We start from the raw sequence: 225394 nt of genomic DNA, 5'->3' as shown, positions 1-225394 counted from the left end.
GAAGACAGGCTGATCGCCGAATATGAACAGCTCTGCCTGGAAATAGAGCGGGAAATTGTCGTCTACTGTAGCGACCGCTGAACCTGTCCGTCGAACCCGGCAGCGGGATGATCGTTCCCGCTTGCCGTCGTTCCGGGCCAGGCCCAGGCCCGCAGCAATTCGTAAAAGACGCTGAGGACCACGGGTCCCAGAAACAGGCCGAGAAGCCCGTGAGAGAGCGTGCCGCCGATGACCCCGATCAGGATGACGGGCATCGGGGTCGAGAGGCCACGTGCCATCAGCACGGGCTTCAGGACATTGTCGACGACCGTGATCGGTATGGCGAGGCAGGTAAAGAGGAAGGCGGTGGCAGACGGCCAGGAGAACCATGCCCATATGATCATGGGCAGAAGCACCAGCGCCGGTCCCAGCTGCATCACGCAGAGCATGAAGACGGCGAAGGTCAGTGCGCCGCGTGCTGGAATGTCGAAGAAGGCAAAGCACAGGCCGCAAAGCAGGGTCTGAAGGAACGCGACGCCGATGACGCCGCGCGAGACATTCCGCACCGTGGCTCCGGCAAGCCGCGCAAAGCCAATACCTTTTTCGCCGGCAATACGGCTTGCCAGCACCTGTATCGCCGCCGCCAGACGTGTGGCTCGTGTGAGAAACAGGCCGGAAAGAATGGTGGAGACGACAAAGCTCAGCACGCCGCCGCCGATCGAGGCGAGCTTCGTGACGACGACGCCCGTGACCTCGCGAATGGGAGCCTGAAACTTGATGATGGTCGAGGCGAGATCGCCTGCTATCTTGTTCCATGCGTCGTCGATACGCTCTCCGATGACCGGCCACTCCTTGATGGCGGCCGGTGCGGCGGGCAGTGCAATATTCTCCGCCATCAGCTTTTCGATCAGCGTCTGCGCGGCATCGGCAAAATTGACCGCCACGAGGGCCAGCGGCGCGATGATAAGGATGAGGCAGCCGACGACAACGATGACGGCCGCAATAACCGGCCTGTTTCCGATCAGCCGCGAGAGCGCCTCGAACATCGGAAACAGTGCCACGGTGAGGATCGCCGACCAGATGACGATCAGCGCGAATGGCGCAATGAGTACCATGGTCCAGTAGGCGAAAAGCCCGATAATGCCCAGCCGGACAAGATCGCTGACCCTTGCCTCTATCGAAATCTGGCCGGCCTCGGTTTTCGGCGCCGGTGTCTCGGTCGTCTGTTCCATGTGGCCATCCGCCATGTGTCAGGCGGCTCCGCCTACGGCGTTGTGTCGGGCACGATGTGGCGGATGCTGCGATCCTCCATGAAGTCGGCCGGCCGCTTCTGGCGTTTGCCGAGATCGGGCTCGTCAAATTTCAGCCGCTCGTAGGGGATGGACTGCAGGATGTGCGAGATGCAGTTGATCCGCGCGCGTTTCTTGTCGTCCGAGGGTACGATCCACCACGGAGCGTGATTGGTGTCGGTCATCCGCAGCATCTCGTCATAGGCACGCGTATAGTCCCACCAGCGCTGGTAGGATTCGACGTCCATCGGGCTCAGCTTCCACTGCCGCAGCGGGTCGTTGATCCGGCGCCGGAAGCGACGTTCCTGCTCTTCCTCGCTGACGGTCAGGAAGTATTTGAGCAGGATGACGCCGCTTTCGACGATGGCTGCCTCAAAGCGGGGGGCAAGCTCAAGAAAACGCTGTGCTTTCTTCTCGCTGCAGAAGCCCATGACGCGGTCCACGCCGGCGCGGTTGTACCAGCTGCGGTCGAATATCACGACTTCGCCGGCAGCCGGCAGGTGGGCAATGTAGCGCTGCATGTAGATCTGCGATTTTTCGCGCTCGGTCGGCGCAGGCAGCGCCACGACGCGGAAGACACGCGGACTGACCCTCTCGGTTATCCGCTTGATCATGCCGCCCTTTCCGGCGGCGTCACGTCCCTCGAAGACGATGACGATCCTTGCGCCGGATTTCTTCACCCAGGCTTGCAGATGGGCAAGCTCCACCTGCAGCCGCCCGATTTCCTTATCGTAATCCCACGGCTTCTTTTTCTTTTTGTCCTTGCCGCCGCGGCTTGCCTCACCCTCGGCCTGCTTCAGCTCGTAATTCTCGTCCATGGCTCTGCCTCCTCCTGTCACTCAGATGCATTGTTTGCCGGCGCGGCATTGCCGATCTGGTCGATATCGCCAATCAGCGTCCGCAAGGCTTCCTCTCTGCCGTTGAAAAGATTGTGGGCGCCGATTGCCTTGATGACGCCGGCGCGTTCGAGCACGCCGCGGCTTTCTTCGCTGAGATCGGCGATTGCGAAAATGACATGCCGTTTGGCAAGGATCTCGGCAACGGCCTCGAGGGCGGTTGCGCCGGTGCTGTCGACATGTGTGATGGCGCTTGCATCCAGCACCAGGCATCTGGTTTCGGCGGGAAGCGCCCTTGCCGTCGAGATGAGCCGCGTGCGCACGTAATCGGCGTTGTAAAACAGGATGTTGCCCTGGATCGCGAAGACGGCCGCACGCGCAACGGGGCGAGCTTCCGGGAACCGTTGAAGGTCGAAGAAACCGTGTCGCCCTTCGATGCGGCCAAGAAGGCCGTCACGCGGAAACATCGTCTGGCGCAGCAGATAGGCGAAGGTTGCCGCAACCGCGACGATGACTCCGTTGAGGACGCCGAAGCTGATTGCGCCCCACATGGCGATCAGCGCGAAGAGAAATTCCATGCGGCTGATGTGCCAGATTTTCTTCAGTTCGTTGACGTCAATGAGGCTGATGGCCGCCGCTGCCAGGATCGCGGCAAGTGCGGGGATCGGAAGGATGCGCAGCGCAGCGTGAAGAAAAACCAGGGCGGCGACCAGGGCGGCGGCCGACACCAATCCTGCAACCTGCGAAACGCCCCCCGTCGACAGGTTTATGGCCGTTCGGGAATCCGATACGCTGACCGGAAACGAACCGAAGAGTCCGGGCGCGATATTGGCGGCGCCGAGCCCGATCAGTTCCTGATTGGCATCGACCTCTTCGCCGGTTCGCGAGCCGAAGCTGCGTGCCGCTACGATGCCGGCGCCAAAGCTCACGAGGAAGATCGCCGCGGAACCGGCGGCGATCTTGTCGAGCGGCATCTGATGGAAAGCGGGCAGGGAGAGCGAGGGAAGCCCGCGCGGGATATCGCCGACCACTGCTATGCCCTGGCCCCGAAAGTCGAAGATCGCAGACAGGGCGACGGAGACGACGACGACCAGCACCGGACCCGGAATCTTGAAGCGAAAGGCCCGGACGAGCCAGAGCAGGGCGAACATGGCGAGGCCGAGGATGAGCGAGGGCATGTGGATCATGCCGCTTTTGGCAAGGATTTCGACGACGGGTTGGACCAGTCCGTCGGATTCGATCTTCACGCCTGTGAAACGGCCGATCTGGCCGACCAGGATCGAGAGCGAGACGCCGGCGAAGAAGCCGACCAGAATTGGGCGGGACAGGAAGTTCGCGAGAACGCCGAGCTTCAGCAATTTTGCGGCGATATAACAGATGCCGACCCCGAGGGCGAGAGCGGCCGCGATGGCGACGCGGTCGTTGCCGGCGGCAGGATCGGCGGCGACGATAGCGCCCATCGCGGCCGCAAGCACGGTCATCGTCGCAGCGTCAGGCCCGACGATCAGCAGCCGTGACGGCCCGAAAATCGCATAGGCGATCGGTGCGACGATGCTGGCATAGATACCGGTCTCCGGCGGCAGGCCGGCGATAGCGGGATAAGCAATGGCGCTCGGCAGGCCGACTGCGGCGATCGACAGCCCCGCGGGGATGTCGCTGCGGAGCCAGCTCCTGTTGAAACCGGTCAAGCCTCGCAACATCGGAAGACTGCCTATCACCGCTCCCTCCTTATGCTTTCACCATGAGCCCCATTGCGTTTTGCCGTCGCTTGCGTCGATGCAGACGCCGCCGCCGCGATCGCGATAGATTGCGGCCTCGATCAGCAGCGTAAAACAGCATGACGACGACAAAGATCAGCACGCCCAGGGTAAAACCGTCGAGAAACACAGCCGCGCCCTTCCGGCCGGTCCGGACAAGCCGTTCGATCGCTATCAGCGCGGAATAGTAGGCTTGTTTTGGCTCCGATGCCCGTAGCATCGCGTAGTCTCTATCGCGCTATCGCGGGCATATCCGTTGCGCGGGATTGCCTCTGTAGCAGGGCAAGGAGGCGGGACCGGCCAGAGGACTGCCATTCCAGCCCCTACACCCGGAATCCACGTGAGTTTTGGAAGCCGGCTAACGTATGATCGCGTATTTTACGTCTCCCGCCGATCCGCTTGTTATATAATTTCCTCATCTGCTTAGCGCAGTTTGACAACGGGGGGGATGATGTCGGGAGAGCAAGGTTCGACACTCCTGTCCGCCCTTGAGACGGCAGAGACCTATTTCCCCGACCAGAAGCGGCTGGTGCAGCGGCTTTTTTATGTGAGTGAGCCCTTTCACAGCATGTGTGAGGATCTGGTTGCCGCCGCGGAGGCCCTGGCACATGTCGAGCGGTTGCCGGAAGCAATTCGGGACGCACGCCAGCTGGAATATGCGGGTCTCGTCGACGCACTGCTGAAAGAGATGGGGGAGGCGATCGCCCAATCGAAAATCGTCGTGCTCAGGCAGTCTCCGCGGACCGGCCCGAAATCTCCCTGAGCGCAGCTGCCATTCAATGACCCAAGGGAGGTCCATGCGTGATGAAAGCAATTTCCCGCAAACTGCTTGGGGGATTCTCGGTGCTGGCAATCATTGTATTGCAGCCTGCCCTTCCGGCGCGAGCCCAGGTTCCCATTCCGGCACCGGCACCGGCACCCGCACAGACGAGTGCCGGCGAGCCGGCGGCAACGCTTCTATCCGATGACGAGCTCGAAGTGCTCGTGGCGCGCATCGCGCTCTATCCCGACGAGCTCGTTGCGGCAATTTCAGCGGCATCGCTCTTTCCCCTTCAGGTCGTTGAGGCACAGCGCTTCCTGGAGGCGAAAAAGAAGGATTCCGATCTCAAGCCCAAGAGCGATTGGGACGGCAGCGTCGTTTCCCTGCTGAACTACCCGGATATCGTCAAGATGATGAGCGAGGACCTCGACTGGACCCAATCGCTCGCCGACGCGCTCACCAACCAGCAGAAGGACGTCCTGATCGCCATCCAGCAGCTTCGCGACGAAGCGGTGGAAAAGAATATCATCAAGACGGACGACAAGGTGACGGTCGTCACCGAGAACGACAACATCATCATCCGGCCGACCGATCCGGAAAAGATCTATATCCCGCAATATCCGCCGGAAATGCTTTATGAGCCCGGTTATGCGTCAGAGCCGATCTCCTATTATCCCGATTATTACGACAGCTATTATTACCCCGGCGCAACCTTCTTTGCCGCTGCTGTGACCGGGCTTGCCTGGGCCGCCATCGTCAACTGGGATGACTGGGGTGTCTGGGGCGGCCGCTGGGACGGCGATATCGACATCGACTGCAACAATTGCCTGAACGATCGCGATTTCAACGGAAAGCTGAAGTGGAACGACGTCGACTGGAGCAATGTCGACCGCAGCAAATTGAGCATCGGCAAGGACCAGCTTTCGAAGCTGGACCGGTCGGCGATCAAATCCGGCCTGCAGGCCGACAATCGCAACCAGTTGCGCAACAGGGCCAAGGATATCCAGGCGAGCCAGAGGCCCGGCAATCGCGCCAATTCGGCGCGCGCGGACGACATCCGCAAGAGCACGGCGCAAGGCCTGAAGGACAGGCCGCAGGCAAACAGGCCGACAGCGGCAAACAGGCCAACGGCGGCCAATCGGCCGGCCGCATCCCGGCCCGAGGCGCGTCCTCAGAAGGCAGCGAACCGCCCGTCCAAGCCAGCGCAGAAGTCCGCCGTGAAGCGGTCTAGCAAACCTCAGATGGCCGCCAGAGCGGACAATCGCGGACGCCAGCCAAGCGCGCTCGGCAATGTCCAGTCCGGTCGCCGTGAGGCTGTCGCCTCGAAACGGGGAGCGCAGAGCATGGGCGCCCATCGCCAGTCGGCTCGTCCCGTCCAGCACCGGCCGCGCCCGTCCGGAGGAGGGGGGCGCGGTGGTGGCGGCAGACGGCGATGAGGTCTTTTCAAGTTCAGGGAGTTACATCATGAGACGTCAACCGACGGTAATTCCGCTTGTGTTTGCGGCAGTGCTTTGTGCAATGCCGGTTGTGCCGGCGCTTTCGCAAGCGCAGACCGATCTTGCCGAATACAGGGCGGCAACGTCCTCACCGAAATTCGACAGTCCGCAGCTTGCGCTCGACAAACTGAAATCGGTGCTGGGTTCCGGCAATATCGACGATCTCGCCACCCTGCTCGGCCTCAGGGCGGACAGGCTGCGTGCCAGCAACGAGGCGATGACCGCCTACGGATTGATCCGCGAGGGTGCCGAACGGCAGGCGGTTTTGCGGGATTTCGACGGCGCAACGATCGTGGCGATCGGAGATCGGCTCTGGCCGCTGCCTTTTCCCCTGACCGAGGACAAGGACGGCAAATGGTCCTTTGACACCGAGCGCGGCCTCGAAGAGATCGTCAATCGCCGCATCGGCGAAAACGAACTCGCCACCATCGACACGATGCATGAATATGTGGCTGCACAGTACCAATATGCGTCCGCCGATCGCGACGGCGACGGCATCTACGAGTTCGCCAGGAAACTGATCAGCAGTCCGGGCAAGCTCGACGGCCTGTACTGGGAGCCGAACGTCTATCCCGAGGAAAGCCCGGCAAGCGCGCTGGTCGAGACGGCCGCCTTTGGGGCGGCCAAACGTGGCGAGGGCTATTTCGGCTATCGCTACCGGATTCTGACATCCCAGGGAGACAATGTGCTCGGCGGCAAGCAAAGTTATGTCGTCAACGGCTACATGACCGGCGGCTTTGCGCTGATCGCCTGGCCGGTCAAATATCGAGTGACCGGCGTTCAGACGTTCATGGTCAATGGCATGAGCGTTATCTACCAGCGTGATCTCGGACCGGAAACGGAGGCACGCGCGGCGGCGATCAAGGATTTCAATCCGGATGCCAGCTGGACCGTGGTAAGCGAATAGGATTTCAGCCGCCGGCGTCCCGCAGCGCCGGCGATGCGCACAGGGCAGCCGCCATTGCGCGGTTCGAATAGCGCCTCTTGCCAGTGACCTCGCGCCCCAGCCATTGCGGCAGGTCCGGCTGCTCGTCTTCGCTCGCCATTTCGATCTCGGCGAGCGTCAGCCCCTCGTAGGCGCCGGCAAAGACATCCACATCCCAGCTCCTGCCGTCATGGAGAACGCGGTAGCGGGTCTTTTCAATGACATGGCCGGCCGCATGCAGCAGCAGGTCGCGGGCCTCATCGACCGGAATCGCATACTCGAATTCCTCCCGGGCAAGGCCTGGCCTGCGGATTTTGATCGTCAGGCGCGCAGAGCGCCCGTCAATCAGGCGAACGCGTATGGAGTTCTGATCCCCGTCGCAAAGATAGGCTTGTCGGAGGACGTTCGGCGTGCCGGCGTTTGCGCGCCATCCGTCGTTGCGGACGAGGAACTTTCGCTCGATCTCCGTCGCTTTCAATTCGGTACTCCTTCGCTCATGCCTGCGGGTGCCGGTCAGTCGACGGGCGGTTCCCAGGTGAGGAAGAAGCCCACATCCCCCGGCATGCCATCGGGAAAGTTGATGATCATGGCCTTGAGACCGTAGCCTTGCGGTTTGGCGACTTCCTCGAACAGTTCGAGAAGTTCTTTTGCCTTTCCCTGCAGCGTCTTCTGCCATCCGGGCAGGTTGTTGTTGATGGCGCGTCCGCTGTCCGTGCAGAATGTCGAGGGAAAACTGTAGATCAGTGCCTCGTATTTGCCTTCTGCAGCGGCCTTCATGACCAGCCGCTTGATGACGGCCCGCTCCGTTTCTCCGATCTGTTTGCGGAAAAAGTCCTCGACGAATTCGGCATGTTTCTTTGCCTCACGCGCCTTGATCTTTTCGTTGCGCTCCATTTCCAGGAGCTGGAGTTCCAGAGCTCGTTTGCGCAGATCCTCTGCGCTTGTCATGGGTTGGGGTGTGGACGTCTCAGGTGATGTCATCGCCGTCTCCTCCAATATGCCTGGAGATGATAGAGCGCGCGATCGCATGAAGGCAGTAAAATACACGTCCGCTTCGGTAGGATACGGTATCCTACGCGGGCGGGAACATATCGGGACCTGTCCGGCAGACGGGAGTCCTTTCGTTCGAGTTGCCTTAATTAGCAATACCGACTGAATTGCGTTGCCGTTGGGCCCGCTCGGGTCTATCGTCCGGCCCGGTACGCTGCAGGTTGTTTGCAATCGGGACCTTTTGGGGAAGCCCATGACAAACGCAGGCGTTGACAGGGCTGGTGGCGCCATCCCATCCCAGCAGGAGGTGGAGCAGCAGCTCGAGCAGATTCTGTCCAGCCCGGAGTTTCGTCTCCCCGAGCGGGCGAGACGATTCCTCGAATTCATCGTGACCGAAACGCTTGCCGGCCGGCGGGAATATCTGAAGGCCTTCACGATCGCGCAGGCGGTTTTCGGCAGAGATGCGCATTTCGATGCCCAGCAGGATCCCTGCGTTCGCATCGAGGCGGGGCGGTTGAGGAGGGAACTGGAACATTACTATCTCACAGCCGGCAGCGGCGACCGGATCGTCGTCACAGTTCCCAGAGGCGGTTATGTGCCCGTGTTCGACATCCGGCAAAATGCCGATACCGTGGAGACGGGGCCTTCGGAACAGTCCGGCCGGTCGTCCACTTCGCCGGAGGCAAGCCCGCAGGTCGATCTCACGGGCGACATGATCGGCACGGACAGGACGAAATGGCGTCTGTCACGGCCTGGAAAATGGCTCCTTGCGGCAACCGCCGTGTTTGCCTCTGCCGTCGCCGTGGCGATATCTTACTACGCCGGGCCGTTCACTGCCGGCCACAAGACCTTGGCAACTGCCAATCGCCCGACCATCGTCGTCGAAACTTTCGACAGCGCTCCCGAGGGTGCCCTTGCATCCGACATTTCCCGGGGCATCACCGATAATGTCATCGAAAGGCTCATCCCCTTCAAGGACGTTGTCGTGGTCGCTCGCCTGCCTCAGAACAGGGAGGCTGAGGCCTCTTCGGAGCCGCTCTACGCCCTTCAGGGAAGCGTGCGACTGGAGGGCAACACGTTGCGTTCGACGGCGAGACTCGTGCGCCGGGCAGACGGAGTGGTCATCTGGGCCAACAATTACGATGCGGATATGAAGGTTCAAGGCGTCCTGAAAACGCAGGCAAGCCTCGCCGAAGATATCGCGACGGCGGTCGCCCGTCCGTTCGGCGTCATGTTCAAGACCAATACCGCCAATATTGCCGGACGCACGGATCCCTTCTCGTGCATATTGTCCTATTACAGCTACCGCAGCGAAATGACCGCGCAAGCGCATGCGGTGGCGCAATCCTGCCTGCAGCAGGCCGCCGAAAAGAGGCCTGGAGATTCCAATCTCGCGGCTTTCCTTTCGCTGACCTATCTGGACCAGTTCCGCTTTCCCTATCAGCTGAATTCGAAGCCGACCGCCGATACGCTAAACATTGCCAGGGAGCTCGCCGAACGCGCGGTGCGGCTTGACCCCACGAATGCGCGGGCTTTGCAGGCGCTGATGCTCGCCCATTTCTTCGCCAATGACATGACGGAGTCGTTGCGTGCCGGCGAGGCTGCCTATGCAAGCAATCCAAACGATACGGAAGTCGCGGGCGAATACGGCTTGCGCCTGTCGATGTCGGGAAACTGGGACAGGGGCTGCGAGCTTATTTCGCGAGCCGTCAGCCGGAATGCCGGCCCGCACGGATATTACGAAGTCGGCATGGCGCTCTGCGCCTTCATGCGCGGCGATGCCGAGGCGGCGGAACTATGGGCGCGCATGTCGGATCTGGACTACAATCCGATGCACCGCCTTGTCCTGCTTTCAATTCTTGGCACTCTTGGAAAGACGGTTGACGCAAAGGAACAGATCGACTGGATCGAAACCCGATCGCCGGCACTCGTCCCGAATATCAGGCGGGAGGTCGTCAGGCGGCTGGCGCGCGCGGAGGACCGGAAGCGTTTTTTTGTCGGGCTGGAGGCCGCAGGCCTGATTGTTCCGGGTGAGAAAGCGCCCGCGGACTAGAATGAAAATACTGTATGGCGGTTGCTGCACACCGGCGCTCGATATCGGATCGTTCGCGCGTCTGCGGCGGAACATGATCGGTCGTCCGGGGGCGGTAAGTTGCGCGCAACGCAGCCGTAAAGGCGGCCGCCTGGGCGTAAATCCCGCAGCGTTTACCGTTGCGTACTTCCTTGAGGGGCCGTGGTCCGCATAGTCTTCGCCATTGCTTTTGTCGGGAGGCGCGGCGTCTATGGGAAAACGGGGCAGGGCCGACAGCGGCGGCGCCGATGCCGCGCAGCTCGGTCTATGGAGACTCATGCTGAAACTTCCGGCGCTGCGCGGGCGTCTGCAGATTGCCGCGTCCCGATCCTCCGCGCTGAACGACCTCCTGGAAGCTTACGAAGAGGCGAGCTTCGCGCTTGAGCGCTTCATGAAACGCGGCGATCCGCAATCGAGAACGTTGGCGGACGAATACACTGCGCTTTGTGCAGAAATCGAGAGCGATATCATTCGTCACCTTCTCGAAACGACTTCGCCTTTGACGGATTGAGGCCGAGCCGTGCGGCTAGCGACCCGTCTCGGTTTTGTCGGTGGCTCGTGTTGCAACTTTTCGTTTTTTAGGCAATAAGCTTACCTTGCTACTTTAGTTGAATCTACTTTAGCTAAATCAAAGCGTGCGAGGCGGCCATGGGTGCTGAGATACACGACTTGAGGGACTGCGAAGTATCGACAGCGGTGGCGAGGGAGGAACTGGGACGACTTCTTGACGATCCAAGATTCAGGGTGACTGCAAGGCAGCGCGACATCCTGAAATATCTGGCGGAACGCCGTTTCGAGGGATACGACGGCAACGTCAAGGCCTATGCTATTGCACTCGACGTGCTTGGAAGGCCGAGTGGGTTCGACGCTGCAAACGATCCGATCGTCCGCATCGAGATAAGCCGGCTGCGCAGCGGTCTGCACGCTTACTACGAGGCATTCGGCACCGACCGCGAAATTTCCATCCACATTCCCAAGGGAATGTATATAGCGCTTTTCCCGAAGAATCCGCCGCCGCTCGAGCCCGACGATGCCGGTGAGGGCGAAGTCTTGGCCGGCGATGCCGGATCGGACGTCAACAATGCGGAAGAGCCGCCGAAAGAGGACCGCGTGCTGGCCGGCAGCCGGCCCCGGTGGAAGCCGGCACTTGCGATTGCGATCGGCGCTTGCCTGTTTGTCGGCGGTGGGCTTGCTGTCTTTCCCGCGTCGCCCGTTCTCACGGTTCGCCCGACGGTCTACGTCTCCATGGAGGGCATGGATGCCGGGATGAGAGGAGAGGCGAGCGTCACGCGCGATATGCTGCTCGCGGCCTTTACGCAATTTCAGACGCTGACGGTCGCGAAGGCCACTCCCGGTCTTGCCGACAAGGCGGCTTCGTCGTCACGGAGCTACGATCTCGACATCAAATATTACGGGGACGGGGACGATCGCAGTATCTGGTGGCAGCTTGTCGACAAAGGTTCCGGAAATCTCCTGAGGGCCGGTGTCGAGCGGTTCGATATCAGCGGCAGCAGCCATGCGGCGGTCAGGGAAGAAATCACCGATCGGCTTGCAAGGCGGCTTGCTTCCGGCCGCGGTGCCATCAACATGGTCGAGATGCAGGCCGGCAACGACAGCGATATCGGCAATGCCTGCATCATCAGGATGGAATACGCGCTGGACGAAGCCGACCCGGATATCGCCAGGAAATTTCAGCATTGTCTCGGAAAGACGCTTGCCGCAGCGCCTGACGATCCCGATGCGCTCGCACTCATGTCGCAGGGCTTGTTGGCCACGGATATGCCGGATCCGACCGCCACGGCGAGAGCTTTGGAAACCGCAAAGAGGGCGGTTTCTCTCGCGCCGCTGTCTGATCGGGCGCAGATCGCCTTGATGAATGCGCAATTTGCCGATGGCAGGCCGGAAGCGGCAATCCAGACCGGAAATCGGGCGATTGCGCTCAACCCCCACAATCCCGAGACGGCGGCAAACCTGGCGATCATCCTCTATTCTGCGGGTTATCGGGAGGCTGGTGTGGCGATGGCCCAGGATGCCGGCCGATCGGTCGATACGGTCCCACGCAATGCGATGCTGGTTCTCGCGCTCGAGGCCTATCGGACCGGTGATTATTCCGAGGCCTCCCTGCTTGTCGAGCAGGTCAGTTCCGGCGATTTCCTGACGGGCGCGATCCGTGCCGCGGCTTTGGGACAGCTCGGATCGGAGGGCGCGGGATCTCGTCTTGCCGAAATTGCGACAGGTGTCCCTGACTTCGGCAGAACCTTCGAGCAGCGGATGGCGCAGGCACGGCTGGACCCCCAGCTGGCGACGGATATCAAGTTGGGGCTGGTCAAGGCCGGGGCCGATTTCAAGGTCGCCGCCGCTGGGCCTCGACCGTAAATGAAGCAATGCATGCGGAGGCGTTTACGCTGACGTTTACGGTAACTTACTTCCGTTCGACGCGGCAGATGTGTCCTATTGGGACGGGGGATGCCAATTTCGTGGGTCAGCAGAGGGATTTTTGATGCGAAGCACCGTGCTGTTGTTGTCCGCGGCCATTCTGGCCGTGCCGGTCATGTCTCATGCCGCCGATATTGCTCCTGTTCTGGCGCCTCAGCCGCAGCCGGCCGATCCCGATAAGTGGACCTTTTCGCTGTCGCCCTATTTCTGGGTCGCCGGGATCACCGGCGACGCCGGCGTTTTCGGCCTTCCGGAGGTTCATGTCGACGAGAGTTTCGGCGACATTCTCTCGGATCTCGATTTCGCCTTCATGGCAGCGGGGGACGCACGCTACGACCGCTTCAGCATCGTGACCGATATCACCTATGTCCGGGTGACGACCGATTCCGCCACGCCGCGCGGCCTATTGGCCAACGAGGTCGATCTGAAGCAGGAAACCTTCGCGGCGATGATCGGCGCGGGTTACGCCGTGATCGACGAACCCCAGGGCCGTCTCGATGTCATCGGCGGCGTCAAGATCTGGTATATGGAAACGACGATTTCCTTTGCCGGAGGACCGCTGGATGGCGTGTCGGGCAAAGACGACGCCACCTGGGTCGATGCCATGGCGGGTCTGAGGGGGATGTACTCGATTACACCCTCGGTCTATCTGACCGGGTGGGGACTGATCGGTGCTGGCGGTGCCGATCTCGACTGGGACGTGATGGGGGGGATCGGCTACAAATGGAACGACGCCGTTTCCGCTGTTGCCGGCTATCGCGCTCTCGGCGTGAACTACAGCGACGATACGCTGACCAACGATATCGTCGAGCACGGACCGATCCTGGGCGTGGTCTTCCACTTCTAAAGCGATAACCGGCAGCGAGGCTACTGAAAGGCGAAAATCGTCTTCCAGTCGCGCTTCATGTCGACCACCAGCCAGTTCCGCCGTTCGGCCTCGTCCAGTGCCTTGTCCAGTTTTCCGAAGGCCGATTCCCGGTCATAGGCATATTCACGATCGGCGTCCGTATGGTGCACCAGCATGGCGAAGCTCGGACCTTCGCCTGCCGTCGTCCAGCGCATCATCTCGTAATCGCCGTCGGAATTGCCGGCGACGAAGATCGGCCGCGCGCCGATGAACTTGTTGATGCCCACGGGCTTGCCGGGACCGTCGTCGATGAAATCGATCTTCGGCAGGCGTTTGAGAACCGGGACGTCGCCGACCAGATCATATTGCGTTGCGATGGTGCTGCCGACCACCTGTTCGGGCGGGATGCCGTAGATCCGTTCCGTCACCGGCCGCATGAATTCCACCCCGCCGCCCGAAACGATGTAAGTGCTGAAGCCATTGGCCCTGAGATAATCGAGCAGTTCGCGCATCGGCACGTAGGTCATTTCGGTATAGGGCTTACCCGTCCTGGGGTGTTTTGCGGTCGCAAACCAGTCCGAGACGGTCTTGCTGAATTCTTCGGTGGTCATGCCGGCGTGTGTCGCCATCACGAGGTCGACGATGCCCTTTTCCCCGCCGCGCGCGATGCCCTTCATGTCGCCGGCAAGAACGCTCTTGAAAGGCTCCTTTGTTTTCCATTCGGGATGTCGGGGCGCCAGCGCCTTGACCCGGTCGAGCACGAAGCCGAGCTGGGTGTAATAGGGCTGCTCGGACCAGAGCGTGCCGTCATTGTCGAAGACGGCAATACGGTCCGAGGGGGCAACGTAGCCGTTGCCGTCCTCCGTGACGGTCGCCTTGACGAAATCCATGATACGGGCCTTGGCCGGCGTGTCGTTCCAGGAAGGCAGCGGTTCCTGCGCGAAAACGGGGTTCCATGCCGCCGCGATCAGCAGGATGAGGGCGACGGCAACGGAGGCAAGACTGACGTCAATGGCTTGCGTGGACCTTCGCATGGACATCCTCCTTTGCTGCGGACGCTCGCTTGATGCAGCGGAAGCCGAGATGGCTGGTCGACGTATCCTCCGGCTCCGCATGGCGGGCGGCCGGACGATAGCGGCGGCAATAGTTCGGGGCGCACAGATGCGAGCCGCCCTTGAGCACACGACGCGGAATGCGGATGCCGGGCTGGCGCGCATCGTAGCTCGCCTCCATGCCGCCGCCACGCGGGTTGTCTGGAATGCAGCAGGCTTTTGCCACCGGTTGCGGATGGCGGTCGGACCAGTAGTCCATCGTCCATTCCCAGACATTGCCGATCATGTCGTAGAGGCCGTAACCGTTCGGCGGGAAGCTGCGGACGGGCGAGGTCCGCTCGTGGCCTTTCGCCTTCGTGGATTTCACGGGAAAGGTGCCCTGCCAGGTATTGGCCATGGGGACGCCGCCTGGCATCAACTCGTCGCCCCAGGCGAATTCCGCATCGTCGAGGCCGCCGCGGGCTGCAAGCTCCCATTCGGCCTCGGTCGGCAGATCCATGCCTGCCCAATCCGCATAGGCTTTGGCATCGCACCAGGCGACGTGCACGACGGGGTGGTCGAGCTTGCCGCGCAGATCGCTCAGGCCGCCGAGCGGCCGGCGCCAGTTCGCACCGAACTTGAAGGTCCACCATTGGGTAATATCAGGTCCGTTCACGGTCTTCGGCTGAAAGAAGACCAGCGATCCGGCGCGCAGCATTTCCGGTTTTGCGCCGGGATAATCCCTCGCTTCCGGCGCTTTTTCGGCAAAGGTGACGTAACCCGTCGCCTTGACGAATTCCATGAACCTGCGGTTCGTGACGGGGATCTCGTCGATCCAGAAGCCATCCACCCTTACCGGATGGGCAGGCGCCTCTTCGGGATAGTGCTCGTTCGAGCCCATCGTGAAGGTCCGGCCGGGGATCCAGATCATGCCTTCGGGCGCCGTGCCTGAGGACCGCCCATCGTCGAATGCCAGTGCCATCATCGCCTCCGGGGTGTGAGCCGGAAGCTTCGCGCGTAAGCGAAAGGGACGGAAGTAAATTACCGTAAATGCGCGCATCGTTACGGCACGGGCTGCCGCACGCCAGCACGATCGCTCCATTTTCCGGGAAGGGAAGCGGCAGGGCGGTCCGGGCGCAGGTAACGTTTCTTCCGTCAACGGCGACCGGATTGAGCGGCGACAGCCCTGATCGTTCCCGTAACCTCTGCCCGTAAACCGGTCGGTCAATTGGTCAGCGGTTTGGATTGCGGGTCGGCGCGAAGCGTATCCTCGACATTCGCTGGCCTTGCCGCGGTGCGCGACGGCTGTTCGATGATCGTCAGAGGGGCGGCCACCGCCGTTCCCGCGACCTTGCCGACTGTCTGGGCCGTACCGCCGACCACCGCGGCAACGCCTTCGCCAAAGGTGATATTGGAGTCCGTCAGGGTCTGGCCCGTCATCAGGCGCTGGCCGATCAGCTGGACGATTTCGGGGCTTTCGGCGAACTTGCCGTGGTTCAGGCTGTCCCCGGTCTTGACCTCGGTCAGGTCGATCGCGGTAATGCCTGCTTCCTCCAGCCGGCTGCGATAGGGCTCCTTGGACGGATCGATTGCGCCGAGCCGCGATACTTTTCCGGTGATGAGGCTGGACACCGCCAGAGCCCGATCGTCCTGCGAAACGAAGATCGTGAATTTCGGGTGGGGCGTGCCCATCTCCACGAACTGTTTGGCGAAGACCTGTATGTCGATATCGGGCGAAGCAAGAATGACGTCGCGGATCTTCGGGTTCACGTGACCGTCGCGGATGCCCATCTGGCGCAGGGATTCCATGGCAAGCCAGGTTCCCATGGAATGGGCAAGGATGGTGATATCCTTGACGCTCGGGTCCTGCGCGAGAATGCGCAATGCCTGTTCGAGCGCCGTGCGCGAATAGTTTGTGCTTTCCTTGTCGTATTCGTAGGCTGTCAGCCGCGCGCGCGACGGCCAGGTGAAGAGAACCGGTGTCGCGTCCATGCCGCTGTCGTGGACAATCTGGGCAAGACGGAAAACGGAATCCTCGTATTTGTTGTTGAAACCATGCACGAATACGAGTGCGTGGCCGTCTTTGAGGTGCTGGTTGAACCAGGCGCGGCCCTCCGCCCGCGTTTCGAGATGTTCGACATGGGTGACGGCAAAATCGGTCGCCGGGTTCGGCGGCAGCCGCTTGGGCCACTGCACGGTGCCGGCAGCGCGTTTTGGCGGGATGGATACGGCAATGTCGGTCAGATAGGGTTTCGGGCTGCGTTCGCCATTGAAAAGCGTCGCGGGATCTCCGGAAGGCTGACGTGTCGTCGCCACCAGCATCTCGACCTGCGATGTCTTCGGAACGGACGCGGTGAGCGCGACCGGCGTCATCACGCCACTTGGATGTCCGCAGGAGCAAAGCGACAGCAATACGGCGAAAACAGGCAACGTCCTCATCAAGGTCCCACCAGGTTCCAGACCGGGGACAATAGGCGCCGCCGATCTGTGCGTAAGTACGCAACAGTAAATTTACGCTGCGCGTCTTCGTGCTCTCTGCTGTTTGCCGATGTTGACGACGAAATGGGTTTCCTGCCAACCGACGTTTTGCCTAAACGCCGGGCGGGCGCGGTCTGGTGACTGCCGATTTTCACGGCAGCAGGTTGCGGATGCGGGGCGGCAGCCGAGAAATCTCAGTCTTTTCAGCAATATCCTGGCTTGGCATGGTTCTTGCTGCCGCAATTCCGGTTGCTGCGGGCAACTGGCATAGCGTCCAGCGGCGGGCGTCTCATAGCAAAGCTGCTGATCTGAAACTGGCGTCTCCTTCGGACGACATTTTTGGTCAGCAGCTTTTTTGTTTTTGGACTTTTCAGGACGTCGGGTGTCGTCCAAGGAGATTGAGCAGAATGCCTGCCCATCGTTTGAAGCCGGTCAATGGCTGTTCGTTCCTGCCTGTGAACGGGAGCCAATTATGAGAGAGCCTATCGAAACGTTCCGGTTCGAGAGCGACTTCGCAGGCAGCCTCCGCTGCATCCCGATGGCGGTGCGGTTCAAGCTGGATCTCTGTGGCATAAAGCTGTCGCTGCGACAGTGGAGCCGCTTTGAAGAGCCGGAACGGCGATGGCTGCTGGAGCAGCCCTGCAAGGTGCCCGCCGACGTGGAGGCATACCGCATGGCGCTTACCGAGTTCATTGCACGGCGCACCGGTGAACTGGCGAAGTCGATCGATGCCGGCGAGGCAGTGGCATGGGCGGCTTCCGATGGCGTGCCGCAGGTCGTGACAAGCCAGGCGGCCTCAAGAGGTGTCACGCCACCGACTGGTGCTCAGTGGTGCAAGCTGACGGACCTCCAGCGGTTCGCGCTGCTCAAATTGACGCGACCCGGCCACGACAATGAAAACTTCGTCCCTGCAATGCTCGAGTTCGGGATTCTGTCTGAGCTGGAGGGAACTCTATGACCTCCGACAGCAAGACCGTCAAAGGCTCCTGTCCCTATTGTGGCGTCGGTTGCGGCATCGTGATGGAGGTCAAGGGCAACAGGGTGGTCAAGGTCTCCGGCGACAAAACGCATCCGACGAATTTCGGAAGGCTTTGCACGAAAGGCAATACCTGCGGCCAGGCAATCGCCGAGTCCGGTCGGATGGACAAGGCCCACATGCGCCTTGCCCGAAGCCAGGACCAGCTCCCGGTTTCAGTGGACAAGGCGATCAGCGAGACCGCACGGCGGCTGAAGGCAATTATCGAACGCGATGGTCCCGATGCCGTTTCCTTCTACGTCTCCGGCCAGATGTCGCTCGAAGCACAATATCTCGCCAACAAGCTTGCGAAGGGTTTTATCCGGACAAAGCACATTGAATCCAATTCACGGCTTTGCATGGCGAGCGCGGGAAGCGGCTACAAGCTTTCGCTCGGTTCCGATGGTCCGCCCGGCTCGTATCAGGATTTCGACAAGGCCGACCTTTTCTTCGTTATCGGCGCCAACATGGCCGACTGCCACCCGATCCTGTTCCTTCGCATGATGGATCGCGTCAAACAGGGCGCGCGGCTGATCGTGGTCGATCCACGGCGCAACGCCACCGCGGACAAGGCTACCCTCTTCCTGCAGATAAAGCCAGGAACCGATCTCGCGCTTCTGAACGGTCTCCTGCATCTGGTGGTCAAGAACGGTCACACGGATTCCGCTTTCATTGCCGAATTCACCGACGGCTGGGAGCAGATGGCGGACTTTCTGGCGGACTACCCGCCGGAAAAAGTGTCCGAGATCACCGGAATTCCGATTGACGACATCATCAAGGCCGCCGAACTGATCGGCAGTTCGCCGGAGGTCATGAGTTGCTGGACCATGGGCCTGAACCAGAGCACGCACGGCACCTGGAACACCAACGCAATCTGCAATCTGCATCTCGCCATGGGCAAGATATGCCGGCCCGGAAGCGGCCCGTTTTCTTTGACCGGCCAGCCGAATGCGATGGGCGGCCGGGAAATGGGATATATGGGGCCAGGGCTTCCTGGTCAGCGCTCGGCGCTTGTCGAAGCGGACCGCACCTTCACCGAAGACCTCTGGAAAATCCCCCACGGCAGTTTGCGCGCGGAGGCGGGCGGCGGAACGATCGCCATGTTCGAAGACATGGCAGCCGGTGCGATCAAGGCCTGCTGGATCATCTGCACGAACCCTGTGGCGACCGTATCCAACCGCGACAACGTCATAAGGGCGCTGAAGGCGGCCGAACTGGTGGTGACGCAGGACGCGTTTCTCGACACCGAAACCAATATCTACGCCGATATCCTTTTGCCCGGCGCGCTCTGGGCGGAGGGCGATAGCGTGATGATCAATTCCGAGCGCAACATGACGTTGACGCGCAAGGCCGTCGAGCCGCCGGGGGAGGCCTTGCCAGACTGGCTCATTATCGCGCGCGTCGCGCGCGAGATGGGCTTTGCCGAAGCCTTCGACTATGCCTCTTCGGCCGAAGTGTTCGAGGAGATCAAACGGGCCTGGAACCCGAAGACCGGCTACGATATCCGCGGAGCGAGCCACGAGCGATTGAGCGCCGGGCCTCTGCAGTGGCCCGTGGCCTCGGCGGAGGCTGCCGACCGCAATCCGATCCGCTACGTCAACAACGGCGTCAGCCAGGAGCGAAAGGTCCTGGCTGACGGGACCGAGCCCCGGCTCGCCTTTGCTACGCCGACGGGGAAGGCAGTCTTCTTTCCACGCCCGCATATGGCGCCGGCGGAAATGCCGAGCCCGGATTTTCCCATCGTGCTGAACACCGGTCGCCTGCAGCACCAATGGCACACCATGACGAAGACCGGAAAAATCCCGACGCTGAACAAGCTCAATCCCGGCCCCTTCGTCGAAATCCATCCCGAGGACGCGGCGGAACTCGGCATAGAGGAAAAGGACAGGGTCGAGATCCGTTCGAAACGGGGCAAGGCGGTGCTTCCCGCCGTCGTCACCGATCGGGTGCTGCCCGGAACCTGTTTTGCGCCGTTTCACTGGAACGACAGCTTCGGTGACGACCTCGCCATCAATGCCGTCACGAGCGACGCGGTCGATCCCCTGTCCCTGCAGCCCGAGTTCAAGTTCACTGCCGTCGCGATCCGCCTGAGCGAGAAAGCGACCTCGACGGACAGCGAACAGGAGAAACGTCCGATGAATGCCATTGTGGAGGCTCGCGTCGAAACCGCAGCCGCCCCAGCGCCTTCCGCCGCGCCCGAAATCACTGCCCTGAGTGCTATGACAGGAGTCGGGCTTGCCGCTGTTCCGGCTTTTACACCTTCAGAGCAGGTTTATCTGCAGGGGTTCATGACAGGGTTGAACGCTGCGATCGCCATCGGCTCGGTCGCTCTTCCGGTTCTTCCCGAGAGCGCACCTCTGACAGCCGAGAGCCGGCTGCTTGTCGACGGGATGCTGGCAGGACTCTTTTCGCGGGATCGTAGAAGGCCGGGCGAGATCGTATCCCCGTCTTCCGCTCCGGTGCTGGCACTCCCGGCGGAGGTGACGGCTCCCGTCGTTCTGGTCGCATGGGCATCTCAAACCGGCAATGCCGAGACGGCGGCCTCGAACTTTGCAAAGCGCCTTGAGGCGCAAGGCCGGAAATTTCGTCTTTCTGCGCTGGAGGCCTTGTCACCCGGCGATCTTGCCGGGGCTCAAACCTGCCTGTTTTTCGTCAGCACATTCGGCGACGGCGACCCGCCGGACAACGGCGCCGATTTCTGGAAGGCCCTGAACAAGGAGACCGCGCCGCATCTTGCCGGCCTTCACTATTCGGTCTGCGCATTCGGTGACAGTAACTACGATCAGTTTTGCGGCTTCGGCCGCAAGCTCGACGAGCGCCTTGCGGTTCTGGGCGCGCAGCGCCTTGCGGACCGCATCGACTGCGAGCCTGACTACGAGGCGTCGGTCGCATCCTGGGGGGACCGTCTTTGCGAGATGCTGCAGCCGGCCAAGGTCGCCGAGCTTGCGGTCGCGTCCTCCCGGCCGACGGCAGCGGTTGTCGCTGCACCTCCAGCGGTCGCCGGTGTTTCGCCGAAACCGACGTTCAGCCGGAAGGCGCCCTATGCATCGAGGCTGCTGGTCAACAAGCGGCTGACGGCGGAGGGGGGCGCGAAAGAGGTCAGGCAATTCGCTTTCGACCTTGGTGACGGAGAATTGAGCTACGAGGCGGGCGACGCGCTCGGCGTGTGGCCGAGCAATAGCCCTAGGCTTGTCGACGAGATCCTGACGACGCTGAAGCTCGAAGCCGATAGTCCGGTTTCGGTCGAGGGATCGGGAGACATGCCGCTTGCGGAGGCCCTGGAAAAGCATTTCGAGCTTGGGCGGGCGAGCGGCGACTTCGTGAAATGGTGGGCATCCGTTTCAGGCAGCAATACTTTGTCGGAAATATCGTCCGGTGAGCGCGAAGAGCTTGCACGCTGGCTGTGGGGCAAGCAGATCGCCGATATCGTCGCGCTGGCGCCATGCCGGATCCAAGCACAGGAATTCATTGGTGGCCTGAAACGCTTGCAGCCGCGCCTTTACTCGATCTCTTCAAGCTCCAAACTCCATCGAAACGAGGTTCACCTGACGGTCTCCGTTGTCAGATACGCAAACGGCGCGGTGATCCGGGCAGGGACCGCATCGGCGTTCCTTGCCGATCGTGCTGGCGATGTCGTCACTCCGATTTTCATTCAACCTTCGGCACATTTCCGTCCGCCGCATGACCCGGACGCGCCGGCCATCATGGTGGGACCCGGCACAGGCATTGCTCCCTTCCGTGCCTTCCTCCAGGAGCGTGAGGCGCGTGGTGCCAAGGGAAAGAACTGGCTGTTCTTCGGAGAGCAGCATCAGGCCACGGATTTCTACTACCGCGACGAGTTGGAGCGCTGGACGAGGAGCGGTCATCTCACCCGCCTGGACCTTGCCTTCTCCCGCGATCAGGATGCGAAAATTTACGTTCAGCACCGGATGGGCGAGTACGGCGCCGAACTATTCCGCTGGCTGGAGGAGGGCGCGTATTTCTACGTTTGCGGCGATGCCAGCCGTATGGCCAGGGATGTCGATGCGGCGCTTAAGGAAATTGTCGCATGTCACGGAAACATGACCGGCGACATGGCCGAGAAATACGTAAAGGCGCTTTCGGCGGCAAAGCGGTATGTGAGGGATGTCTATTGACGATGGCCGCGAACACGACTGCCGCTCGTGTTGGACCGACGCGCCGGCATCGGTCCAGCCGGACTGCCGGACACGGCATCTTGGCGGCATTCCGGCGATCCCGAACGCTCGGTACGTTCGCCTACTCGTCGCGCCGCAGATTGCGAATTCGGTCGAAGAGAACGGCAAGCACGATTGCCCCGCCGATAAAGCTGCCTTGCCAGAAGGCATTGATGCCGAGCAGGCCAAGGCTGTTGCGGATGACCTCGATGAGCGCAGCGCCGATCAAGGCCCCGAAGGCGGTGCCGACGCCGCCGGCCAGATTGGCTCCGCCGATGACCGCGGCGGCAATGACCTGCAGTTCCATCCCGGCGCCGATATTTGTCGTGACAGCGCCGAGCCAGCCGGTCTGGATGATGCCGGCAACCCCCGCCGACAGGGCGGAAATCATATAGACGATGACCTTGATCCTCTGCACGGGGACGCCCGTCAGCGTCGCGGCCTGTTCATTGCCGCCGATGGCAAAAACATAGCGGCCGAACTTGGTCCAGCGCAGCACGAAACCGGTCATGAGCGCCAGAACGACCATGTAGACCACCGGATTGGCAATGCCGAAAAGCCAGGCGCCGCCACCGAGCGCCAGAAGTTTGTCGTGGTCAGGTCCGAACTGGAAGACGACGGTGTTGTTGGAGGCAACCATCGCAAGGCTGCGCGCGATCGACAACATGCCGAGCGTGACGACGAAAGGCGGAAAGCCGAGATAGGCGATCAACAGGCCGTTGAACGCTCCGACCACAAGGGCGGTGCCGATCGAGGCGGCGATGCCGACCTCGATGCTGTATCCCGCGTGCATGACGACCGCCAGCACCATGCTGCACAGGCAAAGCACGGAGCCAACGGACAGATCGATGCCGCCGGTGATGATGACCAGCGTCATGCCCAGCGCGATAATCGCAACGAAGGTGACGTTGCGGGTGATGTTGTAGATGTTCTTCGCCGTGGCAAAGGAGTCCGTCGTCATCGACAGGAAAATGCAGGCGAGAACGACCGCAACGAGAACCCAGAATGTCTGGCTGCTCAGGATCGCCGCAAGCCAGCTGCGCTGCTTCTGCTCGATCGTCTGGTCAAGTGTAATCGCCATCGTCGGCCTTCTTCCTTCCTGCCCCTGCAACGGATGGCATCGATCACACCTGTTCGATGGCGCCGGTGATGAGGCCGGTCACTTCCTCGGGCGAACTTGCCGCAATTGGCTTGTCGGCCACCTTTCTTCCCCGCCGCATCACGATCACCCGGTCGGCGACCGAAAAGACGTCGGGCATGCGATGACTGATCAGGACAACGGCAATGCCCCGGTCGCGCAATTGGCGGATCAGGTTGAGAACTTCAGCTACCTGGCGCACGGAAATGGCGGCGGTCGGCTCGTCCATCAAGACGATTTTCGCTTCCGAAAGCATCGTGCGGGCGATTGCGACCGCTTGCCGCTGGCCACCTGACATCTGCTTGACGAGATCGCGCGGGCGGGTCTCGGATTTGAGCTCGCGAAATATCTCGCCGGCGCGCTTGTACATCGCCTTGTAGTCGAGGATGCGAAGGGGCCATACGCCGCGGCGCAATTCCCGCCCGAGGAAGACGTTCGCCGCCGCCGTGAGATTGTTGCAGAGCGCCAGGTCCTGGTGAACGATCTCGATACCGTGCTGGCGTGCCTCCTTCGGCCGATGAAGCACGAGATCGGCGCCATCGAGGCGCATGGTCCCGTGGCTCGGCCGAAAGTTGCCGGCGATCATCTTGACCAATGTGGACTTGCCGGCGCCGTTATCGCCCATGAGGCCGACCACTTGCCCCGCTTCGAGCGAAAACGACACGTCGTTGACGGCCTGGATGGCGCCGAAATGTTTGGAAATATTGGTGAGTTCGAGAACCGCCACCAGCCTTCTGGCCTCCCAAAACCTGTCGCTATCCGTTCGCTCCGAACCCGGCTTGTTTTCGACGCGCGGCTGCAGCGAATTCGTCTTTCCAATATCCTCCCAGGAAAAACGAATATGAGCATTTACGCAAAACCCCGCGACAGCGTCAACTCATTGTCCGCGGTGGGGAGCCTATTGTAACAAAAATCCGTTTTGTCGGACAAATATCAATTGACGGAAGCCGCGCTCGAATATTAGCTATCACTGGGAGAGAGAGCATGCTGATCCTTGTTACCGGTGCGACGGGCAAGGTCGGGCGGCGCTTCATTGCTGGGCTGCTTGACGATCCGAGCTTTTCCAAAGCGCGTATTCGCGCGCTTTGCCATAACCGCCTGTGCGAAGCGACCGACCGCGTCGAAGTCATCCGCGGTTCGATTGCCGACCGCGATGTTGTCGCTGCCGCGCTCCGTGACGTCACCCATGTCGTGCATCTTGCCACCTGCAAGGAAACCCCGCGCGAAATCATGGACGTCGCGGTCAAGGGGCTCTTCTGGCTGCTCGAGGAATTCCGCACCAGCGCCACGGCACGCCAGTTCATCCTGATCGGCGGCGATGCGGGCATTGGGCATTTTTACTATCGCCATGACGACCCGATTACCGAGAGCGTCCGCCATTGCGCCTATCCGGGAAGCTACGCGCTCTCGAAGGTTCTGGAAGAAGTCATGCTGGAGCAGTTCGGTATCCAATATGGCCTCAATGGCTGCTGCCTGCGCGCGCCCTGGATCATGGAAAAGGACGATTTCAAATATTCGCTGTCCTTCGGAGACGACGTCTTCGGCGGTCCGGACTGGAAGACGATGGTTCCGGAAGAGGCCGCACGACGCTATGCCGCCGCGGGCACGGTGCCGCTGCTGCTCGATGCCGACGGGCGTCCGCTCAAACGCAACTTCGTGCATGTCGACGACCTCGTCTCCGCGATCCTGGCGGCGATCGACAACCCTCGTGCGGAGCGGCAGCTCTTCAACATCTGCATGGATCGGCCGGTCGACTATGCCGAAGTCGCAGCCTATCTGTCGCGCACGCGAAATCTCGGTTCTGTCGAGATACCGAGCCGCTTCCATTCCAACTGGATGGACAACAGCAAGGCGAAATACCTGCTGGATTGGCGGCCGAACTACGATCTCGAAATGCTTATCGACTCGGCGTGGCAATACGAGCGTTCGAAGGAGGAGCCTCGCGTCGTCTGGTATCCGGGTTGATTTCGTATGGCGGGTATGCCGTGCCCGTCGTTTTGAAGGGAGGAAACCATGAAGAAAGCATTGTTACTGACTGTCGCAATTCTGGCGCTGACCGCGGGCCAGGCCCTGGCCAAGAAGCAACTCGTCATCGTCGTCAAAGGGCTCGACAATCCATTCTTCGAAGCAATCAATCAAGGTTGCCAGAAGTGGAACAAGGAGAACCCGGATTCGGAATATGAGTGCTTCTATACCGGTCCCGCATCGACTTCGGACGAAGCCGGCGAGGCGCAGATCGTGCAGGATATGTTGGGCAAGGCAGACACGGCCGCAATCGCGATTTCGCCGTCGAACGCAAAACTTATCGCCCAGACCCTGAAGACCGCCAATCCGACGGTTCCGGTGATGACGCTCGATGCCGACCTTGCAGCCGAGGATGCGGCGCTGCGCAAGACCTATCTCGGTACCGACAATTACCTGATGGGCGCGCGCATCGGTGACTACATCAAGAAAGCCAAGCCGAACGGCGGGAAGATCTGCACGATCGAGGGCAATCCGGGGGCGGACAATATCCTGCGCCGCGCCCAAGGCATGCGCGACACGCTTACCGGCCAGAAGGGGCTTACCGAGCTGAAAGGCGAGGGTGGATGGACGGAAGTCGCCGGATGCCCGGTCTTCACCAATGACGACGGTGCCAAGGGCGTGCAGGCGATGACCGATATCCTTGCGGCCAACCCCGATCTGGACGCCTTCGGCATTATGGGTGGCTGGCCGTTGTTCGGCGCGCCGCAACCCTATCGCGACCTGTTCAAGCCGATGGCCGACAAGATTGCCAGCAACGACTTCGTCATCGGCGCCGCCGACACGATCGGCGACGAGGTTGCCATTGCCAAGGAAGGTCTGGTGACTGCGCTCGTCGGCCAGCGGCCGTTCGAGATGGGCTACAAGGCACCTTCGGTGATGATGGATCTGATTGCCGGTAAGGCGGTTGAAGATCCGGTATTCACCGGGCTCGATGAGTGCACGAAAGATACGGTCGATACCTGCATTCAAAAGTAGGCTCGCGGTCTGAAACGCCAAGGGGGCACTAGTTGCCCCCGAGACGGATCGAAAGATCCGCAGGGCTTGACGCGCCCTGAATTCCGCGCATTTTGCCAGAGTCAATCGCAGGCGACTTCCTCGTTATTACGATTGTTTTGATAGCACGCGCAGACAGTCGAAAGAATGCTGAGGCAGTAGAAATAAATGCCTGACAAGAAATCGGGAAAGCCGACGGCTTCGGTCGAGGTGGCGACGGTTGACCGCTCGGCCACCGCAAGGCGCCCAAATGCTCCGCGTATAACCGGGGCAAGTGTTCATGTGTCTTTGGCAGGCGAGATCGGCCTCAGGATCGTGCGCGGCGATTATCCGCCGGGCACGATCCTGCCAAACGAGGCAAAGTGGTCGCAAGTCTTCGAAGTCAGCCGATCGGCGGTGCGCGAGGCGATCAAGATGCTGATGGCCAAGGGGCTGCTGTCTTCCCGTCCGAAAATCGGCAGCTGGGTCGAGCCCAAGGAACGCTGGAACCTGCTGGATCGCGACGTATTGGGCTGGTATGCCGCCTCTCCCGATCGCGAAGCCTTTCTGAGGACCGTGCAGGAACTCAGGCACATGATCGAGCCGGAAGCGACGGCCCTTGCCGCGGAGCGCCGGACCGAGGAGCAAATGAAGGCAATCAGTCAGGCTCTGCAGGATATGGGACAGGCGACATCACTCCAGCAGCGAACGGAATCCGATACGCGATTTCATATCGCCATCCTGCGCGCTTCCGGAAATGATCTGCTGGTGCCGCTCGGCGTCTTGATCGAATCGGCGCTGAACCACCTCTTCACCCATGTGACGCGAGAGGAGGACAATTTGCGATATGTGCTGAAACTTCATGAGAATATCGAGAAAAGCATCCGCCTGCAGCGGCCGAACATGGCGCGCAACGCAGTCCGCAAGGTGCTGGCAAATACTGACCAGATCATAGCACGCTGGTCGCGATAGAAGCCTGAACCCGTCCGGCAGAGGAAGCGGCGGCTGTCGAAACGGCTTGGTCATCGGTGCAAAAGCCCGCATTCAAGCGGGCTCTGCTGGCCGGAGCTGTAATACAAATGCCGGTGTCAGGAGGCCAGCGCCGTGGCGGCGCGCGGCGACCGTGCCATCAGCCGCGCATAGGCGATGGCCGAGAGCATGTTGACGTGGTTGGCGCGGCCGGTTCCGGCGATGTCGAAGGCGGTGCCATGATCGACGGAGACGCGGTCGATCGGCAGGCCCAGGGAGACGTTGACGGCGGTCTCGAAGGCGACGAGCTTGATCGGGATATGGCCCTGGTCGTGATACTGGGCAATAACCAGATCGAAGGCGCCGTTATAGGCGCGGGCAAAGACCGTGTCGGCGGAAATGGGACCGACCACGTCGATACCCTTGGCCTGTGCCAGTTCGACGGCCGGCGCCAGGAACTCCGTGTCCTCGGTACCGAAGAGGCCGTTTTCGCCGCAATGCGGGTTGAGACCGGCGACCGCGATACGGGCTTTCCTGCCGAGGCGCATGAAATGATTATGGCCGGCTTCGATCGTCGCCAGCACGCGCTCGGTCCTGGCGCGTTCGATCGCGCCCTTCAGGGAGACATGGGTGGAAACGTGAATGGTGTTCAGCCGCTCGGAGGCAAGCAGCATGAAGGAACTCTTGGAGCCGGTCAGATGGGCCAGCAGGCCGGTATGGCCGTCGAAATGATGGCCGGCGAGATTCATGGCCTCCTTGTTGATCGGCGCGGTGACGATGACGTCGGCTTCCTTTGACATGGCCAGATCGACGGCGCGGGCGATATAGCGAACGGATGCATCGCCGGCGACCGGGCTGACCTTGCCGATCTCGGGAAGCGGCGCGCCAAGCGGCACCTCGTCGACGGCGATGGTGTTTCCGTCTTCGGAGGCGGAGGGGCCGAAGCGCAGGCCGACTTCGGTCGCGCGCGCAGCGCGCTCCAGCGCTTCGCTGTTGCCGACGATGACGAAGTCGCGCCGTTCGGCAGCCGGCAACGCCGCCAGTGCCTTGACGATCACTTCCGGGCCGACGCCGGCGGGATCGCCGAGGGTTACTGCGACTTTAGCATTTCTGTCCATCGGTCAAATTCCTTTTGAAAGCCCTGCCTCAATAGGCTGCTTCGTAGATCGAGCGTATGTCGGCGCGCGTCAAGTCGCGCGGATTGTTATCCAGCAGCCTGCGGATGGCGAAAGCATCGTCGGCCATGGCATCGAGATCGTTTTGCGGCACGCCGAGGCCCGACAGGGTCATCTCGATACCGAGCTCCGCGCAGAAGGCATAGGCGGCATCGAAGACCGATTTGACCGTGTCCGAGGCACTGTAGCCGAGCGCTTCCATGACCGCTTTCGTCTTTTCCGGTACGGCCGGCGTGTTGAAGGCGAGAACATGAGGGAAGATCAATGCGTTGGCCGCGCCGTGGGCGACATGCCAGCGCGTGCCGAGCGGATAGGCGAGCGCATGGCCGCCGGCCGTATTGACCGGGCCGAGGCAGAAGCCGCCGTAGAGCGAGGCCAGCGACAGACCGGCGCGGGCTTCGGCATCCGATCCGTCGCGGACCGCTCTCGCAAGATATTTGCCGACGAGCCGCGTTCCTTCGATCGCATACATGTCGATCATCGGATGCGCCTTGCGATTGGTGAAGGCCTCGACGCAATGCGCCATGGCATCGACGCCGGTTGCGGCCGTCGTGCGCGCCGGCACGGAGAAGGTCAGCGACGGATCGATGACGGCGATATCGGCAAGCATATGAAGGCTCTCGACCGCAAGCTTGGCCTTTGTTTCGGGATCGGTGACGAGTGCGCGGATACCGGCCTCGCTGCCCGTGCCCGAGGTCGTCGGCACCTGCGCGAGCGCTGCCTTGCGCGGCCCTTGAACCTTGTTGGGGCCGACCACCTCGCGGAGCGTCTGCGGCGAGCCGGCGAGCACGGCGGCGAGCTTGGCAAGATCCATGGCGCTGCCGCCGCCGAAGCCGACGATGAGGTCGGCTTGCGCGGCTTCCGCAGCGGCGAGCACCTTGTCGAGATTGGCAATATCCGGTTCGGGTGTCACGTCGGCGAAGACCGAAACTTCACCCTTCAGCTGCAGCAGTTCGACGCGGGTGGCATTGAATGCATCCGAAATGACCAGTGTCCGCGAATACCCCTTGCTCGCGGCCCAGGCGCCCAGCTTTTCCGCCGTCCCAAGGCCGAATTCGATCAGGTGCGGCCGGACAACGGTAATAGGTGAATCCAAACTGACCATAGGCGGTCCTCCCCGATGCGCGACGGACTAGGCCGCCAATGATGTAAATTTGTTATCCTGTCCCACGATTTTTGGCAAGAATGAATGGTTGTTTTTCTTGTTTAGATATCCATTTTGGTCGAAGATGCGCCGAATGTGACACGTGAGTTTTTGCATAAGAATTTGAAATTGATTAGTTAATTGCGAATTATGCAGTTCTGCGGTGGAGCCAGCGCAATTTGAAGCGAAGTTGTGGTGTATTTGTAAAAACGGGATTCCTGTCCAGAGAGGTCCGATGCTGTGCATATCGGACCTCTCCATGCCTTCCCGGTCGGCCAGTCGGCCGTTAAGCAATTGATTCCAATGGGAGGCGCACATATTTAATGGCGCGCCTGTAATAGGTGTAGGCGACATGGAGCGTACCGTCCGCCCCCTGGATGATGGAGGGGTAGGAGAACTCGCGGTTGAGCATGTCTTTCGAGTTGTTGCTCAGGCAATATCCGTCGCCGGTATCCAGGTCGAACTTGCGTTCGAAATGGCCGCCGTGGTCTGCCGAAACCGCAAGGCTCAGCGGCGCGCGCGGAACGCCCCAGACAGCCTTTCGGGCTGCACTATCGGGCGTTTCCGCGACCGGAGCCTTGCCGCTTTCGATCTCGTCATAGAGCGATTGACGTCGGGCGTCGGAAGAGGCGGCGCTGCTGTGGTTGTAAACCATCGCAATTCGTCGATCGCCAAGGCCGACAGCCTGGATCGAGGAATTGTTGTTGGGCAGATTGGTTGGTTCCGGCGCACTCCAGGTCTCGCCCTGATCCGAGGAGAACGAGGCGCGAATATGCTCTGCGTAGCGATCGCGGAAGAAGGCGATCATTCTGTCGCCTTCGAGCGGCACGATATTCATGTGCACGGCGCCCAGGCTGCCTTCTATCCCCTTCATTTTCCAGCTCTTTCCGCCATCGCGGGAGACCAGGACACCTGCCGTGTCGGCGTCGCCGCTCCAGCGTTGACCGGGCAGGCTGATGCAGCGGAAGACGGGAAGCAGCCAGTCGCCTTTGCTGTTGACGACTATCTGCTGGCGCACGAAGGTGCCGGGCAGGTCGCAGAGAACGGTGGGGGGAGGAAAACTCTTGCCGCCGTCCTCCGAGATCCGGCATTTGACAACCGCGCCGTCCTGATCGCCCGATGTCTGTGATGTGTAGAGCAGCCAGACGCGACCGTCAGGCGCGTTGAAAATCAACGGATTCTGCTCGGATTTCGCCGGATCGTCCGACATTTTCTCCGGTCCTGACCAGCGGTCGGCGCCGGGTGCCAGCCGAGACATGTAAATCGAAATGTCGCCCATGCCTTCCATCGTGCCGCCGAACCAGACGCATGTCAGTGTTCCATCGGCCAGGAAAGCGAGATTGGCGGCGTGGTTCTGGATGCAGGGAGACGGCAGATAAGCATCAAGGCGGCCAGCCTGGGCAGAATTTGCCCTGAGCGTGCCGTCCATCAGCGAGGGAACGTCTTCAGGCTTCAAACCTGTCGGTTGCATGGTTTTCCTCCCTTATGGCAGCTTTGCGTAGCCTTCGGCGAGTGCCGCATATTCGGCGTCGTTGAGCGGCACCAGCGGCGGGCGCGTGCGCCGCCAGCCGGCGTTGCCGGTCTTCAGGCCAACCATGGCCTTGATCGTCGGGATCTGCACATAGGAGTTCGACAGAGTGCGGAAAGCGTTGATGCGTGCCTGTGCGACCTCGACTTCGGCGCTTTTCGCCTCGTCACGAACGTGGTCGTAGACGGTGCGCAGCGAATTGGCGACGAGGTTCGAGGTGGCGGTGATGCAGCCGGCACCGCCGGCCTTCAGGAGCGGCAGCAGCAGCGGGTCGGCGCCGCAGAGCACGGAGAAGCCGGGGCAGGCGGCGATGATTGCCTGCATGTTGTTGAAATCGCCCGCAGATTCCTTGATGCCGACAACCGTGTCCGGGAAGGCTTCAACCAGGCGGCTGATCAGCGGGATGGAGAGCGGAACGCCCGAAACCTGCGGAATATGGTAGAGGATCACCTGCAGTCTGGTATCGCCGATTTTCTCCAGAATCTGGGCATAGGCGGTGAGGAGGCCGTCGTCGGACACGCCCTTGTAGTAGAAGGGCGGCAGCATGACAACTTTGGTGACGCCGAGCGAAAGCGCGTGTTTTGTCAGTTCGACGGTCTCGGGAATGGCAACGACGCCCGTGCCGGGCAGCAGCTTGTCGGCGGGAATGCCGGCTTTCAGCGCGGCTTCGAGGATCATGCGGCGCTCGGCGGAGGAGAAGGAATTGGCCTCGCCCGTCGTTCCGAGCAGGGCCACGCCGTGGCAGCCTTCTTCGATCAATCGCTGGCAATGTTCGGTGAAGAGGCCGAGATCCGGGCTGCCATCGGTATTGAGAGGGGTGGTCGCGGCGCTATAGACGCCTGTAATCTTGTGATTGCTCAAGGGTGTCCTCCTCGTCAGACCGGGCCTGCCCGGCACGTTCCTACGCTGCCGTATTCATCCCAATGTCCCTCAGTTGTCAATCTTACAAATTTGAAATCTACGTGCGTCGATTTTTAAAATATTGATTTTGCTACTGAAATAATTTCAATCCCCTGATTTGATATTCCATATGTTATTTTCCATTGACAGATTTACATTATCGCGCAAATGTCAGCATTATATCGCGCAGCTTCGGGGAGGTCTTTCGAAAGGCGCGCTATTTGCCACGGAGGAGCAAATGACAATTGGTAGTGACCAAGACTTTTCGCAGATTTCCCGTCGTAACGCGCTGAAGCTGGGGCTTGCGGCCGGCGTCGGCTTCTCGCTCTTCGGTGCGAGCGCCCGCATCGTCATGGCGCAGGACGGCCAGGTGTTGAAGGCCATCAATCCCGCCTTCGACCAGGACTGGTCGCCGCTGCGCGGCGGCGGCAGAACTTTCCGCTGGAACTCGTTCTGGTGGGCGTCGCCGATGTATTTCGATGCCGACGGCAATATCCAGCCCTACGTCTTCACGAGCTGGGAATCGCCGGACAAGAAGGTCTGGACCTTCAAGATCGACCCGAAGGCGGTCTTCTCCGACGGCAGCAAGATCACCTCGGCCGATATCAAGGGTTCGTGGGACGTTTCCGCCATGCCCAACACGAAGAACCAGCGTGTCGATCAGGTGCTGAGCAAGGTTGCCGGCTACAAGGAAGTTTCCGCCGGTTCCGCAAACGAACTGACCGGCGTTGCAACGCCGGATGAATCGACCATCGTCTGCACGCTGACGGAAGCCGATCCGATCTTCTTCATGCGCCTTGCCAACCATATCGTGCCGATCACCAAGGCCGCCCAGTCGCGCGGCAGCGACGGCGAGGAAGTGGCTGACTGGTACAAGCCCGACAGCAGCGCCGTCTATTCCGGCCCGTTCAAGCTGACGGCGCTCGATATCGACGCCGGCACGCTGACCTTCGAGCCGAACGAAAAATTCTTCGGACCGAAGCCGAAGCTTGCCCGTATCGAAATCAGCTCGATCGAAGACAACGTGACCGCGACGTCGCTGATCAAGTCTGGCGAATACAATGCGCACACCGAGCTCGTCACCTCGACGATCATCCAGGATCTCGGCCCGGAATTTTCGGCGGGTCCGCTCATCCCGACCAGCCAGCATTTCTGGTTCAACACGTCTCGCGCGCCGATGGACGATCCGAAGGTGCGCCAGGCGCTGATCATGGCGGTCGATCGCGACGGTCTGTTCAAGGCCTCCTATCCGGATGGTCCGCACAAGAAGGCCGACCAGATCTTGAACTCGGTTCCGGGTGCGGAGAATTCCGGCTTCGAGCCCTATCCGTATGATCCGGCGGCCGCCAAGAAGCTGCTTGCCGAATCCAGCTACGGCGGTCCGGAGCGTCTTCCCAAGCTGATGTTCGTCGGCATTTCCGGTCCGGCGATCCAGGCGGCAGCCCAGTTCATCGCCGAGCAGTGGCGCCAGAACCTCGGCATCACCGCCGTCGACATGAAGCCGCAGCAGGACGCCTATGCCGGCCCGGACCAGAATGCGGTCCAAATCTTCCGCGACGACGTCGGCACGCGCGTTCCCGACGCCGTTTCCTATCTCGCCGGCTCCATCGCTTCCACGTCGTCCAACGCCCAGAACAAGCTCGGCGGGTACAAGAACGACAAGGTGGACAGCCTGCTTGCAGAAGCTGCAACGAAGGCCGCCGACGATCCGGAGCGCGTGAAGCTCGCGCAGGAAGCCCAGAAGGCCTTCCGCGACGACTGGGCCTTCCTTCCGTGGTATTCTCAGGCGATGTCGCGCTGGGCCACCAAGGAGGTCAAGGCCATGGAAAAGAACCTCGACTGGCAGGTCGTGGCTCCCTGGGATGTGTCGATCGGCTGAGGCCGATAACAGGGCCGCATGATGCGGCCAAAGCAGCGGCGCGAGGGCCGAAAGGCCTTCGCGCTACATTTCAAGAAGAACCGGCGGTTGCGGCCTCCCGCGGAAATGCGCCGGGCAAGAATGGGAGGTGGCCTTGTTACGCTACGTGTTCACGCGGTTTGCCATCTGGATTCCGTCCGTCCTGGTCGTGATGATGGCCGTCTACGCGATGGCTTTCTACGGTGCCGGCGATCCGATCAAGCTGATCTTCCTTCGTGCGCCTGGCGACGTTGCCTATAATCCGCAGCGTATCGAGGCGATCCGCGAAAGTGCCGGTCTCAACAAGCCCTTCATCGAGCAGTTCGGCCTTTACATCTGGAACCTCCTGCACGGCCAGTTCGGCAATTCGCTGACCTCGGGCCGCTCCGTCTGGGCCATGGTTTCGGCCGCCGCCCCCGTTTCCTTCCAGCTTGCGCTCTGTTCCATCATCCTGACGGCGATCGTCGCAATCCCGCTCGGGATGATCGCTGCGCTGAACCAGAACAACCGCATCGACTATACGATCCTCGGTTCGGCGCTGTTCCTGTGGGCAATCCCGGCCTATGTCGCAGGCCCGCTCTTGATGGTGGCGCTGATCGTGCTCCTGCCGATGATCAAGGTGCCCTATGGCTGGGGCGGCGTCTTCGACGTGCGCATCATCCTGCCGCTCATCGTCTTGTCCTTCCAGCCGATCGCGCTGATCGTGCGCCAGACGCGCGCCGCCGTCATCGAAGTGCTGTCGGAGGATTTCGTCCGTACCGCGCGCGCCAAGGGCGTGCCGGAAATCGTGGTGGCGCTGAAGCATATCCTGCGCCCCGTGCTTACGCCTGTGGTGACGCAGCTTGGCCTGATCATGATCACCATCGTCAACGGCGCCATCTTCGTCGAGCTCGTCTTCGGCCTGCCGGGTCTCGGCCGGTTGACCGTGCAGGCGCTCACCAATTCCGATTATCCCGTCATCCTGGCGATCACCCTGATCGGATCCTTCCTGGTCATGGTGTCGAACCTGCTGGTCGATGTGCTCTATCCGATGCTCGATCCGCGCGCCAATGATTCCAGAAGGAGCCGCTGATCATGTCCGCCATTCCTCTTGCGACGGTCGAGACGGCCGAGGAGCCGCCGGTCAACCTGTGGCGCGACGCCTGGCAGCGCCTGAAGCGCAACAAGCTTGCGATCTTCGGCCTCGTCGTGATCGTCATCCTTGCCTTCACGGCGATCTTCGGCCCGTCCCTGACGCCCTATGACTATCTCAGCCAGGATCTCGCCTCGCGCAACGCGCCGCCGTCGCTCGCGCATTTCTTCGGCACCGACGATCTCGGCCGCGACGTCTTCAGCCGTATCGTCTTCGGTACGCGCACGGCCTTCCTCGTCGCCGTCATCGTCACCTTCATCGCTGTCCTGATCGGCCTGCTGCTCGGTGCCGTCGCCGGCTTTTTCGGCAATCCCTACGATCGCGCCATCATGTGGCTGACCGATGTGACGATGTCGGTGCCGAACCTGCTTCTCGTCGTCGTCATCAACGCATCCCTGAAGACGCCGATCACGAAATGGATGGAGGCGCAATATCTCGCCACCCTCAACCCCTTCTACCGCCAGACCGTGTGGGTCGATTTCATCCTGGTCTTCGGCTCGATGGCATTGATCTCCTGGCCCCCCTATGCGCGCCTCGTGCGCGCCCAGGTCCTGTCGATCCGCAATCGTCCCTATGTCATGGCGGCGCAGGCGCTCGGCCTGTCCAACTGGCTGATCATCCTGCGCTATATCGTGCCGAACGCACTCGGGCCGCTGATCGTTTCCGTCAGCGCCGGCCTCGGCACGGCAATGGTGCTGGAAAGCGCCTTCAGCTTCCTCGGCGTCGGCGTCAATCCGCCGACCCCCAGCTGGGGCAACATGATCTCGGACGGCCTGCGCGTCTGGCAGCACTATCCGCATCTCCTCGCCGCTCCGGCGGCCGTGCTCGGCCTTGCTTCGGTGGCCTTCAGCTTCCTTGGCGACGGCCTCAACGACGCACTCAATCCGCGGGGCAGCAAATGATGAACGCAACAAGCAACGAACGCCTGCTGGACGTGAAGGATCTCACCATCGAGATCGATACGCGCCGCGGCCCCGCCGTCGTCGTCGATGGCATCGACCTCTATGTCAACAAGGGCGAGACGCTTGGCGTCGTCGGCGAATCCGGCTGCGGCAAGAGCCTGACGATGCTCAGCCTGATGCGGCTTCTGCCGAACAAGATCAAGGTGACGAAGGGTTCGGCGAATTTCGACGGGCGCGACCTGCAGAAGATGTCCAATTCCGACCTGCGCAAGGTGCGCGGCGGCGATGTCGGCTTCGTCTTCCAGGATCCGATGACCTCGCTCAATCCGGTCATGCGTATCGGCGATCAGATCTGCGAGCCGCTGATCTATCATCGCAGGATGTCGAAGGCGGATGCGCGCGCACGCGCCGTCGAGCTTCTGCGCCTCGTCGGCATTCCCGGTCCCGAAGAGCGGCTGATGGCCTATCCGCACGAGCTTTCTGGCGGCATGCGCCAGCGCGTGATGATCGCGATCGGCCTTGCCTGCAATCCGAAGCTTCTGATCGCCGACGAGCCGACGACCGCGCTCGACGTGACGATCCAGGCCCAGATCGTCGATCTGGTGAAGGATCTGCGCGCCAAGCTCGGCATGTCCGTCGTCTGGATCACCCACGACCTCGCGCTGATCGCCGGCCTCGTCGATCGCGTCGCCGTTCTCTATGCCGGCACGGTCGTGGAAGATGCGCCGGTGGACGAGCTTTATGCTCGTCCCAGCCATCCCTATACGCGTGGGCTGCTGTCTTCGATCCCGAAGCTCTCGGATGCGCCGGCAAGCCGGCTGTCCTCGATCGGCGGCACGCCGCCGGAGCCCGGCCGCCGGCCGAAGGGCTGCCCCTTTGCGCCGCGCTGCCCGCTGGCGGAAGCCGTCTGCCACGAACGTGTGCCGCGGCTTGAGCCGGTATCTGGCAACAGCGCGCATCGCGCCGCCTGTTTCGTCGTCCAGAGAATGCAGGAGGCTGCGTGATGGGTGCCCAACCGCTCTTGAAGGTCGAAAACCTCGTCAAGCATTTCCACGTCAAGCTTGGCGCTTTCGGCGAGCGCTCGGCGACCGTTTATGCGCTCGACAACGTCAATCTCGACATCATGGAAGGCGAGACGCTGAGCCTCGTCGGCGAATCCGGCTGCGGTAAATCGACGACCGGTTTTACCATTCTCAATCTCTACAAGGCGACGAGCGGCAAGGTGGTCTACAAGGGCCAGGATATTGCCACGCTCGATGAGAAGCAGATGCGGCCCTTCCGTCGCGACCTGCAGATCGTTTTCCAGGATCCCTATTCGACGCTGAACCCGCGCATGACGGTCGGCGAGGCGATCGGCGAGCCGATCCTCTTCCACAAGCTTGCCACCAAGGCGGAGCTCAAGGACAAGGTCGCGGCCCTGCTGACCGACGTCGGCCTGCCGACGCGTTTTGCCCAGCGTTACCCGCACGAGCTTTCCGGCGGCCAGCGCCAACGTGTCGTCATTGCGCGTGCGCTCGCCTGCCAGCCGAAATTCATCGTCTGCGACGAGGCGATCTCGGCGCTCGACGTGTCGATCCAGGCGCAGATCATCAACCTGCTGCTCGACCTGCAGGAAAAATACGGCCTGACCTACCTCTTCATCGCGCATGACCTCGCCGTCGTGCGCCATATCAGCACGCGTGTCGGCGTCATGTATCTCGGTCGCCTGGCCGAGCTTGCAACGCGCGAAGAGCTTTTCGACAATCCGTTGCACCCTTACACGAAGGCGCTGCTTTCGGCCGTGCCGGAAACCGATCCGGAACTGGAGCGCAGCCGCAAGCGCCAGATCCTGCAGGGCGATGTGCCGAGCCCGCTGAACCCGCCGGCAGGCTGCCGTTTCCACACGCGCTGCCCGATCGCCATGGACGTCTGCAGCAAGGTCGTCCCGGAATGGAAGGAAGCCAAGCCCGGCCATCTCGTTGCCTGCCATGCCGTCAATCCGGGGCAGGCCTCATGACGCTGAAAGTCGCCATCATTGCCGACGACCTGACCGGCTCGCTCGATACGGGGACACCCTTTGTGGAGGCCGGGCTGTCGGTTGCTGTCGCGATCGATGTCGAAGCGGCCGGCAAGGCGCTGGAAACCGGTGCGGAAGTCGTTGTCGTCAATACGGCCTCGCGCGGCCTGCCGGAGGCGGAAGCGGCGGCGCGCGTGCGGGCCGCCGCCGAAACTCTGCGTGCCGCCGGTTCGGCGATCTTCATGAAGAAGATCGATTCCCGGCTGAAGGGCAATGTTGCGGCCGAAAGCATCGCGCTGGCCGACGTGCTCGGTCTCGAGACCATCCTGATGGCGCCGGCTATTCCCGATCAGGAGCGCATTACCTATCGCGGCTGCGTGGTCGGGCGCGGCGTGGAACATCCGTTGCCGATCGCGGACCTCTTTGCCGGATCTGCTCGTGGCGTGACGGTCGCCGATGCCGAAGACGATGCCGATCTCGATATTGTCGTGGCGGAAAACGACTGGCTTTCCACCCTTGCCGTCGGCGCTCGCGGCCTGGGCTCGGCGCTGGCGCGCCGGCTCGGCGGACCTGCACGGCTGACGCCGGAATTTCTCGCGACGAGAAAGACGCTGTTTGCCTTCGGTTCCCGCGATCCAATTACGGCCGCCCAGATGGACCGTCTCGAAGCTTCGGGTGCCCTCCGTATCGTCGTGGACGCGCCGATGGGTGCGGTCGAAAGCGGGGAGGGGCTGGCATTGCCGGCGCTGCTGCGCTGCACGGGCGAGATGACGAGCGATGGCGCGCGTGTCGCCGCTCGCTTTGCGCAGGGCGTGAAATCGGTCATAGATGATACGAATCCTGACATGATCATGGTCGGCGGCGGCGATACCGCGCTTGCCGTTTTCCGTGAACTGGGCGTTTCGGTCCTGCTGCCGAAGGGGGAAATCGAGGCCGGTGTTCCGTGGTTCGACGTCAGGGATGTCAACGGGCGGCAATTCCGATGTGCCGTCAAGTCGGGGGGCTTCGGCAATTCCGATAGTTTGCTAAGACTGATCGTTCGGAATCAGGCGGCGTAAGGAATGCCAGCGGGGAGAATGAGAGTGGATGAAGCGAATGGCGGATCGGTAAATCCGGAAGCGGCTCCGGCTGCACGGCCGGAGCGCGGCAGGGCCGTGAAGCTGGTCGATCGTGTCTTCGATCAGCTGATGGAGCGCATCCGCGCCGGCAACTATCCGCCCGATTCACGGCTTCCGGGTGAGCACGAGCTTGCTTCGATGCTGGGTGTTTCGCGTCCTATCGTGCGTGATGCGCTGGCGCGTCTGCGCGAGCAGGGCATCGTCTATGCGCGGCAGGGTGCCGGCACGTTCGTCAGCGCGCACGGCTCGCCGACGGCGCAGCTTGCCTATTCGCCGGTCAAGACGATCGCCGATATCCAGCGCTGCTACGAATTCCGCCTGACGATCGAGCCGGCGGCCGCCTATTTTGCCGCCAAGCGCCGCGACGATGCGGCAATCCAGAAGATTGCCGCGGCCCTTGCGGATCTGCGGGAAGCGACAAGCCACCAGCTGCACCGGGTGGATGCCGACTTCGTCTTCCATCGCGCCGTCACAGAGGCCGCCAACAATCACTATTACACGGCCTCCATGGATGCGCTGAAGGCGCACATCGCCGTCGGCATGCATCTGCACGGACTTTCGCTGCTCGGTCCGCGGCCGGGCCTCGAACAGGTGTATCAGGAACATAACGAAATCTATAAGGCGATCGCCGAGGGCCGGGCGGAAAACGCGCGCGACCTGATGCGCGCGCATCTCGAAGGCTCACGCGACCGCCTGTTCGAAGGGCGTGTGCTCGACCTGTCCTTCTGAAGGGGCTATTCCTCGAACAAGGCGCGTTCTGTCGCGAATATCTTCGTCAGATAGTCGGCGACTGTTCGGATCGGCAGATCCTTGCGCTGCTGGCGCCGGGTGAGAAGCCAGACCTCCCGCGGCGGCGGCACCGGCTCCAGCGGGCAGTGGCGAAGGCTCTTTTCCGTGCGTCCGATATAGTGCGGCAGCAATGCGAGACCGGCGCCGGCCTTGGCGGCCGTTGACTGGGACACCTGGTTGTTGGCACGGAACGACACGCGCGCATGCGGGAAATGGCGGGCGAGCCAGGCCGCCTCCGGCACGAAGGCATTCACCTCGTCAAATCCGACGAAGACCGGCTCGGCGCCGTCTTCGACCTGCCGGCAGACCTCCTCCGTTCCGTAAAAGCCGTATCCGATCGTCGCGAGCTGCCTGGCGATGAGATCGCCGTCCTGCGGTTTTCCGAGGCGGATGGCAATGTCGGCCTCGTGGCGTTCAAGGCTGATGCTGCGCATGTCGGTCGCCAGGTCGATGTCGAGGCCGGGAAATTGCATCGTGATCATCGCCAGACGGGAGACGAGGAAACCCTGCGAGAGCGCGGGTGACGCGTTGATGCGCACGAGGCCCTTCGGCGTGTCGTCCTTCCAGCCGCGCCCGAGCGTCTGGACGGAGGCCTCCATGTCGCTGGCCGCCGTCAGTGCGCGGGTTCCGGCGGGTGTCAGCACATAACCGTCCGGGCGGCGCTCGACCAGTTTCTCGCCGAGCGTTTCTTCCAGCGAATGAAGGCGGCGGGCAATCGTTGCGTGGTTGACACGCAGCGTGCGGGCGGCGGCCGACAGGCTGCCGTGCCGTCCGAGTGCAAGGAAAACCCGGATATCCTGCCAGTCCGGCTCTGTGCGTTTTTTATCAGCCATTGGCAAAGAATAGCGAATTTTTCGCAGAAGGGAACGGGACTAGATAGGAGGCGACCTCAAACAGAAAGGTTGCCGACATGAGCTCTTCCAGTCTCACCCTCACGCTGATCGGCGGGCCGACCGTGCTCGTCGAATATGGCGCGTTGCGCCTTCTTACCGATCCGACCTTCGACCCGCCGGGCCTCTACAGGGAAACGCCCGTCCGTTTCGAAAAAACTTCCGGCCCCGCCCTGTCTGTCGAAAAGATCGGCCGGCTGGATGCCGTTCTTCTCAGCCATGACCAGCACCTCGACAATCTCGACAGTGCCGGCCGGGCCATGCTGCCCGGCGTTGGCACCACCTACACGACCAGGGCCGGTGCGGAGCGGCTGGGCGGCAATGCGCTCGGGCTTGATCCTTTCGAAACCGTCACACTCGAAGGTGCCGGCGGCGAGAAGCTTCTGGTCACGGCGACGCCCGCCCGGCACGGCCCCGTCGGCATCGAACCGATTTCCGGCGATGTCGTCGGCTTTGCACTTGGCCGCGAAAAGCCGGGCGACCTTCTTTACGTGACCGGTGACACGGTCTGGTACGAGGGTACGGCCGAGGTTGCGCGGCTCTTTTCCCCGAAAGTGGTCCTGCTGTTTACCGGTGCTGCCGAGCCCCGTGGCCGCTTTCACATGACGATGGGCAGCGAGGACGCTCTGGAAGCGGCGCATGCCTTCCCGAACGCGCTGCTCGTACCTGCGCATAACGAGGGCTGGGTGCATTTTCGCGAAAATCAGGACCAGCTTGCGCACGCCTTTTCGGTCTTCAACCTCGCAGACCGGCTGAGGCTCTTCGAAAAGGGCAAGCCGCTCAGCATCGAGCTGACGGCCTGATCCCTCTCAAACTGGCGCTAGGCGCCAATCTTCCAAGGAGACATATCATGAGTAACGAACAGAAAGTCGCCATCGTCACCGGTGCCTCGCAGGGTATCGGTGCCGGTATCGTTGCGGCCTATCGCAGGGAAGGCTACGTCGTCGTCGCCAATTCCCGCAGCATCGAGCCGTCGTCCGATGCGGGCATTATCGCTGTCCCCGGCAGCATTGGCGAGCGCGGCGTGGCCGAACAGGTGGTCAGGACGGCGGTCGAGCGTTTCGGCCGCGTGGACACGCTGGTCAACAATGCCGGCATCTTCATCGGCAAGCCGTTTACCGACTACACGGTCGAAGACTTCAACAACGTCATCAACGTCAACGTTGCCGGCTTCTTCCATGTCACGCAGTTTGCCATTGCCCAGATGCTGAAGCAGGGCCATGGTCACATCGTTCAGATCACGACGGCCCTTGTGGAACAGCCGATCGCCGATGTTCCGACGGGCCTTGCGACGCTGACCAAGGGCGGTCTCGACGCCGTTACCCGCGGGCTTGCCATCGAATATGCCAGGAGCGGCATCCGCGTGAATGCGGTGGCGCCCGGCATCATCAGGACGCCGATGCATGCGCCGGAGACGCATGATTTCCTCAAGGGGCTGCATCCGGTCGGCCGCCTGGGCGAAGTGAGCGAGATTGTCGATGCCGTGCTCTATCTGGAGCGTGCCGGCTTCGTGACCGGCGAGACGCTCAATGTCGATGGCGGCCAGCACGCCGGCCGCTGGTAGTGGGGAGGTAACGGGCGGAGCGCGATGTGGCGCCCGCCGCCAAGGAGAACGACAATGCCTTATGTGAATATCAAAGTGACGCGTGAAGGCACGGCTCCCGGTGCAAGCAGCACCACGCCGGAACAGAAGGCCGCGCTCATCAAGGGCGTCAGCGATCTTCTTTTCGATATTATGGGCAAGCCGCATGACAGTACCTTCGTCGTTATCGATGAAGTCGAGATGGAAAACTGGGGTGTGGGCGGTCTGCCAGTGCCTGAATATCGCAAGCAGCTTGCGGAAAAAGCGGCGAGACAGAAATAGTGTCGTGGCGGCCTTCGGGGCCGCCACCCGCTTTGCACCAAATGAAATGCAGGGATATCACCTCATGGGCAACTGGCAGGACAATCGTATCGTCGACCTTTTCGGGATCGAGCTTCCTATCATTCAGGCACCAATGGCCGGCGCGACGACGCCGGAAATGGTGATCGCAACCAGCGAAGCCGGCGGCCTCGGATCGCTTCCTGCAGCGCTTTTAACGATCGAGCAGACAAGGGCGTCGCTCGAGCAGATACGATCGGCGACGTCAAAGCCGATCAATGTGAATTTCTTTGTTCATGCCAATCCGGCGGCCGATGCCGTTGCCCAGATGAAATGGCGTACCGCGCTTGCCCCTTACTATGTCGAGCTGGGGCTCGATCCCGCCGCGCCGGTTCCGGCGGCCGGGCGTGCGCCTTTCGACGGCGATTATTGTGCGCTTGTCGAGACCTACCGGCCCGAGGTCGTCAGCTTCCATTTCGGCCTGCCGGGACCGGATCTTCTGGAACGCGTGCGGCGTACCGGCGCCAGGGTCATCGCTTCGGCGACGACAGTTGCGGAGGCGCGCTGGCTGGTGCAGCGCGGTGTCGATGCCGTCATCGCCATGGGGCTGGAAGCCGGCGGCCACCGGGGAAATTTCCTTGGTGACGATATGAACATGCAGGTCGGCACGATGGCGCTTGTGCCGCAGATCGTCGATGCGGTTCCCGTACCGGTCATTGCGGCTGGCGGCATCAGCGACCGGCGCGGCGTTCGCGCCGCTTTTGTCCTTGGTGCCTCCGCAGTTCAGGTAGGTACGGCCTATCTCCTTACGCCGGAAGCGAAAATCACCGCCTTCCATCGCGACGCGCTGAAGTCGGCGCGGGACGACAATACTGCCCTGACCAACATCTTTACCGGCCGTCCCGCACGCGGCATCGTCAATCGCATCATGCGGGAGATCGGACCGCTGTCGGCAACTGCACCGGCATTCCCGACCGCCGGCGGTGCGCTTGCGCCGCTGAGGGCGGTGACGGAGAAGGAAGGCCGGCCGGATTTCAGCAATATGTGGGCTGGTCAGGCTGCAAGCCTTGCACACGAAATGTCGAGTGCGGAGCTGACGCGGTATCTCGTCGAAGCAGACTAGGAGCAGGGACCCATGCGGGTCGGCACGGACGTCATGGAGGCCGCTAGCGCGAGGGCGTCGCTTCGCCTGCGATAACGGCACCCGTCTGGACTGGAACGGGGGCTTTGGCGGGTGCGGGCGAGCTCTTCTGCCGCACTTCCGCATCGGACGCGCTGTGCCAGAGTTGCCAGCCTTCTCCCTGGATAAGGCCGCGGTCGGAAAGATCCTTCCAGTGGCGATAGGTGGCGGTGCCCGTGTAGACGAAGTTGCGGGCGTCTTCGGGGGAGGAATACATGGTGTACTCGGCCGTATGTTGCGAGCGGTTGGCAGGATCGGCCACCTTGTGGAGGAAGCTCGACAGGAACTTGAAGTGAAGAAGGGCGCTGGTGACGCCGACGGCGCCGCGCATTTCGCCGAGATTGAGCGAGAGCGGCCAGACCTGATGCGAGGATTTGAGGTAGAGGCGTTCGCCGGACACATAGATCAGCGGGATCTTGTTGAGCGCGGGGCCGTCCCAGACGCGGCCGCGAAAATAGACACGGCCGCGCACACCGCCCTTGATCCAGATGGTGCGGCTCTTCCTGTCGAAGTGCGATTCATAGCCTGAATGGTCGAAAAGGCTGCATATATCGAGAGGATTGCGGCCGGGTTCGCAGATGTTTTCGCTGACGGGATTGCGGCTGTACATGTCGATCATGACGGAGCGCAGCGAATGGGCGCCGACAGATTCCATATAGGCGGTCAGCTGGCCGATCGAACGCGTATCGCAGTGCGGGTAGACCAGGAACTCATCCGCATCGACATAGAGAACCCATTTCTCCTGGCAATGGCGGTTGATGACTGCGTTGATCCAGTCATTGCCGAAGCGGGCTGCCTTGTAGGAACCGGTGGCTGACAGAAGCGAAACGTCTTCCATGCCGGAAAGGAATTCAGCCGTGCCGTCGCTCGAGCCATTGTCGATGCAGATGAAGTGCTCGACACCAAGATCGCGATAATATTGCAGAAAGAACGCCATCCGGTGTCCCTCGTCGCGGATCACGCAGATCAATACGTGGCGTGCCTGCTTCAGGCCGCCACGAAGGCCGGCATAGCCGAGTTGCCCGGCCTTCAGCGAGCGGCGCAGCCGGGCCTTGGCGTAGTGCGAGATGCTGGTGGTCAAAGCGCTCATTTCTGCTCCTGAACACTCGCGCCGGCCTTCAAGACCGGCTCTGCCTGCAGGGATCGGGTCGACCTTTCATCACACGAGATAATCGCCGGCGAGCAGGGTCTGTACGCGCGGATTGGGCATTTCATTCTGCAGGGCATGTCTTACGCGCTCTCGTATCGAACGGTATTTGTAGACGACCTTGCGGTCGAAGCTGATGCCCCGGTAAAGCGCGTTGTAGGCCGGGTGCGTCTTGCGCAGGTCGATATAGACCTGGCTTTCGGTGTCGCTCCACGGGAAGAACGTGCCGTGCCAGGGTTTGGGGTGGGCCATGTAATGGACGATGGCGAGCGAGGACATGTCCACCAGATGCAGGAACTGCTTGGGGAAATTCCAGCGGTTCGACACCAGGATGAGCGAGGAACCGCAGACGTAGTTCAAGGCGCCCTGGTCATGTTTGCCGTCGCAGGCGTCCGGGTTCGTGGCGAAGAGCTGCAGTGCCTCCGGCCCGATCCAGCCGTCGCGGTGGAATTTCAGGACGCCGGCATTGAAATAACTGCTGTCCTTGCCGTTCTGCAGCAGGCCGTGGATGGAGGTATAATCGCGTGCCGCGAAAAACTTTCCGGGCGGTGCGAACGCATTCTCAAGATCGGCAAGGCTGCTGACAATCTGTGTGTCGCCGTCCAGATAGATGATCTGGGTATAGTTTTCGGGCAGGACCTGGGCGAGCACGAGTTTGGCCATTGTGCTGACGCTGATGCGGCCCATGAAATGCGAACCGTCGAGCTTGCCGAGGGATTCGCGCAGCGCTTCCGTCGCGTCCATCAGCTTGACGCCGCTCAGTGCCAGCAGGCCCTTCAGCTCCTCGAAATTATCGAGGTGCTCCGACATGAGAACACAGACATCCGTCTCGGAATTTGCAAACTTCCGCGCCTGCAGCGCCGAAAGAATAGTCGGAAAGGAATATTCGACATCCGTAACGTAGGCCACGCACTGATTACTCATGGTACAATCCTTCTCGCAGTTCTTCGCCTGGAAGTGTCTTTGTTGAATCCGTGGAAAATTTCTCTTTGCCGGGATGCCGCCGTCTGCTTGTTGAAGGCGGGCCAATTCTTGTTCCGCCAGCAACAAAACGTCCCTCGTCGGCGTTTTGATCGCGGCGGATTGTGAGAAAATTAACCATTGCTATCGCTCCACTACCAAAAGCTGGGTGTTGTGGATTTGGCCCTGTAATGTGAAGATCGGCACGGGCGCATGTGGGACGACAGGAAGGGATAAGGCATCGCAATGCTGAACGGCACGATCATTGTGATACTGATTTCGCTTGCAGCCGGAACCGCCATTCGCGCCTGGGCCTTTGCCATATTCGCAATCGTCGTATCGCTCGGTTTCGGCGTCGTGGCCCACCAAAGCGCGTCTCTGCTCGAGGCTGCGCTCTACGGTTTCGGTATCCTCGTGCTGATGCAGGCCTGCTATGTGACCGGCGTCTTCGCAGCCGGGCTCTGGCGTCGCAGCCGCAAGCCGTCCAAGGAGAGTGCCATGGCCGATCCGGCACCTGTGCCGGGCAAGCAGCGGCAAGGCTGATATCGCCGACATCTTTTCGGCCCCGCACATCATCGTGACGAAAATACCGGCGTACTCATCAGAGATGCCGGTGTCCTCTGAAGTCGGGCCATGCGGTTCGGCAGCGTATAGGGTGTTGCCAGGCAACCGCTTGCAAGGCCGGCCGTGATGCTGAACAGCAGGCCAAGGTCGGTGCTGCTGCCGGAAATCGTCGCCGAGGCGATCTGCGCGACGGAGGCGAAAACGGCGGCCATCCCGATCGCCCGGTTTTCGCGGTTCACCAGTTTGCTGCGGGCGGCGGCCATCAGGAGGCTGTAGAGGAAGAGCAGGAAGAGAGCCGTGCCCGTGAGGCCGACATTCGACAGAAGGGCTGCGGCGAAGCTCGATGCGCGCACGGTGCCGAGCCCGGCCCCGAAGGTGGCCGTTTCCACAAAGGAGATCAGCGCCAGCGTGTTCCAGGCGGTACGTTCCTCGCCGGATTGGGATTCGAGCTTGTTGGCAAGGGTCACGTTCGCCAGGTCGCCAAGAGCGTTCCAGACGCTGGGGATCAGCGCCATCGCCAGGACCACGCAAGGCACCATCAGCAGCGTAATCAAAAGGAAGGTGGCATAGGGGCGCGTCGCCTGGCCGCTCAGGAGACGCCTGAGTGCGAACAGCACCACGACGCCGATCATGAAGAGGCCGGCGACATAGGCCGTCGTCGACGTGCAGAGGATCAAGGTCAGGCCGATCGACAGCGTCGCAAAGCCGGTAAAGCGGCTGGGGAAGCGCTCGAGCCAGAGGATGAGCGTGAAGCAGAAGAAGACAAGGGCAGCCGCCCCATAGGCGCTCGCTTCCGGGAAAGAGCCGACAATGCGCTTGAAGCCGCCAATGACCTCGGCCGTGTGCATCGTGTAATTGGCATTGCGCATGAAATCGAGCAGGTCGGGCTGGCCGATCGTGAAGGTCGCGATATCGACGAGGGCGAAACCCAGGCAGACCAGCGCCGTGACGATGAGCTGGCGGGCAATGAAGCGTCCGTGCCCCAGCCGGGCAAGACCGCAGACGACGGCGAAGCAGACGAGGTCGCCGAGCAGGTAGACGGACTGCGTGAGATTGGAGGAACCCGGCGCCAGCGGCGATGCCATGATCGACATCAGGCCGGAACTGCTGCGCGCGGATGAATAGACCAACGTCGCGCCGGCGAAAATACGCGGCAGGAAGAAGGCCGATACCGCGGAAAACAGGACATAGGCGGCAAACCAGAAGCCGGGGCCGGGATAGGCCAGGCTCGTAAGCGCCGCCTGTTTCTGGCGCGGACGCAGCAGCACGCCGATCGTGACGAAGAAGAGCAGGAGGTGGCTCGGCTGAATGCTGCTGCCGCCGAGTGCCGGAAGCTGGAAGGCTGCCGCTGCGCCGAGCAATGTGGAGATGCACAGCGCCGTGATCGCGAAGCGGGATCCGTAATAGACGAGCGCGAGGCCGAGCAGGAGCACAAGGAAGCCGATCGGTTCTATTGTCATGCCGCAGCCTCCGACGGGGGCCGAGGATTCTCTGCTCCTGCGCCACGCGGGCCATGCGTGCGGCCCGACAGGACGGCAAATGCGGACATGAACTCAATTCCGATGCTAACAGGCATAATCCTACCGTGGTCTCCTAGTTCGATCCTGTCTGCGATACCCAGTTCGGTGGCGGCGCATCGCTCCGGGCTATGTCGGGAATAGGGGCGGCGGCCGCCTGCTGCGGCTGCGGCGCCGGCGTGGCGGCGGAGACATCGGCCGCTGCCTCGACGCCGATCTCGATAATGTCGTGCGGCAGCAGGGCCGTGTTCTCATCGGCCACGATATTGCTGTAGCTGCCGTCTTCGTTGCGGCGAACGATCTTGAAGTTCTTTTTCGTCTTGCCGAGGAGCGTCGATTCCGCGCCCATGCGGGCGAGTTCCGCGCTATAGCCGGCCTGATCGCCGAGCAGTTGCGCCACCTGCATATCGATGCCCGCCTTGTTGATGGCCAGGCTGATCGTGTTCAGCTCCTGCTGGTTTTCGGCGTTCCGCTTGTTGATGATGGTTGCCTTTTCGCGCTCGCTCTCGTTCAAACCCTGGCGCGACTTGGTCAGCGCGATCTCGAGATCCAGCAATTCGCTCTGCGCTTCCGCCAGGCCGCGATCGACCGAATATTGGCGGGTGTTGCTGGTGAGGCCCTTGCTGACGAGGCTGTTGACGTTGTTCAGCTCCTGCTGCGCAAGGTCGATCTGCCGCTTCTGGGAGACGATCTTGGCTTCGAGCGATTGGATTTCCTGCGTGTAGAGGCGGCTGAGATCGTTTGCCGCCTCGATCTGGCTATTGGATTCGACCGCCCGCAGGCGCATCAGGTTCAGTTCCTCTGCCTTGAGCTTGTCGATATCGGGTACGCCGGCGAGTTCGGCGGGAATGTCGAAATCGGACTGGCCGGCGATCTCGGCGCGCAGGCGCGCGGCACGCATCAGGAGATCGCGGCGGTTGAGGACGGCTGTACGATAGTCGCCGGCAGCCTGAATGCGGTCGCGGTCGTAATAGCTGCTGTCGTCACGCGCGCGCATGTAGCCGCCGGCAACGCTGACGGCCTTGATGACGGTCATGTTGGCCTCGAAGGGATAACGTCCCGGCCGCTCGATGCTGCCGTTGACGAAGATCGGCGCATGCTGGTCGATTTCGACGGCGATGAACGGCCGTCCGGGAAGGTCGGCCTTTTCGGCCAACGCATCTGAAATGGCATCCGACAGCTGCTCGGTCGTCTGACCGGAGGCCCTGATCTGGCCGGCGATCGGAATCGACAGGTTGCCTGCATCGTCGACAGTGTAGGTTCCGTCGAGAGCTTCCCAGCTCGCATATTTGGAATCGGCGGACCGCCATTCCACGATCCGCAGCTTTATCTTGTCCTCGGGAACGAGCGTGTAGTTGTCGGCGCGGGCAGCGCTCCATCCCATCGCGCAGCTGAAGACGGCGGCAAGGCCGACGAGCGCAAGACGATCAGCGAAAAACGTGGGTCTCATGGCGTCTGTTACCTCCGTTTTGCCGCGATGGATGGCGAGGCCATCTCACGGTTTGAGGACTGGCTGAGTTCGAGGATGCGCATCGGGGATGCACGTCCCGTCAGAAGGTCGGACAAAGCCAGGAAATTGCCGTTCAGCCGGCCGCGGCGGTCGACCGCGCGATCGTTGAGCAGCGCGCCGCGGGCGTTTGCCAGGATGTTGCGGCCGATCTGCGCCAGCGCACGGGTCGCGGACATGGTGCCTTTGCGCATCAGGTGCACGGGATTTGCGACTTGCGAGTAGCCGAGCCTCTTGCCGGGCTGACGTCCGGACTTGACGCCAAGATGCACGCCACAGGCGCCCGAAATACGCACCGATCGTCCGAAGCGGGCGATGGAGCGGCTGAAATCGACATCTTCGAGCCAGCCGTAGAGCGGCAGCTCCTCGTCGAAGGCGAGGCCGTGACCGACGACTGGTGCCAGCCGGACCGCCATGTTGCATCCGTAGGCGTTGTAGACTTCCGTCACCTGCTCGGCTCTTTCGCCGGCGGTCTTGATGACATCGATGGCTTCGGACTGGGTCAGCCCTTTGCCGAGGATGCCGTCTGCGAGGACGTCGCCGGTCGCGATGACCACATCCGGATCGTCGGCGAAAACGGCGGCCATGCGCGAAATGAAGCCCGGCGCCGGAATGAAGTCGTCGTCGAGGAAGATCAGCACGTCCATGTCCGCGCTTGCCGCCTCGATGATCCGATTGCGCTGGCAGGTCAGGCCACGAGGGCCGAGCATCAGTTCCACGCCCTTCCGGCCGGCGAGCCCGGCAGCGTCATCCAGGCTGGGGACGCAGACGATGATGCGCTCCGGATGGGGCTGGAGGCCGTCGAGATAGGTGACTGTCTCCAGAAGCGTCGCCGGTCGGCCCGCCGAGGCAATGCCGACGGCTATCTTGAGCTTGGGTGCCTGCAATGTCGGGATCGTCATGGCTGAACACTCGACGGTGTGTTGTTGACGATCGCGCCGAGGATTTCTGCCCCGACATTGCGCATGCTGTCGACGACGCGGACCGTTTCGTCGATCGAGGTTTGGCCGTAACAGGTCACAACGAGAACGCCGTCCAGTTCCGGAGCGATCGCATTGGCGTCCGGCGACGAGGTGAAGGCGGAGATATCGACGAATATCGCGTCGAATTCCTTCTTCAGATCGTTGAAGTTGAGCTGGGTGCGGCGCGAGCTCAGGCGAATGGCGGGTGTCACGGCGCGGACCTTGCCGAGCGGCAGGAATTTCAGCGTCGGCGTCAGTGACAGGGTGGCGGTGCGGATCGCCTCGATATTGTCGAGCACGTCGATCAGGCCGGCTGAACTGTTCGGGGCGATGGACTTGCTGAGCGAGGACTTCGTCGCAGCCGCATCGATCAGCAGGGTGCGTGAGCCCGATATCGCCGAGAGCACGGCCAGTTCGCAGGCGATGGTGGATGCTCCGTCGCCCGGGTTGACGGCGACGATGCCGATCACCACGCGCCGTCTGCGACGGAAGCCGGTGACGGTCGCGCCAAGCTCGGCCATTCCCGGGATCATCGGATAGGCGACGGTGCCGCTGTCGCCGGCGGTCGGCAGTGCGGCCGCGCGCCCGCTCCTCTTTGCGCGTCCGAGAGAGGTGACGAAAGCCAGGCCAGCCGCCTGCGAGAGCTGCTGGGTGCGCATGATGCGCCGGTCGCTGACATGGCGGATCATGGCGAGGCCGAGGCCGGAACCGGCGCCGACGATCAGTGCGAAGGCAAGGATCAGCGAATTGTTCGGCTGCGCCTTGGAGAGCGGTGAGGTCGCCTGCGAAACGATGGTCGCGTCGGAGACCGGATAGGAGATGCGCTGCTTGGCCTCGGTATATTGGGTAAGCGTATTTTCGAAGAGCGTGCGGCGGGCGTCGGTCGCGCTCTGCAACTCCGCAAGCTTGAACTGATCGCGCGGATTCGCCTTGAAGGTGGCAAGCGCGTTTGCGGCATCGGCAAGCCCGCGCTGCTGTTCGTTGACGAATTGCTCCAGCCATTCGCTATATTGCTGGGCTGCCGCCGCCTTCATCTGAACGTTCTTGCGAATGTATTGCTGGGCAACGGCATCGGCGATCTCGACCGCCCTCTGCGGGTCGGATGCGGATGCGGATATTTCGAGGATCGTCGACTGGCCGATGCGGCGCATTGCGACGATATTGCGCAGACGCGCGATCGCCCAGTCGGTCCGCGACGTCTGCTGGCCCGTCGCAGGCTGGGCCTTGTTCGAGTTCGCGGCATCCTGTGCCGTGTCGGGCTGGGTGGTGCTGGCGAGGTTGCCCGTCAGCCAGTCCTTGACCCTGTCCTGCAGGGAAAGGGCCTGACCGGAAAAAGCCGGATCGTCGGCGAGGTTCAATGCGTTCACGGCGCCGCCAAGGACATCGCTGGATTTGGCTATTTCAAGCTGCGCATCGATGAAGGCGTCTTCGGCGAAGGCTCTTTGGGCGTCCGAGCCGTTCACCTGCGGGAAGACCATAAGCTGGGTACTGGCCACGTAAGTCGGCTTGGCGATCAGAAGATAGGCGCCGGCGAGCGCCACGAAGGCCAGGATGGTCGACCCTATCCAGGGCCAGCGCATTCTGACGAAAAAGGACATGTCCCGCAGCGTCAGCGGCGAACTCGCGCTGACGGCGGCCGGCAGGGATATCGGGGAGACGCTGCTGAAGACGTGATTTGAGTTCATAGTGTCCTGATCCAAAGGGCGAGAGTGTCTTCTTCGTTGCTGTCCAGCAGGTGCATGGCCCGGCGGGGCCATATGTCGTTTGCGGATTAGTAGCAGCCGCGCTGCGAAAACAGCGCCGGAACGGTCTTCGCGATGATGATGAAATCGCGCGTGAGCGACCAGTTGCGGACATATTGGACATCGAGCGCAACGCGGTATTCGTAGCTGACATCGTTACGCCCGCTGGTCTGCCACTGCCCGGTCAGGCCCGGTCTTGCGGCCATGTAGCTCGTCACATGCTCGCCGTAGCGGGTGAGCTCGTCGGCCGTCACCGGTCGCGGGCCTACGATGCTCATTTCGCCGCGCAGGATATTGATGAGCTGCGGCAGCTCATCAATGCTGGACTTCCTCAGGATCTCGCCCACCGTCGTAATACGCGGATCGTTCTTCAGTTTCCGCGTCGCTTCCCACTCGGCTCGCGCTGACGGATTGGTGCGCAGCAGTTCGGCGAGCTGGGCGGCGGCATCGGTCTTCATCGTGCGAAACTTGAGGCAGCCGAAGGCGGCGCCTCCGTAACCAATGCGCGTATGCGAATAGAAGATCGGTCCCTGATCGCTCAACTTTACGATGAGTGCCACGATCAACATCAGCGGCGACAGCAGAACCAGGGCGGTGGCCGCCATCGCGATATCAACCGCCCGCTTGGATGCCCTGCCGACGACGTGGGGCCGCGATGCCGAGCGCCGATCCTTGTTCGGCCCGGACTGGTCAACATTCGGCCAGGATTCACGAACTTCAATACTCTGTGCTTCCCAAGTCATTGACCGACTCCAACAGTTTCCGTTTAGAACCTTATGAAGTTTGGTGCAGCGCAATGTGCTTGTCTGTGACCGCGGTCATAATGATTAGCAAATTCTTTATGCTAATACTGTGATGCTACGGAGTTCGCCACGAATTCAGCGGCAGAGGATTTCCAAATCCTAATTTTATTCGAGATTTTAACTTAGTATGGCGTCAGAACGCGCGGCTTGAATAGATAAAGTCGGGCGTTATAACTGTTTTTTGGACAATGTTGATTTCAATCGCCCCAAAAATGGGCAATTCGGCATAATACACCCCTCGAATTCGACGGATGCTAGAAAAAATATAATCTATATAACTGCTGGTATCGTCACTATTATTTGAGATGCTCTTGTCATCTTCGATTGTTATTTGACTCTCAAGTTAGGACAATATAAATGATGCAGTGCAGCATCAGCTATGACCAATCTGTTTGTTTGGGGAGTTATGCGCATGGACGGAGCTACACAAGCGAGAGACTATAGGGTCGCTATGGGCAAGGCGGCTATTAGCGTTGTTCCGGATTCATCTTTGAACAACCGCATCTCAAACGACGACGACTTCCCGTTCTGCCGCGCGACTGTACGCAACTTCCGACGCGGCGAACTAATCGCAGGCGCCGGAGTCTTTGTAGACATGTTTGCTCGCGTGCAGCGCGGGCTGGTCAGCGCCAGTACGATGCTGCCGGATGGCAGGGAATTCATTGTCGAGATCATTCCGAGGGGAGGTCTGATCGGCGAACTTGAAGTATTGCGCAAGCAGATGCTGAACCTGGAGTATAGGGCCAGTTCGGATTGCGAGCTATACTTCTTCGAAGGCCGGCTGCTGCGGGAAAGGTACGCAACCGATCCGCAGTTTCAGGAAAAGGTCTTTTCCAGAACGCTTGCGCGCGTTTCCGAGCTGGAGCGCCGCATCATTTCGAATGCCGGATCGAGCCTGCAGTCGCGACTGGCGGCAATGCTTCTGCGGCTGTCTTCTGTCTACGGAAGGGATACGCCGGCCAACCGGGACGTGCTGGTCATTTCCCAGAACGACCTGGCGGCGACGCTTCCGGCCTCTCGCGAAAAGGTCAACCAGTGCTTGCGGCGCCTGCGCGAATGCAAGGTGATCGACGGGGCTCAAGGCAGGATCCGTATCCTCAACCGCAAGGCGCTGGAAGCCTATGCCGACGGTGCAGCCTCGGCAAAATAGTGCGCTTCGTCCCGAACCGGCGAGCGTCTGCCGCCGGCTCGCGACCACTTCACCTCTCATGGACGGCGTAGGGGCCTAGCCGTCAAAAGCATCCATTGTGTCTGTCGTCGGAGAGCTTCTATGAACGACATCGGCCAACTGCGTCCTGAGGAAAATGGGTCCGCCGTTTCGACGTTGCGGTGGCCGGCTTCCGGACGCTATGCCAAAATATGGAGGGACGGTATCGCTGCGCGACCGGTGCTCGACCGCGTGGTCATCATCGATGACTATTCGACGGCGAGGGGCGGGGCGACCGCGCTTGCGGTACTGTCGGCGAAACTCTTGCGCGGGCTCGGCATTGCCGTGACCTATATATGCGGCGACGACGGCGCCAACGAGGAGCTTGCCTCTCTCGGCGTCCCGATCGTCAAGCTCAACAGCCGCGACCTTCTGAGCTCCAATCGTGCGAAGGCCTTCGCAACAGGCATTCACAATCCCGCGGCCGCCGGCATGATTTCCGCCTGGATACGTGCCAACGATACGCCGAAGACGGCCTACCATGTTCATGGCTGGCATCAGATCCTGTCGCCGGCCGTCTTCGATGCGCTTGCGCCGGTTGCCGAGCGATGCGTCGTTCACGCGCACGATTTTTTCAACGGATGCCCCAACGGGGCGTTCTTCGATTATCGGGCGCAAGAGATCTGCCGGCGGCGCCCGCTCGGGGCAAGCTGCATCGCCACTTCCTGCGACAAGCGCAGCTATGCGCAGAAACTGTGGCGAACGGCGCGCGGCGCCAATCTCTTCCGTGCGCTCAGAAGCCGTCCCGCCTTCGGCAGGGTCATTCTGCTCCATGAAAAGATGGCCGAATTCCTCGTCGGTTCGGGCTACCGGCCGGAACGGCTGATCACCATCCGCAACCCGATCGCGCCGCTGACGGCCGAGCGTGTCGCAGCCGAGGACAATGACGAATTCGTCTTCATCGGCCGGCTGGATGAGGAAAAGGGCATAGAAGACGCGCTTGCTGCCGTGCGCCGCGCCGGCGCAAGGCTCTGCGTGATCGGTGACGGACCGCTGATGCCGAAGGTTGCGGCGGCCGGCGAGCACGTGCGGGCCATGGGCTGGCAGTCGCATGCGGAGATCGGCCGGATCATCCGCACCGCAAGCGCACTCGTCATGCCGTCCCGTTATCCCGAACCGTTCGGCCTCGTGGCGATCGAGGCGGCGCGCAGCGGCCTTCCCGTCATCATAACCAAGGGCGCTTTCCTTGCAGAGGAAATGGAGAGGGCCGGAATGGCGATCTCCTGCAACACAATGGACGAGCAGGCCTTTGCCGCGACATTGGCGGCCTTCCGCCAGATGCCCAGGGAGGGTGTCCGCCTGATGAGCGAGCGTGCCTTCCGGCTGTCGCCCAATCTGGCAACGACGCACGAAGAATGGCGCGACGCCCTTCTCGCTCAATATCGCAGTCTCATTCCGACACATGTGGTGCCCGAGCCGAGGGGCGGGGCAATTGTACAAGGAGCGTTCAGGTGACTGTCAAAGCAGCAAGCTCTCTCCCAGAAGCAATGGCATTCCGGGGCGATGCCCCCGTCGTGGCGCGAAGCCGGGCCGTCGAGGCCGGCGGCAGGGCCGAGGCGAAACCGCTTCGCGTCGCCATCGTCCACTACTGGCTGGTGTCGATGCGCGGTGGCGAAAAGGTGGTGGAGGAACTCTGCCGCATGTTTCCGCAGGCAGATATCTTCACGCTGGTCCATAATCCCGACCGGACCAGCGATTTCCTGAACAGCCGCAACATATATACGTCCTTCCTGCAGAAGATTCCGCGGGCGACGCGCCACTACACGAAGATGCTGCCGCTCATGCCCTTTGCGCTCGAGCACTTCGACCTTCAGGACTATGATCTTGTCATTTCAAGCGAATCCGGCCCTGCCAAGGGCATCATCACGCGGGCGGATGCGCTTCACATCTGCTACTGCCATTCGCCGATGCGCTATATCTGGGATCAGTTTCACGTCTACCGGCGCGGCGTTTCCTGGGTCGGCAAGGCCATGATGTCGCTCACCGCCCCGATGCTGCGTGCCTGGGATGTAACGACCGCCTCGCGCGTCGATACGTTCGTGGCGAATTCCAGCTATGTCGCGGGCCGTATCCGCCGCTTTTATGACCGCGACGCCGTCGTCATCTATCCGCCGGTTGCGACCGACGATTTCGCCATCGGGCAGGGCAAGGGCGAATTCTATCTCTATGCAGGCCAGCTCACCGCCTATAAGCGGCCGGATATTGCCGTGAAGGCCTGCACGGAAATGGGCCGCAATCTGGTCGTGATCGGGGAGGGCGAGCAGGAAGCCTATCTGAGGTCAATCGCCGGGCCGACCGTACAATTCCTCGGCCACCAGCCGTTCCCGGTTCTGCGCGATCACCTGTCGCGTTGCCGGGCGCTGCTGTTCCCCGGCATCGAAGATTTCGGCATTCTTCCCGTGGAAGCGATGGCGTCCGGCCGGCCGGTTCTGGCCCTTGATGCCGGAGGCGCGCGCGAAACCGTCTGCGCGCCGCATGTCGGCTTCCGTTTTGCAGAGCAGAGCGTGGAAGCGCTGATGGAAACGATGGCGGCGTTCGAGGCGGTCGAGGATACGCTCGATCCGGCCGCGATCCGAAACCACGCGCTGAGATTCTCCGCCGCGGTTTTCCGCGACCGCCTCGGCTTGCTGATCGACGAGCAACTGGCCAAACACGGGCGCCAGGCCGCAAGCCCCGTCAGGAGGAAGGCAAGCTGACGCGCAAAATCGGCCAGGAGGCCGGCAAAACCGGAGCGGCGGGTAGGCCGGCGCCCCGGAAAAGGTTGGTTGCACATGGCCAGGGACCAGATCGTGTCAAGCGTATCGCATAAAACGGCAACAGCAAGTATCTGGACAATCGGCGGAAAATTCCTGGCACGACTGCTCGATTTCGTGAGCCTGCTTGTGCTTGCGCGACTTCTGAGCCCGGCCGATTTCGGCATCGTCGCCATCGCTACGTCGGTTCTCGTGATCGTCGAGGCGATCCTCGATCTTCCGCTCACCCAGGCGCTGGTACGCATTCCCTCGCCATCGGAGCGGATGTTTGCAACCGCCTTCACGCTCAGCCTCATCAGAGGGGTCGCGATCAGCCTGCTGATGATCGTCATCGCCTGGCCGATGGCTGTCGTCTATAACGACACGCGGCTTTTTCCGCTCGTTGCCGTGGTTTCGATCGCGCCGGCGATGCGAAGCGTGATCAGCCCGCGCATGGTGCTTTTCATGCAGCGCTTCGACTTCCGGCGCGAATTTGCCCTCGACCTCATCACCAAAGGGTCGACCCTGATTTTCGGTGTAGGCGTGGCACTCGCGACGGACAGCTACTGGGGGCTGGCGTTCGGCGCCGTCGCAGGGCCGACCGCGGCGACTATCGTCTCCTATATCTTCGCGCCGATGCGGCCCAGACTCAGCCTCTCGGAATGGAAACATTTCCAGGACATGATCGGCTGGAACACGGTTTCGCAGGTTCTCAATTCGCTCAACTGGCAGATGGATCGGCTGCTGCTGCCGCGTTTCACGAGCCTTTCCACCTATGGCGCCTTCAGCGTCGCGGACAACCTTGCCGGCATTCCCTATCAGACATTCGTCGGTCCGCTCATGCGTCCGCTGATGGCCGGTTTTTCCAACGTCAGCGATCGGGGCAAGCAGACGGCGGCCTATCTGAAGGCCACCAACGCGATCATGGTCGTGGCGGCGCCGATCCTGCTCGTCATCATCCTGCTGGCCGAACCGATCCTGCGCATTGTCGTGGGCGAGAAGTGGGCGTTTGCGGCACCGATCCTGCAGTGGCTGTGCATCGTCAGCCTGATCGGCCTGCCGACGACGATCATGCCGCCGGTCGTCATGGTTCTCGACAAGACCCGCTATGTGGCGCTCAGGATGTTTGCTGAATTTGCGGTGCGGGCGCCGGTTACGGTGCTCGGCGTGATGATGTTCGGGCTTGACGGCGCGCTGGCCGCGCGCGTCATCGCCGCTGTCGTTGCCTGTGCCGTCTGCATCATCATCACCCGCCGGCTGATCGGTGCCTCGATCGGCGCGCAGTTCCATGCGGTCGTCCGGCCGCTTGCGGCCTGCCTGCCGATGATCGGCTTCCTGCTCTGGATTCAGCCCGTTCTCATCGCCATGCCGCTCGGCATCGACCTTGTCATTGGCGTCGGCCTCTGCAGCGGTGCAGCTCTTGCCATCTTCTGGCTCTCTTCCCTGCTCCTGTGGCAGGTGGCGGGGCGGCCCGACGGGCTGGAAGCCATCATTGTCAGGAGGTTTATGCCCTGGCGAAACGGAGTCGTCGTTTCATGATCGGCTCGCAAAACCCCGCAACGGGGTCGAGATCTCCTGGAGGGAGAACCATGCGTCACGCGAAGTTTGCCGGTAGATTTGCGCTTCTGATCCTCATCTGCCTTTTCGGCCCGCCCGGCCCTCGGCCCAGCGAAGCGGAAGAACCGCTCAATCTCGACGATTTTCAGCTCACCTTCGCCGAGGACTTCAACACGCTCGATGTTTCGGCCTGGGGAGAAAACCGATCGCGCTGGATCGCCCACACCCCCTGGAACGGCGATTTCGGCGATGCCCGCTTTACCGACCCGATGGACGGTTTTCCTTTTACGGTCAATGACGGCATCTTGCGGATCGAGGCTCGCAAGGATGCGGACGGCAAGTGGCGGTCCGGTCTCATCGCTTCGACCAATCCGAAGGGCGAGGGCTTCTCGCAAAAATTCGGCTATTTCGAAGCCCGCATGAAGCTGCCGCCGGGCAAGGGCGTCTGGCCGGCCTTCTGGCTGATCGGTCTCGACCGGTCCAAATTCACCTCGGAAATCGACGTGATCGAATATTACGGTCGCGCGCCCGGCGAGTTCAGCATAGGCTATCACGTCTGGCGGCCGAGCAACCAGCACACGACGGACGGCCACCTGACGAATGTGCCCGAAGGCTCGCTCAGCAGCGACTACCATACGTTCGGCGTGGATATCGGCCCGCAGAAATCAACCTTCTATCTGGACCGCAAGCCGCTGTGGAGCTTCGACACGCCGCCGGAATTCCAGATGCCCTTCTACCCGCTGGTCAATCTTGCGCTCGGGGCAGGCTGGCCGATCGACGAGACGCCGAACCCGTCCTACCTGCTGGTCGACTATATCCATGTCTACCAGCGCAAGAGCCTCGTTTCCGGCGAATAAAGGCTCTATGGCTGGGGCCGGAGGGCGGTCTGCGAGCGCTTGAGCGCATCGAGCACGATGCCGGTCAGACGGCGCGACGGGGAACTGCGTGGCCAGAGCATGCCGACCTCTCGCGGTGGAAAGGGCACGGGCAGTTCGAGGACGGCGAGGTTGAGGCCTTCCGGCCAGGGCCTTGCCCAGTCCGGCACCAGCGAAACGCCGAGCCCGTTGGCGACCATGACCGAGATCGCCTCGAGGGAATCGAGTTCCAGCCGCTCGGCCGGTTTCAGGCCCTGCCTTTGAAGATACTCGTCGGCAAGACGGCCGCCCCAGTTGTTGCGGTCGTAGCGGATGAAGGGACGGGTCTTCAGGAGCGTGTGCGGGTTCTCGCCCTGGCAGTCGGCAGGGGCGACGAGAACCAGGCGTTCGGCGCGCAGCAGCTCCCATTCCAATGTTTTCGGTATTGAAAAAGGTGGTTTCACGAGGATCGCCGCGTCGATATCGCGGTCTATCAGCCGCTGATAGAGATCGGTGGAGGGGCCGGGCAACAGGAAGACCTCCACATGCGGCATGCTGGCAAACACTTCATGAAGAGCGGCCGGCAGCAGCCCGGTCAGCGCGGTGGTGATAGCGCCGAGCCGAAGCTCGCCGGAGGGCAGATCGGCATTGGCGAGGCTGCGCAGGTCGCGGACCTCGGCGAGGATCCTGCGGCTCTTTTCGATGATGGCGTGGCCGGTATCGGTCGGGCGCACGCGGCGGCCGACGCGGGTCAGGAGCGGCACGCCGACATCGTCTTCCAGTGCCTGCATGCGCTGGGCGACCGCGGCCGGTGTGATGCCGAGGCGGCGGGAGGCTTCGGCCAGTGATCCAAGCTCGGCAACCAGGAGGAAAGTATCGAGAAAACGTGTCTCCATAAGAACAGATTTTCTATCTTCTGAAAGCAGAAAAAGCGAGATTTTTCTTCTTCTTGCGATCGCCATAATGCGGGCGAAACGGGAGTACCTGCCTTGGATATGCAATTGAACGGAAAGACCGCGCTGGTATTCGGCGCGGGTGGTGGACTGGGTGGGGCGATTGCCCGCTCGCTGGCTCAGGAAGGCGTCCGCGTCGCCGTTGCCGATATCGATGAGGCGGCGGCCGCAAAGACGGCGGAAGGCATTGTTTCCGCCGCAGGACAGGCGCTTGCTATCGGCTGGGACATTGCCGATCTCTCCGTCATCGAGGCAAGACTGGCGGCAATCGCCAAAGCGTTCGGACCTGTCGATATCCTTGTCAACAACACGGGTGGTCCGCCACCGACGCCCGCATCCGGCCAGGCGGCCGAGACCTGGTCGAAATATTTCGACATGATGGTACGCTCGGTGATTGCGGTAACGGATGCCGTGCTGCCCGGCATGAAAGAACGCGGCTGGGGCCGCATCATCACGTCGACGTCTTCGGGCGTCGTGGCGCCGATCCCCAATCTCGGGATCTCGAACAGCTTGCGCCTGGCGCTGGTCGGCTGGTCGAAGACGCTTGCCCGCGAGATCGGGCGGGACGGGATTACCGCCAATATCGTGCTGCCGGGGCGCATCGCGACCGGCCGCATCACCTTCCTCGACGAGCAGAAGGCCAAGCGCGAACACCGGCCCGTGGAAGAGGTGACGGCGGAGAGCACCGCCTCGATCCCTGTCGGGCGTTACGGACGACCGGAGGAATATGGGGACACGGTTGCTTTTCTGGCCAGCCCGCGCGCATCCTATATCACCGGCTCCGTCATCCGTATCGACGGCGGCCTCATCCAGAGCATATGAGGTGCCGACAATGTCTCTCGATCCGGCTGTCGTCGAAACCCTGAAGGGCGTTTCCACGGCAACACTGACGACAGTGCTTCTGAAAAAGGGGCTGAGAAATGTCTGGATGCGCGGCACCAGGCCGCTGAGGCCCGGCCAGGAGCGGGTCGTCGGGCCGGCATTCACTCTGCGCTTCGTGCCGGCGCGCGAGGATCTGGCGACGCCCGAGAGGTGGGCTTCGCCGATTTCCACGCGAGCGGCGATCGAAGACATGCCGGAAGGATGCGTTGCCGTGGTCGATGCCATGGGCGTGCAGGATGCCGGCATTTTCGGTGATATTCTCTGCGCGCGGATGATGAAGCGTCGGGTCGCGGCTCTCGTCACCGACGGTGTGGTGCGCGACCTGGAAGGCGTGCTTGCAAGCGGGCTGCCCGTCTGGTGCGACGGCATGTCTGCGCCCCCTTCGGTCGCCGGGCTGACCTTCGTCGGCTGGCAGCAGCCGATCGCCTGTGGCGGCGTCGCGGTTTTTCCTGGCGATATCGTCGTTGCCGACAAGGATGGCGCAGTGCTCATCCCGGCCGCTCTCCTGGAGGCAGTACTTGCCGAGGCACCGGAGCAGGAGCGCATGGAAGCCTGGATCATGACCGAGATCGACCGGGGCGTGCCGCTTCCCGGTCTCTATCCCATGAATGCGGAAACAAAAGCACGCTATCAGGCGTGGAAGGATGCACAATGAGCTTCGGACCCGACGCAAAGGGCGTCTATGCCATCGCAACCACGCCGTTCCTGGCGGATGGCACGCTTGATACGCCATCGATCGACCGGCTGACCGATTTCTATCAGGATAGCGGCGTCACCGGCATGACCATCCTCGGCATCATGGGTGAGGCGCCGAAGCTGGAACCGGCGGAATCGCGGGCGATCATTCGCCAGGTGGTCGGCCGGTCCAGAGTGCCCGTTATCGTCGGCGTCTCGGCACCCGGCTTTGCGGCGATGCGCTCGCTCGCCCGCGATGCGATGGACATGGGGGCTGCCGGCGTGATGATCGCGCCGACGCCGGCGCTGCGCACCGACGAGCAGATCGTCCAGTATTTCGCCCAGGCCGTCGAGGCCGTCGGCACGGACGTTCCCTGGGTGCTGCAGGACTATCCGCTGACACTGACGGTCGTCATGTCGGCGAGCGTGATCGCCAGGATCATTTCCGATCATCCCTCATGCCTGATGCTCAAGCACGAGGATTGGCCGGGGCTGGAGAAGATCTCGAAACTGCGTGCCCTGCAGAAGGCCGGCGAGCTGCGCCCCTTCTCGATCCTCTGCGGCAATGGCGGCATGTTCCTCGATTTCGAGCCGGAGCGCGGTGCGGACGGCGCCATGACCGGCTATGGCTTCCCCGACATGCTGGTCGAGCTGGTCGGTCTCTTTGCGGCCGGCAAGCGCGACGAAGCGCACGATCTCTTCGACGCGCATCTGCCGCTGATCCGTTACGAGCAGCAGCTCGGCGTCGGGCTTGCCGTTCGCAAGCATGTTCTCATGCGCCGGGGCGTCATCACATCGGATGCGCAGCGCAAGCCCGGAAGCGCTCTCAGCGTGACGGCACGGGCCGAGGTCGATTATCTTCTGCGCCGTCTCGCGCGGCATGATCCGCGCGCACCTGTCTGAGGCACCTGGCTCCCCGCGCTCAGGCGGGGAGCCGTTCGTGCTCAGGATGCAGGTCCGGCTTCCGTCCCACGCAGCGCGGCAATGATGTTGTCTGCCGTCTGAAGCCCGGTCCGCTCGACCGCGGCACTCGTCTGCGAGGCGATATGCGGGGTCAGGATAATGTTCGGGGCCGTCAGCAGCGGATTGCTCGGATTGACCGGCTCTTCCGAGAAAGTGTCGAAGGCAGCGCCGGCAAGCTTGCCGGAACGGAGCGCTTCGGCAACGGCGGCCTCGTCTACCAATGCGCCGCGCGCCGTATTGATGAGCAGCGCGCCGGCTTTCATCCGGCCGATTGCCGTTGTGTCGATCAGGCCCGTGGTTTCCGGCGTCGCAGGGCAATGAAGGCTGACGATATCGGCCGTTTCCAGCAGCTGTTCGAAGGTGACTGCGGTGACGGGAAGTTCCCCCGTCCGAGGAGTGCCACCCGGCCTTGCGGCGATCACCCTCATGCCCAGCGCGTGCGCCGTCACAGCCATCCGTCCGCCGATATGGCCGAGGCCGATGATGCCGAGCGTTCGACCCGCAAGTTCGCGACCCTGGTATCCTCCGCGGTCCCAGTGGCTGTCGCGCATGCGATCGGTCAACCGTGGCAGATCCCGGCCGAGAGCCATGATCATGGAGAGCGCGAGTTCCGCAACCGCAGCCGCGCCCGCTTCACCGGCGGTGGTGACGGCGACACCGGCATCACGAGCGGCCTGCAGATCGACGCTGTCGACGCCGGCGCCATGCTTGGCGATGATCTTGAGCGACCTTGCCGTCTCGATGAGCCGCCGCGTGATCGGCGGGTTGCCGCGCAGCAGGATTGCGTGGACCGGTCCGCTGCCGACAGCGTCGAGCAGAGCCTGTTCGTCGGGCATCGCCACCGTGAATTCGAGAGACATGCCGGCTCGCTCCAGCCTTTCGCAGGCAGGCTTCGCCAGTGCGTTACTCGTTACGAGCACGCGGTATTTTTCATCTGTCATATGCACTTTTCCCAGGAGTGAGATGCCGCAGCATATTGCGTCGCGCCGATTGCCGAAAGGCTTCCTGGCCGGTGCGTGGAGTTTCCGCCACGGCCTTTCCCGATCTAATTCGAGGAATTGAGAATACGGACCGGCTTTCCCTCGATCCAGGCGGCGATATTCTCGACGGCATCGCCATAGAATATGCGATAGGTCGCCTCTGTCACATAGCCGAGATGCGGGGTGGCGACCACATTGGCGAGGCGCCGGAAGGCGTGGTTTGCGGGCAGGGGCTCCTCATCGAAAACGTCAAGGCCGGCGCCTGCGAGATGACCGCTTTCCAGCGCGGCGATCAATGCCGGTTCATCGACGAGTGGACCGCGGGACGTATTGAGGAGAATCGCGCCCGGCTTCATGAGGCCGAGTTCGCGCCTGCCGATGATGCCTGTTGTTTGCGTGTTCAGGGTCAGATGTATCGTGACGATATCGGCGGCGGCCAGCAGTTCATCGAGGGAGGCGGCGTAGCCTATGCCGAGATCGGCGCTCTTTTGCGGCGTGTTGGAGCGCGACCAGGCGGCAACGTTCATGCCGAAGGCGCGACCATAGGCGGCGACCTGCTGGCCGAGCTTGCCAAGGCCGGCGATGCCGAGCGTCAGTCCCCGGAGATCGCGCCCGACCGACAGCTGCCAGGGGTTCCGGGCTGCACGGAAGTTGGCGACTTCGGAGGGAATATGACGAACAAGCGCCATGAGCAGTGCCCAGGTCAGTTCCGCGGCCGAGCCGACGAAGCCGCGCGTGCCGGCAACCGCAATACCAAGGCGGGCGGCCGCGGCCATGTCGATCGAGGCATTGGCCATGCCGGTCGTAACCAGCAATTTCAGCTTCGGCAGCCTGCTGAGGCGTTCGGCGTCGAAGGCGGTCCGTTCCCGCATGGCGATGACGATGTCGTAGTCTGCCAGCCGGGTGATCAGCGCATCGGTATCGGCAATGTGGTCGTCGAAACGGTTGATCTCGACCTTTCCTTCGACATTGCTCCAGTCGGCCATGGTGAGGGCGACGCGCTGGTAGTCATCGAGAATAGCGCAGCGTAAAGGCATTGGAAAAACTCCACGAAGTATCGATGTTTGTCACCCGGGCCGGAGAAGCTTTATCGCATATTCGAGGGCGATGGTGGCCGCTCGCGCAATCGTGAAAGCGGTGTTGGCCCGTCGAGTTCTGCCGAATGCTGCCGGAGCAGAGCAAGGAATTCAGCCTGAAGCGTCGTCGGCAGCCAGTGGCGGCGCAGCGTGACGCCGACGGGGCGGCGCGAATCCGGCAGCGGATAGTCCATCACGGCCAGGAAGTTCGCCGCCAGCTCATAGCGGATCTGGTGGCGGGAGAGCAGCGCGAGATGATCGGATTTCAGAAGCACGCCCCTGATCGCGTTGAGCGAGCCGGTCTCGACGCTCCGGCGGGCGGGTTTGTCCTTCGGAAAGGTTGCGGCCATGGCGTTGAAAGTTTCACGCGAGGGCGTGCCGCGGCGGGCGACGACCCAGGGATAGCCGGCGAGGTCATCCGGCGTGATCTTGCGGGACTGCGCCAGCGGATGGTCGGCACGTCCGACGACGCTAAGCTCGAAATCGAAAAGCGGTTCCTGATGCAGCGTGTTGGAGACAAGGTTTCTGCGCAGTGCGCCGACGAGGATATCGATCCGGCCGCGTTCGAGATCGTCGACCAGCACTTCGTAGCTTCCCTCGACGATCTCGAAACGTGCGAGCGGAAAGCGGTTGGCAAGATGCGCGATCACCTCGGGCACGAGGAAGGTTCGGGTCAGCGGCAGCGTGCCGATCGAAATGCGGCCGGCATAGTGGTTGCGGGCCTCCAGAAGCTCGTCGCGCAGGCTGACGAACTCAGCAAGCGCCAGGCTGAACCAGCGGGCGGCGGAAAGGCCTGCCACCGTCAGGCGGACGTTGCGGCCGGAATTTTCGAAGAGGCAAACACCCATGACGGCTTCCGCCTCGCGGGCGGCGCGCTGCACAGCGGGTTCGGATTGTCCCAGCATGCGGGCTGCGGCGCTGAAGCTGCCGTGTTCGGCAAATGTCGCGATGGCGCGCAGGTGAGGCCATGCCAGTCGGGTTTCGACAGTGACGATCGCGGCTCTTGCGGCCGGCGGGCAGGCCTGACGGATAAGGTCAAGCAGGCGGCGGGACCGCTGCAGGGCGATCCTGCCTTCCGCCGTCAGCGTCATGGTGTCGCGTTCGACAAGGCTTGTATCCAGATGCTTTTCCAGCCGCCGCAGGGCCTGGGAGGCCGCCGGCTGAGTGATGCCGAGAGCGGTTGCGGCCAATGTCAGCGAGGCGGTCTCGGCGCAGGCGACAAACAGCCTGATATGGCGCAGGTTCGGATAGGTTGGCGTCGGCATGGCTCTTCCTGAAGGCCCGCTGCCGGGCAATGTCAGGGTAGCGCGACAGATGTTTCGACGGAACGGTGTTTGTTCATCCAGTCGGCCGCGACCTGGATGCCGCCGAGCGGAAAGATATGCAATCGGCTGACGAGACTTTCGGGCCTTCTTGCCTTGTGATCGGCGAGGGCGGCGACGAGATCGGTCGGCTCATAGGGCAGCAGCAGTTTCGTCATGTCCATGGCGCGTTTCTGCAAAACCTTCATGGAAGGGCCGATGCCGCAGGAGACTGCATATTTGATCAGGGTCTGCAGCCTTGCCGGGCCGGCAATGCCGACATGGATGGGCATGGTGACACCGGCCGCCTGGACGCGCTCCGCCCAGTCGATGACGGGCTGAGGATCGAAGGTGAATTGGGTGGTGATGGCAAGTTCGGCATCGGTTCGGGAGGCGAAATCCTGCTTCCAGAGCAGCGCCTGATCGGCAAGGGCGGTCGATCCGTCCGGATCGACCTCACGGCTGCCTTCCGGATGGCCGGCAAAATGCAGGTGGGTGAAGCCGTGGTGATCGAAAAGGCCCGTCTCGATCAATTGCATGGAACTATGGAAATCGCCTGCCGGTGCTGTCCGGCCGCCGCCCAGCAACAGCGCCTGGCGGACGTCGGCTTCGCCGCGATAGCGCTCCAGCCAGTTTGCCAATGTGCCGATATCGGGAATGCTGCGGGCCGGTATATGTGGCATGACCGCAAAGCCTTGCCCCGTCAGCCTCCTTGCCGTTGCCAGCATGTCCTCTATCGGCGTGCCATCGAGGTGGGCGATGTAGACGCGGGTTCCAGGCGGCAGGAGAGGGCGGAAGTCGTCGATCTTGGCGGCGGTGCGCGGCATGACCTCGATCGACCAGCCGTCGATCATGTCTGCGAATTCCGGCTCCGGCGCGCTTACCCTGGACTTGCCGGCGAAATTCAACAACGCCATCGCATCGCTCCCTTTGATGCTCTTCCACTCCCCTCGAAATGTATACATCACTGGATTCATTTCAATCAAGAAGAGTCGATTTTGCCTATAAAATGCGAAAATCTGCATGCTGCGCAGATGTGAGGTATTCATTTTGTCGAGAAGAATTGACTGATCTGCGGAAATGCGGCTTGCGCGCCAAAGTCTCATCTGGCAGTCTGCTTCCCGGAGGACGTGCAGGTTTCGTGGAGGAGGCCGGCACGGGAACATTGGCATGACATTGGCCGGGCCTTACCCGGCGCAGGCGCTGAAGTGCTTGAATTGCCGGCTCGTTCGAGCCCGCAAACCGTCTTCATGTCTCAAGGAGGAGCAGCAATGAATCTCATGACCAAGCCGAAGTCCGTGCTGCATGCGCCCGAGAAATTCTTCATCGGCGGCGAATGGGTGAACCCGCTTTCGGACCGGATGCTCGATGTGGTCTCGCCGGTCACCGAAGAACTGATGATGCGATATCCCGAAGGTTCGGCCGAGGATATGGATGCGGCGGTGGCTGCCGCCCGTGACGCCTTCGACAACGGCCCCTGGCCGCGGCTTTCGCCTCGGGAGCGAGCCGGCTATCTGCGCAAGGTCGCAGAAAATATCACCGAACGGCTGGACGAGATCGCTGAAGCCTGGACGCTGCAGGTCGGGGCGCCGATCATGCTGACGAAAAAGCTGGTGCCGCAGAACGCGACACTCTTCAACTATTACGCCGATCTGATCGACGGCAACTCCTACAGTTTCGTCGATGAGCGCACGCGCGCCGATGGCGGCAAGGTGCGGGTCGTCAAAGAACCGGTCGGCGTGTGTGCTGCGGTCACGCCCTGGAATGCGCCGATGGTGCTTTTGAGCTACAAGATCGCGGCGGGTCTGGCGGCGGGCTGCACCTTCGTTTCCAAGCCCTCGCCGGAAACCCCGCTGGAGGCCTATATCCTTGCCGAATGCATCGAGGCGGCCGGCCTGCCGAAGGGTGTCTTCAACCTTGTCCCGGCGGGACGCGAGGCGGGTGATTATCTGATCCGCCACAGGGGCGTCGACAAGGTGGCCTTCACCGGCTCGACGGCGGCGGGCAAACATATCGCGGCGGCCTGCGCCGAGCGCCTTGCCCGTGTCAGTCTGGAGCTTGGCGGCAAATCGGCGGCGCTTCTGCTCGACGATGCCGATTTCAGGCAGGCGCTGCCGAGCCTGATGGTCTACACCATGCCGATCACCGGCCAGGTCTGCTTTTCGCTGACGCGTATCCTCGTGCCGGAGACGCGCAAGCAGGAATTCCTCGACCTTTTCCTGGGTGCGGTTTCCAACATCAAGGTCGGCGATCCTTCCGATCCCGCTGTGCATATGGGGCCGCTGGCGATGGGCCGTCAGCTGGAGCGCGTGAAGGCCTATATCGATGCCGGCATCCGGGGTGGCGCGACGCTTGCCTGCGGCGGCGGTCGTCCGGCCGGGCTGGAAAAAGGCTTCTATGTCGAGCCGACCGTCTTCACCGATGTGACGCCGGCCATGAAGATTGCCCAGGAGGAAATCTTCGGGCCGGTTGTTTGCGTCATCAGCTACAGCGACGAGGAGGACGCGATCCGCAAGGCGAATGACAGCGCCTATGGCCTCAACGGCGCGATCTACAGTGCCGATCCGGAGCGCGCCTATCGCGTCGCGCGCCGTATCCGCTCCGGTGGTCTGACGATCAACGGCAATATCGTCGATCCGACCATGCCCTTCGGGGGTGTCAAGGAATCGGGGCAGGGCCGCGAAGGCGGGATCGAGGGCCTCGACAATTACATCGAGCTGAAAACCATCCATTTCGCCTGAGTGCCGGCGGGGACGGACGGTCGCCGGAGAGGGGCTTTGGCGGCCGTCCTTTCAGGTCGGCTCCGGGTCGATCTGTACGCTCAGCTTATGACCCGTCAGCAGAACGAAATTGCCTGCTGCTGCCGGCATTCCTAGTATTTTCAGCGGCAGGCGGGCGTGGAGGTGCGCGCCGGCGAGGAGGATCATCATGAGATATCTGCAAGCCGTCAGGTCCGTCGGCCGGGGTGCCGGCGCATGAGCGAACCCTGCTTCGACGTCGCCCATCTCGGCCATGTGGAACTTTACAGCGACCGTTTTGACGAAAGCCTCGATTTCTTCACGCGGGTCTATGGGCTCACACCCAGCCTGATCGAAGACGGCGTCGCCTACCTGCGCGCCTTCGACGATTACGAATTCCACACGCTGAAGCTCGTGCGCCACCATACGACCGGTGTCGGCCATGTCGGCTATCGCACCTCGTCTCCGGAAGCGCTGGAGCGGCGGGTGAAGGCGATCGAGGGCATGGGATGCGGCATCGGCTGGGTGGACGGCGATGCGGGTCATGGCCGTGCCTATCGCTTTACCGATCCGGACGGCCATGTTTTCGAGCTTTATTACGATACGCATGTCTATGAGGCGCCCGAGGGCGAGCGGCCGGCGCTGAAGAATATCGCGCAGCGCTACCACGGCCGCGGCTGCTGCCCGCGCCGGCTCGATCACCTCAACCTGCTGGCATGCGATGTGCGGGCAATCCGCGATTTCATGACGAAAGCGCTCGGCAGCCGGGTGACGGAGCAGATCCAGCTCGATAATGGCAGGCTCGGCGGCTGCTGGTTCACGGTCAACAACAAGACCTACGATATCGCCTATTCCGAGGACCATACCGGCGCGAAGGGCCGGTTCCACCACGTTACCTATGCTGTCGATCAGCGCGAGGAAATTCTGCGTGCGGCCGATATCTTCCTGGAAAACGGCGTTCATATCGAAACCGGGCCGCACAAGCACGCGATCCAGGGCACCTTCTTCCTCTATGTCTGGGAGCCTGCCGGCAACCGCGTCGAACTCGCCAATGCCGGTGCGCGGCTGATCCTCAGGCCCGACTGGCCGACCGTCACCTGGACGGAAACGGAGCGCAAGAAGGGCCAGGCCTGGGGCCTGAAGACGATCGAGACATTTCACACGCATGGCACGCCCCCCGTGGCGAGGAAGGACTAGTTCATGGCGAAGACGGCCTTGGTCATCAGCGCGCATTCGGCGGATTTCGTCTGGCGCTGTGGCGGCGCGATCGCGCTGCATCAGGAAAAGGGCTACGAAGTCACTGTCGTCTGCCTGTCCTATGGCGAGCGCGGCGAGAGCGCCAAGCTCTGGAAGAATGCCGGAATGACGCTCGAAAAGGTGAAGGCGGCGCGGCGCGTCGAAGCGGAAAATGCCGCGCGGGCGCTCGGTGTGCATGACATCCAGTTCTTCGATCTCGGGGACTATCCGCTGGTCGTCGATCAGGAGGCAAAGTTCCGGCTGGTCGACGTGATCCGTGCCGTGCAGCCGGAATTCATGCTCAGCCACTCCAGGTGGGACCCCTATAATACCGACCATATGTACGCGACACAGGTCGCGCTTGAGGCACGGATGATCGCGCAGGCCTGGGGGCATAATCCAGGCGAGAAAATCCTCGGCGCGCCGCAGCTCTATCTCTTCGAGCCGCATCAGACCGAGCAGATGGAATGGAAGCCCGATGTCTTCCTGGATATCTCGCCCGTCTGGGAGAAGAAATGGGCGGCGATCCAGTGCATGGAGGGACAGGAACACCTCTGGCACTACTACAAGAATGTCGCCGAAAACCGTGGCAACCACTTCATGCGCAATTCCGGCGGGCAGTCGGGCGGCCGCAAGGCGACGCATGCCGAGGGCTTCCAGTCGGTCTTCCCGCGAACGGTGGATGAACTCTGATGGCGATCGTTGTCCGGAACATCGAACGGGCGGAGCGGTCCGTCATGGATCGCCTCGCGGCTTGCGGGGTGGCGACCGTGCACGAGGCGCAAGGTCGAAAGGGGCTGCTTGCGAGCTATATGCGACCGATCTATCCGGGCGCGAGGATCGCGGCGAGTGCCGTGACCATATCCGCGCCTGCGGGCGACAACTGGATGGTGCATGTGGCGATCGAGCAGATCAGGGAAGGGGACCTCTTGCTGCTTGCGCCGACCAGTCCCTGCGAGGACGGATATTTCGGCGATCTCCTGGCGACGTCGGCCATGGCGCGCGGTTGCCGCGGGCTCGTCATCGATGCGGGCGTGCGCGATGTCGCAGATCTCAGGGAGATGAAGTTCCCTGTCTGGTCCAGGGCGATTTTTGCTCAGGGCACGGTGAAGGAGACGCTGGGCTCGGTCAATATTCCCGTCGTCTGCGCCGGGGCGCTCGTCAATCCGGGCGACGTTGTCGTCGCCGATGACGACGGGGTCTGCGTCGTGCGGCGGGAAGAGGCGGCAGAAGTCGCCGACAAGGCCGAGCAGCGTGTTGCGGCGGAAGACGACAAACGCCGGCGGCTTGCTGCCGGCGAACTCGGGCTCGACATCTACAAGATGCGCGAGCGGCTGGCACAGAAGGGGCTGAAATATGTCTGACCCCGTTCCGCAGGAAGGCGTGCGCTGCATGTGGATGCGCGGCGGCACGTCCAAGGGCGGTTATTTCCTGGCGGAGGACCTGCCGGAAGATCGCGACGCGTTTCTGCTTCGCGTCATGGGGTCGCCCGATCGACGGCAGATCGACGGCATGGGCGGGGCCGCTCCGCTGACCTCGAAGGTCGCGGTCGTCAGACGGTCGGAGCGGCCCGGTGCCGATATCGACTATCTCTTCCTGCAGGTCTTCGTCGAGGAACCCATCGTCACCGACGCGCAGAACTGCGGCAATATCCTTGCCGGCGTCGGCCCTTTTGCCATCGAGCGCGGCCTTGTCGAGGCTGGCGACGGGCAGACGGAAGTGCGGATCTTCATGGAGAATACCGGGCAGATCGCCACTGCGAAGATCGCCACGCCGGGTCGCCGCGTGACCTATGCGGGAGAGGCCCGTATCGACGGGGTTCCGGGCACCTCAGCTGCGGTGCCGATCACATTTGCAGAGACGGCGGGTTCGAGCTGCGGGGCGCTTTTGCCGACGGGCCATGCTGCTGACGTCATCGAGGGGATCGAATGCACGTTGATCGACAATGGCATGCCGTGCGTCGTCATGCTGGCGAGCGATCTCGGCATAGAGGGCACGGAAAGACCTGATGAGCTCGAAGCCGACAACGAGCTGCGAACGAAACTCGAGGCGATCCGGCTGAAGGCCGGGCCGATGATGAATCTCGGCGACGTCTCGAAGAAGTCGGTGCCGAAGATGACGATGGTTTCGCGCCCAAGGGCCGGCGGCGCGATTTCGACGCGCACTTTCATTCCCCATCGCTGTCATGATGCGATCGGCGTGCTCGGCGCCGTCAGCGTGGCGACGGCCTGCCTCTTGCCGGAAGGGCCGGCGGCGAAGCTGGCGGTCGTGCCCGATGGCGGCGAGAAACTGATCTCCGTCGAACACCCGACCGGCGAGATGAGCGTGATTGCAACGGTCAGGGATGGGGTCGTGACGGATGCCGCTGTGTTGCGCACCGCCCGCAAGCTCTTCGACGGGTATGTCTTTGCGTGACCGCCGGAATGTTTCGGCGAGCGCGTGGTCCTTCGGAAATGGGAGGTTGGCATGAAGATCGGGTTTCTGGGGTATGGCGAAGCGGCGCGCGCATTCCATGAGGGGCTGGCCCGGCCGGGCCTGAGCTTCGTCGCCTACGACGTCCTGCTCGCTTCCGACGGTACGGCAATGCGCGAGGCGATGCGGATGCGCGGGGCCGGGATCTGCGAGACCATTGCCGGACTTGCGGATGCAGACTGGGTGTTCAGTGCCGTGACGGCGGATCAGAGCCTGCTTGCCGTCGAACCGCTCCTGCCGCATCTGCGCCAGGGGCAGGTGGTCATCGATATCAATTCGGTCTCTCCCGGCAGGAAGCGGGAGACGGCTGCCGCTATAGAAGCGGCCGGCGGCGAATACCTCGACATGGCCGTCATGGCGCCGGTTCATCCGCGCAAGCATCAGACGCCGGTTCTGCTTGCCGGTGGGCCGGCAGAGAGGCTGTTGCCCGAACTTTTCCGTCTCGGGTTCTCCGCCGAAATCGCAGGGACCGCGCCCGGTGCCGCGACGGCGATCAAGATGGTGCGTTCGCTGTTCGTGAAGGGCTTGGAGGCGATCACCGCCGAGGCCCTGCTCGCGGCAAAGGCGTCCGGCTGTTACGACGAAATCCTCTCCTCGCTTTCGGGGTCCTTCCCCGGCCTCAACTGGCCGCAATTTGCCGAATACCAGATGGAGCGCACGACGCGGCACGGCCGGCGGCGGGCCGCGGAGATGCGCGAGAGCGCGGCAACGCTCGAGGCGCTTGGCCTTCGTGGCGGGCTGGCGGCAGAGATCGCCGAGGTGCAGGAACGCCTGGGCGCCTGCGGCGTCGGGCAGGCCAGCGGATTGGAAGAAACCGTCGGGCGCGTGCTGGAATTGCGGTTGAAGGCGCACAGGGCCGAACAGGCGGGCTGATCGCGATCGTGGCCTGGATGAGGGGGCTATGGCGAACAAGCGACCTTCCCTCGTGTTCCGGTCGTTCCCTCCCTTGTTGTGCCAGCCCCCTCATCTGCCCCTCTCCGGGGCACCTCCTCCCGCTGGTGGCGGAACCGAATTTACGGCCTCGGCGTCATCGGATCGCTGATACGCCCGGCCTGGAATGTCGCAGGCAATGGCGTGAGTTCGATCTTTGCCACAATGCCCGCCTTGTTGAAAGGGTCGCCCTCGGCAAAGGCTTTGGCTTCGGCCAGACCTGTTGCTTCCAATATGCCGAAATTGCCGATCGAGGCCCCGCTGGCATCCTGCAGGGCAGAGCCGATCAGCACTGTGGCAAGGCCTTCGCCGCCCGATTGTACCCAGGCGCGATGAGCCGGGCGATGCCGGTCGCGGGCGGCATCCTGTCCCTCGTGATGCAGGCAGCGCATGAGGAAGAAGGCCGGCATCAGGCGGCGTTTTCCAGAACGACCATGCCGGCGCCGGTCATGGAGGCCGGGGCGTGGTAGTGTTTGTGGATGAGGTTGACCTGTTCGTCCATCGCGGCGCGCATGACTAGCCACATGATGAGTTCGGCGCCTTCGGAGCCGAACTGCTCCACATAATCCTCACGGCTCATCGCGCGGTAAGGCTCCGGATTGGCGGCGATGCCATCCAGCCAGGCGCGATCGGCCGCCTGGTTGATGAAGCCGGCGCGCGCACCCTGCAGCTGATGCGACAGGCCGCCCGTGCCGAGGATGACGACCCGCTCGTCGCCCGGCCAGCTTTCGATCGCCTCGCGCAGCACCTTGCCCATTTCCCAGCAGCGCTGCGGTGTGGGGATCGGGTACTGGATCGTGTTCACCCAGATCGGCAGAACCTTGACGGGCCAGCGCTCCGGCCGGCCGAAGAAGAGTTCCATCGGTACCTGCAGGCCGTGATCGACCTCGATCTCGCGGCAGACCAGCGGATCGAAATGGCGCTCGACCAGCCTGTCGACGAAGTGCCAGGAGAAATCGACGGCACCTTCGAAGGCGGGAATGGCCCGCGGACCCCAGCCCTCATCGACCGGCCGATAGCTTTCAGCCACGCCGACGGCAAAGGTCGGCACGCGATCGAGGAAGAAGCTGTTGCCGTGATCGTTGAAGACGACGACGGCGATATCGGGCCGCGCCTCGCGCATCCACTGCTTGCCGGCTTCGTAACCGTCGAAGAAGGGTTTCCAGTCCGGTGTGTCACGCAGGCCCTTGTCGAGCGCTGCGCCGATCGAGGGGACGTGGCTCGTTCCGAGGCCGCCGATGATCTTAGCCATGTCTCTTCTTTCCCAGCCGTTCGTAGAGAAAATCCTCATGCGACATGCCGGCCTGGGCCGCGCCAATCTGCGTGATCGGGGTCGGATCGACAGCGGCGATCTTGAGAATGAAGAACAGGTTGCCGCCGAGGCGCACCATCTCGCGCCAGTCGCGGCTCTTGACCGCGGCCCTTTCATCCTCGCTCAGGGCGAAGCGGGCGAGATAGGCGTCCTCATCGGCCTTGAAGGCTTCGCGGTTGTCCATCTGGCCGAGCGCCATCGCCATCTTGTTCAGCCGGTAGCCGCGGATCGAGCCGGCCCGGTTGAAGAGCGGCGTGTCGGGAATGGCTGTCTTCTCAGGCATCGGCTCCTCCAAATCTGCGTGTCAGCCAGCCGGTGATTGCGGCGGTGACTTCGGCAGGCCGTTCCACGGGTGCGAAATGGCCGGCATCTTCGACAATGACAAGTTCCGTATCGGGTGCCGCGTCGGCGATTTCCTGGTGCTGCGCGAGCGGGCTCCAGCCATCGTGGCGTGCGGCGACAAGCAGGATGGGGCAGTCGAGTTCGGCCATGTAGGCTGACGCGTTCGGCCGGTCGATCAGCGCGCGGATCTGCCGCTCGTGCACGTCGGGGCCGGCCCGCAGCACCATGGCGCGCAGGCCGGCGACCAGTTCCATGTCCGACAGCCGGGCGGGGCTGAGCATCGGCGGCAGCCATTCGTCGGCAAGGTCCTCCATGCTGCGGTGGCCGAGATCGATCATCTGCTGGCGCCTGATTTCTTCGCCATCGCGTTTCGGGTGATGGCCGGTATTGGCCAGCACAAGCCCCTTGACGCGATCCGGTGCGATGCGTGCCATTTCCATGGCGACGCGGCCCCCCATGGAATGGCCCGCTACGATCAGATCGCCCTCGGTGGCGGCGAGAACGCTTTGCGCCATGCCCGATATCGAGGAGGCGTGGGAGATATCGGCCGCGTGCACAGGCATGCGGTGCGCCACGGCGTCGGCAAGCGATGCCCAGACAATGCCGTCGGACACGAGCCCCGGAATGAGCACGAGCGTTGCCATCGATTTTCCTCCCGCAGATCAGACATCACATATGTATACATCATGTCAAGAGATCGGCGAATTCTGTGCCGATAATCGCCGCAGTGAGGAAATTATCCCGCTGTCGTGCATACAATCATATGATAGGATGCCGGCCTGGGGTGGGGTTTTGTATGCGTTCTGGCTGTTATATACATTTAGCCGGGATTGGAGGCGTCGATGAAGCAGAGTGAAGCCGCAACGCATGGCCGTCGCGCCGTCATCGAGTTGCGGGAAAAGATTTTGAGCGGCGAATTGCAGGGCGGCACGCGCCTGTTCGAAGTGCCGCTGGCCGAGGCGCTCGATATTTCCCGGACGCCGGTGCGTGAGGCAATGTCGCGGCTTACGGAGGAGGGGTTGCTCGATCGCCTGCCGAATGGCGGCTTTGTGGTTCGTCGTTTCGGTTTTGCCGATGTGGTCGATTCCATCGAAGTGCGTGGCGTGATGGAAGGCATGGCGGCAAGGCTGGCGGCCGAACGCGGCGTTCCGGTTGATGCGCTCGAGGATATTAAGCAGACGGTGCTTAAGCTCGATGACTGTTTTGGCGAGCAGCTCGATGATGTCGATTTCGATGCCTATTCCGATCTGAACGAGAAATTCCACCATCAGCTTGCCGCGCTTGCCGGCAGCGAGATCATCCGGCGTGAAGTGGAGCGGGCAAGCTCGCTACCCTTTGCGTCCCCTTCGGCCTTCCTGCCGGACAAGGCCGATATTGCCGCGTTTCGCCGTTCGCTGCGTTCCGCGCAGGACCAGCACACGGCGCTCGTCAGCGCGATCGAGGCACGGGAAGGCAGCCGCGCGGAAGCGATCGCCAGGGAGCATGCGCGCACGGCGCGGCGCAATCTTGAATACATTCTTGCAGAAGACCCGACGCTCATCGAACAGATCAGGGGACTTGCGCTGATTCACCGATAATATCGGATAAATCGGGTTTTGAAGGGGCGGCTCGGGCCGCCCTTTTGCGTTTCTGTCTCCTGGAGTAGGATGCTGCCGGCAGAAAATAGGCTTGCAATCCGATCGCATTGGGCATTTCATGTATACATTATCGCATGCCAATGGGAGGACATCAGGTGGCGAGATCGAACCTATCCGAAGTTTTGAAGTCGGCCGGCAATACGGTGGAACTGCTGCGCAATTCCAAGGTCGGCATGTATGTATACCCGGTCGTGGCGGCCGAGTTTTCCAACTGGCGCTCGGAGCAGGCGGCATGGCGCAACTCCGCCGTTCTCTTCGACCAGTCGCATCACATGGACGAGCTGACCGTCGAAGGCCCCGACGCGGAGAAGTTCCTTGTCTATCACGGCATCAACTCCTTCTCGAATTTCGATACGAACCGCGCCAAGCATTTCGTGCCGGTCACGCCGGCCGGTCACGTGATCGGCGACCAGATCATCTTCCGCGAGCGCGAGGACAAGTTCATCCTCGTCGGCCGTTCGCCGACATCCAACTGGCTGATGTTCTGCGCCGCCTACGGCAAGTGGAACGTGCGGCTGAAATATGATCCGCGTTCGCCCTCGCGGCCGGAAGGCGAACGTGTGCTGCGCACCCACTACCGCTACCAGATCCAGGGACCGGACGCCCCGAAGATCTTCGAGAAGATGAATGGCGGGCCAATCCCCGACATCAAGTTCTTCCATGTCGACAGGATCAAGGTCGGCTCGAAGACGGTAAACGCGCTGCGCCACGGCATGTCCGGCGCGCCGGGTCTGGAGATCTGGGGTCCCTACGAGGACAAGGCCTATATTCTCTCGGTCATCCTGGAATCGGCAAAGGCGGCGGGTGTCGATCTCGTGCGCTGCGGCAGCCGCGCCTATTCGACCAACACGCTGGAATCCGGCTGGATCCCGTCGCCGCTGCCCGGCATCTATACCGGCGACGGCATGCTGGCCGCCTATCGCGACTGGCTGGGCGCAGACAGTTACGAGGCGACGGGCGCGATCGGCGGCAGCTTCGTCTCGAGCAATATCGAGGACTATTACGTCAATCCGTTCGAGCTCGGCTACGACTTCTATATCGGCTGGAAGAAGGACGACTTCATCGGCAAGTCGGCGCTCGAAAAGATGAAAGGCAGGACGAACCGCAAGAAAGTGACCTTCGAGTGGAATGCCGAAGATGTCGTCAATGTCATCGCCTCGGCCTTCCGTCCGGGCGAGGATCATTTCAAGTGGATCGACTTCCCGCAGCCGAACTATGCCTCGACCAGCGCCGACAAGATCTTGCGCGACGGCAAGATGGTCGGCATGTCGATGTTCAACGGCTACAGCTATAATGAGCGCTGCATGCTTTCGCTCGGCATCGTCGATGCCGACGTGCAGGTGGGTGACGTTCTGACCCTCGTCTGGGGCGAACCCGATGGCGGTTCCGGCAAGACCTCGGTCGAGCGGCACAAGCAGGCGGAAATCCGCGTGCGCGTTTCGCCCACGCCCTATTCCCGTGAAGCCCGCGAAAATTACGCCGACAGTTGGCGCAGCAAGAAGGGCTGAGTTCCGACACCACCATCCACGGTGTTACCGACGGCGCCCGGGAGGGCGCCGTTTTTTGTGGATTCGTCCCGCCGTCTTGCCTCTAGCCGTCCGCGCGCGGCGGCGCTAAAAACAGCCGCACTTCCCGATCGGCGATCAATCCGATGTCACAATGACAACGCAGATATGCCCCCTGAAAAATCGATTCGAACAAGGATGACAGCAGTGGCACAGGCCCAGCCGCATGAGCGAATTCAATATATCGTCGAGGGCGGCCACCGCCTTGCCGGCGAAATCCATCCAAGCGGCAACAAGAATGCCGCCCTGCCGATCATTGCCGCGTCGCTTTTGACCGACAAGCGGGTGCATCTGACCAATGTGCCGCGTATCCGCGATGTCGAAGCGCTGGTCGAGTTGATCCAGTCCGTCGGTGCCAGGGCACGCTGGCTCGGCCGCAACGAACTCGAAATCGAAGCAAGCGACCTGAAGCCGGCCGATCTGGACCCTGCCCTCTGCGCCCGGATCCGCGCGTCCATCCTGCTTGCCGGTCCGATGCTGGCGCGGTGCGGCGAGATCACGCTGCCGCCGCCGGGCGGCGATGTCATCGGGCGGCGGCGCGTCGATACGCATTTCCTGGCCCTCGAGCAGCTGGGCGCCGAAATCAGCGTCAACGGTTCCTACAGTTTCCGCGCCGCACAGTTGCGCGGCGCTGATGTCTTCCTCGACGAACCCTCCGTCACGGCGACGGAAAACGCGCTCTGCGCGGCCGTTGCCGCCGAAGGCAAGACGATCCTGCGCAATTGCGCTTCCGAGCCGCATGTCCAGGATCTCGCGCATTTCCTCATCGCCATGGGCGCGAGGATCGAAGGCATCGGCACCAACACCATGACCATCCACGGCGGCCAGCCGCTTGGCGGCGCGTCGCATCGCATCGGCCCGGACCATAACGAGGTCGGCTCGCTGATCGGCCTTGCCGCCGTGACCGGTTCCGAGATCGTCATCCGGCGGGCGGGTGTAGAACATCTGCGCTCGACGCTGATGACCTTCGAGCGTCTCGGCATCCGCTGCCGCATCGAGGGCGACGATCTCGTGGTGCCGGCAGGCCAGGAGATGAAGATCCAGCCGGATTTCGGCGGGCATATCCCGAAGATCGAGGACCAGCCCTGGCCGGCCTTCCCGGCCGACACCATGTCGATTGCCATCGTGACTGCCTCGCAATGTGACGGCGTGGTGCTGATGTTCGAGAAGATGTTCGAAAGCCGGATGTTCTTCGTCGACAAGCTGATCGCCATGGGCGCGCGCATCGTGCTCTGCGATCCACACCGCGCAATCGTCGCCGGCCCGTCGAAGCTGCGCGCCGCGCAGGTGGAAAGCCCCGACATCCGCGCCGGCATGGCGATGCTGATTGCCGCCATGTGCGCCGAGGGTACGAGCGTCATCAACAATGCCCAGCAGATCGAACGCGGCTATGAGCGGATCGAGGAGCGGTTGAACGCGCTCGGCGCACGCATCACCCGCGTGCCGCCGCGCGAGGCTTGAGCGTCAAACGCTGAGATGGGCGTCGAGCGTCTCCGGAGAGGCGAGCAGTGCTTGTGATGTGTCTCGATAGCTCACCGCGCCGCGTTCGAGCACGATGACCTCATCCGTCAGCGGCAGCACCTTGCGGGCCTTCTGCTCGACGATGATCGCCGACATGCCTTCGCCGGTGACGATGCGGCGAAGTGCGGCCAGAAGTTCGTCGACGATGATCGGGGCGAGACCTTCCAGCGGCTCGTCGAGCAGCAGGATTTTCGGGTTGAGCATCAGGGCACGGGCGATGGCGAGCATCTGCTGTTCGCCGCCGGAGAGCTGGTTGCCAAGGTTGCGGCGGCGTTCCTGCAGGCGTGGGAACATCTGGTAGACGCGGCTGACATTCCATGCGCCGGGGCGGGCGCTCGCCGTGAGGTTTTCTTCCACCGTCAGCGAACGGAAGATATTGCGCTCCTGCGGCACCCAGCCGATGCCAAGCGGTGCGCGCTTTTCCGCCCCGAGCCGGGTGATGTCGCGCTGCTGCAGGTGGATGGAGCCTGCATGGTGGGTGGTTACACCGATGATGGTGTTCAGAAGGGTCGTCTTGCCGGCGCCGTTGCGGCCGAGCAGGGCGAGCGAACGGCCTTCCTCCAGCGTGAAATCGACCTTGGCAAGAACATGGGCTTCGCCATATCCGGCGACGAGGCGTTCGATCCGAAGCAGTTCGGCCATTACGCATCCTCCCCGAGATAGATGGCTTTCACCTGTGGATCCCTGGAGATCTCGGCCACAGTCCCCTCGGCAAAGAGTGCCCCGGCGGCAAGCACCGAAATACGGTCCGCGAAGGAGAAGACGAGATCCATGTCGTGTTCAATCAGCACGACCGTCACGTTGGCCGGCAGTTCGCGGACGATGCCGAGAACCTCGTGCCGCTCCTCTTCGGGAACGCCGGCGGCAGGTTCGTCGAGCAGCAGCACTTTCGGCTGCATGGCGATCGCAAGGGCGATTTCGAGCAGACGTTGCTTGCCGTAGGGCAGGAGCGTTGTCGGCACGCCCATGACATCGGCGAGGCGGAAGCGTTCCAGCAGGCTGGCGGCTTCATCGGCGACTTCGCGGTCCGCAGAGAGCCGCCGCCAGGCGAAACGGCCATGCCCCCGGCGTTCGCTGATTGCCAGCATGACGGAATCGAGCGGCGAGAAATCGCCGAAGAGCTGGTTGATCTGGAAGGTGCGTGACAGGCCCTTGCCGACACGGCGGTAGGAGGAGACGCCGGTGATGTCTTCCCCGGCGAGCAGGATCTCGCCGCTGTTCGGCGTCAGGACACCGGTCAGCAGGTTGATGATGGTGGTCTTGCCGGCGCCGTTCGGGCCGATCAGGGCATGACGGGCGCCCTGGCGGATCTGCAGAGAGACGTCGTTGGTGGCGACGAAACCGCCGAAGCGTTTGACGAGGTGGCGGGTTTCCAGCGCGAGCGTCATTTGCTTTCCTCCGCCACGGTTTGCTGCATACGGGTCTCACGCTTGCGCGCCGAACCCGGCAACAGCCTCCGCCAGCTTGGCAGGCGCTCGCGGCCGACCAGAACGATGATGATGAGCACGAGGCCGATCCAGAACATCCAGTATTGCGGCGTGATGACCGAAAGCCAGTTGCGCAGGATGGAGAAGACGACCGCGCCGAAGACGCCGCCATAGAGATAGCCGACGCCGCCGATGACCAGCACCAGCAGCACCTCCGCCGAACGGTGGAAGGCAAGCACATCGGGCGAGACGAAGCTCGTCGTCTGCGTCAGAAGCGCGCCCGCAATACCGGCATAGGCGGCGGAGATCGTGTAGATCGCGACGATGCGGCGTGTGGGCGAGATGCCGAGCATGGAGGCGCGGCGCTGATTGCGCTTGATCGCCTTCAGCGACAGGCCGAAGGGAGAATGGACGATGCGTCGGGCGATGTAGGTGAGAGCGATCAGCACGATCAGGCAATAGACGTAGCCGGTGCGGCCCCAGAGATCGAATTCGAAAAAACCGAGGATCGGGTTCAGCATCACGCCGCTCAGCCCGTCGGCGCCGCCCGTCAGCCAGGCTGCCTGATTGACGAGTTCGGCAAGCAGCATGGCGACGCCGAAGGTGGTCATCAGGCGCGTGAGATCGGAGCCGCGCAAGACGAGGAAACTCGTCAGGAAGCCGAAGAGGCCGCTGACGAGAGCGGCCGCCAGCAGGCCGATGACCGGCTCGCCCGAGACATGGACCGCAAAAAGGCCCGCCCCATAGGCTCCGAGGCCGAAGAAGGCCGTGTGGCCGAGCGAGACGATGCCGGCATAACCGAGGATGAGATCGAGCGAGACGGCAAAGAGCGCCAGGATGGCGATCTCCGTCAGGATCAGCATCTGCGACGGCAGGACAAAGATCGCGGCGATGGCGACCAGCCAGAGCAGAAATTCCCAGATATGCCACCGGCCGGCACGCTTCAGGAGCCCCATGGCCTCGTCGGAGGCATTGTTGCGTTCGCCGTTCATCGGCTGCCCTCCCGGGAGAAGAGGCCATGGGGCCGCAGGATCAGTACGAGGATCATGACGGCATAGATGATGAAGGCGCCAAGCTGCGGCACGTAATATTTGCCGGCGACATCGGCAATCCCAAGCAGCAGTGCGGCAATGAAGGGACCCGTTATCGACGAGGTGCCGCCGACGGTGACGACGATCATGAAATAGATCAGGTATTTCAGCGGAAAGTTCGGGTCGAGGCCGAGGAGTTCGGTGCCGAGCGCGCCGCCAAGGCCGGCGAGGCCCGAACCGAGCGCGAAGGTCAGCGCGAAAATGACGGAGACGTTGATGCCCATGCCGCGGGCGACGCGGCCGTCATCGACGGCGGCGCGCAACTGGCTGCCGAAGCGGGTACGGGTGAGCGCCAGCTGCAGCGCGACCGTCAGCACGGCGCAGATAACGATGATGAAGAGGCGGTAGCGGCCGATATCGATGCCCAGAAAGCCGAAGCGGCCGCTGAGTTCGGGCGGCAGGTTGATGAGCTGCTGCTGGCCGCCCATGAAATAATCGATTGCCGAAATCGACATGAAGACGAGGCCGATCGAAAACAGCACCTGGTCGAGATGCGAAGCCGAATAGAGGCGGCGATAGAGCAGCCGTTCCAACAGGGCGCCGACGAGGGCGGTGACGACGAAGGCGGCCGGCAGGCACCAATAGAAGGAAATGCCGTAGCGGTTCATCATGATGACGGTGATGTAGCCGCCGGCCATGGCGAAGGCGCCGTGCGCCAGATTGACGAAATTCATCAGGCCCAGCGTGACAGACAATCCGCAGGCAAGAACAAAGAGAAGCATGCCATAGGCGATGCCGTCGAACAGGATTGTCAGCATGAGACCTCACTGCGTCCAGACGGCGGAATTGCTTCCGCCGCCTGTTCCAAAGGCTTACTTGGCAGCCGTATTCGGATCGTGGATCTTCGGGTACGTGGCGAACTCGACATTGTAGAGCTCGCCGTTCTTCTCCTTGACCTCGCGCATGTAGATATCCTGCACGATGTCGCGGGTATCGGGATCGATGGTGATCGGGCCGCGCGGGCTGACGAACTCCATGCCCTTCATGGCGTCGACGAGCTTGGTGCCGTCCGTATCGCCACCGGTCTTTTCGAGGGCGGCATAGGCGACATGCATGGCGTCATAACCGCCGACCGACATGAAGTTCGGTCGCATGTTGTTGTTGGCCTTGCGGACTTCGGCGACGAAAGCCTGGTTTTCCGGGCTGTCGTGGTCGCTCGAATAGAAGTGGCCGGTAATGACGCCCTTGGCGGCCGGTCCCATGCCGTTCAGCAGATCGTCATCGGTCACGTCGCCGGTGGCGATCAGCTTGATGCCGGCATCCGCCAGGCCCCGGTCGACGAACTGTTTCATGAAGATGGCGCCGACACCCGAGGGCACGAAAACGAAGAGGGCGTCGGGCTTGGCGTCACGCACACGCTGCAGGAAGGGTGCGAAATCCGGGTTCTGCAGGGGAACGCGCAGCGCCTCGACAACCGTGCCGCCTTCCTTCTTGAACTGGTCGGTGAAGCCCTTCTCGATGTCGATGCCGGGACCGTAGTCAGTCACCAACGTGACGACACGCTTCAGGTTGTTCTGGACGGCCCAGGTGGCGACCGGAACGGCAGACTGCGGGCCTGCCATCGAGGTGCGCACGAAATAGGGCGACTGCTTCATGATGGCGGACGTGGTTGCCGAGGTGATGATCGCCGGGACCTTTGCCTGGTTGAGAACCGGCGCGACACCCATGGCAAGCGGCGTCAGGCCGAAGCCGACGAGCATCTTGACGCCGTCATTGACCACGAGTTCCTGGGCGATGCGGCGGGTCTGGTCGGCGGTCCCGGCATCGTCACGCAGGACGAGTTCGATCTTCTTGCCCGCAACCGTGTCACCGTTGATTGCCATGTATGCGCGAGCGCCGGCCTCGACCTGGCGCCCGGTCGAGGCAAAAGGACCCGTCATCGGCAGGATCACGCCGATCTTGACCGTTTCCTGTGCAAATGCAGGCATGCCGGCAAGCGTGGCAAGTGCCGCGCCGGCTATGAATAGTCTTCTTGAAAACGAAACCATGTATACTCCTCCCTTTGTTGCGCATCATATCTCTCTCCCAGAGATACGCCCGCGACCTGGGCATTTTCCCTCTCTCCTCCAGAGGAAAAAGCTGATGCCGCGGAAATTGCTCAGCAACATCAATGTATACATAAAACTTGACATGGCACAAGCTGCGACGCCGGTCGGTCCTGCCAACCGGGCTTGGCGCAAGCACGGCTGGACGCTCCGGCCGAACGGTATTTTGTGCCTGCGGTCCTTGCGTTTTGCCAAGGCAAATCTTCGGTCGTCGCAACTCTGTCATATGGCTATGGCGAGAACGTGCTTTATCGAGTGAATAGAACAGGGAGCGTGCCATGATCGAAAACACTCAGCTCGACCGCATCAAGAATGAAATCGCCGATAGCTTCGACGAGGAGCTGGAAATGCAGATGGAGGAGGACCGGCTCGACGAACTGGTTGCCGAGGGCATGTCCGGCGAGGCGGAGCAGACACTCGACCGCAAGCTCTATTTCCGTGAACTTTTCCGCCTGCAGCACGAACTGGTCCGTCTTCAGGACTGGGTCCAGTACAAGAAGCTCAAGGTCGTCGTGCTTTTCGAAGGCCGCGATTCCGCCGGCAAGGGCGGTGCGATCAAGCGCGTGACGCAGCGCCTCAATCCGCGCGTCTGCCGCGTCGTGGCCCTTCCGGCGCCGACCGAGCGCGAGCGGAACCAGTGGTATTTCCAGCGCTATACGCCGCATCTGCCGACAGCCGGCGAAATGGTGCTCTTCGACCGCAGCTGGTATAACCGCGCCGGCGTCGAGCGCGTCATGGGTTTCTGCACGAAGGATGAACTGGAAGAATTCTTCCGTTCCGTGCCGGAATTCGAGCGCATGCTGGTTCGTTCCGGCATCATTCTCATCAAGTACTGGTTCTCGATCACGGACGAGGAACAGGAATTCCGCTTCAACATGCGTATTCACGATCCGCTGAAGCAGTGGAAGCTTTCACCGATGGACCTGCAGAGCCGCGTCCATTGGGAGGAATATACCAAGGCCAAGGAAGAGATGCTCGACCGCACGCATATTCCGGAAGCCCCGTGGTGGGTCGTCCAGGCCGTGGACAAGAAGCGGGCGCGCCTCAACTGCATCGCCCATCTCTTGGCGCAGATCCCCTATGAGGATGTGCCGAAGGAGGCAATCGTGTTGCCGGAGCGCGTGCGCCACGATGATTATCATCGCGCCCCGGTTCCGCCGGAAATGTACGTTCCCGAAGTCTATTGATCGAAAAGGCTGCTGCCGGAAGCCGGCAGCAGCCTATCGCGAAGCCGTGTCGCCGTTTTGCGTGCGACGCTTCAATGCGCCGATTGCTGCTTGGCGCGGGCGACGATCTGCGTCGGATTGACGAATTGCAGTGCGATGACGAGCCAGAAGAGCGTCGTCACCATATAGACCACCGCCATCGCATCGATCGACTGGCCGGCACGCACGCCTGAAGCAAAGACCGCATAGTAGAGAGAGACGACGAGCGTCTGCGTCTGCGGCCCGGCAATCAGGAAGGTCAGCTCGAACATGGCGAGCGTGCGTACCAGCACCAGCAGAAGTGCCGCCAGCATGCCGGGCAACAGAAGCGGCAGCAGAATACGGATGAAAAGACTTGTGGTCCCGGCGCCGAAGACACGGGCGGCCGCCTCTATGCGCGGATCGATCTGCTCGATGAAGGGGATCATGACGAGCACGACGAACGGAAAGGACGGCACGAGGTTGATCAGCACCACGCCCCAGAAGGTGCCGCCGAGTCCAAGCTGGTAAAGCACGGTCGCCAGCGGAATGCCGTAGGTGAGCGGCGGGATCAACAGCGGCAGCAGGAAGAGCAGGATGATGGCGCGCTTGCCGGGGAAATCGCGTCGCGCCAGCGCGTAAGCGGTCAGCACGCCGAGAATGCCCGAGATGATGACGACGACGAACACCATCTCGAAGGTGACGATCAAGACGCTGGAGAGCTGGAACTCGCTCCAGGCACTGAAATACCAGCGGTCGGTCCAGCCACGCGGCAGCCAGGTGCCGAGCCAGCGTGTCGCGAAGGAATTGAGAATGACGACTGCGATGATCGCCAGCAGATTGAGGACAAAGAGCGTGGCAAGCGCCCAGACGGCGATGCGCCAGATCTTCGAGGTCAGGCCCTGGTCACGGATCATGGCTCAACCTTTCGTGCCGCCGGCCGGGCCGCGGTAGAAGAGCGAACGTGCGCCGAGAACGGCGACGACGACGATAAGCTCGACCATGCCCATGATAAGGGCGATCGCCGTGCCGTAGGAATGGTCATATTGCTCGAAGGCGGCCTGATAGGCGGCGATCGAAATGACGCGCGTCGGCCCCGCCGGCGCGCCGAGCAGGACGGCGGACGGAAACACCGCGAAGGCCTGGACGAAAGACAGGCAGAACGTCACGGCAAGGCCGGGTACCAGAAGCGGCAGGAAGACGCGCGTGAAGCGCTGCCGCGCATTGGCGCCAAGCGTTGCGGCGGCCTGTTCGATCGCGGGATCGATGCCGGTGATATAGGACAAGGTCAGCAGGAAGGCGAAAGGAAAGCCTGTTATCAGCAGCGAGGCGAAGACGCCCCAATAGTTGTTGGTCAGCTTGACCGGCGAATCCAGGATGCCGAAAAGGATGAGAGCCTGGTTGAACCAGCCGCGCGGGCCGAGATAGGTCAAAAGCCCGTCGGCGACGAAAACCGTGCCGAGCGTGATCGGCAGCACGAGGATCGTCGTCAGCAGTCGCTGCCGGCGCATCAGGCGGACGCGGAAGGCGACCGGGATCGCGAAGGCGAGGTTGACGATCGTCACCGGCAGGGCAAGCCACATCGTGTTGGCGATCGTGCCGTACTGGAACTGGTCGGAGAAGAATTTCGCGTAGTTCTCGTACCAGACGCCGCCATCCTTCGGCATCAGGGAATCCGCGACGCCGTAGACGAAGGGATAGATGAAGAGGGCGATCATGAAGAGCAGGCCCGGCAGGACGAGCAGGGTCGTGCCGTCGAGGCCTTGAGCCGCGAGACGGGTTTTCAGCGACGGGCCGCTCATGCCGGCGCTCCCCTGAAGACCAGTGCGCGGCCGGTAACCGGTTGTAGCGTGGCGGAGGAGCCGCGCGCCAGCGCATCGTCGGCGCGGAAATAGAGTTCCGATCCGTCCTTCGAACGGGCCATGCCGAAGAAGGCGCGGCCGCGATATTCGGTGCTGGCAACGGTCACGGGAATGCCGGTGCCGTCCGTGGTGGCGACAAGGTCTTCCGGGCGCACGGAGAGCACGGCGGCATCGCCGACGGCGAGCGTATCGCGCATGGTGCCGGTCAGCCGCGCGCCGGCGGCTTCGATTTCCGCTTCGCCGCCGGAAACGGAGATGACACGACCGGGAATGCGGGTGCGGAAGCCCATGAAATCGGCGACATTGAGATTGACCGGGCGCTGGTAGAGATCCTGCGGCGTGCCGATCTGCTGGATATGGCCCTGGCTCATGACGACGATGCGGTCGGCCAGCGACAGGGCCTCGTCCTGGTCGTGGGTGACATAGATGGTCGTGGAGCCGATCTGGTCGTGGATGCCGCGGATTTCGGCGCGCATTTCCAGGCGCAGCTTGGCGTCCAGGTTGGAGAGCGGCTCGTCCATCAGGACGATCGGCGGCCGGATGACGATGGCGCGGGCGATGGCGACGCGCTGCTGCTGGCCGCCGGAGAGCTGGCCGGGCAGCTTGTCCGCCTGGCTTTCGAGGCGCACGAGCGCCAGCGCATCCATGACGCGCTTGTCGGCGTCCGCGCCGCGGATACCCTGCATGGCAAGGCCGAAACCGACATTCTTGCGCACGCTCATATGCGGGAACAGGGCATAGCTCTGGAAGACCATGCCGAAGCCGCGCTTTTCCGGCTCCAGCTGGTCGATGCGATCGCCGCCGAGGCGGATTTCGCCGCCGGAGAGGCCAAGCAGGCCGGCAATGCAGTTCAGCGCGGTGGACTTGCCGCAGCCGGAGGGGCCGAGAAGCGCGATGAATTCGCCGGGTTCGATGGTCAGATCGATGCCGTCGAGGGCGTTATAGGCGCCGAAGGATCGCTTGATGCCATCAAGCTCAAGGCGCGCATTTTTCCGCGATGGCGCTGCTGCGTTTTGAAGCGGCAAAGTCAATGCAATCTCCATTTATCGGCAATCATGGCCGCCAGAGGCCCGGCGCTGGCAGGCCAGCGCCGGGCTATTGTGATGGACAGGGATCAGCCTTTCTTGGCGCCGATCTTTTCGTCCCAGATGCGGAAGGCCTGGACGAGCTGCTTGGGCTCCAGCGGCACTTCCAGCGGGCTGCCGGCGATCCAGTCGGCATATTCCGGCCGTCCGAATTCCTTGATGACGTCCTGGCTTTCTGCCGGCGCCATCTCGAGCGTGACGTCCTTCACGGCCGGGCCGGGATAGAAGTAACCGGCGTCATAGGCGATCGCCTGCTGCTGCGGCTGGTAGATGAAGTTCAGCACGTCGAGCAGGACGCCGACCTTCTCGTCGGAAACGCCCTTGGGGATTGCCGCATAATGGGCGTCCGTGACCCAGTGGAAGCCTTCCAGCTTGCCGACCTTGGCTTCCTCGGGAACGATGCCGAGTGCGCGCGGGTTGATATCCCAGCCGGTCGTGGTGGCGACGATGTCGCGCGTGCCTTCGCCGAGTTCCTTGAAGACCACGGCAGTGCCGGTCGGGTAATATTCGATGTTTTCGCCGAGCGCGGCCAGATATTCCCAGGTCTTGGCCCAGCCGTTGACCGGGTCGCGCGGGTTGCTGTCGCCGAGCAGGTAGGGCAGGCCCATCAGCAGCGTGCGGCCGGGACCGGAATTCGCCGGGCGGGCATAGAGGAACTTGTTCTTGTTCTGCTTCGTCCAGTCGAGCAGTTCCTGCGCCGTCTTCGGCGGGGTCGCCACCTTGTCCGGCATATATTCGATCAGCGGGCCGGACGGGTAATAGGTGATGACGACGCCCTGATCCTTGGCGAGCGCCTGCATCTTGAAGGCCTGCGGCAGCAGGATGCTTTCAAGATCGGGAAGGGCGGATTTCTTGCCGGACATGTCGATCCAGAGGCCCTGGTCGACGCCGGCCGAAAGCGCGTCCGTGCCGGTCAGCACGAGATCGATATCCACCTTGCCGGCAGCCTGCTGGGCCTGGATCTTGGCCGGCAGCTCCGGTGCGGGTGCCTTGGTGAAGGAGAAGCTGGAAACGAATTCCGGCTTGGCCTTGGCGTAGTTTTCGAACATGCCCTGCGTCAGCGCCAGGTTGCCGGCGACATCGACGATGGTGATGGTAACAGGACTTGCCGGTGCCTTTGCCTGCGCGAATGCGCGAAGCGGCAGTATTCCGGCGGCCGCGACGCCGGCAGCTCCGCCGACGAACGTTCTGCGTGTGATCTTCATTCTGTCCTCCTCCGTTGCGGCGGTGCCGGCCTCAGCCCCGAGCACCGCCCGTTTGCATCGCAATGCACGTCCCATGCGTCTATGCGCCGGTTTCCCGGCGGCATCGACGCTTGCTGCTCGAAGCTTTCCTCCGGTTGCAATTCACGCCGCCGTTCTCCTCCGCGGCATGTCTTGGCAACAGAATTCAATTGATATACTAGTATGCATGAAAGTGTCAACGTCCCGAGACCATGCATGCGGCAGGCTTCCGACCCTGAAATCCTTGCCTTTCCGGCGCCACGCGAGGCCGGCGGAAAGATTCGGCGCGTGACGACGGCGGCGGCGATCCACGAGCGGCTGCATGCCGATATCGTGTCGCTGAAAATTCCTCCGGGCACGGTCTTGCAGGAAAAGCGGATTGCCGAGGATTTCGGCGTCAGCCGGACACCGGTTCGCGAGGCGCTGCTGCGGCTGTCGGAAGGCGGTCTCGTCGATATCTACCCGCAGTCGGGCACGGTGGTTTCGCGCGTTCCGGTCTCGGCCATTCCGGAAGCGGTCATCGTGCGCAAGGCGCTGGAGGGAACGACGGTGGAGGCGGCCGCCGGCATTGCAACGGAGGCCGATATCGCCCGCCTCGATGCGATTATCGCCCGGCAGAAGACGCATGCGGCGCTCGGCAACGCCTCAAGCTTTCATGAAGAGGACGAGGCCTTTCACGAGGCGATCGCGCAAATTGCCGGTTATCCCGGCATCTGGGCCATCCTGAAGACGGTGAAAGTGCAGATCGACCGAGCGCGGCGCCTGACGCTGCCGGTCCTCGGGCGCATGGACAACGTCGTGGGCGAGCATATGGTGATCCGCGATGCGATCGCGGCGCATGACGGCGCGGCGGCGCGCGAGGCCATGATCCATCACCTCAGCGCCGTCATTCCTGACGTGGCGGAACTGCGCTCGCAGTACCCGGACTATTTCTGCTAAAAAATGAAAGACCAAGGAGACAGACGAAATGCGGCAAGGTTGGAGATGGTTCGGGCCGGAGGCGCCGGTCACGCTGGACGAGGTGCGCCAGACGGGGGCGACGAATATCGTCTCGTCGCTGCATCAGGTGCCGATCGGCCGTGCCTGGACCGAAGCGGAAGTGCGCGAACGCCAGTCGCTGATCGAGACGACACCCGCCGGCCGCTCGAGGCTGACCTGGAGCGTCGTGGAAAGCATTCCGATCCCTGACGCCGTCAAGCGCAAGGGCGGGCAGGCAAAGGCAGAAATCGAGGCCTGGATCGCCAGCCTCGAGGCTGTCGCCGCCTGCGGTATCCCGATCGTCTGCTACAACTTCATGCCTGTGGTCGACTGGACGCGTACCGATCTCGATTACGTGACGCCGACCGGCGCCACCGCCATGCGGTTCGACCATGAGCGTTTCGCTGCCTTCGAGCTGTTCGTTCTGCAACGCCCGGGCGCTGCCGAAGAATATTCGGATGAAGACAAGGCGCGGGCCAAAGCCGTTTACGAAAGCATGACGGAAGCGGAAATTGCCGAGATTACCCGCATCATCACCTCGGCTCTTCCGGGCTCGACCACCGAGCCGCTTACCATTCCGGCCTTCCGCGAAAAGCTGGTCGCCTATCAGGGCATCGACGCCAGGAAGCTTCGCCAGCATCTCATCGAATTCCTCGAAGCCGTCGTGCCGGCTGCGGAAGCGCGCGGCGTGAAGCTGACGCTGCATCCCGACGACCCGCCGCGCTCGCTCTTCGGCCTGCCGCGCATCGCCTCGACGGCAGAGGACTACGCGGCGCTGTTTGATGCCGTGCCGGCCGCCGCCAACGGCATGTGCTATTGCACCGGTAGCCTCGGCGTGCGCGCCGACAATGATCTGCCGGCGATCGCGCGGCGTTTCGCCTCCCGCATCTATTTCGCGCATCTTCGCGCCACGACCCGCGAGGGCGACGGCCGTACGTTCCACGAAAGCGCGCATCTCGAGGGCGACGTGAACATGGTCGCGGTGCTGAAGGAACTGGTTGCCGAGGATCGCCGTCGCAGCGCCGATCAATCGATCGTCTTCCGCTCCGACCACGGCCACCGGATGCTTGACGACCTGCAGAAGAATGTCACGCCCGGCTATCCGGCAATCGGCCGTCTTCGCGGCCTTGCCGAGCTGCGCGGCATTCTGCACGCGCTCGACGCGCCGCCGACCTGATTTTCTGTTTCAGGCAAGACCGTTGCACGTTTGCGCTGGCATTGCGTTAGCTCCGGCTTGCCGCCGAGAGCTGCCGCAGCGCTTCGATCGCCCGTTCGGCATCTGTGGCCGGCACGAAAATGTGGTCGTGGTAATAGGCCGCGACCACATTGGCGCTGATGCCGGCTTCGGTTAACGCGCGCGAGAAGGCGGCGGTCAGGCCCACGGCCTCAAGCGAGGAATGCACTTTCAGCGTGATCTGCCGCAAAGGCGCGCTTGCCTGCAGCCCGGCCCTGTTCGCCGCATCCCGGGGCAGGATGAGCGTCAGGCCTTCCGCCTCGCGGAAGAGGCCGAGCGGGCGAAGATGGAGATGGTCTTCCAGCCGCGAGGCCGGCACGGTGCAATAGACGAATTCGCCCTCCACCAATTCCGGCTCCATCGTTGCGAGAAGAACTGAGAGGTCGGTAATGCCTGTCATGTCATCTTCCCTGACGTCTCGTGTTATGGATGGCTGTTCTCCAGCACCGGAAGACCGGTGGTTGGAACGGATGAGCCGGCCGCGACACCGATCGCGATCGTCGCAGGATTCTTGCGGACGTTCGCGCCGGGACAGGCGGATGCGGGGCAGGCGGAGGCCATATCCGGCGGACGAGAACCCCTGCGAAATGTCCTTCCCGCCGGGAAGCTAACATGTTCTGCCGACAAGGCGAAGAAACGTGCGAGCATTTGCCGTGGCATGCGCAGGTTCGGGTGCGTCGTGACAGTGCGTGATGGCGCATCCGGCTGCCGGCAAATGCGCTGACCGGCCGGGAGGAAAGCCGGTCAGCGCCGGAGGCGCAAGGATCAGAAACGGGTCTGGCCGATTGCATCCGGGCGGCGTTGTGCGGCAATGCGCACCGGCTGATATTCGTAGATCGGATTTTCCGGCTCCAGGCGCAAAAGCGCGCAATGGAGCTTGTAATTCGCACCGGTCACGATGTTGGAGAAGATCACATCCATCAGAATGTTCTTCCCGACGCTGATAAAAATCGGACGCTTGAGCTTTATCATGGCGTTCACCTCGTTTTCTATCCAGTGGACTGGATTTCACGAGATCTATTTTAGTATTTTGTGATATTACCTTGAATTATACATAGGTGTATGTTTCGGTTCGCTGCGTGCTGTAGAGGCAATACTATGAATTCCAGCGCAGTGAAGCCTCACGGCTTCAACGCGATTTCCAGACAATTGATGAGGGAATCGAACTCGACCGGTTTGCCCAGAAAGGCCAAAGCCCCGCCTTCCATGGCTGCCGCGCGGGTTCGCTCGTCGCGATAGGAGGTCATGAAGATCATCGGCGGCTTTTCGGGCTCGCCGTTGAGGATTGCCTGCAGTTCGATGCCGCTCAGACCCGGCATCTTGACGTCGACGAGCATGCAGTCGATGGCCGCCCGGTCGTCAAAGGCCAGAAACTCTTCCGCGGAGGCAAAAAGCTTGCTCCGATAGCCGCAGGACTGGATGAGATCGTCAAGAGCCTCCCGGATGGCCTGATCGTCATCGACGACCGCGATTGTGGATGTATGTGACACGAGATTGTTAGCCTTGCTTATTCTTGCATTACCTGACGTCTATTATGAGGTTTTGGATGGTGGCGCGGTACCATACAAGGGTCTAGGTTCGGCTATCTGCCTTCCAGCATCTCTGCCTTGCGCACCAGATCGGCTACCGAGCGGACCTGCATCTTGCGCATGACATTGCCGCGATGCAGCTTCACGGTGATTTCGCTGATTCCGAGGTCATAGGCGATCTGCTTGTTCATCAGCCCCTTGACGACGGCGGCCATCACCTCCCGCTCGCGCGGCGTCAGCGTATCGACCAGCGAGGCGACCGCGTCGCTTGCGGCCATTTCCCGCCGGCGGGCCATATCCTTTTCGATCGCGACGCCAACGGCATCGAGAATATCCTGGTCGCGGAAAGGTTTTGTGAGGAAATCGACCGCGCCGGCCTTCATCGCCCGCACGCTCATCGGAATATCGCCGAAGCCGGTCATGAAGACGATGGGCATCCTGCTGCCGATCCGTTCGAGATGAAGCTGAAAATCCAGCCCGCTCAGGCCCGGCAGGCGCACGTCTAGGAGAATGCAGCCCGGCCGGCGCAGGTCGGCGGCGTCGAGGAAGGCGGCCGTGGTCGCGAAGGAGACGGCATCCATCTGGATCGACCGGAAGAGATCGACAAGCGACTCGCGGATGGATTCGTCATCGTCGACGACATAGACGATCGGCAATGCGGATTGAGCGGCTGCCTTCGATGCGGCACTAGTGTCGGTCATGCTCGTCCTCAATCGGTATGATCATTTCGAAGATGGCGCCCCCTTCGGGATGGTTGCCGGCAATGAGCTGACCGCCTCCGGCTTCCAGCGTGCTGCGGCAGATCGATAGACCCATGCCCATTCCGGAGGGCTTGGTCGTGAAGAAGGGGGTGAAGAGCTTCGCCATCGCCTCCTCGCTGATGCCGGGTCCGAAATCCCTGACGGAGAGGGTGACGAATATATCATCCTTCCTGGCGAGCGAGACCAGAATCTTGCGCCGGTCGATTGCCGTCTCGCGCATGGCTTGCACGGCATTGGTGACAAGGTTGATGAGAACCTGCTGCAGTTCGATGCGGATTGCCTTTACTGTGAGCGGCCCTTCGGCCGGGGCCACGTCGAAATCGACCATGTCGCGCTGGAAGTCGTGTTCCATCAGGGCGCGCGTTTCCTCTACCAGCGCTTCGAGATCGACCTGTTCGGGCGTGCGGTCGGCCTGCGTCAGCATGGAGCGGGTATTGTGGATGATCTCGCTCGCCCGCTGGCTGTCGCGGATGATGCGTTCGGCCGAGCGGCGCACCGCGGCAAGATCGGGAGGTTCGCGGTTCAGCCATCTGAGCAGCGTCTGGGCGTTGACGACGATGGCGCCGAGCGGCTGGTTGAGTTCGTGGGCGAGCGAGGCGGACAAGGTGCCGACGGTTGCCGCGCGGGCGGCACGAGCCAGCTCGTCCTGGGCCTCGCGAATGGCCTTCTGCATCATCTCCCGCTGCGTGATATCGACCATGCCGACCACGACGCGGTTGAAGGCGGCGGGGTCTTCGGGAAAACTCATGCTCATGATGACGAGCCTGGTTTCGCCGTTCTCGGCAATCAGATTGCCCTTGCCCTCGAAATGCCGCTCGCCGCGAAAGATGGCGTTCATCAGGTCGAGAAAGGTATCGTCGTCAGGGGCGATGTAGCGGCGCATCGCGCGCGAGGGAAGACCGTCGGCCACGTGGCCGAGCAGTTCGAGCGCCGCGTCGTTGGAGGCGATGGTGCGGATGAGGCCCGTGCAGGTGGCGATGACGCCGGGGTTCGTTCGATAGTAGTCTTTGAGATCGCTCACACCTTCCGCCTTCAATGACATCAGGAAGGCTCGCACTGCGGAATAGTCGCGCTCCCAGAGCGCGATGCGGCTGTGCTCGAAAATATAGCGGTAGCGGGTTTCGCTGTCGCGCAGGTGCAGGTTGGCCTCGATCAGCCCGACGCGTGCGGTCTCGTTCCTGAGAATGAGCGCGCAGGTGATGGTGATGGCGGCGAGAGAGACTGCAAGGCGCAGCTGGGCTGGCACATTTTCCCCGAGACCATGCGAATAGAGATAGGCAAAAAGGGTAAGGCCGGCGCAGATGACCGCCAGCAGCGTCGTGCCAAGCCGCGTCAGCATTTCCGCCGATAGCAGCAGCACGATGACATAGAGGACGGCAATGGCGCTTTCGATCTCGGTGAAGGCATCGACATAGAGCACGGTGGCAGCCAGCACCAGCGCGATCAGGCCGAGCGTGATCTCATGCGAGAGCGTTCCCCGCCGGTTGATGAGTTTCGATACAAAAGCTGATCCCATACCCCCTCGCTGTTGGTTGAGGTCCTCTGCCCACACCGTTCGGTGCGCATTTACCTTAATGGCGCGTTTGTCGGCGCAAAACTATACCAAAGTGTTGGAAGCATAGGCCGAATTGGCTCCGGTGTTTGAAAGAAAAGACCGTCCCGGGCGGCGGGACGGTCTATGGCGGATGGGAGGATCCGCGGGGCTTCGGCGGAGGGGAGCGCCTGCCCTGGAGGTGGCAAGGGGCGATGCCACCAGCCTGGAACCGTGAATGGTCGGGTCGGTTCCGAGCTACGAATATAGAATAGACCCAAGGGCCCTTAGACATAACTATACTTAGGTTTTGGTCCGGCCATACGAAGCGGCAGGTCAGGCTTGCGGGCAAATAAACTTGATACGCGTCCGCATAACTTCCGCAATCGCAACGAAACTGCGGCAGATGGCGGGCGGAGCTGATCAAGTTCATAGGCCTGCAACGGAAAAGCCTGCCGCGCATATTTCCGCGGGCAGCTGGTCGCGCCATATCTCATTTTGAGATAGCCGCATCGAATAAACCTATTTGTCACAATAGTGTCGCCACGGCATAGTCTTAGGAGGGAGAAACACTTTTAGGACATCGCTGTGGAATATGTGCGCTTTGGCCGGACCGGCCTGAAGGTTTCGTCGCTTTGCCTTGGTACCATGGGTATCGGCTCATCCAGGTGGAAGGGTTGGGTGCTCGACGAGGAAAAGTCGGTACCGATCCTCAAGAAGACGCTCGATGTCGGCATCAACTTTTTCGACATGGCGGACTGGTATTCGACCGGTATCAACGAACAGGTGGTCGGCCGCACGCTGCTGTCGCTGACGGATCGCGAAAAGCTGGTGCTCGCCACCAAGGCCTTCTATCCGATGAGCGACGATCCGAACGACAAGGGCCTGTCGCGCAAGCATCTGATGGCCTCGATCGACAAGTCGCTGAAGCAGATGGGCACCGACTATGTCGATCTCTATGTCATCCACGCCTTCGATCCGGAAACGCCGATCGAGGAAACGATGAGCGCGCTGCACGACATCGTAAAGTCGGGCAAGGCGCGCTACATCGGCGCTTCCACCATGTATTCCTGGCAGTTCGCCAAGATGAACCATGTCGCCGACCGGAACGGCTGGACGCGGTTCGTCAACATGCAGTGCCAGTATTCGCTGCTCTATCGCGAGGAAGAGCGCGAGATGATGCCCTATTGCCAGGACGAGGGCATTGCGGTCACGACCTTCTCGCCGCTCGCCCGCGGTTATCTTGCCGGCGGCGGTTCGGCGCCGCGTATCGCGCATGACCTCTACCTCGACTGGTTCGGCGACGAGATCGACCAGGAGATCGCCAAGCGTGTCAACGAGATCGCCGCCAGACGCGGCAAGACGGCAAGCCAGATCGCCCAGGCCTGGGTCATCGGCTCCGGCAACAGCACGGTTCCGATCGTCGGGACGGAAAGCCCCGAGCATGTCATTGCCGCGATCGAAGCTGCGGCGATCGAACTCACGGCGGAAGAGCGCGCCTTCCTGGAAGAGCCCTACCGCCCGCGCGACATGATCAACGACTATAACCCGGTCCGTCGCCCGCGCGCACTTTCAAGGGCGTAATGGGCAAGGGCATAATGGGTTCGACTCGCATCGCTACTGGAGATTTCAATGCTTTACATCGGTGAAGGCTTCGAGGGTTCCGGCCCGAACGCTGCCCATATCAACCTCTATCTCGGCCCGAAGAACGGCCCGATTTCCGGTGCGCTCGCCGGCGCGGCCGCAAGCCCCGGTCCCGGCCACCTGCCGTTCCAGGCCGTGCTGAAGCCGAACCTTCCGGCAAAGCCCGTGACGCTCTTCATCGCCAAGGCGGTGATGGAATCGGGGTCCTCGCACGAGCTGATGACCTGGGGTCCGGCGCAGGCCGGCGTTGCCGCCGGCATTACTGCTGCCCTGCTCGATGGTTCGCTGCCGGCCGAGGCTGAGGATGACTGGGTGGCGATTGCCGCCGTCTGGGTCAATCCGTCGGCAAACGATGCCGAAGAAGTGTATCATAACAACAAGGCTGCAACGCGTCTTGCGGCCAAGCGCGCGCTGCTGAAGGGCTGGCCGTCGCGTGCCGAGCTTGCCGAAGGCGTGGCAACGGTCGGCAATCCGTTCTTCACGCCGAAGGTTGCCTGATATGAAGCTAGTGGAAGACAATGCGCTGATCGGTGGAGGATGGGGAAGTGCTGCCGACAGCAGGCGCTTTGCCGTGCTCAACCCCGCCGATGGCAGCGAGCTTGCGACCGTGCCGGATTGCGGCGCGGCGGAAGCCCAGCAGGCGGTCGATGCCGCAGCGAAGGCCTTCAAGACCTGGCGCAAGACGCTCGCCTCGGAACGCTCCGCCGTGCTGCGCCGCTGGGCGGAACTGATGCTTGCCAATCAGGAAGATCTCGCGCGGCTTTTGACTGCCGAGCAGGGCAAGCCGCTTGCCGAAGCGCGCGGCGAAGTTGCTTATGCGGCCGGGTTCCTGACCTGGTTTGCCGAGGAAGGTCGCCGCTCGCATGGCGGCGTCGTGCCGTCGCACAAGGCCGATGCACGCATTGTCGTGATGAAGGAGCCGGTCGGCGTCGTCGCGGCTGTCACGCCGTGGAATTTCCCGCTGGCGATGATTACCCGCAAGGTTGGTCCCGCACTTGCTGCCGGCTGCACGATCGTCATCAAGCCGGCTGAAGATACGCCGCTTTCGGCGCTGGCACTTGCCCGTCTCGGCGAGCAGGCCGGCGTTCCCGCCGGTGTCGTCAGCGTCGTGACGACGAAGTCGCCCGCCGATGTCGTCGGCGTCTGGATGAAGAGCCCTGTCGTGCGCAAGTTCTCCTTCACAGGATCGACGGCGACCGGCAAGCTGCTCATGCGCCAGAGTGCGGATACGGTGAAGCGCATCAGCCTCGAACTCGGCGGCAATGCGCCGCTGATCGTCTTCGACGATGCCGATATCGATCAGGCGGTGCGCGGCACGATCGCCTCCAAGTTCCGCAATACCGGGCAGACCTGCGTCTGCGCCAACCGCATCCTCGTCGAGGACGGCATCTACGACCGCTATGCCGAGGCGCTTGCCAAGGCCGTCGCGGCCATGAAGGTCGCGCCCGGCGTCGAGGACGGCGCGGCCCAGGGGCCGCTCATCAATGCGCCGGCGCTGACGAAGGTCGAACGGCATGTGAGCGATGCTGTGGAAAAGGGTGCCAAGGTTTTGACCGGCGGCAAGCCGCACGCGCGCGGCGGCCTTTTCTACGAACCGACGGTTCTGACCGGCATGACGACCGATATGGCGCTGGCGACCGAAGAGACCTTCGGCCCTGTCGCCGGCCTTTTCCGCTTCAAGGGCGAGGAAGAGGCGATCGCGCTTGCCAATGACACGGAAACCGGCCTCTCGGCCTATTTCTTCACGCAGAATCTCGGCCGCGCCTGGCGCGTCGCCGAAGCGCTGGAAGCCGGCATGGTCGGCATCAACGAGGGCGTGATCTCGACGGAAGTGGCACCCTTCGGCGGCGTCAAGCAATCCGGCCTCGGCCGCGAAGGTGCCGCCGAAGGCCTCGACGAATATCTTGAGAGCAAATACGTCCTGTTCGGCGGGCTTGCGGGATAATGACGGAGGATCGTTCTCCCCAGACGAAGAAGGAGCCGGCGGTCGATCGCCGCCGGTTGCCGCTGAACGCGTTGCGGGCCTTCGAGGCCGTGGCGCATCACGGCAGCTTCACGGCGGCAGCCGCCGCGCTCAACATTTCGCAGAGCGCGCTTTCGCGGCATGTCATCGGTCTGGAAGAGAGCATCGGCCGCAAGCTTTTCGAACGCGGCCACAAGGCTACGACGCTCACCGACGACGGACGCTCGCTCGCCGCCGGCATCGGCAAGGGTTTCGACCGTATCGAACAGGCGATGCGCGAAGTCTGCGCGCCGGATGAGCAGCGCCAGCGGAAGCTGCGCATCAACCTGCCGCCGAGCTTTGCCATGAAGCTCACCGTGCCGCTGCTGACCGATTTCCGGCGCAGCTTCCCGGATGTGCTGCTGGAGGTTTCGACACCGTACGGGGTGCCGGACAGCGAATTCGACGTGGCGGTCGTCTATACGCGGCCGGCCGTCGACGAATGGATCACCGACCTGCTCTGGGAGGAGCGGCCGACGATCCTGTGCCATCCCGATCTGGTCAGGGGAGGGGTTTCGGATCTGGCGGCTTTCATTGCCGCAAACGAGATCATTCACATCAAGATCGTCGACATGGAGCCCTACGTTACCTGGCAGCGCTTCCTTGTGCAGAACGGTCTTGGCGGGGTTTCCGTGGCTCGCGGCGTGACCTTCGACAGCGCCAGTCTCGGGGTTCAGTACGCATTGTCGGGGCAGGGCCTGGTGCTGGCAGATCCGGCATTGTTTCGGGAGGAAATAGAAAGCGGCCGCTTGGTTGCGCCGGTCACCGCACACTATTACGAAGGCTTCGGCTATTACCTGAAGACCGATGCGGAGGGGCTGGTGGATCCTTTGATTGCAGGGTTTCGATCCTGGATTATCAGCCGCTTCAGCAATCGCATGGTGAACGAAGGTGAAAAGCCCGCCCTGCGCATCGTGTCTGGCACAGAGGGTGCCTGAAACGAATTCACTGCCATTCAAGGAGGAGGCAGATCATGACTGAATTGAAGACCCATAGCGGCAAGCCGCTGCATCCCTCGGTGCCGGAACTGTGCGAGCAGGTCCGCGCCGGCAAGATCGATCGCCGCGGCTTCCTGCGTGCCGTCGCCTGGCTCGGTGTGACGGCGGCTTCCGCCAGCGCCTTCCTCGGCGACAGCAAGCCCGCACTTGCTCAGGAAACGCCTGTGGATGGCGGCACGCTGCGTTTCGGCTGCCAGATCCAGGAACTGACAGATCCGATGATGACGAGCTGGATCGAGGCGTCGAACCTCTATCGCAACAGCCTGGAATTCCTGACCTTTGTCGATGCCGACAATGTCACGCATCCCTATCTGGCCAAGAGCTGGACGCCGTCTGCCGATCTCAAGACCTGGGATTTCGAGCTTGACGAACGCGCCAAATGGTCGAACGGCGATGCTTTCACGCCCGAAGACGTGATCTTCAATATCCAGCGCTGGATCGCACCGGACTCGCAGTCTTCCAACAAGACCGCCTTCTCGGCCGTCGAGAAGGTGGAAAAGACCGGCGACCATACCGTCCGCATCACGCTGTCGCGCGCCGTTTCCTCGCTGCCCGAGCAGCTCTATTCCTACACCTGCCCGATGTTGCATCGCGACTTCGTCAAGGGCGGCGCCAACTGGCCGGCCAACCCGATCGGCACCGGCCCGTTCAAGCTGGAGAGCTATGAAGTCGGCCGCCAGGCCGTGTTCTCCAAGCGCGCCGATTACTGGGGCAAGCCGGCTCATCTCGACGGTATCCAATATATCGACCTCGGCACGGATATCACCACGCATCTTGCGGCGCTCTCGAGCGGCCAGATCGACATCATCTATCGCGCGACGATCGCCGAATACGATCTGATGAAGTCGCTGCCGAATATCCAGATTCTGACCGGCAAGGCAGCCCATACGCTCGTCATGCGCATGCAGTCCGACCAGAAGCCGTTCGACGATATCCGCGTGCGCAAGGCCGTGCAGCTTGCCGCCGACAACAAGCAGATGCTCGATGTCGCCTATCGCGGCGAGGGCGAAGTCGGCGCCAACTTCCACGTCTCTCCGGTCCAGCCAGACTATTTCGCGCTGCCGGCGGTTGCCCGCGATGTGGAAAAGGCCAAGGCGCTGCTTGCCGAAGCCGGCCACAAGGACGGTCTCGATCTGGAGCTGACGCTCGGCAACACGCAGGGGACCTGGGAACAGGATACCGCGCAGGTGCTGCAGCAGAACCTTGCAGAAGCCGGCATCCGGCTGAAGCTCAACGTTCTGCCGGCCTCGCAGTACTGGCCGATCTGGGACAAGGTTCCCTTCGGCCTGACCTACTGGGCGCACCGTCCGCTCGGCGCCATGACGCTCGACCTTGCCTACCGCTCCGGCGGCGCCTGGAACGAGAGCCATTTCGCCAGCAAGGAATTCGACGCTGCGCTCGACAAGGCGCTTGCCGTCGTCGATCCGGCCAAGCGTCCCGAAGCCATGAAGGATGTCGAGCAGATCCTGCAGGATTCCGCCGTCATCATTCAGCCCTATTGGCCGAACCGCTTCAGCGCTGCCGCGACCACCGTCCGCGGCTTCCAGCTTCACCCGGCGGATTATTTCCGCATGGACGGCGTCTGGTTCGCCAAGGCTTGATCTTCGGCGGGGCCGCTCATCGCGGCGGCCCCGACCCGGCAAAGAGGTGGTTCGTGACTGTTTTTCTTTTCATTCTGCGTAAACTGGCAAGCGCTCTCGCGGTGATGTTCACCGTGTCGCTGCTCGTCTACCTGGCGCTGGAGGTCAATGTCGGCGATGTCGCCGTCAAGGTTCTCGGCCAGTTCTCGACGCCGGCCCAGCGCGCCCAGTGGTTGACAGCCAACGGTTACGACGATCCCTTCATCATCCGCTACGGCCGCTGGCTCTGGTCCTTCGTGACCGGCGACTGGGGCATGTCCACCTATTATCGTGCGCCGGTTTCCCACCTGATCCCGGATCGGCTTGCCGCCTCCGGCATTCTTGCTGGCGGGGCGCTGCTCATCATCGTCCCGGTCGGCCTGTTTGCGGGCATCATCGCCGGCATGCGCCCGGGCTCCGTTCTCGACCGCATCATTTCCTTCATCGCGATCGCCACGACCTCGATCCCGGATTTCGCTTCCGCCGTTTTCTTCTCCGCCGTCTTCGTGTTCTGGCTGCACTGGCTGCCCGGCGCCAGCACCATGCTGACGGGTTTTTCGCTGCAGCAGATCATCCTGCCGGTCCTGGTGCTCGGCTTCTATTCCACCGGCTACCTGGCGCGTGTCACCCGCGCCTCGATGATCGAGGTCATGGGCACGCACTATGTCCGCACGGCGCGACTGAAGGGTGCGAGCACGGCGCGCATCGTCTGGCGCCATGCTTTGCGCAACGCGCTGATCACGCCTGTGACCGTCATCATGCTGCAACTCCCCTGGCTTCTGTCTGGCGTCATCGTCGTGGAGGTTTTCTATGCCTATAAGGGCTTCGGCACGCTTCTCTACGACGCCGCGCTCAACAGCGATATCCGCCTCGTCGAGGCCTGCGCGATGGTGAGCGTCGTGGTGGTCGTTGCGACGCAGATCCTCTCCGACCTCGCCTATGGCTGGCTCAATCCGCGCGTCTCGCTGCTCGATGCGGCCAAGGGACGGAAGTGAGGGCGCCATGCGGAAAACCGTAACACCCTACCTCTCCAATCCCGTTATTCTGATCGGCGGGTTCCTCACGATCGGCTGGCTGCTGGTGGCGATCTTCGCGCCGTGGCTTGCGCCCTATGATCCGATCCGCACGCTGCTGCCGCTCGCAAAGCCGGGTATGGCCGATCCCTCGGGCAATGTCTTCTGGCTCGGAACGGACAAGCTCGGCCGCGATATTCTCTCTCGCCTCATCTATGGCGCACGCACCGTCGTCGTCTTCTCGACGCTGGCGACGCTGACGGCCTATGTGGTCGGCGTCGTGCTCGGGCTTGCCGCCGGTTACTGGCGCGGCTGGGGCGATGCGGTTCTGTCCTATGTCGCCAATGTCGTGCTCTCCTTCCCGGTGCTGGTGCTCTACATCGTCATCATCGTCGTGGTCGGTTCCTCGCCTTTCAACATCGTGCTGGCCGTCACTTTCGGCAGCGCGCCGGCGATCTTCCGCATCGTGCGCGGCATCACCATCGACGTCGCCAGCCGTGATTACGTGGCGGCGGCGGTGACGCAGGGCGAAAGCACCTGGCGCATCATGCTCTTCGATATTCTGCCCAATGCCAGCGGGCCGCTCGCCGTCGATTTCTGCCTGCGCCTTGGCTACACGGCGATCACCATCGGCACGCTCGGCTTTCTCGGCCTCGGTCTGCCGCCACCGACGCCGGATTGGGGCACGATGGTCAATGAAGGCCGCGCCATGGCGATCGCCTTCCCGCATCTCGTGATTTTTCCATGCCTTGCGATCTCGTCGCTGATGCTGGGCTTGAGCCTGCTGGCCGACGGATTGCGGGAAGTCTCGGAAGCGCAGGGGAGGCGCGCATGAGCAGCAACGAAAGCCAGCCGATCCTTCGGGTCGAAAACTTAAGCGTCGCCCTGCCGAAGGGTGCTGACCGGCCCTATGCCGTGAAAGCCGCAAGCTTCGATCTGAAGGCGCGCGAAATCCTCTGCATCGTCGGCGAGTCCGGTTCGGGCAAGTCGGTGCTGTCGAGCGCGCTGATGGGTGCGGTCGCGGAAGGGCTGAAGGTTGCCGGCGGCAAGGTCGTGCTTGGCGATACCGATCTCGTCGGCCTTTCCGAGCGGGCATTCCGCGCTATCCGCGGCAGCGATATCGCCATGATCTTCCAGGAGCCGATCGCCTCGCTCAATCCGGCGATGACGGTTTCGGCGCAGATCGAGGAAGTCTTCGAACTGCATTCGGATTTCGATGCCGCCGAGCGCAGGAGACGCGCCCGGGCGCTGGTCGAATCCATGCATCTGCCGAACCCGGACCGTATCCTGCAGGCCTATCCGCATGAGCTTTCCGGCGGCCAGTGCCAGCGCGTCGTCATTGCCATGGCGCTTGCCATGAACCCGCGCGTGCTGATCGCCGACGAGCCGACGACCGCACTCGATGTGACCACACAGGCGCAGGTGCTGAAGCTGGTGCGCGAGCTGCGCGACGTGCACGGCCACGGCATCGTCTTCATTACTCACGATTTCGGCGTGGTGGCCGATATTGCCGACCGCGTGGCGGTCATGCGCCATGGCGAGATCGTCGAGATCGGGGAGGCGAAACAGGTGCTGACGGCACCTGTTCATCCCTACACGAAGGAGCTGATCGCCGCCGTTCCGAGCCTGACGCCGCATGGCCGGCCGGCGGCGCAGACCGGCGAGCAGCCGGTGCTTGCGGTGCATGATCTGCAGCATTCCTACGGCAGCGTTCAGGTTCTGAAACATGTGGAGCTCAGCCTGCTGCCGGGCCGCGTTGTCTCCATCGTCGGCGAATCCGGTTGCGGCAAGTCAACGCTTGCCAAGGCGATGATCCGGCTGATCGAGCCGAAGAGCGGCCGGGTGGAAGTCGCGGGTGCCGATCTTCTCGGCCTTTCGCCGGCGCCGTTGCGGGCGCGCCGCCGGTCGATCCAGATGATTTTCCAGGATCCGTTCGGCTCGCTCAATCCGCGCCGCCGCGTCGGGCCGATGATCGCGCGTTCCGCCATGCTTGCCGGTGTCGAGGCGGGGGAGGCGCGCCGCCGGGCGGAGGAGCTGCTTGATCTCGTCGGCCTGCAGAAGAGCGCCTATTGGCGCAAGCCGTCGGCTTTCTCCGGCGGGCAGCGCCAGCGCATCGGCATTGCCCGCGCGCTTGCCATGCGGCCGGACGTGCTGATTGCGGATGAGAGCGTTTCGGCGCTCGACGTCTCCGTTCAGGCGCAGGTTCTGAAACTGCTTCGCGAATTGCAGGAGAAGCTGCAGCTCGCCATCGTCTTCATCACCCACGACCTGCGCGTCGCGGCCCAGATCAGCGACGAGATCGTGGTGATGCAGAAGGGTGAAATCGTCGAACGCGGCAGTGCGGCCCAGGTGCTGCAGGCGCCGACACACCCCTATACGAGAACACTTCTCGACGCGGCGCCGGGCCGCAGCACGTTCTAGCCGCCGCTTCCGGGCGTCGGCACCCTGTTTCGTTTCAACGCATGGCCGGCAGAGGCCGGCATGCGCGTGATTGTCTATTGTCCCGAGGATGCCGTCATGACGGAATATCGCAATTTCATCGCCGGAGAATTCCGGTCTTCCGGCACTCTGGTGCCGGTGCTCAATCCGGCAACGGAAGCCCAATTCGCCAAGGTGCCGTCGGCGACGGCCGATGAAGCCGTCAAGGCTGTCGAGGCGGCGGCGAAAGCGCAGAAGGAGTGGCGGGCGCTGCCGGCCATTGCGCGCGGCGATGCGCTGCGCAAGCTTGCTGTTGTCATCGAGCAGCGGGCGGAAAAGATCGGTGCGGCGCTGGCGCTGGAATCCGGCAAGAGCTTGGCCGATGCGACGGGCGAGGCGATCTATGGTGCCGAGCTGATGCGCTATCATGCCGAATGGGCACGCCGCATCGAGGGCGAAATCATCCCGAGCGACAATGCCAACGAGACGCTGCTTCTGAAGCGTGAGGCGATCGGCGTCGTCGCCTGCCTGATCCCCTTCAATTTCCCGATCTACACGCTGGTGCGCAAGATCGCGCCGGCGCTGATTGCCGGCAACGCGGTCGTCGTGCGCCCGAGCAATTCGACGCCGACCTCGGCCTTCCAAATTGCCGAAGCCGTGGTCGAGGCAGGACTGCCGGCCGGGCTCGTCAATATCCTTACCATGTCGCATGAGGTTGCGGCGACACTCTGCACCCATCCGAAGGTCGGCATGGTCACGCTGACCGGCAGTCTGCAGGCCGGCCGTATCGTGCTCGACTATTGCAAGGCGAACATTGCCAAGCCGTCGCTGGAACTCGGCGGCAAGACGCCCGTCATCATCGAGCCGGATGCCGATCTCGATGCCGTTGCCGCGCAGCTCGTTGCCGCCAAGACCAATCATTGCGGCCAGCTCTGCACGGCGCCGGAGCGTGTCTATGTGCACCGTTCCATCCATGATACGCTGCTTGCCAAGCTGAAGGCCGGCTTTGCCGCACGCGCCTTCGGCGACCGTTCTGTCGATGCGTCCCGCGTCGGGCCGCTCGCCACCAAGGCTGCGCAGACCAATGTGCACAAGGCCGTCCTGAAGGCGGTGGAGCAGGGGGCGCGTATCGAAGCCGGCGGCATCCTGCCTGAAGGCCCCGGCTTCTTCTATCCGCCGACGCTGCTCTCCAACTGCCGCCAGGACATGGAGATCATTGCCGAGGAAATTTTCGGGCCGGTTCTGCCTGTTGTTGCCTACGATACGACCGAGGAGGCGCTGGCGCTCGCCAACGACCATCAGTTCGGTCTGAGTTCGGTGCTCTTCACCAACGATCACCGCACGATCATGCGCTTTTCCGACGCGATCGAAGCCGGCGAATTCTACGTCAACCGTTTCCCTGCCGATCCCTATCAGGGTTATCACGCCGGCTGGAAGCGCTCCGGCCTTGGCGGCGATGACGGCAAGCACGGCATGCTCGAATTCACCCAGACGCGCCTCGTCATACTCAAGCATTGAGGATCACGGCCATGCAGATCGCATCGCTTTCCACCCATGTCGTCGCCGTTCCGCCGCCGCATATCGGCGGCATGTACTGGATCTTCGTGCGGCTTGCGACGGCTGACGGTATCGAGGGTGTCGGGGAAATTTACTCGACCGCCTTCCATCCGCAGGCGCTCGTGCCGCTGATCGAGGACGTCTTCCAGCGCTATCTGCTCGGCCATGATCCGCATGATATCGAGCGTTTCTGGCGGCTCGCCTATTCGAGCGGTTTCACCCAGCGCCCGGACCCGACGATGATGGGCATCGTCTCCGGCCTGGAAATCGCCTGCTGGGACATTATCGGCAAGGCGGCCGGCAAGCCGGTGCACAAGCTGATCGGCGGGCGCGTGCATGAGAAGCTGCGCGCCTATACCTATCTCTATCCGAAGAACGCAGCCGGCGAATATGACTATAACGATCCGGACCTCGCCGCCGAATGTGCGGAGAAGATGGTCGAGATGGGCTTTACCGCCGTCAAGTTCGACCCGGCCGGTCCCTATACGGCCTATTCCGGCCATCAGCTTTCGCTCGGCGTCATGGACCGCTGCGAAGAATTCTGCGCCCGGATTCGGGAGGCTGTCGGCAGCAGCGCCGATCTGCTCTTCGGCACGCATGGGCAGATGGTGCCGTCCTCGGCGATCCGGCTGGCGCAGCGGCTGGAGAAATATGATCCGCTCTGGTTCGAGGAGCCGGTGCCTCCGGGCCAGGAAGAGGCGATGGCGGAGGTTGCCCGCAAGACCTCGATCCCGATTTCGACCGGCGAGCGGCTGACGACGAAATACGAGTTCCAGCGCGTGCTGGAAACCGGTGCGGCCTCTATCCTGCAGATGAACGTGGCGCGCGCCGGCGGTATTCTGGAATCGAAGAAGATCGCCGGCATGGCGGAGGCGCACTACGCACAGATCGCGCCGCATCTCTATAACGGCCCGATCGGTGCCGCGGCCAGCATCCAGCTTGCCGCGTCTTCGCCGAATTTCCTGATCCATGAGGCGATCGTCGATTTCTCGGGCTTCTATGCCGAGATCCTGAAGACACCGCTGCGTTTCGAGGACGGCTATCTGATCCCGTCGGACGAACCGGGACTGGGCGTGGAGCTCGATCTCGATGTCGTCGCCAAACACTCGCCTTACGAAGGGCAGCGGCTGCATCTGCAAATGGATGACAAGCCTGCCGACGTGAAGGCCTTTGCGCCGGCCCGCGGCTGAGAACGAAGATGACGACATACGATTATATCATCGTCGGCGCCGGCTCGGCCGGCTGCATCCTTGCCGCACGGCTGAGCGAAAGCGGCAGGCACAATGTGCTTTTGATCGAAGCCGGCGGCAATGACAGCTCGCCCTGGTTTCGCATCCCGGTCGGTTATGCGCGCTCCTACTACGATCCGAAGGTCAACTGGATGTACTGGAGCGAGCCGGAAGCGGCACTGAACGGCCGACGCATTTATGCGCCGCGCGGCAAGGTGCAGGGCGGTTCGGGCTCCATCAATGCGATGATCTTCGTGCGCGGCGCGGCCGACGATTTTGACGACTGGAAGGCCGCGGGCAATCTCGGCTGGGGCTATGAAGACGTGCTGCCCTTCTTCCGCAAGCTGGAAACGCATGCGGGCGGCGAGAGCAAATATCATGGCGGCGGCGGGCCGATCCACGTCACGCCGATGCGTGGCCAGTCACATGCGATCACCGAGCGCTTTCTGGAGGCGTGTGCCGAGCTGCAGCTGCCGTTGAACGGGGATTTCAACGGCGAGAGCATCGAGGGCGCCGGTATCTACGACATCAATACGCGCAACGGCGTGCGTTCTTCCTCGTCGCTTGCCTATCTGCGGCCGGCGCTCGGACGGCCCAATCTCGCGATCTTGCGCAAGAGCCGCGTGCGCCGGGTGATCGTCGATGCCGAGGCGCGCGCGACCGGCGTCGAGGTGATCGGGCCGGGTGGCGTCACCAGCTATGCGGCGCGGCAGGAAGTCGTTCTTTCGGCCGGCGCGGTCGATACGCCGAAGCTGTTGCAGCTGTCCGGCATCGGCGACGGGGCGCATCTGCAGTCGCTCGGCATTCCGCTCGTCCGGCACCTGCCGGCGGTCGGCAAGAACCTGCAGGACCATCTCTGCGCCAGCTTCTACTATCGCTCGACCGTGCCGACGCTGAACGACGAACTCGGCACCATCTTCGGGCAGGCGCGGCAGGCGCTGCGCTACATCCTGACCCGGCGGGGGCCGCTGGCGCTGAGCGTCAACCAGGCGGGCGCCTTTCTGCGCGGCAGTCCGGAGGAAGAGCGGCCGAATATTCAGCTCTATTTCAACCCGCTCTCCTACCGCATCCCAAGCGATCCGAAGGCGGGACTGAAGCCGGAGCCCTATTCGGGCTTCCTTCTGGCTTTCAACTCCTGCCGGCCGACGAGCCGCGGTTCGGTCGGCATCGTCTCGCCCGAACTGGCGCATGCGCCGCAGATCCGGCCGAACTATCTCGGCACCGTCCATGACGAGGAGGAGGTCATTCAGGGAAGCCGGCTGGTGCGGCGGATCATGGAAGCGCCGGCGCTGCGGGCCATCACCGAAACGGAGATGCCGCCCTCGGCGGAGGCTCAGACCGACGAGGAGCTGCTGGCCTATTTCCGGGGCAATTCCGGCTCGATCTATCACCTCTGCGGATCGGCTGCGATGGGGCCGGATGAGACGACATCCGTCGTCGATGCGTCGCTGAAGGTGCATGGCGTAAACGGGCTCAGGATCGTCGATGCTTCTATCTTCCCGAACATCACGGCCGGCAATATCAACGCGCCGACGATGATGGTGGCGGAGAAGGGCGCGGCGATGATCCTCGCCGCTGCCTGAGCTATACCTGGTGCCGGTGGATCGGGTCGATCCACGGCACGTCCTCCGGCTTTTCGACCGGTTCGATGTCGAGGTTGACGACCACAGGTTCCTGGCCTGAACGCACGACCACGCATTCCAGCGTCTCGTCGCGGCTGGCGTTGATTTCCTGATGCGGCACGAAGGGCGGCACGTAAATGAAATCGCCGGGGCCGGCCTCTGCGGTGAATTCGAGCTTTTCGCCCCAGCGCATGCGGGCCTTGCCTTTGACCACATAGATGATGCTCTCGAGATCGCCGTGGTGATGGGCGCCGGTCTTGGCATTGGCATGGATCGTCACTGTGCCGGCCCAGATTTTTTCGGCGCCCGCACGTGCATTGTCGATGGCAGTCGCGCGGTTCATACCGGGCGTCTGGGCGGTATTCGGATCGAGCGCATTGCCGGGGATGACCTTCACGCCATGGTCGCGCCAGTCGATATGCTCGTCGCTGTGATTGTCGCTCATGCCGCTCCTCCTGTCGTCGATAGCAATCTAGGCAAGACGTGACCGGCGGCCAAGAGCTGCCGGTCCTTTTCCGTCATTCGCGGATCAGCACGTGATTGTCCTTCAGCCAGAAGGGCGGCAGATAAAGCGGCGTATCCGAAAGCGGCAGGATGTTTTCCTTCAGGACAACGCCGAGTTTGTCCGCCATGAAGGCGCGGCGGGCGGCGATGCGGGCATACGTCTCGGGATAGCGGGTGCGGATGGCATCGCGCAGGTCGGCATCGGCAAAGGCGATTGCATCCTCGCAGTTCAGCGCCCAGCCGGCCGGCATCGGCACGGGTATGACATCGACCTGGAAGGGCATGCCGGAACGCAGGCGCTCGATGGAACCCGGGCGAACAGGCGAATGCAGCCATTCCTCGTGGCTGCCGAGGTGGCCGGGGTTGAGAGCGGAGTTCAGGCCGGCGGATTTCAGCTTCTCGGTAACGGCGGTGAAGAGGTCGCCGCCGGTCGTGCCGATATCGGCGGTTTCATACCAGGTGATCAGCGCTTCGAAATAGGCCTTGGCGGATTTGAGAAAGGCCTCGTCATGATCGGTCAGCAGGCCGGCCCGCGAGGAGAGGGCGCCCCAGTAACCGAGCGCGGTGGTGACGCCGTCGCCCTTCTTCAGGCGACGGGCCGTCGGGCTGCGCAGGCCGACGATGTTTTCGCCCTTGCCGACGGAGGCGAACATGGTGTGGACGTTCAGCGGATCGCCCTCATAGCCGAGCCGGCCGAGCGCTTCGAATTCGGTGTCGCCTTCGCGGACGCCCGACACGACGCGCCAGAGTGCGCGCGAGCAGCGGGCCGACGCCCATTCGAAGGCGGCAAGCTGGTCGACATCGACGACGGATCGCAGGCCGTTTTCCGGATGCATCAGGACGGCCGTTGCGTCGGTAACGCTGCCGGCAACACGGCGGAGCACAGCGACGATGAAATCGGGGGCGAAGAAGCAATTTGCGTGGTCCTCGTCCTCTTCCGCCGAAAGATATTTCCAGCCGACGAGGCCGATGCTGTCGCCCTTGCCGATGCCGGCATCCCTGAGACGGTCGGCAAGACGCGGGTTCTGCGTGCGGTCCTGGCCCATGAGGCTGAAGGTCTGTGCCCGCAGCACCTCGATGCCGGGCAGGCGGGCGAGCACCGTATAGCTTTCGGATTCATTGCCGGTGATGACGATGCGCTTTCCCTTGGGGCCGAGCAGCAGCAGGGCCTCCTCGAAGCGCGGCTCGAAGCCGGAGAGGAACATGATATTGCCGAAATGCTCACGGTCGCCATAGACGACGAGCCAATCGGTGCCGGCCGCCTTCAGCGCAGCGTCGGCGCGGGCGGCGTAGGTCCCGGCCGGGATCTGCGGCTGATCGGCGGCGACCGGCCCGAAATCGGGCAGGCTGAGGGGCGAGAGGGTGATTGCCATGCGGTTCCTCCATTCAAGCTGGCATTGAGGCGAAAAGCGGTGTTGGCACCGGTTTCAGTGCCGTGAAAGTGGATGATTGCAAGTTTCCGATAGCGAAGATGCGCTTGTCTGCGCTATCACGCCATGACTGGTTGGAAAGCGCTCGAATATGACACAGAACAATGGCCGCGATGCCGCTCCGACGATTGCCGATGTTGCAAAGCTCGCCGGCGTGTCGCGCGCGGTTGCGAGCCGGGCGCTGTCCAACGAGCCGAGGCCGGTTTCGGCCGACAAGCGTGAACGGGTGGTCGAGGCCGCCGCCCGGCTCGGCTACAAGCCGAACCTTCTGGCGCAGAGCCTGACGACCAAGACGGTCAATCTCGTTGCCGTCGTCGTCAACCACATCCACGATCTTTCCGACCTCGATCTTTTCGACCGGCTGCTGGACCAGATCCAGTCGATCGGCAAACAGGTCATCATGATCCGCATCGGCTCGGTCGCCCGTGTGGAGGAATTCCTGCGCAATGGTGTGGCCTATCATGTCGATGCGGCGCTGGTCTTTTCGGATTTTGCGGATGCGGCGACGGTCAGGCGCATGTTCCGCTCCGATCTCGTCGTCATGCTGAACGGGCTGCATGACGATCTCTCGCCGGTCGTCATTCCCGATGAGGGCAGCGGTATTGGCGAGGCCGTGGCCGACGCCGCGAGAAAAGGCGTCCGGCAGGCTGGGCTTGTGACCGGGCGTTCGTCCTCGCCGATGGAGCAGGCGCGCATCGGCTTCTACAGGCAGGCTTTCGCCGAGAACGGCATAGAGCTGGTGCGCACGGTGCAAGGCGACTATTCCTACGAGAGCGGGCATGCGGCAGCCAAGGAACTGACCGGCGCCGATTGCCCGGATGCGATCTTCTGCACGTCGGATGCGATGGCCATGGGCATTCTCGATGTCTGCCGCGCCGATTTTCCCGGCAACCGGCCGGCACGCTTCCGGCTCTACGGTTTCGACAACCTTTCGCTCACCGATTTCGATGCCTATCCGATCTCCTCGATCGGTTACGACAAGGGCGTCTATGTGGAGCAGATGGTGGATTTCATCGCCAATCCCGGCGATTTCCGTCCCGGCCAGCCGCCAGTCATCGTGCCGACGACCTATTTTCCGCGCCTGACTTCCTGATGGTAATGACATCCTGACAGGCCGCCCGGAGGCGGCCTGTCAGGATCATCTTACCACTGCGGGTTCAGAGCCGGCGGGTTGGCTTCGGGACCCCACCATTTCTTGTAATTGGCTTCGTAGGCGCCCGACTGAATGTAATCGGAGACGAACATGTCGAGCCAGCGAACGAATTCCGGATCGCCCTTGGCAACGGCAATGCCGATCGGGTCGTTGGAATAGAGGCCGGCAAGGGTCACGAGCGTCGGGTTCTTGGTGGCGAGGTAGTCGAGCAGCGAGGAGTCCTCGATCGCGGCGTCGACGCGCTTCTGCTGGAGCTGCAGGACGCCATCGGGGGCGAACTGGTCGACATAGACGAGCTGTGCGTCCGGTACGGCCGTCTTCAGGAAGGTTTCGCCCGTCGTGCCGCGGCCGACGACGACCTTCTTGCCGGCGAGATCCTTCAGTTCCTTGATGCCGGCGTCCTTCTGGACGATGACGCGCAGGCCGGCGCGGTTGTACGGGATCGAGAAGTTGACGACCTTGGCGCGCTCGAGCGTGGCCGACGTATTGGCGATCGCCACGTCGATCTGGCCTGACACCAGCATGGAGATGCGGGCATCACCCGAAACGTCGGTGAATTCGACGGGTACGCCGAGCTTTTCCGCCAGGCGGTTGGCGACATCGACGTCATAACCGACCGGGTTGTTCTGGGCGTCGCGGAAGCCGATCGGCTCGCCGCCGAGCGACACGCCGATGCGCACGACGCCGCGCGAGCGGATATCGTCGATCATGCCGGCCAAGGACGGAAGCGCAGAGCCGGCAACGATGGCCAGCGCGGCAATGGCTGTGAGAATGCGTTTCATGGTTCCATTTCCCTCTTCTTGATTATGCCTGTTTCGCGACCCGAAGTTCCGGTTCGGGCATCGAGTCCTCCCAGAGCCAGTAGCGGATTTCGCCCTCGCATCTGAAATTCACGACCTCATGGTTTCCCTTTGCGTCGACGGCATGGATGACCACGCCGGCCAGGAAACCGGAGGACAGTTCCTTGAGCTCCTCGACAGCCAGCTTGACGGCGTCGGAGAGCGAATAGCCGAATTTGAGCGCCAGAACGACGGTGCGCGCAGTCGAGCAGCGCATGGTCATCTCGCCGGTATGAGTGCAGGCGGCGGCACCGTAACGGCTGTCGGCATAGAAGCCGGCGCCGGGAATGGGGCTGTCGCCAAGACGGCCGGGATATTTCCAGGCCCAGCCGGAGGTGGATGTCGCGGCATGGATGCCGCGCGCCGGATCGGCGGACAGGAAGACGGTGGTGTCGCGCACACGCTCGGGATCGGTGATGGCGCGGCTCAGGGGGGCCAGCGGGATATCGGGGAATTTCGCCAGATCTTCCGGCGAGAGTTCCTTTTCCAGCCGCTCCCACCAGACGCGCTTGCTGTCCTCGAAGAGCACGTCGTCCTTGGAGAAACCGATTTCACTGGCAAAGCGGCGCGCGCCGTCGCCGGTCAGCATTACATGCGGCAGGCGCTTCATCACTTCATGGGCGAGACGGGCGACCGGCAACGTGTTCGGCACGGCGCCGACGGTGCCGACATCGCGGGTATTGCCGTCCATGACGGCGGCGTCGAGTTCCATGTTGCCAAGCATGTTCGGCCAGCCGCCGTAACCGACGCTGCGCACCTTGACTTCGCTTTCCACCTTGCTGATGCCGGCGACCATGGCGTCGAGGCTGACGGCGCCCTCGCGCAGCATCTGCACCGTCGTCGGGAAACCGGGCCAGGCTTCTTTATTGGCCAAGAGCAGCATGAATACCTCTAATCTTTACGCATTTTGGACAGGAACTGGGCGATACGCGGATTGGCCATGCCGCCCTCGGCGGCGAAGAAATCCGCGGTCGGCAGATCGACGAGCAACTTGCCCTTGTCGAGGAAGACGATGCGGTTGGAAATCTGCCGGGCGAATTCGATCTCGTGGGTGACGAAGAGCATGGTCGTGCCCTCGGCCGCGAGCTTGGCGAGGATCGCCAGAACCTCGGCCGTCATTTCCGGGTCGAGGGCGCTGGTCACTTCATCGAGCAGCAGGTAGCGCGGCTGCATGGCAAGCGCCCGGCAGATGCCGACACGCTGGCGCTGGCCGCCGGAAAGCTGGGCCGGATAGGCATCGGCGCGGTCGCCGAGGCCGACGGAGGCCAGCAGCGCGCGGGCAGTGGCTTCGGCTTCTGCGCGCGGCTTCTTCAGCACTTCGATCGGCGCCAGAGTGACGTTACCGAGCACCGTCATATGCGGATAGAGATTGAAGAGCTGGAAGACGGTGGCCGAGCGCTTGCGGGCTTCGGCCAATTCCTTCGGCTTGCCGACGTCGAAATCGTCGACGGTGATGTGGCCGCCGTTCAACTTCTCCAGGCCGTTGATGCAGCGGATCAAAGTCGACTTGCCGGAGCCGGAGGAGCCGAGAATGGAAACGACCTCGCCGGGATTGATGGTGAGATTGACGCCATCGAGAACGGTGACGGGACCGAAGGCCTTTTTGACGTTTTCTACTTTGAGCATATTAGAGCCCTCTCCAGGCGGCATGCGCCCTGAGGCGGTTTTCGAAGCGCGCGCCGAGCTTTGCGAGCAGCTTGGCGCAGACGTAATAGAGCAGGCCGACCACGGTCCAGACGATGAAGGGTTTTAGCGTGCGCAGGTTGAGGATGTTGCCGATCTTGGTGAGATCGACGACGCCGATGACCGAGATCAGCGACGTGACCTGCAGCTGGTTGACCAGCAGCGCCGTCAGCGGGCCGATGGCGAAGGCCATGGCCTGGGGGGCCACGACATGGCGCAGCACCTGCCAGCGCGTGAGGCCGAAGACGCGGGCGGCCTCGATCTGGTCGCGGCCGATGGATTCGATCGCCGAGACCGCGATGACATAGACGAAGGCGGCGGTGTTGGCAGAGAGCGTGATGGTGGCGGCCGCGGTCGGCGTGATGCGGATGTGGAAAAGGCCGGGCAGGCCGAAAAAGACCAGGAAGAGCTGTACCAGGACAGGCGAGTTCTTCAGGAGTTCGGCAAAGAAGGTGATGACCGGGGTCAGCACCGGTACACGGTAGAAGCGGCAGACGGCCCAAAGCGTGCCGATCAAGAGGCCGATCAGCGATGTCGAGAAGAACAGGCCGAGGCTGACGCCGAGACCCTGCAGCAGCAGCCAGATGTCGAAGGGCGTGAAATCGGAAAAGCGCATCAGGCAACGGCCTCCATCATGTCGCGGTTCAGGCGGCGGTGGAGGAGGGCGATGCCGAGCGAGACGAGATAGGTCAGCGCAGCATAGACGACGAGCAGCACGACATAGACTTCGAAGGGCCGGTAGGTCTGCGAGACGACGATCTGTGCCGAGCCGGTCAGCTCGTTCAGCGTGATGGTCGAGAGGATCGAGGACGTGAGGATCATGTTGATCAGCACCGAGCCGAGCGGGCGAACGGAGGTTCTGAGCGCGATCGGCAGCACGATCTTGGTGAAGACTACCCGGCGCGACAGGCCGCTGACTTCGGCCGCTTCGATGATGCCCTGGTCGATCGCCAGGATACCGGCGCGGATGACGTCGGAGGCATAGGCGCCGCCGGCAATCGACAGTGCCACGACCCCCGTCGTGAAGGCATCGATATAGATGCCGATCTCCGGCAGGCCGTAATAGAAGAAGAACAGCTGCACGATGAAGGGCACGTTGCGGAAGATATCGACGTAGACGAAGGAAATCCGGCGCAGAAGGGCGGATGAGGAGGTGCGCGCAATGGCGACGAACGCGCCCATGATGACGCTGCCGATCAGGGCCAGGGCACAGGCCTCCGCCGTCAGCAGCGCGCCCTGCGCGAGAAAGCCCAGATGGGGCAAGAGGATCGAAAGGTCGAACCGCACGATCACTCCCTATGTACGATTGAAACCGGTTTCATCGTGTCGTTTGTGCGCCCTGATGTCAAGAACGCCTGATACGAAATGCTGATATATCTGTGGCGAAAAGTTCGTTTTTGCCGGTAACGTTCGGCGGAATATTTTTCGTCAAAAGGCGAAAAAGCTGGATGAATATGGACTGCACAATATCTCACCACCTCGCTAGCCTTTATCGCACAAAGAAAGAGCAATCCGCATGAGCCAGCTTCCCCCTATCGACTACGACACCGCTTCCGCGGAGATTCGCGCAGCGCACGACGAGGAAGTGCGGGTTCGTGGCAACATGACCAACATGAAGCGGACGCTGCTGCATTCGCCGGAGGCTCACCGCATCTATGCCGAATGGTTCACGCTGAGGGCCGAGCTCAACCCTGCCATCAGCGATCGCGAGATCTGGATCTTTTCGCATGCGATTTCCAAGGCGCTGAAGTCCGATATCGCCGTCACCTTCTTTCGCCGCGCGCTGATCAGGAACGGGTTCAACCCGGATGCCCTTGAACTGAGCGAGAGGGAATCGCTGCTTAAACGTTTTGGCACGGCCATTGTTGCCGATTCCAAGGCCATTCCTGCCGATATCTGGGCCGAACTGAAGGCGCGCTACGACACCAAGGTGCTCGTCGATCTCGTGGCCTTCGCCGGCATCATGATTGCCACTGCCGTCTACATCAATGTTGTCGAGGTCGATTTCGACCCCGAGCTTGAGGCCTTTGCCGAAGGCGCCAACTGAACTTTTTCATCACCAGAGGGGAGTTTTCCATGTCCATCATCAACAGCCGCGCCAAGCTGCTCGGCACCGTCTTCAGCCTGGCGCTGGCTTTCAGCGCGCCGGTCGTTCACGCCGAAACGCCTGCAAACGTGCTTGTCGTCGCCCAGTCGATCGACGACGCAGTCAGCTTCGACCCGGCCGAAGGTTTCGAGCTGACGACCGTCCAGTCCTTCAACAATCTCTATCAGCGTCTCGTGCAGTCCAACCGTGACGACGGCACGAAGATCGAGGCTGCCCTTGCCGCTTCCTGGGAAGCCGGCAGCGACGGCAAGAGCCTGACTTTTGCGCTTGCCGACGCGAAATTCGCCTCCGGCAATCCGGTCCGCCCCGAAGACGTGATCTTCTCGCTGACGCGCGCCATGAAGCTCAACAAGTCGCCGGCCTTCATCCTCAACGAACTCGGCTGGAAGGCCGACAATGTCGATGCCGCCATCACCAAGGTTGACGACAAGCACGTCAAGCTTACCTGGACGGCCGATGTCGGCTCCGGTTTCGCGCTGTCGATCCTGACGGCGCCGATCGCCTCCATCGTCGATGAGCAGACGGTTTCGCCGCAGGCCAAGGACAATGATTTCGGCAATGGCTGGCTGAAGACCAATTCGGCCGGCAGCGGCGCCTACACGATCGCCACCTACACGCCGCATGAAGCGCTGGTGCTGCAGGCCAACGCCAATTCTTCCGACAAGCCCGCGCTCGAAAGCGTCATCATCCGCAACGTGCCCGACGTCGGCGCCCGCCGCCTGCTCGTCGAACAGGGCGATGCCGATATCGCCCGTGGCCTGTCTGCCGACCAGATCGAAGCGCTGAAGGACAAGAGCGGCATCAAGGTTCTCTCCGTTCCCTCCGCCCGTCAGGACTATATCCTGCTGAACAGCAAGGCGAACCCGACGCTCGGCAACCCGGCCTTCTGGGAAGCGGCGCGTTACCTCGTCGATTATGACGGCATCACCAAGAACCTGCTGCGTGGCCAGAGCAGCGTTCATCAGGCCTTCCTGCCGAACGGCTTCCCCGGCGCGCTTAGCGACACGCCCTTCAAGCTCGATGTCGAGAAGGCCAAGAAGATCCTTGCCGACGGTGGCATCAAGACGCCGTTCAAGATCGAATTCATCGTCTTCAACGACCAGCCGTTCCTGTCGATCGCCCAGTCGCTGCAGTCGACCTTCGCCCAGGCCGGCATCACGCTCGACATCCAGCCGGGGGTTGCCAGCGACATCTATGCGCGCGGCCGCGCCGGCAAGTTCGAGATGACGCTGCGCTACTGGATCCCGGACTATTTCGACGCCCACTCCAACGCCAGCGCCTTTGCGATCAACAAGGACAACTCGGCCAATACCGTTGCCAAGCAGGCCGGCTGGGTAATCCCGGAACTGACCGACGAGACGCTTGCCGCCGTCAAGGAGCAGGATGCCGCCAAGCGCGCCGCGCTCTACCAGGACCTGCAGAAGAAGATCCAGGCAAGCTCGCCCTTCGTTTTCATGCTTCAAGGCAATGACCAGGTCGTGCTAAGCGACAAGGTGAAGAACTATGCCCAGGGTCTCAACGCAGACCAGGTCTATTACGACAAGGTAGCGAAATAAGTGCCGCAAACGGCAACGCATAATCATGCTGACATGACCAACTCCCGCCAGCGCAACAGCTGGCGGGAGTTGTCGTTCGTCTGGCCGCTTTCGAAATGGCTGTGGTCGTTCGCGCTGACGCTTTTCGGACTGGCGCTGGTTACCTTCGCGATGACGCGGCTGTCGCCGATCGATCCGGCGCTGCAGCTCGTCGGCGATCATGCCAGCCAGTCCACCTATGAGCAGGCGCGGCTGGAGCTCGGGCTGGACCAGCCGCTGCCGGTGCAGTTTTTCCGCTACGTCGAGACGGCGCTGTCAGGCAATTTCGGCCAGTCGATCTCGACCGGGCAGCCGGTGGCGAAGGATATTGCCCGCACCTTCCCGGCGACGATCGAGCTTGCGACGGCTGCCATCATTCTTGGTGCCGTCATCGGCCTTGCGCTCGGTATTACCGCCGCCATGCGGCAGGGGACGTGGGTGGACGGGCTCGCCCGCTTCGTCTCGCTCTTCGGATACTCGGTGCCGATCTTCTGGCTCGGCCTTTTGATGCTGCTGCTCTTTTATGCGCGGCTGCACTGGGCGCCGGGGCCGGGCCGGGCGGATGTGGTCTTTCAATATGCGGTGAAATCCGTCACCGGCTTTGCGCTTGTCGATACCTGGATATCGGGAAAATCAGGCGCCTTTCGCGATGCGCTGGCGCATCTGGCGCTGCCGGCGATCGTGCTGGCCTTTCACGCGCTCGCCGCCATTTCGCGACTGACGCGCGCTGCGATCCTCACCGAACTCGGGCAGGAATATGTGACGACAGCGCGTGCCAAGGGTGCCGGCCTCGGGCGTATCGTCTTCATCCACATCCTGCCGAACGTCTCCGGGACGCTGCTGACGGTGATTGCCCTTTCCTATGCCAGCCTGCTGGAAGGTGCGGTACTGACCGAGACCGTCTTTGCCTGGCCGGGCATCGGCCGGTACCTGACGACGGCGATGTTTGCCGGCGACATGCTGGCGATCCTCGGTGCGACGCTGGTCGTCGGTGCCTCTTTCGTGCTTCTAAACGCGCTGACCGACCTCGGCGTGGCGCGACTGGAATCGGGGAGGAAGCGATGAGCGCGATCGTCCAGGCGCCGCTCGGCGGTCCATCTTTCCTGCGGCGTGTGCTGCGTTCGCCCTCGGCGGCGGGAGGAAGTGCGGTCGTGCTCTTCATCCTGGCGCTTGCGCTGCTGGCGCCGCTGATTGCGCCTTATGATCCGAACCTGCAGGAGACGGCCAATCGCCTGATGCCGCCTGATGCCGCGCACTGGTTCGGCACGGATGGGTTCGGCCGGGATATCCTGTCACGCATCATCTATGGCGCGCGGCCGACACTGTTGCTGGTGCTCGTCGTCGTGCTGCTGATGGCGCCGCTCGGCATTCTCGTCGGCATCCTCTCGGGTTTCTTCGGCGGTATCACCGAACGCGTGCTGATGCGCATCACCGATATCGTCATGTCCTTCCCGCGGCTGCTGCTCGCCTTCGCCTTCGTCGCCATCATGGGGCCGGGGCTCATCAATGGCGCACTGGCGCTGGCGCTGACGAGCTGGCCGGCCTATGCGCGTCAGGCGCGTGTGGAGACGGCGGCATTGAGGCGCAGCGATTATCTGGCGGCGGCCGAAATGGTCGGCATCCGCGGTGTGCGGCTGCTCTGGGGGCATATCCTGCCGCTGGTGCTGCCTTCGGCGATCATCCGCTTGGCGCTCGATCTCTCGGGCATCATTCTTGCTGCCGCCGGCCTTGGCTTCCTTGGTCTCGGCGTGCGTCCGCCGACGGCGGAATGGGGTTCGATGGTTTCGGAGGGCACGCAGGTGATCTTCGATCAATGGTGGGTGGCGGCCGTGCCCGGCTTTGCGATCCTGATTACCTCCTTTGCCTTCAACCTGCTGGCCGATGGCCTGCGCGATATTCTGGATCCGCGCCATGACTGAGCCGCTGCTTTCCGTCGAGGATCTGTCGATTGCCTTTCCATCCGAGACCGGGCCGGTGCGTGTCGTCGATGGCATTTCCTTCGCGGTCGGTCGCGAGGTCGTGGCGCTGGTTGGTGAATCCGGCTGCGGTAAGTCGATGACGGGCCGGGCAATCATGGGTCTTCTGTCGCGCCGGGCTGAGGTGAGAGCAAAGCACCTCACCTTCGACGGGCAGGAACTGACGACATTGGCCCCATCCGGCTGGAACAGACTGCGCGGCAGTGGTCTCGGATTGATCCTGCAGGATCCGAAATATTCGCTGAACCCGGCCCATAAGGTCGGCCGGCAGGTGGAAGAGGCGTTGCTTCTGCACACGAAGCTTTCTGCTGCCGAGCGGCGCGAGCAGGCGCTCGATATGCTCGACAAGGTCGGTCTGCCCGATCCGCAGCGTGTCTATTCGAATTATCCGGCCGCTCTTTCCGGCGGCATGGGGCAGCGCGTCATGATTGCCGCCATGCTGATTAACCGGCCGAAACTCCTGATCGCCGACGAGCCGACTTCGGCGCTCGATCGCGGCCTGCAGGACCAGATCCTGACCTTGCTGCGGTCGCTGACCGAAGAACTCGGCATGGGACTGTTGCTCATCAGCCATGACCTGCAGCAGGTCTCGCGTTATGCCGATCGCGTCATGGTCATGCGGCACGGGAAGATCGAGGAGCAGATGGCCTCTGCCGATCTCGCCAATGCCAGGTCGGATTATACGCGCGCACTCTGGGCGGCGCGGCCCTCGGCTGCGACCTACGGGACGCGGCTGCCGGTTTACGGAGGCGAGGCATGAGCGCGCTTTCCGTTTCCGATCTTTCCGTGACCTTCCAGGGTGACGGCAAGAGCTTTACCGCCGTGCGTGGTATCGGCTTCGAGGTTGCGCCGGGCGAGACGTTCGGGCTGATCGGCCCGTCCGGTTGCGGCAAGACGACGGCGCTGCGTGCCGTTGCCGGGCTGAATACCCATTGGCAGGGCTCGATCACGGTGTTCGATGAGGCACTGCGACCGGGGCACAAGATCACCGGGCCACTGCGCGCCAACATCCAGATGGTGTTTCAGGACCCCTATTCCTCGCTGCATCCGCGCCACCGCATCTCGCGCATTCTCGGTGAACCGCTGGCACTGAGGGGCGTGCGCAGTGTCGAGGATGAGGTGCGGACTGCGCTCGATCAGGTCGGCCTGCCGGCCGCAGTGGCCGGGCGATATCCGCACCAGCTTTCCGGCGGGCAGCGGCAGCGCGTGGCGATTGCCCGCGCGCTGCTCCTGAAGCCGAAACTGCTGCTGCTCGATGAGCCGACTTCGGCGCTCGATGTCTCGGTGCAGGCCGAAATCCTGAACCTGCTGAACGATCTGAAGGCCTCGCATGGCATGACCTTCGTGCTCGTCAGCCACGATCCCGGCGTCGTCGCGCATATGTGCGACCGGGCGGTGCTGATGCAGGCCGGTCGCATCGAAAGCGAACTCGACCGCGCCGCGCTTTCGCAAGGCGGCTGGGTCGAGCAGCTTGCCGTGCGTTAGCTACGCCAGCGGCAGGATCAGCACGTCGCGAGCCGGAACCTCGATACGATTTAGATCATAGCCGTATCCCACCGGCCAAGCGGGTTTGCCGCCAGACAGTTTCCCATCGGCAAGGCTGACCGTCGTCGTCTGCGCCTTGCGCGTCGGATTGACCAGCCACAGGAAGCTTCCTTTCTCGCCCTTGTGGACGCGGGCATAGACCGCATCGTTGGAAAGCGTCACATGGCGCGTCCGACCACTCCATTTGACCAGTTCGGCGAACAAGGCGGCGTTGGCCTTGCCGTCGGTGCGGTAGAAGGCGACGGAAGGATTGGTGCCGATCAGCAGGGTGCGGCCCTTGCCGAAGCGATTTTCGACGACAGCCAGACGTCCGCCATCGAAGTTCCCGCGGCCGGTGCCGCCGGTCAGGCGGTAGGACTGGAGGAGGCCGCCGCCATCGACGGCCATATCATCGAACCTGAAGTGGATGCGGTCGCCGATATCGGGCATGAATTCCACTTCCTCCTCACGCGCGCCGAAGACCTCGTCGAGCCCCATATTCGGCTGTACCTGGCCGACATGGCCGCGGTCGCCGAAATAGCCGGGGCAGGCTTCTGCAATCAGCGTGCCGCCCTTTTCCACCCAGGCTTTCAGGCGCGCCGCCTGTGCGGCGGTGAACATGATCGGGTAGGGGAAATAGAGGAAATCATAGGCATCGATATCGTCGATATGCACCCAGTCCGGCTGCAGTCCCTCACCGAGGAAGGCGCGGTAGGCACCCCACATGGCTTCCGGATAAGGTTTTTCCTTGCGGTCGTAGTTCAGCAGGTAATCCCATTCCTGCGTTTCGGGGACGACGAGGATACCGACTTCGCCACGCACCGGCTTTGCGTCCCAGAGGGTCTTCTGCGCCGGGTCGTTCGCCCATTTCGCCATTGCGCTCTGCATGTCGGAGCGCGGTGTGCGGCTGCCGTCCATGCCATAGGCGCCGAAGGCGCCGAAGAGCGGGCCGTCGAGCAACGGGCGCCAGCGCAGGTTCAGCACGCCACGGGCGCCGCCGGCAAAGGAGGTCATGCTCCAGATACGGATATCCTCGGGCTCTGCCACGCGGCCGTCTTCCTTGTCGCGGCCGATCACCTGCGGCTGCAGCCAGAGCGGGCCGCCCTGGCGCTCGGCGTGCCAGAAAGGCTTGCCGCGGGCGGCGGCGCGGTTGATATCGACGCCGTACCAGGTCTTCCACGGTTCGGTGCCCTTGCGGGCCTGGATCCAGGTGAAACCGTAGATTTCCACCTTGGAGGCGGCAAGCCAGTCGTCGCAGCCATTGGCGGCCATGTTGGGGATCGCGCCTGATATGCCGTGCGCGGCAATGACGTTCTTCTGGTCTACGGCGCGGATCGTATCGATGCGCCACTGCATCTGGTCATAGAAATTGTCGCGCTTGAACTGCAGCCAGTCGATGCATTCGGGGTAGGGCGCCATATGGACCGGCGGCTCGATATCCTCCCATTCGGCATAGCTGTAGCGATGCCAGGCCTTGGCGAGCATTTTCAGGTTGCCGTATTTCTTCTCCAGCCATTTGCGGAAGGCGGCCTTGGCATAGCTGCTGTAATCGACATCGGCGGAATAGTTGACCTCGTTCCAGACGTCGTAGCCGTAGATCGCCGGATGATCCTTGTAGCGGGTGGCAAGCGCCGTCAGGAACTTGCCGGCTGCTTCCTTCACCTCCGGGCAGTTCAGCGTCAGCGCGCCGGCGCCGCCGCCATTGTTGGAAAAGCCGCCGGTTGCGGCCGAGACGCCCATATAGGAGCCGAGCTTGGTGCCGTCGGCATTGACCTGCAGCGCATCGGCATATTTGCGCACCGCCCAGTCCGGCACGGCATGGATGAGTTCGGCGATGACGGTCTTGATCCCGTTCCTGGCGGCGAGATCGAGCTGGCGGTCATATTCTTCCCAGTCGTAGACGCCGGGGGCCACTTCGATTGCGCCCCACATGAACCAGTGGCGGAAGATGTTGAGGCCATCTTCGCCGGCCGCCGTGTAGTCGCGTTCCCAATCGTCGCGCGGCGGATTGGACTTGCGGAAATAGACGGCGCCGAAAGGGAATTGGATATCGTTTCTGAGCATTGTCCTGTCCTTCTCTATTGATGTCCGGACACAGCTTCGCCGTCCGGAGACAAGGCTCCGGCAGGAGGCAATCGAAAATGTCGTCCGGGTGTTCTAGGTGGTCCTGATCTAGCGCGGTCCTCCGGCGAGGAGTTCGAGCGTGCGGATAAGGGCGGAATGGTCGCGTTCGCCGTCGCCATTGGCAACAGCGGCATTCATCAACTGCTGGGTCGCTGCCGTGTTCGGCAGCGAGAGGTCAAGCGCGCGGGCGGCATCGACGGCGAGCGTCATGTCCTTGCGGTGCAGGCGGATGCGGAAGCCGGGGTCGAAGGTTTCCTTGACCATGCGCTCGCCGTGCACTTCGAGAATGCGCGAGGCGGCAAAGCCACCCATGAGCGCGGCGCGCACCTTGGCCGGATCGGCGCCGGCGCGTTTGGCAAAGAGCAGCGCTTCGGAGACGGCCTCGATGGTGAGGCCGACGATGATCTGGTTGGCGACCTTGGCCGTCTGGCCGTCGCCGACACCGCCGACCAGGGTGATGTTCTTGCCCATCTTCTCGAAGAGCGGCCGCGCGCGCTCGAAGGCCTCTTCCTTGCCGCCGATCATGATCGTCAGCGAGGCGGCCTTGGCGCCGACCTCGCCGCCGGAGACCGGCGCATCGAGATAATCGCAGCCAAGCGCTTCGATGCGCCTGGCGAAGCCCTTGGTGGCGACAGGCGAGATCGAACTCATGTCGATGACGAGCTTGCCGGCAGAGAGACCGGAAGCGACGCCGTCTTCACCGAAGAGCACGGCTTCGACATCAGGCGTATCCGGCAGCATCAGGATGATGATGTCGGAGGCTTCCGCGACGGCCCTGGCGCTGTGGGCGGCCTTGCCGCCCTTGGTGACGAGATGCTGCGAGGCTTCCTTCACGCGGCTCAGATGCAGCGTGTGGCCGGCATCGATCAGGTGTTCCGCCATCGGGCGCCCCATGACGCCCAGTCCGATAAAACCGATATTCATGTCACGCTCACTTCCGATAGGGTTTCATCCAGCCAAGGCCCTCGCTGGTGCCGGCCTTCGGCTTGTATTCGCAGCCGACCCAGCCGTCATAACCGAGGCGGTCGAGTTCGGAGAGGATGAAGCCGTAGTTGATCTCGCCCGTGCCGGGTTCGTTGCGGCCGGGATTGTCGGCGATCTGCACGTGGGCGATCCTGTCTTTCAGCCGCGTGAAGGTCGGGATCAGGTCGCCCTGCATAATCTGCATGTGGTAGAAATCATACTGGATGTAGAGATTGTCGGAGCCGACCTTTTCGAGGATGCGCTCGGCGTGATCGGTGCTCGACAGGAAGAAGCCAGGTATATCGCGCAGGTTGATCGGCTCGATCAGCAGCTTTACGCCGGCATCGGCCGTGCGCGCGGCGGCATATTTCAGGTTCTCCACCAGCACCTTTTCCAGCGTTTCGAGATCGGCACCCTTTGGCACGAGACCGGAGATGACGTTGACCTGGGGGCAGGCAAGCGCCTTGGCATAATCGAGCGCCAGCGAGATGCCGTTGCGAAATTCCTCGATGCGATCCGGCAGGCAGGCAATGCCGCGCTCGCCGCCGGCCCAGTCACCCGAGGGCACGTTGAAAAGCGCCTGTTTCAGGCCGTTTGCCTGGAGCGCCGCGGCGACCTTTTCTTTCGGCTCGGCATAGGGGCCGAGATATTCGAGCGCGCCGAAACCGTCCCTTGCGGCGGCGGCGAAGCGGTCCAGGAAGGCTAGATCCTGATAGAGGAAGGAAAGATTGGCGGAAAATTTCGGCACTGGAACATCCTCAGGCATTGGCGGGAGCGACGAAGCGATGCCGGTGCAGCATGCGTTTGTCGCGTGGGTCGGGATTGGGAACGGCTGAAATGAGGCTCTTCGTATAGGCTTCCTGCGGCGCGGTGCAGATCTGCTCGGCCTCGCCAAGTTCGACGATCTTGCCGCGATGCATGACGGCCACGCGATCACAGAAATAGCGTACCACGGAAATATCGTGGGAAATGAAGATAAAGCTCAGGTTCAGCCGCTGGCGAATATCGAGCAGCAGGTCGAGGATCTGGCTGCGGATGGAGACGTCGAGTGCCGAGGTTGCCTCATCGGCGATGATGATGCGCGGATCAAGCGCAAGGGCACGGGCAATGCCGATGCGCTGGCGCTGGCCGCCGGAGAAGGCGTGCGGATAGCGCTCCATGCCCATCGGATCGAGGCCGACGAGGCGCATCAGTTCGGCGACGCGATCTTCCAGCGCCTTGCCTTTGGCAAGCCCGTTGACGATCAAGGGATCGCCGATCACTTCCTTGACGGTCATGCGCGGGTTCAGCGAGGCGAAGGGATCCTGGAAGACGAGGCGGACTTCGCGATGGAAGTTGCGCAGCTCTTTCTTGCCGAGCCGGGTGACGTCGGTCTCGCCGCCATCCTTGCCGCGATAGAGGACGGTTCCGGTCGTCGGCTCGACGGTGCGCAGGATCAGGCGGCCGAGCGTCGTCTTGCCGGAACCGCTTTCGCCGACGATACCGAGATTTTCGCCGGGGTAGAGGTCGAAATTGGCGTCGTCGACGGCGCGCAGCGTGTTGGCACTGCCGTGCCAGCCGAAAGTCTTGCTGAGATTGCACACGGACAGGATCGGCTGCGGCGCATCCGACGACAAAGCGACGGCTGGCAGCCTGCCTTCGACGTGATGGGTGAGCTTCACCGTCGAGGCCAGAAGCTGGCGCGTATAGGGATGGGTGGCGGCATGGTAGATCGCATCGACCGGGCCGCGCTCGACGATATGGCCGAAACGCATGACGGCGACGTCGTCGGCCACTTCGGCCACCACGCCCATATCATGGGTAATCAGCAGCATCGCCATGCCGCGCTCAACCTGCAGGCGTTTGATGAGGTCGAGGATTTCGGCCTGTGTCGTCACGTCGAGCGCGGTGGTCGGTTCGTCGGCGATCAGGATATCGGGGTTGCCGGCAAGCGCCATGGCGATCATGGCGCGCTGGCGCATGCCGCCGGAAAATTCGAACGTATAGCGGTCGGCCATCTTGTCGGGATTGGGGATTTCCACCTGGCGCAGCAGGTCGACCATGCGGGCGCGTGCGGCCTTCTTGTCGAGATTGCTGTGCAGGCGGATGGCTTCCACGATCTGCGAGCCGATCGTGTGGACCGGCGAGAGCGAACTCATCGGCTCCTGGAAGACGAGACCGATGCGCCGGCCGCGGATCTCGCGCATGGCGCGGCTACCGGGCGGGAGCGTGGCAATATCGGTGACTTCGCTATCGTTGCGCAGCAGGATGCGGCCGCCGACGATGCTGCCGGGCTTGTCGACGATCTGCAGCAGCGAGCGGGCGGTGACACTCTTGCCGGAGCCGCTTTCGCCGACGAGGCAAAGCGTCTGGCCGCGCTTTAGCTGGAAGCTGACATCCTCGACGGCGTGCAGGATATGCGTGCGCAGGCGGAAGTCGATCGAGAGATTTTCAACCGAGAGGACGACGTCATCGGGAAGACCGGTCATGGCTGCCTCCTCAGTTGTCATAGGGATCGGCCGCATCGCGCAGGCCGTCGCCGAAGAAGTTGAAGGACAGGACGGCCGTGACGACCGCGAGCGACGGCCAGATCAGCAGCCAGGGCGCGGTCGCGACCGTGCGGATATTCTGGGCATCCTGCAGCAACACGCCCCAGCTGACGACCGGCGGCTTGAGGCCGATACCGAGGAAGGAAAGCGACGTCTCTGCGACGATCATCGTCGGCACGGCAAGGGTGACGACGGCGAGGATATGGCTGGTCAGCGAGGGGAGGATATGGCGGAAGATCAGCCGTGCTTCGCTTGAGCCGTCGAGCTTGGCGGCAGTGACGAAATCCTCGCTGCGCAGCGCCAGAAAGCGGCCGCGCACCTCGCGGGCCAGACTTGTCCAGCCAAGCAGCGAGACGATGATGGTGATGACGAAATAGACGTTGACCGGCGACCATGTCAGCGGGATCGCCGCCGCAAGGCCGAGCCATAGCGGAATGGTCGGCATGGCGCTGACGACTTCGATGACGCGCTGGATCAGCGTATCCACCCAGCCGCCGTAGAAGCCGGAGATCGAGCCGAGCACGACGCCGAGCACGAGCGACATGGCGACGCCGACGAGGCCGATCGACATGGAAATGCGGGTGCCGTAGATCAGCCGGGTCAGAACGTCACGGCCGAGGCGGTCGGCGCCGAGCAGGTACATGGGGTCGTTGGCATTGATCGGGCCGATGAAATGCGTGGTCATCGGGATCAGGCCCCAGAGTTGATAGGCCGGGCCTTTGACGAAGAAGCCGATCGGTACGACCTTGGTGTCATCGACCACGAAAGTACGCCGCAGCGCCACCTTGTCGATCTCCACCTTGTAGCCCTTCACATGGAAATTGAACTCCGAGCTACCGTCGGGCTTTTCCACGAAGAAGCTGAAACCCTGCGGCGGGGCATAGGTATATTGCGGCTTGGAGGTCGCGGGCAGCGACGGCGCCAGAAACTCGGCGAAGAGGCCGACGAGGTAGAGGAAAAGGATGATCGCTCCGGCGACCATCGCCACCTTCTGGCGGATCAGCTTGCCGGCAATCAGCCGCCACGGACCGATCGCGGCGATCGAGACGGTCTTGCCCTGTTTCAGCGGGCTGATCGAGGGACCATCTGCGACGACGTTGAGGGGGCCGGTATGGGGTGCGAAGGTTTCGTGTGTCATCGGCGCCTCCTCAATTGAACCGGATGCGCGGATCGAGCAGCGCAAGCAGTAGGTCGGACAGGAGCATGCCGACAAGGGTCAGTGCCGAGAGAAGCAGGATAAAGCTGCCGGCGAGATACATGTCCTGCGAGACCAGCGCGCGGAAGAGCAGCGGTCCGGCAGTCGGCAGGTTCAGGACGATGGCGGTGATCGTGACACCCGAGACGAGATGCGGCAGTACCCAGCCGATCGCCGAGACGAAGGGGTTCAGCGCGATGCGCACCGGATATTTCATGATCACCTTGTATTCCGGCAGGCCCTTGGCGCGCGCGGTAATGACATAGGGCTTGTGCAGCTCGTCCGTCAGGTTTGCGCGCAGGATGCGGATAAGCGCTGCGGTGCCCGAGGCGCCGATGATGATGATCGGTATCCAGAGATGGGCGAGGAAATCGCCGGCCTTGGCGAAGTTCCAGGGTGCCTCGGCATATTCCGGCGAGTTGAGGCCGCCGACGCTCTGGCCGAGATAGCGGTAGGCGATATACATCAGCGTCAGCGCCAGGATGAAGTTCGGCACGGCCAATCCAATGAAGCCGAAGAAGGTGAAGACGTGGTCGCCGACGGAGTGGCGGCGCACGGCCGAATAGATGCCGATCGGCAGGGCGACGATCCAGACGAAGAGCAGGCTCAGGAGCGAGATGACCAGCGTCGAGCCCATGCGCGCCCAGATCAGGCCGGAAACGGGCTGGTTCCATTCGAAGGACCAGCCGAAATCGCCGCGGCTGACGATACCCCACATCCATTTGAGATACTGGATGTAGAAGGGGTCGTCGAAGCCGTAGATCTCCTTCAGCCGCTCGATCTGTGCGGGATCGACGGCCTGACCGCTGTCGCTCATCGTCGCGATCATAGAGGTCAGGTAGTCACCCGGCGGCAGCTGGATGATCAGGAACGAGATCAGCGACATGCCGATCAAGGTCGGGATCATGTAGAGCACGCGCTTGAAAATATAGCCAAGCATCGGAATGTTTCTCCTCCCGTTGAGAGCGCCCGGCCAGGCGCTTCCTTCGGATCTCCATCCGCTTTCGGCCCCTCCAGGCCGAAAGCGCTCCTCCTTGTCTTCCCCGCCGCTGGAGGCACCTCATTTCCAGGTGAGGTGCAACACCTCCAGCCGCTCGACATCGGGCACCTCCACCTGTGCGCGGCCGTCCTTGACGCTGAAGTTTGCGGCGCGGTCGGTAACGACGAGCCATGCCTTGGCCACCGACTTGCCCTCAGGAATTTCCACCGAAACCGTCTGGGCCGCCAGAGGGTAATTTTCGCGTATCGGCCCTTTCATCATCATCGGATTGGTGAGGTTGAAGAGGCTGAGCGCGATGCCCCCGGCATTTTCGCGCAGCGCCAAATCGACAACGCCGGGGCCTTCGACGGTGACGCGCGGCGTCTTGCCAAGCGCCCAGCGCACGGCATTGGCAATCAGCTTGCCATGGTCGACCGCGAAGACTTCCCAGAAGATTTCGCCGATGTTCCAGGGAATGTAGACGGTGCGGCCGCCCTTGCCGGTTTCGCGGGCGATGACGGCGGCGCCTTCCGGGGCCTTGCGCGGATAGACCTCTTCCATCGGCAGGTCGGGGAAATCAGGCACGTAGAGGAAGGGCGTCGTCGCGTTGCCGGTCGGATCGGCATGTATGAGGCGCGTGCCGCCCATGATGCGCTCGGCACCGTCGTAGCCGCGATTGATCGGATGATCGCCCGAAAGCGCCACATAGGTGTTCTTGACGATGCCGCGCGGGCCGGAGACGAATTTGGCACCGAGCACATCGGAGAGGCCGAACTCCTTGCGCTTCTTGCCGAATTCGTCGCGCAGCGAGGTTTCGTAGGAGGCAATGACGCTGCCGCCGCGGTTGACATAGGCGCGGATCGCCTCGTTCTGCGCATCCGAAAGGCAGGAAGCGTTGGCGAGGATGATCAGCTTGAAGCGGTCGAGATTTTCCTTCGTCAGAACCTGATCGGAAAGAAGCTCGAAGGGCAGGCGGGCCTCGACGAGGGCATGATAGAAGCCGAGGTCGTGCTTCTCGGCGCTGTGGCGTTCTTCCGGCGCCCAGTGGCGGAGCGTGGTCGAGGGATCGATGACGGCGATCTCGGCCGTTGGCTGCATGCTTTCGAGGACAGGCTCGACGGCGGCCTGCAGGGCGAAGGAATCGGCGACCGGTTCCACCCAGCGCTTGTCGGGCACGACGCCGTTGAACTTGGTGAACCAGGCATAGAGGCCGTGGGCCGTGCCGTCGTTGATCCAGAGCTGCATTTCCTCGCCGGAGGTGACGGCATCCTTCCAGCGATATTCCTCCTCCGGGCCGATCGAGGTGATGAGCACGACGGGGCGATCGGGGAAGGTAGCGCGGATGCGCTTGCCGTTGCGGCCGGCAGACCAGCCGAGTTCCAGGCCCTTGCGGCCCTGATGGTCGACGACGAGGAAGGGGCAATGTTTGGCGATGACCGAGAGGTCGAATTCCATCAGCGAAGCGCCGCCCATGTTCGGGATGAAGCTCGCATGCGGGCGGATCGCTTTGACGGCATCGTCCCACTGGGCGATCATGTCGGTGAGCACGCGGCGGCGCCACTGCACCCAGGCCTGCCAGGCCGGATCGTCGGCATCCGGCTTCGTCGGCAGCGCGTGGCCGAACATGTCCTTGAAGCGGCGGGCGCTGTCTTCGCTGTAATCGACGCCGTGACCCTGCCAGCGATTGGCGAAAATCGCGTCGATATCGTATTTGCGGACGATTTCCTTCACCACTTCCGGCATGAAGACGGTGTTGTAATCGCCATAGGCATTGGTCACCCAGACATCGGGATAGGCCCAGTGGCGGCGCGGCGTGCCGTCGGCATTGACCATCACCCATTCGGGATGCGCCTTGGCGGCATCGTCGTGGATCGCATGCGGATCGACACGGGCCATGACATGCATGTCGAGCTTGCGGGCGGCATCGACGAGCGCGCCGAAAATATCCTTGTCGCCCAGATATTTGCTTACATAGTGATAGGGTACTTCGCTCGGATAATAGGCGATGTAGCCGCCGGCGCTGAGGCAGACGGCATTGGATTTCGTGCGCTTGAAAACGTCAATCCAGAAGGCCGGATCGTATTTTTCCGGGTCGTCCTCCACGAAGGTCAGCTGGGTCCAGCGCGTGGCGGTCTTGAACCAGTCCGGCGTGCGCAGCGTGTCGGTATTCTGTCTTCTGGCGTCGAGCATCGTCTTCATCCAATCATTGGCAAAAGAGGGCATTGGCAAAAGAAGGGCCGTGGCGCCGACCGGTGGGGCCGGCGCCCGGAAATCATCGTCGATGTCGCAGGCCGTCAGACCTTGTAGAACTGCTCCGGCATGGTGGGAGCGGGTGTCGGCCAGCCGAAGGAGTTCGGCATGGTCTTCGTAATGTTCTTCATGTTGTTCTTGACGATGCCGTAGCCATCCGGGGGCAGGGAAATGCCGAAGACATAGAAGTTGTCGGCGGCACCCTGCAGGATCTGTTTCATGATCTCCTGCTGACCGGCCGCGTCGGAAGTCGATTTCAGCTTGTCGTAAAGCTCGAGCTGCTTCTTCGTTTCTTCCGGCGGTTCTTCCGCGTTGGCATTGTTGCGGTCGAGATACCAGAGCTGCCAGGCCGGGGCGTACATGGCGTTCGAATCCGTCGGCACGTAGTAGCGCGGGTCGAGCATGGCGGCGACGCCGCCATTGGCGCCGAACTGGTGGGCCGTCGCATCGAAGTCGCGGCCCTGGCGGACGCGGGTCTCCCAGAGCGAACGGTCCATGGTGCGCATCTGCGCATCGATGCCGACAGCCTGGAACATCGGGATGACCAGCTGGAAGAGATCGAGGAAGACGGCGCGCGCCTGGTCGATTTCGAAGATCACCGTCAGGCGGCGGCCCTTCTCGTCCAGACGGAAATTCTGGTCGTCGCGCTTCGGGATCAGCGTGTCGAGCATGGCATTCGCCTTGTCGACGTCGTAGCTCGTGAATTGCGTGGCGAGCTGTTCGTTATAGAGCGGATCGCCCTGCTTGATCGAGGGCTGGGCCGGAGCGCCCTGGCCGACGAGAACGGCATCGATCAGAGCCTGACGATCGAGCGACATGGAGAGTGCCGCACGGAAATCCTTGTTGCGGAAGAGCTTTCGTTTGGTCTCGTCGTTGTGGTTCAGGTTGAAGATGAAGTTCATCACATTGGCTTCAGTCGAAGTCAGCGTGTAGAAATCATACTTGCCCTGCTCGCGCGCATCGTAGAGCACCGACTTGTTGTTCGGCGTGGCGATATACTGGTCCATCAGGTCGACTTCGCCCTGCATGGCCTTCAAGAGCAGCACCTGCGGATCGGCAACCATCTGGTAGACGATGCGGTCCATATAGGGGAGCTGATTACCTTCCGTGTCGACCTTCCAGTAGAAGGGGTTGCGTTCGGCAATTGCGCGTTCCGTATTCTCGCCGGGTGCGGTCGTGAACATCCAGGCATGCAGGCAGGGTTTCTTCGAGGAGTTCAGGAAGAAGGCGTTGTCGTCCTGGAAACCGGAGGCAGACTGGAAGGCGGCAATCCAGCTTTCGAAGCCGCGCTCTTTGGCAAGCTCGTCCGCCTTCGGATTATAATCGATATGGAACTGCTCGAGGTAATGTTTGGGGCAGCGGGTCGTGTGGTCGTTATTGGCCCAGGCTACCTGAAGCGGGAACATACCGTTAGGTTTGGCAAAGATAACTTTGAAGGTCTGTTCGTCTATGACTTCAAGCTTCGCCGGCTTGCCTGCGGTCTTCCAGTGGCCCTGTCCGTTAACGGCGACGCGTTTGTCGGTCAGGATCGTGTCGTACCAGAATTTGACGTCCGCCGTCGTGTAGGGCTGACCGTCCGACCACTTCATGCCCTTGCGCAGGCGGATCGTATATTCGGTGGAGTCGGCATTGCCGTCGAAGGCTTCGGCGACGTTCAGCGTCACGCCGGACCAGTCGGGCGTGTAGCGCAACAGCGGTTCATAGGCCTGATAGCGGAACAGCATGGACAGCGAGCCGCCGCCGACGAGGGCCATGTTCCAGTCGCCGCCATATTTGCCGACGCTTTCGACCGGCTTGATGACAAGCGGATTTTCCGGCAGCCGGTCTTTCAGGGCCGGCAGTGCGCCGCTTGCAACCTTGTCTTTCAGAATGTCCGCTTCCTTGTAATCGACGGCAAGGGCCGGCAGCGCCGGTAAAAGCAGAACGGCCGAGGTCCCGGCCAGAAACGCACGACGTTTCAGCTTGATCATAGGGTTCTCCTCCAAAAATCCGCGGCCCTTGTCGTTGTTTTTGCTTTCAGGCCGGGATAACGGGAAGAATACATTTGGATATTGTTAGGTAAAGCGTTATGTTCCGTTAGTGCAAGAATTTGCAATTCCGGCGGCGAACGTGTAGCCAAGCGCTCCGAATGCCAGGGGATACGAGGTGGAGTGTGGGAAGCAGGGGTCGAGTAACCTTACAGACAATCGCGCGAGAGGTCGGCCTTTCGAAATATGCGGTCTCGCGCTCGCTGGCGGGCAAGAGCGGCGTCAGCGAGGAGACGCGCGCGCTGATCCGCGCCGCTGCCGAGCGGCTCGGCTATACGCGCCCTGCCGGCCAATCGCAGACGAACGACATCGCCGTCGTTTTCCATGATCTCGATGCCGTCAACAGCGAACTTTACATGCAGATCCAGAATGGCGTGCAGCGCGAGGCGCACAAGCTGGGCATGGCGCTGCGCATCCGCTGGACCCACAGTGCCGGCCAGCTCGAGGAACTGGCGCGTTCCTGCGCCGGGCTGCTGCTCGTCGGCCCGCACGACCGGGAGGCGATCGTGGCGGCCACGGCGACCGGCGTGCCGATCGTGCGTTTCGGCTGGGTCGATCCTCTGGAGCAGGCCGATCAGGTGACGGGAACCGACCATGAGGCGGGTCAGGCGGTGCTGCAATATCTGATCGAACTCGGCCATCGGTCGATCTGTTATGTCAACGGCACGCCCGGCTTCCGAGGCCGGCGCGAGCGCTTCTACGGGGCGCGGGAGATTGCCGAACGCTGCGAGGACGTTTCTTTGCATGTGCTGCGCTTCGACGAGCAGATCGGCTTCGGCGAGGCCTTCCGCGACCTCAAGGCAAGGGGCATTCACCCGACGGCCTTCTTCTGTGCCCATGACGGACTGGCGCTGACGGTGGTTTCCGAACTGCTGGGGCAGGGATACCGCATTCCCGACGATGTCTCGGTGGTGGGCTTCGGCGATTTCTCGCCGGCCACGCAGATTTCACCGCCGCTGACGACGGTGAAGATGGAAGGGCAGGAGGGTGGGGCTGTCGGCCTGCGGCTGCTTCTGGAGCGCATTGAAAATCCGCGTCTGCCCGGTATGCCGGCCCGGCGCGTGATGATTGCCTCACGCATCGTCGAGCGCCGGTCCGCCGGCCCGTGCAAGGTGCCGGCTGCCGCCGATCCGATCAGGCAGGGGCAAACCGGCGGCGCGCTTGTCGAGTGACCGGGCCGCAGCCTCGACCGGGGAGCGTCAGCCCAACGTTGCGATCGCTGCCTTGACGGCGTCGGCGCCCGGTGTCGTCGGCTTGTATTCCAGACCCACCGCGCCCGCATAGCCATTGGCGTAAATCCAGTTGAGGCGGCGGGCGAGATCGATGGCGCCGGTGCCGGGTTCGTTACGGCCGGGATGATCCGCCACATGGACGTGGAACACGCGGTCGATGCGCCCGGCCAGAACGTCTTCGGTGCGCTCGTCCATGACGGCGGAATGGTAGATGTCGTAGACGATGCCGATTTCCGGGCGGGCGACGTCATCGACGATATCCAGCCCCTCGCGGGTGGAATCGAGGAAATAGCCGACATGGTCGATGCGGATGTTGAGCGGCTCGACGCCGAGGCGCACGCCGCTGCCCTTGAGGATATCGGCGCCGGCGCGCAGCGTTTCGGTCAGCGCCTTGCGCTGTTCGTCCCGGGTGAAGCCGTCAAGATCGTTGCCCGCCTGAGCGATCAGCACAGGTGCGCCCAGGCGCTTTGCGACGGCGACGGAATCGGCAAGACCGCTCAGCCACGTCTGGCGATGGGCGGCATCGGTCAATGCGATCATCGGCTCGGCGACGAGGCTCGTCACATTGAGGCCGGTTTCCTTCAATGCGGCCTCGATCGCGTCGAGGTCCTTGTCTGTCCAGCGCCAGAACTCGATGGCCTTGAGGCCGGCGGCATGGGCGCGGCGGATGCGGTCGGCGAAGAGATCGCCTTCCTCGGCAAACAACCATTCGATGCAAGCTGAATAAAGACGCATGAAAGCTCCTCCGATCGCCTGCAGGCATGCGACAGATCGCAGCCTGCGGCAAGAGGGATCGTCTGCTCATGCCGATGATTTTCCGCCACGGCTTGACGGCCAGAACCAATGTCGGAAGACTTGGCGGATCGGCCGCAGCTGCCGGCCGCATTCGGGAGGATTTCATGGATCTTGGTTTGAAGGGAAAGACCGCCGTCATTACCGGCGGCTCCGTCGGTATCGGGCTTGCCATCGCGGAAGGGCTGGCGGCGGAGGGCACCAACCTTATCTTGTCCGCGCGCGGGCGCGAGCGGCTCGATTCCGAGGCTCAACGCATCGCCCAAAAATATGGTGTCAGCGCCATTGCCGTCGAGAGCGATGTTGCGACCGTCCAGGGCACGGAAGCGATCATTGCGGCGGCGGCCGAACGCGGCGGAGCGGATATTCTCATCAACAATGCCGGCACCGGCTCCAACGAGACGGTCATGGAAGCGCCGGACGAAAAATGGCAGGCCTATTGGGACCTGCATGTGATGGCGGCGGTGCGCCTTGCCCGCGGGATCGCGCCGCAGATGAAGAAGCGCGGCGGCGGCGTGATCCTCCACAATGCCTCGATCTGCGCCGTGCAGCCGCTCTGGTACGAGCCGATCTACAATGTCACCAAGGCGGCGCTGATGATGTTTTCCAAGGCGCTCTCCACCGAGCTCGTCAAGGACAATATCCGGGTCAACTGCGTCAACCCCGGCCTTATCCTGACGCCGGACTGGATCAAGACCGCCAAGCAGCTGACGGCCGAAACCGGCGGCGACTGGGAGGGCTACCTGCAGAGCGTGGCGGATGAACATGCCTCCTCCAAGCGGTTCGGCACGCCGGAGGAGCTTGCGAATTTCTTCGTCTTCCTCTGCTCCGACAGGGCGAGCTACAGCATCGGTTCTACCTATTTCGTCGATGGCGGCATGCTGAAAACGGTATAGGCGTTCGTTCCGGTCGCTCCTGTGCTGGCCCGGGGTGAGGCCGGCACATCAATCTTGCTGGGTCTCACCGGACTTGAAGGCGCGGTTTTACGGCAACATAGATAGGCGAAATAACCTATAAAAACGGGTTATTTTGTTGTCTCTTCATGGTTTTGACTCTATTTGCCTGTTATTACAGAAGCATAATGCCGTGAAGTGCAGGGCGACCCAGAGATGTTGACGAAAAAGGGAAAATACGGATTGAAGGCACTGGTCGATCTGGCGCGGCTGGCGCCGGGCGAGACCGCCTTCATCAACGATATCGCCTCGCGCAACAATATCCCGAAGAAATTCCTGGATACGATCCTGCTCGAACTGCGCAATGTCGGCATCCTGCGGTCGAAGAAGGGGCCGGGCGGCGGCTATTCGCTCTCGCGGCCCGCCTCGGAGATCCGCATCGGTCACGTCATCCGCACGCTGGACGGGCCGCTGGCGCCGATCCGATGTGCGAGCCGTACGGCCTACGAGGCCTGTGACGACTGCGCCGATCCCGAGACCTGTCAGGTGCGGCGCTCGATGACCGAAGTCCGGGACGCGATCGCCGCCATTCTCGACAATATGACGCTCGAGCAGTTCGTTGCCGGCGGCGGCCTCGAGAAGGTCGAGGAGAAGCTCCCGGTCTCCGCCGCGAGCTGATCCGCATTCTGTTTGTCTTCGGGCAATTCCGGGCGCGCAATCGCAGCACCGTCTTGCCGGAACTGCGTCAGCTTTCCCTGACTTTCAGACTATGCGCGCCGGCTGCGCTCAACAGCGGCTCGCGCGCGATCGCCATGTCGTGGATGCGGGCGTTGCGCCAGTGACGGTCGAGGTTGAGCGCGATGCTGCCGGTTGCGCCGCGGGCAAGTTCGAAGAGAGCGTTTGCCGTGTCCAGCGCCACCTCGGTTGCCGCAAGGCAGGCGGATGAGGCGGAGAACCAGGCTTCCGCCATGGCTGCCTCGGCGGGGCTCACCTGGGCGATATCCAGTTTGCGACCCGCCTGCTCCAGCGCGCCGGTCGCGGTTTCGATGCGGATGGCGCGCTCGCCGATTTTGCCGGCGGGAGCAGAGGGTCCTCTTGCCATGGCAAGCAGATCGGCGAAGGCGGCGCGGGCAATACCGAGGCCGACGGCCGCCTGCAGCAGCAGGCCGAGCGATTTTTCCGTCGCATGGTCGCCGGATGAGGCGAGCGTGACGCTGTCGGCATTCACGTGCAGTTTGCCGGCAATCAGCGTTGCCGTGCCGTTGGTGCGCAGGCCGAAGGCATCCCAATCGTCCACCGCCTGCAGGTCCTCGCTGTCACGCTGAAGGTGCATCACGATCCTGCGGCCGGCAGGATCGACCGCTGCGGCAGCGATCCGGTCGGAAAAAAGAACGGCCGGCGCCTGGTCCGACCGGCCCGTCAGGCGAAAACCGGAGCCTTCGGCCACGAGGACCGCCTGATCGGCAAAACGGGCAGGGGCGAAACGGTCGCCATCCAGGGCGCGCTCATAAAGGGCAATCTTCAGCGCTTCCGAAGACTGGTTGCGCAGCCCCTCCAGCACGCGGAAATGTGCTGCAAGAACATCACCTATGGAAGCATCGCTTTCGGCGATGATGGCGACGATCTCGGCAAGCAGGGCATTGGAAATGTCGAGGCCCTGATATTCCGGAGGCACGGTTATCGCCGTCAGGCCGGATTGGGAGAGGATGTCGAGCTCGCCGTTCGGCATGAGGCGGTTGATGTCGCGCTCGTTTGCTTGCCGGCGAAAGACGGCGGCAAGCTCGCGGGCTGTGGAAACGGCTTCCTCCTCGGTCTCGATGCGGTGCGCCGGAGGGCGCACATTGTCGTGCAATTGCGATATCGTGCCCATCTGCCACTCTTTCCCAGTGCTAAAAAAGTGCGCGATTGCATCGGCTTGCGTAAGGGCGGTTTTTCCACAAAAGCCCGGCCCGTCGAATTTTCTTACCAGCTTGATCGCCTTGCCGTATGCTCTACGTATGGTTAAGGGACAGCCAACCGATCAGGAATGATGATGAGCGATTCTCTTGCACGAAGCCGCGAGGGTTCGAAGGCTGGACGTCAGCCGCGCCCGCGCGTGAGCATGGATATAGCGGATATCCCGACTTACGCCATCGGCGACGTGCATGGGCGTCTCGATCTGCTGCAGAAAGCGGAGGAGGCGATCGTACGCGATGCCGAGCACCTGCCGGGCAAGAAACTCATCGTCATGCTCGGCGATTACATCGATCGCGGCCCGCAATCGGCGCATGTCCTCAGCCACCTCATGGATCCGGCGCCCGAAGGTTTCGAGCGCATCTGCCTTGCCGGCAATCATGAGATCGTCATGCTCGACTATATCGACGGCTGGGCCTCCTACGACGACTGGATGACCATGGGGGCGGCCGAGCTTCTGCGATCCTATGGTCTCGATCCCGATCACCTGCCGCTCGTCTTCCGCTCCGGTGCGCAGCTCGACGCCTTCATCCGCCAGTCGCTGCCGCATACCCATATCGATTTCATCCGCTCCCTGCCGATCATGCTCGACACGCCCAATGTCGTCTTCGTGCATGCCGGCATCGACCCGCGTGTGCCGCTCGAAGAGCAGGCCGACGACGACATGGCCTTCATCCGCCAGCGGTTTCTGGAAAGCCCGCTGCCGCTGCCGAAGCTCATCGTGCATGGCCATACGCCCGGCGACCAGCCGGACGTGCAGCCGATGCGGCTCAATCTCGATACCCGCGCCTTCAGGAGCGGCAGGCTCTCCGTCGCCCGCTTCTGGCAGGGACAGGTCTACCTTTTCTCCACCTGATGCCTGCTCAGGCAGCGTTCTCCTCCGCGTCGACCTGAGCCGGCACTTCCGCCGGCTTTTTGCGCCAGCGTCGCAACACGACGTAGAAGACCGGCGTCAGGAACAGGCCGAAGATCGTCACGCCCAGCATGCCCGAGAATACGGCCGTGCCGAGCGACTGGCGCATTTCGGCACCGGGGCCGGTGGCGATGGCCAGCGGCAGGACGCCGAAAATGAAGGCGAAGGCCGTCATCAGGATCGGGCGCAGGCGCAGATGGCTGGCCTCGATGGCGGCATCGACGACGCTTTTGCCTTCTTCCTCCGCCTGCCTTGCAAACTCGACGATCAGAATGGCGTTCTTGGCCGCAAGGCCGATCAGCACGATCAGGCCGATCTGCGTGAGGACGTTGTTATCCATTCCCCTCAGCGATACGCCGATCAGCGCGGCCAGGACGGCGAGCGGAACGATGAGGATGATCGCCAGCGGCAGGACCCAGCTTTCATATTGCGCCGCAAGCGCAAGGAAGACGAAGATCACCGACAGGGCGAAGATATAGATGGCGGTATTGCCGGTGTGGGTTTCCTGATAGGCAAGTTCCGTCCACTCGAAGGTCGTTCCCGGCGGCAGGATCTGCGCCGCAAGGTCCTCCATCTTCTTGATGGCGTCGCCGGTCGAGGTGCCGGGCGTCGGGTTGCCCTGAAGCGGTACCGAGACATACATGTTGTAGCGCTGGACGAGCGCCGGGCCGCTTGCATCCCTGATGTCCATCAGCGTGCCGAGGGGCACCAGCGCACCGGTTGCCGATCTTACCTTCAGGGCAAGGATGTCGTCCCTGTCCATGCGGTATTGCCGGTCGGCCTGGGCGCGGACCTGGTAGACGCGGCCGAACGCGTTGAAATCGTTCACATAGGCGACACCCAGGTTGATGGAGAGCGCGTTGAAGATGTTGGGGATCGGCACGTTCAGGAAACGCGCCTTGTCGCGATCGATCGCCAGGAAATATTGCGGGCTGGCATCCGAGAATGTCGTGAAGACGCCGGTGAGGCCCGGGGTCGTGGCCGCGGCACCCATCATCTGGCGGGCAAGGCCCAGGACACGCGTCATATCGGCGTTTTCAAGATCGGAAATCTGCATCTTGAAACCGCCGGAATTGCCGACGCCGCGAACGGACGGCGGCGGGATGGCAATGATGAAGGCTTCCTGGATGCTCTGCAGCTTGCCGTAAAGCTCGCCGATGATCTTGTTTGCCGTCTCGCCGCCCTCTTCACGTTCGGCGAAGGATTTGAACGGCACGAAGACGACGCCGGCATTCGAAGCGTTGGTGAAGGTCGCGCCGCTGAAGCCGGCAAACTGCACGGCATTGCCGACGCCCGGTACGGTACGGGCGATGTCGCCGACCTGTTTGACGACGGCATCGGTGCGCGCAAGCGAGGCACCGTCCGGCAGCTGGATGACGATGATCGCGTAGCCCTGGTCCATGGTGGGGATGAAGCCGGAGGGGACTTTCTGGCCCATGTACCAGGTCGCCCCGAGCAGGCCGGCAAAAGCGAGCAGCGAGCAGGTCAATCCGATCCAGCTGCTGACCAGATGCCGGACGATCCACGAATAGCCGGAGCTCATCCGGTCGAAGCCGCGGTTGAAGCCGTTCGCAAGGCCGCTTCCCAACTGGGAGAAGATGTTCCTGGGCTTGCTCTCGTGATCGTGCGTTTTCAAGAGAATACCGGCGAGAGCAGGCGAAAGTGTCAGCGAATTCAACGCGGAAATTGCGGTGGTGACTGAGATCGTCACCGCAAACTGTCGGTAGAACTGGCCGGAAATGCCGGGAATGAAGGCCGTCGGCACGAATACCGCAATCAGCACCAGCGAGATGGCGACGACTGCGGTTCCGACTTCGTCCATCGTGACATGCGAGGCTTCCTTGGGCGACATGCCGCGCGCCAGGTTTCGCTCGACATTCTCGACAACCACGATGGCGTCGTCGACGACGATACCGATCGCAAGGACGAGGCCGAAGAGGGTCAGCATATTGAGCGAGAAGCCGAAGGCGAGCAGGACCGCAAAGGTGCCGATCAGCGATACCGGAATGGCGACGATCGGAATGATTGCCGTTCGCCACGATTGCAGGAAGACGAGCACGACGATGGCCACCAGGATCGCCGCTTCGGCGATCGTCCTGTAGACCTCGCTGATCGAATCCGAGATGAATTCGGTCGTATCGTAGACGATGCGGTATTCCAGACCCTGGGGGAAGTTCTGGGAGAGATCCTTCATGATCGCCTGGACCTGATGGGCGGTATCCAGCGCGTTGGTTCCCGGTCGGGCGAAGATGCCGAGGGCAACCGCCGGGTCGTTGTTGAGATAGCTGTTGGTGACGTAGTCCTGAGCGCCAAGCTCGATACGGGCGACATCCTGCAGGGACACAAGCCGGCCGCTGGCCGTCGATTTGACGATGACATAGCGGAACTGGCGCACGTCCGAGAAGCGTCCGTCCGTTCGCACCGTATATTCGAAGGCGTTCGGTCCGGTCACGGGCGGGGCGCCGATCTTGCCCCCGGACACCTGAACGTTCTGGTCCCTCAGCGCGGCCACGACGTCATCGGACGTCATTCCGTAGGCGGAAAGCTTTTCCGGATCCAGCCAGATACGCATCGAATACTGGCGTTCGCCGAAAAGCTGGACGTCGCCGACGCCGTCAAGGCGCACGAGCACGTCGCGGATGCGGTTGCGCGCATAGTTCGAGACGTAGAGCTGATCGTAACGGTGCGACGGCGAAAGCAGATGCACGACCATCATCAGGTCGGGCGAACTCTTGTCGGTGGTCACGCCAAGGCGCTGGACCTCTTCGGGAAGGCGGGGAAGGGCGATGGACACGCGGTTCTGGACAAGAACCTGGACCTTGTCGAGATCGGTACCGAGCTTGAAGGTGATCGTCAGCGACATGGCGCCGTCGGCGCTCGAATAGGAAGACATGTAAAGCATGTCTTCGACGCCGTTGATCTGCTGTTCGAGCGGGGTCGAAACCGTATCGGCGATCGTCTGCGGGTCGGCGCCGGGATAGGAGGTGCGCACGACGATGGTCGGCGGGGCGATCTCGGGATATTGCGATACCGGCAATTGCGTATAGGCAATGCTGCCGACGACGAGGAGAAGGATCGAGATGACGGCCGCAAAGATCGGCCGGTCTACGAAGAAATGGGCAAATCTCATTGGCTGCTCTCCGCACCGGCGGTTTCGGGCGGGGCGTCGGTACGCTGCTGCGGCAGCTCGCTCATCTGCGGCGTGACCTTTGAGCCGGGCCGGGCGCGGATCAGGCCGTTGACGACGATCGTCTCGGTGCCGTCCAGACCTTCGCGGATGACGCGGTAGCCGTAGAGCCGCGGACCGGGCCGGACCGGCTTGGTCGATACCGTGCCGTCAGCGCCGACGACGTAAACGACGCGTTCATTCTGGTCCGAGCCGATTGCCTCGTCGGGAACAAGGATGGCCTGATAGGTATTGGAGGCCTCGATCTGAATGCGGCCGAAAAGACCGGGCTGGAGGACGAGATCGGGGTTGGGGAACCGTGCGCGCAGGCGGATGGTGCCGCTTTCGTTGTCGATCCGGTTTTCGGCGAAGTCGAGTTTGCCCTTGAACGGCTTGGCATTGGGATCGGAGATCGTGACCACGACATCCAGTCCGCCGCCGCCCTGCTGCAGGTCCTTGCCGAGCTTGCGCGCCGTCTCGGCGAAGTTCAGCAGCCGGCGCTCGTCGACGTCGAAATAAAAGTCGATCGGGTCGAGCGAAACGATCGTGGTCAGCACGGTCTGGTCGGTCTGTACCAGATTGCCGGCGGAGATCAGGCGGCGGTCGATGCGGCCGCTGAGGGGGGCGGTGATCTCCGTATATTCCATGTCGAGGGCCGCGCGGTCGGCGGCGGCCTGTGCGCCGCGGACATTGGCCTGGGCCGAATCGAATTCGCGGCGGCGGTCGTCCAGCGTCTGTGCCGACTGGCTGCCGCTCGAAGCAAGCGATTGCGCGCGTTTATACTGCGCATCGGCAAAGACCAGTGCCGACTTCGCTGCTTCAAGCGCGGCATTGGCCTGATTGAGCGCGGTGATGAACGGCCTTTGATCGATAACGAAGAGGCGGTCGCCTTTCTTCACCAGCGCACCGTCAGTGAAGTCGATTTCCTGCAGATAGCCGCCGACGCGCGACCGTACCGAAACCTCGTCCACGGGTTCGAAGCGGCCGATGAACTCGTCGCTGTCGACCACGTCGCGCACGACGGGTTTGGCGACAGTGACGGGCGGGGGAGCAGGCGCCTGCTGCGCCTCAGCGATAAGCGGCAGGAAAGCGGCCAAGCAGCCGAGCGTCAATGTTTGTCGAAGCGAATAAGCCATTCCGGTCCCCCTTGCGGGCGGCCGAATGCAGCCGCCTGAACCTATGCCTGAGAAAAGCTGTCCATGCCTGCTGGAACGAAAGCATGAGCCTTCGTCCTAAGTCCGAATTCTACCCATGCGTGGCTGCCGGGAGATGACAGGTGCAAGCCGGCACCTCGAAATCAACCGGAGGGAGAAAATCGCGATCTCCGTAACCCTATGAAGGCAGACTATAAACGGGAGAATCCGAAAATTGCAAATGCCAATTGACCGCCCCGATTTGCAGTTCCGCAAACCCCGGCGTTTCCGCCGATATCGCTCCATCACGTTGCCGAGAGCGGTTTCTGCCGCTGCCCGGACGTTCGGCGGAAGCCGGATCGAAAGCTCCGCCTAACCGCGGACTGCGGCATTTTGGTCGCAGGTGCGGAATCTTGCGGTTGCATCCTTGTGCATTGCACATGCTCAATATATCTACCAACATCATAAGGATGCTTATTACTAGCCGGCGAAGGTATATGACCAACACTCCAACACTCGGTTTTCTTCTGCACGACGTCGCCCGCCTGCTGCGCAAGCGGTTCGAGCAGCGGGCAAAGGACCTTGGGCTGACACGGTCTCAGTGGCAGACGCTCGCCTATCTCGCCAATAATGAGGGCATCCATCAGAGCGGGCTTGCCGAAATCCTGGAAATCGAGCCGATCACGCTGGTGCGCATTCTCGACAAGCTTGCAGAGCGCGGCCTGATCGAGCGCCGCCAGCACCCCACCGACCGGCGTATCTGGCTGCTCTACATGCGTGAGGCCGCCCATCCGATCCTCGCCGAAATGCGCGAGCTCGGCGACGTGACGCGCGGCGAGGCATTGGAAGGCGTAACCCCCGAAGAGCGCGACCGGCTTTTCCACACCCTATCCGTAATGAAGACGAACCTGGTGCAGGCGTGCCGGACCCCGGTCGCCGAGAATGAGACGAAACATGGCTGACAAATCCCCCTTGCGCGTCGTGTCCGACGCGAATGCCAAGAATCCTGCCGACGAAAAAGAGATCCCGCAACAACCGGAAACGGTGGCTGAGGCGCCTTCATCCAATTCAGCGCCCGCGGCTGCCGCGGTGGCTGCGCCTGGCGGCAACAAGGTCCGCCGCCGGCGCAGCTTCACCCGCCCTGTCCTCTTTGCCCTGCTGCCCGTGGCGCTCGTCGTCGGCGGCTATTATTACGTCAATGGCGGCCAGGTCATGTCGACCGACAACGCCTATATCCAGGCGGATATGGTGGGCATCACGACCGACGTTTCGGGCATCGTCGCGCAGATCAACGTGCATGAGAACGAGCAGGTCAAGGCGGGGCAGGTGCTTTTCAGCCTGCAGTCCGACGCCTTCAGGATCGCGCTTGACGGCGCCAGGGCGCAGCTCGGCGCGCAGCGCAACCAGATCATGAACCTCAAGGCCAGCTACCAGCAGTCGCTTGCCGAGATCACCCAGGCCGAAGCCGATCTGCCCTATTACCAGGATCAGTTCGACCGGCAGCAGAGCCTCGTCAACAACGGCAGCGCGACGCAATCGGCCTATGACGAAGCCAAGCACAATCTCGAAGCCGCGCAGCAGAAGGTTTCGGTCGCCAAGGCGGAAGCCGCAACGACGCTCGCCCAGCTCGGCGGCAGCGCCGACCAGCCGGTCGAGGAAAACCCGCTCTACCTGCAGGCCAAGTCGCAGGTCGACAACGCTGAGCGCGAGCTCGACCACAGCGTCGTCAAGGCGCCTTTCGACGGTATCGTCACCAACGTAAACGCCTTGCAGGTCGGCTCCTACCTGCAGGCTTCGCAGCAGGCCTTCTCGCTGGTTTCGACCTCGCATCTTTGGATTGCCGCAAGCCCGAAGGAAACCGAGCTTACCTACGTCAAGCCCGGCCAACCGGTCGACATTTACGTCGATACCTATCCGGGCGTGATGTGGAAGGGCAAGGTCGAGAGCATCAGCCCGGCTTCCGGCTCCTCCTTCTCGCTGCTGCCGGCGCAAAATACGACCGGCAACTGGGTGAAGGTCGTGCAGCGCATACCGATGCGCGTCAGCATCGATGATGCCGAAGGCAAGCCGCCGCTTCGCGTCGGCATGAGCACGGTCGTCGAGGTCGATACCGGCCATGCGCGCGGCCTGCCCGATTTCGTCAACAACCTTCTCGGCCAGGGCAAGAGCCACGAGTAACGGCCATGAGCAATGCTCCTGCATCACCGGCAACCCCGGTTGCCAATCGCGGCGCGATCACGGCCTGCGTCATCCTGGCCGTCATCATGCAGGCGCTGGATACGACGATCGCCAACGTGGCGCTGCCCTATATCCAGGGCAGCGTTTCGGCGTCGGCCGACCAGATCAACTGGGTCTTGACCTCCTATATCGTCGCGGCTGCCATCATGACGCCGCCGTCGGGCTTCCTTGCCGCCAAGTTCGGCCGCAAGCGCGTGCTCCTGACGGCGATCGTCGGCTTCGTCGTCGCCTCGGTTCTTTGCGGTCTCGCGCAATCGCTGCCGCAGATCGTTGCTTTCCGCCTGCTGCAGGGCCTGTTCGGCGCTTCGCTGGTTCCACTCTCCCAGGGCATTCTCCTCGACATCTATACGGTCGAGGAGCGCGGCTCGGCCATGGCCTTATTCGGCGTCTCGGTCATGGTCGGGCCGGTTCTGGGGCCTGTCATCGGCGGCTGGCTGACGGACAATATCAGCTGGCGCTGGGTCTTCTACATCAACGTGCCGATCGGCGCGCTCGCCTTTGCCGGCATCGTCATCTTCGTTTCGGAGACGAAGAGGGATGCGCTCGCCAAACTGGACTGGTTCGGCTTCGGGATGATGAGCCTGTTCATCGCCGCGCTGCAGCTTTTCCTCGACCGCGGCGAGCAGCTCGACTGGTTCTCGTCAGGCGAAATCGTCATCGAAGCGATCGTCTGCGCGGCCGCCTTCTACCTGCTTCTGGTGCATACGCTGACGGCGGAAAAATCCTTCGTCAATCCGCGGCTATTCCTCGACCAGAATTTCACCGTCAGCATGATCTTCATCTTCGTGATCGGCATTACCTATCTCGCCTCGCTGGCGCTGATGACGCCCTATCTGCAGACGCTGATGGGCTATCCGGTCATCACGGCGGGCATCGTGATGGGGCCGCGCGGCCTCGGGACCATGCTCTGCATGTTCATCGTCGGCCGGCTGATCGGCAAGGTGGATACGCGCTGGCTGCTTTTGCTCGGTCTCGGCCTGACCGCCTGGGCGATGTATGACATGACCGGCTGGACGCCCGACGTGTCGCAATGGACCATCGTGTCGGTCGGCTTCATCCAGGGGGCGGGCCTCGGCTTCCTCTTCGTGCCGCTGACGACGATTGCCTTTGCGACATTGCCGGCACAGATGCGCGGCGACGGAACCGGCCTCTACAACCTGTCGCGCAACATCGGCTCCTCGGTCGGCATCTCGATCGTTTCGGCGCTGATCGTCGAGAACACGCAGAGCAACCACGAGTCGATCGCCGCCTATGTGACGCCGTTCAACCGGGCCTTCGATGCGACGGCGGCGCAGGGCCTCAGCCCGCTGACGGCCGTCGGACGCGCCGCTCTCAACGACGTCATCACGCTGCAGTCGACGATCATCGCCTATATGGACGACTTCAAGCTGCTGATGCTGATGTCGCTTGCGGTGATGCCGCTGGTCCTGCTGCTGCGCAAGCCGAAGGCGGCGCCGGCCATGGACCACAGCGCCGTCATGGAGTGATGGCGCATACCCGGCCTATCGGAACGGCTTGCTCAGATAGCGCGATCCCTGAATGCCGAAGCGCCAGGGCGCTTCGGCATTTTTCGTAATGCCAATCCGCTTGCCCGAGACGACAGGCAGGGGTGAGGAAGGCGAGAGCGCGTAGGGCGGCTGGTCGAGAGCGCGGTCGTTGACGGAAATGTCGATGCCGAGCGCCTGGCAGAGCTTGCCGGGACCGCTGCAGAGCTGCGTCAGCACATCGGTGCCGCGCCGTTCCATCATCGCCTGCAGGCCGATTTCCGGCTCCAGCGCACGGATCAGCACGGCCGAACCCGGCGTGCAGACGAAGTTCAGGCACCAGTACATGCCGTAGATGCGGTAGATGTAGACATTGCCGGGGCGGCCATACATGGCGCCGTTGCGCTTTGTCGGGCCGCGGAAACTGTGGGAAGCCTCGTCGTCGGGATAATAGGCCTCCGTCTCGGTGATCCGCCCGCCCGACCCGCCGACCGTAAGGTGGCAGCCGAGCAGGTCGCGGGCGACCTCGATCGCATCGCGTTCGAAGAAATGGCGCAGGCTTTCCCCGGCAAGCGGGCCGGCGCCAACAGCGCCATTGATCATATCGTTCGTCATGGAGATTGCCGATAGCATCCTCTCGGGCGATCGACCACCCGGAAGCCGAACGTGGCGTCGTGCGCGGCGAAGTGCGCGTCGACAATATCGTCTCGACGCAGGTTAGTGACCGGCGTTGGGGTCGCGCATCGGAATGGACGAGACGGTGACGGAGACCGGATCGCTTGCCGGGAAGGAATCTTCCAGGCCTTCGTTCAGCTCCTCTTCGAGCAGGGCGGCATCCTTGTTGCGGGCGCTGTCGCCGTGAACGGGCTCGAATACGGAAGCGAGCAATGCCTTGGCTTTGGCGATGGCATTGTCGTGGGTGAGGTCGGGGGCTTCGCGCAACGTGACCGCGATCCTGTCCTCGCCTTCACTGCCGAACTCGACGACGAAGCCTTCATCGGCCTGGTAGACGATGATATCGCTGAGTGCCATGCCCGTTCCTCCGAAATCGCTAATATGAGTGAAGCGCGTTTTCGGCTGTTTGTCGAGCAAAGACCTTCGCCAGCCAGTCGATGAAGACCCGCACGCGCGGCGAAAGCTGGCGGTTGCGCGGGTAGAGCAGCGAGACCGGCGTCTGCGTCAGCGGGAAATCGGCGAGCACCTCGACGAGGGTGCCGGCGGCCAGGTCCTGTTCGGCGTGGTAACGCGGGATCTGGATCATGCCGAGACCCAGGCGGGCGGCCGATATGTAACTTTCGGCGGCGTTGACCGTGACGGTTGCGGGAATGGTGACGTTGCGGACGCTGCCGTCGACGATGAATTCCAGCGGCAGCGGGCCGGCGCTGCCGGTTGCGCGGAAGCCCACCATGCGATGCGCGCCGAGCCTGTCCGGATGGTCAGGGCTGCCGAAAGCGGCAATATAGGAGGGCGCGGCGAGGGTGATTTCGTCCAGCATGGCGACCCGTCTGGCGACCATGTCGCTGTCCTGCGGGGTGCCGACGCGCAGCACGCAGTCGATGCCCTCGCGCACCAGATCCACCAGCCGGTCGCCCTCGCTCATGTAGAATTCGATATCGGGGTAGGCCTCCAGAAAGGACGGCAGGCTCGGCAGCACGAAATGGCGGGCAAGCGTGCCGTGCACGTCAACCCGCAGCAGCCCCTTCGGCTTGGTGCCGGCGAAGGCGCCTTCGGCATCCTCGATATCGGCGAGGATCGACAGGCAGCGCTGATAATAGGCCTCGCCGTCGAGTGTCGGGCTGACATGGCGTGTCGTGCGCTGGAGCAGGCGCACGCCGAGGCGCGCCTCCAGCTGCTTGACCGCATCCGTCACCGTCGAGCGCGGCAGGCCGGTATCTTCGGCGGCAAGCGTGAAGCTGCGGCGCTCCACGACGCGGGAGAAGACCCGCATGGCATCGAATCTGTCCATTTAGTTTGTTCGCATTTACCGGATAGTGATGGCGAATAATGGCTGATTATCCGCAAAGTGGAAAGGGACATCTTCTCCTCATCGAAAGGGCGCTGCGGCGCCGAAGCAAAGGAGAAGGAAAATGTCTGCCAATCAAAACAAGGTCGCTCTCGTTACCGGCGCTTCCCGCGGCATCGGTGCTGCGATCGCCGAACGCCTCGCAAAGGACGGCTTTACCGTCGTCATCAATTATGCCGGCAACGCGGCGCTTGCCGAAGAACTGGCCCAGAAGATCGAGAAGGCCGGCGGCAAGGCGCTGACGGCGCAGGGTGACGTTGCCGATGCGGAGGCCGTGCTCCGCATGTTCGATGCGGCAGAGGCTGCCTTCGGCGGCGTCGACGTGCTGGTCAACAATGCCGGCATCATGCTGCTGTCGCGCCTTGCCGATGTCGATGATGCGAGCTTCGACCGCCAGATCGGCGTCAACCTGAAGGGCACGTTCAACACGCTGCGCGAGGCCGCCAAACGCTTGCGTGACGGCGGCCGGGTCATCAACTTCTCAAGCTCGGTCGTCGGTCTGAAGCCGGAAAGCTACAGCGTCTATGCCGCGACGAAAGCCGCCGTGGAGACGATGGGCGCGATCCTTTCCAAGGAAATGCGCGGCCGCCAGATCACCGTCAACACGGTCGCCCCCGGTCCGACCGGCACCGATCTCTTCCTCAACGGCAAGTCCGATGAGCTGATCGACCGCCTCGCCAAGGCCAATCCGCTCGAGCGTCTCGGCACGCCCGAGGATATCGCCGGTGTCGTCGCCTTCCTCGCCGGCCCCGACGGCGCCTGGATCAACGGCCAGGTGCTGTGCGCCAATGGCGGCATGGTCTGATGCTTTCGCCGTGGCGGCCTGAGCGCCGCCACGTTCTTTTCTCGCATCCTTTCAATCAACCCCGATCGAACAGCCACCTGCACGAACAGAAGGAACAGGACCATGAGCAAACAAGTCATCGTCATCACCGGCGCTTCCAGCGGTTTCGGCGCTCTTACCGCCCGCGCGCTCGCCAAGGCCGGCCACATCGTCTACGCCTCGATGCGCGAAACCGAAGGCCGCAACAAGCCGCAGGTCGAGGCCGTCGACGCGTTCTCCCGGGAAAACGGCGTCGATCTGAAGGCGGTCGAGCTGGATGTCGCTTCCGATGCCTCCGTCGAAACAGGCATCGCCAAGGTGATCGCCGCCGAGGGCCATATCGATACGATCATCCACAATGCCGGCCATATGTCCTTCGGTCCGGCGGAAGCCTTCACGCCGCAGCAATATGCGGAGCTTTTCGATATCAACGTGCTTTCGACGCAGCGCGTCAATCGCGCGGTGCTGCCACATCTGAGGAAGCAGGGCAGGGGCCTGGTCGTGTGGGTCTCGTCGTCGAGCACCCGCGGCGGCACGCCTCCGTATCTCGCTCCCTATTTCGCTGCCAAGGCTGCGATGGATTCGCTTGCCGTCTCCTATGCCAGCGAGCTTACCCGCTGGGGCATCGAAACCGCGATCATCGTTCCGGGCGCCTTCACCAAGGGCACGAACCACTTCGCCCATTCCGGCTCGCCTGCTGACACGGCCCGCGCCGCGGAATATAACGAAGGTCCCTACAAGGGGTTGCCGGAACAGGCGCTCAAGGGGCTTGCTTCGCTCGAACCCGCCGATGCGGATGCCGCTTCCGTCGCGACAGCCATTGTCGAAGTGGTGAACATGCCGTTCGGCAAGCGGCCGTTCCGCACCCATATCGATCCGTCGCAGGATGGTGCGGAAATCGTCAACGGCGTCGCCGACCGCGTCCGGGCCGAACTCTTCCGCCGCATCGGCATCGAGGACCTGCTGAAGCCCGTTGTCGGGAAATAACCGCCTGTCGCAAAGTTGTGAACGGTGTCTCGGCGTGCCGCCCCTTACTATCCGGCTAAGCGCACCTATATCAGATTGGACGGAGGCGGACGGCAAGTTGCCGCCAGCCTCCCGACCTCCACTCCAGGGCCTGCCGCGCCTTTCCTGCGGTGCGACAGGCCTTCAGTTTCAGACATCAGATTAAGGCCCGTGACGGTTATCCCTCCCATCGCGGGCCGCTTTCTTTTGGCTTTCAGCGGGCGTTGAGCTTGGCGTCCGCCAGCAGTTTCACCAGCCAGTCGACGAAGACCCGAACCTTGTTGCTGAGGTGCCTGTTCGGCGGATAGACGACGTAAAGCGGCAGCGATTCGCGCGTCCATTCCGTCAGGGTCTGGACCAGTTCGCCCTTCGCCAAGGGCTCGCGCGCCATGAAGATCGGGATCTGGGCGAGGCCGAGGCCGGTAAGCGCTGCCGTCATGTAGGTACGGCTGTCGTTGACGGAGACGATGTAGCGCGGACTGACCTCGATGATCTCATTGCCCTTGCGGAACTCGAAAGGCACGGTGCGATTGTTCTGGGCGCGGAAATAGTTGACGGAATAATGTTCCGTTTCAAGCTCTTCGGGCCGCTGCGGCAGGCCGAATTTCTCCACGTAAAGGGGGGCGGCGCAGGTGATCATTTCGATCTCCGAGACGCGCCTGGCGATCAGCGACTGGTCGGCCGGCGTGCCGGCGCGCAAGGCGCAGTCGACATTTTCGGCGAGATAATCGACTGTTCGGTCACCAACGCCAAGGTCGATGCGGATATCCGGATAGCGCTGGTAGAAATCACAAAGCGCCGGCACGACAATGGAATCGGCAAAGGCGCCCGCCATCTCGACGCGCAGCCGTCCCGTCGGCAGGCTTTGGGAATTCGAAAGGCTGCCGTCCAGCTCCTCCAGTTCGGAAATGATCTGTGCTGCGCGTTCGTAATAGAGGGCGCCATCCGTCGTCACCATGACGCGGCGCGTGGTTCGGTTGAGGAGCTTGGTGCGCAGATGCGCCTCCAGCCCCTGGATAAGATTTGTCACCGTCGCCTTGGGCATGGCGAGCATGTCGGCGGCGCGGGTGAAATTGCCCGTCTCCACCACGCGGATGAAGACACGCATTGCCGAGAGTTGATCCATCGGTTCACTTCCGCAGTTTGCGTTGCAACATTGTTCAGGATTCGGAATAGTGTTATCGCGATATCGCTTCTTATTCCCCGATTTGAATAACAATATCTTTTTGGCGCAAAATGCAAGAGACAGGCGTTGTCTGTCCCTATGCCAGGCAGCGAAGAGATAGAGACGATGGTGCCCGAAATTAAGGACATGGTGCTGGAAAAGGTGGCCGCTGGCCCCGTTTCTGCGCGTGTCTATATGGGGGCCGATTTTGGCAAAGGCCCGCCGATCGTTCTCTACCTGCATGGCGGAGCCTTCCTCGACAGCGACCCGAACGCCGATCGCCCGATTGCGGCGAGCCTTGCGAGGGCGGGTGCGATCGTGGTTTCCGCCGACTACAGCACGCTCTCCGGCAATGTCTTTCCGAAGGCGCTTGAAGTGTCCTTCTCGATCTTTTCCTACCTTGCCCTCAAGAAGGCCGGCCTTGGCGACCGCAAGTCGCTGCTGTTCGTCGCCGGGGAAGAGGCGGGTGGCAATGTCGCTGCCGGCGTTGCCCTGAAAGCGCGCGACCAGATGCCGGATGCGCTGGACGGCCAGATCCTGCTTTCTCCGCTTCTCGATCCTTTCATGGGCACATCCTCGATCCGCAAGGCGGACAAGATCGGCATGCGCCAGCGCTGGACGGAGGGCTGGAGCCATTATCTGAGCGGCGGCGGTTGCCATCCCTATGCCGCGCCCTGCCTTTGCTCGCGCATTTCGGGTGTTGCACCCGCACTGATTTTTACGGCGGAGGACGATCCGCTGCATGACGAGACCCTCGGTTACGCCGCTCGCCTGAAGAAGGCAGGCGTTGGCGTGCGCCAGCATGTTCTCCCCGCCGGGACAGGCTGGCCTTCCATTTATGGCGGAAAATCTGAGGGAACTTCGATCTGGCAGGACAACGTCAGCCGCCATTTCGGGGACTTCCTTCAGGATGTGAGCGTTCAGCCACAATTGCATTGACGACGAACTGATTTTTACGGCCGTTTGGGCCGCAAGGAGAGTACCAATGACGTCCAAAAATAAGCGCTGGGCCCTTGTGGGCGCCGGCCTAGGCCTCGCTGCGTCCGTTTCGGCTGCGGCCATCTTTTTCGAACTGCCGATGAGCGCAACTGCCACGGCTGCCTCCGAACCTGCGCAGCCTCCGGCCGTGCCGGTGACAGTTGCCGTCGTCGCCAGCCGCGACGTGACGAACTGGGAGAATTTCTCCGGTCGCCTGGAAGCCATCGACCGCGTGCAGATCCGCCCCCGCGTCGGCGGCGCCATCCAGTCGGTGCATTTCCGTGAAGGCGCGCTGGTGAAGCAGGGCGACCTGCTCTTCTCCATCGATCCGGCTCCCTATCAGGCGGCTGTTTCTCAGGCGCAGGGCCAGGTCGCTTCGGCCGAAGCCAAGGTCAGCCTGGCGCAGACCGAACTCGATCGCGGCCGCCGTCTCTCGGACAACCGGACGATTTCGCAGAGCGATCTCGACCAGCGCCAGAGCACGTTGGCCGAAGCCCAGGCGAGCCTGCGTTCGGCACAGGCAGCCCTGCAGTCCGCTCAGCTCGATCTCGACTATACGCAGGTGCGCGCTCCGGTTTCCGGCCGCATCGGCAAGATCGAGGTGACGGTCGGCAACATTGTCGCGGCCGGTTCGGCCTCGCCGGAACTGACGACGCTGGTCTCCGTCGATCCGATCTACGCAAGCTTCAACGCAAGCGAAGAAATGGTCACGAAGGCGCTTTCGGAGCTTCCGGCAACCGACGCGGCACTGCCGGCTGTCGAGCAGATCCCGGTCGAGATCGGCACGCTCGCCGACGACGGCACGCCGATCAAGGGCAAGCTGCAGCTCGTCGATAACGAGGTGGATGCTGCCAGCGGCACGATTGCGGTGCGGGCGGTCTTCGACAATCCCGGCGGCAAGCTGATCCCCGGCCAGTTCGTGCGCGTGCGCATGGGCCAGCCGAAGGCCGAGAACAAGATCGTCATCAGCGACCGCGCCGTCGGTACCGACCAGGACAAGAAGTTCGTCTTCGTCGTCGACGATGAGAACAAGGTCAACTACCGGCAGATCCAGCTCGGTTCCCTGTTCGACGGCCAGCGCGTGGTCGAAGGCGGCCTGAACGTCGGCGACAAGATCGTCGTCAACGGTCTGCAGCGCATCCGTCCGGGCGCGGTGGTCGCACCGCAGATGGAAGAGAAGGTCGCGACCGCTCAGTAAAATCCAGCCTCCTTCCCCTCGGGCAGGAGGCCGCCAACCCGACATGAAATGACCTGCCGGCAGGCCCTCGGGCAGCCGGAGAGGACTTTGCATCCATGTTCACCCCGGAGAGGGCTTTAAAATGAACATATCCAGATTCTTTGTCGACCGCCCGGTCTTTGCCGGTGTTCTTTCGGTCCTCATCGTGGTCGCCGGCCTGATCGGCCTCCGGGCGCTGCCGATCTCGGAATATCCCGAGGTCGTGCCGCCGTCGATCGTCGTGCGCGCCACCTATCCCGGCGCAAACCCGACCGTCATTGCCGAAACGGTGGCGACGCCGCTCGAAGAGCAGATCAACGGCGTCGAGGGCATGCTCTACATGTCCAGCCAGGCGACGTCGGACGGCGTTCTCAACGTCACCGTCACCTTCAAGCTCGGCACCGATCCGGACAAGGCCCAGCAGCTCGTGCAGAACCGCGTGTCGCAGGCCGAGCCGCGCCTGCCGGCGGAAGTGCGCGCGCTCGGCATCACCACGGTCAAGAGCTCGCCGGACTTCATCATGGTCGTCAACCTCGTCTCCGACGGGGAGAGCCATGACATCACCTATCTGCGCAACTATGCGACCTTGAACGTCAAGGACCGGCTCGCCCGCATCGCCGGCGTCGGCCAGGTGCAGGTTTTCGGCGCCGGCGACTATTCGATGCGCGTGTGGATCGATCCGCAGAAGGCTGCCGAGCACAATCTTGCCGCCAGCGACATCAGCAATGCGATCAGCTCGCAGAACGTCCAGGCCGCAGCCGGCATCATCGGTGCCTCTCCCAGCCAGCCGGGCGTCGATCTGCAGCTCAACGTGAACGCCCAGGGCCGTCTGCGCACGCCGGAGGAATTCGGCAACATCATCGTCAAGACGGGCGCCAACGGCGAGATCACCCGCCTGCGCGACGTTGCCCGGATCGAGCTCGGTGCGGCCGACTATACGCTGCGCTCGCTGCTCGACGGCAAGCCGGCAGTCGCCGTCGCCGTCCTCCAGGCGCCGGGCTCGAACGCGATCGAGATCGCCGACAATGTCCGCGCCACCATGGACGACCTGCAGCAGGCCATGCCGACAGGCGTGAAATACGAGATCGTCTACGATACGACGAAGTTCGTGCGCGCCTCGATCGAGAAGGTCATCGATACGCTGCTTGAAGCCATCGCGCTCGTCGTTCTCGTCGTCATCCTGTTCCTGCAGACATGGCGTGCTTCGATCATCCCGCTGATCGCCGTTCCGGTATCCATTATCGGTACGTTCGCGGTCATGTATGTCTTCGGCTTCTCGATCAACGCGCTCAGCCTTTTCGGCCTTGTTCTGGCGATCGGTATCGTCGTGGACGACGCGATCGTCGTGGTCGAAAACGTCGAACGCAACATCGAGGCCGGGCTCAGCCCGCGCCAGGCGACCTACAAGGCCATGAAGGAAGTGTCCGGACCGATCATCGCGATCGCGCTGGTGCTTGTCGCGGTCTTCGTGCCGCTCGCCTTCATCTCCGGCCTGTCGGGCCAGTTCTACCGCCAGTTCGCCCTGACGATCGCCATCTCGACGGTCATCTCGGCCTTCAACTCGCTGACGCTGTCGCCGGCGCTTGCCGCTCTTCTGCTGAAGGGCCATCACGCGCCGAAGGACTGGCTGACGCGGTTCATGGACGCGATCTTCGGCTGGTTCTTCCGCGGCTTCAACCGCGTCTTCGGTGCCGGCTCGAACTATTACGGCAAGGGCGTGGGCGGTCTCGTATCGCGCAAGAGCATCGTCATGGTGATCTACCTTGTGCTGGTCGGCGCGACATACAATATCTTCAATACGGTTCCCGGCGGCTTCGTGCCGTCGCAGGACAAGCAGTATCTGATCGGCTTTGCCCAGCTGCCGGATGCCGCCAGCCTCGACCGGACGGAAGACGTCATCAAGCGCATGACCGACATCGCCTTGAAGCAGCCGGGCGTTGCCAACGCGATCGCCTTCCCCGGCCTGTCGATCAACGGCTTCACCAACTCGTCGAATGCCGGCATCGTCTTCGTGACGCTGAAGGATTTCGAGGAGCGCAAGACGCCTGATCTTTCGGGCGGGGCGATCGCCATGGCCCTGAACCAGAAGTTCGGCGCCATCCAGGATGCCTTCATCGCCATGTTCCCGCCGCCGCCGGTCAACGGTCTCGGCACGACGGGCGGTTTCAAGCTGCAGATCGAGGACCGTGCGGGCCTGGGCAACCAGGCGCTCGACGAAGCCACCAAGGCCGTGCTTGCCAAGGCCTATCAGACGCCTGAACTGGCGGGCCTGTTCTCCAGCTTCCAGATCAACGTGCCGCAGCTCTATGCCGATCTCGACCGCGCCAAGGCCGAGCAGCTCGGGGTTTCCGTCACCGACGTCTTCCAGACGCTGCAGATCTATCTCGGCTCGCTCTATGTGAACGACTTCAACGCTTTCGGCCGCACCTACAGCGTCCGTGTGCAGGCCGATGCCAAGTTCCGCGCCCAGCCGGAAGATATCGGCCAGTTGAAGGTTCGCTCGGCATCGGGCCAGATGATCCCGCTCGCGGCCCTGCTGAAGGTGGATGCCAGCACCGGTCCGGAACGTGCGAACCGTTACAACGGCTTCCTCGCTGCCGATATCAACGGCGGTCCGGCTCCGGGCTTCTCCTCCGGTCAGGCCCAGGCGGCGATCGAGAAGATCCTGCATGAGACGCTGCCGGCCGGCATCGACTTCGAGTGGACCGACCTGACCTACCAGCAGATCCTGGCCGGCAACTCCAGCGTCGTCGTCTTCCCGCTGGCGCTGCTGCTCGTCTTCCTGGTGCTTGCCGCCCAGTACGAGAGCCTGACGCTGCCGCTGGCGATCATCATGATCGTGCCGATGGGTGTGCTTGCCGCCTTGACCGGCGTCTGGCTCACCGGTGGAGACAACAACATCTTCACGCAGATCGGCCTCGTCGTCCTTGTCGGCCTATCGGCCAAGAACGCGATCCTGATCGTGGAATTTGCCCGCGAACTGGAGTTCGAAGGCAGGACGCCGCGTGAAGCCGCGATCGAGGCCAGCCGCCTGCGCCTGCGCCCGATCCTGATGACCTCGATGGCCTTCATCATGGGCGTCGTGCCGCTCGTCACCTCGACGGGTGCGGGTGCCGAAATGCGCGCCGCCATGGGCATCGCCGTCTTTTCGGGCATGATCGGCGTCACCTTCTTCGGCATCTTCATGACGCCGGTATTCTACGTGCTCCTGCGCCGGATGACGGGCAACCGTCCGCTCATCCAGCACAACGACAACCATCCGCAGGACGAGGACGACCATATGAAGGTCGCTGCGGAGTAATCTCTCCTTTGTCGGGTAAATCGGGCGGGGACTTCGGTCCTCGCCCGTTTCGTTTTCGGGCATGCGACAAAAATGCGTTACGTTCATCAAAACGGTTGCATGCTGATGCGAGGGGGTTATCAAAGGCAGGCAACAGTTCGGGAGGGCCGGGTGATGCACGCATCGAAAGACGGCAGGAATGCCCGGCCGGGAGGACGAAAATGACCGACAGCAAGACCGCCAAGCGCCGCCTGCGTTCGCAGGACTGGTTCGACAATCCCGATCATATCGACATGACGGCCCTCTATCTGGAGCGCTTCATGAACTATGGCGTGACGCCGGAGGAGCTGCGGTCCGGCAAGCCGATCATCGGCATTGCCCAGAGCGGCAGCGACCTGACGCCCTGCAACCGCGTCCATATCGAACTGGCCAAGCGCGTGCGCGACGGCATCCGCGACGCGGGCGGCATCCCGATCGAATTTCCGACCCATCCGATCTTCGAGAACTGCAAGCGCCCGACGGCGGCCCTCGACCGCAATCTTGCCTATCTCGGTCTCGTCGAAATCCTCTACGGCTATCCGCTTGACGGCGTCGTGCTGACGACCGGCTGCGACAAGACCACGCCGTCTGCGATCATGGCGGCCTCGACGGTCGATATTCCCGCAATCGTCCTGTCGGGCGGGCCGATGCTCGACGGCTGGCATGAAGGAAAACTCGCCGGCTCCGGCATGGCGATCTGGCAGTCGCGGCGGAAGCTTGCGGCAGGCGAGATCGACGAAGAGGAATTCCTGCAGACGGCGCTCGATTCGGCCCCTTCCGTCGGCCATTGCAACACGATGGGCACGGCCTCGACGATGAATGCGCTCGCCGAGGCGCTCGGCCTGTCGCTGACGGGCTGCGGCAATATTCCGGCCGCCTATCGCGAGCGCGGCCAGATGGCCTATCGCACCGGCCGTCGCGCCGTGGAGATCGTGCTCGAAGACCTGAAGCCGTCGGATATCTTGACGCGCGAGGCCTTCCTCAATGCCATCAAGACCAATTCGGCGATCGGCGGCTCGACCAACGCCCAGCCGCATCTTGCCGCCATGGCGAAACATGCCGGCGTCGAGCTGCATCCGGAAGACTGGCAGGTGCATGGTTTCGACATTCCGCTGCTCGCCAATGTGCAGCCGGCGGGCGCCTATCTCGGCGAGAAGTTCCACCGTGCCGGCGGCACGCCTGCCGTCATGTGGGAATTGCTGCAGGCCGGCAAGCTCAACGGCGACTGTCGCACCGTCACCGGCAAGACCATGCGGGAAAACCTCAAAGGGCGTGAAGCACGCGACCGCGACGTCATCAGGCCCTATGACGAGCCTCTGAAGGAGCGTGCGGGCTTCCTCGTTCTGAAGGGCAATCTCTTCGATTTCGCCATCATGAAGATGAGCGTCGTGTCGGAGGATTTCCGCAAGCGCTACCTGCAGGAGCCGGGCCGCGAAGGCGTGTTCGAAGGCAAGGCCGTCGTCTTCGACGGTTCGGAAGATTATCACAAGCGCATCAACGATCCGCAGCTCGGTATCGACGAAAACACGATCCTCGCCATCCGCGGCGCCGGCCCGCTCGGCTGGCCGGGCTCGGCAGAAGTCGTCAACATGCAGCCGCCGGACCACATCCTGAAGCGCGGCATCAACAGCCTGCCGACGATCGGCGACGGGCGCCAGTCCGGCACGTCGGACAGTCCTTCGATCCTCAATGCCTCGCCGGAAAGTGCAGCCGGCGGCGGGCTTGCGTGGCTGAGGACCGGCGACATCATCCGCATCGACTTCAACAAGGGCCGCTGTGACATGCTGGTCGACGAGGCCGAGATCGAACGGCGCAAGGCCGAGGGAATCCCGCCGGTGCCCGCCGATGCGACGCCGTGGCAGCGCATCTACCGCAAGACGGTGACGCAGCTTTCCGACGGTGCGGTCATCGAAGGGGCGGCCGATTTCCGGCAGATCGCCAGCAATCCGCCAAGGCACAATCATTGATTGAAGCGTTTGTTCGGCAAAAGAATACTGAGCGAAAAGGAGGCAGTCGTAACGAACAGTTCACCTAGTAACTAGTTCGGTACTTACGAAAAGGCTTCATTAATGAGGGCTTGCGACTATATTATCAGTTTTTGCAGGCTTCCAAGGCTGAGACCAATTGCCCGAGAATAAACCAACGCGATCAGAGCAGGAGTTCCAGGATCTTCTTCGGCGACTGGAGCTGGCGCTTGATGCTTCGCAGATTGGTGTGTGGGAGCATAGTATCAACAAGGATGCTATTCTCTGGGATGCGCAGATGCACCGCCTGTACAGTACCGGCCAGACGGATCGGGAAGTGCCGACCTGGGTGTGGACGAATGCCATTCACCCAGAGGACCGGGAACGGGCCGAGCAGGATTTCGAGCGGGCGATCTCAGAACGCGGCGCCTACAATTCCCAGTTCCGCATCATTCTGCCGAGCGGGGAGATCCGGCATCTGCGCTCACGCGCGCATTTCTATGTCGACGAGGAGGGCACGCCGTCCTTCATCGGCGCCGAATGGGACGTGACCTCCGACGTGCTGCTTAATGCCGAGCTCGGCAAACAGAAGATGATGGCGGAAGCCCGCGCGCTGGCGCTCGAAGAAAGCAACGCGCGGATCGAGCATGTCGCCAATCACGATTACCTGACCGGCATGCCGAACCGGCGCCTGCTCGACAGGCGGCTTGCGGAGCTGCTGGCGGACAAGAGCGTATCGACGCTTGCGGTCCTGCATCTCGATCTCGACCAGTTCAAGCAGATCAACGACAGCCACGGGCACGCTGCCGGCGATGCCGTGTTGCGCGCGGCATCCCTCAGAATCCTGGCGGCCATTCCCCCCGATGGCATGGCCGCCCGTGTCGGCGGCGACGATTTCGTCATCGTTCTGGTCAATTTCGCCGGCCTCGACGCGTTGACCGCGATCGTCGAGGACGTGCAGCGGCGGCTGCGCAAGAAGATCCGCTTCGGGCAGGAGATGCTGCAGTCCGGCGCCTCGATCGGCGTTTCCTGGAGCAACGACAAACGGGCGCGCAATCTGCTCGCCGAATCCGATCTGGCGCTCTACCAGGCAAAAAAGCTCGGCCGCAACCGTATCGAATTCTTCAGCCGGCAGCTTCAGGACGACCTGCGCGGCAAGCGTCGCCTGGCCGAGGATCTGGCCCAGGCGCTGGAACAGGGCGAGATCATTCCCCACTATCAGGTGCAGCTCGACGCGCGCAGCCGCGAGATCACCGGGCTGGAGGCGCTGGCGCGCTGGAACCATCCGGAAAAGGGCCTGCTTGCGCCGGGCGTTTTCCTGCGCGTTGCGGATGAGTACGGGCTTTCGGCCGATATCGATGCCGCGATATTGCAGCGCGCGCTCGAGGATCGCCTTGCTTGGCAGGCTGCGGGCTGCAAGGTGCCGCGCATCGCCGTGAACATATCGCCCGGGCGTCTTGCCGATCCCGCGCTGCTGGACAAGCTGCGCCGCTTGGCCATCCCGCCGGGCGCCATCGTCTTCGAGCTGGTCGAAACGATCTTCCTCGACGATTGCGACGAGAAATTCCTCGCCAATATCGACCTCATCAAGCAGATGGGCATCGATATCGAGATCGATGATTTCGGTTCCGGCCACGCCTCGCTGATCGGCCTTGTGCGCCTGAAACCGAAGCGGCTGAAGATCGACCGCCAGCTCGTTACCGATGTTGTGGAATCGGCCGAGCAGAGGCGCGTGGTCGGATCGATCGTCGAGATCGCCAAGGCGCTCGATGTCGAGGTGATTGCCGAGGGGGTGGAGACCGAGGCGCATGCGGTCACGCTGTCACGGCTCGGCTGCGACAGCCTGCAAGGTTTTGCCCTCGGCTATCCTTCCAGCGCCGCCGATACGGGAAGCCTGCTTGCAGCGACCGGACACGACGACAAATCGCGAAGCGTTGCCGGCTGAGATTTGCAGCTGAGATCCAGTGGATGGTCGGAGGGTTGCGGTTTTGCCGGTCCAGCCGGTGAACGGCCTGGGCTGGTTCCGGGTGCGCCGACACGGCACGCCTTGGGTGCGTGCCGTATTTTTCAGGTCGTGCGGAAGCGGCCCCGGATCTGGCTCATGTAGAAATCGCCAGGAGAAGCTGCTGCGGTCAGTCCGACGACGATGCCTTCCGGGACGTCCTCGTAATGCCGGCGTTGGCCGTTGGTCAGATAGAGCGTGAGGTGTCGGGTCTCGCGCTTGTAGTCGATCGCTTCAATGAGTTTGGACTGCAGTCTAGTTTCCATGCGGTACTCCCCGATGTGTTTCGCGCGAGAGAGGTGGCTGCTGGATCCGACGAGCGGTTCAAGACAGCCCCAAAGCTAATCTCTGGTCGATTCAAGTCAAGGATCGAAAGCGCTGAGCCGCACCTATTTTGAGTTAAATGCGTCTGAAGTTTGACGCGCTAAATTAGCTCGGAAGGATTAGGAGGATTGCGCACGCCCTGGGGTGGAAACATGCTCCTCCAGCGCGTGTTCGAAGACGTTTGCGTCCAGCCTTCAAACGGGGATGACCTTGCGGGTGATTGCAGAACTGCTCCTTCTTGCCGGCCGCGTCTGTTGTGCGTTCGCGGCCGTTATAGGCGCGATGGCTCTTGCCTCCTATCTCGTCGCCTCTCCGGTCGATGCGACGCCGCGGATGGATGCGGAAAGCGGGGCGATCTGGACCTCCGTGCCGGTTCATGTCGATCCGGGCCACCAGCTCTATGAGCGCGTGCCCGATCGCTATCCCTTCAAGTTTTCGGCGGACCGGTCCCTGACGGTCATCGACAACGCGACCTTTTCCCTCGACGGCAACACTTTCGTCCTTGCCGGTGTCCCGCGCATCGCTCCGCGGGCGCTCTGTGTGGATGCGAACGGGCGGCGTCTCGCCTGCGGTCAGAATGCGGCAGGGGCGCTGCGGACAGTCTTGCGCCGCGGCTTCATCGCGTGCAGCCGCAAGGCGTTGGCACCGAAACTGTTCATGGTCAGCTGCCTGCGGGACGGTCAGGATCTTGCCGGGCTGCTCAAGGGAGTGCCGCGGCCGCAGCTCTTTACCGGCGCGCGGTAGTTACACGCGCCGCCAGAAGATGAGTTCCGGCACCAGCCAGGAGGGGTCGGGCGCGGGCAGCCAGGTCTTCGGGGAAAAGTAGTCCTTGGTGCGGCGCTGCTGGGCGGAGGTCTCCTGAAGCAGGAGCGTGAAGTTGAAGGCGCCCGGCCGCGAATATTCCTGGGTGAAGTTGATGAGGGCGCCGAAGCCTTCCTCCTTCACATCCTTCAGATTGCGGATCGCCGCCAGCGCCTCGTGGAAATCCAGCCAGGCCGGCTGCGTCAGCATGGTTTCGAAGATGCGCAATATGCTCGGGTCGAGCTGTCCGTTGCCGTCGGTCGCGGGGCCGACGAGCTTCACGCGCATGCTGGTGATCGTGCCCCTGCCATTGCCGCGCACGACGAGGAAGAGCGAGCTGGCGATATGCTCCTTCTCCTTCTTGTAGATATGTTCGTAGGAGCATTCGTACGTATCGGAATTGAAGGCCGTTTCCGTCCATTCGCTGGTTTCGACGCCAGCAGAGCGCAGCGCCTCGCACATGACCGGTCCGGAAATCCGCCATGTGCGCAGGAAGACGCTCGCGAGTGCGGGCTGCGGCGGGTCGAACATGCGCGGCGCGATCTTGATGCTGACCGGCTCGGTGCGGCGGAAAACCCTGGGCGGCGGCGGAGGCGGGGGCGCTGCGGGCGGGAAAAGCTCTATGCCGAAAGAGTGGGCGAGCGACTTCAGGTGCCGCATGTCATTCGACAGCAGCACCGTTGCGCCAACGATCGAGACGGACAGGACAATCAGCAGCCACATGACGGCGCGGCCCTTTTTCGGCTGCGGCGCCAGTTTCATGTTCTGATCGGACGATGGCATCGTCAGTTCGCGAGACCTCGGACAATGGAAGTCATCATTTATAAGGCTCGCGCCGATGTGGCAATCGATCTCGGTCCGGGGGCGGCGCGATCGCTTTCAAGCCGCGCCGGCAAAGCTTTCGAAATGCGTCAGGCCGCGATGCGCCGGTAACGCTTTCTGATCCGGTCGATATAATACTGGCCCGGCGAGGGCGCCGTCACCATGGTGCTGACGTCGTCGGCCGGCACGCCCTCGAACAGGCGCTCCTCGCCGTTGCGGAAGCAGATGCGCAGACGCCCGTCTTCCTGGCTGAAATAGACGTTCTGGATGATCCTGGATTTGACGGGAACTTCGTGCATCGTTTTTGCCCCTGTTTCGTTTTGAGGCAGCTTAAAAATAAGGATGCGAAGATACCGTCAAGGCGTATGGTAAAGATTGTTTTCTACCTGGACAGCGACAGTCTAAAAAACCGCGTTTCAATAAAATTGTAGGGATCGGTTTAAAAGGCCTGCAAATAGCGGCATGTAGAGTGAGCCTCATGAAAGCGGCCGGGCATGGACAGATGCGACCGGCGCTGCGGCCAGGTGAAAACAGCCGGCCGGCTGGAAACGGGGACTTTCGATGAGCAGACTTCTTCTTGTCGCCGCACTCGCAATTGCGGCATCGGGCGCAAGCCAGCCGGCTTTCGCTTTCGGCCCGGGCGGCTTTGGCCGCGATCTCATGTATACGTCGGCCATCGGCCACCTGCCCGAGGAGCCGCTGACGACGAGCGCCGGTTTCGTTCGCCCGAACGTGCCCTTGGCCCTGCAAGCGCCGGTCCAGGCCGAAGGCGAGGGCTATCGGCTCAAGGCCTATTCGCAGCAGCTGACCATCGTCGTCGGCTTCGTCTTCGACAGGGTTGTCAGTCAGGCGGCCGAGACCATCAGTGCTGCCGAAGCATTGGGGCCGTTTCTGCGCTAAGGCTTCAATGCCTGACAGTTTCGTCTTTCGATTTGCGCCCGCCGGAAGGATCCTGCGGGCGTAGTAATTTTCTTGAGATTGCAATTACATTGTTTCATGCTAAGGCGAGATCGAAGTTCTTTTGCATTGCATTTCAAAACGACGACACGCATCGTTCAAGCCGTGAACGCAAGTTCATCATCACCGGTCTGAGCGCTGGGGCAATCGACTTGGCGATTGCTTGGCGCATCAGAAAATGGACTTGCGGGTTTCAATCTGGGAAGGTTGCATGAATTCGGAATTTGCCGTTCGTTCCATGCGGCCCGGCGAACTGGAGCTTGCGCTGGAATGGGCACGTCAGGAGGGCTGGAATCCCGGCCTCGACGATGCGATCGCATTCCACGAAGCCGATCCTTCCGGATTTTTCGTCGGCGCCATCGGCGAGGTGCCGGTCGGCTCCATCTCGGTCGTCAAATATGGCGACAATTTCGCCTTTCTCGGTCTTTACATCGTACATCCCGATTTCCGCGGGCGGGGTTTCGGCAAGGCGATCTGGAATGCCGGTATCGCATCGGCGGGGGAGCGCACGATCGGCCTCGATGGCGTTGCCGCCCAGCAGGCAGCCTACCGCAAGGCCGGTTTCGAGGTTGCCTACAACACGATCCGTTATGGCGGCGTGCCGACATCGGTGCCGCAATCGTCACTCGTCGCGCAGCCGGTTCCGGATGCACGGCTCGAGGGCCTGCTGCGCTACGACAACGGTATTTTCCCGCAGCCCCGGGCAGCTTTCCTGGCCGCCTGGTGCACGGCGCGCAAGGGGCGCAGCTCGCTTGTCGTGCGCAAGAGCGGCAAGATCCGCGGTTACGGCACGATCCGCCGCTGTTACGAGGGCTATAAGATCGGCCCGCTTTTTGCCGGCGACGCAGACAGTGCGGCCGCCCTTCTGGCCGGTCTCATTCCACAGGCGCACGGCGCGTCGATCTATATCGATATCCCGGCCGGAAATGGCGAAGCGATTGCGCTTGCCGAAGGCATCGGGCTCGAACCCGTCATGGAAACCGCGCGCATGTATCGCGGTCCGGCTCCGGAAATCCCGCTGAAGAACGTCTATGGCGTGACGACGCTGGAACTCGGTTAGTCGACGGGCGAAGCCGGCACGGTGGGCGCCGCCGCCTTCGGGCGGCCGGTTTCGGCGATGGCGATGCCGCCGAGCGTCAGCACGAGCGCAATCATGTGGAAAAGCTGCAGCGTTTCGCCGAGCAATGCCACGGAAAGCAGCGTGCCGAAAACGGGAACGAGATTGATGAACAGGCCGGCGCGGTTGGCGCCGATTTCCTCGACGCCCCTGATATACAGTATCTGGGCCAGCAGAGAGGCGAAAATTGCCGTGTAGACGGCGATCGCCCAGCCTTCGCCGTCAGGCCATTGCGCCGTCCCGCGGGAGGCTTCCCACACCAGCAGGGGCAGGGCGGTCAGGGCGGCACCAAGCGCCGGGATCGCCATCAGCGTGCGCCAGTCGACGACGGGCTTCCAGCGCAGGAAGATCGTATAGACGGAATAGGCGGCAACGGCGATCAGCATCAGGCCGTCGCCACGGTTGAGGCTCAGCTGCAGCAGCGTTTCGAGATCGCCATGGGCAGCCGTCAGGCCGACGCCGACAAGCGTCATGCCGAAGCCGATCACCTGGGCCAGCGAAACGCCGGTGCGGAAGAAGACGAAATTCAAGAGGAAGATCAGCATGGGAATGCCGGCCTGCTCGATCGCGACATTGATTGCCGTCGTGTATTGCACGGCCGAATAGAGCATGGCGTTGAAGGTCGTGTAGCCGATCACGCCGTAGAAGAAGAGCAGGGGCAGGTTCTTGCGCACCACCGGCCAGTCCTTCTTCAACTGCGGCAGCGAGACGGCGGCGATCAGCACGAGCGCCAGAAACCAGCGAAGGAAAGTCAGCATCATCGGGCTGACATGGCCGAGCGCCAGCTTGCCGGCGACGGCATTGCCGCCCCAGCAGAGCGTCGCGATGACGAGGCAGATATAGGCTGTGGCTTGCAAGGGGCTCTTTCCGTGCATGTCGTCTCTGGCGGGCTTTTATGACCGGGCTTAGCCTGCCGGCGGCTGATTTGTCACGTAAAAAGCCGAATCTGCTGTGACAACAGGGTCGCTTTCCCAAAAACAAAGCTTTATAGATGCGCGGGTTTGAGCAGGTGTGCGGTTCTCCGCCGGTAACAGGAAGAGTTAGATGACGAACGTGGTCGTGGTCGGTTCGCAGTGGGGTGACGAAGGCAAGGGCAAGATTGTCGATTGGCTTTCGGAACGTGCTGACATCGTTGTGCGCTATCAGGGCGGACACAATGCCGGCCATACGCTCGTCATCGACGGCACGAGCTACAAGCTCTCGCTGCTCCCTTCCGGCGTCGTGCGCCCCGGCAAGATGGCCGTCATCGGCAACGGCGTCGTCGTCGACCCGCATGCGCTGATCGCCGAGATCGGCCGGCTGGAGGCGCAGGGCGTGAAGGTGACGCCGGAAAACCTGCGCATCGCCGACAACGCGACCCTTATCCTGTCCCTGCACCGCGAACTCGATGCCTATCGCGAAGACGCGGCCTCCAACAGCGGCACCAAGATCGGCACGACGCGGCGCGGCATCGGCCCGGCCTATGAAGACAAGGTCGGCCGTCGCGCCATCCGCGTCATGGATCTTGCGGACCTCGAAGCCCTGCCGGGCAAGGTCGATCGCATCCTGACCCACCACAACGCCCTTCGCCGCGGCCTCGGCGTTGCCGAAGTCAGCCATCAGGCGATCATGGACGAACTGACCTCGATCGCCGATCGGGTTCTGCCGTTCCGCGATACGGTCTGGCTGTTCCTCGACAAGCAGCGTCGCAAGGGCGCTCGCATCCTGTTCGAAGGCGCGCAGGGCAGCCTGCTCGATATCGATCACGGCACCTATCCCTTCGTGACCTCGTCCAACACGGTGGCCGGCCAGGCCGCGGCGGGTTCGGGCATGGGGCCGGGTTCGCTCGGCTATATTCTCGGCATCACCAAGGCCTATACGACGCGAGTCGGCGAAGGTCCGTTCCCGACCGAGCTGACGGACGAAATCGGTCAGTTCCTCGGTGAGAAGGGCCATGAATTCGGCACGGTGACGGGTCGCAAGCGTCGCTGCGGCTGGTTCGACGCAGCCCTCGTGCGCCAGTCGGTCGCCACGAACGGCATCAGCGGCATTGCGCTGACCAAGCTCGATGTGCTTGACGGCCTCGACGAATTGAAGATCTGCGTCGGCTATACGCTCGACGGCGAACAGATCGACCATCTTCCGGCAAGCCAGGCAGCGCAAGCTCGGGTCGAGCCGATCTACGTCACGCTGGAAGGCTGGAAGGAATCGACGGTCGGCGCTCGCAGCTGGGCGGATCTGCCGGCGCAGGCGATCAAATATGTTCGCCAGGTCGAAGAGCTTATCGGCGCGCCCGTTGCGCTTCTTTCCACCAGCCCTGAGCGTGACGACACCATACTTGTGACCGATCCGTTTGAGGATTAATGTCGCGGGTCACTTAAGGCGACCGTTCGGGAGTGTGCCGGACTTCTTGAGAAAGTACTGATGGCGGATTTTATTGCAGTTATTCGGCGGGCAGTCGACGGCCTGTCTGAAAATACCCCCGAGATGCGGGTGAAGGTCTACGAGCGTGCGCGCGGCGCAGTGCAGCGGCAGCTCGAGAACATGAAGCCGCGTCCGCCGGAAGCCATGCTGCAACGCCAGCTTGAAAAGCTTGAGGCCGCAATCCGCGAAGTCGAGGCCGAGCATTCGGAAGCCATGCCTGTTGAAGAGGCTGTCGCAGCCGTTCCGGAGCCCGAAGCCTATCAGGAGCCGGCGCCCGAACACGAAGCCGAACCGGAGCCCGGGCAGCCGGCCTCCGTTGCCGAGGCGCCTGCCGAGGAAAGCGATGACCGGCAGGACGCGGAGCCTGTCTACGAGCAGGCTGCCGAGCCGGAAGAGGTCGTCCAGGCGGCTGCTCCCGCCGAAGAGGCCGTGCCCGAACATGCCGGATGGCATCCCTCTCACGAAGAGGAGGCGCCGGCAGAGGAATGGCGCGTGCCGGAGGAGGCTCAGGATCATGGCGAGCCCGAGCACCTTCATGAACCGGTGGAGGAATATTTCCGCGAAGAGCCGCGTCCCGAAGAGGTCGCTGCCGAGCCGGTAGCCGAAACCGCCGGCGAGGTGGAGGAAGAGGTTCACCAGCCGGCGCCGCGCGGCCTGGACCGCGCGTCCAATCGGCTTGTCGAGCCGATGGCCGATTTCGAACCGCAATCGCAGCCGCAGACCAACGACTTCATCGAGCACACGCGCGAGGAACCGATTGCGGTGGATGCGGCAGCGCATTTCGATCGCATGTGGTCCGAGCCGGCTGCCGAAACGCCGGCTCCCATACCGCAGGAAGCCGAGACCGAGTGGGCGCGCGAGGAGCTCCAATCCTTTGCCGAGGCTACGCCTGCCGTTCCCGCCGATGCTTCGGCACGCGCTTTCGACGAGGTCTCGACACTCGGAAACGGTGCTTCGCCGGCCGCCATGCCGGCTGCCAAGGAAAACTTCTCCTGGGAAGCGGCCGCCTTCGACGACCTGCCGCCGATCGAGGCCGGCACGGACAAGAAGACGCCCGTTTCCGCGCATTTCGACGACGTCGATATCTTTGCGGAAGTGCATGCCGGCAACGGCTCCAGTTCGGCGGCTCCCGCACCGGCCGCAGCCCCCGGCGAAGGCTGGCGCGAGGCGCGTGCGCTGCGTGGTTACGACCGCCGCAACGCTGCAGCCGACGACGACGACAGCAATCCGCCGATGGATCTGGACCAGATCGTCGCTTCCAAGATGCAGGGCAAGAGCTTCCGCATGGAGCCCAAGCGCCGCCGCTTCGGTATCGGCACGATCCTGGCGGTGCTCGTGACGCTCGGCATTCTTGGCGGCGGCGCCTATGCCGGCTGGACGAACCGCGAAGCAGTAATGGCAATGGTCGACGGTCTCGTTAGTTCGGCGCCGTCGCAGGCGGCGCGCGACGATGCGGCCACGCCGGGGGCAACGTCTCCGGCGCAGCAGAACGGCACATCCGCAACACCCCGGGCGACGGATGAGGGGGCTGCGACGCCGCCGGCGCGAGCCAACCAGGAAGTCGCCTCGCTCGACGGTTCGGCCGCCAATACCAAGTTCACCCAGCGGCTGCTTGCCGATGGCACCGAAGTCGACAGCGGACCTGCGGCCGTGCCGGGCACGCCGACGGCGGAAGGCAAGTCGGTCGCCGAGCAGAATGTCGCTGCCGCCGATACCAGCGCGCCGAGCGTCCAGTCCGATGCTGCGCCCGCCGAAAACCTGACACCGAACGGCGCTGTCGCAGCGCCCGCCGCACAGAGCACGCCTGTGGGCGCCACGGAAAAGATGTTCCTCTACGAGGAGCGGATCGGTGAAAGCTCGCCCACGGCAATCGAGGGGTCCGTCGTCTGGACCGTGCAGCACGAGGCCGGACAGGACGGCCGTCAGGAGGCCACCGTGCAGGGCAACGTCACCGTGCCGGAGCGCAACCTTTCGGCACTGCTGACCTTCAAGCGCAATTCCGATCCGTCGCTGCCGGCAAGCCATCTGGTCGAGATCGTCTTCTCGGTTCCGCCGAATTTCGAAGGCGGCAGTATCGACAGCGTCCAGCGCATTTCGATGAAGCGCACCGAGCAGGATCGCGGCGATCCGCTGATTGCGGTTCCGGCCAAGATCACAGACGATTTCCATATGATCGCGCTTAACGACTATCCGGATGCGCGCAAGGCCAATCTGGACCTTCTTGCCACCCGCGACTGGATCGACATTCCGATCACCTATCGCAACGGCCGCCGGGCGCTCTTGACCATGCAGAAGGGCGCCACTGGCGGGAATGCCTTCAACACGGCGATCAAGGAATGGACGGCGCTCGGAGATCTCTCGACCAGCCAGTGAGGTCGAAGATCCCTGAAGAAACCGGGCAAAACAAAAGGCGGGCCGCAAAGACCCGCCTTTTTCATGTCGTCACTGCGACCGGCTTATGCTGTGGCTTCGACCACGCGCACGGCCTTGGCGCGCTCCAGCGCTTCCTTGCGGACCGCGTCCTGCACCTTTTCGAAGGCGCGGACCTCGATCTGGCGGACACGCTCGCGGCTGATGTCGAATTCGGCCGAAAGGTCTTCCAGCGTCACCGGATCTTCGGCAAGGCGACGAGCCTCGAAGATGCGGCGTTCGCGGTCGTTCAGCACGCTCATGGCCTTCGACAGCATGCGGCGACGAGTATCGAGCTCATCCTGCTCGATCAGCACGTCTTCCTGGCTGTCGTGGTCGTCCACGAGCCAATCCTGCCACTGGCCGCTGTCGCCTTCGGAGGCCTTGATCGGGGCGTTCAGCGATGCGTCGCCGGAAAGGCGACGGTTCATCGAAACGACCTCCTCCTCGGAGACGTTCAGCTTGGTGGCGATCTCGGTCACATGTTCCGGCTTCAGATCGCCGTCGTCGATAGCCTGGATACGGCCCTTGAGACGGCGCAGGTTGAAGAACAGGCGCTTCTGGTTGGCGGTCGTGCCCATCTTCACCAGAGACCACGAACGCAGGATATATTCCTGGATCGAGGCCTTGATCCACCACATGGCGTAGGTTGCAAGGCGGAAACCGCGTTCCGGATCGAACTTCTTGACGGCCTGCATCAGGCCGACGTTACCTTCGGATACGACTTCGCCGATCGGCAGGCCGTAGCCGCGATAGCCCATGGCGATCTTCGCGACGAGGCGAAGGTGGCTGGTGACGAGCCTGTGGGCGGCGTCGCGATCGCCGTGCTCGGAGTAACGCTTGGCGAGCATGTACTCTTCCTGCGGCTCCAGCATCGGGAATTTGCGGATTTCGTCGAGGTAACGATTGAGACCGGCTTCGCCGGCGGTAATGGACGGCAAGTTATTTCGGGCCATAATGCACCCTCCTTATATGGATTCCGGTTCCCGATGGAACGCGCCCTCGCGTTAAAGGCAAACCGGGACATGCGGCTCTCTTCAAGCCCGCAATAGGTCCATTTACAGATAAGTATGGCGAAACGGGGATTCAAGGTGGTCCCGGCGTTCACGAGCCCGTTATCGGGCCTTGGCCGGCGCCTGCCGCCGGCATTGATTTTACAGGCGGCTGCCGCATTTTTCCAGTGGCGGCGGCACTCTTGCCCGACCGCTTCGATGAGGGGAACCTGATGACCAGACCAGCTTTTGCCGCCATCCTGCTGCTTTCGCTTTCGGCCGTTCTTTCATCCTGCGCCAATACGGCAAGGGGACTGGCGGAGGATGGGCGCGATACCAGCCATGCTCTCGACAATGCCACGCACCGGATCCTGGGTGCAGGCGCCAAATAGCGGTCGCAACCTCTCAGCCGCGCAGCGCTTCGGCAAGCTCGATCATGTCGTCCGGCAACGGCACTTCGAAATGCATCACCTCGCCGGTCCGCGGATGCTCGAATTGCAGCATGTAGGCGTGCAGCGCCTGGCGGCCGAACGTCCTGACGACCTTGCGGGCCTCGTCTGGCAGTAGATTGGCCTTGGTCTTGAAGCCGGCGCCGTAGACGGCATCGCCCAGCAGCGGATGGCCGATATGGGCCATGTGGACGCGGATCTGGTGGGTGCGGCCGGTTTCCAGATGGCATTCGACCAGAGAGGCGAGGGCGCTCGCATCCGGGTTTTCGTGGAAGCGTTCGAGCACTTCGTAATGGGTGATCGCCTCGTCGGCATTGTCGCTGTCGGCGCGCTTGACGGCGCGGCGGGTGCGGTCGCCGGTGGCGCGGCCGAGCGGCGCGTCGATCGTTCCCGAGAGCGCGCGCGGACGACCCCAGACGATCGCCTGATAGGCGCGTTCCAGCGGCATGGTGCGGCCGTGATCGGCAAACTGCAGCGAGAGATGGCGGTGGGCCATGTCGTTCTTGGCGACGACCATGACGCCGGTCGTATCCTTGTCGAGGCGGTGCACGATGCCGGGGCGGCGCACGCCGCCGATGCCGGAGAGCGTGTCGCCGCAATGGTGGATCAGCGCGTTGACGAGAGTGCCGGTCCAGTTGCCGGGACCGGGATGGACGACGAGGCCGGCGGGCTTGGAAATGACGATGACGTCTTCATCCTCGTAGAGGATATCGAGCGCAATAGCCTCGCCCTTCGGCGCCGGATCTTCAGGCTCGGGCAGGGTGATCTCGTAGCTGTCGCCAGCTCGCACCTTGCGTTGCGGATCGGTAACGGGCGCGCCCTTCAAGAATACCTGCCCGTCCTTGATCAGCGCCTTGATGCGGCTGCGGGAAAACTCCTCGCCGACCTGCGCGGTCAGCCATGCATCGAGGCGGCCTTCGGCCGTCTCGTCGGCGGTCAGGACTTTTCTATTGTCATCTGCTTGTTTAAAGGGGTCGCTCAAGACGCTTCTTCTCCGACGTATTTTTAGAACGGGACGCCATAGATGACGAAATTCGAGCCAGCCGACGACGAGCAGGAAGAAAAGCCCCTCGATCCGGCTATGGAAAATGTCCGGCGCAAGATGGTTCGCCTGCAGATCGTCTCGGGCGCCATCATGTTCGTGAGCCTTATGGCGGTCTTCGGCGCCGTTGTCTACAAGGTGACGCGTGCGGAACCGTCCCAGGCCACGGCATCTGCAGGCTCTTCCGGCGTTCCTTCAGACGCACCGGTAACGGCAACCGCTTCGCTGCCGATCGGCTTCAGGATCGAGCAGACGTCGCTTTCCGGCGGGCAGATCCTGTTTTATGGCACCGATGTCGACGGCAAGCGCAAGGCGCTGGTCTTCGACATCAAGGCAGGCCGGATCGTGGCCAATATCACGCTGTCGGGCAATTGAGGCCGGCATGGCCGCAAAGCCCGTCACGATCGAAAACCCCGGCGATCCGCGAATTGCGGAGTTTCGCGACATCCGCGAGCGCGACCTGACGGGCCGGCAGAACCGCTTCATCGCCGAAGGCACGGTCGTGCTGCGCATGCTTGCCGAGGCGCATGCGGCGGGCCGGGGATTTTCGGCCGAAAAGATACTGCTGCTCCGCAACCGGCTCGAGGGCGTGTCCGAGATTCTCGACCGCTTTCCCGTCGAGGTGCCGGTCTATCTGGCGGATGCCGATGTTCTGGACGGTATCGTCGGCTTCAACATGCATCGCGGCGTGCTCGCTCTCGGGCGGCGGGAGCAGGCGGCGGAGGCCGCGCTTCTCGATGGACTGCCCGAGCGGGCGCTGGTTCTGGTGGGCTGCGGCATTTCCAATCACGACAATGCCGGGTCGATGTTTCGCAATGCCGCTGCCTTCAAGGCGGATGCGATCCTTCTTGACGAGACATGCTGCGATCCGCTCTACCGCAAGGCGCTGCGTGTTTCGGTCGGCTCGGTGCTGAGCACGCCCTACCACCGCGGCGGGGATGCGATTGCGCTGCTGTCGAGCCTTGCCGAGCGTGGCTTTGCCATCTGGACGCTTTCTCCGCGCGGCGAAACGGACATCCGCCGGATACCGGCTTGCGATCGCATGGCGCTCGTCGTCGGCACCGAGGGCGAGGGGCTGCCGGAGGCAGTGCTTTCCCGGTTCCGCAGCGCGCGCATTCCCCAGTCCGACGGGCTGGACAGTCTCAACGTGGCGACGGCGACGGGTATCGCGCTCTTTGCCATATCCTCGGCGATGGCGCGGATCTGACGGTTCAGCGCTGCGGATCGGCGATGATCGCAGCCGCGCGGTCGGCGAGGTTCACGCGGTCGTTTGCTCCCTTCTTCTCGCCGGCGGCAGGAAGGAGGGGAAGGATCGGAGAGGACGGGCCTTCCTTGAGGGCTGTGAGCGCCACCATGTTGGCGGCGATCGAGGTAATTTCCTCGCGAAGCGCGCCATCGCGTCCCGTGTTGTTTCTTGCCTTGAACAGATGGTCGGCAAGGGCTGCGCTGCGCCGGCGCACATTGTCGCTCATCTGCGCGGCGATGGCGGTGAGATCGAGTTCGGAGGCTTCCGCCTCGCTGGCCGCTTCGGCGGGCAGATCGGCCAGCGACTTGGCGAGGCCGGCATCACGCAGCACCTTGGCGGCCTTGCGCAGTTCGGCATTGGCGGCCTTCAGCTGATCCTTCAGCCTGGCGATTTCCTGCTGCCGGCGGCCGAGAAGAACTTCCTTGTCTGCCGCGGAGGCAGCCTCGCGGGCGGCCTTGTCTTCCAGGCGAATGACCATGTGCTGTTGCTGGCTGAGCTTCTGTTCGGCGTCCTTGGCGCGCTTCTGCAACACGATCGTGTCCTGGCGGATCGTATCGCGTTCCTCGCGCAGCGCGTTGGCTCGGAACTTCAGGTTCTCGGCTTCCGTCTCGCGCGCTGCAAGGTCGATCTTCAGGCTGTCCGTCTGTTCCGCAAGCTTGGAAAGCCGCGCACGCAGCGTTTCCAGTTCGCTATCCTTGTTGGAGCCGGCCTGTTCGGCAATGTGCAGGCTGGTCTTCAGCTGGCTGATATAGTTTTCGTCCTTGCGCAGGTGCGAGCGCTGCTCGGCCGCCTCAACCTGCATTTCGCCGATCTGCGCGCGCGCCTCGTTGACTTCGGAGGCCAGTCTGCCGGCATCGACGGCGAGCGCGTCGTGGCGAAGCTGCAGGGAGAGCGATTTCTCGCGTTCGCGCTGCAGGTCCTGCGCCGTGCGGGCATTTTCGGCGGCGTAGAGCGCGCGCACCATGTCCTTCTGCGCCCGCACTTCCTGCGGGCTCAGCGGCATCGTCGCCTTGAGGCGGTTTTCCGTATACCAGACGATGCGGCGATGGACGGCAGGCGAGACCAGAAAGACAAGAAAGGCCGCGGTCAGGAAGCCCAATCCGAACAAAAGAGCATATTCGATCACGGCGCGGCCATCGATTCGAAGGTTGATACGGGTCAGTCCGGTTGATTAAGCACGCAGCCGCCGCATCGGCAAGGCTGCGCGCACCGGCAAGACCATATTCCCAAGGATATTAGCGCCGGTTCCGGCTTTTCAGAAGGGGTTCCAGGTCGGGTTCGGCGTGATCTTGAGGTAGCCGACATTGATTCCGAGACGGGCGCCGACGCCGGTGCGGATCGGTACGACCAGGACATTGTTGTTCTTGAGCAGCGTCATGCCGAAGCCGGCAATGACATAGGCCGAGCCGCTGACGCCGCCGAAGCGCGCATAGATGGAATCGATGGAGGGCAGGTCATAGACCAGCATCATGACGCGGGAGCCCTGGCCGCCGTAATCGAGGCCGAGGGAGGGACCCTGCCAGTAAAGCGGATGTTCGCCGGCATTCTTGGTGTTGAGCTGGCCCTCGCCGTAGGTGAGGCCGGCGATGAAGGCGCCGCCGCCTTCCTGACCGAGAATGTAGCCGTTGGGCAGGCCGTATTTCTGGAAGGCGTTTTCAACAACCTTGGCCAGACCGCCGCTGGTGGAGCCGAAGAAGGAGTGGCCGGCATCGACGATCTCCTGCATCGTGTACTGGCCGTTGTCCTGCGCGGCAGCCTGTCCGGCCACGACCACCGAGGATACCATGATCGCGGTCAGCAACCTGCAGAAGCCGATAAATCTTCCGAGAAATTGGAGGCGCATGATGTCATCCATTCGTCATTGTCAGGGGCATTGGCATTTGATGCATTTTGCGCCGATCGTCTTAACAATCGGTTTACCAAATATGGTGTCATTATGGCGATGAGTACGGTCGCAAACTTCGCGCAATTTTGATCAGGCACACTACCGGGTGGAATGACACTGCCGCCCTCAGGAGACGATGATGTCCAAGAACCCGAATCTCACTCTGTCCGGCCCGGACCTGGCAGCACTTCTGTGCAGCCGCGTGTGCCATGACGTGATCTCGCCCGTGGGCGCGATCAACAACGGCCTGGAGCTTCTGGACGAAGGCGGAGCGGATTCGGACGCGATGGATCTCATCCGCACCAGCGCGCTCAATGCTTCGGTTCGTCTCAAATTCGCACGCCTTGCCTTCGGTGCCTCCGGTTCCGTCGGCGCCTCGATCGATACCGGCGAGGCGGAACGCGCCGCCAAGGACTTCGCGGTGGCCGAAAAGAAGACCGAGGTGACATGGAACGGTCCGCGCGCGATCGTCGCCAAGAACAGGGTCAAGCTGCTCCTGAACCTCTTCCTCGTCGCCTATTCCTCCATCCCGCGCGGCGGCAGTCTGGATATCACGCTGGAAAATCCGGAATTCGATGCGAGCTTCACGCTTGTCGCCAAGGGCAAGCTGATGCGCGTGCCGCCGAAATTCATCGAAATCGCCACCGGCACCGTCGAAGAGGCGATCGATGCGCATTCGATCCAGCCTTACTATACGGTGCTGCTGGCGGAAGAATGCGGCATGGTCCTGGATCATGTGGTCGGCGCCGAAGAGATCGTCTTCACTGCCAAGGTCGCTGCCGCGTAGTTCACCGATTGCTGATCGAAGCGGCGGCGGTAACGATTCCTTAGCCTGATCGACCTATCTTCGAAGGTTAGGAAGGCCCTCGACGGAGACGGCGCGAGGGGTAAGGAGCTGCCATGCAGAGATTCATGATCACCGACAGTTCGGACATCGTTCGTAAGGTCGGCAAGCGAATCCTTTCCGAGCTCGATTTCCTGGTCAGCGAAGCCTCGAATGCCGAAGAGGCGCTGCAGCGCTGCCAGGCCGAACTTCCCGAATATCTGATCGTCGATTCGGGCATGGAGGGAGCGCTCGATCTCATCGCTGCCATCCGCGCCATGGATGGCGGCAAAGAGGTGAAGATCTATTATTGCGTCATCGAGGCGGATCTCAAGAAGCTGATGGCCGGCAAGCGGGCCGGGGCCACCGACTTCCTGCTCAAGCCCTTCGACCGCAAGATCCTTACCGCCGTGTTCGGAAATCGGGCAATCGCCGCCTGACGGGCCGCGCCAATCGTTAACGGGAGCCGTCCTTCGGGGCGGCTTTTTCATTTCGCGATAGCCGCGCCCAAACAAAAATCCCGCCACAAGGGCGGGACTTTCAAGGATAAGGGGATTCGGCGGATCAGGCGGTTTCGGCGTATTCGGCACCATCGGGCTCGCGCAGCACATAGCCGCGACCCCAGACGGTTTCGATATAGTTGGCGCCGCCGGCAGCATTTGCGAGCTTCTTGCGCAGCTTGCAGATGAAGACGTCGATGATCTTCAGTTCCGGCTCGTCCATGCCGCCGTAAAGGTGGTTCAGGAACATTTCCTTGGTGAGCGTGGTGCCCTTGCGGAGCGAGAGAAGCTCCAGCATCTGGTATTCCTTGCCCGTCAGGTGCACGCGCTGGCCGCCGACTTCGACGGTCTTAGCGTCGAGGTTGACGATGAGTTCGCCCGTGACGATGACCGACTGGGCATGGCCCTTGGAGCGGCGGACGATGGCGTGGATACGGGCGACGAGCTCGTCCTTGTGGAACGGCTTGGTCATATAGTCGTCGGCGCCGAAGCCGAGACCGCGAACCTTGTCTTCGATGCCGGCCATGCCCGAAAGGATGAGGATCGGCGTCTTGACCTTCGACAGGCGGAGAGTGCGCAGCACTTCATATCCGGACATGTCGGGAAGGTTCAGATCGAGAAGGATGATATCGTAATCGTATAGCTTGCCCAGATCCACGCCTTCTTCGCCGAGATCCGTCGTATAAACATTAAAACTCTCAGATTTGAGCATCAGTTCGATGCTCTGCGCCGTAGCGCTGTCATCCTCGATGAGAAGTACCCGCATAATTATCCCCTTTACCGCCGCCGAAAGGTGGCATGGCCCCCTACGCGATACCGAATAAGCTACGTGATTTGGAAGCTGCCACGAAATGGTTAACAAATTCTAATTCACTCTGGCAAGGAGTATCGAATTTATTAAATAATTTTTCCATTTCTCTGTTTTCCAATGGGAATCTCAAAACCCTATTCTCAACTTGGACATTAAGAAACAGCGCTAAGTGATTCATCCGACTCGCTAATGAAAAGGTTCGGTTTTCCTGTCCTGGCATTTACCGAGCCTTAAATCATCGGGCCTATCATTAACGATGCCCGTAAACGAAAGGTTACCAGCGGTAGGTTTTTGTTAATATCGCAGGAAATTTTTCGGCAAACCGTGTCAAAGCGGCGCGCAAGGGCGGTTTCAAGTTGAGCCGGGGTCTCGCATCACGGGAGTAATGCGTATGAAGTCGCGAGAGAGCCTCGTTCGCCTGAAGGAGTTTCAGGTTAACGAAAAACGTCGTCAGCTGCAGCAATTGCAGATGATGATGTCCGAATTTGAACGGATGACGAAGGATCTGGAGAGCCAGATCGTCGTCGAGGAAAAGAAGTCCGGTATTTCCGACCCGAATCACTTTGCATATCCGACCTTCGCCAAGGCCGCACGTCAGCGTGCCGACAATCTTCAGGTCTCGATCAAGGAACTGAAGGTTCAGGAGGAGGCGCTGGAACTGGCGCTGGAGGAAATGCAGGCGGAATATGCCAGGGCGACGGCGCTCGAAGAGCGCGACGGCGCAGTCCGCGCCAGGGCCTGACGATACTGCGGGCGCCGATGCCCGGCGCCTTGGGGGATTGATACAGAAGCCATGCATGACGGGCGCGGTGTCCGTCATGCATGGCTTTTGGTGTTTCTGCCGCGCCAGGCGGCTTTCTCAGTTCACCACGTCGTTCCATTCGGGGTGGCGCTGCGCCTGTGATTTGAAGAAGGGGCACAGCGGGATGATCTTCCAGCCGCCCTTGCGGGCCGCCTCGACCGCATGAAGGGCGAGCGCCTGGCCGACGCCCTTGCCGCGCAAAGCGTCCGGCACGCCGGTATGATCGATGATGATAAGTTTCGGCGATGTGCGGGAATAGGTCATTTCCGCATCATGGCCTTCCACAGTCGCAACGTAGCGGCCGCCGGAACCGTTTTCCTCAATCCTGATATCCATGCCTGTCTCTTGAAGAATTGTATGGCCGGAAGCGTGACATGGCCGCATCGGCATGCCAAGCGTGGCGGCAGGAGACAGTGTGTTCAAAAGGGGAGGGGAAACTTGAACAGGCTTGCGGCGATCCGGCCCGTTCTCATGGTAGCGGCGCCGTTCCTGCTGGCGCTCGGCCTTGTGCTTCCGCTCATCCGTTTCGAGAAGCTCTGGTTCTTCGACGAGACGCCGTCACTCCTGCAGATCGTGGCTTCGCTCTGGACCGGCGGCGACATGGCGCTTGCTGCGCTCGTTGCGCTTGTCTCGATCGTGCTGCCGGTTCTGAAGATGATCGGGATCGCGGCTGAATCGGAGGCTGCCGGCGGCACCGGCAGCCTGTTTTATCGCAATGTCGTGCCGCATCTGTCCAAGTGGTCCATGATGGATGTGCTGCTCGTCGCGATCGTGATTGCGGCGGCGAAGACGACGGGACTTGCGAATGCGTTTACGCAGCCCGGCCTCTGGTGTTACGCGGCCTCGGCAATGATTTCGGGCCTTCTTCATTCCCTCAAGGGAAATGCGTCCGGCCCGAAATAATCAGCGAATGGTGGCTCAGTGGCGGTATTGCTGGATGCGCGTGGTGCGCAGGCCGGCAAGACCATGGCTGTTGATGGAGGACTGCCAGGACAGGAATTCTTCGACAGTGAGCGTGTACCGCTCGCAGGCTTCTTCCAAGCTCAACAGGCCACCGCGAACTGCCGCGACAACCTCTGCCTTCCGGCGGATGACCCAGCGCCGCGTATTGGGCGGCGGAAGATCCGCAATCGTCAGGGGGCTGCCATCGGGGCCGATGACATATTTCACTCGGGGACGTATCATTTCGGTCATTGGACTCTCTACACAACGCAAGACCACGGGCGCCACTCTAACTTGCCACATTTAAAAATTGCCTAAACGCATCGTAAGACTTTGATAACAAATTTAGACGCGCGCCCGGACGGCTGATTTGCGGGTGCCTGCCGTTACGTCAATTTGAGGCGGCTGCATGGGAGCCATGCGGAATAAATGTTACATATTTTTCCCGGACAATCTTATAAGCGCTGCAACATAAGTATGAGCGCAAAGACTTCGTCTCCGCTCTTCTCGCAGTATCAATAAAGATTGCCGTTTGATTGCTTCGTGTCCTTCGGATGCGGGGCAAATGCCGTCTTTCCGATCGTCCGGCGCGTCCGATCCGCGGCCGGTTGCGAGGCAGAGCCGAAGCCAGGCCCGTGAAGGAACACGAGAATGAAGAGACGTGAACGCGCAGTCCGCGACTGCGCCGATGATGCCGCATTTTCTGCGTCCGAGGCCCGTTTTGCCGGCGTTTCCGCCGTCGACGGCCCAAGCCGCCTGGACGCGCTGGCGAAGGCCGCCGGGTTCGAATATTACCTGTTTTCCGTCTTCCCGCGCGGGGACCGCACGGCCTTTCTCGAAAACAAGCTGGTCAGCAACTGGCCGCAGAGCCTCATCAATTTCTATGAGGAGGCGGACCTCTTCTATTGCAGCAAGCTGGTCGCCGTCATGAAGCGCACGATCATGCCTGTCTTCTGCGAGGAGGGGCCTTTCGGCGGCAATGCGGCGAATCAGGAAAACCGCCGTCTCAACACGATGTTTCAGATGCACGGGCTGCAGCGCACCTTCGCGTTCGCGCTGCACGACGCTGACCTGAAACAATACATATTCGCTTTTTCGGGCGCGCGCGCCATGCCTTCCCACGAGGAGGCGATGGCGTTGCTCTATGGCTGCATGGAGCTCCTGGACACGCTGCCGAGCGACGAGAAGCCGGAAGACCGGCCGTCCGAAACGCTCACCCGGCGCGAGATCGAATGTCTGCGCTGGTCGGCTGCAGGCAAGAGCAGCGACGAAATTGCGATCATTCTCGACCTGTCGTCGCATACGGTGGTGGGATATTTGAAGAGCGCGATGCGCAAGCTGGATTCGGTCAACCGCATGCAGGCGGTTGCCCGGGCATTCCGGTACCGGCTGCTGTAACAGCCGATACCCTTTATTCCATCAGAAGCCTTTGCCGCCGTTCAGCTCGGAAATCAGCGTTCCGACGATGATGCGCATGTCCATCAGCAGCGAGAAGTTCTCGACATAATAGAGATCGCTGGCGATGCGGGCGCGCGCCTTGGCCGGGCGGTCCGTCGGGCCGCGCAGGCCGCGCATCTGCGCCAGGCCGGTGATGCCCGGACGCATGGCGTGGCGGTGATGATATTGCGGAACGAGTTCTTCGTAGAGCATGCCGCCGGCACGCATGCCGATCGCGTGGCAGCGCGGTCCGACGACCGACATGTCGCCCTTCAGCACGTTGAGAAGCTGCGGCAGCTCGTCAATGTTCGAGCGACGCAGGAAGGCGCCGACGCGGGTGACGCGGGGGTCGTTCTTGACCGTCTGCGCGACGCCGGTGACGTCCTGCATGTCCGTGCGCATGGAACGGAACTTGTAGACCTTGATGGCGCGGCAGTTCTTGCCCCAGCGCGTCTGCTTGAAAAGAACGGGACCGGGGCTGTCCATCTTGATCAGGGCTGCGACGACCAGAAGCAGCGGGGCAAGCACGATGAGCGCGCTGATCGAGGCAAAAATATCGAAGGCTCGCTTCAGCACGAACTGCACCGAGGCGGGGGGCGGAACGATGCTGTCGAGTGCGGTAACTGGGAACCTCGCGTTGACCTGACGAACAGGCGTAACGCGAAAGCTCTCTTCAGAAATACTTTTGTTAAGGTCCATGACGCTCAAGGATCTACCCTTTGTATTTTGAAGCTTTCGGCGGTGTCATTCGCTGGCTTGGTTAGCGCCAGAATAAGGCGCGACAATGTTAGGCGACGTTTAACCCTACTACATCCTAAATTTGCGACATTTGTTTAACCGAGTCCAGAGAAATTTCGCATCGCAGCAAACTTCGCAGTTGCGTTAAGTTTATGCAAAATCAGGAGTTTTATTTTTCAACCGGGATTTTTATTAGGAATTTTATGTGTTTGGCAGATTCGGGACAGCAAACGACGGTTGTGATGGTTGTGGCCTACACCGTACCAAAACGTGCCATTCCCGTCGGCGACAAGGCGATCCTGGCCCTGCCGGAATGGAATTGATCGTCTATTGTGCCGGAATGGGAACGAGGGGAGGCGGCCGGAGCCGGCCTTCCGAAACTACGGTCTGACTGCCACAATTATGTCTGCCTGTCGCGGCGATGTTACCGAAGTCACATTGGGGCGGCGGTGCAGATTGTGGCGACATTGTGTCAAGGCGCATGCGCCCGCAAGGTGGCGCACGGGTTATCGAGGTGAAAAGCGGAGACGGAAGTTGCCGGGTGATTCTCCCGGCCGGAAACATCCGGGCTCGGGTGCCCGGCAGTTGCGCGGAACAATGCCGCGCAAAGGCAAAGACGCCAGGGGGGCGGCGATCGTTACGCCTGCTCAAGCACAGGCTTGGTGCCGCCCCAGGAGACGAAGTGGGGATTTGCGAAGTCGAAATCGGCAGCCGCACCGGTCTTGCCGTAGATAAGCGGCCGGCCGTCCATCGTCACGGTCGAACCGCCTGCTGCGCGCAGCACCGCGTCGCCGGCTGCGGTATCCCACTCCATCGTGCGGGTGAAACGCGGGTAGACGTCGGCCTTGCCTTCCGCCAGCAGGCAGAACTTCAGGGACGAGCCGATATTGGTGCATTTGGAGATCGCATGTTTCGCAAGGAAAAGGCCGGTCTCGGGACTGTCGTGCCGAAAGCTTGCGAGCGCCAGGGTTTCCGCCGGCTGCTTGCGCACTTTGATCGGCATTCTCGCCTTTATGGCAAAATTCTCGTCGATCACCAGCTTTTCTGCATGCGCGCGCTCGCCGGAAAATGCGATGCCGAGGGCCGGGGCAAAGACGATGCCGGCGACGGGAGCGCCATTTTCCACATAGGCGATGTTGACGGTGAATTCCTGGCGTTTGTCCAGGAATTCACGGGTGCCGTCGAGAGGATCGACGAGGAAGAACGACTTTCCGGCGATATCGGGCACATTGCCGGCGGCCACCGATTCTTCGGCGATGACGGGGATGTCGGGGAAATCGCGTTCCAGATGCGTCAGTATGATGCGCTCGGCCTCCCGGTCGGCGACCGTCACAGGGCTTTCGTCAGCCTTCATTTCCACCGGGCAGCCGTTGCAGAAGACCTCGATGATGGCCCTGCCGGCTTCGAGCGCCGCCCGTTCAAATGTGCTCAGCATGATCCTGCCGTTCGTCTGCGAATTCGCCTTGAGACTGCTGCGCCTCATATAGTGCATGGGAGCCGTTGCCGCATCCCCTTGCCGGGAAGCTGCAACTCTAGCACAGGCTCGCTTGCCGGCACAAAGCGCATTGTGAGCGATGCTCGTGAAATGGCATTCGCAATTGCCGGCATCCCGGAGGCTGAAATTTCGCCAGCTTCCTTATTTGTGGAATAGTTTACGCACGAGGCGGGTATTTCCTGACCTGGTTCGCGCCAAAAGATTAATGGACAAGGCTGGCTCTGGCTAAAAATTTGCCATTTCATGCCGTTTTTGTGTGGATTTTGGTTCGAATTGCGCCATTTAGGCCTGTTTGCCCAAGATTCTGGCCCAGTAAATCCTTTTTGTCTTCACATTTCCGGCGAAACCGCTATGCAATGCGACTAGTGGCTCGTGTGAAAGCACGTGCGATAAAACCAATAAGAGATGCAACTTAAATTTGGTTCGCATCCAGGGGAAATGACATATGGAGTATTTCGTCCAGCAGCTCTTCAACGGGCTGACTCTCGGATCCATCTATGGCCTTGTGGCTATTGGCTATACGATGGTTTACGGCATTATCGGCATGATCAACTTCGCCCATGGCGACATTTTCATGCTTGGTGGTTTCGCTGCTCTTATCGTCTTTCTCGTTCTCACATCCATCTTTGCAGGTCTTCCGGTAGCCGTGCTGCTGCTGGCAATGCTTGTGGTCGCGATGCTGATGACGAGTTTGTGGAACTGGACGATCGAGCGCGTCGCCTACCGTCCGCTGCGCGGTTCGTTCCGCCTGGCGCCGCTGATTACCGCGATCGGCATGTCGATCACGCTGTCCAACTTCATCCAGGTCACGCAGGGTCCGCGCAACAAGCCGATCCCGCCGCTCGTCGGCACGGTCTACAATGTCGGCGGCATTTCGATCTCGCTGAAGCAGATCATCATCATTGTCGTGACGGTCGTCCTGCTTGCCGCCTTCTGGTATCTCGTCAACAAGACGGCGCTCGGGCGCGCCCAGCGCGCAACCGAACAGGACCGCAAGATGGCGGCGCTGCTCGGCGTCAATGTCGACCAGACCATTTCCATTACCTTCGTCATGGGTGCGGCGCTCGCTGCCGTCGCCGGCACGATGTTCCTGATGTACTACGGTGTCGCGTCCTTCACGGATGGCTTCATCCCGGGCGTCAAGGCCTTCACCGCAGCCGTTCTCGGCGGCATCGGCTCGCTGCCGGGCGCCGTTCTCGGCGGGCTGATGATCGGCCTCATCGAATCCCTGTGGTCGGCCTATTTCACCATCGCGTACAAGGATGTCGCCACCTTCGCCATCCTTGCATTCGTGCTGATCTTCAAGCCGACGGGCATCCTCGGGCGACCGGAAGTCGAGAAGGTATAAATCATGGCAAACATCGACACTTCTGCGGGTAAGCCGTGGTCTTCGATTGTCCAGAAGGGGTTTAAAGAAGCCTTCCTTACTGGCCTCATTTCGCTTGGCTTGTTCGTTCTCTATATCGGTCTCGGCACGCAGCAAAACATAAACAACGAGCTGATCGTTGTTCAACGCTGGGGCCTGCTGGCAGTTTTCGTGCTGATTGCGGCCGCTGGTCGTTTTTTGGTCGTTATCTTCAAGGCGAGGCCAGGTCTTTTTGCCAGGGTCATGCGTGTTGCATTGCCTGTGGTGATTTTGCTGATCGTGGCATTCATTGCCGCCGACTTTGTTCAGAAGGAACAATGGTACGATCTGGCTATTCTGGCCGGTATTGTCGTGGTGGTGGCACTCCTGTGTTTGCTGGCTATTTATGTTTTGCTCCCTGCCGAAAAAAAACGGAACGAGCGAAATGCGGAAGCAGCAAGATTGGGTTTGCCGCAGGAAAAGAGCCTATACGAGACCCATTTTCTGAAGGTCGTGCTTGTTGCGCTGATACTCTATCCACTGGTGATGGTGGCGAAATTCGGTGCGCAGGGTTCGTTGACGTTCGTTGACAATTTCGGGGTTCAGATCCTGATTTACGTGATGCTGGCGTGGGGCCTGAACATTGTCGTCGGGTTGGCTGGCCTTCTTGATCTTGGCTACGTCGCTTTCTACGCGGTCGGAGCTTATTCCTATGCGTTGCTGTCAAGCTATTTTGGTCTGTCATTTTGGGTGCTGTTGCCGCTTTCGGGCATACTCGCGGCGCTTTGGGGGCTGATTCTCGGTTTCCCGGTGTTGCGCCTTCGCGGCGATTACCTGGCGATTGTCACGCTTGCCTTTGGCGAAATCATCCGTCTTGTCCTCATCAATTGGACTGATGTGACAAAGGGGACTTTCGGTATCACCGGCATCGCCAAGGCTTCGATCTTTGGCATCTGGAGCTTTGATATCGGCAAACCGAACAACTTCGCGAAGGCTTTCGGGCTCCCGATGGCATCGGGTTATTACAAGGTCTTCCTGTTTTACGTTATCTTGGCTCTGTGCATGCTGACGGCCTATGTAACGATAAGACTTCGCCGTATGCCGATCGGTCGAGCATGGGAGGCCCTGCGTGAAGACGAGATCGCTTGCCGTTCGCTTGGGATCAATACGGTCACGACAAAACTAACCGCCTTTGCGACGGGGGCGATGTTTGCCGGTTTCGCTGGTTCCTTCTTCGCGGCGCGTCAGGGGTTCGTTTCGCCTGAATCTTTCGTTTTCCTTGAATCGGCGGTCATTCTCGCCATTGTTGTTCTGGGTGGTATGGGTTCGCTTACCGGCATTGCTATTGCTGCGATTGTGATGGTTGGTGGCACGGAGGCGCTGCGGAGCATGGATTTCCTGAAGGATATCTTCGGGCCGACCTTTACGCCGGAACTCTATCGCATGCTGATATTCGGCCTTGCCATGGTTGTAGTGATGCTTATCAAGCCGCGCGGTTTCGTTGGCTCACGTGAACCGACCGCTTTCCTCAAAGAGCGCAAAGCGGTTTCGGGAAGCTTTACCAAAGAGGGCCATGGTTGATGAGCCCTGTCGAGAACACGATGTCGAGTGACACTTTGCTTAAGGTCGAGCACCTGTCGATGAAGTTCGGCGGTCTGATGGCCATCAACGACTTTTCCTTCGAAGCCAAACGTGGCGAGATCACCGCGCTTATCGGTCCGAACGGCGCCGGCAAGACGACCGTCTTCAACTGCATCACCGGTTTCTACAAGCCGACGATGGGCATGATCACGTTGACGCAAAAGAGCGGCAAGGAGTATCTGCTGGAGCGCCTGCCGGACTTCCGCATTACCAAGGAAGCCAAAGTTGCGCGCACCTTTCAGAACATTCGCCTGTTTTCGGGCCTTACCGTTCTGGAAAACCTTCTCGTTGCTCAACATAACAAACTGATGAAGGCTTCGGGATTCACCGTGCTGGGCCTCCTCGGCATTGGCCCTTACAAAAAGGAAGCCGCAGCAGCGATCGAGCTTGCGCGTTTTTGGCTCGAGAAGGCTGATCTGATCGATCGCGCTGATGATCCGGCCGGTGATCTGCCTTATGGCGCACAGCGCCGTCTGGAAATCGCCCGTGCCATGTGTACTGGCCCTGAGCTTCTCTGCCTCGATGAGCCTGCGGCAGGTCTTAACCCACGTGAATCGGCTGCCCTTAACGCCCTCCTGCGAGGAATTCGTGCTGAAACGGGTACATCTATTCTGCTTATCGAGCATGACATGTCGGTGGTCATGGAGATTTCCGATCATGTTATCGTTCTGGAGTATGGCCAGAAAATCTCCGATGGCACGCCCGATCATGTGAAGAACGATCCAAGGGTCATTGCGGCCTACCTTGGTGTCGAAGATGAAGAAGTTGAAGAGGTCATAGCGACCGTAGAAGGGGGCGCAATCTGATGGCCGGGGAGCATCTTCTCAAGATTCAGGGCGTCGAGACATATTACGGCAATATTCGCGCGCTTGCCGGTATCGATGTTGAAGTAAACAAGGGAGAGATCGTTAGTCTGATCGGCGCCAACGGCGCTGGCAAATCAACGTTGATGATGACGATCTGCGGCAGCCCGCAAGCCCGTACCGGCTCGATTATTTTCGATGGACAGGATATTACCAAGCTGCCGACACATGAGATCGCGCGGCTTCGTATCGCCCAATCACCCGAAGGGCGACGTATCTTCCCGCGCATGACCGTTATGGAGAATCTCCAGATGGGCGCCGGTCTCGATAATCTCAAGTACTTCCATGAGGATGTAGAGAAAATTTTCGCAATGTTCCCGCGCCTTAAGGAACGTCACTCGCAGCGTGGCGGAACTCTGTCTGGCGGCGAGCAGCAGATGCTTTCGATCGGTCGTGCGCTTATGGCTCGCCCGAAACTACTGTTGCTTGATGAGCCCTCGCTTGGTCTTGCGCCACTGATCGTCAAAGGCATTTTCGAAGCAATCAAAAAACTCAATGAAAACGAGGGATTGACCGTATTCCTTGTTGAGCAGAACGCATTTGCAGCTTTGAAACTTTCGCATCGCGCTTACGTGATGGTCAATGGCAAGGTGACGATGAGCGGTTCCGGCAAGGATCTGCTTGCCAATCCGGAGGTTCGCGCCGCTTATCTCGAAGGCGGCCGGCATTGATCCTCGCGTACAGGAGAGTTTAATTATGCAGGGACTTTTCTTCGAGAGCGACGTCGGCGCTCGTACAGTCATCCGAGCGCTCGTGGTGCTCATCGGCTTCTGGACGGCTTGGCGTGCCGGCAGGTCGGTGGCGGACGGTTGGAGCAACTATCCGCTGGCCGTCGTCTATACTTTCCTGCTCGCCTGGGTGATGCAGTTCCTGCACCACGCGCTGTTTGACGGACCGATGCTCAGCGCCTTCTTCTATGCCATCGATTTCGTAACGCTGCTGATCTTCTCGACGGCCGGGTTCCGCTATCGCCGCACCAACCAGATGGTCAACAACTATTACTGGCTGTACGAAAAAACTTCCGCGTTTTCGTGGAAGGAGAAACATTGACAGCCCGTTGAAACTAGGCATGAATTGCCTTCAGAGTGGAACAGCTTTCCTGGCGCAGTCAAAGGTGGGGTATGCGTCAGGCCTTGGAAGCAACCCGCCCAAAAATTGGGAGTAACAATATGAAGAAGTCTCTCTTGTCAGCAGTGGCACTGACGGCGATCGTCGCTTTCGGCGGCGTCGCGCGAGCTGACATCCTGGTGGGCGTTGCTGGTCCGCTGACCGGCGCGAACGCCGCGTTCGGCGCACAGCTGCAGAAGGGTGCCGAACAGGCCGCCGCTGACATCAACGCTGCCGGCGGCATCAACGGCGAGCAGATCAAGATCGAGCTCGGCGACGACGTTTCCGACCCGAAGCAGGGCATTTCCGTCGCCAACAAGTTCGTTGCCGACGGCGTGAAGTTCGTTATCGGCCACTTCAACTCGGGCGTTTCCATCCCGGCTTCCGAAGTTTACGCCGAAAACGGTATCCTCGAAATCACCCCGGCCGCTACGAACCCGGTTTTCACCGAGCGTGGCCTGTGGAACACGTTCCGTACCTGCGGTCGTGACGACCAGCAGGGCGCGATTGCCGGCAAGTATCTGGCAGACCACTTCAAGGATGCCAAGATCGCCGTCATTCACGACAAGACGCCTTACGGCCAGGGTCTTGCTGACGAAACCAAGAAGGCTCTGAACGCCGCCGGCGTCACCGAAGCCCTCTACGAAGGCGTCAACGTCGGCGACAAGGACTTCTCGGCCCTCATCGCAAAGATGAAGGAAGCCGGCGTATCGATCATCTACTGGGGCGGTCTGCACACCGAAGCCGGTCTCATCATCCGCCAGTCGGCCGATCAGGGCCTGAAGGCAACGCTCGTTTCGGGTGACGGTATCGTCTCGAACGAACTTGCTTCCATCGCTGGCGACGCCGTTGCCGGTACGCTGAACACGTTCGGCCCGGATCCGACGCTGAACCCGGCCAACAAGGACCTCGTTGCGAAGTTCAAGGCCGCCGGCTTCAACCCGGAAGCCTACACGCTCTATTCCTACGCTGCGATGCAGACGATCGCTGCTGCTGCCAAGGCTGCCGGTTCGACCGACGCTGAAGCCGTTGCCGGCGCCATGAAGGAAAAGGGTCCGTTCCCGACCGTTCTCGGCGATATCTCCTTCGACGAAAAGGGCGATCCGAAGCTTCCGGGCTACGTCATGTACGAATGGAAGAAGGGCGACGACGGCAAGTACAGCTACTTCCCGAAGGCCGACTAATCTCAGCCTCCGGCAGTAATGCCTTTCATGGAAGCCCGGTCATCGACCGGGCTTCCTTCGTTTTGTCGCCGGCGCAAGATTGGGTGTCGCGGCAGGCGAAGGCCATTCCATTCCCGGCCCTCATGGCCTAAGCCAGAAGCAAAGGATGGAGGAACCAGATTGATGACCAAGCCCCGTATTCTCGTGACCCGGCGCTGGCCGGCTGCCGTGGAGGCCGTGCTCGCCGAGCGTTTTGACGTGACGCTGAACGCCGATGACGTGCCGCTCGGTGAAAGCGAGTTGCGCCAGGCCGTGTCGGACTATGACGCGGTGCTGCCGACCGTTTCCGACAAGCTGCCGGCCTCGGTTTTTGCCGGCGATGTCCGCGCGAGGATCCTCGGTAATTTCGGGGTCGGCTTCAATCATATCGATGTCGCCGGCGCCAAGGCGAAGGGCATCGTCGTGACGAATACGCCCGGCGTGCTGACCGACTGCACGGCCGATATTGCCATGCTGCTTCTCCTGTCCGTCGCACGCCGCGGCGGGGAGGGGGAGCGACAGCTGCGCGCCGGCGCATGGAAGGGCTGGTGCCCGACGCATATGATCGGCACGAAGGTGAGCGGCAAGACCGTCGGCATCATCGGCTTCGGGCGCATCGGCAAGGCGTTTGCGCAGCGCTGCCATTTCGGCTTCGGCATGGACGTCCTGTTCTTCAATCGCTCGAAGGTCGATCCGGCCGAGGCGGCGCGTTATGGCGCGCGCCAGCTTGCTTCGGTGGAAGACGTGCTTGCGGCTTCCGATTTCGTCTCCCTCCATTGCCCCGGCGGCGCGGAGAACCGGCACCTGATGAATGCGGCACGCTTTGCCGCGATGAAGCCGGGTGCCTTTCTCATCAATACGGCGCGTGGCGACGTGGTCGACGAGGCGGCGCTGATTGCGGCGCTGACAAGCGGCACGATCCGGGGCGCCGGGCTCGATGTCTACGAGGCGGAACCGCATGTGCCGGAGGCGCTGCGGCGCATGGAGAATGTCGTTCTGCTGCCGCATCTCGGCAGTGCCACGGAGGAAACGCGCACGGCGATGGGGATGAAGGTCGTGGAGAATGTGACCGCCTTCTTCGAGGGGCGGGAAGTGCCGGACCGGGTGGTCTGAAGGCGCCGCCTTTCATTTGCTACATCTCGTGCAGCACATGCGCCGCCTTCACGGCGGCGGATGCCCTGTTCTCCACGCCGAGCTTCACATAGATCTGCTCCAGGTGCTTGTTCACCGTGCGGGCGGAGAGGCCGAGAATTTCGCCGATATCACGGTTGGCCTTGCCCTTGGCGATCCACATCAGCACTTCGGATTCGCGCTGGGTCAGCGCAAAATGCTGGCGCAGCACTTCGTCGTCGCTGCGCTTGCCGGCGGCAGTCAGGCGGAAGAGATATTCGTCCGGGCCGATGGCGCCGAGGAAGGCCAGTTGCAGGGCGGCCTGGCCGGCATGGGCGATGGAGATGAGCGCGTCGCGGGCAGCGGCGGCACGTTCCCGCATCCAGTTGCCGATGGTGCGGGAGACGACCTCCATGCCGTCGTCGCTGCCCATGGCGGCGTTGACGAGGCGGGTTGCCTGCGGCGTGGACCAGTGGATCGCGCCATCGCCCTTGACGGCCAGTAGATGGCGGCCTGCCGCATCGAGCGCCACGCGGGCGCTCTGCGCCGAGCGGGCATTGCGCAGGTGGACGCGGATGCGGGCGCGCAGTTCGTCGATATTGATCGGTTTCGACAGGTAATCGACACCGCCGGATTCCAGCGCGTGCACGACATGTTCGGTTTCGGTGAGCCCGGTCATGAAGATGACGGGCACCTGGGCAACGGCGGCATTGGCCTTCAGCCGGCGGCAGGTCTCGAAACCGTCCATCGAGGGCATGACCGCATCGAGCAGGATGAGATCGGGCGTGATGCGCTCGACGATGTTGAGCGCGGCCGAACCCGACGTGGCGATGAGCACGGAAAAGCCAGACTGTTCCAGTGCGTCGGTCAGGAAGCCGAGCGCCTCGGGCGAATCGTCGACCAGGAGAACGATGTCGCGGGGAAGCTCAGCCAACGGTTTCACCCTTTTCTTCGAACCTGTGCAGGAAATCCATGAAGCCGGCGAGATCGAAGGCGGCGACATAGGAGCGGAGTTCTTCCGTGAATGGCTGATTTGCCTCCAGCTTGGCAAGGTCGGCGAGCTTGGCTTCTATACCTCTGATATAGCCGATTTCGCCGAGGCGCAGCAGCTCCTGCACATGCGCCGCGCCGGGGCTGCCGAGCGGCATGGTGGCGGCCATCGGCGCCGGTGTCTGGTCGTCGGCATAAAGCCATTTCAAGCCGAGATGCAAAGCGAGCTTGTCGCGCAGCTGCCTGATGTCGACGGGCTTGCCGATTGCATCGTTGTGGCTGTCGTCGCTGTCGCCATGGGCGGCGGCATCGCCGATATTGGCCGAGAGCATCAGGATCGGCGCCGTGCGTCCCGTCTCGCGCAGGCGCGAGACGAGCTGCCAGCCGTTCATGCCGGGCATGGAAATATCGACGAGAAAGAGGTCCGGCTCGATGCCTTCGACCAGCGTCAGGCAGTCCGGGCCGCTTGCGGCCGTCAGCACGATGAAATCGAGGGGAGCGAGGATTTCACGCATCATCTCGCGATGGTCCTCGTTGTCGTCAACGACGACGACGGTGCGGCGCGGGCCGTCATAACCGGCGATCTTTTTCTCCTGCGGCGGGGCAGCGGGGCGCATGACCGCCGACAGCATGAGGCGGACGCGGAAAGTGGAGCCCTTGTCCTTTTCGCTCGCGACGGAGATTTCGCCGCCGAGCGTGTTGGTCAGAAGGCGTGTGATGGTGAGGCCAAGCCCGAGGCCGGGCATGGGACGCACGCTTTCGGCCTCACCGCGCTGGAAGGGCTCGTAGATGCGGGTCAGGTCCTTCTCGGCAATGCCGCGGCCGGTATCGGAGACGGTGAAGGTCGCGACCTGGCTGCGATAGCCGATATCGAAGGTGACGCTGCCTTCGTCCGTAAACTTGATGGCGTTGGAAAGCAGGTTGACGAGGATCTGACGCAGCCGCTTCTCGTCGGTCCGCACGAATTGCGGCAGGGCCGGCGCACGGTCGTGGATGAAGGTGAGGCCCTTGGCCTGCGCCTGCGGGCGGAACATGTCGACGATCTGGTCGAGGAAATCCTGGATGTTGATCTCGTTCGAATAGACCTGCAGGCGGCCGGCCTCGATTTTCGAGATGTCCAGGAGGCCGTCGATCAGGCCCGAGAGATGTTCGGCGCTGCGGCGTATGACCTTGATGGAGGACTGGCGCGGGGTGGGGATCGTTTCGTCGCGTTCGAGGATCTGGGCGTAGCCGAGAACGGCGTTCAGCGGCGTGCGCAGCTCGTGGCTCAAGCCCACGACATAACGGCTCTTGGCGCGGTTGGCGGCTTCCGCGGCCTCCTTGGCGGTCTGCAATGCCGCGTCGGTCTTCTTGTGGGCGGCGATTTCCCTGAGAAGCAGCGTGTTCTGGCGGGAAGACTCTTCCTCGGCGACGACACGGCTGTCATGGGCAAGCACGTAGAACCAGCAGGCGATGCCGGCGATGACCGAGAAGACGAAGAAGACGATCAGGATCGTGCGGTTGACGACTTCGGCCGTCTCCGGCGAGGCGGAGGCCACCTGATGGGCGATCATGGCAAGGATCGCGCCGACCGCCGTCAGCGCCAGCGCCACCGCAATGCCGTAGCGGCCGAGGCGGGTGGTCAGTTTCTGGACGATGGTTTCCGGCAGCAGGGTCTTTGCCACGGCGCCGACCTGCGCATTGAAGCGGGCGTTCGGCTTGCACATGTCATGGCAGCGGCTGTCCAGCGAGCAGCAGAGCGAGCAGATCGGTGCGGCATAGGCGGGGCACCAGGCCATGTCCTCCGGCTCGAAAGGATGCTCGCAGACGGAGCAGGTGATGGTGGTCAGGCTCTTCCAGGCGTGGCGCGGCTTGCGGGCGAGGTAGAACCTGCCTTTCGTTGCCCAGGCCAGAGCGGGCGAGGCGATCAGCGCGATCAGCAGCGTGATGTAAGGAGCAAGCGAGGCGGCGACCGAGCCGAAGACACCGAAATGGGCAACGAGCGCGATGCCGGCCGACAGCGTCATGGCGCCGAGACCGACCGGGTTGATGTCGTAGAGGTGGGCGCGCTTGAATTCGATGCCGGGCGGGGCAAGGCCGAGCGGCTTGTTGATGAAGAGGTCGGCGGAGATGGTGCAGAGCCAGGCCATGGCGATGATCGAGAAGATGCCGAGCGTTTCCTCGAGCAGCCGGTAGATGCCGAGTTCCATCAAAAGCAGGGCGATCGCCACGTTGAAGACCAGCCAGATGACGCGGCCGGGATGGCTATGCGTCAGGCGCGAGAAGAAATTCGACCAGGCGAGCGAGCCGGCATAGGCATTCATCACGTTGATCTTCAGCTGCGAGACGACGACGAAGGCGGCCATCAAGAGCAGCGCGGCATTGTGCCAGGGGATCATGTAGCCGAAGGCGGTCAGATACATCTGCGCCGGGTCGGCGGCGCGGTCGACCGGCACGCCCGAGGTAAAGGTCAGCACGACGAGGAAGGAGCCGGCCAGCAGCTTCGGCGCGCCGATGATGACCCAGCCGGGACCGGCGAGGAAGACGGCAAGGCGATGGCGCCATTTGCGCTGCGGGTCGGGCGGCAGGAAGCGCAGGAAGTCCGCCTGTTCGCCGATCTGCGACATCAGCGCCAGGATGACGGCCGAGGCCGCGCCGAATTCGACGAGGTTGAAATCGGCGACCGTGCCGGGCGGGCCGGAAGCATGGCGGATGCCGGCAAAGGCGCGCCAGACATCGAATTGCTGCCAGTCCATCAGGGCGATGAAGATGAAGGGCAGGATGTTGAGGATGATCCAGAAGGGCTGGGTCATCAGCTGGAACTTGCTGATCAGCCGCACGCCATGGGTGACGAGCGGGATCACCATGACGGCGCTGATAATGTAACCGATCCATAGGGGTATGCCGAGCGTCAGCTCCAGCGCGCCCGACATGATCGAGGCCTCGATCGCAAACAGCATGAAGGTGAAGCTGGCATAGATCAGCGAGGTGATGGTCGAACCGATATAGCCGAAGCTCGCCCCGCGCGTGAGAAGATCGATATCGACGCCGTGGCGGATGGCATAACGGCTGATCGGCAGGCCGATCGCCAGCATGGCGATGGAGGCGACGATGATGGCGAAGAAGGCGTTGGTCGTGCCGTAGGAGAGCGTGATGGCGCCGCCGATCGCCTCCAGCGCCAGGAAGGAGATGGCGCCGATCGCCGTCTGCGAGATGCGCTGGGAGGAGAAGCGCCGGGCGCTCTTGGCGGTAAAGCGCAGCGCATAGTCTTCGAGCGTCTGGTTGGCGACCCAGCGATTATATTCGCGTCGCACAGGAATGATGCGTTGGCGCGCTGCCATGCGGTTCCTTCAGGCTTCTTGTTCCCCTTGTGACGCTTTCGTAACACGGATCATCCCGGCGCTTAAGAGTGCGGTGCAGCGCAAACCTGCACATTTAGCCCCGTCGGTTACGTCAATCGACGTATACGGTTTTGCGATGCAGCACCCGATAGTTCTTTAAGCAGCAGTTAATCTCCGTTTCCGGCCTGTTGCGGAACAAGAAGAGGGGAGTTCAACCAGATGAATCTCAAATCCATACTTACGGGCGCTGCGCTCGGCGCGGTCATGGCCGCATCGGCCGCCTTCCACGGCGCGGTTGCCGCCGACGACACGATCAAGGTCGGCGTTCTGCACTCGCTCTCCGGCACGATGGCGATTTCCGAAACGACGCTGAAAGACGCCATGCTGATGCTCATCGACGAGCAGAACAAGAAGGGCGGTCTCCTTGGCAAGAAGCTCGAAGCCGTCGTTGTCGACCCGGCTTCCGACTGGCCGCTGTTTGCCGAAAAGGCCCGCGAGCTGATTGAGAAGGACAAGGTTGCGGCCGTCTTCGGTTGCTGGACCTCGTCTTCGCGCAAGTCGGTCCTGCCGGTTTTCGAAGAACTGAACTCGCTGCTCTTCTATCCCGTCCAGTACGAGGGTGAAGAATCCTCGCGCAACATCTTCTACACGGGTGCCGCTCCGAACCAGCAGGCGATCCCGGCCGTCGACTACCTGATGAACACGGAAGGCGTGAAGCGTTTCGTGCTCGAAGGCACCGACTATGTCTACCCGCGCACGACCAACAAGATCCTGGAAGCCTATCTCGAATCCAAGGGCATTCCGAAGGAAGACATCCTGATCAACTACACGCCGTTCGGTTTCTCCGACTGGCAGACGGAAGTCTCCAAGATCAAGGAATTCGGCTCGGCCGGCAAGAAGACCGCCGTCGTCTCCACCATCAACGGTGACGCCAACGTTCCCTTCTACAAGGAACTCGGCAACCAGGGCATCAAGGCAACCGATATCCCCGTCGTCGCCTTCTCGGTCGGCGAAGAAGAGCTTGCCGGTCTCGACACGAAGCCGCTCGTCGGCCACCTGGCAGCCTGGAACTACTTCGAATCCGTCGATACGCCGATCAACAAGAAGTTCATCAAGGAATGGCACGCCTTTACCAAGAACGACAAGCGCGTGACCAACGACCCGATGGAAGCCGCCTATATCGGCTTCAACGCCTGGGTTAAGGCTGTTCAGGCCGCCGGCACGACCGATACGGATGCGGTTCTCGACCACATTATCGGCGTCTCCGTCCCGAACCTCTCGGGCGGTACCGCAACCGTCATGCCGAACCACCACATCACCAAGCCGGTGCTGATCGGTGAAATCCAGGCCGACGGCCAGTTCGAAATCGTCCAGCAGACCCCCGAGGTCGTCGGCGACGAATGGTCCGACTTCCTGCCGGACTCCAAGGACCTGATCTCCGATTGGCGCAAGCCGATGAACTGCGGCAACTTCAACGTTGCCACCGGCAAGTGCGGCGGCAAGGGTTCCTGAGTTGGCCCGTCCGACATGAGCCAGAAGAACTTCCGTCCGGATTTCAGATCCGGGCGGAAGCTCCGTCCCCAGCGGTTGCTGCCAAACAGGCCAACGATTTAGGCGGGAAAGCCGATGTATCGCGCCATCAAGATCTTTCTTTTGACCCTTTGCCTGAGCCTCACGGGGCTGACGGCCGGCCTGAAGGCCCAGGACGATATCCATGCGCTTGTCGATGCGCTCGGCGTCGGCGGTTTTCCGGAGCGCGAGGCGGCCATCAAGGCGCTTGTCGCTTCCAAGGATGCGCATGTCAGCCAGATATTGCAGCAGCTGAGCGACGGCCTTCTCTACGTCAATTCCGACGCGGGCGGCCCTGTGCTCGTGCAGGGCGGCACGGATGACGAGCCCACCTATTCCGATCCGCTTACCGGCGAAGCCGTTGCCGATATCGATCCCGACACGATGTCGAAAGTGAGGATCAACAATTCCGTGCGCACGCTCATCGGCACGATGATGAGCCAGCTGACGCTCCTGAGCCCGGATCGCGGCGCCCGTCTTGCGGCTGCCCAGGGGCTTCTGAAGGATGCCGATCCGGCCAATCTCGACCTGCTGAATGCCGCGCTTGCCGGCGAAAAGGACGCCGAGATCAAGGGCACGATGGAAGCGGCGCGTGCGGTCATGGTGCTGAAAAGCGATGTCAGCGCCGACGAGAAGAGACAGGCGATCGATACGGTTGCCGCTCGCGGTGGCCGCGATGCGCTGACGATCCTGACGAGCGCGCTTGCCACCGCACCTGACGATCTCAAGCCGGCCATACAGGCGCATGTCAGCACCATCAACCGCAGCCTCGCGCTCTGGGATATCGTCCAGAACGTCTGGTACGGGCTGTCGCTCGGCTCGGTGCTGCTGCTGGCGGCCATCGGCCTTGCCATCACTTTCGGCGTCATGGGCGTCATCAACATGGCGCATGGCGAGATGGTGATGATCGGCGCCTATACGACCTATGTCGTGCAGGAATATATTACCGCGAACTTTCCCGGCATGGCGGATTATTCGCTGGCCTTTGCCGTTCCTGCCGCCTTCGTCTTCACCGGCTTCGTCGGCCTCGTCATCGAGCGCGTCGTCATCCGCTATCTCTACGGCCGGCCGCTCGAGACGCTGCTTGCCACCTGGGGCGTGTCGCTGATCCTGCAGCAGGCGGTGCGCACGGTGTTCGGCCCGACCAATCGCGAAGTGCGCAACCCGAGCTGGATGTCGGGCGCTTTCGAACTCGGCGGCTTGTCGATCACCTGGAACCGTCTGTGGATCATCGTCTTCTCGATGGCCGTCTTCGTGGCACTGCTGATGCTCCTGAAGCGTTCCGCCTTCGGCCTGCAGATGCGCGCCGTCACCCAGAACCGGCGCATGGCCTCGTCCATGGGCATCCGCACCGGCTGGGTCGACGCCTTCACCTTCGCGCTCGGCTCGGGCATTGCCGGCATGGCGGGTGTCGCCCTCTCGCAGATCGACAACGTCTCGCCGAACCTCGGCCAGAGCTACATCATCGACAGTTTCATGGTCGTGGTCTTCGGCGGCGTCGGCAATCTCTGGGGCACGCTGGTCGGGGCGCTCTCGCTCGGCGTCGTCAACAAGTTCCTGGAGCCCTTCGCCGGCGCCGTGCTCGGCAAGATCCTGGTGCTCGTCCTCATCATCCTCTTCATCCAGAAGCGTCCGCGCGGGCTCTTCGCACTCAAAGGAAGGGCGGTGGAAGCATGATTACGGCCTTCCTTCTCCGGTCTCTCGATCGCCGGATCTCCATTGCCATCGCCATGCTGCTGGTGGTCGCGGTGCTGGTGCCGGTGCTCAACCTGGCGACCTCGGCGGATAATCCGCTGCATGTGCCGACCTATATCATGGCGCTGTTCGGCAAATACCTGACCTACGCGCTGCTGGCGCTGGCGCTCGATCTCGTCTGGGGCTTCTGCGGCATTCTCTCGCTTGGCCACGGCGCCTTCTTCGCGCTCGGCGGTTATGCGATGGGCATGTATCTGATGCGCCAGATCGGCTCGCGCGGCGTCTATGGCGACCCGATCCTGCCCGACTTCATGGTCTTCCTGAACTGGAAGGAGCTGCCCTGGTTCTGGTACGGCTTCGACCAGTTCTGGTTTGCGGCGCTGATGGTGCTCGTCGTGCCCGGCCTGCTTGCCTTCGTCTTCGGCTGGTTCGCCTTCCGCTCCCGTGTCAACGGCGTCTATCTGTCGATCATCACGCAGGCCATGACCTATGCGCTGCTGCTTGCCTTCTTCCGCAACGACATGGGCTTCGGCGGCAATAACGGCATGACCGATTTCAAGGATATCCTTGGCTTCAACGTGCAGGCGGACGGCACGCGTGCGACGCTCTTTGCGGCGACGGCGATCTTCCTGGCGCTGTCGCTGATGATCGCCTCGGCGATCGTCCGCTCGAAATTCGGCAAGGTGCTGGTCGGCGTGCGCGATGCGGAAAGCCGCACGCGCTTCCTCGGCTACCGTGTCGAGCATTTCAAGCTCTTCACCTTCGTCGTCTCGGCGATGATGGCGGGTATCGCCGGCGCGCTCTATGTGCCGCAGGTCGGCATTATCAATCCCGGTGAATTTGCGCCGGCCAACTCCATCGAGGTCGTCATCTGGACGGCCGTCGGCGGACGCGCGACGCTGATCGGGCCGATCATCGGCGCCATCCTCGTCAATGGCGGCAAGACGATCTTTACCGGCCTCTTCCCCGATTACTGGCTGTTTGCGCTCGGCGGCCTCTTCGTGCTTGTCACGCTGTTCCTGCCGAAGGGCATCGTCGGCACGATCGCCCAGTATCTCGGCAAGCGGAAGCCGGTTTCGAAGGGCGCGCCGCCAACCGCTGCCGAAGAGGGCGTCGAGGCAAAAATCCAGGCTGCGGAGTAGACCCATGATCCCCGACGTCAAACCCAACAGCGTGCTCTATCTCAACGGTGTCTCGGTCTCCTTCGACGGTTTCAAGGCGCTGAATTCGCTCTCCATCGTCATCGAACCCGGCGAACTCCGGGCGATCATCGGCCCGAACGGCGCCGGCAAGACGACGATGATGGATATCATCACCGGCAAGACCCGGCCGGACGAGGGCGAGGTCTTCTTCAACGGCACGGTCGACCTCACCAAGAAGGACGAGGCCGATATTGCCCAGCTCGGCATCGGCCGGAAATTCCAGAAGCCGACGGTCTTCGAAAGCCACACGGTCTGGGACAATCTGGAACTGGCGCTGAACCGCCGGCGCACGGTGTTTTCGACGCTGTTCTACCGGCTCTCCGGCGAGGACAGGGATCGCATCGAGGAAATCCTGGAGACGGTGCGGCTGACGCATCGCCGCGACGAGCTCGCGGCCAACCTGTCGCACGGCCAGAAACAGTGGCTGGAGATCGGCATGCTGTTGGCGCAGGAACCGAAGCTGCTGCTCGTCGATGAACCGGTGGCCGGCATGACCGATGCCGAGACGGCGGAAACGGCGATCCTGCTGAAAGACATCGCCAAGACGCGGTCCGTCGTCGTCGTGGAGCACGATATGGGCTTCATCCGCGATCTCGGCGTGAAGGTGACGTGTCTTGCGGAAGGCTCGGTGCTGGCCGAGGGATCGATCGATTTCGTCAGCAACGATCCGAAGGTGATCGAGAACTATCTGGGCAGGTGAGGGATGATGGAAACATTTGACGTTGGTGGGTGTGTCACCCCTCCCCAACCCCTCCCCACAAGGGGGAGGGGCTCAACCCAGCCGATCGTTCATGACAACGATTACCAGCTTTCCAGCGTTTGTATGGAAAGCACTGCGACAGCTCCGGGTCAGTCCCTCCCCCTTGTGGGGAGGGGTTGGGGAGGGGTTTTCGCATCCGCAGCGCACCAGGAAACCTCATCATGCTGACAGTCGAAAACGCAAATCTTCACTATGGCGCGGCCCAGGCGCTGCGCGGCATCTCGATCAAGGCCGAGATGGGCAAGATCACCTGCGTGCTCGGGCGCAATGGCGTCGGCAAGAGTTCGCTCCTGCGCGCCGTCACCGGCCAGCATCCGCTGTCTGCGGGCACGATCACCTTCAACGAGACAAAGCTGAACGGCCTGCCGCCTTTTGCCCGGGCCAAGCAGGGCATCGGCTACGTGCCGCAGGGGCGCGAAATCTTCCCGCTGCTGACGGTGAAGGAAAACCTCGAAACCGGCTTTGCTCCGCTTGGCCGCCGCGACCGCAACATCCCCGACGATATCTTCAGCCTCTTCCCGGTGCTGAAGTCGATGTTGTCGCGTCGCGGCGGCGATCTTTCCGGCGGGCAGCAGCAGCAGCTGGCGATCGGCCGCGCCATGGTCACGCGGCCGAAGATCCTCGTGCTCGACGAGCCGACCGAGGGTATCCAGCCGTCGATCATCAAGGATATCGGCCGGGCGATCCGTTACCTGCGCGATTCCACCGGCATGGCGATCCTGCTGGTCGAGCAATATCTCGATTTCTGCCGCGAACTTGCCGATTACGTCTACATCATGGATCGCGGCGAGATCGTGCATGAGGGCCTTGCCGAGACGCTGGATACGCCGGAAGCACGCCGCCATCTGACCGTATGACCTCTCTGGCGATCACACCGGCAGATGCCGTATTTTGCGGCAGACGCCGTCAGCTCCCTGCGAAAGACCGGTGGGGATACGGGCTTGCGGAAAGCGGCACGGGACTTGCTTTCTTCCAGTCACCGGACACATTCAACGCAAGTTGCCGGACGGGACGGCATCTGCACGGGGGTGGCATGACGAGCGTGGCGGCAGGCATCACCAGACCGCAGAGGGCGGAAGGACGCGGGCACCTTGCGGCCGGGATGCAGGACGGGCGCACGCGAATCCGTGAGCTTTATCAGGAGGGCGCGGCGAAGATCCGCCTGCCGGACACGTTCGACGCCTCGATGGAGGCCGTCATCATCAACACGGCCGGCGGGCTGACGGGTGGCGACCGGATGAACTGGAGCGTGACGGCCGGTGCCGGCACGCGCATCGACGTCACCACACAGGCCTGCGAGAAGATCTACAGGGCATCGGCCGGTACCGCCGAGGTGACGACGCAGATCGAGGTGGGGTCGGGCGCCCGCGTCGACTGGCTGCCGCAGGAGACGATCCTTTTCGATCGCGCCTCGCTGTTTCGCCGCCTGGATGTCGATCTGGACGACAGTGCGGAATTCCTGGCTGTCGAAGCCATCCTGCTCGGCCGCAAGGCGATGGGCGAGACCATGGAGACGGGGCTGTTTCGCGATCGCTGGCGCATCCGCCGGTCGAGCCGGCTGATCCATGCCGAGGAGCTGCGCCTTTCCGATGCCGTGGCGCTGCTTGCGGCCGAGCAGGCGGTGCTTGGCGGGCAGGTGGCCTTTGCGACGGTGCTCTATGCGGGGCCGAAGTCGGAAGCCTATCTTGCCAGGGTGCGGCCGCTGGTGGAGGGGCATATGGGCGGGGCGAGCGCCTGGAGCGACAAGCTCATCGTGCGCCTTGCCGCAGCCGATGGTTTTGCGCTCAGAAAAATCCTCATCCCGGTCATTTCCGCCTTGCGCAATGGAGCGCCTGTGCCGAAAGTCTGGAATCTATGAGTTCAACAAGCGGATAGACGATGAACCTCACCCCGAGAGAAAAAGACAAGCTGTTGATTTCCATGGCCGCGATGGTGGCGCGCAAGCGGCTGGAGCGCGGCGTCAAGCTGAACCATCCGGAAGCCATCGCCCTCATCACCGATTTCGTCGTCGAAGGCGCGCGCGACGGCCGCCCGGTCGCCGAACTCATGGAGGCCGGCGCTCATGTCATCAGCCGCGAGCAGGTGATGGAGGGCATTGCCGAGATGATCCACGACGTGCAGGTCGAGGCGACCTTTCCCGATGGCACGAAGCTGGTGACAGTGCATCAACCGATCCGCTGAGGAGGGAGCCATGCTGGAGCTTCGGCCCAATTGCGAATGCTGCGACAAGGACCTGCCGCCCGACAGCGCGGAGGCGATGATCTGCACTTTCGAATGTACCTTCTGCGCGGATTGCGTCGCCGACGTGCTGAACGGCGTGTGCCCCAATTGCGGCGGCAATTTCGCCGCCCGGCCGATCCGGCCCGCATCGAAGCTTGCGAAATATCCGGCTTCCACGAAGCGCGTACTGAAGGCCGAGGGCTGCGCGCCCAAGGCGGCTTAAGGAGACACAGATGATCCCTGGCGAAATCATTGCCGCCGACGGCGAGATCGAACTCAATGCCGGAGCGCCGACCGTGACGCTCGAAGTTTCCAATACCGGCGACCGCCCCGTGCAGGTCGGCAGCCACTATCATTTTGCCGAGACCAATGCCGGCCTGTCCTTCGATCGTGAGAGGGCGCACGGGATGCGGCTCGACATTCCCGCCGGCACGGCCGTGCGTTTCGAGCCGGGCCAGACCCGCTCGGTGACGCTGATACCGCTCTCCGGCAAGCGCGAAGTCTACGGCTTCCGCCAGCTGGTGATGGGCCGGCTCTAATCAAAAGAAAATAACGGAGGAAATACATGCGCTTGAAGATCGGGCTCATCGGGGCGGCGCTGATGCTGCTTGTCTCCGGTGCCGCTCATGCCAAGGACGTGGATTGCGCCAATGCGCAGACGCAGGCCGATATGACGAGTTGCGCGCAGGCACGCTATGACGCGGCCGACAAGGCGCTCAATGCCCAGTACAAGCTGACGCGCGCCGCCATGGTGGCGATCGACAAGGATCTCGACGGCGATATGAAGGGCGCCGAGCAGGCACTGCTCAAGGCGCAGCGTGCCTGGATCAGCTATCGCGACGCCCAGTGCGAAAATTCCGGCTTTCAGGCCCGCGGCGGCACGATGGAGCCGATGCTGGTGGCGGGCTGCCTTGCCGACCTGACCGATCTCAGGACCAGGGAACTCAAAGCACTCGCCGACGGGATGGGCCAGTAAGGTGGGCAGGACAATCATCATCGTGGGCAACGGAGACGTGGCGGAAGGCGGGGCTGAGATCATCGACGCTGCCGACTTCGTCATCCGCTTCAACGAATGCCGCTCTTACGGCGCCGGTGGCACGCGCACCGACGTGGTTGCCGTGTGCAATACCGGCCGTCCCGCCAAGGCCATGCTCGGTTCCGAGAGCTGGCGCGTCCATCCGGGTATCGTCGAAGCCGCGGAAATCTGGAGCGTGCGCGACCCGAAAAAATTCGCGGCCATGCGCGCACCGCTTGCCGTATCGCATCCGGAACTCGACGATTTCTGCGATGACTATACGAGCCGATTCAACGACTTCTGCGTGCAGGCTGGCAAGATGCATCGGGTCGTTGAGAAACAGATTCATGAGGCCGTCGACCGGGCGCTTTCGGCCTTTTCGCCGGCGCCTTATGTCGTGCCGAGCAGCGGCATGATCGTGATCGGCGACGTGCTCGACAGGTTTCCCGACGACGAGGTGACGCTGGCAGGCTTCGGCCATGTGGGCTGGGAATGGCACCCCTTTGCCGCCGAAAAGCAGCTCGTCGATTCCTATATCGCCGCCGGCCGTCTGAGGCGGCTTGCCGGAAAACCGCCCGGAAAACCGCTTGTCTCTTCCTCGCAAGGAGCCCGATAGATGCCCTATAAGATCTCCCGCGCCGCTTATGCCGGCATGTTCGGTCCGACCACCGGCGACAAGGTGCGCCTTGCCGATACGGAGCTTTTCATCGAGATCGAAAAGGATTTCACCACTTATGGCGAAGAGGTGAAGTTCGGCGGCGGGAAGGTCATCCGCGACGGCATGGGCCAGAGCCAGGTGACGCGGGCGGGCGGCGCTGTCGATACCGTCATCACCAATGCGGTGATCGTCGACCATACCGGCATCTACAAGGCCGATATCGGGTTGAAGGACGGGCGCATCGCGGCGATCGGCAAGGCCGGCAATCCGGACATGCAGCCGGGTGTCAACATCATCGTCGGTCCGGGCACGGAAGCGATTGCCGGCGAGGGCAAGATCGTGACGGCCGGCGGCATGGACAGCCATATCCATTTCATCGCCCCGCAGCAGATCGAGGAAGCGCTGATGAGCGGGCTGACCTGCATGCTCGGCGGCGGCACCGGGCCGGCGCACGGCACGCTCGCGACCACCTGCACGCCCGGCCCCTGGCATATCGCCCGCATGATCGAGGCGGCCGATGCCTTCCCGATGAACCTTGCCTTTGCCGGCAAGGGCAATGCCTCTCTGCCCGGCGCATTGCAGGAAATGGTGCTGGCCGGTGCGACCTCGCTGAAGCTGCACGAGGACTGGGGCACGACGCCCGGCGCCATCGACTGCTGCCTGTCGGTTGCCGACGAGTACGACGTGCAGGTGATGATCCATACGGATACGCTGAACGAAAGCGGCTTCGTGGAAGACACGATCGGCGCCATCAAGGGCCGCACTATCCATGCCTTCCATACGGAAGGTGCGGGCGGCGGCCATGCGCCTGATATCATCAAGATCTGCGGCCAGCCGAACGTCATTCCGTCCTCCACCAATCCGACCCGGCCCTATACGGTCAATACGATCGCCGAGCACCTGGACATGCTGATGGTCTGCCATCACCTGTCGCCGTCGATCCCCGAAGACATTGCCTTTGCCGAGAGCCGTATCCGCAAGGAGACGATCGCGGCGGAAGACATCCTGCACGATATCGGCGCCTTCTCGATCATCTCCTCGGACAGCCAGGCCATGGGCCGTGTCGGCGAAGTGCTGATCCGCACATGGCAGACGGCCGACAAGATGAAGCGCCAGCGCGGACGCCTGAAAGAGGAGAAGGGCGACAACGACAATTTCCGTGTCCGCCGTTATGTCGCAAAATACACGATCAATCCGGCGATCGCCCACGGCCTGTCGCATGAGATCGGCTCGATCGAAGTCGGCAAGCGTGCCGACCTGGTGCTGTGGAATCCGGCCTTCTTCGGCGTGAAGCCGGATATGGTGCTGCTCGGCGGCTCGATTGCGGCGGCGCCGATGGGCGATCCGAACGCCTCGATCCCCACGCCGCAGCCGGTGCATTACCGGCCGATGTTTGCCTCCTTCGGCAAGAGCCTGACGAATTCCTCCGTCACCTTCGTCTCGCAGGCTTCTCTCGATGCCGGCCTCAAGGGCCGCCTCGGCGTCGCCAAGGATCTCGTTGCGGTGAAGAACACGCGCGGCGGCATCTCCAAGGCGTCGATGGTCCACAACGACCTGACGCCGGAGATCGAGGTCGATCCGGAAACCTATGAAGTGCGGGCGAACGGCGAGCTGTTGACCTGCGAGCCGGCGACGGTGCTGCCGATGGCGCAGCGCTATTTCCTGTTCTGAGGGCGTCTTGCCTGTCCGCGGATTGAAGGCGGCGCGATGGCCGGTACGGGCGATCGCGCTGCTGCGGCCGCATTGTGCAAAGCGGCCTGCAAACCGGATTCCGGAACCGGATGCCGCAGACGGCGGTGCGTTCAGCTATCCTCTATAAGCGAAGTATAATTGCTCGCGCGCAACCATGGCGTCGGGAACAGGATCGCTTATTTTGCCGTTTCGGCCCTTGTCTTTCTGAGGGGTTGCTGACCATTGTTCCTCTTAAAGTGAATTCTGAACATCACTCTCTGACTGGTTGTAGAAATCAGCGGATGGACTGTGGTTTTTCAGCCATAGACCATTCTGGAACAGGCACCCGGTGCTTCCTCCAAATTCTGTTTAAAGTCAAAAGCTTAGATGTGTTTCCCATCGTGGTGATTCCTGTCCCGAAAAGTTGCACTTCCTGCTAGAAAAAGCAGATGCGTGGAATCCCCTGAAATCACTCGAATTTTAGTGATCGGATTAAGACCCCCGCAGCAATTGCGATCTTATCAATGCCCTGGAACCGCTGGGCAGGAAGGTCGATTCTCATGGAAAACTGGATATCGCTTCAGGCTGATCTCGGCAGTTTCGAGCATCGCAGGACCGTTTATACTTTCGCGCTGAAGATGAGTTTTCTGGCGGTCATTCTCTCCGGATTCATCATCCTGATAACCCTGCCGCCGCTCGACTTCATCGGAATGCTGCCGATCACGCTCGGGCAGGCCATGGTCTTTGCCATCATCCTTTCCTGGCTCATCGGCGGAATGGTGTCCGGCGTGCTGTCGCTCGTGGCCGGTTTCGCCATTCATGACCTGACCGTATCGCGCGCCAAATTCGAAAAGCTCAGCCGCACCGATACGCTGTCGGGGCTTTTGAACCGGCGCGCTTTCACCGATGCCCTGGAGAAAGTGGAAGGGGATGCCTGCCTCGCCATTTTCGACGTCGACCGTTTCAAGGCGATCAACGACCGTTTCGGCCATGGCTGCGGCGATGCCGTCATCACCGCCGTCTCGGTCATGCTTGCGGATGCTTTCGATGGGGCCTCGGTCGTGGCGCGGCTCGGCGGCGAGGAGTTTGGCGTGATCGTGCAGGGCGGCACACCGCAGGAGCGGGTGGCGCGCGTCGAAGCGGTGCGGGCGCAGATCGCCGCGCGGCCGATTCCGGCGGATGGGCACGAGGTCACCATCACCATCTCGGGCGGCATTGCCGACCTGCACGAGGGGCGCGACAAGGAGGCGGTCTATGCCTGCGCGGACAAGGCGCTCTATCTTGCCAAGGCGCTCGGCCGCAACCGCGTCGTCCACGAGCGCGAGGGGCTCAACCACGCCTGGCACGGGCTCGTGGAAAACGGTCTCGGCGTCCAGGGCGTCGCGCCTGACGAGGCGGAACTGCTGCAGGCGTCGGGAATCTAGAGCCGTTTGCGGACGGGGCGTTTACGAAACGTGCATTGGTGCTTGCATCGCAAAGGGCTATTTTGCATGGTCTAGGTCCCAGATTAACGGATATGTCATGCAGCGCGTCACCTCCTATCTCCCCGCCGGCACCCCTTCCTCTCACCCGACCGCACAGGTCAAGCTGCCGCACGACCTGCGGCACCTGCGCCGCAAGCTCCTGCATCTGGAGAACGGCGAGATGGTGATGCTCGATCTCAAGGAGCCGGTGCTGTTCGCCAATGGCGACATGCTGGTGCGCGAGGATGGCGAGCTGATCGAGATCCTCGCTGCCGACGAGAAGCTGTTCGAAATTCGCGGCCGCGACCGGGCGCATCTGATCGAACTCGCCTGGCATCTCGGCAACCGCCATCTTTCGGCGCAGATCGAGGAGGATCGCATCCTGATCCTGCGCGATCACGTCATCCGCACCATGCTGCAGGGTCTGGGCGCAATGGTGCTCGATATCAACGAGCCCTTCCAGCCGGCGCGCGGCGCCTATCATGCCCACGGCGGGCATTCGCACGGGCACGATCATCACGACCACGGCCATGACCACGATCACGAGCATCATGATCATGACCACGACCATCACGACCACGGGCACGGGCATGACCACCACCACGGTCATCAGCACAAGCACGATTGACGGCTGATGGCTGGAGACAGTGAGCTGCAGGCTCTGCTGCGCCTGACGGCATGGCTTTCGCCGGCCTTTCCCGTCGGCTCCTTTGCCTATTCCGGCGGGCTGGAGCGGGCCGTGGCGGACGGGCTCGTTCGCGATGCCGATAGGCTGCGGCACTGGCTGGAGACGCTGATCGGCAAGGGCTCGGTCTGGAACGACGCCGTGCTGCTGGCGGCCAGTCATCGCGATCACGGTGACGCCGCCCGCCTTGCCGAGCTTGTGGAACTGGCCGCGGCACTTGCCGGCTCTCGCGAGCGCCATCAGGAGACGATGCTGCTCGGCGAAGCCTTCCTGACGGCCGCTCAGGCCTGGCCGGACGAGGTCTTCGGCCGATTGCCGAAAAAGGCTGCCTATCCGGTCGCCGTCGGCGCCGTGACGGGGGCGCATGCGATCGGGCGCGAAAAGGCGCTTGCCGCCTTTCTTCACGCCTATCTCTCCCAGGCCGTCTCCGCCGGCATCCGGCTCGGCGTGGCAGGGCAGAAGGATGGCGTTGCCATCCTTGCCGGGCTGGAGGCGCGGGTGATCGAAATTGCCGCGCGCGCTGCCGGTTCCAGCCTCGACGATCTCGGCTCGGCAACGGTTCAGGCCGATATTGCCGGGCTTCGCCACGAAACGCAGCAGACGCGGCTGTTCCGCTCCTGAGCGGGATTATGCGCAGATCTGCGTCATTTGCCGGTGGCGGGAAAGCAGCGCTTCGCTATCATCTGGCTTCGATTGGAGTAAGGCACATGAAATCAAGAAACGGACCCCTGCGCGTCGGCATCGGCGGGCCGGTCGGCTCGGGCAAGACGGCGCTGACCGAAAAGCTCTGCAAGGCGATGCGCGACGACTATTCCGTCGCCGTCGTGACCAACGACATCTATACGACCGAGGATGCCGAAGCGCTGGTGCGCATGCAGGCGCTGCCGTCCGAGCGCATCGTCGGGGTCGAGACCGGCGGCTGCCCGCATACGGCCATCCGCGAGGATGCGACGATCAACCTGCAGGCCATTGCCAATCTCAACGAGCGTATTCCCGATCTCGACGTCGTTTTCATCGAATCCGGCGGCGACAATCTGGCGGCCACCTTCTCGCCCGACCTTGCCGACATCACCATCTACGTGATCTCCGTCTGCCAGGGCGAGGAAATCCCGCGCAAGGGCGGGCCGGGCATCACGCGCTCGGACCTGCTCGTCATCAACAAGAAGGATCTGGCGCCTTACGTCGGGGCCGACCTCGAGGTGATGGACCGGGATGCCGCCCGCATGCGGGCGAGCCGCCCTTTCGTCTTTTCCGACATGAAGCGGGGCGACGGCATCGGCTCGATCGTCGATTTCCTGCGCGTGCAGGGCGGCCTTTAGGGCATCCGTGAGGATGCTCCCTCTGCTCGAACTGCCGATGCTCAGATGCGTTTGAGCATGTTGACGTCGCTGATGGCGATGAAGCGGCCGCGCACGGTCACGCCGGCCGCTTTCAGCGTCGAGAAGGCACGGGACAGTGCCTCCGGCGCCAGACCCAGCTTGCGGGCGAGCAGGTTTTTCGGGAAGGGCAGCCGTAGCGATGCCGTTGTTGCGCCGTCTTCCACGCAGTTTGCGAGCAGATAGTGTGCCACGCGCTGCGGCGCCGTCTGCATCCGGTCGTTGGCAAGGCACTCCATCGCCGACAGCAGATGCAGCGACAGGCTGCGCATGATCGCGGTGCCGATCTGCGGATGTTCGGCCAGGAGGGCGCGCACCTTGCCGATATGGAAACGGGCAAGCACGGTATTGTCCATCGACTGGGCGCCGTAGCGATAGGTGCCGCCGGCCTGGATCAGGCATTCGGCGAAACTGTCGCCCGGCTCGCAGATGCGGATATCCGCCTCGCGACCTTCGCCGTTCAGGCGAAAGAGCCGGACATAGCCCTCCAGCACGCTGTAGAAATAAACGCCAGGCTCGCCCTCCTGAAAGAGAATGTCGTGTGAAGCAGACGTGATCACGGTGGAGCAGGCGCGCAGCGCCTCCGCTTCCACGCTCTCCAGGTCTGCAAGTATTCCGGCTCTGGAAAGCAGCGCGCGTTCGCGGCTGCCTTGCATCAGCATCCTGTTCATGTTGCGCCTCCGGCAGCGGTCAAGGCCGCCAATGTCCCCCTTGATGATGCAAGGATAGGGGAAGCGAGACGCGGGGGAGTTGATTTTGATCAAACGCTTTCGCGGCACGTTTATCGAAAGCGGCGATCGACCGGGATGGTGAAGGACCAGGCGTTCGGGAGTTTGCGGCCGGCGATAAACCTGCGCATGAAGGGCAGCAGGATGAACAGGCGCTTGCCGCTTTCGGGCTGTTCGACAGGCTGGCCATCGCGCGGGTTGCCCCAGCGGTCTTCATAGAGATCCTTGAAAAGCGAGCTGACCGGGATCATGGCTTCGTCTCCACAATATTGAATCGATTCAAAATCTCGATGGAGAAATTGAACCGATTCAATCCTGCGCTTCCTCCCGGACGCTGTCAAGTTTATTTTGAACCGATACAATCCTTTGCTAGAGTGAACCGGACTCGGACCTGCAAGGAGCGGCATTGGGAAAAGGACATGTGAGGCTGGCCGATGTCGCCAAGGCGGCAGGCGTATCGCAGGGGACGGCATCGAATGTTTTCAGCCGCCCCGAAGTGGTCCGGGAGGAAGTGCGCGAGCGGGTGCTGAATGTCGCCCGCGAGCTCGGTTACGGCGGACCCGACATCAAGGGCAGGCTGCTGAGGGCAGGGCGGGTGAACGCGATCGGCGTGGCCGCCGTCGAGCCGCTCACCTATTTCTTCGACGATCCCTGGGCGCGGTCGCTGATGACGGCGATCGGCGAGGTCTGCGACGCCAGCGGCACGGGCATTGCCGTCGTCTCGGCGATGAACGAGGAACGGCTTGCCTGGAACATCAACAGCGCGCTCGTCGACGGTTTCATTCTGCTGTGCGTGGAAGGCGGAGAGAGGCTTGTGGAACTCACCCGTCAGCGGCAGCTGCCGTTCATCGCGCTGGCGCTCGGCATCGAGGACGAGACCATCCCGGCAATCGGCATCGACAATGTAGCGGGCGGGGCGGCGGCGGCGCGGCATCTTCTGGAACTCGGGCACCGGAATATCGCAATCCTGTCGATCGGCGATGTCGACGGCCTGGTCGGCCGGGTGGCGCCCGAGCGCGTCGATCCTGAAATGGAAGCGACCCCGCGCGACCGCATGCACGGCTATTGGCAGGCCCTGGCGGAATACGGCATCGCGCGCGACGCCGTCCCGATCCAGGGAACCCTGCATGACAGGCCGAGCACGCTGGCGGCGATGGAGGCGCTGTTTTCCGCCGGCAATCCGCCGACGGCAATTCTGGCGATGTCGGACAAGGTTGCGCTCCATGCCATGCAGTGGCTGGCGGAGCGGGGGCTGAAGGTCCCCGAGGACGTATCCGTCGTCGGCTTCGACGGCGTGCCGGAAGCCGCCACCTCGCTGCCGCGCCTGACCACGGTGGCGCAACCCTTTGCCGAAATCGCACGGCGTTCGGTAACGGCGATCCTCGAAAATGCGCTGCCGCAAAATCACGAGGCGCTCGATCTGGAACTTGTCGTGAGAGACAGCACCGCGGCGCCAAGGCCGCGATAGGTTCGCAAAACAAAAAGGCCGGGTCGATGCCCGGCCTCTCGTCTTATGATTGCCGCCTCATTCGGCCGCGAAGGGCGGCAGGCGCAGCACGTTGGTGTCGTTGCCGGTCTTGCGCTTGCTTTCCGGCTTCTCGATCGCGGCCAGGCGCTCTTCCAGGGCATCGATCGTGCTCTGGCTCGTCTTGAGCTCGCGGGTGAGTTCCTCGCGCGACATGGCGAGCTCCTCCTCTTCCTTCTTGCCGACGAGGCGGCCGAAGAGCCAGCCGAGCAGACGGGAGAGGTCGTCCATGATCAGGAAGAAGGAGGGCACGACGACCAGCGACAGCACGGTCGAGACGATAATGCCGCCGATGACGGCAATCGCCATCGGTGCGCGGAAGGAGCCGCCTTCGCCGACGCCGAGCGCAGACGGCAGCATGCCCGCCGACATGGCGATCGAGGTCATGATGATCGGGCGGGCGCGCTTGCGGCCGGCTTCCACCATGGCATGAACGCGTTCCAGTCCGTGGCGCTTCATCTCGATGGCGAAGTCCACCAGCAGGATGGCGTTCTTGGTGACGATGCCCATCAGCATCAGGATGCCGATCAGCACCGGCATGGACAGCGCGTTCTGGGTGATGATCAGCGCTGCCGCCACGCCGCCGATCGCAAGCGGCAGGGAGAATAGGATGGTGAAGGGCTGGATCACGTCCTTGAAGAGCAGGATCAGCACGACCAGAACCAGCAGCAGGCCCATCAGCATGGCGTTGCCGAAGCTGCCGACCAGTTCGGCCTGGACCTTGGCGTCGCCGCTTTCGGCCAGGTGCACGGTCTTGGGCAGTTCCGTCTCCGCCACGATGCGCTTGAACTCGCCCGACGCCGTATCGAGCGCGGTACCGAAGGGCACGTCGGAACCGATGGCGACGACGCGGTTGCGGTTGTTGCGCTTGATCGAGCTCGGACCTTCCGAATAATCGACATCCGCGACGCTGTAGAGCGGTACGGAGGCGCCGGTCGAGGTCTTGATCTTCAGCGCCCGGATGGAGGCCAGATCGCGGCGGACATCGAGCGAGGCCTGGACGCGGATCGGGATCTGCCGGTCGTCGAGCGAGATCTTGGCAAGGTTGGCGTCGATATCGCCGATCGTGGCGACGCGCACCGTCTCGGAGATCTGCTGCGGCGTGATGCCGAGGCGGGAAGCTTCGGCCATGCGCGGGCGGATCTGCAGTTCCGGCCGGGGCAGGGCGCCTTCCGAGGAGACGTTGGCAAGGATCGGCGAAGCGCGCAGCTTGGATTCGAGCAGGCTGACCGCATCGTTCAGATCCTGCTCGTTGGTCGAGAGGAAGTTGAAGGACAGGTCGCGTTCGGCGCGATCGTTGACCTTGGAGATGCGGGCATCCGGAATGGAGCGCACGGCGGCGAAGATATCCTTCTCCACATCCCACTGCGGACGCGTGCGGCCGTGCTCTTCCATCTTCGGCACATATTGGCCGATGATCGGCAGCCCGCCGAGGCCCTTGTTGACGAGGGTCTTGACCAGCGAATGGTCGATATTGCCGAGGATGACGCGCACGGTGGCGCGGCGCAATTCCAGATCGCCCTTCGGCGAAGCGCCGCCGAGGATGAAGACGCTTTCGACGCCGTCGATGCCGCGCACCGCGTCATAGATCTTGTCGGTCGTGGCGGCGGTTTCGTCGAGCGTTGCGTTGGGCGGCAGTTCGACGGAGAGAACGACGCGCGAGGAATCGTCCGGCGGCATGAAACTGCCCGGCACCTGGCTCAGAAGCATCATCGAGCCGACCAGGAAGCCGATGGCGGCAAGCAGCGTCGTGTAGCGCCAGTACCATTTGCGGGTCGTGCCGGTGACAAGGCGCGTATAGGCCTTCATCAGCAGGCCGTCATTGTCCTGATGGTCTTCCATGCCGTCTTCGGCGCGCATCAGGTAGGCCGCCATCAGCGGCGTGACGAGACGCGCCACCATGAGCGAGAAGAAGACGGAGAAGGCGACGGTCAGGCCGAACTGGATGAAGTACTGGCCGGCGATGCCCGGCATGAAGGAGACCGGCACGAAGACGGCAATGATGGTGAAGCTGGTGGCGATAACGGCAAGGCCGATTTCGTCGGCAGCTTCGAGTGCCGCACGATAGGGCGTCTTGCCCATCTTGATATGGCGGGCGATGTTTTCGATTTCGACGATCGCGTCATCGACCAGAATACCGGTCGCCAGCGTCAGCGCCAGGAAGCTCACGAGGTTCAGCGAGAAGCCCATGAGGTCCATGATCCAGAAGGTCGGGATCGCAGACAGCGGCAGTGCGACGGCGGCAATCAGCGTCGCGCGCCAGTTGCGCAGGAAGAGGAAGACCACGATGACGGCAAGGATCGAGCCTTCCACCAGCGTGTGCAGCGCCGCCTCGTAGTTGCCGTAGGTGAAGTAGACGGAATCGTCCACCATCTGGATGGCGACAGTCGGATTGGCCTTGCGCACCTCGTCGAGGCTCGCGGCCACGGTTTCGGCAACCGAGACTTCGCTGGCGCCCTTGGCGCGGAAGACGGCGAAGGTGACGGAGGGCGTGCCGTTGAAGCGCGAGAAGGACTTCGGCTCTTCATAGGTATCGGTGATCGTGCCGAGTTCGGAGAGCTTGACGAAACGGCCGTTCGGCAGGGTTATCGACGTGTCGGTCAGCTGGGCGACGCTGCGGGCGTCGCCCAGCGTGCGGATCGTCTGTTCGTTGCCGGCCACCTGGCCGCGGCCGGAACCGAGGTCCACGTTCGTGCCGCGCAGCTGCTGGTTCACGTCGGCGGCGTTGATGCCGTAGGCGTTCAGCTTGTCCTGATTGAGCGAGACGCGGATTTCGCGGTCGGAGCCGCCGTAGCGGTCGATACGGCCGATGCCCGGCTGGCCTTGCAGGGCGCGCTTGATCGTGTCGTCCACGAACCAGGAGAGCTCTTCGAGCGTCATGTTCGGGGAGGAGACGGCGAAGGTCTGGATCGCCTGTCCTTCGACATCGACCTTGGAGACGATCGGCTCCTCGATGCCGGCAGGCAGGTCGGAGCGGATCTTGTCGATCGCGTCCTTGGTGTCCTGCACGGCCTCTGCCGTCGGCTTTTCGATGCGGAAGACGACGACGGTCTGCGACTGGCCGTCGGTTACGGTCGACTGGATTTCATCGATGCCGCTGATCGAGGCAACGGCATCCTCGACTTCCTTCGTCACCTGCATTTCGAGCTCGGAGGGCGAGGCGCCGCTCTGGGTCACGGTGATGGAGACGACGGGAACGTCGATGTTCGGAAAACGGGTGATCGGCAGCGCGTAGAAGGCTTGGATGCCGACAAAGAGCAGCAACGCGAAGCCGAGCAGCGGTGCGATCGGATTGCGGATCGACCAGGCGGAGAAGTTCATGGAGCTAACCTCAGTCAGTTCGATGCGGCGGATTCTTCCGCCACCGGAGCGATCTTGTCGCCGTCACGCACGAAGGCGCCGGCCTTGGCTACGACCACGTCACCAGCCTTCAGGCCGCTGGTGATTTCCACAAAACCGCTATCCTGAATGCCGGTTCCAATATCCACCTGCTTGACGACGTTATTCTCCACCTTGCGGGTGAAGGAGCCGTTGCGGCTGGTGTTGACGGCTGAAAGCGGCAGGGCGAGCGCCCTGGTTTCGGCGATGATGATCTCGGCGCTGCCGTACATGCCGGCGCGGGCACCGCTTTCATCGTCGATGGCAATGTGAACGGAGCCGAGGCGGGTCGTCTGATCGACGATCGGGGCGACGAGGCGAACCTTGCCTTCGATCTTGCTGTTGCCGCCGGCCACGGTCACGATCGCCTTCTGGCCGACCTTGATCTTCTGGATGTCGGTTTCGGAGAGATCGGCAACCAGTTCGATCGCGCCGTCCTTGATGACGGTGAAGAGCGGATCGGCGTTGCCGGCGGCAATCGCGCCGATCTTGGCGTTCTTGGCCGAAACCACGCCGGCGACCGGGGTCTTCACATCCGTGCGGGCAAGCTTCAGGTCGGCATCGGCGATCTGGCTGTCGACGACCTTGAGATCGGCTTCGGCCACTTCGATCGCCTGTTCGGCGGAACTGACGCGGGCGTTCGCCGCGGCGGCCGTCGCATCGGCCTGTTCGACCGTTGCGGTGGAAACCGTGCCCTTCTTGCCCATTTCCTGGGCGCGGGCCTGCTGCTGGCGCGCCTGTTCGGCATTGGCCTGCGCTTCGGCGAGCTGGGCGCGCAGCTGGGCAAGGGTCGCTTCGCCCTTGGCCTTGGTCGCCATCATCTGGCTCTTCTCCAGAACCAGGGCGTCGTCGTTCAGGGTCGCAAGCGTGCTGTCGGCGGTGACTTCATCGCCGACATCGACATTCAGGGCGCGGATCGACAGACCGTCCACCTGGGGCTGGATATAAACTTCTTCGATCGGCCGGACCGTGCCCGTGCCGATGACGCGGTCGACCAGCGCTCGCTCGCTCGCCTTGGTGACGACGATTGCCGGCAGGTTCTGCGGAGCCTGGGCCTGCGGCTGGCTGGCCTTGGGTTCCTGGGCGAATACGGCGGCGGCCGCAAAAGCGGCGACAAGGAAAGTGGAGGCGCGTAGTAATGCGTGCGGCTTCAGTGCCATGCGTCGTCGTCCAATCTCTTGACGGGATCGGCCTCGCTCACGGGTCCTCGAACAGGCTCGCGGTCGGGCGAATGCCGTCTTCCAAATCTCAGAGGTATTTACCCGCATCCCATTCGCCGGAACCTATCGTCCCTGATCCGGCAAATCCGGCTAGTACGTGGTATCGATTTGCTCCACATGCAAGCCCGGCAGAAAATAATTCCCCATGAGACAATATTAATCACCATTGCGGGGCTCATCAATCACCTCAGGGTTATGTGAACATGACGATGATTGATCGGCTCCCCGATGCTTTGACGTTTGAGGCCCGACAAATGCGACAGGTGCGGGCGATTTTTTCCATCCGGCGCAAAAAAACGCGCGGGAAAAGCTCCCGCGCGTCCTGTCCTGCCGGCGGCAGGCCGTTACTTGGCCGCCCTACTTGGCCGCCCTACTTGGCCGCCGCGTCGGTGATGTCGTGGGTCCAGGCGCCCGACGGCTCCTTGTTGATGATCTTCTGGTCGAGCAGGGCCTTGGCCGTGCGGTCGTAGAGCGTGGTGTCGAGCTTGCCGGTGCCGTCGCCGATCAGCTTGGCGACTTCGCCCATCATGCGCTTCTGGTGGTTCTCGTCCTGGCCGCCGGCATCGACGACGATCTCGGCCGCGTCGTCCGGGTTTTCCATGGCGTATTTCCAGCCCTTCATGGAGGCGCGCACGAACTTGACCATCTTTTCCTTGAAGGCCGGGTCCTTGAGCTTGTCTTCCATCGCATAGAGGCCGTCTTCGAGCAGGTCGTTGCCCATGGCGGTATAGTTGAAGACGGTGAGGTCTTCCGGCTTCAGGCCGGCATCGATCGCCTGCCAGTATTCGTTATAGGTCATGACCGAGATGCAGTCGGCCTGCTTCTGCAGCAGCGGCTGCACGTCGAAGCTCTGCTTCAGCACGGTCACGCCGTCAGGGCCGCCGTCGGTCTTCAGGCCGAGCTTGTTCATCCAGGCGAAAAACGGGTACTCGTTGCCGAAGAACCAGACGCCGAGCGTGTGGCCCTTGAAATCGGCCTCGGTCTTGACCGGTCCGTCCTTGCGGCAGATCATTTCCATGCCGGACTTCTGGTAGGGCTGGGCGATGTTGACGAGCGGAACGCCCTTTTCGCGGGCAACGAGCGCGCCGCCCATCCAGTCGACGATCACATCGGCGCCGCCGCCGGCGATCACCTGTTCAGGCGCGATATCGGGGCCGCCGGGCTTGATATCCACGTCGAGGCCTTCCTCTTCGTAATAGCCCTTGTCCTTGGCGACGTAATAGCCGGCGAACTGAGACTGCGTGACCCATTTCAGCTGCAGCGTGACCTTGTCGGCGGCCATCGCCTGGGCTGCGGCAAGCGACATGGCGCTCGCCATCATTGCAACCATCAACTTTTTCATTTTCTCATTCCCTCTGAAGTTATGCCCAGGCCCCTTGCAGGGCCGGGGCGCGCCTAACCACCACGGATAGACGGATGCCAGAAAGTCACCGCCCTTTCGGCAAGGGCGACGACGCCATAGAAGATCGAGCCTGCAAGCGCCGCCACGGCGATCTCGGCCCAGACCATGTCGACATTCATGCGCCCCATCTCGGTGGAGATGCGGAAGCCCATGCCGACGATCGGCGTTCCGAAGAATTCCGCAACGATGGCACCAATCATCGCCAGCGTCGAGTTGATCTTCAGTGCGTTGAAAATGAAGGGCATTGCGGCCGGAAGCCGGAGCTTTACGAGCGTCTGCCAGTAGTTCGATGCGTAGGTGCGCATCAGGTCGCGCTCCATGTTGCCGGAAGCGGCAAGGCCGGCAACCGTGTTCACCAGCATCGGGAAGAAGGTCATGATGATGACGACGGCGGCCTTCGACTGCCAGTCGAAGCCGAACCACATGACCATGATGGGTGCGACGCCGATGATCGGCAGGGCGGAGACCATGTTGCCGATCGGCAGCAGGCCGCGGCGCAGGAAAGCGAAGCGGTCGGCGAGGATGGCGACCGCGAAGCCGCTCGCGCAGCCAATGACATATCCGACGAGAACCGCCTTGAAGATCGTCTGCCTGATATCCTCGCCCAGGATCGGCAGGGAGCCCGATATGCGCGTCCAGATCGCGCTTGGCGGCGGCAGGATGACGAAGGGGATGCCGGCTCCGCGCGAGACCGCCTCCCAGACGATGAGGATCCAGGCGCCGAAGATCGCGGGAATGAGGAGACGCAGCAGCCATCTGCCGGCAGGCGCCGGCGGCTGGAGTTCGGACAGTTCCGTGACGCAGCGCGAGGCGAGCAGCCAGCCGGCGACAAGCAGCAGGAAGAAGGAGGAGGTCGCCAAGCCCTCGTTGCCCGGCAATGTGGCGAGCAGCAGCCAGGCCGCGCCGTGAGCGCCGACGAAGAGGGCGGTCGCGGCGAGCGTTCTGGAGATGGGCGCGAAGGAAACCAGCGCCGCGGCGATAGCGAGCAGGGCGATCAGCGCCGATGTGGCCGATGACGGGGGCGCAGAGGCTCCCGCCGCATAGAGCGGCAGCGTGAACATGGCTGCGATCGTGCAGACAAGGGCGACGAGGCCCTGCCAGGAAAGTGCCGCCCGCTTCATGCCGGTCTCCCGCCCATTGCGCGATCGACGATCTTTCCGACGAGGCCGACGATCGTGACGAGGATGGCCGCCAGGACCGAGCCCGCGACGAGCGCGGCCCAGATATCGATCGTCTGGCTGTAATAGGAGCCGGCCAGCAGCTTCGAGCCGATGCCGGCAACGGCGCCTGTCGGCAGTTCGCCGACGATGGTGCCGACAAGGCTTGCGGCGATCGCCACCTTCATCGACGTGAAGAGGAAGGGAATGGAGGCCGGCACGCGCAGTTTCCAGAAGGTTTGCGCTGGTGTCGCGTTATAGGTGCGCATCAGGTCGAGATGCATGACCTCGGGCGAGCGCAGGCCCTTCACCATGCCGACAGCAACCGGGAAGAAGGAGAGATAGGTCGATATCAGCGCCTTGGGGATCAGGCCGGTAATGTTGATCGAGCCGAGCACGACGATGATCATCGGCGCCACCGCCAGGATCGGCACGGTCTGCGAGGCGATGATCCAGGGCATCAGGCTGCGGTCGAGCGCCTTGATGTGGATGATGGCGACGGCAATGACGATGCCGAGCAGCGTGCCGAAGGCGAAACCGAGCGCGGTGGAGGAGAGGGTGACGCCCGCGTGGTAGACGAGGCTGCGATTGCTGGAGAGTTTTCTGAGGAACGTGTTTTCGAAGACGTTCTGCGCCACCTGATGCGGCGCCGGCAGGACGGGTTTCGGCTGAGACAGCGTCTTGCCGATAAATTCCATCGTGGTCGAGGTGACGTTGTTGCGCGTATCCATGTCGCGCTGGAACGGCGTGTTCAGGATGACGGCGGCCGCATACCAGACGGCGACGAGGACCAGCAGGATGGTGAGGACGGGGACGATCTTGTCCTTGATTGTGTCGGGTTTCATGCGGGTTCCTTCAGGTGCGGCGCCGCATGTTTCTGTATTTCGACGAAGACATGGTCTGGACCATCAAGCAGCTGGGCATTGTCGAAACGCAGTACGGTGAAGCCTTGATCTTTCAGGAAGGCGTCGCGCGCAAGATCGTGGCGGCGACCGCCTTCGGTTTCATGGCTGTCGCCGTCGACTTCCACGATCAGGCGGGAGGAGAGCCATGCAAAATCCGCGATATAGGGACCGATCGGGGTTTCGCGACGGAAGCGGGCGCCGTAGGGGCGCAGGTCGCGCAGCATGTTCCACATGGCGGATTCTGCTTTTGTCAGTTCGCGGCGAGGTCGGCGGGCTCTTTCGCGGGTTTGGGGCCTGATGTTGGAATGTGGCATTCAGGCCTCCATTCCTGTTGAGGAAAAAAACCCTCCCCAACCCCTCCCCACAAGGGGGAGGGGCTCAGGCGGGCGCCGCCATCTCGGCGTGCATATCTCGACCTTGCTGCCAATTGCGAACTCGGGATTGAAAGAGGAGGGTGCAGCGGGTCTGCCCCTCCCCCTTGTGGGGAGGGGTTGGGGAGGGGCCTTTGTCAAGCCCGGAGCGCTCAATCTACTGCTCATAACTATGCCCCGCCCGCAGCCCCTCGCGAACACGATGGGCGATTTCGAGAAATTCCGGCGTCTCGCGAATATCGAGCGGGCGCTCGCTCGGCAGGGTCGAGTCGATCACGTCGGTGACGCGGCCGGGGCGCGGCGACATGACGACGATCTTGGTCGAGAGGTAGACGGCTTCGGGAATCGAGTGGGTGACGAAGCAGATCGTCTTGTTGGTGCGCGCCCAGAGTTTCAGGAGCGCGGCGTTCAGGTGGTCGCGGACGATTTCGTCCAGCGCCCCGAAAGGTTCGTCCATCAGGAGCAGGTCGGCGTCGAAGGCAAGCGCGCGGGCGATCGAGGCGCGCTGCTGCATGCCGCCGGAAAGCTGCCAGGGGAATTTCTTCTCGAAACCTGCGAGTTCGACGAGATCGAGCGCCTCGGCGATGCGCTTTTTCTGATCGGGCCTGGAATAGCCCATGATTTCCAGCGGCAGGGCGATGTTCTTCTCGATCGTGCGCCAGGGGTAAAGCGCCGGCGCCTGGAAAACATAGCCGTAGGCACGCGCCTTGCGGGCCTCTTCCGGCGTCATGCCGTTGATGGCGATTTCGCCTGACGTCGTGCGCTCGAGATCGGCGATGACGCGCAGGAAGGTCGTCTTGCCGCAGCCGGACGGGCCGATGAAGGAGACGAACTCGCCCTTGCGGATGTCGAGATTGACATCGGCAAGCGCATGAACCGCGCCGTCATTCGTCTGGTAGGTGAGACAGAGATCCTTGGCGGATACGACGGAGGGTGCTTGCATCAATGAACCAGTCTTGTTTTCGCCGCGCCGGCGCGGTTTTCCGTGATATTATTGCCGCCGGTCTGACCGGCAGCACAGTCCCTGGAGGAAGAGGATGGACGCAAAATCAAAGCCCACCTGCCATATTGTTCGCCCCAACCACAGCTATGACGGCAAGCAGGGGCTCAGCTATTTCGAAGGTATCGCTGCCGAGACGGTGGGTGCCAAGGGCATCTGCATGCATCTTCTGACGATCCCGCCCGGCGTGCGCGCCAAGGCGCACCTGCACGAGGCGCACGAGACGGCGATCTACATGCTCTCCGGCGAGGCCCATACCTGGTACGGCGACAGACTGGAAAACCATGTAATCGTGCATGCGGGCGAGCTTTTCTACATCCCGGCCGGCGTGCCGCATCTGCCGGCGAACCTCAGCAGCACGCCCTGCACGGCGATCATTGCGCGCACCGATCCGAACGAGCAGGAGAGCGTCGTCCTGCTGCCCGAGCTGGATCAGCTGGTGCCGGCGTGAGGTCATTTGCATAGCGGCAGCGGCCCCCAGTTGATTGCGGCATCGGCCACGAACCCGATCGTGTAGCCTTTAGGCCCTGATATGATCCTGACGGTGTCGTCGCTACTGCCCTCTTCGCCCTCTGCCTGGCAAGCGACCGTGGCGGTGAAGTCCTTGCCTTCGGTCTTCAGGACTTTCTTGATTTCGCAGTAAGAGGCCGCCGTGGTGATACCCTCGGAAGTCAGCAGAAAGAAGGTATCGGAACCGGTGCTTTCGCCGCTCTTGGCGTAGGAGCAGCCATCCTTGTTGCCGTAGCTGCCCTTGATGGGCAGCGTGTCAGCATGTGCCGCGGTGGAAAGCGCGGCCAGGGAAACGATCGTCAGAAACAGATGGCCGCGCATTGCTATCACACGCCGCTTGCCGGGATGCCCGTGCGCTCGACCTTGCGCGGCGCGGTGATCTCCTTCCAGGTCGACAGCGCCTTGCTGACGGCGGTGACAGGCTCGCGCTTGACGAATTCGCCATGGCCCGAGCGGGTCTTGACCGTATCTTCCTCGATCGCCACGACGCCGCGCGTCAGCGTGTAACGCGGCAGGCCGGTGACTTGCTTGCCTTCGAAGACGTTGTAATCGATCGCCGACTGCTGGCTCTTCGACGAGATGGTCTTGGAGCGCTTGGGATCCCAGACGACGAGGTCGGCATCGGCGCCGACGAGGATGGCGCCCTTCTTCGGATAGATATTGAGGATCTTGGCGATGTTGGTGGAGGTGACGGCGACGAATTCGTTCATCGTCAGCCGGCCGGTATTGACGCCATAGGTCCAGAGCATCGGCATGCGGTCTTCCAGGCCGCCGGTGCCGTTCGGGATCTTGGTGAAATCGCCGACGCCGAAACGCTTCTGCGCCGTGGTGAAGGCGCAGTGATCCGTCGCCACCACCTGCAGCGAGCCGGAGGCGAGACCGGCCCAGAGGCTGTCCTGATGCTGCTTGTTGCGGAAGGGCGGGGACATGACGCGGCGGGCGGCGTGATCCCAGTCCTTGTCGAAATATTCGGTCTCGTCGAGCGTCAGGTGCTGGATCAGCGGCTCGCCATAGGCGCGGATGCCCTTCTGGCGGGCGCGGCGGATCGCTTCATGCGCCTGTTCGCAGGATGTGTGGACGATATAGACGGGGCAGCCGGCCATGTCGGCGATCATGATGGCGCGGTTGGTGGCTTCGCCCTCGACCTCGGCCGGGCGCGAATAGGCATGCGCTTCCGGGCCGTTATTGCCTTCGGAGAGCAGCTTGGCCGACAGCGAGGCGACGACGTCGCCGTTTTCGGCATGCACGAGCGGCAGGGCGCCAAGCTCGGCACAGCGCTGGAAGGAGGCGAACATCTCGTCGTCGTTCACCATCAGCGCGCCCTTATAGGCCATGAAATGCTTGAAGGTGTTGATGCCCTTGTCCTGAACGATGGTCTTCATCTCGTTGAAGACCTGCTCGCCCCACCAGGTGATCGCCATGTGGAAGGAATAGTCGCAATTGGCGCGCGTCGACTTGTTGTCCCACATGGTCAGCGCTTCGAGCAGCGATTGGCCGGGCGAGGGCAGCGCGAAATCGACGACCATGGTCGTGCCGCCGGAGAGGGCCGCGCGCGTGCCGCTTTCGAAATCGTCGGAGGAATAGGTGCCCATGAAGGGCATTTCGAGATGGGTGTGCGGATCGATGCCGCCCGGCATGATGAAACAGCCCGTGGCGTCCAGCACCTCGGTGCCGGAAAGGTTCGGGCCGATCTCGACGATCTTGCCGCCGTCGATCTTCACGTCAGCCTTATAGGTGAGGTCGGCCGTGACGATGGTGCCGTTCTTGATGACTGTTGTCATGATCGTTCCCCGTTAGTGTCCGTGAATTTGGCAGGCGAATAAAAGCTCGGCAGTTCGGAGCTAAGCTGCAGCCTGCCCTCTAGTGCAGCCAGGATCGTTTCGAGAACCGAGCGTCGTTCTCGCGCGGTTTCCTGATTCCAGAAGCGCAGGACAGAATAGCCATTGGCATTGAGCCATTCGGTCCGGTGTTGATCGCTGAGGCTCTCGGCATGCTGGAAGCCGTCGATTTCAACAATCAAGCGTGCGTCGCGGCAGAGGAAATCGACGATGAAGGGGCCGAGCGGGACTTGGCGCGTGAATTTGTAGCCGTTCAGGCGGCGCGCGCGCAGGTCGCTCCAGAGGCGGTATTCTTCCTCGGTTTCGTTGCGGCGGAGTGATCTGGCCTGTCCGGTTTTCTCCGGGCGATGCTTGCGAATGTCCTGTTTGATGATTTTCGTCGCGCCCGGAGCCCCCTCATCCGCCCTTCGGGCACCTTCTCCCCGACGGG

At 62.3% G+C, this 225394-nt stretch carries 211 protein-coding genes and 2 pseudogenes (1 of these 213 cut by a window edge); 116 read left to right on the top strand and 97 right to left on the bottom strand.

The features are described 5' to 3' along the window. Positions 1-81 carry the 3' portion of a hypothetical protein gene (locus ACFPWW_RS08750; RefSeq protein WP_377311397.1) on the top strand. Its footprint begins 156 nt before the window's first position, so only the last 81 of its 237 coding nucleotides appear in the window; its start codon lies off the left edge, out of view; its stop codon occupies positions 79-81. Here ACFPWW_RS08750 and ACFPWW_RS08745 read toward each other — a convergent pair. The 4 genes from ACFPWW_RS08745 to ACFPWW_RS08730 are packed head-to-tail and all read right to left on the bottom strand — an operon-like array spanning position 63 to position 4081. Further along, on the bottom strand, positions 63-1211 hold the full coding sequence (locus tag ACFPWW_RS08745) for an AI-2E family transporter (protein WP_377311396.1): 1149 nt from the start codon (positions 1209-1211) through the stop codon (positions 63-65). The genes ACFPWW_RS08750 and ACFPWW_RS08745 overlap by 19 nt on opposite strands. Before the next feature lie 32 nt (positions 1212-1243). After that, positions 1244-2086: a polyphosphate kinase 2 gene (gene ppk2 / locus ACFPWW_RS08740; protein ID WP_377311395.1), complete on the bottom strand. Its 843-nt coding sequence runs from the start codon at positions 2084-2086 to the stop codon at positions 1244-1246. Positions 2087-2103: 17 nt separating this feature from the next. Further along, positions 2104-3822 (bottom strand): SulP family inorganic anion transporter, encoded by a 1719-nt coding sequence (locus ACFPWW_RS08735; RefSeq protein WP_377311394.1) that lies wholly within the window; start codon positions 3820-3822, stop codon positions 2104-2106. A gap of 10 nt (positions 3823-3832) precedes the next feature. Next, a complete protein-coding gene (locus ACFPWW_RS08730; protein WP_377311393.1) occupies positions 3833-4081 on the bottom strand; it encodes a hypothetical protein in 249 nt (82 codons plus the stop codon). 228 nt (positions 4082-4309) lie between these two features. On the opposite strand from ACFPWW_RS08730, the gene ACFPWW_RS08725 reads away from it, so the two are divergent. The 3 genes from ACFPWW_RS08725 to ACFPWW_RS08715 are packed head-to-tail and all read left to right on the top strand — an operon-like array spanning position 4310 to position 7024. Next, the gene (locus ACFPWW_RS08725; protein WP_377311392.1) at positions 4310-4624 is read left to right on the top strand and encodes a hypothetical protein; all 315 of its coding nucleotides are present in this window, start codon (positions 4310-4312) and stop codon (positions 4622-4624) included. Between the two features lie 41 nt (positions 4625-4665). Then, positions 4666-6057: a DUF3300 domain-containing protein gene (locus ACFPWW_RS08720; RefSeq protein WP_377311410.1), complete on the top strand. Its 1392-nt coding sequence runs from the start codon at positions 4666-4668 to the stop codon at positions 6055-6057. Between the two features lie 28 nt (positions 6058-6085). Next, the gene (locus tag ACFPWW_RS08715) at positions 6086-7024 is read left to right on the top strand and encodes a DUF2950 family protein (RefSeq protein WP_377311391.1); all 939 of its coding nucleotides are present in this window, start codon (positions 6086-6088) and stop codon (positions 7022-7024) included. Between the two features lie 4 nt (positions 7025-7028). Here ACFPWW_RS08715 and ACFPWW_RS08710 read toward each other — a convergent pair whose 3' ends face one another. Both ACFPWW_RS08710 and ACFPWW_RS08705 read right to left on the bottom strand, forming a co-directional pair. Next, entirely contained in the window at positions 7029-7520 is a 492-nt protein-coding gene (locus ACFPWW_RS08710; RefSeq protein WP_377311390.1) for a CYTH domain-containing protein, read from the bottom strand. A 35-nt stretch (positions 7521-7555) separates the two neighbouring features. Then, positions 7556-8023: a hypothetical protein gene (locus ACFPWW_RS08705; protein WP_112563107.1), complete on the bottom strand. Its 468-nt coding sequence runs from the start codon at positions 8021-8023 to the stop codon at positions 7556-7558. 262 nt (positions 8024-8285) lie between these two features. Here ACFPWW_RS08705 and ACFPWW_RS08700 point away from each other — a divergent pair, with 262 nt between their 5' ends. From ACFPWW_RS08700 to ACFPWW_RS08685, 4 genes are all read left to right on the top strand, one after another. Further along, positions 8286-10085, top strand: a complete 1800-nt coding sequence (locus ACFPWW_RS08700) for a hypothetical protein (protein WP_377311389.1) — start codon at positions 8286-8288, stop codon at positions 10083-10085. Positions 10086-10380: 295 nt separating this feature from the next. Beyond that, entirely contained in the window at positions 10381-10614 is a 234-nt protein-coding gene (locus ACFPWW_RS08695) for a hypothetical protein (RefSeq protein WP_377311388.1), read from the top strand. 233 nt (positions 10615-10847) lie between these two features. After that, on the top strand, positions 10848-12479 hold the full coding sequence (locus tag ACFPWW_RS08690) for a hypothetical protein (RefSeq protein WP_377311387.1): 1632 nt from the start codon (positions 10848-10850) through the stop codon (positions 12477-12479). A gap of 124 nt (positions 12480-12603) precedes the next feature. Next, complete coding sequence (locus ACFPWW_RS08685) at positions 12604-13386, top strand: outer membrane protein (protein WP_377311386.1); 783 nt, start codon at positions 12604-12606, stop codon at positions 13384-13386. 20 nt (positions 13387-13406) lie between these two features. Here the strand turns inward: ACFPWW_RS08685 and ACFPWW_RS08680 are convergent, their stop codons facing one another. From ACFPWW_RS08680 to ACFPWW_RS08670, 3 genes are all read right to left on the bottom strand, one after another. Then, entirely contained in the window at positions 13407-14420 is a 1014-nt protein-coding gene (locus ACFPWW_RS08680) for an HAD family hydrolase (RefSeq protein WP_377311385.1), read from the bottom strand. Beyond that, complete coding sequence (locus ACFPWW_RS08675; protein WP_377311409.1) at positions 14395-15399, bottom strand: formylglycine-generating enzyme family protein; 1005 nt, start codon at positions 15397-15399, stop codon at positions 14395-14397. Before ACFPWW_RS08675 ends, ACFPWW_RS08680 begins: the two co-directional genes overlap by 26 nt. Before the next feature lie 242 nt (positions 15400-15641). Then, positions 15642-16856, bottom strand: coding sequence for an alpha/beta hydrolase (locus ACFPWW_RS08670; protein ID WP_377311384.1), 1215 nt, complete (start codon positions 16854-16856; stop codon positions 15642-15644). A gap of 421 nt (positions 16857-17277) precedes the next feature. On the opposite strand from ACFPWW_RS08670, the gene ACFPWW_RS08665 reads away from it, so the two are divergent. Both ACFPWW_RS08665 and ACFPWW_RS08660 read left to right on the top strand, forming a co-directional pair. Continuing rightward, positions 17278-17853, top strand: coding sequence for a nitrate reductase associated protein (locus ACFPWW_RS08665; RefSeq protein ID WP_377311383.1), 576 nt, complete (start codon positions 17278-17280; stop codon positions 17851-17853). Then, a complete protein-coding gene (locus tag ACFPWW_RS08660; RefSeq protein ID WP_377311382.1) occupies positions 17850-22046 on the top strand; it encodes a molybdopterin-dependent oxidoreductase in 4197 nt (1398 codons plus the stop codon). The genes ACFPWW_RS08665 and ACFPWW_RS08660 overlap by 4 nt, the downstream gene beginning before the upstream one ends. Before the next feature lie 121 nt (positions 22047-22167). Here ACFPWW_RS08660 and ACFPWW_RS08655 read toward each other — a convergent pair whose 3' ends face one another. After that, entirely contained in the window at positions 22168-23166 is a 999-nt protein-coding gene (locus ACFPWW_RS08655) for an ABC transporter permease (protein WP_112563087.1), read from the bottom strand. Positions 23167-23209: 43 nt separating this feature from the next. Continuing rightward, positions 23210-23950: an ATP-binding cassette domain-containing protein gene (locus tag ACFPWW_RS08650; protein WP_112563085.1), complete on the bottom strand. Its 741-nt coding sequence runs from the start codon at positions 23948-23950 to the stop codon at positions 23210-23212. Positions 23951-24207: 257 nt separating this feature from the next. Here ACFPWW_RS08650 and ACFPWW_RS08645 point away from each other — a divergent pair, with 257 nt between their 5' ends. From ACFPWW_RS08645 to ACFPWW_RS08635, 3 genes are all read left to right on the top strand, one after another. Further along, positions 24208-25188, top strand: coding sequence for an NAD-dependent epimerase/dehydratase family protein (locus ACFPWW_RS08645; protein ID WP_377311381.1), 981 nt, complete (start codon positions 24208-24210; stop codon positions 25186-25188). A gap of 48 nt (positions 25189-25236) precedes the next feature. Next, the gene (locus tag ACFPWW_RS08640) at positions 25237-26223 is read left to right on the top strand and encodes a substrate-binding domain-containing protein (protein ID WP_112563081.1); all 987 of its coding nucleotides are present in this window, start codon (positions 25237-25239) and stop codon (positions 26221-26223) included. A gap of 186 nt (positions 26224-26409) precedes the next feature. Then, entirely contained in the window at positions 26410-27192 is a 783-nt protein-coding gene (locus ACFPWW_RS08635) for a FadR/GntR family transcriptional regulator (protein ID WP_112563079.1), read from the top strand. A 116-nt stretch (positions 27193-27308) separates the two neighbouring features. Here the strand turns inward: ACFPWW_RS08635 and pdxA are convergent, their stop codons facing one another. The 4 genes from pdxA to ACFPWW_RS08615 all read right to left on the bottom strand — a co-directional run bounded on the left by pdxA (position 27309) and on the right by ACFPWW_RS08615 (position 31897). Further along, the gene (gene pdxA / locus ACFPWW_RS08630; RefSeq protein WP_112704766.1) at positions 27309-28307 is read right to left on the bottom strand and encodes a 4-hydroxythreonine-4-phosphate dehydrogenase PdxA; all 999 of its coding nucleotides are present in this window, start codon (positions 28305-28307) and stop codon (positions 27309-27311) included. 28 nt (positions 28308-28335) lie between these two features. Further along, positions 28336-29469, bottom strand: coding sequence for an iron-containing alcohol dehydrogenase (locus tag ACFPWW_RS08625; protein ID WP_377311380.1), 1134 nt, complete (start codon positions 29467-29469; stop codon positions 28336-28338). Between the two features lie 325 nt (positions 29470-29794). After that, positions 29795-30979 (bottom strand): sialidase family protein, encoded by a 1185-nt coding sequence (locus tag ACFPWW_RS08620; protein ID WP_377311379.1) that lies wholly within the window; start codon positions 30977-30979, stop codon positions 29795-29797. Between the two features lie 12 nt (positions 30980-30991). Beyond that, entirely contained in the window at positions 30992-31897 is a 906-nt protein-coding gene (locus ACFPWW_RS08615) for a dihydrodipicolinate synthase family protein (RefSeq protein ID WP_377311378.1), read from the bottom strand. Between the two features lie 277 nt (positions 31898-32174). On the opposite strand from ACFPWW_RS08615, the gene ACFPWW_RS08610 reads away from it, so the two are divergent. The 7 genes from ACFPWW_RS08610 (at position 32175) to ACFPWW_RS08580 (ending at position 39710) form a co-directional block, all read left to right on the top strand. Continuing rightward, entirely contained in the window at positions 32175-33815 is a 1641-nt protein-coding gene (locus tag ACFPWW_RS08610) for an ABC transporter substrate-binding protein (RefSeq protein WP_377311377.1), read from the top strand. Positions 33816-33948: 133 nt separating this feature from the next. Continuing rightward, on the top strand, positions 33949-34905 hold the full coding sequence (locus ACFPWW_RS08605; protein ID WP_112563069.1) for an ABC transporter permease: 957 nt from the start codon (positions 33949-33951) through the stop codon (positions 34903-34905). 2 nt (positions 34906-34907) lie between these two features. After that, positions 34908-35867, top strand: coding sequence for an ABC transporter permease (locus tag ACFPWW_RS08600; RefSeq protein WP_112563067.1), 960 nt, complete (start codon positions 34908-34910; stop codon positions 35865-35867). Next, on the top strand, positions 35867-36871 hold the full coding sequence (locus ACFPWW_RS08595) for an ABC transporter ATP-binding protein (protein WP_112704761.1): 1005 nt from the start codon (positions 35867-35869) through the stop codon (positions 36869-36871). Before ACFPWW_RS08600 ends, ACFPWW_RS08595 begins: the two co-directional genes overlap by 1 nt. Beyond that, the gene (locus ACFPWW_RS08590; protein ID WP_112563063.1) at positions 36871-37863 is read left to right on the top strand and encodes an ABC transporter ATP-binding protein; all 993 of its coding nucleotides are present in this window, start codon (positions 36871-36873) and stop codon (positions 37861-37863) included. The genes ACFPWW_RS08595 and ACFPWW_RS08590 overlap by 1 nt, the downstream gene beginning before the upstream one ends. Continuing rightward, positions 37860-38921 (top strand): four-carbon acid sugar kinase family protein, encoded by a 1062-nt coding sequence (locus tag ACFPWW_RS08585; protein ID WP_112704760.1) that lies wholly within the window; start codon positions 37860-37862, stop codon positions 38919-38921. Before ACFPWW_RS08590 ends, ACFPWW_RS08585 begins: the two co-directional genes overlap by 4 nt. A 24-nt stretch (positions 38922-38945) precedes the next feature. After that, on the top strand, positions 38946-39710 hold the full coding sequence (locus ACFPWW_RS08580) for a FadR/GntR family transcriptional regulator (RefSeq protein WP_377311376.1): 765 nt from the start codon (positions 38946-38948) through the stop codon (positions 39708-39710). Between the two features lie 5 nt (positions 39711-39715). Here the strand turns inward: ACFPWW_RS08580 and ACFPWW_RS08575 are convergent, their stop codons facing one another. After that, positions 39716-40603 (bottom strand): LysR family transcriptional regulator, encoded by an 888-nt coding sequence (locus ACFPWW_RS08575; protein WP_112753535.1) that lies wholly within the window; start codon positions 40601-40603, stop codon positions 39716-39718. Between the two features lie 77 nt (positions 40604-40680). Here ACFPWW_RS08575 and ACFPWW_RS08570 point away from each other — a divergent pair, with 77 nt between their 5' ends. The 4 genes from ACFPWW_RS08570 to ACFPWW_RS08555 all read left to right on the top strand — a co-directional run bounded on the left by ACFPWW_RS08570 (position 40681) and on the right by ACFPWW_RS08555 (position 43644). After that, complete coding sequence (locus tag ACFPWW_RS08570) at positions 40681-41463, top strand: MBL fold metallo-hydrolase (protein WP_377311375.1); 783 nt, start codon at positions 40681-40683, stop codon at positions 41461-41463. Between the two features lie 47 nt (positions 41464-41510). Beyond that, positions 41511-42224 (top strand): SDR family NAD(P)-dependent oxidoreductase, encoded by a 714-nt coding sequence (locus ACFPWW_RS08565; protein ID WP_112563052.1) that lies wholly within the window; start codon positions 41511-41513, stop codon positions 42222-42224. 54 nt (positions 42225-42278) lie between these two features. After that, the gene (locus ACFPWW_RS08560; RefSeq protein WP_113413491.1) at positions 42279-42524 is read left to right on the top strand and encodes a tautomerase family protein; all 246 of its coding nucleotides are present in this window, start codon (positions 42279-42281) and stop codon (positions 42522-42524) included. Between the two features lie 64 nt (positions 42525-42588). After that, positions 42589-43644, top strand: a complete 1056-nt coding sequence (locus ACFPWW_RS08555; RefSeq protein WP_377311374.1) for an NAD(P)H-dependent flavin oxidoreductase — start codon at positions 42589-42591, stop codon at positions 43642-43644. A gap of 43 nt (positions 43645-43687) precedes the next feature. Here the strand turns inward: ACFPWW_RS08555 and ACFPWW_RS08550 are convergent, their stop codons facing one another. Both ACFPWW_RS08550 and ACFPWW_RS08545 read right to left on the bottom strand, forming a co-directional pair. Then, positions 43688-44791, bottom strand: coding sequence for a glycosyltransferase family 2 protein (locus ACFPWW_RS08550; protein WP_113500159.1), 1104 nt, complete (start codon positions 44789-44791; stop codon positions 43688-43690). A 69-nt stretch (positions 44792-44860) separates the two neighbouring features. Beyond that, positions 44861-45772, bottom strand: a complete 912-nt coding sequence (locus tag ACFPWW_RS08545; protein ID WP_377311373.1) for a glycosyltransferase family 8 protein — start codon at positions 45770-45772, stop codon at positions 44861-44863. A 282-nt stretch (positions 45773-46054) separates the two neighbouring features. Between ACFPWW_RS08545 and ACFPWW_RS08540 the strand changes: the two genes are divergently transcribed. Beyond that, positions 46055-46351, top strand: coding sequence for a hypothetical protein (locus ACFPWW_RS08540; protein WP_377311372.1), 297 nt, complete (start codon positions 46055-46057; stop codon positions 46349-46351). A gap of 29 nt (positions 46352-46380) precedes the next feature. Here the strand turns inward: ACFPWW_RS08540 and ACFPWW_RS08535 are convergent, their stop codons facing one another. From ACFPWW_RS08535 to ACFPWW_RS08515, 5 genes are all read right to left on the bottom strand, one after another. Then, positions 46381-47832: a hypothetical protein gene (locus ACFPWW_RS08535; protein ID WP_377311371.1), complete on the bottom strand. Its 1452-nt coding sequence runs from the start codon at positions 47830-47832 to the stop codon at positions 46381-46383. Positions 47833-47965: 133 nt separating this feature from the next. Next, positions 47966-49339, bottom strand: coding sequence for a polysaccharide biosynthesis/export family protein (locus ACFPWW_RS08530; protein WP_377311370.1), 1374 nt, complete (start codon positions 49337-49339; stop codon positions 47966-47968). An 8-nt stretch (positions 49340-49347) separates the two neighbouring features. Next, positions 49348-50298 carry a glycosyltransferase family 2 protein gene (locus ACFPWW_RS08525; RefSeq protein ID WP_377311369.1) on the bottom strand — a complete coding sequence of 317 codons (951 nt, stop codon included), beginning with the start codon at positions 50296-50298 and terminating at the stop codon, positions 49348-49350. Further along, the gene (locus ACFPWW_RS08520) at positions 50295-52043 is read right to left on the bottom strand and encodes a GumC family protein (protein WP_377311368.1); all 1749 of its coding nucleotides are present in this window, start codon (positions 52041-52043) and stop codon (positions 50295-50297) included. The genes ACFPWW_RS08525 and ACFPWW_RS08520 overlap by 4 nt, the downstream gene beginning before the upstream one ends. Positions 52044-52129: 86 nt before the next feature. Continuing rightward, positions 52130-52843: a sugar transferase gene (locus ACFPWW_RS08515; protein WP_112563034.1), complete on the bottom strand. Its 714-nt coding sequence runs from the start codon at positions 52841-52843 to the stop codon at positions 52130-52132. A 472-nt stretch (positions 52844-53315) separates the two neighbouring features. Here ACFPWW_RS08515 and ACFPWW_RS08510 point away from each other — a divergent pair, with 472 nt between their 5' ends. The 5 genes from ACFPWW_RS08510 (at position 53316) to ACFPWW_RS08490 (ending at position 59256) form a co-directional block, all read left to right on the top strand. Continuing rightward, the gene (locus ACFPWW_RS08510; RefSeq protein ID WP_112704799.1) at positions 53316-54053 is read left to right on the top strand and encodes a Crp/Fnr family transcriptional regulator; all 738 of its coding nucleotides are present in this window, start codon (positions 53316-53318) and stop codon (positions 54051-54053) included. Between the two features lie 120 nt (positions 54054-54173). Further along, positions 54174-55565 carry a glycosyltransferase family 4 protein gene (locus ACFPWW_RS08505; protein WP_377311367.1) on the top strand — a complete coding sequence of 464 codons (1392 nt, stop codon included), beginning with the start codon at positions 54174-54176 and terminating at the stop codon, positions 55563-55565. Continuing rightward, positions 55562-56806 carry a glycosyltransferase family 4 protein gene (locus tag ACFPWW_RS08500; protein WP_112563030.1) on the top strand — a complete coding sequence of 415 codons (1245 nt, stop codon included), beginning with the start codon at positions 55562-55564 and terminating at the stop codon, positions 56804-56806. The genes ACFPWW_RS08505 and ACFPWW_RS08500 overlap by 4 nt, the downstream gene beginning before the upstream one ends. A gap of 93 nt (positions 56807-56899) precedes the next feature. Further along, entirely contained in the window at positions 56900-58381 is a 1482-nt protein-coding gene (locus ACFPWW_RS08495) for a lipopolysaccharide biosynthesis protein (RefSeq protein WP_377311366.1), read from the top strand. 50 nt (positions 58382-58431) lie between these two features. Further along, on the top strand, positions 58432-59256 hold the full coding sequence (locus ACFPWW_RS08490) for a glycoside hydrolase family 16 protein (RefSeq protein ID WP_377311365.1): 825 nt from the start codon (positions 58432-58434) through the stop codon (positions 59254-59256). A 5-nt stretch (positions 59257-59261) separates the two neighbouring features. Here ACFPWW_RS08490 and ACFPWW_RS08485 read toward each other — a convergent pair whose 3' ends face one another. After that, on the bottom strand, positions 59262-60149 hold the full coding sequence (locus ACFPWW_RS08485; RefSeq protein ID WP_112563026.1) for a LysR family transcriptional regulator: 888 nt from the start codon (positions 60147-60149) through the stop codon (positions 59262-59264). Positions 60150-60248: 99 nt separating this feature from the next. Between ACFPWW_RS08485 and ACFPWW_RS08480 the strand changes: the two genes are divergently transcribed. From ACFPWW_RS08480 to ACFPWW_RS08470, 3 genes are read left to right on the top strand one after another with little or no spacing between them, the layout of a single operon-like run. Beyond that, positions 60249-61028: an SDR family oxidoreductase gene (locus ACFPWW_RS08480; protein WP_377311408.1), complete on the top strand. Its 780-nt coding sequence runs from the start codon at positions 60249-60251 to the stop codon at positions 61026-61028. Positions 61029-61038: 10 nt separating this feature from the next. Next, the gene (locus ACFPWW_RS08475; RefSeq protein WP_377311364.1) at positions 61039-61743 is read left to right on the top strand and encodes a ribonuclease activity regulator RraA; all 705 of its coding nucleotides are present in this window, start codon (positions 61039-61041) and stop codon (positions 61741-61743) included. Further along, complete coding sequence (locus ACFPWW_RS08470; RefSeq protein WP_112563020.1) at positions 61740-62666, top strand: dihydrodipicolinate synthase family protein; 927 nt, start codon at positions 61740-61742, stop codon at positions 62664-62666. The genes ACFPWW_RS08475 and ACFPWW_RS08470 overlap by 4 nt, the downstream gene beginning before the upstream one ends. A gap of 41 nt (positions 62667-62707) precedes the next feature. Here the strand turns inward: ACFPWW_RS08470 and ACFPWW_RS08465 are convergent, their stop codons facing one another. From ACFPWW_RS08465 to ACFPWW_RS08450, 4 genes are all read right to left on the bottom strand, one after another. Continuing rightward, positions 62708-63667, bottom strand: coding sequence for an NAD(P)-dependent oxidoreductase (locus ACFPWW_RS08465; protein ID WP_377311363.1), 960 nt, complete (start codon positions 63665-63667; stop codon positions 62708-62710). 104 nt (positions 63668-63771) lie between these two features. After that, the gene (locus tag ACFPWW_RS08460) at positions 63772-64743 is read right to left on the bottom strand and encodes a D-2-hydroxyacid dehydrogenase family protein (protein ID WP_377311362.1); all 972 of its coding nucleotides are present in this window, start codon (positions 64741-64743) and stop codon (positions 63772-63774) included. Positions 64744-64793: 50 nt separating this feature from the next. Further along, on the bottom strand, positions 64794-66047 hold the full coding sequence (locus ACFPWW_RS08455; RefSeq protein WP_377311361.1) for a LysR family transcriptional regulator: 1254 nt from the start codon (positions 66045-66047) through the stop codon (positions 64794-64796). 32 nt (positions 66048-66079) lie between these two features. Continuing rightward, the gene (locus tag ACFPWW_RS08450) at positions 66080-67000 is read right to left on the bottom strand and encodes a methylenetetrahydrofolate reductase (protein ID WP_377311360.1); all 921 of its coding nucleotides are present in this window, start codon (positions 66998-67000) and stop codon (positions 66080-66082) included. Positions 67001-67354: 354 nt separating this feature from the next. Between ACFPWW_RS08450 and ACFPWW_RS08445 the strand changes: the two genes are divergently transcribed. Further along, positions 67355-68824, top strand: coding sequence for an aldehyde dehydrogenase (locus ACFPWW_RS08445; protein ID WP_377311359.1), 1470 nt, complete (start codon positions 67355-67357; stop codon positions 68822-68824). Between the two features lie 51 nt (positions 68825-68875). Here the strand turns inward: ACFPWW_RS08445 and ACFPWW_RS08440 are convergent, their stop codons facing one another. Then, on the bottom strand, positions 68876-69013 hold the full coding sequence (locus ACFPWW_RS08440) for a hypothetical protein (protein WP_377311358.1): 138 nt from the start codon (positions 69011-69013) through the stop codon (positions 68876-68878). 45 nt (positions 69014-69058) lie between these two features. On the opposite strand from ACFPWW_RS08440, the gene ACFPWW_RS08435 reads away from it, so the two are divergent. From ACFPWW_RS08435 to ACFPWW_RS08415, 5 genes are read left to right on the top strand one after another with little or no spacing between them, the layout of a single operon-like run. Beyond that, entirely contained in the window at positions 69059-70018 is a 960-nt protein-coding gene (locus tag ACFPWW_RS08435) for a VOC family protein (protein ID WP_377311357.1), read from the top strand. A gap of 3 nt (positions 70019-70021) precedes the next feature. Then, positions 70022-70750 carry a PIG-L deacetylase family protein gene (locus tag ACFPWW_RS08430; protein WP_377311356.1) on the top strand — a complete coding sequence of 243 codons (729 nt, stop codon included), beginning with the start codon at positions 70022-70024 and terminating at the stop codon, positions 70748-70750. After that, complete coding sequence (locus tag ACFPWW_RS08425; RefSeq protein ID WP_377311355.1) at positions 70750-71421, top strand: 4-carboxy-4-hydroxy-2-oxoadipate aldolase/oxaloacetate decarboxylase; 672 nt, start codon at positions 70750-70752, stop codon at positions 71419-71421. The genes ACFPWW_RS08430 and ACFPWW_RS08425 overlap by 1 nt, the downstream gene beginning before the upstream one ends. Then, positions 71414-72472 (top strand): 4-oxalomesaconate tautomerase, encoded by a 1059-nt coding sequence (locus ACFPWW_RS08420; protein WP_377311354.1) that lies wholly within the window; start codon positions 71414-71416, stop codon positions 72470-72472. The genes ACFPWW_RS08425 and ACFPWW_RS08420 overlap by 8 nt, the downstream gene beginning before the upstream one ends. A 51-nt stretch (positions 72473-72523) precedes the next feature. Then, positions 72524-73402 (top strand): NAD(P)-dependent oxidoreductase, encoded by an 879-nt coding sequence (locus ACFPWW_RS08415; RefSeq protein ID WP_377311353.1) that lies wholly within the window; start codon positions 72524-72526, stop codon positions 73400-73402. Between the two features lie 140 nt (positions 73403-73542). On the opposite strand, the gene ACFPWW_RS08410 is transcribed toward ACFPWW_RS08415, so the two are convergent. From ACFPWW_RS08410 to ACFPWW_RS08395, 4 genes are read right to left on the bottom strand one after another with little or no spacing between them, the layout of a single operon-like run. Then, positions 73543-73869, bottom strand: coding sequence for a YciI family protein (locus tag ACFPWW_RS08410; RefSeq protein ID WP_377311352.1), 327 nt, complete (start codon positions 73867-73869; stop codon positions 73543-73545). After that, on the bottom strand, positions 73869-74711 hold the full coding sequence (locus tag ACFPWW_RS08405) for a class III extradiol dioxygenase family protein (RefSeq protein ID WP_112562999.1): 843 nt from the start codon (positions 74709-74711) through the stop codon (positions 73869-73871). Before ACFPWW_RS08405 ends, ACFPWW_RS08410 begins: the two co-directional genes overlap by 1 nt. Then, positions 74704-75054, bottom strand: a complete 351-nt coding sequence (locus ACFPWW_RS08400; protein ID WP_377311351.1) for an extradiol ring-cleavage dioxygenase — start codon at positions 75052-75054, stop codon at positions 74704-74706. The genes ACFPWW_RS08405 and ACFPWW_RS08400 overlap by 8 nt, the downstream gene beginning before the upstream one ends. Beyond that, a complete protein-coding gene (locus ACFPWW_RS08395; protein WP_377311350.1) occupies positions 75047-75757 on the bottom strand; it encodes an alpha/beta fold hydrolase in 711 nt (236 codons plus the stop codon). Before ACFPWW_RS08395 ends, ACFPWW_RS08400 begins: the two co-directional genes overlap by 8 nt. A gap of 198 nt (positions 75758-75955) precedes the next feature. On the opposite strand from ACFPWW_RS08395, the gene ACFPWW_RS08390 reads away from it, so the two are divergent. From ACFPWW_RS08390 to murA, 3 genes are all read left to right on the top strand, one after another. After that, positions 75956-76690, top strand: coding sequence for a GntR family transcriptional regulator (locus tag ACFPWW_RS08390; protein ID WP_377311349.1), 735 nt, complete (start codon positions 75956-75958; stop codon positions 76688-76690). 155 nt (positions 76691-76845) lie between these two features. Next, on the top strand, positions 76846-78258 hold the full coding sequence (ligM, locus tag ACFPWW_RS08385) for a vanillate/3-O-methylgallate O-demethylase (RefSeq protein ID WP_377311348.1): 1413 nt from the start codon (positions 76846-76848) through the stop codon (positions 78256-78258). A 204-nt stretch (positions 78259-78462) separates the two neighbouring features. After that, on the top strand, positions 78463-79776 hold the full coding sequence (gene murA / locus ACFPWW_RS08380) for a UDP-N-acetylglucosamine 1-carboxyvinyltransferase (RefSeq protein ID WP_112562989.1): 1314 nt from the start codon (positions 78463-78465) through the stop codon (positions 79774-79776). A 3-nt stretch (positions 79777-79779) separates the two neighbouring features. On the opposite strand, the gene ACFPWW_RS08375 is transcribed toward murA, so the two are convergent. The 5 genes from ACFPWW_RS08375 to ACFPWW_RS08355 are packed head-to-tail and all read right to left on the bottom strand — an operon-like array spanning position 79780 to position 84342. After that, positions 79780-80478: an ABC transporter ATP-binding protein gene (locus ACFPWW_RS08375; RefSeq protein WP_112753573.1), complete on the bottom strand. Its 699-nt coding sequence runs from the start codon at positions 80476-80478 to the stop codon at positions 79780-79782. Next, entirely contained in the window at positions 80478-81224 is a 747-nt protein-coding gene (locus ACFPWW_RS08370) for an ABC transporter ATP-binding protein (RefSeq protein WP_377311347.1), read from the bottom strand. Before ACFPWW_RS08370 ends, ACFPWW_RS08375 begins: the two co-directional genes overlap by 1 nt. Beyond that, the gene (locus tag ACFPWW_RS08365; protein ID WP_377311346.1) at positions 81221-82255 is read right to left on the bottom strand and encodes a branched-chain amino acid ABC transporter permease; all 1035 of its coding nucleotides are present in this window, start codon (positions 82253-82255) and stop codon (positions 81221-81223) included. The genes ACFPWW_RS08370 and ACFPWW_RS08365 overlap by 4 nt, the downstream gene beginning before the upstream one ends. Continuing rightward, positions 82252-83112, bottom strand: a complete 861-nt coding sequence (locus ACFPWW_RS08360; RefSeq protein WP_377311345.1) for a branched-chain amino acid ABC transporter permease — start codon at positions 83110-83112, stop codon at positions 82252-82254. Before ACFPWW_RS08360 ends, ACFPWW_RS08365 begins: the two co-directional genes overlap by 4 nt. A gap of 54 nt (positions 83113-83166) precedes the next feature. Further along, the gene (locus ACFPWW_RS08355) at positions 83167-84342 is read right to left on the bottom strand and encodes an ABC transporter substrate-binding protein (RefSeq protein ID WP_377311344.1); all 1176 of its coding nucleotides are present in this window, start codon (positions 84340-84342) and stop codon (positions 83167-83169) included. Positions 84343-84677: 335 nt separating this feature from the next. On the opposite strand from ACFPWW_RS08355, the gene ppk2 (ACFPWW_RS08350) reads away from it, so the two are divergent. Then, positions 84678-85586, top strand: a complete 909-nt coding sequence (gene ppk2, locus ACFPWW_RS08350) for a polyphosphate kinase 2 (protein ID WP_112562977.1) — start codon at positions 84678-84680, stop codon at positions 85584-85586. Between the two features lie 71 nt (positions 85587-85657). Here the strand turns inward: ppk2 (ACFPWW_RS08350) and ACFPWW_RS08345 are convergent, their stop codons facing one another. From ACFPWW_RS08345 to ACFPWW_RS08330, 4 genes are all read right to left on the bottom strand, one after another. Continuing rightward, the gene (locus ACFPWW_RS08345; RefSeq protein WP_112562975.1) at positions 85658-86500 is read right to left on the bottom strand and encodes an ABC transporter permease subunit; all 843 of its coding nucleotides are present in this window, start codon (positions 86498-86500) and stop codon (positions 85658-85660) included. A 3-nt stretch (positions 86501-86503) separates the two neighbouring features. Beyond that, a complete protein-coding gene (locus ACFPWW_RS08340) occupies positions 86504-87385 on the bottom strand; it encodes an ABC transporter permease (protein ID WP_112562973.1) in 882 nt (293 codons plus the stop codon). Then, positions 87382-88488, bottom strand: a complete 1107-nt coding sequence (locus tag ACFPWW_RS08335) for an ABC transporter ATP-binding protein (protein WP_377311343.1) — start codon at positions 88486-88488, stop codon at positions 87382-87384. The genes ACFPWW_RS08340 and ACFPWW_RS08335 overlap by 4 nt, the downstream gene beginning before the upstream one ends. Before the next feature lie 71 nt (positions 88489-88559). Further along, positions 88560-89735, bottom strand: a complete 1176-nt coding sequence (locus tag ACFPWW_RS08330; protein WP_112704726.1) for an extracellular solute-binding protein — start codon at positions 89733-89735, stop codon at positions 88560-88562. Between the two features lie 234 nt (positions 89736-89969). On the opposite strand from ACFPWW_RS08330, the gene ACFPWW_RS08325 reads away from it, so the two are divergent. Both ACFPWW_RS08325 and uxuA read left to right on the top strand, forming a co-directional pair. Beyond that, a complete protein-coding gene (locus tag ACFPWW_RS08325) occupies positions 89970-90692 on the top strand; it encodes a GntR family transcriptional regulator (RefSeq protein WP_112562967.1) in 723 nt (240 codons plus the stop codon). A gap of 28 nt (positions 90693-90720) precedes the next feature. Further along, on the top strand, positions 90721-91908 hold the full coding sequence (gene uxuA, locus ACFPWW_RS08320; RefSeq protein WP_112562965.1) for a mannonate dehydratase: 1188 nt from the start codon (positions 90721-90723) through the stop codon (positions 91906-91908). A gap of 46 nt (positions 91909-91954) precedes the next feature. On the opposite strand, the gene ACFPWW_RS08315 is transcribed toward uxuA, so the two are convergent. The 5 genes from ACFPWW_RS08315 to ACFPWW_RS08295 all read right to left on the bottom strand — a co-directional run bounded on the left by ACFPWW_RS08315 (position 91955) and on the right by ACFPWW_RS08295 (position 95771). Continuing rightward, positions 91955-92365, bottom strand: a complete 411-nt coding sequence (locus tag ACFPWW_RS08315) for an ACT domain-containing protein (protein WP_113413519.1) — start codon at positions 92363-92365, stop codon at positions 91955-91957. Positions 92366-92730: 365 nt separating this feature from the next. Continuing rightward, complete coding sequence (locus ACFPWW_RS08310) at positions 92731-92937, bottom strand: hypothetical protein (RefSeq protein WP_377311342.1); 207 nt, start codon at positions 92935-92937, stop codon at positions 92731-92733. Between the two features lie 149 nt (positions 92938-93086). Beyond that, the gene (locus tag ACFPWW_RS08305; RefSeq protein ID WP_377311341.1) at positions 93087-93455 is read right to left on the bottom strand and encodes a response regulator transcription factor; all 369 of its coding nucleotides are present in this window, start codon (positions 93453-93455) and stop codon (positions 93087-93089) included. A 92-nt stretch (positions 93456-93547) separates the two neighbouring features. Next, on the bottom strand, positions 93548-94195 hold the full coding sequence (locus ACFPWW_RS08300) for a response regulator transcription factor (RefSeq protein ID WP_112562960.1): 648 nt from the start codon (positions 94193-94195) through the stop codon (positions 93548-93550). Beyond that, a complete protein-coding gene (locus ACFPWW_RS08295) occupies positions 94182-95771 on the bottom strand; it encodes an ATP-binding protein (protein ID WP_112704722.1) in 1590 nt (529 codons plus the stop codon). The genes ACFPWW_RS08300 and ACFPWW_RS08295 overlap by 14 nt, the downstream gene beginning before the upstream one ends. Before the next feature lie 603 nt (positions 95772-96374). Here ACFPWW_RS08295 and ACFPWW_RS08290 point away from each other — a divergent pair. From ACFPWW_RS08290 to ACFPWW_RS08240, 11 genes are read left to right on the top strand one after another with little or no spacing between them, the layout of a single operon-like run. Beyond that, positions 96375-97370, top strand: coding sequence for an aldo/keto reductase (locus ACFPWW_RS08290; protein WP_377311340.1), 996 nt, complete (start codon positions 96375-96377; stop codon positions 97368-97370). Positions 97371-97418: 48 nt separating this feature from the next. Next, positions 97419-97928 (top strand): formaldehyde-activating enzyme, encoded by a 510-nt coding sequence (gene fae / locus ACFPWW_RS08285; protein WP_007820853.1) that lies wholly within the window; start codon positions 97419-97421, stop codon positions 97926-97928. Between the two features lies 1 nt (position 97929). Then, a complete protein-coding gene (locus tag ACFPWW_RS08280; protein ID WP_377311339.1) occupies positions 97930-99375 on the top strand; it encodes an NAD-dependent succinate-semialdehyde dehydrogenase in 1446 nt (481 codons plus the stop codon). Next, positions 99375-100370 carry a LysR family transcriptional regulator gene (locus tag ACFPWW_RS08275; RefSeq protein WP_112562953.1) on the top strand — a complete coding sequence of 332 codons (996 nt, stop codon included), beginning with the start codon at positions 99375-99377 and terminating at the stop codon, positions 100368-100370. Before ACFPWW_RS08280 ends, ACFPWW_RS08275 begins: the two co-directional genes overlap by 1 nt. A gap of 35 nt (positions 100371-100405) precedes the next feature. Beyond that, positions 100406-102031 (top strand): ABC transporter substrate-binding protein, encoded by a 1626-nt coding sequence (locus ACFPWW_RS08270; RefSeq protein ID WP_377311338.1) that lies wholly within the window; start codon positions 100406-100408, stop codon positions 102029-102031. Between the two features lie 53 nt (positions 102032-102084). Further along, a complete protein-coding gene (locus ACFPWW_RS08265) occupies positions 102085-103044 on the top strand; it encodes an ABC transporter permease (protein ID WP_377311337.1) in 960 nt (319 codons plus the stop codon). Between the two features lie 7 nt (positions 103045-103051). Continuing rightward, positions 103052-103897, top strand: a complete 846-nt coding sequence (locus tag ACFPWW_RS08260; protein ID WP_112562949.1) for an ABC transporter permease — start codon at positions 103052-103054, stop codon at positions 103895-103897. Further along, a complete protein-coding gene (locus ACFPWW_RS08255) occupies positions 103894-105483 on the top strand; it encodes a dipeptide ABC transporter ATP-binding protein (protein WP_112562947.1) in 1590 nt (529 codons plus the stop codon). Before ACFPWW_RS08260 ends, ACFPWW_RS08255 begins: the two co-directional genes overlap by 4 nt. A gap of 60 nt (positions 105484-105543) precedes the next feature. Next, on the top strand, positions 105544-106998 hold the full coding sequence (aldA, locus tag ACFPWW_RS08250) for an aldehyde dehydrogenase (RefSeq protein ID WP_377311336.1): 1455 nt from the start codon (positions 105544-105546) through the stop codon (positions 106996-106998). 11 nt (positions 106999-107009) lie between these two features. Further along, positions 107010-108227: a mandelate racemase/muconate lactonizing enzyme family protein gene (locus ACFPWW_RS08245; protein ID WP_377311335.1), complete on the top strand. Its 1218-nt coding sequence runs from the start codon at positions 107010-107012 to the stop codon at positions 108225-108227. A gap of 8 nt (positions 108228-108235) precedes the next feature. After that, on the top strand, positions 108236-109849 hold the full coding sequence (locus ACFPWW_RS08240) for a GMC family oxidoreductase (RefSeq protein ID WP_377311334.1): 1614 nt from the start codon (positions 108236-108238) through the stop codon (positions 109847-109849). A gap of 1 nt (position 109850) precedes the next feature. Here the strand turns inward: ACFPWW_RS08240 and ACFPWW_RS08235 are convergent, their stop codons facing one another. Then, positions 109851-110333: a cupin domain-containing protein gene (locus tag ACFPWW_RS08235; protein WP_112704716.1), complete on the bottom strand. Its 483-nt coding sequence runs from the start codon at positions 110331-110333 to the stop codon at positions 109851-109853. A gap of 73 nt (positions 110334-110406) precedes the next feature. Continuing rightward, positions 110407-111765: a Xaa-Pro aminopeptidase gene (locus ACFPWW_RS08230; protein ID WP_377311333.1), complete on the bottom strand. Its 1359-nt coding sequence runs from the start codon at positions 111763-111765 to the stop codon at positions 110407-110409. A gap of 148 nt (positions 111766-111913) precedes the next feature. Here ACFPWW_RS08230 and ACFPWW_RS08225 point away from each other — a divergent pair, with 148 nt between their 5' ends. Continuing rightward, positions 111914-112915 carry a LacI family DNA-binding transcriptional regulator gene (locus ACFPWW_RS08225; RefSeq protein WP_377311332.1) on the top strand — a complete coding sequence of 334 codons (1002 nt, stop codon included), beginning with the start codon at positions 111914-111916 and terminating at the stop codon, positions 112913-112915. Positions 112916-112965: 50 nt separating this feature from the next. On the opposite strand, the gene ACFPWW_RS08220 is transcribed toward ACFPWW_RS08225, so the two are convergent. Genes ACFPWW_RS08220 through ACFPWW_RS08200 form a run of 5 tightly spaced genes read right to left on the bottom strand, consistent with a single transcriptional unit; the run spans position 112966 to position 116784 of the window. Continuing rightward, positions 112966-113757, bottom strand: a complete 792-nt coding sequence (locus tag ACFPWW_RS08220; RefSeq protein ID WP_112704714.1) for a transporter substrate-binding domain-containing protein — start codon at positions 113755-113757, stop codon at positions 112966-112968. Between the two features lie 22 nt (positions 113758-113779). Next, positions 113780-114697 carry a N(4)-(beta-N-acetylglucosaminyl)-L-asparaginase gene (locus ACFPWW_RS08215; protein WP_112704713.1) on the bottom strand — a complete coding sequence of 306 codons (918 nt, stop codon included), beginning with the start codon at positions 114695-114697 and terminating at the stop codon, positions 113780-113782. A gap of 8 nt (positions 114698-114705) precedes the next feature. After that, positions 114706-115440 carry an amino acid ABC transporter ATP-binding protein gene (locus ACFPWW_RS08210; protein WP_112562931.1) on the bottom strand — a complete coding sequence of 245 codons (735 nt, stop codon included), beginning with the start codon at positions 115438-115440 and terminating at the stop codon, positions 114706-114708. 1 nt (position 115441) lies between these two features. Continuing rightward, positions 115442-116113 (bottom strand): amino acid ABC transporter permease, encoded by a 672-nt coding sequence (locus ACFPWW_RS08205; protein WP_112562929.1) that lies wholly within the window; start codon positions 116111-116113, stop codon positions 115442-115444. Then, positions 116113-116784 carry an amino acid ABC transporter permease gene (locus ACFPWW_RS08200; RefSeq protein WP_112563201.1) on the bottom strand — a complete coding sequence of 224 codons (672 nt, stop codon included), beginning with the start codon at positions 116782-116784 and terminating at the stop codon, positions 116113-116115. The genes ACFPWW_RS08205 and ACFPWW_RS08200 overlap by 1 nt, the downstream gene beginning before the upstream one ends. 229 nt (positions 116785-117013) lie before the next feature. Between ACFPWW_RS08200 and ACFPWW_RS08195 the strand changes: the two genes are divergently transcribed. The 6 genes from ACFPWW_RS08195 to ACFPWW_RS08170 are packed head-to-tail and all read left to right on the top strand — an operon-like array spanning position 117014 to position 122639. After that, entirely contained in the window at positions 117014-117544 is a 531-nt protein-coding gene (locus ACFPWW_RS08195) for a hypothetical protein (RefSeq protein WP_377311331.1), read from the top strand. A gap of 29 nt (positions 117545-117573) precedes the next feature. Then, the gene (locus ACFPWW_RS08190) at positions 117574-119160 is read left to right on the top strand and encodes an ABC transporter substrate-binding protein (RefSeq protein ID WP_377311330.1); all 1587 of its coding nucleotides are present in this window, start codon (positions 117574-117576) and stop codon (positions 119158-119160) included. Next, complete coding sequence (locus tag ACFPWW_RS08185; protein WP_377311329.1) at positions 119161-120243, top strand: ABC transporter permease; 1083 nt, start codon at positions 119161-119163, stop codon at positions 120241-120243. Further along, the gene (locus ACFPWW_RS08180; protein ID WP_377311328.1) at positions 120240-121097 is read left to right on the top strand and encodes an ABC transporter permease; all 858 of its coding nucleotides are present in this window, start codon (positions 120240-120242) and stop codon (positions 121095-121097) included. Before ACFPWW_RS08185 ends, ACFPWW_RS08180 begins: the two co-directional genes overlap by 4 nt. After that, positions 121090-121914 (top strand): ATP-binding cassette domain-containing protein, encoded by an 825-nt coding sequence (locus tag ACFPWW_RS08175; protein ID WP_377311327.1) that lies wholly within the window; start codon positions 121090-121092, stop codon positions 121912-121914. Before ACFPWW_RS08180 ends, ACFPWW_RS08175 begins: the two co-directional genes overlap by 8 nt. Next, complete coding sequence (locus ACFPWW_RS08170) at positions 121911-122639, top strand: ABC transporter ATP-binding protein (RefSeq protein ID WP_377311326.1); 729 nt, start codon at positions 121911-121913, stop codon at positions 122637-122639. The genes ACFPWW_RS08175 and ACFPWW_RS08170 overlap by 4 nt, the downstream gene beginning before the upstream one ends. On the opposite strand, the gene ACFPWW_RS08165 is transcribed toward ACFPWW_RS08170, so the two are convergent. The 8 genes from ACFPWW_RS08165 to ACFPWW_RS08130 all read right to left on the bottom strand — a co-directional run bounded on the left by ACFPWW_RS08165 (position 122640) and on the right by ACFPWW_RS08130 (position 134687). Next, positions 122640-124742, bottom strand: coding sequence for a beta-galactosidase (locus tag ACFPWW_RS08165; RefSeq protein ID WP_377311325.1), 2103 nt, complete (start codon positions 124740-124742; stop codon positions 122640-122642). It lies immediately after the preceding gene. Positions 124743-124850: 108 nt separating this feature from the next. Next, positions 124851-125726 carry a 2-hydroxy-3-oxopropionate reductase gene (locus tag ACFPWW_RS08160; protein WP_377311324.1) on the bottom strand — a complete coding sequence of 292 codons (876 nt, stop codon included), beginning with the start codon at positions 125724-125726 and terminating at the stop codon, positions 124851-124853. A 7-nt stretch (positions 125727-125733) separates the two neighbouring features. Further along, positions 125734-126513 carry a 2-oxo-tetronate isomerase gene (gene otnI, locus ACFPWW_RS08155; protein ID WP_377311323.1) on the bottom strand — a complete coding sequence of 260 codons (780 nt, stop codon included), beginning with the start codon at positions 126511-126513 and terminating at the stop codon, positions 125734-125736. Positions 126514-126523: 10 nt separating this feature from the next. Beyond that, positions 126524-128233, bottom strand: coding sequence for an ABC transporter ATP-binding protein (locus tag ACFPWW_RS08150; protein ID WP_377311322.1), 1710 nt, complete (start codon positions 128231-128233; stop codon positions 126524-126526). Between the two features lie 10 nt (positions 128234-128243). Further along, positions 128244-129431, bottom strand: a complete 1188-nt coding sequence (locus tag ACFPWW_RS08145; protein ID WP_112755546.1) for an ABC transporter permease — start codon at positions 129429-129431, stop codon at positions 128244-128246. A 10-nt stretch (positions 129432-129441) separates the two neighbouring features. After that, a complete protein-coding gene (locus ACFPWW_RS08140; protein WP_377311321.1) occupies positions 129442-130428 on the bottom strand; it encodes an ABC transporter permease in 987 nt (328 codons plus the stop codon). A gap of 120 nt (positions 130429-130548) precedes the next feature. Then, positions 130549-132657: a family 10 glycosylhydrolase gene (locus ACFPWW_RS08135; protein WP_377311320.1), complete on the bottom strand. Its 2109-nt coding sequence runs from the start codon at positions 132655-132657 to the stop codon at positions 130549-130551. 104 nt (positions 132658-132761) lie between these two features. Beyond that, complete coding sequence (locus tag ACFPWW_RS08130) at positions 132762-134687, bottom strand: ABC transporter substrate-binding protein (protein ID WP_112704698.1); 1926 nt, start codon at positions 134685-134687, stop codon at positions 132762-132764. A gap of 182 nt (positions 134688-134869) precedes the next feature. Between ACFPWW_RS08130 and ACFPWW_RS08125 the strand changes: the two genes are divergently transcribed. Next, a complete protein-coding gene (locus ACFPWW_RS08125; protein ID WP_112704697.1) occupies positions 134870-135916 on the top strand; it encodes a LacI family DNA-binding transcriptional regulator in 1047 nt (348 codons plus the stop codon). A 27-nt stretch (positions 135917-135943) separates the two neighbouring features. On the opposite strand, the gene ACFPWW_RS08120 is transcribed toward ACFPWW_RS08125, so the two are convergent. Next, positions 135944-136711 (bottom strand): TIM barrel protein, encoded by a 768-nt coding sequence (locus tag ACFPWW_RS08120; protein ID WP_377311319.1) that lies wholly within the window; start codon positions 136709-136711, stop codon positions 135944-135946. A gap of 164 nt (positions 136712-136875) precedes the next feature. On the opposite strand from ACFPWW_RS08120, the gene ACFPWW_RS08115 reads away from it, so the two are divergent. Further along, positions 136876-137664, top strand: coding sequence for an SDR family NAD(P)-dependent oxidoreductase (locus ACFPWW_RS08115; RefSeq protein ID WP_112563197.1), 789 nt, complete (start codon positions 136876-136878; stop codon positions 137662-137664). 213 nt (positions 137665-137877) lie between these two features. Next, positions 137878-138339 (top strand): RrF2 family transcriptional regulator, encoded by a 462-nt coding sequence (locus ACFPWW_RS08110; protein ID WP_112562897.1) that lies wholly within the window; start codon positions 137878-137880, stop codon positions 138337-138339. Positions 138340-138406: 67 nt separating this feature from the next. Here ACFPWW_RS08110 and ACFPWW_RS08105 read toward each other — a convergent pair whose 3' ends face one another. Continuing rightward, complete coding sequence (locus tag ACFPWW_RS08105) at positions 138407-139531, bottom strand: acyl-CoA dehydrogenase family protein (protein WP_377311318.1); 1125 nt, start codon at positions 139529-139531, stop codon at positions 138407-138409. A 162-nt stretch (positions 139532-139693) separates the two neighbouring features. On the opposite strand from ACFPWW_RS08105, the gene ACFPWW_RS08100 reads away from it, so the two are divergent. Then, positions 139694-140470, top strand: a complete 777-nt coding sequence (locus ACFPWW_RS08100; RefSeq protein ID WP_112563195.1) for a metallophosphoesterase — start codon at positions 139694-139696, stop codon at positions 140468-140470. A 7-nt stretch (positions 140471-140477) separates the two neighbouring features. Here the strand turns inward: ACFPWW_RS08100 and ACFPWW_RS08095 are convergent, their stop codons facing one another. Together ACFPWW_RS08095 and ACFPWW_RS08090 are read right to left on the bottom strand one after the other, a co-directional pair. Further along, a complete protein-coding gene (locus ACFPWW_RS08095) occupies positions 140478-143657 on the bottom strand; it encodes an efflux RND transporter permease subunit (RefSeq protein ID WP_112562893.1) in 3180 nt (1059 codons plus the stop codon). Beyond that, the gene (locus ACFPWW_RS08090; RefSeq protein ID WP_112753637.1) at positions 143654-144829 is read right to left on the bottom strand and encodes an efflux RND transporter periplasmic adaptor subunit; all 1176 of its coding nucleotides are present in this window, start codon (positions 144827-144829) and stop codon (positions 143654-143656) included. The genes ACFPWW_RS08095 and ACFPWW_RS08090 overlap by 4 nt, the downstream gene beginning before the upstream one ends. Before the next feature lie 494 nt (positions 144830-145323). Here ACFPWW_RS08090 and ACFPWW_RS08085 point away from each other — a divergent pair, with 494 nt between their 5' ends. From ACFPWW_RS08085 to ACFPWW_RS08075, 3 genes are read left to right on the top strand one after another with little or no spacing between them, the layout of a single operon-like run. Continuing rightward, positions 145324-145788, top strand: a complete 465-nt coding sequence (locus tag ACFPWW_RS08085; protein WP_112562889.1) for a MarR family winged helix-turn-helix transcriptional regulator — start codon at positions 145324-145326, stop codon at positions 145786-145788. Further along, entirely contained in the window at positions 145781-147004 is a 1224-nt protein-coding gene (locus tag ACFPWW_RS08080) for an HlyD family secretion protein (protein ID WP_112755554.1), read from the top strand. Before ACFPWW_RS08085 ends, ACFPWW_RS08080 begins: the two co-directional genes overlap by 8 nt. Positions 147005-147009: 5 nt before the next feature. Beyond that, positions 147010-148551 (top strand): DHA2 family efflux MFS transporter permease subunit, encoded by a 1542-nt coding sequence (locus ACFPWW_RS08075; protein ID WP_377311317.1) that lies wholly within the window; start codon positions 147010-147012, stop codon positions 148549-148551. 15 nt (positions 148552-148566) lie between these two features. Here the strand turns inward: ACFPWW_RS08075 and ACFPWW_RS08070 are convergent, their stop codons facing one another. The 3 genes from ACFPWW_RS08070 to ACFPWW_RS08060 form a co-directional block, all read right to left on the bottom strand. Then, a complete protein-coding gene (locus ACFPWW_RS08070; RefSeq protein WP_377311316.1) occupies positions 148567-149181 on the bottom strand; it encodes a DNA-3-methyladenine glycosylase in 615 nt (204 codons plus the stop codon). Positions 149182-149265: 84 nt separating this feature from the next. After that, positions 149266-149580 (bottom strand): hypothetical protein, encoded by a 315-nt coding sequence (locus ACFPWW_RS08065; protein ID WP_112562881.1) that lies wholly within the window; start codon positions 149578-149580, stop codon positions 149266-149268. A gap of 19 nt (positions 149581-149599) precedes the next feature. Next, complete coding sequence (locus ACFPWW_RS08060; RefSeq protein ID WP_377311315.1) at positions 149600-150514, bottom strand: LysR family transcriptional regulator; 915 nt, start codon at positions 150512-150514, stop codon at positions 149600-149602. 121 nt (positions 150515-150635) lie between these two features. Here ACFPWW_RS08060 and ACFPWW_RS08055 point away from each other — a divergent pair, with 121 nt between their 5' ends. Then, positions 150636-151376 carry an SDR family oxidoreductase gene (locus ACFPWW_RS08055; RefSeq protein ID WP_377311314.1) on the top strand — a complete coding sequence of 247 codons (741 nt, stop codon included), beginning with the start codon at positions 150636-150638 and terminating at the stop codon, positions 151374-151376. Positions 151377-151478: 102 nt separating this feature from the next. Beyond that, complete coding sequence (locus ACFPWW_RS08050) at positions 151479-152381, top strand: SDR family oxidoreductase (protein WP_112562877.1); 903 nt, start codon at positions 151479-151481, stop codon at positions 152379-152381. Between the two features lie 232 nt (positions 152382-152613). On the opposite strand, the gene ACFPWW_RS08045 is transcribed toward ACFPWW_RS08050, so the two are convergent. Beyond that, complete coding sequence (locus ACFPWW_RS08045; protein ID WP_112562875.1) at positions 152614-153525, bottom strand: LysR family transcriptional regulator; 912 nt, start codon at positions 153523-153525, stop codon at positions 152614-152616. Between the two features lie 165 nt (positions 153526-153690). On the opposite strand from ACFPWW_RS08045, the gene ACFPWW_RS08040 reads away from it, so the two are divergent. From ACFPWW_RS08040 to ACFPWW_RS08020, 5 genes and pseudogenes are all read left to right on the top strand, one after another. Next, positions 153691-154503: an alpha/beta hydrolase gene (locus ACFPWW_RS08040; protein ID WP_112562873.1), complete on the top strand. Its 813-nt coding sequence runs from the start codon at positions 153691-153693 to the stop codon at positions 154501-154503. Positions 154504-154549: 46 nt separating this feature from the next. Next, positions 154550-155740 carry an efflux RND transporter periplasmic adaptor subunit gene (locus tag ACFPWW_RS08035; protein WP_113500237.1) on the top strand — a complete coding sequence of 397 codons (1191 nt, stop codon included), beginning with the start codon at positions 154550-154552 and terminating at the stop codon, positions 155738-155740. Between the two features lie 121 nt (positions 155741-155861). After that, a complete protein-coding gene (locus ACFPWW_RS08030) occupies positions 155862-159059 on the top strand; it encodes an efflux RND transporter permease subunit (protein WP_112704683.1) in 3198 nt (1065 codons plus the stop codon). 200 nt (positions 159060-159259) lie between these two features. Then, positions 159260-161044 carry an IlvD/Edd family dehydratase gene (locus ACFPWW_RS08025; protein WP_112562867.1) on the top strand — a complete coding sequence of 595 codons (1785 nt, stop codon included), beginning with the start codon at positions 159260-159262 and terminating at the stop codon, positions 161042-161044. A gap of 131 nt (positions 161045-161175) precedes the next feature. Then, positions 161176-162986, top strand: a pseudogene (locus ACFPWW_RS08020) (putative bifunctional diguanylate cyclase/phosphodiesterase). Positions 162987-163108: 122 nt separating this feature from the next. Here the strand turns inward: ACFPWW_RS08020 and ACFPWW_RS08015 are convergent. Continuing rightward, positions 163109-163309, bottom strand: a complete 201-nt coding sequence (locus tag ACFPWW_RS08015) for a KTSC domain-containing protein (RefSeq protein WP_051942244.1) — start codon at positions 163307-163309, stop codon at positions 163109-163111. Positions 163310-163577: 268 nt separating this feature from the next. Here ACFPWW_RS08015 and ACFPWW_RS08010 point away from each other — a divergent pair, with 268 nt between their 5' ends. Then, complete coding sequence (locus ACFPWW_RS08010) at positions 163578-164111, top strand: hypothetical protein (RefSeq protein ID WP_377311313.1); 534 nt, start codon at positions 163578-163580, stop codon at positions 164109-164111. Here ACFPWW_RS08010 and ACFPWW_RS08005 read toward each other — a convergent pair whose 3' ends face one another. Together ACFPWW_RS08005 and ACFPWW_RS08000 are read right to left on the bottom strand one after the other, a co-directional pair. After that, positions 164112-164951: a DUF6030 family protein gene (locus ACFPWW_RS08005; RefSeq protein ID WP_112755566.1), complete on the bottom strand. Its 840-nt coding sequence runs from the start codon at positions 164949-164951 to the stop codon at positions 164112-164114. Between the two features lie 128 nt (positions 164952-165079). Next, on the bottom strand, positions 165080-165289 hold the full coding sequence (locus tag ACFPWW_RS08000) for a KTSC domain-containing protein (protein WP_112705967.1): 210 nt from the start codon (positions 165287-165289) through the stop codon (positions 165080-165082). A gap of 262 nt (positions 165290-165551) precedes the next feature. On the opposite strand from ACFPWW_RS08000, the gene ACFPWW_RS07995 reads away from it, so the two are divergent. Next, positions 165552-165890, top strand: a complete 339-nt coding sequence (locus tag ACFPWW_RS07995) for a hypothetical protein (protein WP_112705966.1) — start codon at positions 165552-165554, stop codon at positions 165888-165890. Between the two features lie 268 nt (positions 165891-166158). Then, positions 166159-167007 (top strand): GNAT family N-acetyltransferase, encoded by an 849-nt coding sequence (locus ACFPWW_RS07990; RefSeq protein WP_112562853.1) that lies wholly within the window; start codon positions 166159-166161, stop codon positions 167005-167007. Here the strand turns inward: ACFPWW_RS07990 and ACFPWW_RS07985 are convergent. Continuing rightward, positions 167004-167921, bottom strand: coding sequence for a DMT family transporter (locus ACFPWW_RS07985; protein ID WP_112753652.1), 918 nt, complete (start codon positions 167919-167921; stop codon positions 167004-167006). The genes ACFPWW_RS07990 and ACFPWW_RS07985 overlap by 4 nt on opposite strands. A gap of 187 nt (positions 167922-168108) precedes the next feature. Between ACFPWW_RS07985 and ACFPWW_RS07980 the strand changes: the two genes are divergently transcribed. Together ACFPWW_RS07980 and ACFPWW_RS07975 are read left to right on the top strand one after the other, a co-directional pair. Further along, the gene (locus tag ACFPWW_RS07980) at positions 168109-169407 is read left to right on the top strand and encodes an adenylosuccinate synthase (protein ID WP_112562849.1); all 1299 of its coding nucleotides are present in this window, start codon (positions 168109-168111) and stop codon (positions 169405-169407) included. Positions 169408-169467: 60 nt separating this feature from the next. Next, a complete protein-coding gene (locus ACFPWW_RS07975) occupies positions 169468-171840 on the top strand; it encodes a hypothetical protein (protein ID WP_377311312.1) in 2373 nt (790 codons plus the stop codon). A gap of 83 nt (positions 171841-171923) precedes the next feature. Here the strand turns inward: ACFPWW_RS07975 and rpoH are convergent, their stop codons facing one another. Then, positions 171924-172832, bottom strand: coding sequence for an RNA polymerase sigma factor RpoH (rpoH, locus tag ACFPWW_RS07970; RefSeq protein ID WP_037104500.1), 909 nt, complete (start codon positions 172830-172832; stop codon positions 171924-171926). Positions 172833-173101: 269 nt separating this feature from the next. Between rpoH and ACFPWW_RS07965 the strand changes: the two genes are divergently transcribed. Continuing rightward, positions 173102-173260 (top strand): entericidin, encoded by a 159-nt coding sequence (locus ACFPWW_RS07965; protein ID WP_112563191.1) that lies wholly within the window; start codon positions 173102-173104, stop codon positions 173258-173260. 13 nt (positions 173261-173273) lie between these two features. Here ACFPWW_RS07965 and ACFPWW_RS07960 read toward each other — a convergent pair whose 3' ends face one another. Next, the gene (locus tag ACFPWW_RS07960) at positions 173274-174299 is read right to left on the bottom strand and encodes an RluA family pseudouridine synthase (protein WP_112705962.1); all 1026 of its coding nucleotides are present in this window, start codon (positions 174297-174299) and stop codon (positions 173274-173276) included. A 42-nt stretch (positions 174300-174341) separates the two neighbouring features. Between ACFPWW_RS07960 and ACFPWW_RS07955 the strand changes: the two genes are divergently transcribed. Both ACFPWW_RS07955 and ACFPWW_RS07950 read left to right on the top strand, forming a co-directional pair. After that, the gene (locus tag ACFPWW_RS07955) at positions 174342-174734 is read left to right on the top strand and encodes a hypothetical protein (protein ID WP_377311311.1); all 393 of its coding nucleotides are present in this window, start codon (positions 174342-174344) and stop codon (positions 174732-174734) included. 7 nt (positions 174735-174741) lie between these two features. After that, the gene (locus ACFPWW_RS07950; RefSeq protein WP_377311310.1) at positions 174742-175566 is read left to right on the top strand and encodes a TrmH family RNA methyltransferase; all 825 of its coding nucleotides are present in this window, start codon (positions 174742-174744) and stop codon (positions 175564-175566) included. A gap of 4 nt (positions 175567-175570) precedes the next feature. Here ACFPWW_RS07950 and ACFPWW_RS07945 read toward each other — a convergent pair whose 3' ends face one another. Together ACFPWW_RS07945 and ACFPWW_RS07940 are read right to left on the bottom strand one after the other, a co-directional pair. Then, on the bottom strand, positions 175571-176731 hold the full coding sequence (locus ACFPWW_RS07945; RefSeq protein WP_377311309.1) for a hypothetical protein: 1161 nt from the start codon (positions 176729-176731) through the stop codon (positions 175571-175573). 129 nt (positions 176732-176860) lie between these two features. Beyond that, positions 176861-177448: a DUF1134 domain-containing protein gene (locus ACFPWW_RS07940; protein ID WP_112563189.1), complete on the bottom strand. Its 588-nt coding sequence runs from the start codon at positions 177446-177448 to the stop codon at positions 176861-176863. A 181-nt stretch (positions 177449-177629) separates the two neighbouring features. Here ACFPWW_RS07940 and chpT point away from each other — a divergent pair, with 181 nt between their 5' ends. Together chpT and ACFPWW_RS07930 are read left to right on the top strand one after the other, a co-directional pair. Then, positions 177630-178277 (top strand): histidine phosphotransferase ChpT, encoded by a 648-nt coding sequence (chpT, locus tag ACFPWW_RS07935; RefSeq protein WP_112562836.1) that lies wholly within the window; start codon positions 177630-177632, stop codon positions 178275-178277. 113 nt (positions 178278-178390) lie between these two features. Next, the gene (locus tag ACFPWW_RS07930) at positions 178391-178753 is read left to right on the top strand and encodes a response regulator (RefSeq protein WP_112562834.1); all 363 of its coding nucleotides are present in this window, start codon (positions 178391-178393) and stop codon (positions 178751-178753) included. Between the two features lie 124 nt (positions 178754-178877). On the opposite strand, the gene ctrA is transcribed toward ACFPWW_RS07930, so the two are convergent. Beyond that, entirely contained in the window at positions 178878-179579 is a 702-nt protein-coding gene (gene ctrA, locus ACFPWW_RS07925) for a response regulator transcription factor CtrA (RefSeq protein ID WP_112562832.1), read from the bottom strand. Positions 179580-180015: 436 nt separating this feature from the next. Between ctrA and ACFPWW_RS07920 the strand changes: the two genes are divergently transcribed. After that, a complete protein-coding gene (locus tag ACFPWW_RS07920) occupies positions 180016-180366 on the top strand; it encodes a flagellar export protein FliJ (RefSeq protein ID WP_112543982.1) in 351 nt (116 codons plus the stop codon). A 117-nt stretch (positions 180367-180483) separates the two neighbouring features. Here ACFPWW_RS07920 and ACFPWW_RS07915 read toward each other — a convergent pair whose 3' ends face one another. Then, positions 180484-180762 carry a GNAT family N-acetyltransferase gene (locus ACFPWW_RS07915; RefSeq protein WP_112562830.1) on the bottom strand — a complete coding sequence of 93 codons (279 nt, stop codon included), beginning with the start codon at positions 180760-180762 and terminating at the stop codon, positions 180484-180486. Between the two features lie 135 nt (positions 180763-180897). Here ACFPWW_RS07915 and ACFPWW_RS07910 point away from each other — a divergent pair, with 135 nt between their 5' ends. Beyond that, complete coding sequence (locus ACFPWW_RS07910) at positions 180898-181329, top strand: paraquat-inducible protein A (RefSeq protein ID WP_377311407.1); 432 nt, start codon at positions 180898-180900, stop codon at positions 181327-181329. A gap of 15 nt (positions 181330-181344) precedes the next feature. Here the strand turns inward: ACFPWW_RS07910 and ACFPWW_RS07905 are convergent, their stop codons facing one another. Then, positions 181345-181620, bottom strand: coding sequence for a DUF1153 domain-containing protein (locus ACFPWW_RS07905; RefSeq protein ID WP_007533628.1), 276 nt, complete (start codon positions 181618-181620; stop codon positions 181345-181347). A gap of 399 nt (positions 181621-182019) precedes the next feature. On the opposite strand from ACFPWW_RS07905, the gene ACFPWW_RS07900 reads away from it, so the two are divergent. Further along, positions 182020-182766, top strand: coding sequence for a LuxR C-terminal-related transcriptional regulator (locus tag ACFPWW_RS07900; RefSeq protein WP_377311308.1), 747 nt, complete (start codon positions 182020-182022; stop codon positions 182764-182766). A 21-nt stretch (positions 182767-182787) separates the two neighbouring features. Here ACFPWW_RS07900 and ACFPWW_RS07895 read toward each other — a convergent pair whose 3' ends face one another. Continuing rightward, positions 182788-183504: a sugar transferase gene (locus ACFPWW_RS07895; protein ID WP_112705957.1), complete on the bottom strand. Its 717-nt coding sequence runs from the start codon at positions 183502-183504 to the stop codon at positions 182788-182790. Between the two features lie 191 nt (positions 183505-183695). Between ACFPWW_RS07895 and ACFPWW_RS07890 the strand changes: the two genes are divergently transcribed. Then, a complete protein-coding gene (locus ACFPWW_RS07890; RefSeq protein ID WP_377311307.1) occupies positions 183696-183866 on the top strand; it encodes a hypothetical protein in 171 nt (56 codons plus the stop codon). Between the two features lie 314 nt (positions 183867-184180). On the opposite strand, the gene cysQ is transcribed toward ACFPWW_RS07890, so the two are convergent. Beyond that, the gene (cysQ, locus tag ACFPWW_RS07885; protein ID WP_377311306.1) at positions 184181-184978 is read right to left on the bottom strand and encodes a 3'(2'),5'-bisphosphate nucleotidase CysQ; all 798 of its coding nucleotides are present in this window, start codon (positions 184976-184978) and stop codon (positions 184181-184183) included. Between the two features lie 505 nt (positions 184979-185483). Between cysQ and ACFPWW_RS07880 the strand changes: the two genes are divergently transcribed. From ACFPWW_RS07880 to ACFPWW_RS07850, 7 genes and pseudogenes are all read left to right on the top strand, one after another. Next, on the top strand, positions 185484-186386 hold the full coding sequence (locus ACFPWW_RS07880) for a branched-chain amino acid ABC transporter permease (protein ID WP_377311305.1): 903 nt from the start codon (positions 185484-185486) through the stop codon (positions 186384-186386). A gap of 84 nt (positions 186387-186470) precedes the next feature. Beyond that, positions 186471-187964: pseudogene (gene livM / locus ACFPWW_RS07875) on the top strand (high-affinity branched-chain amino acid ABC transporter permease LivM); the annotation flags it as partial. Next, positions 187964-188830 (top strand): ABC transporter ATP-binding protein, encoded by an 867-nt coding sequence (locus tag ACFPWW_RS07870; protein WP_112562817.1) that lies wholly within the window; start codon positions 187964-187966, stop codon positions 188828-188830. The pseudogene livM and the gene ACFPWW_RS07870, both read left to right, overlap by 1 nt. Then, the gene (locus tag ACFPWW_RS07865) at positions 188830-189558 is read left to right on the top strand and encodes an ABC transporter ATP-binding protein (protein WP_112562815.1); all 729 of its coding nucleotides are present in this window, start codon (positions 188830-188832) and stop codon (positions 189556-189558) included. The genes ACFPWW_RS07870 and ACFPWW_RS07865 overlap by 1 nt, the downstream gene beginning before the upstream one ends. A gap of 25 nt (positions 189559-189583) precedes the next feature. After that, the gene (locus ACFPWW_RS07860) at positions 189584-189937 is read left to right on the top strand and encodes a DUF6867 family protein (RefSeq protein ID WP_377311304.1); all 354 of its coding nucleotides are present in this window, start codon (positions 189584-189586) and stop codon (positions 189935-189937) included. A 119-nt stretch (positions 189938-190056) separates the two neighbouring features. Next, positions 190057-191178 carry a branched-chain amino acid ABC transporter substrate-binding protein gene (locus ACFPWW_RS07855; RefSeq protein ID WP_112562811.1) on the top strand — a complete coding sequence of 374 codons (1122 nt, stop codon included), beginning with the start codon at positions 190057-190059 and terminating at the stop codon, positions 191176-191178. Between the two features lie 162 nt (positions 191179-191340). After that, positions 191341-192309, top strand: coding sequence for a 2-hydroxyacid dehydrogenase (locus ACFPWW_RS07850; RefSeq protein ID WP_377311303.1), 969 nt, complete (start codon positions 191341-191343; stop codon positions 192307-192309). A 19-nt stretch (positions 192310-192328) separates the two neighbouring features. Here ACFPWW_RS07850 and ACFPWW_RS07845 read toward each other — a convergent pair whose 3' ends face one another. Then, positions 192329-193240 carry a response regulator gene (locus tag ACFPWW_RS07845; protein WP_112562807.1) on the bottom strand — a complete coding sequence of 304 codons (912 nt, stop codon included), beginning with the start codon at positions 193238-193240 and terminating at the stop codon, positions 192329-192331. Continuing rightward, positions 193233-196616, bottom strand: a complete 3384-nt coding sequence (locus tag ACFPWW_RS07840; protein WP_377311302.1) for an ATP-binding protein — start codon at positions 196614-196616, stop codon at positions 193233-193235. The genes ACFPWW_RS07845 and ACFPWW_RS07840 overlap by 8 nt, the downstream gene beginning before the upstream one ends. Positions 196617-196835: 219 nt before the next feature. Here ACFPWW_RS07840 and urtA point away from each other — a divergent pair, with 219 nt between their 5' ends. From urtA to ureG, 16 genes are all read left to right on the top strand, one after another. Beyond that, the gene (gene urtA / locus ACFPWW_RS07835) at positions 196836-198128 is read left to right on the top strand and encodes an urea ABC transporter substrate-binding protein (protein ID WP_377311301.1); all 1293 of its coding nucleotides are present in this window, start codon (positions 196836-196838) and stop codon (positions 198126-198128) included. Between the two features lie 114 nt (positions 198129-198242). Next, positions 198243-199862, top strand: coding sequence for an urea ABC transporter permease subunit UrtB (gene urtB, locus ACFPWW_RS07830; protein WP_377311300.1), 1620 nt, complete (start codon positions 198243-198245; stop codon positions 199860-199862). After that, positions 199859-201022, top strand: a complete 1164-nt coding sequence (urtC, locus tag ACFPWW_RS07825; protein WP_113499450.1) for an urea ABC transporter permease subunit UrtC — start codon at positions 199859-199861, stop codon at positions 201020-201022. The genes urtB and urtC overlap by 4 nt, the downstream gene beginning before the upstream one ends. Before the next feature lie 4 nt (positions 201023-201026). Continuing rightward, entirely contained in the window at positions 201027-201782 is a 756-nt protein-coding gene (gene urtD, locus ACFPWW_RS07820) for an urea ABC transporter ATP-binding protein UrtD (protein ID WP_377311299.1), read from the top strand. Positions 201783-202003: 221 nt separating this feature from the next. Then, positions 202004-202699 (top strand): urea ABC transporter ATP-binding subunit UrtE, encoded by a 696-nt coding sequence (urtE, locus tag ACFPWW_RS07815; RefSeq protein ID WP_112562795.1) that lies wholly within the window; start codon positions 202004-202006, stop codon positions 202697-202699. 176 nt (positions 202700-202875) lie between these two features. Further along, positions 202876-203700: an urease accessory protein UreD gene (locus ACFPWW_RS07810; RefSeq protein ID WP_112753670.1), complete on the top strand. Its 825-nt coding sequence runs from the start codon at positions 202876-202878 to the stop codon at positions 203698-203700. A gap of 20 nt (positions 203701-203720) precedes the next feature. Then, entirely contained in the window at positions 203721-204023 is a 303-nt protein-coding gene (locus ACFPWW_RS07805) for an urease subunit gamma (protein ID WP_112705950.1), read from the top strand. 10 nt (positions 204024-204033) lie between these two features. After that, on the top strand, positions 204034-204285 hold the full coding sequence (locus ACFPWW_RS07800; protein ID WP_112562789.1) for a DUF1272 domain-containing protein: 252 nt from the start codon (positions 204034-204036) through the stop codon (positions 204283-204285). A 10-nt stretch (positions 204286-204295) separates the two neighbouring features. Continuing rightward, positions 204296-204601 carry an urease subunit beta gene (locus ACFPWW_RS07795; protein WP_112562787.1) on the top strand — a complete coding sequence of 102 codons (306 nt, stop codon included), beginning with the start codon at positions 204296-204298 and terminating at the stop codon, positions 204599-204601. A 26-nt stretch (positions 204602-204627) separates the two neighbouring features. Beyond that, on the top strand, positions 204628-205038 hold the full coding sequence (locus ACFPWW_RS07790) for a lysozyme inhibitor LprI family protein (protein ID WP_113499446.1): 411 nt from the start codon (positions 204628-204630) through the stop codon (positions 205036-205038). A 16-nt stretch (positions 205039-205054) separates the two neighbouring features. Further along, entirely contained in the window at positions 205055-205693 is a 639-nt protein-coding gene (locus tag ACFPWW_RS07785) for a Urease operon accessory protein (protein WP_377311406.1), read from the top strand. Beyond that, complete coding sequence (gene ureC / locus ACFPWW_RS07780; protein ID WP_112753674.1) at positions 205694-207406, top strand: urease subunit alpha; 1713 nt, start codon at positions 205694-205696, stop codon at positions 207404-207406. Between the two features lie 560 nt (positions 207407-207966). Continuing rightward, the gene (locus tag ACFPWW_RS07775; protein ID WP_377311298.1) at positions 207967-208830 is read left to right on the top strand and encodes a GGDEF domain-containing protein; all 864 of its coding nucleotides are present in this window, start codon (positions 207967-207969) and stop codon (positions 208828-208830) included. 97 nt (positions 208831-208927) lie between these two features. Continuing rightward, on the top strand, positions 208928-209497 hold the full coding sequence (locus tag ACFPWW_RS07770) for an urease accessory protein UreE (RefSeq protein ID WP_113413563.1): 570 nt from the start codon (positions 208928-208930) through the stop codon (positions 209495-209497). A gap of 6 nt (positions 209498-209503) precedes the next feature. After that, positions 209504-210175: an urease accessory protein UreF gene (locus ACFPWW_RS07765; RefSeq protein ID WP_377311297.1), complete on the top strand. Its 672-nt coding sequence runs from the start codon at positions 209504-209506 to the stop codon at positions 210173-210175. An 86-nt stretch (positions 210176-210261) separates the two neighbouring features. After that, positions 210262-210873, top strand: coding sequence for an urease accessory protein UreG (gene ureG, locus ACFPWW_RS07760; RefSeq protein WP_112705943.1), 612 nt, complete (start codon positions 210262-210264; stop codon positions 210871-210873). Positions 210874-210914: 41 nt separating this feature from the next. Here the strand turns inward: ureG and ACFPWW_RS07755 are convergent, their stop codons facing one another. Together ACFPWW_RS07755 and ACFPWW_RS07750 are read right to left on the bottom strand one after the other, a co-directional pair. Next, positions 210915-211601, bottom strand: a complete 687-nt coding sequence (locus ACFPWW_RS07755; protein WP_112562773.1) for a Crp/Fnr family transcriptional regulator — start codon at positions 211599-211601, stop codon at positions 210915-210917. A 110-nt stretch (positions 211602-211711) separates the two neighbouring features. After that, positions 211712-211909 (bottom strand): hypothetical protein, encoded by a 198-nt coding sequence (locus ACFPWW_RS07750; RefSeq protein ID WP_377311296.1) that lies wholly within the window; start codon positions 211907-211909, stop codon positions 211712-211714. Positions 211910-212064: 155 nt separating this feature from the next. Here ACFPWW_RS07750 and ACFPWW_RS07745 point away from each other — a divergent pair, with 155 nt between their 5' ends. Next, positions 212065-213126, top strand: a complete 1062-nt coding sequence (locus ACFPWW_RS07745) for a LacI family DNA-binding transcriptional regulator (RefSeq protein ID WP_112562769.1) — start codon at positions 212065-212067, stop codon at positions 213124-213126. Positions 213127-213183: 57 nt separating this feature from the next. On the opposite strand, the gene ACFPWW_RS07740 is transcribed toward ACFPWW_RS07745, so the two are convergent. The 7 genes from ACFPWW_RS07740 to ACFPWW_RS07710 all read right to left on the bottom strand — a co-directional run bounded on the left by ACFPWW_RS07740 (position 213184) and on the right by ACFPWW_RS07710 (position 222559). After that, positions 213184-216504, bottom strand: a complete 3321-nt coding sequence (locus tag ACFPWW_RS07740) for an efflux RND transporter permease subunit (RefSeq protein ID WP_377311295.1) — start codon at positions 216502-216504, stop codon at positions 213184-213186. 14 nt (positions 216505-216518) lie between these two features. Continuing rightward, the gene (locus tag ACFPWW_RS07735) at positions 216519-217721 is read right to left on the bottom strand and encodes an efflux RND transporter periplasmic adaptor subunit (RefSeq protein ID WP_112705939.1); all 1203 of its coding nucleotides are present in this window, start codon (positions 217719-217721) and stop codon (positions 216519-216521) included. Positions 217722-218151: 430 nt separating this feature from the next. Continuing rightward, the gene (locus ACFPWW_RS07730; protein WP_112755600.1) at positions 218152-219123 is read right to left on the bottom strand and encodes an ABC transporter substrate-binding protein; all 972 of its coding nucleotides are present in this window, start codon (positions 219121-219123) and stop codon (positions 218152-218154) included. Between the two features lie 53 nt (positions 219124-219176). Then, entirely contained in the window at positions 219177-220304 is a 1128-nt protein-coding gene (locus ACFPWW_RS07725; protein WP_377311294.1) for an ABC transporter permease, read from the bottom strand. Then, complete coding sequence (locus ACFPWW_RS07720; protein ID WP_377311293.1) at positions 220301-221185, bottom strand: ABC transporter permease; 885 nt, start codon at positions 221183-221185, stop codon at positions 220301-220303. Before ACFPWW_RS07720 ends, ACFPWW_RS07725 begins: the two co-directional genes overlap by 4 nt. Further along, complete coding sequence (locus tag ACFPWW_RS07715) at positions 221182-221559, bottom strand: endonuclease domain-containing protein (protein ID WP_377311292.1); 378 nt, start codon at positions 221557-221559, stop codon at positions 221182-221184. Before ACFPWW_RS07715 ends, ACFPWW_RS07720 begins: the two co-directional genes overlap by 4 nt. A 214-nt stretch (positions 221560-221773) precedes the next feature. Then, positions 221774-222559 (bottom strand): ABC transporter ATP-binding protein, encoded by a 786-nt coding sequence (locus ACFPWW_RS07710; protein ID WP_112562755.1) that lies wholly within the window; start codon positions 222557-222559, stop codon positions 221774-221776. A gap of 94 nt (positions 222560-222653) precedes the next feature. Here ACFPWW_RS07710 and ACFPWW_RS07705 point away from each other — a divergent pair, with 94 nt between their 5' ends. Beyond that, on the top strand, positions 222654-223067 hold the full coding sequence (locus ACFPWW_RS07705) for a cupin domain-containing protein (RefSeq protein WP_112562753.1): 414 nt from the start codon (positions 222654-222656) through the stop codon (positions 223065-223067). A 2-nt stretch (positions 223068-223069) separates the two neighbouring features. On the opposite strand, the gene ACFPWW_RS07700 is transcribed toward ACFPWW_RS07705, so the two are convergent. The 3 genes from ACFPWW_RS07700 to ACFPWW_RS07690 form a co-directional block, all read right to left on the bottom strand. Then, the gene (locus ACFPWW_RS07700; RefSeq protein WP_377311291.1) at positions 223070-223447 is read right to left on the bottom strand and encodes a hypothetical protein; all 378 of its coding nucleotides are present in this window, start codon (positions 223445-223447) and stop codon (positions 223070-223072) included. A 5-nt stretch (positions 223448-223452) separates the two neighbouring features. Continuing rightward, positions 223453-224907 (bottom strand): dihydropyrimidinase, encoded by a 1455-nt coding sequence (gene hydA / locus ACFPWW_RS07695; protein ID WP_377311290.1) that lies wholly within the window; start codon positions 224905-224907, stop codon positions 223453-223455. Then, on the bottom strand, positions 224904-225394 hold a 491-nt coding region (locus ACFPWW_RS07690), incomplete at its 5' end, for an endonuclease domain-containing protein (protein ID WP_377311289.1). The genes hydA and ACFPWW_RS07690, both read right to left, overlap by 4 nt.

Origin of the sequence: Rhizobium sp. GCM10022189 (assembly GCF_042656325.1) — a bacterium.
Classification (GTDB): domain Bacteria; phylum Pseudomonadota; class Alphaproteobacteria; order Rhizobiales; family Rhizobiaceae; genus Rhizobium.
The sequence above is the reverse complement of the archived record's forward strand: the minus strand, read 5'-3'. Positions and strand labels throughout refer to the sequence as shown.

Excerpts from the sequence above, each read along its gene's own strand:
- ACFPWW_RS08745 (WP_377311396.1), bottom strand. The coding sequence starts at position 1,211 with ATGGAACAGACGACCGAGACACCGGCGCCGAAAACCGAGGCCGGCCAG.
- ppk2 (WP_377311395.1), bottom strand. The coding sequence starts at position 2,086 with ATGGACGAGAATTACGAGCTGAAGCAGGCCGAGGGTGAGGCAAGCCGC.
- ACFPWW_RS08730 (WP_377311393.1), bottom strand. The coding sequence starts at position 4,081 with ATGCTACGGGCATCGGAGCCAAAACAAGCCTACTATTCCGCGCTGATA.
- ACFPWW_RS08725 (WP_377311392.1), top strand. The coding sequence starts at position 4,310 with ATGATGTCGGGAGAGCAAGGTTCGACACTCCTGTCCGCCCTTGAGACG.
- ACFPWW_RS08720 (WP_377311410.1), top strand. The coding sequence starts at position 4,666 with ATGAAAGCAATTTCCCGCAAACTGCTTGGGGGATTCTCGGTGCTGGCA.
- ACFPWW_RS08715 (WP_377311391.1), top strand. The coding sequence starts at position 6,086 with ATGAGACGTCAACCGACGGTAATTCCGCTTGTGTTTGCGGCAGTGCTT.
- ACFPWW_RS08705 (WP_112563107.1), bottom strand. The coding sequence starts at position 8,023 with ATGACATCACCTGAGACGTCCACACCCCAACCCATGACAAGCGCAGAG.
- ACFPWW_RS08700 (WP_377311389.1), top strand. The coding sequence starts at position 8,286 with ATGACAAACGCAGGCGTTGACAGGGCTGGTGGCGCCATCCCATCCCAG.
- ACFPWW_RS08695 (WP_377311388.1), top strand. The coding sequence starts at position 10,381 with ATGCTGAAACTTCCGGCGCTGCGCGGGCGTCTGCAGATTGCCGCGTCC.
- ACFPWW_RS08685 (WP_377311386.1), top strand. The coding sequence starts at position 12,604 with ATGCGAAGCACCGTGCTGTTGTTGTCCGCGGCCATTCTGGCCGTGCCG.
- ACFPWW_RS08680 (WP_377311385.1), bottom strand. The coding sequence starts at position 14,420 with ATGCGAAGGTCCACGCAAGCCATTGACGTCAGTCTTGCCTCCGTTGCC.
- ACFPWW_RS08675 (WP_377311409.1), bottom strand. The coding sequence starts at position 15,399 with ATGGCACTGGCATTCGACGATGGGCGGTCCTCAGGCACGGCGCCCGAA.
- ACFPWW_RS08670 (WP_377311384.1), bottom strand. The coding sequence starts at position 16,856 with ATGAGGACGTTGCCTGTTTTCGCCGTATTGCTGTCGCTTTGCTCCTGC.
- ACFPWW_RS08660 (WP_377311382.1), top strand. The coding sequence starts at position 17,850 with ATGACCTCCGACAGCAAGACCGTCAAAGGCTCCTGTCCCTATTGTGGC.
- ACFPWW_RS08655 (WP_112563087.1), bottom strand. The coding sequence starts at position 23,166 with ATGGCGATTACACTTGACCAGACGATCGAGCAGAAGCAGCGCAGCTGG.
- ACFPWW_RS08645 (WP_377311381.1), top strand. The coding sequence starts at position 24,208 with ATGCTGATCCTTGTTACCGGTGCGACGGGCAAGGTCGGGCGGCGCTTC.
- ACFPWW_RS08640 (WP_112563081.1), top strand. The coding sequence starts at position 25,237 with ATGAAGAAAGCATTGTTACTGACTGTCGCAATTCTGGCGCTGACCGCG.
- ACFPWW_RS08635 (WP_112563079.1), top strand. The coding sequence starts at position 26,410 with ATGCCTGACAAGAAATCGGGAAAGCCGACGGCTTCGGTCGAGGTGGCG.
- pdxA (WP_112704766.1), bottom strand. The coding sequence starts at position 28,307 with ATGGACAGAAATGCTAAAGTCGCAGTAACCCTCGGCGATCCCGCCGGC.
- ACFPWW_RS08625 (WP_377311380.1), bottom strand. The coding sequence starts at position 29,469 with ATGGTCAGTTTGGATTCACCTATTACCGTTGTCCGGCCGCACCTGATC.
- ACFPWW_RS08620 (WP_377311379.1), bottom strand. The coding sequence starts at position 30,979 with ATGCAACCGACAGGTTTGAAGCCTGAAGACGTTCCCTCGCTGATGGAC.
- ACFPWW_RS08610 (WP_377311377.1), top strand. The coding sequence starts at position 32,175 with ATGACAATTGGTAGTGACCAAGACTTTTCGCAGATTTCCCGTCGTAAC.
- ACFPWW_RS08600 (WP_112563067.1), top strand. The coding sequence starts at position 34,908 with ATGTCCGCCATTCCTCTTGCGACGGTCGAGACGGCCGAGGAGCCGCCG.
- ACFPWW_RS08595 (WP_112704761.1), top strand. The coding sequence starts at position 35,867 with ATGAACGCAACAAGCAACGAACGCCTGCTGGACGTGAAGGATCTCACC.
- ACFPWW_RS08590 (WP_112563063.1), top strand. The coding sequence starts at position 36,871 with ATGGGTGCCCAACCGCTCTTGAAGGTCGAAAACCTCGTCAAGCATTTC.
- ACFPWW_RS08585 (WP_112704760.1), top strand. The coding sequence starts at position 37,860 with ATGACGCTGAAAGTCGCCATCATTGCCGACGACCTGACCGGCTCGCTC.
- ACFPWW_RS08575 (WP_112753535.1), bottom strand. The coding sequence starts at position 40,603 with ATGGCTGATAAAAAACGCACAGAGCCGGACTGGCAGGATATCCGGGTT.
- ACFPWW_RS08570 (WP_377311375.1), top strand. The coding sequence starts at position 40,681 with ATGAGCTCTTCCAGTCTCACCCTCACGCTGATCGGCGGGCCGACCGTG.
- ACFPWW_RS08565 (WP_112563052.1), top strand. The coding sequence starts at position 41,511 with ATGAGTAACGAACAGAAAGTCGCCATCGTCACCGGTGCCTCGCAGGGT.
- ACFPWW_RS08560 (WP_113413491.1), top strand. The coding sequence starts at position 42,279 with ATGCCTTATGTGAATATCAAAGTGACGCGTGAAGGCACGGCTCCCGGT.
- ACFPWW_RS08555 (WP_377311374.1), top strand. The coding sequence starts at position 42,589 with ATGGGCAACTGGCAGGACAATCGTATCGTCGACCTTTTCGGGATCGAG.
- ACFPWW_RS08550 (WP_113500159.1), bottom strand. The coding sequence starts at position 44,791 with ATGAGCGCTTTGACCACCAGCATCTCGCACTACGCCAAGGCCCGGCTG.
- ACFPWW_RS08545 (WP_377311373.1), bottom strand. The coding sequence starts at position 45,772 with ATGAGTAATCAGTGCGTGGCCTACGTTACGGATGTCGAATATTCCTTT.
- ACFPWW_RS08540 (WP_377311372.1), top strand. The coding sequence starts at position 46,055 with ATGCTGAACGGCACGATCATTGTGATACTGATTTCGCTTGCAGCCGGA.
- ACFPWW_RS08535 (WP_377311371.1), bottom strand. The coding sequence starts at position 47,832 with ATGACAATAGAACCGATCGGCTTCCTTGTGCTCCTGCTCGGCCTCGCG.
- ACFPWW_RS08530 (WP_377311370.1), bottom strand. The coding sequence starts at position 49,339 with ATGAGACCCACGTTTTTCGCTGATCGTCTTGCGCTCGTCGGCCTTGCC.
- ACFPWW_RS08525 (WP_377311369.1), bottom strand. The coding sequence starts at position 50,298 with ATGACGATCCCGACATTGCAGGCACCCAAGCTCAAGATAGCCGTCGGC.
- ACFPWW_RS08520 (WP_377311368.1), bottom strand. The coding sequence starts at position 52,043 with ATGAACTCAAATCACGTCTTCAGCAGCGTCTCCCCGATATCCCTGCCG.
- ACFPWW_RS08515 (WP_112563034.1), bottom strand. The coding sequence starts at position 52,843 with ATGACTTGGGAAGCACAGAGTATTGAAGTTCGTGAATCCTGGCCGAAT.
- ACFPWW_RS08510 (WP_112704799.1), top strand. The coding sequence starts at position 53,316 with ATGGACGGAGCTACACAAGCGAGAGACTATAGGGTCGCTATGGGCAAG.
- ACFPWW_RS08505 (WP_377311367.1), top strand. The coding sequence starts at position 54,174 with ATGAACGACATCGGCCAACTGCGTCCTGAGGAAAATGGGTCCGCCGTT.
- ACFPWW_RS08490 (WP_377311365.1), top strand. The coding sequence starts at position 58,432 with ATGCGTCACGCGAAGTTTGCCGGTAGATTTGCGCTTCTGATCCTCATC.
- ACFPWW_RS08485 (WP_112563026.1), bottom strand. The coding sequence starts at position 60,149 with ATGGAGACACGTTTTCTCGATACTTTCCTCCTGGTTGCCGAGCTTGGA.
- ACFPWW_RS08480 (WP_377311408.1), top strand. The coding sequence starts at position 60,249 with ATGCAATTGAACGGAAAGACCGCGCTGGTATTCGGCGCGGGTGGTGGA.
- ACFPWW_RS08475 (WP_377311364.1), top strand. The coding sequence starts at position 61,039 with ATGTCTCTCGATCCGGCTGTCGTCGAAACCCTGAAGGGCGTTTCCACG.
- ACFPWW_RS08470 (WP_112563020.1), top strand. The coding sequence starts at position 61,740 with ATGAGCTTCGGACCCGACGCAAAGGGCGTCTATGCCATCGCAACCACG.
- ACFPWW_RS08465 (WP_377311363.1), bottom strand. The coding sequence starts at position 63,667 with ATGACAGATGAAAAATACCGCGTGCTCGTAACGAGTAACGCACTGGCG.
- ACFPWW_RS08460 (WP_377311362.1), bottom strand. The coding sequence starts at position 64,743 with ATGCCTTTACGCTGCGCTATTCTCGATGACTACCAGCGCGTCGCCCTC.
- ACFPWW_RS08455 (WP_377311361.1), bottom strand. The coding sequence starts at position 66,047 with ATGCCGACGCCAACCTATCCGAACCTGCGCCATATCAGGCTGTTTGTC.
- ACFPWW_RS08450 (WP_377311360.1), bottom strand. The coding sequence starts at position 67,000 with ATGGCGTTGTTGAATTTCGCCGGCAAGTCCAGGGTAAGCGCGCCGGAG.
- ACFPWW_RS08445 (WP_377311359.1), top strand. The coding sequence starts at position 67,355 with ATGAATCTCATGACCAAGCCGAAGTCCGTGCTGCATGCGCCCGAGAAA.
- ACFPWW_RS08440 (WP_377311358.1), bottom strand. The coding sequence starts at position 69,013 with ATGATGATCCTCCTCGCCGGCGCGCACCTCCACGCCCGCCTGCCGCTG.
- ACFPWW_RS08435 (WP_377311357.1), top strand. The coding sequence starts at position 69,059 with ATGAGCGAACCCTGCTTCGACGTCGCCCATCTCGGCCATGTGGAACTT.
- ACFPWW_RS08430 (WP_377311356.1), top strand. The coding sequence starts at position 70,022 with ATGGCGAAGACGGCCTTGGTCATCAGCGCGCATTCGGCGGATTTCGTC.
- ACFPWW_RS08425 (WP_377311355.1), top strand. The coding sequence starts at position 70,750 with ATGGCGATCGTTGTCCGGAACATCGAACGGGCGGAGCGGTCCGTCATG.
- ACFPWW_RS08420 (WP_377311354.1), top strand. The coding sequence starts at position 71,414 with ATGTCTGACCCCGTTCCGCAGGAAGGCGTGCGCTGCATGTGGATGCGC.
- ACFPWW_RS08415 (WP_377311353.1), top strand. The coding sequence starts at position 72,524 with ATGAAGATCGGGTTTCTGGGGTATGGCGAAGCGGCGCGCGCATTCCAT.
- ACFPWW_RS08410 (WP_377311352.1), bottom strand. The coding sequence starts at position 73,869 with ATGCCGGCCTTCTTCCTCATGCGCTGCCTGCATCACGAGGGACAGGAT.
- ACFPWW_RS08405 (WP_112562999.1), bottom strand. The coding sequence starts at position 74,711 with ATGGCTAAGATCATCGGCGGCCTCGGAACGAGCCACGTCCCCTCGATC.
- ACFPWW_RS08400 (WP_377311351.1), bottom strand. The coding sequence starts at position 75,054 with ATGCCTGAGAAGACAGCCATTCCCGACACGCCGCTCTTCAACCGGGCC.
- ACFPWW_RS08395 (WP_377311350.1), bottom strand. The coding sequence starts at position 75,757 with ATGGCAACGCTCGTGCTCATTCCGGGGCTCGTGTCCGACGGCATTGTC.
- ACFPWW_RS08390 (WP_377311349.1), top strand. The coding sequence starts at position 75,956 with ATGAAGCAGAGTGAAGCCGCAACGCATGGCCGTCGCGCCGTCATCGAG.
- ACFPWW_RS08375 (WP_112753573.1), bottom strand. The coding sequence starts at position 80,478 with ATGGCCGAACTGCTTCGGATCGAACGCCTCGTCGCCGGATATGGCGAA.
- ACFPWW_RS08370 (WP_377311347.1), bottom strand. The coding sequence starts at position 81,224 with ATGACGCTCGCGCTGGAAACCCGCCACCTCGTCAAACGCTTCGGCGGT.
- ACFPWW_RS08365 (WP_377311346.1), bottom strand. The coding sequence starts at position 82,255 with ATGAACGGCGAACGCAACAATGCCTCCGACGAGGCCATGGGGCTCCTG.
- ACFPWW_RS08360 (WP_377311345.1), bottom strand. The coding sequence starts at position 83,112 with ATGCTGACAATCCTGTTCGACGGCATCGCCTATGGCATGCTTCTCTTT.
- ACFPWW_RS08355 (WP_377311344.1), bottom strand. The coding sequence starts at position 84,342 with ATGGTTTCGTTTTCAAGAAGACTATTCATAGCCGGCGCGGCACTTGCC.
- ppk2 (WP_112562977.1), top strand. The coding sequence starts at position 84,678 with ATGATCGAAAACACTCAGCTCGACCGCATCAAGAATGAAATCGCCGAT.
- ACFPWW_RS08345 (WP_112562975.1), bottom strand. The coding sequence starts at position 86,500 with ATGATCCGTGACCAGGGCCTGACCTCGAAGATCTGGCGCATCGCCGTC.
- ACFPWW_RS08340 (WP_112562973.1), bottom strand. The coding sequence starts at position 87,385 with ATGAGCGGCCCGTCGCTGAAAACCCGTCTCGCGGCTCAAGGCCTCGAC.
- ACFPWW_RS08335 (WP_377311343.1), bottom strand. The coding sequence starts at position 88,488 with ATGGAGATTGCATTGACTTTGCCGCTTCAAAACGCAGCAGCGCCATCG.
- ACFPWW_RS08330 (WP_112704726.1), bottom strand. The coding sequence starts at position 89,735 with ATGAAGATCACACGCAGAACGTTCGTCGGCGGAGCTGCCGGCGTCGCG.
- ACFPWW_RS08325 (WP_112562967.1), top strand. The coding sequence starts at position 89,970 with ATGCGGCAGGCTTCCGACCCTGAAATCCTTGCCTTTCCGGCGCCACGC.
- uxuA (WP_112562965.1), top strand. The coding sequence starts at position 90,721 with ATGCGGCAAGGTTGGAGATGGTTCGGGCCGGAGGCGCCGGTCACGCTG.
- ACFPWW_RS08315 (WP_113413519.1), bottom strand. The coding sequence starts at position 92,365 with ATGACAGGCATTACCGACCTCTCAGTTCTTCTCGCAACGATGGAGCCG.
- ACFPWW_RS08310 (WP_377311342.1), bottom strand. The coding sequence starts at position 92,937 with ATGATAAAGCTCAAGCGTCCGATTTTTATCAGCGTCGGGAAGAACATT.
- ACFPWW_RS08300 (WP_112562960.1), bottom strand. The coding sequence starts at position 94,195 with ATGACCGACACTAGTGCCGCATCGAAGGCAGCCGCTCAATCCGCATTG.
- ACFPWW_RS08295 (WP_112704722.1), bottom strand. The coding sequence starts at position 95,771 with ATGGGATCAGCTTTTGTATCGAAACTCATCAACCGGCGGGGAACGCTC.
- fae (WP_007820853.1), top strand. The coding sequence starts at position 97,419 with ATGCTTTACATCGGTGAAGGCTTCGAGGGTTCCGGCCCGAACGCTGCC.
- ACFPWW_RS08280 (WP_377311339.1), top strand. The coding sequence starts at position 97,930 with ATGAAGCTAGTGGAAGACAATGCGCTGATCGGTGGAGGATGGGGAAGT.
- ACFPWW_RS08275 (WP_112562953.1), top strand. The coding sequence starts at position 99,375 with ATGACGGAGGATCGTTCTCCCCAGACGAAGAAGGAGCCGGCGGTCGAT.
- ACFPWW_RS08270 (WP_377311338.1), top strand. The coding sequence starts at position 100,406 with ATGACTGAATTGAAGACCCATAGCGGCAAGCCGCTGCATCCCTCGGTG.
- ACFPWW_RS08260 (WP_112562949.1), top strand. The coding sequence starts at position 103,052 with ATGCGGAAAACCGTAACACCCTACCTCTCCAATCCCGTTATTCTGATC.
- ACFPWW_RS08255 (WP_112562947.1), top strand. The coding sequence starts at position 103,894 with ATGAGCAGCAACGAAAGCCAGCCGATCCTTCGGGTCGAAAACTTAAGC.
- aldA (WP_377311336.1), top strand. The coding sequence starts at position 105,544 with ATGCGCGTGATTGTCTATTGTCCCGAGGATGCCGTCATGACGGAATAT.
- ACFPWW_RS08245 (WP_377311335.1), top strand. The coding sequence starts at position 107,010 with ATGCAGATCGCATCGCTTTCCACCCATGTCGTCGCCGTTCCGCCGCCG.
- ACFPWW_RS08240 (WP_377311334.1), top strand. The coding sequence starts at position 108,236 with ATGACGACATACGATTATATCATCGTCGGCGCCGGCTCGGCCGGCTGC.
- ACFPWW_RS08235 (WP_112704716.1), bottom strand. The coding sequence starts at position 110,333 with ATGAGCGACAATCACAGCGACGAGCATATCGACTGGCGCGACCATGGC.
- ACFPWW_RS08230 (WP_377311333.1), bottom strand. The coding sequence starts at position 111,765 with ATGGCAATCACCCTCTCGCCCCTCAGCCTGCCCGATTTCGGGCCGGTC.
- ACFPWW_RS08225 (WP_377311332.1), top strand. The coding sequence starts at position 111,914 with ATGACACAGAACAATGGCCGCGATGCCGCTCCGACGATTGCCGATGTT.
- ACFPWW_RS08220 (WP_112704714.1), bottom strand. The coding sequence starts at position 113,757 with ATGAAACGCATTCTCACAGCCATTGCCGCGCTGGCCATCGTTGCCGGC.
- ACFPWW_RS08215 (WP_112704713.1), bottom strand. The coding sequence starts at position 114,697 with ATGCTGCTCTTGGCCAATAAAGAAGCCTGGCCCGGTTTCCCGACGACG.
- ACFPWW_RS08210 (WP_112562931.1), bottom strand. The coding sequence starts at position 115,440 with ATGCTCAAAGTAGAAAACGTCAAAAAGGCCTTCGGTCCCGTCACCGTT.
- ACFPWW_RS08205 (WP_112562929.1), bottom strand. The coding sequence starts at position 116,113 with ATGCGCTTTTCCGATTTCACGCCCTTCGACATCTGGCTGCTGCTGCAG.
- ACFPWW_RS08195 (WP_377311331.1), top strand. The coding sequence starts at position 117,014 with ATGAGCCAGCTTCCCCCTATCGACTACGACACCGCTTCCGCGGAGATT.
- ACFPWW_RS08190 (WP_377311330.1), top strand. The coding sequence starts at position 117,574 with ATGTCCATCATCAACAGCCGCGCCAAGCTGCTCGGCACCGTCTTCAGC.
- ACFPWW_RS08180 (WP_377311328.1), top strand. The coding sequence starts at position 120,240 with ATGAGCGCGATCGTCCAGGCGCCGCTCGGCGGTCCATCTTTCCTGCGG.
- ACFPWW_RS08175 (WP_377311327.1), top strand. The coding sequence starts at position 121,090 with ATGACTGAGCCGCTGCTTTCCGTCGAGGATCTGTCGATTGCCTTTCCA.
- ACFPWW_RS08170 (WP_377311326.1), top strand. The coding sequence starts at position 121,911 with ATGAGCGCGCTTTCCGTTTCCGATCTTTCCGTGACCTTCCAGGGTGAC.
- ACFPWW_RS08165 (WP_377311325.1), bottom strand. The coding sequence starts at position 124,742 with ATGCTCAGAAACGATATCCAATTCCCTTTCGGCGCCGTCTATTTCCGC.
- ACFPWW_RS08160 (WP_377311324.1), bottom strand. The coding sequence starts at position 125,726 with ATGAATATCGGTTTTATCGGACTGGGCGTCATGGGGCGCCCGATGGCG.
- ACFPWW_RS08150 (WP_377311322.1), bottom strand. The coding sequence starts at position 128,233 with ATGACCGGTCTTCCCGATGACGTCGTCCTCTCGGTTGAAAATCTCTCG.
- ACFPWW_RS08145 (WP_112755546.1), bottom strand. The coding sequence starts at position 129,431 with ATGACACACGAAACCTTCGCACCCCATACCGGCCCCCTCAACGTCGTC.
- ACFPWW_RS08140 (WP_377311321.1), bottom strand. The coding sequence starts at position 130,428 with ATGCTTGGCTATATTTTCAAGCGCGTGCTCTACATGATCCCGACCTTG.
- ACFPWW_RS08135 (WP_377311320.1), bottom strand. The coding sequence starts at position 132,657 with ATGCTCGACGCCAGAAGACAGAATACCGACACGCTGCGCACGCCGGAC.
- ACFPWW_RS08130 (WP_112704698.1), bottom strand. The coding sequence starts at position 134,687 with ATGATCAAGCTGAAACGTCGTGCGTTTCTGGCCGGGACCTCGGCCGTT.
- ACFPWW_RS08120 (WP_377311319.1), bottom strand. The coding sequence starts at position 136,711 with ATGCGTCTTTATTCAGCTTGCATCGAATGGTTGTTTGCCGAGGAAGGC.
- ACFPWW_RS08115 (WP_112563197.1), top strand. The coding sequence starts at position 136,876 with ATGGATCTTGGTTTGAAGGGAAAGACCGCCGTCATTACCGGCGGCTCC.
- ACFPWW_RS08110 (WP_112562897.1), top strand. The coding sequence starts at position 137,878 with ATGTTGACGAAAAAGGGAAAATACGGATTGAAGGCACTGGTCGATCTG.
- ACFPWW_RS08105 (WP_377311318.1), bottom strand. The coding sequence starts at position 139,531 with ATGGGCACGATATCGCAATTGCACGACAATGTGCGCCCTCCGGCGCAC.
- ACFPWW_RS08100 (WP_112563195.1), top strand. The coding sequence starts at position 139,694 with ATGAGCGATTCTCTTGCACGAAGCCGCGAGGGTTCGAAGGCTGGACGT.
- ACFPWW_RS08095 (WP_112562893.1), bottom strand. The coding sequence starts at position 143,657 with ATGAGATTTGCCCATTTCTTCGTAGACCGGCCGATCTTTGCGGCCGTC.
- ACFPWW_RS08090 (WP_112753637.1), bottom strand. The coding sequence starts at position 144,829 with ATGGCTTATTCGCTTCGACAAACATTGACGCTCGGCTGCTTGGCCGCT.
- ACFPWW_RS08085 (WP_112562889.1), top strand. The coding sequence starts at position 145,324 with ATGACCAACACTCCAACACTCGGTTTTCTTCTGCACGACGTCGCCCGC.
- ACFPWW_RS08080 (WP_112755554.1), top strand. The coding sequence starts at position 145,781 with ATGGCTGACAAATCCCCCTTGCGCGTCGTGTCCGACGCGAATGCCAAG.
- ACFPWW_RS08075 (WP_377311317.1), top strand. The coding sequence starts at position 147,010 with ATGAGCAATGCTCCTGCATCACCGGCAACCCCGGTTGCCAATCGCGGC.
- ACFPWW_RS08070 (WP_377311316.1), bottom strand. The coding sequence starts at position 149,181 with ATGCTATCGGCAATCTCCATGACGAACGATATGATCAATGGCGCTGTT.
- ACFPWW_RS08065 (WP_112562881.1), bottom strand. The coding sequence starts at position 149,580 with ATGGCACTCAGCGATATCATCGTCTACCAGGCCGATGAAGGCTTCGTC.
- ACFPWW_RS08060 (WP_377311315.1), bottom strand. The coding sequence starts at position 150,514 with ATGGACAGATTCGATGCCATGCGGGTCTTCTCCCGCGTCGTGGAGCGC.
- ACFPWW_RS08055 (WP_377311314.1), top strand. The coding sequence starts at position 150,636 with ATGTCTGCCAATCAAAACAAGGTCGCTCTCGTTACCGGCGCTTCCCGC.
- ACFPWW_RS08050 (WP_112562877.1), top strand. The coding sequence starts at position 151,479 with ATGAGCAAACAAGTCATCGTCATCACCGGCGCTTCCAGCGGTTTCGGC.
- ACFPWW_RS08045 (WP_112562875.1), bottom strand. The coding sequence starts at position 153,525 with ATGGATCAACTCTCGGCAATGCGTGTCTTCATCCGCGTGGTGGAGACG.
- ACFPWW_RS08040 (WP_112562873.1), top strand. The coding sequence starts at position 153,691 with ATGGTGCCCGAAATTAAGGACATGGTGCTGGAAAAGGTGGCCGCTGGC.
- ACFPWW_RS08035 (WP_113500237.1), top strand. The coding sequence starts at position 154,550 with ATGACGTCCAAAAATAAGCGCTGGGCCCTTGTGGGCGCCGGCCTAGGC.
- ACFPWW_RS08030 (WP_112704683.1), top strand. The coding sequence starts at position 155,862 with ATGAACATATCCAGATTCTTTGTCGACCGCCCGGTCTTTGCCGGTGTT.
- ACFPWW_RS08025 (WP_112562867.1), top strand. The coding sequence starts at position 159,260 with ATGACCGACAGCAAGACCGCCAAGCGCCGCCTGCGTTCGCAGGACTGG.
- ACFPWW_RS08015 (WP_051942244.1), bottom strand. The coding sequence starts at position 163,309 with ATGGAAACTAGACTGCAGTCCAAACTCATTGAAGCGATCGACTACAAG.
- ACFPWW_RS08005 (WP_112755566.1), bottom strand. The coding sequence starts at position 164,951 with ATGCCATCGTCCGATCAGAACATGAAACTGGCGCCGCAGCCGAAAAAG.
- ACFPWW_RS08000 (WP_112705967.1), bottom strand. The coding sequence starts at position 165,289 with ATGCACGAAGTTCCCGTCAAATCCAGGATCATCCAGAACGTCTATTTC.
- ACFPWW_RS07995 (WP_112705966.1), top strand. The coding sequence starts at position 165,552 with ATGAGCAGACTTCTTCTTGTCGCCGCACTCGCAATTGCGGCATCGGGC.
- ACFPWW_RS07990 (WP_112562853.1), top strand. The coding sequence starts at position 166,159 with ATGAATTCGGAATTTGCCGTTCGTTCCATGCGGCCCGGCGAACTGGAG.
- ACFPWW_RS07980 (WP_112562849.1), top strand. The coding sequence starts at position 168,109 with ATGACGAACGTGGTCGTGGTCGGTTCGCAGTGGGGTGACGAAGGCAAG.
- ACFPWW_RS07975 (WP_377311312.1), top strand. The coding sequence starts at position 169,468 with ATGGCGGATTTTATTGCAGTTATTCGGCGGGCAGTCGACGGCCTGTCT.
- rpoH (WP_037104500.1), bottom strand. The coding sequence starts at position 172,832 with ATGGCCCGAAATAACTTGCCGTCCATTACCGCCGGCGAAGCCGGTCTC.
- ACFPWW_RS07965 (WP_112563191.1), top strand. The coding sequence starts at position 173,102 with ATGACCAGACCAGCTTTTGCCGCCATCCTGCTGCTTTCGCTTTCGGCC.
- ACFPWW_RS07955 (WP_377311311.1), top strand. The coding sequence starts at position 174,342 with ATGACGAAATTCGAGCCAGCCGACGACGAGCAGGAAGAAAAGCCCCTC.
- ACFPWW_RS07950 (WP_377311310.1), top strand. The coding sequence starts at position 174,742 with ATGGCCGCAAAGCCCGTCACGATCGAAAACCCCGGCGATCCGCGAATT.
- ACFPWW_RS07940 (WP_112563189.1), bottom strand. The coding sequence starts at position 177,448 with ATGCGCCTCCAATTTCTCGGAAGATTTATCGGCTTCTGCAGGTTGCTG.
- chpT (WP_112562836.1), top strand. The coding sequence starts at position 177,630 with ATGTCCAAGAACCCGAATCTCACTCTGTCCGGCCCGGACCTGGCAGCA.
- ACFPWW_RS07930 (WP_112562834.1), top strand. The coding sequence starts at position 178,391 with ATGCAGAGATTCATGATCACCGACAGTTCGGACATCGTTCGTAAGGTC.
- ctrA (WP_112562832.1), bottom strand. The coding sequence starts at position 179,579 with ATGCGGGTACTTCTCATCGAGGATGACAGCGCTACGGCGCAGAGCATC.
- ACFPWW_RS07920 (WP_112543982.1), top strand. The coding sequence starts at position 180,016 with ATGAAGTCGCGAGAGAGCCTCGTTCGCCTGAAGGAGTTTCAGGTTAAC.
- ACFPWW_RS07915 (WP_112562830.1), bottom strand. The coding sequence starts at position 180,762 with ATGGATATCAGGATTGAGGAAAACGGTTCCGGCGGCCGCTACGTTGCG.
- ACFPWW_RS07910 (WP_377311407.1), top strand. The coding sequence starts at position 180,898 with ATGGTAGCGGCGCCGTTCCTGCTGGCGCTCGGCCTTGTGCTTCCGCTC.
- ACFPWW_RS07905 (WP_007533628.1), bottom strand. The coding sequence starts at position 181,620 with ATGACCGAAATGATACGTCCCCGAGTGAAATATGTCATCGGCCCCGAT.
- ACFPWW_RS07900 (WP_377311308.1), top strand. The coding sequence starts at position 182,020 with ATGAAGAGACGTGAACGCGCAGTCCGCGACTGCGCCGATGATGCCGCA.
- ACFPWW_RS07895 (WP_112705957.1), bottom strand. The coding sequence starts at position 183,504 with ATGGACCTTAACAAAAGTATTTCTGAAGAGAGCTTTCGCGTTACGCCT.
- ACFPWW_RS07890 (WP_377311307.1), top strand. The coding sequence starts at position 183,696 with ATGCAAAATCAGGAGTTTTATTTTTCAACCGGGATTTTTATTAGGAAT.
- cysQ (WP_377311306.1), bottom strand. The coding sequence starts at position 184,978 with ATGCTGAGCACATTTGAACGGGCGGCGCTCGAAGCCGGCAGGGCCATC.
- ACFPWW_RS07880 (WP_377311305.1), top strand. The coding sequence starts at position 185,484 with ATGGAGTATTTCGTCCAGCAGCTCTTCAACGGGCTGACTCTCGGATCC.
- ACFPWW_RS07870 (WP_112562817.1), top strand. The coding sequence starts at position 187,964 with ATGAGCCCTGTCGAGAACACGATGTCGAGTGACACTTTGCTTAAGGTC.
- ACFPWW_RS07865 (WP_112562815.1), top strand. The coding sequence starts at position 188,830 with ATGGCCGGGGAGCATCTTCTCAAGATTCAGGGCGTCGAGACATATTAC.
- ACFPWW_RS07860 (WP_377311304.1), top strand. The coding sequence starts at position 189,584 with ATGCAGGGACTTTTCTTCGAGAGCGACGTCGGCGCTCGTACAGTCATC.
- ACFPWW_RS07855 (WP_112562811.1), top strand. The coding sequence starts at position 190,057 with ATGAAGAAGTCTCTCTTGTCAGCAGTGGCACTGACGGCGATCGTCGCT.
- ACFPWW_RS07850 (WP_377311303.1), top strand. The coding sequence starts at position 191,341 with ATGACCAAGCCCCGTATTCTCGTGACCCGGCGCTGGCCGGCTGCCGTG.
- ACFPWW_RS07840 (WP_377311302.1), bottom strand. The coding sequence starts at position 196,616 with ATGGCAGCGCGCCAACGCATCATTCCTGTGCGACGCGAATATAATCGC.
- urtA (WP_377311301.1), top strand. The coding sequence starts at position 196,836 with ATGAATCTCAAATCCATACTTACGGGCGCTGCGCTCGGCGCGGTCATG.
- urtB (WP_377311300.1), top strand. The coding sequence starts at position 198,243 with ATGTATCGCGCCATCAAGATCTTTCTTTTGACCCTTTGCCTGAGCCTC.
- urtC (WP_113499450.1), top strand. The coding sequence starts at position 199,859 with ATGATTACGGCCTTCCTTCTCCGGTCTCTCGATCGCCGGATCTCCATT.
- urtD (WP_377311299.1), top strand. The coding sequence starts at position 201,027 with ATGATCCCCGACGTCAAACCCAACAGCGTGCTCTATCTCAACGGTGTC.
- urtE (WP_112562795.1), top strand. The coding sequence starts at position 202,004 with ATGCTGACAGTCGAAAACGCAAATCTTCACTATGGCGCGGCCCAGGCG.
- ACFPWW_RS07810 (WP_112753670.1), top strand. The coding sequence starts at position 202,876 with ATGACGAGCGTGGCGGCAGGCATCACCAGACCGCAGAGGGCGGAAGGA.
- ACFPWW_RS07805 (WP_112705950.1), top strand. The coding sequence starts at position 203,721 with ATGAACCTCACCCCGAGAGAAAAAGACAAGCTGTTGATTTCCATGGCC.
- ACFPWW_RS07800 (WP_112562789.1), top strand. The coding sequence starts at position 204,034 with ATGCTGGAGCTTCGGCCCAATTGCGAATGCTGCGACAAGGACCTGCCG.
- ACFPWW_RS07795 (WP_112562787.1), top strand. The coding sequence starts at position 204,296 with ATGATCCCTGGCGAAATCATTGCCGCCGACGGCGAGATCGAACTCAAT.
- ACFPWW_RS07790 (WP_113499446.1), top strand. The coding sequence starts at position 204,628 with ATGCGCTTGAAGATCGGGCTCATCGGGGCGGCGCTGATGCTGCTTGTC.
- ureC (WP_112753674.1), top strand. The coding sequence starts at position 205,694 with ATGCCCTATAAGATCTCCCGCGCCGCTTATGCCGGCATGTTCGGTCCG.
- ACFPWW_RS07775 (WP_377311298.1), top strand. The coding sequence starts at position 207,967 with ATGGAAAACTGGATATCGCTTCAGGCTGATCTCGGCAGTTTCGAGCAT.
- ACFPWW_RS07770 (WP_113413563.1), top strand. The coding sequence starts at position 208,928 with ATGCAGCGCGTCACCTCCTATCTCCCCGCCGGCACCCCTTCCTCTCAC.
- ACFPWW_RS07765 (WP_377311297.1), top strand. The coding sequence starts at position 209,504 with ATGGCTGGAGACAGTGAGCTGCAGGCTCTGCTGCGCCTGACGGCATGG.
- ureG (WP_112705943.1), top strand. The coding sequence starts at position 210,262 with ATGAAATCAAGAAACGGACCCCTGCGCGTCGGCATCGGCGGGCCGGTC.
- ACFPWW_RS07755 (WP_112562773.1), bottom strand. The coding sequence starts at position 211,601 with ATGAACAGGATGCTGATGCAAGGCAGCCGCGAACGCGCGCTGCTTTCC.
- ACFPWW_RS07750 (WP_377311296.1), bottom strand. The coding sequence starts at position 211,909 with ATGATCCCGGTCAGCTCGCTTTTCAAGGATCTCTATGAAGACCGCTGG.
- ACFPWW_RS07740 (WP_377311295.1), bottom strand. The coding sequence starts at position 216,504 with ATGAACTTCTCCGCCTGGTCGATCCGCAATCCGATCGCACCGCTGCTC.
- ACFPWW_RS07735 (WP_112705939.1), bottom strand. The coding sequence starts at position 217,721 with ATGGCACTGAAGCCGCACGCATTACTACGCGCCTCCACTTTCCTTGTC.
- ACFPWW_RS07730 (WP_112755600.1), bottom strand. The coding sequence starts at position 219,123 with ATGAAAAAGTTGATGGTTGCAATGATGGCGAGCGCCATGTCGCTTGCC.
- ACFPWW_RS07725 (WP_377311294.1), bottom strand. The coding sequence starts at position 220,304 with ATGAAGCGGGCGGCACTTTCCTGGCAGGGCCTCGTCGCCCTTGTCTGC.
- ACFPWW_RS07720 (WP_377311293.1), bottom strand. The coding sequence starts at position 221,185 with ATGAAACCCGACACAATCAAGGACAAGATCGTCCCCGTCCTCACCATC.
- ACFPWW_RS07715 (WP_377311292.1), bottom strand. The coding sequence starts at position 221,559 with ATGCCACATTCCAACATCAGGCCCCAAACCCGCGAAAGAGCCCGCCGA.
- ACFPWW_RS07710 (WP_112562755.1), bottom strand. The coding sequence starts at position 222,559 with ATGCAAGCACCCTCCGTCGTATCCGCCAAGGATCTCTGTCTCACCTAC.
- ACFPWW_RS07705 (WP_112562753.1), top strand. The coding sequence starts at position 222,654 with ATGGACGCAAAATCAAAGCCCACCTGCCATATTGTTCGCCCCAACCAC.
- ACFPWW_RS07700 (WP_377311291.1), bottom strand. The coding sequence starts at position 223,447 with ATGCGCGGCCATCTGTTTCTGACGATCGTTTCCCTGGCCGCGCTTTCC.
- hydA (WP_377311290.1), bottom strand. The coding sequence starts at position 224,907 with ATGACAACAGTCATCAAGAACGGCACCATCGTCACGGCCGACCTCACC.